210 protein-coding genes, 3 tRNA genes and 4 pseudogenes (2 of these 217 only partly in view) are annotated in these 228,520 nt (G+C 59.2%); 112 read left to right on the top strand and 105 right to left on the bottom strand.

Features of this window, described 5'->3' with window-relative positions; genetic code table 11:
* Positions 1-840: the 5' portion of an N-6 DNA methylase gene (locus ACLI1T_RS03585; RefSeq protein WP_411703041.1), read on the bottom strand. It extends 1,095 nt beyond the left edge of the window; only the first 840 of its 1,935 coding nucleotides appear in the window; the start codon lies at positions 838-840; its stop codon lies off the left edge, out of view.
* 112 nt (positions 841-952) lie between these two features.
* Here ACLI1T_RS03585 and ACLI1T_RS03590 point away from each other — a divergent pair, with 112 nt between their 5' ends.
* The 4 genes from ACLI1T_RS03590 (at position 953) to ACLI1T_RS03605 (ending at position 3,649) form a co-directional block, all read left to right on the top strand.
* Complete coding sequence (locus ACLI1T_RS03590) at positions 953-1,474, top strand: hypothetical protein (protein WP_284609599.1); 522 nt, start codon at positions 953-955, stop codon at positions 1,472-1,474.
* 381 nt (positions 1,475-1,855) lie between these two features.
* The gene (locus ACLI1T_RS03595; RefSeq protein WP_284609598.1) at positions 1,856-2,089 is read left to right on the top strand and encodes a hypothetical protein; all 234 of its coding nucleotides are present in this window, start codon (positions 1,856-1,858) and stop codon (positions 2,087-2,089) included.
* Between the two features lie 201 nt (positions 2,090-2,290).
* Positions 2,291-2,737 carry a DUF2871 domain-containing protein gene (locus tag ACLI1T_RS03600; protein ID WP_411703042.1) on the top strand — a complete coding sequence of 149 codons (447 nt, stop codon included), beginning with the start codon at positions 2,291-2,293 and terminating at the stop codon, positions 2,735-2,737.
* Between the two features lie 552 nt (positions 2,738-3,289).
* Positions 3,290-3,649 carry a hypothetical protein gene (locus ACLI1T_RS03605; protein WP_411703043.1) on the top strand — a complete coding sequence of 120 codons (360 nt, stop codon included), beginning with the start codon at positions 3,290-3,292 and terminating at the stop codon, positions 3,647-3,649.
* A 144-nt stretch (positions 3,650-3,793) separates the two neighbouring features.
* Here the strand turns inward: ACLI1T_RS03605 and ACLI1T_RS03610 are convergent, their stop codons facing one another.
* From ACLI1T_RS03610 to ACLI1T_RS03635, 6 genes and pseudogenes are all read right to left on the bottom strand, one after another.
* Complete coding sequence (locus tag ACLI1T_RS03610) at positions 3,794-5,566, bottom strand: ABC transporter ATP-binding protein (RefSeq protein ID WP_411703044.1); 1,773 nt, start codon at positions 5,564-5,566, stop codon at positions 3,794-3,796.
* Positions 5,559-7,307 (bottom strand): ABC transporter ATP-binding protein, encoded by a 1,749-nt coding sequence (locus ACLI1T_RS03615; protein ID WP_411703045.1) that lies wholly within the window; start codon positions 7,305-7,307, stop codon positions 5,559-5,561. The genes ACLI1T_RS03610 and ACLI1T_RS03615 overlap by 8 nt, the downstream gene beginning before the upstream one ends.
* A 7-nt stretch (positions 7,308-7,314) precedes the next feature.
* Complete coding sequence (locus ACLI1T_RS03620; protein WP_411703046.1) at positions 7,315-8,784, bottom strand: ABC transporter ATP-binding protein; 1,470 nt, start codon at positions 8,782-8,784, stop codon at positions 7,315-7,317.
* A complete protein-coding gene (locus tag ACLI1T_RS03625) occupies positions 8,781-9,506 on the bottom strand; it encodes an energy-coupling factor transporter transmembrane component T family protein (protein ID WP_411703047.1) in 726 nt (241 codons plus the stop codon). The genes ACLI1T_RS03620 and ACLI1T_RS03625 overlap by 4 nt, the downstream gene beginning before the upstream one ends.
* Entirely contained in the window at positions 9,503-10,138 is a 636-nt protein-coding gene (locus tag ACLI1T_RS03630) for an MptD family putative ECF transporter S component (RefSeq protein WP_411703048.1), read from the bottom strand. Before ACLI1T_RS03630 ends, ACLI1T_RS03625 begins: the two co-directional genes overlap by 4 nt.
* Before the next feature lie 236 nt (positions 10,139-10,374).
* Positions 10,375-11,594, bottom strand: a pseudogene (locus tag ACLI1T_RS03635) (IS3 family transposase).
* 392 nt (positions 11,595-11,986) lie between these two features.
* Between ACLI1T_RS03635 and ACLI1T_RS03640 the strand changes: the two are divergent.
* Positions 11,987-12,220: an MFS transporter gene (locus ACLI1T_RS03640; RefSeq protein ID WP_349862956.1), complete on the top strand. Its 234-nt coding sequence runs from the start codon at positions 11,987-11,989 to the stop codon at positions 12,218-12,220.
* Positions 12,221-12,336: 116 nt separating this feature from the next.
* A complete protein-coding gene (locus ACLI1T_RS03645; RefSeq protein ID WP_411703049.1) occupies positions 12,337-13,224 on the top strand; it encodes an MFS transporter in 888 nt (295 codons plus the stop codon).
* A gap of 11 nt (positions 13,225-13,235) precedes the next feature.
* Here ACLI1T_RS03645 and ACLI1T_RS03650 read toward each other — a convergent pair whose 3' ends face one another.
* The 8 genes from ACLI1T_RS03650 to ACLI1T_RS03685 all read right to left on the bottom strand — a co-directional run bounded on the left by ACLI1T_RS03650 (position 13,236) and on the right by ACLI1T_RS03685 (position 18,053).
* Positions 13,236-13,565: a malonyl-CoA-ACP transacylase gene (locus tag ACLI1T_RS03650; RefSeq protein ID WP_411703050.1), complete on the bottom strand. Its 330-nt coding sequence runs from the start codon at positions 13,563-13,565 to the stop codon at positions 13,236-13,238.
* Positions 13,566-13,752: 187 nt separating this feature from the next.
* Positions 13,753-14,541 carry a hypothetical protein gene (locus tag ACLI1T_RS03655; RefSeq protein WP_411703051.1) on the bottom strand — a complete coding sequence of 263 codons (789 nt, stop codon included), beginning with the start codon at positions 14,539-14,541 and terminating at the stop codon, positions 13,753-13,755.
* The gene (locus ACLI1T_RS03660) at positions 14,538-15,314 is read right to left on the bottom strand and encodes a hypothetical protein (protein WP_411703052.1); all 777 of its coding nucleotides are present in this window, start codon (positions 15,312-15,314) and stop codon (positions 14,538-14,540) included. Before ACLI1T_RS03660 ends, ACLI1T_RS03655 begins: the two co-directional genes overlap by 4 nt.
* A gap of 155 nt (positions 15,315-15,469) precedes the next feature.
* A tRNA-Arg gene (locus tag ACLI1T_RS03665) sits at positions 15,470-15,542 on the bottom strand.
* Positions 15,543-15,675: 133 nt separating this feature from the next.
* On the bottom strand, positions 15,676-15,957 hold the full coding sequence (locus tag ACLI1T_RS03670) for a mycoredoxin (protein WP_411703053.1): 282 nt from the start codon (positions 15,955-15,957) through the stop codon (positions 15,676-15,678).
* Positions 15,957-16,487 carry a dihydrofolate reductase gene (locus tag ACLI1T_RS03675; RefSeq protein WP_023017603.1) on the bottom strand — a complete coding sequence of 177 codons (531 nt, stop codon included), beginning with the start codon at positions 16,485-16,487 and terminating at the stop codon, positions 15,957-15,959. The genes ACLI1T_RS03670 and ACLI1T_RS03675 overlap by 1 nt, the downstream gene beginning before the upstream one ends.
* Complete coding sequence (locus tag ACLI1T_RS03680) at positions 16,487-17,293, bottom strand: thymidylate synthase (RefSeq protein WP_411703283.1); 807 nt, start codon at positions 17,291-17,293, stop codon at positions 16,487-16,489. Before ACLI1T_RS03680 ends, ACLI1T_RS03675 begins: the two co-directional genes overlap by 1 nt.
* 1 nt (position 17,294) lies before the next feature.
* Complete coding sequence (locus tag ACLI1T_RS03685; RefSeq protein ID WP_284771819.1) at positions 17,295-18,053, bottom strand: 3'(2'),5'-bisphosphate nucleotidase CysQ; 759 nt, start codon at positions 18,051-18,053, stop codon at positions 17,295-17,297.
* Positions 18,054-18,088: 35 nt separating this feature from the next.
* On the opposite strand from ACLI1T_RS03685, the gene ACLI1T_RS03690 reads away from it, so the two are divergent.
* The 3 genes from ACLI1T_RS03690 to ACLI1T_RS03700 all read left to right on the top strand — a co-directional run bounded on the left by ACLI1T_RS03690 (position 18,089) and on the right by ACLI1T_RS03700 (position 24,306).
* Positions 18,089-22,969, top strand: a complete 4,881-nt coding sequence (locus ACLI1T_RS03690) for an ATP-dependent helicase (protein WP_411703054.1) — start codon at positions 18,089-18,091, stop codon at positions 22,967-22,969.
* Positions 22,970-23,038: 69 nt separating this feature from the next.
* The gene (locus tag ACLI1T_RS03695; protein ID WP_411703055.1) at positions 23,039-23,845 is read left to right on the top strand and encodes a DNA-formamidopyrimidine glycosylase family protein; all 807 of its coding nucleotides are present in this window, start codon (positions 23,039-23,041) and stop codon (positions 23,843-23,845) included.
* 35 nt (positions 23,846-23,880) lie between these two features.
* A complete protein-coding gene (locus tag ACLI1T_RS03700; RefSeq protein WP_411703056.1) occupies positions 23,881-24,306 on the top strand; it encodes a YccF domain-containing protein in 426 nt (141 codons plus the stop codon).
* Between the two features lie 543 nt (positions 24,307-24,849).
* Here the strand turns inward: ACLI1T_RS03700 and ACLI1T_RS03705 are convergent.
* From ACLI1T_RS03705 to ACLI1T_RS03720, 4 genes are all read right to left on the bottom strand, one after another.
* Positions 24,850-25,782, bottom strand: a complete 933-nt coding sequence (locus ACLI1T_RS03705; RefSeq protein WP_411703057.1) for a hypothetical protein — start codon at positions 25,780-25,782, stop codon at positions 24,850-24,852.
* Positions 25,783-26,199: 417 nt separating this feature from the next.
* Positions 26,200-27,837 (bottom strand): glucose-6-phosphate isomerase, encoded by a 1,638-nt coding sequence (pgi, locus tag ACLI1T_RS03710; protein WP_411703058.1) that lies wholly within the window; start codon positions 27,835-27,837, stop codon positions 26,200-26,202.
* A gap of 97 nt (positions 27,838-27,934) precedes the next feature.
* Entirely contained in the window at positions 27,935-29,281 is a 1,347-nt protein-coding gene (locus ACLI1T_RS03715) for a Na+/H+ antiporter family protein (RefSeq protein ID WP_411703059.1), read from the bottom strand.
* Between the two features lie 65 nt (positions 29,282-29,346).
* The gene (locus ACLI1T_RS03720) at positions 29,347-29,670 is read right to left on the bottom strand and encodes a chorismate mutase (protein ID WP_005279891.1); all 324 of its coding nucleotides are present in this window, start codon (positions 29,668-29,670) and stop codon (positions 29,347-29,349) included.
* A gap of 97 nt (positions 29,671-29,767) precedes the next feature.
* On the opposite strand from ACLI1T_RS03720, the gene pcrA reads away from it, so the two are divergent.
* The gene (gene pcrA, locus ACLI1T_RS03725; RefSeq protein ID WP_411703060.1) at positions 29,768-32,311 is read left to right on the top strand and encodes a DNA helicase PcrA; all 2,544 of its coding nucleotides are present in this window, start codon (positions 29,768-29,770) and stop codon (positions 32,309-32,311) included.
* On the opposite strand, the gene ACLI1T_RS03730 is transcribed toward pcrA, so the two are convergent.
* The 3 genes from ACLI1T_RS03730 to ACLI1T_RS03740 form a co-directional block, all read right to left on the bottom strand.
* Positions 32,308-33,066: a M23 family metallopeptidase gene (locus tag ACLI1T_RS03730; protein WP_411703061.1), complete on the bottom strand. Its 759-nt coding sequence runs from the start codon at positions 33,064-33,066 to the stop codon at positions 32,308-32,310. The genes pcrA and ACLI1T_RS03730 overlap by 4 nt on opposite strands.
* 423 nt (positions 33,067-33,489) lie before the next feature.
* The gene (locus tag ACLI1T_RS03735) at positions 33,490-35,130 is read right to left on the bottom strand and encodes a histidine-type phosphatase (RefSeq protein WP_411703062.1); all 1,641 of its coding nucleotides are present in this window, start codon (positions 35,128-35,130) and stop codon (positions 33,490-33,492) included.
* A 248-nt stretch (positions 35,131-35,378) separates the two neighbouring features.
* Positions 35,379-36,134, bottom strand: a complete 756-nt coding sequence (locus ACLI1T_RS03740) for a M23 family metallopeptidase (RefSeq protein ID WP_023025928.1) — start codon at positions 36,132-36,134, stop codon at positions 35,379-35,381.
* A gap of 517 nt (positions 36,135-36,651) precedes the next feature.
* Between ACLI1T_RS03740 and ACLI1T_RS03745 the strand changes: the two genes are divergently transcribed.
* Genes ACLI1T_RS03745 through ACLI1T_RS03765 form a run of 5 tightly spaced genes read left to right on the top strand, consistent with a single transcriptional unit; the run spans position 36,652 to position 42,247 of the window.
* Entirely contained in the window at positions 36,652-38,382 is a 1,731-nt protein-coding gene (locus tag ACLI1T_RS03745; protein WP_198010495.1) for a DUF6350 family protein, read from the top strand.
* 22 nt (positions 38,383-38,404) lie between these two features.
* Positions 38,405-39,013, top strand: a complete 609-nt coding sequence (purN, locus tag ACLI1T_RS03750) for a phosphoribosylglycinamide formyltransferase (RefSeq protein WP_411703284.1) — start codon at positions 38,405-38,407, stop codon at positions 39,011-39,013.
* Positions 39,014-39,040: 27 nt separating this feature from the next.
* Positions 39,041-40,573, top strand: a complete 1,533-nt coding sequence (gene purH, locus ACLI1T_RS03755) for a bifunctional phosphoribosylaminoimidazolecarboxamide formyltransferase/IMP cyclohydrolase (RefSeq protein WP_411703063.1) — start codon at positions 39,041-39,043, stop codon at positions 40,571-40,573.
* Positions 40,574-40,604: 31 nt separating this feature from the next.
* Entirely contained in the window at positions 40,605-41,597 is a 993-nt protein-coding gene (locus tag ACLI1T_RS03760) for a hypothetical protein (protein ID WP_411703064.1), read from the top strand.
* Between the two features lie 32 nt (positions 41,598-41,629).
* Positions 41,630-42,247 carry a hypothetical protein gene (locus ACLI1T_RS03765; RefSeq protein ID WP_411703065.1) on the top strand — a complete coding sequence of 206 codons (618 nt, stop codon included), beginning with the start codon at positions 41,630-41,632 and terminating at the stop codon, positions 42,245-42,247.
* 37 nt (positions 42,248-42,284) lie between these two features.
* Here the strand turns inward: ACLI1T_RS03765 and ACLI1T_RS03770 are convergent, their stop codons facing one another.
* The 6 genes from ACLI1T_RS03770 to rpmB form a co-directional block, all read right to left on the bottom strand.
* Complete coding sequence (locus ACLI1T_RS03770) at positions 42,285-43,004, bottom strand: TetR/AcrR family transcriptional regulator (RefSeq protein ID WP_023025941.1); 720 nt, start codon at positions 43,002-43,004, stop codon at positions 42,285-42,287.
* Positions 43,005-43,115: 111 nt separating this feature from the next.
* Positions 43,116-43,898: a putative nucleotidyltransferase substrate binding domain-containing protein gene (locus ACLI1T_RS03775; RefSeq protein WP_023025943.1), complete on the bottom strand. Its 783-nt coding sequence runs from the start codon at positions 43,896-43,898 to the stop codon at positions 43,116-43,118.
* 323 nt (positions 43,899-44,221) lie between these two features.
* Entirely contained in the window at positions 44,222-44,476 is a 255-nt protein-coding gene (gene rpsR, locus ACLI1T_RS03780; RefSeq protein ID WP_023025961.1) for a 30S ribosomal protein S18, read from the bottom strand.
* A 15-nt stretch (positions 44,477-44,491) separates the two neighbouring features.
* Positions 44,492-44,797, bottom strand: coding sequence for a 30S ribosomal protein S14 (gene rpsN, locus ACLI1T_RS03785; protein WP_005279906.1), 306 nt, complete (start codon positions 44,795-44,797; stop codon positions 44,492-44,494).
* Between the two features lie 3 nt (positions 44,798-44,800).
* Positions 44,801-44,965, bottom strand: coding sequence for a 50S ribosomal protein L33 (gene rpmG, locus ACLI1T_RS03790; RefSeq protein WP_023025964.1), 165 nt, complete (start codon positions 44,963-44,965; stop codon positions 44,801-44,803).
* Positions 44,966-44,967: 2 nt separating this feature from the next.
* A complete protein-coding gene (rpmB, locus tag ACLI1T_RS03795) occupies positions 44,968-45,204 on the bottom strand; it encodes a 50S ribosomal protein L28 (protein ID WP_005279911.1) in 237 nt (78 codons plus the stop codon).
* 517 nt (positions 45,205-45,721) lie between these two features.
* Here rpmB and ACLI1T_RS03800 point away from each other — a divergent pair.
* From ACLI1T_RS03800 to ACLI1T_RS03820, 5 genes are all read left to right on the top strand, one after another.
* On the top strand, positions 45,722-45,991 hold the full coding sequence (locus ACLI1T_RS03800; RefSeq protein WP_005279912.1) for a type B 50S ribosomal protein L31: 270 nt from the start codon (positions 45,722-45,724) through the stop codon (positions 45,989-45,991).
* A 15-nt stretch (positions 45,992-46,006) separates the two neighbouring features.
* Positions 46,007-46,180: a 50S ribosomal protein L32 gene (gene rpmF, locus ACLI1T_RS03805; RefSeq protein ID WP_411703066.1), complete on the top strand. Its 174-nt coding sequence runs from the start codon at positions 46,007-46,009 to the stop codon at positions 46,178-46,180.
* Positions 46,181-46,643: 463 nt separating this feature from the next.
* Positions 46,644-48,125 (top strand): S1C family serine protease, encoded by a 1,482-nt coding sequence (locus ACLI1T_RS03810; protein WP_349862987.1) that lies wholly within the window; start codon positions 46,644-46,646, stop codon positions 48,123-48,125.
* 61 nt (positions 48,126-48,186) lie between these two features.
* A complete protein-coding gene (locus ACLI1T_RS03815; RefSeq protein WP_023025969.1) occupies positions 48,187-48,795 on the top strand; it encodes a molybdenum cofactor biosynthesis protein B in 609 nt (202 codons plus the stop codon).
* Between the two features lie 28 nt (positions 48,796-48,823).
* Complete coding sequence (locus ACLI1T_RS03820; protein WP_349862989.1) at positions 48,824-49,054, top strand: hypothetical protein; 231 nt, start codon at positions 48,824-48,826, stop codon at positions 49,052-49,054.
* A 112-nt stretch (positions 49,055-49,166) separates the two neighbouring features.
* Here the strand turns inward: ACLI1T_RS03820 and mscL are convergent, their stop codons facing one another.
* The gene (gene mscL, locus ACLI1T_RS03825) at positions 49,167-49,664 is read right to left on the bottom strand and encodes a large-conductance mechanosensitive channel protein MscL (protein WP_023025973.1); all 498 of its coding nucleotides are present in this window, start codon (positions 49,662-49,664) and stop codon (positions 49,167-49,169) included.
* Positions 49,665-49,907: 243 nt separating this feature from the next.
* Here mscL and dcuC point away from each other — a divergent pair, with 243 nt between their 5' ends.
* On the top strand, positions 49,908-51,275 hold the full coding sequence (gene dcuC / locus ACLI1T_RS03830; protein ID WP_349862991.1) for a C4-dicarboxylate transporter DcuC: 1,368 nt from the start codon (positions 49,908-49,910) through the stop codon (positions 51,273-51,275).
* A 48-nt stretch (positions 51,276-51,323) separates the two neighbouring features.
* Positions 51,324-52,655, top strand: coding sequence for a lyase family protein (locus tag ACLI1T_RS03835; protein WP_411703067.1), 1,332 nt, complete (start codon positions 51,324-51,326; stop codon positions 52,653-52,655).
* Positions 52,656-52,708: 53 nt separating this feature from the next.
* On the opposite strand, the gene ACLI1T_RS03840 is transcribed toward ACLI1T_RS03835, so the two are convergent.
* Together ACLI1T_RS03840 and ACLI1T_RS03845 are read right to left on the bottom strand one after the other, a co-directional pair.
* Positions 52,709-53,434, bottom strand: coding sequence for an SAF domain-containing protein (locus ACLI1T_RS03840; RefSeq protein WP_349862995.1), 726 nt, complete (start codon positions 53,432-53,434; stop codon positions 52,709-52,711).
* 41 nt (positions 53,435-53,475) lie between these two features.
* Entirely contained in the window at positions 53,476-54,057 is a 582-nt protein-coding gene (locus ACLI1T_RS03845) for a 5-formyltetrahydrofolate cyclo-ligase (protein ID WP_411703068.1), read from the bottom strand.
* Positions 54,058-54,125: 68 nt separating this feature from the next.
* Between ACLI1T_RS03845 and ACLI1T_RS03850 the strand changes: the two genes are divergently transcribed.
* The 4 genes from ACLI1T_RS03850 to glpR all read left to right on the top strand — a co-directional run bounded on the left by ACLI1T_RS03850 (position 54,126) and on the right by glpR (position 58,784).
* On the top strand, positions 54,126-55,052 hold the full coding sequence (locus tag ACLI1T_RS03850) for a UTP--glucose-1-phosphate uridylyltransferase (RefSeq protein WP_411703069.1): 927 nt from the start codon (positions 54,126-54,128) through the stop codon (positions 55,050-55,052).
* Positions 55,053-55,127: 75 nt separating this feature from the next.
* Positions 55,128-56,462 carry a gephyrin-like molybdotransferase Glp gene (gene glp / locus ACLI1T_RS03855; protein WP_023025986.1) on the top strand — a complete coding sequence of 445 codons (1,335 nt, stop codon included), beginning with the start codon at positions 55,128-55,130 and terminating at the stop codon, positions 56,460-56,462.
* Positions 56,462-57,172: a GNAT family N-acetyltransferase gene (locus tag ACLI1T_RS03860; RefSeq protein ID WP_411703070.1), complete on the top strand. Its 711-nt coding sequence runs from the start codon at positions 56,462-56,464 to the stop codon at positions 57,170-57,172. Before glp ends, ACLI1T_RS03860 begins: the two co-directional genes overlap by 1 nt.
* 145 nt (positions 57,173-57,317) lie before the next feature.
* Positions 57,318-58,784: a gephyrin-like molybdotransferase receptor GlpR gene (gene glpR, locus ACLI1T_RS03865; RefSeq protein WP_349867798.1), complete on the top strand. Its 1,467-nt coding sequence runs from the start codon at positions 57,318-57,320 to the stop codon at positions 58,782-58,784.
* Here the strand turns inward: glpR and ACLI1T_RS03870 are convergent, their stop codons facing one another.
* Positions 58,785-59,444 carry a DNA-3-methyladenine glycosylase I gene (locus ACLI1T_RS03870; protein ID WP_349852424.1) on the bottom strand — a complete coding sequence of 220 codons (660 nt, stop codon included), beginning with the start codon at positions 59,442-59,444 and terminating at the stop codon, positions 58,785-58,787.
* Between the two features lie 172 nt (positions 59,445-59,616).
* Here ACLI1T_RS03870 and ACLI1T_RS03875 point away from each other — a divergent pair, with 172 nt between their 5' ends.
* On the top strand, positions 59,617-60,030 hold the full coding sequence (locus ACLI1T_RS03875; RefSeq protein ID WP_005279936.1) for a DoxX family protein: 414 nt from the start codon (positions 59,617-59,619) through the stop codon (positions 60,028-60,030).
* Positions 60,017-60,718 carry a zf-HC2 domain-containing protein gene (locus ACLI1T_RS03880; protein WP_023025996.1) on the top strand — a complete coding sequence of 234 codons (702 nt, stop codon included), beginning with the start codon at positions 60,017-60,019 and terminating at the stop codon, positions 60,716-60,718. Before ACLI1T_RS03875 ends, ACLI1T_RS03880 begins: the two co-directional genes overlap by 14 nt.
* Positions 60,719-60,738: 20 nt before the next feature.
* On the opposite strand, the gene ACLI1T_RS03885 is transcribed toward ACLI1T_RS03880, so the two are convergent.
* The gene (locus ACLI1T_RS03885; RefSeq protein WP_411703071.1) at positions 60,739-62,364 is read right to left on the bottom strand and encodes a dolichyl-phosphate-mannose--protein mannosyltransferase; all 1,626 of its coding nucleotides are present in this window, start codon (positions 62,362-62,364) and stop codon (positions 60,739-60,741) included.
* 24 nt (positions 62,365-62,388) lie between these two features.
* Between ACLI1T_RS03885 and rsmI the strand changes: the two genes are divergently transcribed.
* The 3 genes from rsmI to metG all read left to right on the top strand — a co-directional run bounded on the left by rsmI (position 62,389) and on the right by metG (position 67,343).
* Positions 62,389-63,237: a 16S rRNA (cytidine(1402)-2'-O)-methyltransferase gene (gene rsmI, locus ACLI1T_RS03890; RefSeq protein ID WP_411703072.1), complete on the top strand. Its 849-nt coding sequence runs from the start codon at positions 62,389-62,391 to the stop codon at positions 63,235-63,237.
* Positions 63,238-63,519: 282 nt separating this feature from the next.
* Positions 63,520-65,376, top strand: coding sequence for a BCCT family transporter (locus ACLI1T_RS03895; protein ID WP_411703073.1), 1,857 nt, complete (start codon positions 63,520-63,522; stop codon positions 65,374-65,376).
* A 134-nt stretch (positions 65,377-65,510) separates the two neighbouring features.
* Entirely contained in the window at positions 65,511-67,343 is a 1,833-nt protein-coding gene (metG, locus tag ACLI1T_RS03900) for a methionine--tRNA ligase (protein WP_284902126.1), read from the top strand.
* A gap of 94 nt (positions 67,344-67,437) precedes the next feature.
* Here the strand turns inward: metG and ACLI1T_RS03905 are convergent, their stop codons facing one another.
* Complete coding sequence (locus tag ACLI1T_RS03905; RefSeq protein ID WP_023026007.1) at positions 67,438-67,938, bottom strand: GNAT family N-acetyltransferase; 501 nt, start codon at positions 67,936-67,938, stop codon at positions 67,438-67,440.
* Between the two features lie 10 nt (positions 67,939-67,948).
* Positions 67,949-68,443 (bottom strand): N-acetyltransferase family protein, encoded by a 495-nt coding sequence (locus ACLI1T_RS03910; protein WP_411703074.1) that lies wholly within the window; start codon positions 68,441-68,443, stop codon positions 67,949-67,951.
* Between the two features lie 25 nt (positions 68,444-68,468).
* On the opposite strand from ACLI1T_RS03910, the gene ACLI1T_RS03915 reads away from it, so the two are divergent.
* From ACLI1T_RS03915 to ACLI1T_RS03930, 4 genes are all read left to right on the top strand, one after another.
* Positions 68,469-69,308, top strand: a complete 840-nt coding sequence (locus ACLI1T_RS03915) for a TatD family hydrolase (protein ID WP_411703075.1) — start codon at positions 68,469-68,471, stop codon at positions 69,306-69,308.
* 269 nt (positions 69,309-69,577) lie between these two features.
* A complete protein-coding gene (locus ACLI1T_RS03920; RefSeq protein ID WP_411703076.1) occupies positions 69,578-70,753 on the top strand; it encodes a transglycosylase family protein in 1,176 nt (391 codons plus the stop codon).
* Positions 70,754-70,854: 101 nt separating this feature from the next.
* Positions 70,855-71,718: a 16S rRNA (adenine(1518)-N(6)/adenine(1519)-N(6))-dimethyltransferase RsmA gene (gene rsmA, locus ACLI1T_RS03925; protein WP_411703077.1), complete on the top strand. Its 864-nt coding sequence runs from the start codon at positions 70,855-70,857 to the stop codon at positions 71,716-71,718.
* Positions 71,715-72,695 (top strand): 4-(cytidine 5'-diphospho)-2-C-methyl-D-erythritol kinase, encoded by a 981-nt coding sequence (locus tag ACLI1T_RS03930; protein ID WP_411703078.1) that lies wholly within the window; start codon positions 71,715-71,717, stop codon positions 72,693-72,695. Before rsmA ends, ACLI1T_RS03930 begins: the two co-directional genes overlap by 4 nt.
* 59 nt (positions 72,696-72,754) lie before the next feature.
* Here ACLI1T_RS03930 and ACLI1T_RS03935 read toward each other — a convergent pair whose 3' ends face one another.
* Positions 72,755-74,080 carry a hypothetical protein gene (locus ACLI1T_RS03935; protein WP_411703079.1) on the bottom strand — a complete coding sequence of 442 codons (1,326 nt, stop codon included), beginning with the start codon at positions 74,078-74,080 and terminating at the stop codon, positions 72,755-72,757.
* Positions 74,081-74,171: 91 nt separating this feature from the next.
* Between ACLI1T_RS03935 and ACLI1T_RS03940 the strand changes: the two genes are divergently transcribed.
* The 4 genes from ACLI1T_RS03940 to ACLI1T_RS03955 all read left to right on the top strand — a co-directional run bounded on the left by ACLI1T_RS03940 (position 74,172) and on the right by ACLI1T_RS03955 (position 78,821).
* On the top strand, positions 74,172-75,980 hold the full coding sequence (locus tag ACLI1T_RS03940; RefSeq protein WP_411703080.1) for an ABC-F family ATP-binding cassette domain-containing protein: 1,809 nt from the start codon (positions 74,172-74,174) through the stop codon (positions 75,978-75,980).
* Entirely contained in the window at positions 75,947-77,680 is a 1,734-nt protein-coding gene (locus ACLI1T_RS03945) for an alpha/beta hydrolase (protein ID WP_349887221.1), read from the top strand. The genes ACLI1T_RS03940 and ACLI1T_RS03945 overlap by 34 nt, the downstream gene beginning before the upstream one ends.
* Positions 77,681-77,818: 138 nt before the next feature.
* Positions 77,819-78,397, top strand: a complete 579-nt coding sequence (locus tag ACLI1T_RS03950; RefSeq protein WP_411703081.1) for a hypothetical protein — start codon at positions 77,819-77,821, stop codon at positions 78,395-78,397.
* A 100-nt stretch (positions 78,398-78,497) separates the two neighbouring features.
* A complete protein-coding gene (locus ACLI1T_RS03955; protein WP_005279956.1) occupies positions 78,498-78,821 on the top strand; it encodes a putative quinol monooxygenase in 324 nt (107 codons plus the stop codon).
* A 226-nt stretch (positions 78,822-79,047) separates the two neighbouring features.
* Here ACLI1T_RS03955 and ACLI1T_RS03960 read toward each other — a convergent pair whose 3' ends face one another.
* Both ACLI1T_RS03960 and ACLI1T_RS03965 read right to left on the bottom strand, forming a co-directional pair.
* Positions 79,048-82,101 (bottom strand): acyltransferase family protein, encoded by a 3,054-nt coding sequence (locus ACLI1T_RS03960; protein ID WP_411703082.1) that lies wholly within the window; start codon positions 82,099-82,101, stop codon positions 79,048-79,050.
* A 138-nt stretch (positions 82,102-82,239) separates the two neighbouring features.
* The gene (locus ACLI1T_RS03965; RefSeq protein WP_349852458.1) at positions 82,240-83,037 is read right to left on the bottom strand and encodes an HAD family hydrolase; all 798 of its coding nucleotides are present in this window, start codon (positions 83,035-83,037) and stop codon (positions 82,240-82,242) included.
* 68 nt (positions 83,038-83,105) lie between these two features.
* Between ACLI1T_RS03965 and ACLI1T_RS03970 the strand changes: the two genes are divergently transcribed.
* On the top strand, positions 83,106-84,140 hold the full coding sequence (locus ACLI1T_RS03970; RefSeq protein ID WP_411703083.1) for a 3-hydroxyisobutyryl-CoA hydrolase: 1,035 nt from the start codon (positions 83,106-83,108) through the stop codon (positions 84,138-84,140).
* On the opposite strand, the gene ACLI1T_RS03975 is transcribed toward ACLI1T_RS03970, so the two are convergent.
* The 3 genes and pseudogenes from ACLI1T_RS03975 to ACLI1T_RS03985 form a co-directional block, all read right to left on the bottom strand.
* Complete coding sequence (locus ACLI1T_RS03975; protein WP_411703084.1) at positions 84,130-85,311, bottom strand: DUF6882 domain-containing protein; 1,182 nt, start codon at positions 85,309-85,311, stop codon at positions 84,130-84,132. The genes ACLI1T_RS03970 and ACLI1T_RS03975 overlap by 11 nt on opposite strands.
* A gap of 25 nt (positions 85,312-85,336) precedes the next feature.
* Positions 85,337-85,936 carry a TetR/AcrR family transcriptional regulator gene (locus tag ACLI1T_RS03980; protein WP_411703085.1) on the bottom strand — a complete coding sequence of 200 codons (600 nt, stop codon included), beginning with the start codon at positions 85,934-85,936 and terminating at the stop codon, positions 85,337-85,339.
* Positions 85,929-88,308 (bottom strand): annotated as a pseudogene (locus ACLI1T_RS03985) (MMPL family transporter). Before ACLI1T_RS03985 ends, ACLI1T_RS03980 begins: the two are co-directional and overlap by 8 nt.
* A 184-nt stretch (positions 88,309-88,492) precedes the next feature.
* Between ACLI1T_RS03985 and ACLI1T_RS03990 the strand changes: the two are divergent.
* Complete coding sequence (locus ACLI1T_RS03990; protein WP_349863033.1) at positions 88,493-89,146, top strand: hypothetical protein; 654 nt, start codon at positions 88,493-88,495, stop codon at positions 89,144-89,146.
* Positions 89,147-89,153: 7 nt separating this feature from the next.
* Here the strand turns inward: ACLI1T_RS03990 and ACLI1T_RS03995 are convergent, their stop codons facing one another.
* Both ACLI1T_RS03995 and ACLI1T_RS04000 read right to left on the bottom strand, forming a co-directional pair.
* A complete protein-coding gene (locus ACLI1T_RS03995; RefSeq protein WP_349863034.1) occupies positions 89,154-89,693 on the bottom strand; it encodes a gamma carbonic anhydrase family protein in 540 nt (179 codons plus the stop codon).
* Positions 89,693-90,097 (bottom strand): hypothetical protein, encoded by a 405-nt coding sequence (locus ACLI1T_RS04000; RefSeq protein WP_023026048.1) that lies wholly within the window; start codon positions 90,095-90,097, stop codon positions 89,693-89,695. Before ACLI1T_RS04000 ends, ACLI1T_RS03995 begins: the two co-directional genes overlap by 1 nt.
* 75 nt (positions 90,098-90,172) lie before the next feature.
* Between ACLI1T_RS04000 and ACLI1T_RS04005 the strand changes: the two genes are divergently transcribed.
* Together ACLI1T_RS04005 and ACLI1T_RS04010 are read left to right on the top strand one after the other, a co-directional pair.
* Positions 90,173-91,042: a patatin family protein gene (locus tag ACLI1T_RS04005; protein WP_349887211.1), complete on the top strand. Its 870-nt coding sequence runs from the start codon at positions 90,173-90,175 to the stop codon at positions 91,040-91,042.
* Between the two features lie 153 nt (positions 91,043-91,195).
* Positions 91,196-92,758, top strand: coding sequence for a TrkA C-terminal domain-containing protein (locus ACLI1T_RS04010; protein ID WP_411703086.1), 1,563 nt, complete (start codon positions 91,196-91,198; stop codon positions 92,756-92,758).
* 15 nt (positions 92,759-92,773) lie between these two features.
* Here the strand turns inward: ACLI1T_RS04010 and ACLI1T_RS04015 are convergent, their stop codons facing one another.
* Positions 92,774-94,408 (bottom strand): peptide chain release factor 3, encoded by a 1,635-nt coding sequence (locus ACLI1T_RS04015; protein WP_005279971.1) that lies wholly within the window; start codon positions 94,406-94,408, stop codon positions 92,774-92,776.
* Positions 94,409-94,432: 24 nt separating this feature from the next.
* Positions 94,433-95,269, bottom strand: a complete 837-nt coding sequence (locus tag ACLI1T_RS04020; RefSeq protein ID WP_005282036.1) for an SDR family NAD(P)-dependent oxidoreductase — start codon at positions 95,267-95,269, stop codon at positions 94,433-94,435.
* Between the two features lie 117 nt (positions 95,270-95,386).
* Between ACLI1T_RS04020 and ACLI1T_RS04025 the strand changes: the two genes are divergently transcribed.
* Positions 95,387-96,739 (top strand): TrkH family potassium uptake protein, encoded by a 1,353-nt coding sequence (locus tag ACLI1T_RS04025; protein ID WP_411703087.1) that lies wholly within the window; start codon positions 95,387-95,389, stop codon positions 96,737-96,739.
* Positions 96,732-97,424, top strand: coding sequence for a potassium channel family protein (locus tag ACLI1T_RS04030; RefSeq protein ID WP_005279976.1), 693 nt, complete (start codon positions 96,732-96,734; stop codon positions 97,422-97,424). Before ACLI1T_RS04025 ends, ACLI1T_RS04030 begins: the two co-directional genes overlap by 8 nt.
* On the opposite strand, the gene pth (ACLI1T_RS04035) is transcribed toward ACLI1T_RS04030, so the two are convergent.
* Entirely contained in the window at positions 97,421-98,068 is a 648-nt protein-coding gene (pth, locus tag ACLI1T_RS04035) for an aminoacyl-tRNA hydrolase (RefSeq protein WP_284636125.1), read from the bottom strand. The genes ACLI1T_RS04030 and pth (ACLI1T_RS04035) overlap by 4 nt on opposite strands.
* Positions 98,069-98,103: 35 nt before the next feature.
* On the opposite strand from pth (ACLI1T_RS04035), the gene ACLI1T_RS04040 reads away from it, so the two are divergent.
* Together ACLI1T_RS04040 and ACLI1T_RS04045 are read left to right on the top strand one after the other, a co-directional pair.
* Positions 98,104-99,099, top strand: a complete 996-nt coding sequence (locus ACLI1T_RS04040) for a nitronate monooxygenase (protein ID WP_411703088.1) — start codon at positions 98,104-98,106, stop codon at positions 99,097-99,099.
* 63 nt (positions 99,100-99,162) lie between these two features.
* Entirely contained in the window at positions 99,163-100,617 is a 1,455-nt protein-coding gene (locus tag ACLI1T_RS04045; protein ID WP_005279979.1) for a glyceraldehyde-3-phosphate dehydrogenase, read from the top strand.
* Positions 100,618-100,663: 46 nt separating this feature from the next.
* On the opposite strand, the gene ACLI1T_RS04050 is transcribed toward ACLI1T_RS04045, so the two are convergent.
* From ACLI1T_RS04050 to pth (ACLI1T_RS04080), 7 genes are all read right to left on the bottom strand, one after another.
* Positions 100,664-102,160 carry a hypothetical protein gene (locus ACLI1T_RS04050; protein WP_411703089.1) on the bottom strand — a complete coding sequence of 499 codons (1,497 nt, stop codon included), beginning with the start codon at positions 102,158-102,160 and terminating at the stop codon, positions 100,664-100,666.
* The gene (locus ACLI1T_RS04055; RefSeq protein ID WP_411703090.1) at positions 102,153-102,866 is read right to left on the bottom strand and encodes an ATP-binding cassette domain-containing protein; all 714 of its coding nucleotides are present in this window, start codon (positions 102,864-102,866) and stop codon (positions 102,153-102,155) included. Before ACLI1T_RS04055 ends, ACLI1T_RS04050 begins: the two co-directional genes overlap by 8 nt.
* Positions 102,867-102,951: 85 nt before the next feature.
* Positions 102,952-103,611, bottom strand: coding sequence for a response regulator (locus tag ACLI1T_RS04060; RefSeq protein ID WP_411703091.1), 660 nt, complete (start codon positions 103,609-103,611; stop codon positions 102,952-102,954).
* Positions 103,604-104,782 carry a sensor histidine kinase gene (locus tag ACLI1T_RS04065; RefSeq protein ID WP_411703092.1) on the bottom strand — a complete coding sequence of 393 codons (1,179 nt, stop codon included), beginning with the start codon at positions 104,780-104,782 and terminating at the stop codon, positions 103,604-103,606. The genes ACLI1T_RS04060 and ACLI1T_RS04065 overlap by 8 nt, the downstream gene beginning before the upstream one ends.
* Positions 104,783-104,812: 30 nt before the next feature.
* Positions 104,813-105,688, bottom strand: a complete 876-nt coding sequence (ppk2, locus tag ACLI1T_RS04070) for a polyphosphate kinase 2 (RefSeq protein ID WP_411703093.1) — start codon at positions 105,686-105,688, stop codon at positions 104,813-104,815.
* A 100-nt stretch (positions 105,689-105,788) separates the two neighbouring features.
* Entirely contained in the window at positions 105,789-106,628 is an 840-nt protein-coding gene (locus ACLI1T_RS04075) for a fumarylacetoacetate hydrolase family protein (RefSeq protein ID WP_411703094.1), read from the bottom strand.
* 5 nt (positions 106,629-106,633) lie between these two features.
* Positions 106,634-107,167 (bottom strand): aminoacyl-tRNA hydrolase, encoded by a 534-nt coding sequence (gene pth, locus ACLI1T_RS04080; protein ID WP_349864348.1) that lies wholly within the window; start codon positions 107,165-107,167, stop codon positions 106,634-106,636.
* Between the two features lie 154 nt (positions 107,168-107,321).
* On the opposite strand from pth (ACLI1T_RS04080), the gene ACLI1T_RS04085 reads away from it, so the two are divergent.
* On the top strand, positions 107,322-107,477 hold the full coding sequence (locus tag ACLI1T_RS04085) for an RNA helicase (protein ID WP_349864350.1): 156 nt from the start codon (positions 107,322-107,324) through the stop codon (positions 107,475-107,477).
* Between the two features lie 61 nt (positions 107,478-107,538).
* Here ACLI1T_RS04085 and ACLI1T_RS04090 read toward each other — a convergent pair whose 3' ends face one another.
* The 4 genes from ACLI1T_RS04090 to ACLI1T_RS04105 form a co-directional block, all read right to left on the bottom strand.
* The gene (locus ACLI1T_RS04090) at positions 107,539-108,204 is read right to left on the bottom strand and encodes a 50S ribosomal protein L25/general stress protein Ctc (RefSeq protein ID WP_411703095.1); all 666 of its coding nucleotides are present in this window, start codon (positions 108,202-108,204) and stop codon (positions 107,539-107,541) included.
* Positions 108,205-108,665: 461 nt separating this feature from the next.
* Positions 108,666-109,640, bottom strand: a complete 975-nt coding sequence (locus ACLI1T_RS04095) for a ribose-phosphate diphosphokinase (RefSeq protein WP_284771310.1) — start codon at positions 109,638-109,640, stop codon at positions 108,666-108,668.
* A gap of 16 nt (positions 109,641-109,656) precedes the next feature.
* Positions 109,657-111,102, bottom strand: a complete 1,446-nt coding sequence (gene glmU, locus ACLI1T_RS04100) for a bifunctional UDP-N-acetylglucosamine diphosphorylase/glucosamine-1-phosphate N-acetyltransferase GlmU (protein ID WP_411703096.1) — start codon at positions 111,100-111,102, stop codon at positions 109,657-109,659.
* Positions 111,103-111,171: 69 nt separating this feature from the next.
* Positions 111,172-112,368: an MFS transporter gene (locus tag ACLI1T_RS04105; RefSeq protein WP_349852501.1), complete on the bottom strand. Its 1,197-nt coding sequence runs from the start codon at positions 112,366-112,368 to the stop codon at positions 111,172-111,174.
* Between the two features lie 137 nt (positions 112,369-112,505).
* Here ACLI1T_RS04105 and ACLI1T_RS04110 point away from each other — a divergent pair, with 137 nt between their 5' ends.
* Complete coding sequence (locus ACLI1T_RS04110) at positions 112,506-113,222, top strand: trimeric intracellular cation channel family protein (RefSeq protein ID WP_023026098.1); 717 nt, start codon at positions 112,506-112,508, stop codon at positions 113,220-113,222.
* Positions 113,223-113,260: 38 nt separating this feature from the next.
* Here ACLI1T_RS04110 and ACLI1T_RS04115 read toward each other — a convergent pair whose 3' ends face one another.
* The 3 genes from ACLI1T_RS04115 to ACLI1T_RS04125 all read right to left on the bottom strand — a co-directional run bounded on the left by ACLI1T_RS04115 (position 113,261) and on the right by ACLI1T_RS04125 (position 114,686).
* The gene (locus ACLI1T_RS04115; protein WP_023026100.1) at positions 113,261-113,410 is read right to left on the bottom strand and encodes a hypothetical protein; all 150 of its coding nucleotides are present in this window, start codon (positions 113,408-113,410) and stop codon (positions 113,261-113,263) included.
* Between the two features lie 119 nt (positions 113,411-113,529).
* Entirely contained in the window at positions 113,530-114,156 is a 627-nt protein-coding gene (locus ACLI1T_RS04120) for an Ltp family lipoprotein (protein ID WP_023026102.1), read from the bottom strand.
* A gap of 89 nt (positions 114,157-114,245) precedes the next feature.
* A complete protein-coding gene (locus ACLI1T_RS04125) occupies positions 114,246-114,686 on the bottom strand; it encodes a hypothetical protein (RefSeq protein ID WP_411703097.1) in 441 nt (146 codons plus the stop codon).
* A 261-nt stretch (positions 114,687-114,947) separates the two neighbouring features.
* Here ACLI1T_RS04125 and ACLI1T_RS04130 point away from each other — a divergent pair, with 261 nt between their 5' ends.
* The 3 genes from ACLI1T_RS04130 to ACLI1T_RS04140 all read left to right on the top strand — a co-directional run bounded on the left by ACLI1T_RS04130 (position 114,948) and on the right by ACLI1T_RS04140 (position 118,057).
* The gene (locus ACLI1T_RS04130; RefSeq protein ID WP_349852508.1) at positions 114,948-115,856 is read left to right on the top strand and encodes an NAD(P)/FAD-dependent oxidoreductase; all 909 of its coding nucleotides are present in this window, start codon (positions 114,948-114,950) and stop codon (positions 115,854-115,856) included.
* 185 nt (positions 115,857-116,041) lie between these two features.
* Positions 116,042-117,007, top strand: coding sequence for a DUF4300 family protein (locus ACLI1T_RS04135; RefSeq protein WP_232208523.1), 966 nt, complete (start codon positions 116,042-116,044; stop codon positions 117,005-117,007).
* A gap of 585 nt (positions 117,008-117,592) precedes the next feature.
* The gene (locus ACLI1T_RS04140; RefSeq protein WP_349852510.1) at positions 117,593-118,057 is read left to right on the top strand and encodes a hypothetical protein; all 465 of its coding nucleotides are present in this window, start codon (positions 117,593-117,595) and stop codon (positions 118,055-118,057) included.
* 250 nt (positions 118,058-118,307) lie between these two features.
* Here ACLI1T_RS04140 and ACLI1T_RS04145 read toward each other — a convergent pair whose 3' ends face one another.
* On the bottom strand, positions 118,308-118,733 hold the full coding sequence (locus tag ACLI1T_RS04145; RefSeq protein ID WP_411703098.1) for a hypothetical protein: 426 nt from the start codon (positions 118,731-118,733) through the stop codon (positions 118,308-118,310).
* A 606-nt stretch (positions 118,734-119,339) separates the two neighbouring features.
* Here ACLI1T_RS04145 and ACLI1T_RS04150 point away from each other — a divergent pair.
* Positions 119,340-119,957, top strand: coding sequence for a TetR/AcrR family transcriptional regulator (locus tag ACLI1T_RS04150; protein ID WP_349852515.1), 618 nt, complete (start codon positions 119,340-119,342; stop codon positions 119,955-119,957).
* A complete protein-coding gene (gene mfd / locus ACLI1T_RS04155) occupies positions 119,958-123,599 on the top strand; it encodes a transcription-repair coupling factor (RefSeq protein WP_411703099.1) in 3,642 nt (1,213 codons plus the stop codon).
* 26 nt (positions 123,600-123,625) lie between these two features.
* Here the strand turns inward: mfd and nadC are convergent, their stop codons facing one another.
* The 3 genes from nadC to ACLI1T_RS04170 all read right to left on the bottom strand — a co-directional run bounded on the left by nadC (position 123,626) and on the right by ACLI1T_RS04170 (position 127,189).
* Positions 123,626-124,561, bottom strand: coding sequence for a carboxylating nicotinate-nucleotide diphosphorylase (gene nadC, locus ACLI1T_RS04160; protein WP_411703100.1), 936 nt, complete (start codon positions 124,559-124,561; stop codon positions 123,626-123,628).
* Positions 124,562-125,584, bottom strand: a complete 1,023-nt coding sequence (gene nadA, locus ACLI1T_RS04165) for a quinolinate synthase NadA (protein ID WP_411703101.1) — start codon at positions 125,582-125,584, stop codon at positions 124,562-124,564.
* Between the two features lie 129 nt (positions 125,585-125,713).
* Positions 125,714-127,189, bottom strand: coding sequence for an amino acid permease (locus tag ACLI1T_RS04170; protein WP_349852521.1), 1,476 nt, complete (start codon positions 127,187-127,189; stop codon positions 125,714-125,716).
* A gap of 69 nt (positions 127,190-127,258) precedes the next feature.
* Between ACLI1T_RS04170 and ACLI1T_RS04175 the strand changes: the two genes are divergently transcribed.
* The 10 genes from ACLI1T_RS04175 to ACLI1T_RS04220 all read left to right on the top strand — a co-directional run bounded on the left by ACLI1T_RS04175 (position 127,259) and on the right by ACLI1T_RS04220 (position 136,810).
* The gene (locus tag ACLI1T_RS04175; RefSeq protein ID WP_349852523.1) at positions 127,259-127,849 is read left to right on the top strand and encodes a MazG nucleotide pyrophosphohydrolase domain-containing protein; all 591 of its coding nucleotides are present in this window, start codon (positions 127,259-127,261) and stop codon (positions 127,847-127,849) included.
* A 90-nt stretch (positions 127,850-127,939) separates the two neighbouring features.
* The gene (locus tag ACLI1T_RS04180; protein ID WP_239270115.1) at positions 127,940-128,701 is read left to right on the top strand and encodes a lytic transglycosylase domain-containing protein; all 762 of its coding nucleotides are present in this window, start codon (positions 127,940-127,942) and stop codon (positions 128,699-128,701) included.
* Positions 128,702-128,793: 92 nt separating this feature from the next.
* Entirely contained in the window at positions 128,794-130,071 is a 1,278-nt protein-coding gene (gene eno, locus ACLI1T_RS04185) for a phosphopyruvate hydratase (protein WP_023026132.1), read from the top strand.
* 178 nt (positions 130,072-130,249) lie between these two features.
* Complete coding sequence (locus ACLI1T_RS04190) at positions 130,250-130,810, top strand: septum formation initiator family protein (RefSeq protein WP_411703102.1); 561 nt, start codon at positions 130,250-130,252, stop codon at positions 130,808-130,810.
* Positions 130,811-130,818: 8 nt separating this feature from the next.
* The gene (locus ACLI1T_RS04195) at positions 130,819-131,367 is read left to right on the top strand and encodes a DUF501 domain-containing protein (RefSeq protein WP_411703103.1); all 549 of its coding nucleotides are present in this window, start codon (positions 130,819-130,821) and stop codon (positions 131,365-131,367) included.
* Between the two features lie 9 nt (positions 131,368-131,376).
* Positions 131,377-132,342: a Ppx/GppA phosphatase family protein gene (locus tag ACLI1T_RS04200; protein WP_023026138.1), complete on the top strand. Its 966-nt coding sequence runs from the start codon at positions 131,377-131,379 to the stop codon at positions 132,340-132,342.
* 41 nt (positions 132,343-132,383) lie between these two features.
* Positions 132,384-132,457 (top strand) — tRNA-Leu (locus ACLI1T_RS04205).
* A gap of 621 nt (positions 132,458-133,078) precedes the next feature.
* Positions 133,079-133,846 (top strand): Bax inhibitor-1/YccA family membrane protein, encoded by a 768-nt coding sequence (locus tag ACLI1T_RS04210; RefSeq protein ID WP_349862582.1) that lies wholly within the window; start codon positions 133,079-133,081, stop codon positions 133,844-133,846.
* A gap of 538 nt (positions 133,847-134,384) precedes the next feature.
* Positions 134,385-134,930, top strand: a complete 546-nt coding sequence (locus ACLI1T_RS04215) for a DUF3558 family protein (protein WP_411703104.1) — start codon at positions 134,385-134,387, stop codon at positions 134,928-134,930.
* A 308-nt stretch (positions 134,931-135,238) separates the two neighbouring features.
* Entirely contained in the window at positions 135,239-136,810 is a 1,572-nt protein-coding gene (locus ACLI1T_RS04220) for a hypothetical protein (protein ID WP_411703105.1), read from the top strand.
* A gap of 59 nt (positions 136,811-136,869) precedes the next feature.
* Here the strand turns inward: ACLI1T_RS04220 and ACLI1T_RS04225 are convergent, their stop codons facing one another.
* From ACLI1T_RS04225 to ACLI1T_RS04235, 3 genes are all read right to left on the bottom strand, one after another.
* A complete protein-coding gene (locus tag ACLI1T_RS04225) occupies positions 136,870-137,142 on the bottom strand; it encodes a thiamine biosynthesis protein X (RefSeq protein WP_349862588.1) in 273 nt (90 codons plus the stop codon).
* 56 nt (positions 137,143-137,198) lie between these two features.
* Positions 137,199-137,720: a transcription elongation factor GreA gene (gene greA / locus ACLI1T_RS04230; RefSeq protein WP_284769952.1), complete on the bottom strand. Its 522-nt coding sequence runs from the start codon at positions 137,718-137,720 to the stop codon at positions 137,199-137,201.
* A 120-nt stretch (positions 137,721-137,840) separates the two neighbouring features.
* Complete coding sequence (locus ACLI1T_RS04235) at positions 137,841-138,311, bottom strand: DUF4307 domain-containing protein (protein WP_411703106.1); 471 nt, start codon at positions 138,309-138,311, stop codon at positions 137,841-137,843.
* A 92-nt stretch (positions 138,312-138,403) separates the two neighbouring features.
* Here ACLI1T_RS04235 and mca point away from each other — a divergent pair, with 92 nt between their 5' ends.
* From mca to ACLI1T_RS04250, 3 genes are read left to right on the top strand one after another with little or no spacing between them, the layout of a single operon-like run.
* Positions 138,404-139,294 carry a mycothiol conjugate amidase Mca gene (gene mca / locus ACLI1T_RS04240; RefSeq protein WP_349852536.1) on the top strand — a complete coding sequence of 297 codons (891 nt, stop codon included), beginning with the start codon at positions 138,404-138,406 and terminating at the stop codon, positions 139,292-139,294.
* 3 nt (positions 139,295-139,297) lie between these two features.
* The gene (locus tag ACLI1T_RS04245) at positions 139,298-139,609 is read left to right on the top strand and encodes a hypothetical protein (RefSeq protein ID WP_349852538.1); all 312 of its coding nucleotides are present in this window, start codon (positions 139,298-139,300) and stop codon (positions 139,607-139,609) included.
* A gap of 18 nt (positions 139,610-139,627) precedes the next feature.
* Positions 139,628-140,398 carry an isoprenyl transferase gene (locus ACLI1T_RS04250; RefSeq protein ID WP_349852540.1) on the top strand — a complete coding sequence of 257 codons (771 nt, stop codon included), beginning with the start codon at positions 139,628-139,630 and terminating at the stop codon, positions 140,396-140,398.
* Between the two features lie 3 nt (positions 140,399-140,401).
* Here ACLI1T_RS04250 and coaA read toward each other — a convergent pair whose 3' ends face one another.
* Positions 140,402-141,328 (bottom strand): type I pantothenate kinase, encoded by a 927-nt coding sequence (coaA, locus tag ACLI1T_RS04255; RefSeq protein WP_411703107.1) that lies wholly within the window; start codon positions 141,326-141,328, stop codon positions 140,402-140,404.
* A 119-nt stretch (positions 141,329-141,447) separates the two neighbouring features.
* Between coaA and glyA the strand changes: the two genes are divergently transcribed.
* A complete protein-coding gene (glyA, locus tag ACLI1T_RS04260; protein WP_411703108.1) occupies positions 141,448-142,731 on the top strand; it encodes a serine hydroxymethyltransferase in 1,284 nt (427 codons plus the stop codon).
* Here glyA and ACLI1T_RS04265 read toward each other — a convergent pair.
* A complete protein-coding gene (locus ACLI1T_RS04265) occupies positions 142,728-143,078 on the bottom strand; it encodes a DUF5997 family protein (protein ID WP_411703285.1) in 351 nt (116 codons plus the stop codon). The two genes, glyA and ACLI1T_RS04265, sit on opposite strands and share 4 nt — an antisense overlap.
* A gap of 77 nt (positions 143,079-143,155) precedes the next feature.
* On the opposite strand from ACLI1T_RS04265, the gene ACLI1T_RS04270 reads away from it, so the two are divergent.
* The 4 genes from ACLI1T_RS04270 to ACLI1T_RS04285 all read left to right on the top strand — a co-directional run bounded on the left by ACLI1T_RS04270 (position 143,156) and on the right by ACLI1T_RS04285 (position 146,835).
* Positions 143,156-143,830 (top strand): LysR family transcriptional regulator substrate-binding protein, encoded by a 675-nt coding sequence (locus ACLI1T_RS04270; protein ID WP_411703109.1) that lies wholly within the window; start codon positions 143,156-143,158, stop codon positions 143,828-143,830.
* Between the two features lie 156 nt (positions 143,831-143,986).
* On the top strand, positions 143,987-144,577 hold the full coding sequence (locus ACLI1T_RS04275; protein ID WP_349862593.1) for an LGFP repeat-containing protein: 591 nt from the start codon (positions 143,987-143,989) through the stop codon (positions 144,575-144,577).
* Between the two features lie 234 nt (positions 144,578-144,811).
* Positions 144,812-146,176 carry a PhoH family protein gene (locus ACLI1T_RS04280; RefSeq protein ID WP_023026171.1) on the top strand — a complete coding sequence of 455 codons (1,365 nt, stop codon included), beginning with the start codon at positions 144,812-144,814 and terminating at the stop codon, positions 146,174-146,176.
* Positions 146,177-146,256: 80 nt separating this feature from the next.
* Positions 146,257-146,835: a GNAT family N-acetyltransferase gene (locus ACLI1T_RS04285; RefSeq protein ID WP_284851583.1), complete on the top strand. Its 579-nt coding sequence runs from the start codon at positions 146,257-146,259 to the stop codon at positions 146,833-146,835.
* Positions 146,836-146,963: 128 nt separating this feature from the next.
* On the opposite strand, the gene ACLI1T_RS04290 is transcribed toward ACLI1T_RS04285, so the two are convergent.
* From ACLI1T_RS04290 to glpX, 5 genes are all read right to left on the bottom strand, one after another.
* A complete protein-coding gene (locus tag ACLI1T_RS04290) occupies positions 146,964-147,257 on the bottom strand; it encodes a DUF2316 family protein (protein WP_411703110.1) in 294 nt (97 codons plus the stop codon).
* On the bottom strand, positions 147,257-148,825 hold the full coding sequence (locus tag ACLI1T_RS04295) for an MDR family MFS transporter (protein WP_023026178.1): 1,569 nt from the start codon (positions 148,823-148,825) through the stop codon (positions 147,257-147,259). The genes ACLI1T_RS04290 and ACLI1T_RS04295 overlap by 1 nt, the downstream gene beginning before the upstream one ends.
* Positions 148,819-149,442: a TetR/AcrR family transcriptional regulator gene (locus tag ACLI1T_RS04300; protein ID WP_023026180.1), complete on the bottom strand. Its 624-nt coding sequence runs from the start codon at positions 149,440-149,442 to the stop codon at positions 148,819-148,821. Before ACLI1T_RS04300 ends, ACLI1T_RS04295 begins: the two co-directional genes overlap by 7 nt.
* Positions 149,443-149,671: 229 nt before the next feature.
* Positions 149,672-151,072 (bottom strand): class II fumarate hydratase, encoded by a 1,401-nt coding sequence (locus ACLI1T_RS04305; protein ID WP_411703111.1) that lies wholly within the window; start codon positions 151,070-151,072, stop codon positions 149,672-149,674.
* A 108-nt stretch (positions 151,073-151,180) separates the two neighbouring features.
* Positions 151,181-152,194 carry a class II fructose-bisphosphatase gene (gene glpX / locus ACLI1T_RS04310; protein WP_411703112.1) on the bottom strand — a complete coding sequence of 338 codons (1,014 nt, stop codon included), beginning with the start codon at positions 152,192-152,194 and terminating at the stop codon, positions 151,181-151,183.
* Between the two features lie 217 nt (positions 152,195-152,411).
* On the opposite strand from glpX, the gene ACLI1T_RS04315 reads away from it, so the two are divergent.
* Complete coding sequence (locus ACLI1T_RS04315; protein ID WP_411703113.1) at positions 152,412-152,981, top strand: DUF4245 domain-containing protein; 570 nt, start codon at positions 152,412-152,414, stop codon at positions 152,979-152,981.
* Here the strand turns inward: ACLI1T_RS04315 and ACLI1T_RS04320 are convergent.
* From ACLI1T_RS04320 to xseA, 3 genes are read right to left on the bottom strand one after another with little or no spacing between them, the layout of a single operon-like run.
* Positions 152,965-153,345, bottom strand: a complete 381-nt coding sequence (locus ACLI1T_RS04320; RefSeq protein ID WP_239267944.1) for a hypothetical protein — start codon at positions 153,343-153,345, stop codon at positions 152,965-152,967. The two genes, ACLI1T_RS04315 and ACLI1T_RS04320, sit on opposite strands and share 17 nt — an antisense overlap.
* Positions 153,345-153,623 carry an exodeoxyribonuclease VII small subunit gene (locus ACLI1T_RS04325; protein WP_023026190.1) on the bottom strand — a complete coding sequence of 93 codons (279 nt, stop codon included), beginning with the start codon at positions 153,621-153,623 and terminating at the stop codon, positions 153,345-153,347. The genes ACLI1T_RS04320 and ACLI1T_RS04325 overlap by 1 nt, the downstream gene beginning before the upstream one ends.
* Positions 153,624-153,647: 24 nt before the next feature.
* Positions 153,648-154,889, bottom strand: a complete 1,242-nt coding sequence (gene xseA, locus ACLI1T_RS04330) for an exodeoxyribonuclease VII large subunit (protein WP_411703115.1) — start codon at positions 154,887-154,889, stop codon at positions 153,648-153,650.
* Between the two features lie 153 nt (positions 154,890-155,042).
* On the opposite strand from xseA, the gene ACLI1T_RS04335 reads away from it, so the two are divergent.
* Positions 155,043-155,993 carry a 4-hydroxy-3-methylbut-2-enyl diphosphate reductase gene (locus ACLI1T_RS04335; protein WP_411703116.1) on the top strand — a complete coding sequence of 317 codons (951 nt, stop codon included), beginning with the start codon at positions 155,043-155,045 and terminating at the stop codon, positions 155,991-155,993.
* Between the two features lie 77 nt (positions 155,994-156,070).
* Here the strand turns inward: ACLI1T_RS04335 and ACLI1T_RS04340 are convergent, their stop codons facing one another.
* The 3 genes from ACLI1T_RS04340 to ACLI1T_RS04350 all read right to left on the bottom strand — a co-directional run bounded on the left by ACLI1T_RS04340 (position 156,071) and on the right by ACLI1T_RS04350 (position 159,540).
* Positions 156,071-156,880, bottom strand: a complete 810-nt coding sequence (locus ACLI1T_RS04340; protein ID WP_411703117.1) for a DUF6542 domain-containing protein — start codon at positions 156,878-156,880, stop codon at positions 156,071-156,073.
* Positions 156,881-156,945: 65 nt separating this feature from the next.
* Positions 156,946-158,016: a DNA recombination protein RmuC gene (locus ACLI1T_RS04345; RefSeq protein WP_411703118.1), complete on the bottom strand. Its 1,071-nt coding sequence runs from the start codon at positions 158,014-158,016 to the stop codon at positions 156,946-156,948.
* A gap of 36 nt (positions 158,017-158,052) precedes the next feature.
* Positions 158,053-159,540, bottom strand: coding sequence for an AI-2E family transporter (locus ACLI1T_RS04350; protein WP_411703119.1), 1,488 nt, complete (start codon positions 159,538-159,540; stop codon positions 158,053-158,055).
* 29 nt (positions 159,541-159,569) lie between these two features.
* On the opposite strand from ACLI1T_RS04350, the gene ychF reads away from it, so the two are divergent.
* The 3 genes from ychF (at position 159,570) to ACLI1T_RS04365 (ending at position 162,511) form a co-directional block, all read left to right on the top strand.
* Positions 159,570-160,655 (top strand): redox-regulated ATPase YchF, encoded by a 1,086-nt coding sequence (ychF, locus tag ACLI1T_RS04355; RefSeq protein ID WP_349852568.1) that lies wholly within the window; start codon positions 159,570-159,572, stop codon positions 160,653-160,655.
* Between the two features lie 98 nt (positions 160,656-160,753).
* A complete protein-coding gene (locus tag ACLI1T_RS04360; protein ID WP_411703120.1) occupies positions 160,754-161,287 on the top strand; it encodes a type 1 glutamine amidotransferase domain-containing protein in 534 nt (177 codons plus the stop codon).
* A gap of 351 nt (positions 161,288-161,638) precedes the next feature.
* Positions 161,639-162,511, top strand: coding sequence for a cation diffusion facilitator family transporter (locus ACLI1T_RS04365; protein ID WP_411703286.1), 873 nt, complete (start codon positions 161,639-161,641; stop codon positions 162,509-162,511).
* Between the two features lie 45 nt (positions 162,512-162,556).
* Here ACLI1T_RS04365 and ACLI1T_RS04370 read toward each other — a convergent pair whose 3' ends face one another.
* Positions 162,557-163,918 (bottom strand): dicarboxylate/amino acid:cation symporter, encoded by a 1,362-nt coding sequence (locus ACLI1T_RS04370; RefSeq protein ID WP_411703121.1) that lies wholly within the window; start codon positions 163,916-163,918, stop codon positions 162,557-162,559.
* A gap of 505 nt (positions 163,919-164,423) precedes the next feature.
* Here ACLI1T_RS04370 and pcp point away from each other — a divergent pair.
* The 4 genes and pseudogenes from pcp to nrfD all read left to right on the top strand — a co-directional run bounded on the left by pcp (position 164,424) and on the right by nrfD (position 170,497).
* A complete protein-coding gene (gene pcp, locus ACLI1T_RS04375) occupies positions 164,424-165,023 on the top strand; it encodes a pyroglutamyl-peptidase I (RefSeq protein WP_411703122.1) in 600 nt (199 codons plus the stop codon).
* Positions 165,024-165,071: 48 nt separating this feature from the next.
* Positions 165,072-168,347 carry a formate dehydrogenase-N subunit alpha gene (gene fdnG, locus ACLI1T_RS04380; protein ID WP_411703123.1) on the top strand — a complete coding sequence of 1,092 codons (3,276 nt, stop codon included), beginning with the start codon at positions 165,072-165,074 and terminating at the stop codon, positions 168,345-168,347.
* A pseudogene (locus ACLI1T_RS04385) lies at positions 168,348-169,386 on the top strand (4Fe-4S dicluster domain-containing protein).
* Positions 169,383-170,497: pseudogene (gene nrfD / locus ACLI1T_RS04390) on the top strand (NrfD/PsrC family molybdoenzyme membrane anchor subunit). The pseudogenes ACLI1T_RS04385 and nrfD overlap by 4 nt, the downstream one beginning before the upstream one ends.
* 16 nt (positions 170,498-170,513) lie before the next feature.
* On the opposite strand, the gene ACLI1T_RS04395 reads toward nrfD, so the two are convergent.
* Complete coding sequence (locus ACLI1T_RS04395) at positions 170,514-171,095, bottom strand: hypothetical protein (protein ID WP_411703124.1); 582 nt, start codon at positions 171,093-171,095, stop codon at positions 170,514-170,516.
* Between the two features lies 1 nt (position 171,096).
* Positions 171,097-172,086: a selenide, water dikinase SelD gene (gene selD / locus ACLI1T_RS04400; protein ID WP_411703125.1), complete on the bottom strand. Its 990-nt coding sequence runs from the start codon at positions 172,084-172,086 to the stop codon at positions 171,097-171,099.
* Positions 172,087-172,162: 76 nt separating this feature from the next.
* On the opposite strand from selD, the gene ACLI1T_RS04405 reads away from it, so the two are divergent.
* From ACLI1T_RS04405 to selB, 3 genes are all read left to right on the top strand, one after another.
* Positions 172,163-172,257, top strand: a tRNA-Sec gene (locus ACLI1T_RS04405).
* 23 nt (positions 172,258-172,280) lie between these two features.
* The gene (gene selA, locus ACLI1T_RS04410) at positions 172,281-173,609 is read left to right on the top strand and encodes an L-seryl-tRNA(Sec) selenium transferase (RefSeq protein WP_411703126.1); all 1,329 of its coding nucleotides are present in this window, start codon (positions 172,281-172,283) and stop codon (positions 173,607-173,609) included.
* Complete coding sequence (gene selB, locus ACLI1T_RS04415) at positions 173,610-175,394, top strand: selenocysteine-specific translation elongation factor (RefSeq protein ID WP_411703127.1); 1,785 nt, start codon at positions 173,610-173,612, stop codon at positions 175,392-175,394. It begins immediately after the preceding gene.
* Positions 175,395-175,408: 14 nt separating this feature from the next.
* On the opposite strand, the gene ACLI1T_RS04420 is transcribed toward selB, so the two are convergent.
* Positions 175,409-176,533 (bottom strand): hypothetical protein, encoded by a 1,125-nt coding sequence (locus ACLI1T_RS04420; protein WP_411703128.1) that lies wholly within the window; start codon positions 176,531-176,533, stop codon positions 175,409-175,411.
* Positions 176,534-176,818: 285 nt separating this feature from the next.
* Between ACLI1T_RS04420 and ACLI1T_RS04425 the strand changes: the two genes are divergently transcribed.
* Both ACLI1T_RS04425 and zupT read left to right on the top strand, forming a co-directional pair.
* Positions 176,819-178,702, top strand: coding sequence for a BCCT family transporter (locus tag ACLI1T_RS04425; protein ID WP_411703287.1), 1,884 nt, complete (start codon positions 176,819-176,821; stop codon positions 178,700-178,702).
* Positions 178,703-178,737: 35 nt separating this feature from the next.
* Complete coding sequence (zupT, locus tag ACLI1T_RS04430) at positions 178,738-179,535, top strand: zinc transporter ZupT (protein ID WP_411703129.1); 798 nt, start codon at positions 178,738-178,740, stop codon at positions 179,533-179,535.
* Position 179,536: 1 nt separating this feature from the next.
* On the opposite strand, the gene ACLI1T_RS04435 is transcribed toward zupT, so the two are convergent.
* The 3 genes from ACLI1T_RS04435 to ACLI1T_RS04445 are packed head-to-tail and all read right to left on the bottom strand — an operon-like array spanning position 179,537 to position 181,746.
* The gene (locus tag ACLI1T_RS04435; RefSeq protein ID WP_411703130.1) at positions 179,537-180,478 is read right to left on the bottom strand and encodes a DUF808 domain-containing protein; all 942 of its coding nucleotides are present in this window, start codon (positions 180,476-180,478) and stop codon (positions 179,537-179,539) included.
* A gap of 3 nt (positions 180,479-180,481) precedes the next feature.
* The gene (locus ACLI1T_RS04440) at positions 180,482-181,018 is read right to left on the bottom strand and encodes a DUF402 domain-containing protein (protein WP_411703131.1); all 537 of its coding nucleotides are present in this window, start codon (positions 181,016-181,018) and stop codon (positions 180,482-180,484) included.
* Positions 181,018-181,746 carry a hypothetical protein gene (locus ACLI1T_RS04445; protein WP_411703132.1) on the bottom strand — a complete coding sequence of 243 codons (729 nt, stop codon included), beginning with the start codon at positions 181,744-181,746 and terminating at the stop codon, positions 181,018-181,020. Before ACLI1T_RS04445 ends, ACLI1T_RS04440 begins: the two co-directional genes overlap by 1 nt.
* 269 nt (positions 181,747-182,015) lie before the next feature.
* Between ACLI1T_RS04445 and typA the strand changes: the two genes are divergently transcribed.
* Positions 182,016-183,926 (top strand): translational GTPase TypA, encoded by a 1,911-nt coding sequence (typA, locus tag ACLI1T_RS04450; RefSeq protein ID WP_284769917.1) that lies wholly within the window; start codon positions 182,016-182,018, stop codon positions 183,924-183,926.
* Positions 183,927-183,937: 11 nt separating this feature from the next.
* Here the strand turns inward: typA and ACLI1T_RS04455 are convergent, their stop codons facing one another.
* Positions 183,938-184,594, bottom strand: a complete 657-nt coding sequence (locus tag ACLI1T_RS04455) for a GPP34 family phosphoprotein (protein WP_411703133.1) — start codon at positions 184,592-184,594, stop codon at positions 183,938-183,940.
* 89 nt (positions 184,595-184,683) lie between these two features.
* On the opposite strand from ACLI1T_RS04455, the gene ACLI1T_RS04460 reads away from it, so the two are divergent.
* From ACLI1T_RS04460 to ACLI1T_RS04490, 7 genes are read left to right on the top strand one after another with little or no spacing between them, the layout of a single operon-like run.
* Complete coding sequence (locus tag ACLI1T_RS04460) at positions 184,684-186,303, top strand: ABC transporter family substrate-binding protein (RefSeq protein WP_411703134.1); 1,620 nt, start codon at positions 184,684-184,686, stop codon at positions 186,301-186,303.
* Positions 186,293-187,162, top strand: coding sequence for a PIG-L family deacetylase (locus ACLI1T_RS04465; RefSeq protein WP_411703135.1), 870 nt, complete (start codon positions 186,293-186,295; stop codon positions 187,160-187,162). The genes ACLI1T_RS04460 and ACLI1T_RS04465 overlap by 11 nt, the downstream gene beginning before the upstream one ends.
* Positions 187,162-187,539 (top strand): hypothetical protein, encoded by a 378-nt coding sequence (locus tag ACLI1T_RS04470; RefSeq protein ID WP_023026247.1) that lies wholly within the window; start codon positions 187,162-187,164, stop codon positions 187,537-187,539. The genes ACLI1T_RS04465 and ACLI1T_RS04470 overlap by 1 nt, the downstream gene beginning before the upstream one ends.
* 54 nt (positions 187,540-187,593) lie before the next feature.
* A complete protein-coding gene (gene fdxA, locus ACLI1T_RS04475) occupies positions 187,594-187,917 on the top strand; it encodes a ferredoxin (RefSeq protein WP_023017724.1) in 324 nt (107 codons plus the stop codon).
* Positions 187,918-187,920: 3 nt separating this feature from the next.
* The gene (dapC, locus tag ACLI1T_RS04480) at positions 187,921-189,009 is read left to right on the top strand and encodes a succinyldiaminopimelate transaminase (protein ID WP_411703136.1); all 1,089 of its coding nucleotides are present in this window, start codon (positions 187,921-187,923) and stop codon (positions 189,007-189,009) included.
* A gap of 52 nt (positions 189,010-189,061) precedes the next feature.
* Positions 189,062-189,850: a pseudouridine synthase gene (locus ACLI1T_RS04485; protein ID WP_411703288.1), complete on the top strand. Its 789-nt coding sequence runs from the start codon at positions 189,062-189,064 to the stop codon at positions 189,848-189,850.
* A 29-nt stretch (positions 189,851-189,879) separates the two neighbouring features.
* Positions 189,880-190,440 carry a GtrA family protein gene (locus ACLI1T_RS04490; protein WP_284831538.1) on the top strand — a complete coding sequence of 187 codons (561 nt, stop codon included), beginning with the start codon at positions 189,880-189,882 and terminating at the stop codon, positions 190,438-190,440.
* Positions 190,441-190,735: 295 nt separating this feature from the next.
* On the opposite strand, the gene ACLI1T_RS04495 is transcribed toward ACLI1T_RS04490, so the two are convergent.
* From ACLI1T_RS04495 to ACLI1T_RS04520, 6 genes are all read right to left on the bottom strand, one after another.
* Positions 190,736-191,215 (bottom strand): transcriptional regulator, encoded by a 480-nt coding sequence (locus ACLI1T_RS04495; protein WP_411703137.1) that lies wholly within the window; start codon positions 191,213-191,215, stop codon positions 190,736-190,738.
* On the bottom strand, positions 191,208-191,417 hold the full coding sequence (locus tag ACLI1T_RS04500; RefSeq protein WP_411703138.1) for a helix-turn-helix transcriptional regulator: 210 nt from the start codon (positions 191,415-191,417) through the stop codon (positions 191,208-191,210). Before ACLI1T_RS04500 ends, ACLI1T_RS04495 begins: the two co-directional genes overlap by 8 nt.
* A gap of 65 nt (positions 191,418-191,482) precedes the next feature.
* Positions 191,483-192,328 carry a DUF559 domain-containing protein gene (locus ACLI1T_RS04505; RefSeq protein WP_411703139.1) on the bottom strand — a complete coding sequence of 282 codons (846 nt, stop codon included), beginning with the start codon at positions 192,326-192,328 and terminating at the stop codon, positions 191,483-191,485.
* Positions 192,329-192,721: 393 nt separating this feature from the next.
* On the bottom strand, positions 192,722-194,053 hold the full coding sequence (locus ACLI1T_RS04510; protein WP_411703289.1) for an amino acid permease: 1,332 nt from the start codon (positions 194,051-194,053) through the stop codon (positions 192,722-192,724).
* Between the two features lie 99 nt (positions 194,054-194,152).
* Positions 194,153-195,124: a 2,3,4,5-tetrahydropyridine-2,6-dicarboxylate N-succinyltransferase gene (dapD, locus tag ACLI1T_RS04515; protein WP_411703140.1), complete on the bottom strand. Its 972-nt coding sequence runs from the start codon at positions 195,122-195,124 to the stop codon at positions 194,153-194,155.
* Positions 195,125-195,141: 17 nt separating this feature from the next.
* Positions 195,142-196,500 carry an amino acid permease gene (locus tag ACLI1T_RS04520; RefSeq protein WP_411703141.1) on the bottom strand — a complete coding sequence of 453 codons (1,359 nt, stop codon included), beginning with the start codon at positions 196,498-196,500 and terminating at the stop codon, positions 195,142-195,144.
* A gap of 88 nt (positions 196,501-196,588) precedes the next feature.
* On the opposite strand from ACLI1T_RS04520, the gene dapE reads away from it, so the two are divergent.
* Genes dapE through ACLI1T_RS04555 form a run of 7 tightly spaced genes read left to right on the top strand, consistent with a single transcriptional unit; the run spans position 196,589 to position 201,354 of the window.
* Positions 196,589-197,677: a succinyl-diaminopimelate desuccinylase gene (gene dapE / locus ACLI1T_RS04525; protein ID WP_411703142.1), complete on the top strand. Its 1,089-nt coding sequence runs from the start codon at positions 196,589-196,591 to the stop codon at positions 197,675-197,677.
* A gap of 2 nt (positions 197,678-197,679) precedes the next feature.
* Positions 197,680-198,444 (top strand): TIGR00730 family Rossman fold protein, encoded by a 765-nt coding sequence (locus ACLI1T_RS04530; protein WP_411703143.1) that lies wholly within the window; start codon positions 197,680-197,682, stop codon positions 198,442-198,444.
* A 14-nt stretch (positions 198,445-198,458) separates the two neighbouring features.
* Positions 198,459-199,271, top strand: a complete 813-nt coding sequence (folP, locus tag ACLI1T_RS04535) for a dihydropteroate synthase (RefSeq protein WP_411703290.1) — start codon at positions 198,459-198,461, stop codon at positions 199,269-199,271.
* Complete coding sequence (locus ACLI1T_RS04540) at positions 199,268-199,990, top strand: glucosyl-3-phosphoglycerate synthase (RefSeq protein ID WP_023026275.1); 723 nt, start codon at positions 199,268-199,270, stop codon at positions 199,988-199,990. Before folP ends, ACLI1T_RS04540 begins: the two co-directional genes overlap by 4 nt.
* A gap of 3 nt (positions 199,991-199,993) precedes the next feature.
* Entirely contained in the window at positions 199,994-200,299 is a 306-nt protein-coding gene (locus tag ACLI1T_RS04545) for a DivIVA domain-containing protein (protein WP_411703144.1), read from the top strand.
* A gap of 11 nt (positions 200,300-200,310) precedes the next feature.
* Positions 200,311-200,478: a DUF3117 domain-containing protein gene (locus ACLI1T_RS04550; RefSeq protein WP_005280113.1), complete on the top strand. Its 168-nt coding sequence runs from the start codon at positions 200,311-200,313 to the stop codon at positions 200,476-200,478.
* Positions 200,479-200,487: 9 nt separating this feature from the next.
* Positions 200,488-201,354 (top strand): methyltransferase domain-containing protein, encoded by an 867-nt coding sequence (locus ACLI1T_RS04555; RefSeq protein WP_411703145.1) that lies wholly within the window; start codon positions 200,488-200,490, stop codon positions 201,352-201,354.
* A gap of 298 nt (positions 201,355-201,652) precedes the next feature.
* On the opposite strand, the gene ACLI1T_RS04560 is transcribed toward ACLI1T_RS04555, so the two are convergent.
* Together ACLI1T_RS04560 and ACLI1T_RS04565 are read right to left on the bottom strand one after the other, a co-directional pair.
* Positions 201,653-203,095: a GH32 C-terminal domain-containing protein gene (locus ACLI1T_RS04560; RefSeq protein WP_411703146.1), complete on the bottom strand. Its 1,443-nt coding sequence runs from the start codon at positions 203,093-203,095 to the stop codon at positions 201,653-201,655.
* 210 nt (positions 203,096-203,305) lie between these two features.
* Positions 203,306-203,953 (bottom strand): O-methyltransferase, encoded by a 648-nt coding sequence (locus ACLI1T_RS04565; RefSeq protein ID WP_023026283.1) that lies wholly within the window; start codon positions 203,951-203,953, stop codon positions 203,306-203,308.
* Positions 203,954-204,104: 151 nt separating this feature from the next.
* Between ACLI1T_RS04565 and sigE the strand changes: the two genes are divergently transcribed.
* From sigE to ACLI1T_RS04580, 3 genes are all read left to right on the top strand, one after another.
* On the top strand, positions 204,105-204,734 hold the full coding sequence (sigE, locus tag ACLI1T_RS04570) for an RNA polymerase sigma factor SigE (RefSeq protein WP_034659280.1): 630 nt from the start codon (positions 204,105-204,107) through the stop codon (positions 204,732-204,734).
* 66 nt (positions 204,735-204,800) lie between these two features.
* Positions 204,801-205,277 (top strand): anti-sigma factor family protein, encoded by a 477-nt coding sequence (locus tag ACLI1T_RS04575; RefSeq protein WP_411703147.1) that lies wholly within the window; start codon positions 204,801-204,803, stop codon positions 205,275-205,277.
* 21 nt (positions 205,278-205,298) lie between these two features.
* Positions 205,299-205,820, top strand: coding sequence for a twin-arginine translocase TatA/TatE family subunit (locus ACLI1T_RS04580; protein ID WP_411703148.1), 522 nt, complete (start codon positions 205,299-205,301; stop codon positions 205,818-205,820).
* Between the two features lie 12 nt (positions 205,821-205,832).
* Here the strand turns inward: ACLI1T_RS04580 and ACLI1T_RS04585 are convergent, their stop codons facing one another.
* Complete coding sequence (locus tag ACLI1T_RS04585; RefSeq protein ID WP_411703149.1) at positions 205,833-206,963, bottom strand: Mrp/NBP35 family ATP-binding protein; 1,131 nt, start codon at positions 206,961-206,963, stop codon at positions 205,833-205,835.
* Positions 206,964-207,086: 123 nt separating this feature from the next.
* On the opposite strand from ACLI1T_RS04585, the gene ACLI1T_RS04590 reads away from it, so the two are divergent.
* The gene (locus ACLI1T_RS04590; RefSeq protein ID WP_411703150.1) at positions 207,087-207,833 is read left to right on the top strand and encodes a hypothetical protein; all 747 of its coding nucleotides are present in this window, start codon (positions 207,087-207,089) and stop codon (positions 207,831-207,833) included.
* Positions 207,834-208,239: 406 nt separating this feature from the next.
* On the opposite strand, the gene ACLI1T_RS04595 is transcribed toward ACLI1T_RS04590, so the two are convergent.
* Positions 208,240-211,995, bottom strand: a complete 3,756-nt coding sequence (locus ACLI1T_RS04595; protein ID WP_411703151.1) for a multifunctional oxoglutarate decarboxylase/oxoglutarate dehydrogenase thiamine pyrophosphate-binding subunit/dihydrolipoyllysine-residue succinyltransferase subunit — start codon at positions 211,993-211,995, stop codon at positions 208,240-208,242.
* Between the two features lie 163 nt (positions 211,996-212,158).
* Positions 212,159-212,896, bottom strand: a complete 738-nt coding sequence (locus ACLI1T_RS04600; RefSeq protein ID WP_411703152.1) for a hypothetical protein — start codon at positions 212,894-212,896, stop codon at positions 212,159-212,161.
* 146 nt (positions 212,897-213,042) lie between these two features.
* Here ACLI1T_RS04600 and ACLI1T_RS04605 point away from each other — a divergent pair, with 146 nt between their 5' ends.
* Both ACLI1T_RS04605 and ACLI1T_RS04610 read left to right on the top strand, forming a co-directional pair.
* Positions 213,043-214,746, top strand: a complete 1,704-nt coding sequence (locus ACLI1T_RS04605; protein ID WP_411703154.1) for a carboxylesterase/lipase family protein — start codon at positions 213,043-213,045, stop codon at positions 214,744-214,746.
* An 82-nt stretch (positions 214,747-214,828) separates the two neighbouring features.
* Entirely contained in the window at positions 214,829-215,686 is an 858-nt protein-coding gene (locus ACLI1T_RS04610; protein WP_411703155.1) for a DNA primase, read from the top strand.
* Between the two features lie 3 nt (positions 215,687-215,689).
* Here ACLI1T_RS04610 and ACLI1T_RS04615 read toward each other — a convergent pair whose 3' ends face one another.
* On the bottom strand, positions 215,690-216,202 hold the full coding sequence (locus tag ACLI1T_RS04615; protein WP_411703156.1) for a hypothetical protein: 513 nt from the start codon (positions 216,200-216,202) through the stop codon (positions 215,690-215,692).
* A gap of 112 nt (positions 216,203-216,314) precedes the next feature.
* Between ACLI1T_RS04615 and ACLI1T_RS04620 the strand changes: the two genes are divergently transcribed.
* Complete coding sequence (locus tag ACLI1T_RS04620) at positions 216,315-217,553, top strand: MFS transporter (protein ID WP_411703157.1); 1,239 nt, start codon at positions 216,315-216,317, stop codon at positions 217,551-217,553.
* 70 nt (positions 217,554-217,623) lie between these two features.
* Here the strand turns inward: ACLI1T_RS04620 and ACLI1T_RS04625 are convergent, their stop codons facing one another.
* From ACLI1T_RS04625 to ACLI1T_RS04635, 3 genes are all read right to left on the bottom strand, one after another.
* Positions 217,624-218,916: an Nramp family divalent metal transporter gene (locus ACLI1T_RS04625; protein ID WP_411703158.1), complete on the bottom strand. Its 1,293-nt coding sequence runs from the start codon at positions 218,914-218,916 to the stop codon at positions 217,624-217,626.
* A 93-nt stretch (positions 218,917-219,009) separates the two neighbouring features.
* A complete protein-coding gene (locus ACLI1T_RS04630) occupies positions 219,010-222,132 on the bottom strand; it encodes a DUF3427 domain-containing protein (protein WP_411703159.1) in 3,123 nt (1,040 codons plus the stop codon).
* A gap of 12 nt (positions 222,133-222,144) precedes the next feature.
* A complete protein-coding gene (locus ACLI1T_RS04635; RefSeq protein WP_023026301.1) occupies positions 222,145-222,531 on the bottom strand; it encodes a (deoxy)nucleoside triphosphate pyrophosphohydrolase in 387 nt (128 codons plus the stop codon).
* A gap of 127 nt (positions 222,532-222,658) precedes the next feature.
* Here ACLI1T_RS04635 and ACLI1T_RS04640 point away from each other — a divergent pair, with 127 nt between their 5' ends.
* Entirely contained in the window at positions 222,659-224,005 is a 1,347-nt protein-coding gene (locus ACLI1T_RS04640) for a YjiH family protein (RefSeq protein WP_411703160.1), read from the top strand.
* A gap of 6 nt (positions 224,006-224,011) precedes the next feature.
* Here ACLI1T_RS04640 and hutG read toward each other — a convergent pair whose 3' ends face one another.
* The gene (gene hutG, locus ACLI1T_RS04645) at positions 224,012-224,947 is read right to left on the bottom strand and encodes a formimidoylglutamase (RefSeq protein ID WP_411703161.1); all 936 of its coding nucleotides are present in this window, start codon (positions 224,945-224,947) and stop codon (positions 224,012-224,014) included.
* 62 nt (positions 224,948-225,009) lie between these two features.
* Here hutG and ACLI1T_RS04650 point away from each other — a divergent pair, with 62 nt between their 5' ends.
* The 3 genes from ACLI1T_RS04650 (at position 225,010) to ACLI1T_RS04660 (ending at position 228,045) form a co-directional block, all read left to right on the top strand.
* Complete coding sequence (locus tag ACLI1T_RS04650) at positions 225,010-225,753, top strand: IclR family transcriptional regulator (RefSeq protein WP_411703162.1); 744 nt, start codon at positions 225,010-225,012, stop codon at positions 225,751-225,753.
* 74 nt (positions 225,754-225,827) lie between these two features.
* Positions 225,828-227,381 carry a histidine ammonia-lyase gene (hutH, locus tag ACLI1T_RS04655; protein ID WP_411703163.1) on the top strand — a complete coding sequence of 518 codons (1,554 nt, stop codon included), beginning with the start codon at positions 225,828-225,830 and terminating at the stop codon, positions 227,379-227,381.
* Between the two features lies 1 nt (position 227,382).
* On the top strand, positions 227,383-228,045 hold the full coding sequence (locus tag ACLI1T_RS04660; RefSeq protein WP_349836680.1) for a flavin reductase family protein: 663 nt from the start codon (positions 227,383-227,385) through the stop codon (positions 228,043-228,045).
* Here the strand turns inward: ACLI1T_RS04660 and ACLI1T_RS04665 are convergent.
* Positions 228,028-228,520: the 3' portion of an SGNH/GDSL hydrolase family protein gene (locus tag ACLI1T_RS04665; protein WP_411703164.1), read on the bottom strand. The gene runs 314 nt beyond the window's last position; only the last 493 of its 807 coding nucleotides appear in the window; its start codon lies off the right edge, out of view — the gene reads right to left on this strand; the stop codon is at positions 228,028-228,030. The genes ACLI1T_RS04660 and ACLI1T_RS04665 overlap by 18 nt on opposite strands.

Here is a 228,520-nt window from a genome sequence, read left to right on the forward strand (position 1 = left end):
GCCCTCATATAGGTCCGTCAGCAGAGTGTCACCGTGGCGAATCGCGTCTGGCTCACCGCCTTGAATAAGGAGGTCAGCTTTGCCAATGGCGTAGCCGGTGGGCATGAGTTCTTGGCCGGCGAGGTTAACTTCAATGTCGGGATTAAGTTCTTTTAATGCGCGTGCTGCAACCAACAGCATTCCGCCCGTACCAGCGGTGGGATCGTAAACGGTACGTGAAGCGCCAGAGGAGGTAAGCCCAGTGTCATCGGAAGCGAACAGAATGTCCACCATGAGACGGATCGCGTCGCGCGGGGTATAGAATGCACCTGCAGCTTTGCCTTTGGTATTGAATGCGCGGTACATGACGTTCTCGAAAAGGTCACCCATCTGTGCATCGGGAAGAGCTTCGAGAGACATGTCAATAGTGGAGAAGTGCTTGACCACTGGCCACAAACGGCCTGCTTGGTCGAGTGTTCGCATTTTGACTGAAAAGTCGAACGCATCCCAGATGTCCCGGACAGATTGTGAGAATGCGCCCACATAGTCCATCAATGAGTCGTAGACGTGGTCATCAGTTTCAGCGATGCGAGTGAGGTCCAGCCGCGAAGAGTTATAGAAAGAAAGCCCAAACTGGGACTGCACTTCCCAGTCCATATAGGCCTCGCTGACCCCGTCTGCGTGCAACGAGCTGACCAGCTCAAGCACCTGGTCCTTGGTCGGCGCCAAAATGCATTCGAGGCGACGGAGAACTGTTAGCGGCAGGATGTAGTCGCCGTAATCTTCGGGTTCCACGATGGACCGAAGGTACTTATCAGCGGTATTCCAGACAACAGACTGGTTGAGGTTAGCGGTGCTCAATCTGGGAGGTCTTTCTAGCAAAGCGTGGGGCAGTACCTTTGTAACCTTAGTGCTCTGGGGTAGAGAAGTGGTGGAAGCTAGGCCACAGAATACAGTGGGACGAAAGGAGGTAATGCGGCCAGCAACGAACGCGCCTGAGCTCAGGCTATTATTAGCTGTATATACTTACGGGATGTTTCTAAATTTTCTTTCGAACGTGGTAACAGGCATATTTTCCGGAATAGTTGTTGCAGTTGCGCTTTGGTTCTTTAGTTCTTTGCGGAAGCCGACTCTAGAGCTCTTTTATGTCGGCCCACAGCGCGCCGTAATCAGAAATAATCGATTCCGTGCCGTGCTACTAGCAGGAGCCTGGGAAATTGGAAATGGAGAGGTTTTCTTCCGCCCCGATGGTTTTAGAGGTGGAAATGGAAGTTTTTATATACCGCGGTATGGGGAAATAATCGTAGGAACGTCTTACTTTGCTCCAGGGCAAACTGCGGACGCCGCGTATAAGCATGTTAAGAATACGCGGAAAGTAAGTAAGCAGATATCTCTAGAAGAAGAAAATAAGGTCGACGTTTCGCAAGTAGTAGTTTCCCCAGAACAATTTCCGAAGTGGAAACTTATTACGTTAAGTTTTAAATCAGGAATTTGATGGCGAGTCTCTAGCACGTAAGGCTTCTTTTGATTAGCAGCACGGCAATCAAATTAGAATGCTAGTGGGCTCGTTATTCAAGGAGATAAACTTAATGCCTTGGGTAAAGCGAATGGCGAACTTTGTGAGAGGAGACGCCAGCTCCTTAGCTTGAGCCTGCACATGCATTTTGACTGGCAGCGGAGGTAGCCTGAGAACCATGAGAAGCTTGTGGAATCATTTCCGGCCATTTTGCGTGTCAGCCTTGATAGCCATCGTGCTCGGGGTTCTGTTTAATGACTATCACCGGACACTTGCTTTAGTGGTCACAATTTTGCTCATAGGTGTCGTTTTATCGCTGGCGGATTATGCTTCCGAACGGCGTCGAAAGAATGAGGATAAGTGATGAATCGGAAATTGCAGTTGTCGTTGGCTACCGGATTTCTCGGTGTGGTTTTGGTCATCGCGGCGCCTATTTTAATTAGCGCCGGAATTGATGCTGCCGATGCTGGGCAGCAATCAGGTAATGCTGTTGTTCCATTGCTTTCAGCGACTATCGGAACCGTGCTAGTGATCCTCGCGCTGGCCCGTTCCGGTCCTGTATTTGAAAAGAAAAATGTAAAAGCCGAGCGCTAGAAGTGCTAGTTTTCTGGGGCACACTCCTTGCGGGAATGAAGAGGACACGAGGGAAACAAGCCTCCAATCAACCTACTGGTTGATTGAAGTTTCAACCGCCTCTGCGATTCAAAGCCGGACAAGTCGGGGCAAGATATGTATTTAGAGAACTTGATCCCCTCGGCTATCCAGTCACAGCGATGACTGGGAAGGAGTAATGATATGAAGGCTTTGTACAGGGCAGCGATTTTCTACCTCGTCTTGGGCTTGGTCGCCGGCTTGTTTTATCGGGAGTTTACGAAGCTACAAGATTTCCCGGAAGGCGAATATACGCAGCTAAGCGTGGCTCACACCCACTTGCTGGCGCTAGGCTTCATGCTATTCCTTATCTTCTTGGCGTTGGAAAAGGTCTTTGCACTGTCGCGGCACCACCAGCTGTTCAACTCGTTCTTCTGGCTCTACAACGTAGGCGTGGTGCTCACCGTCGGCATGCAAATTTCACACGGCATATTGACGGTGCTGGGCGAGGAATCCAATGAGATGATTTCCGGCATCGCTGGTTTGGGCCACATCTTCATCACGGTGGGGCTGACGGTCTTCCTCGTGAATTTGGGCCGGGCGATCAAGGAACCAGATGAGGGCACCACCAAAGCTTCGGTGAACGCCTAACTATGAGCGAGCACAACGCTCAAGAACGCTCAAGAAAACGTCACGGCGCCTACTCGCCGCGATTGGATAAGCCTGCCGGTTCTTTCCATCGGGTTGGGCATCATTGTTCTAGATGGCACTATCGTCGGCGTGGCATTGCCTCGATTATCACTGACCTGCAGCTTAACTTGACGCAGGCGCAGTGGGTCAATAGCCTCTATGCGGTGCTATTAGCTGCGCTGCTGCTATCAACGGGCAAGATTGCTGATACCTGGGTGCCTTCCTCACCGGCCTGACAATATTTGTGGCAGGCAGCGTATTGGCGGGATTTTCTACCTCCGCCGCCACTTCGATCTCCGCGCGCGCAGTACAGGCTATCGGCGCCGTGTTCATCATTGCCGTCCACGCTTTCCACGGTTAATGCCGTATTCCGCGGCAAGTACCGCGCCGCAGCCTTTGGCGTGTAGGGCGCGGTGATTTCCAGCGCGGTAGCGGTCGGACCGCTTGCCGGTGGTGCGCTGACGGAATGGGTGTCCTGGTATTCGCGATTATTGAGGGCCCCGACCTAGGCTGGTGGGAATCCCAATCCTCATTCAGCATCTTCAGCTGAACGTGGTCAGAAAACGCGCCCATCTCACCGGTGCCGGTGACGCTCGCGATTTCGGCCGTGGGCTTCGCGCTGTCAGCCATGGCAATCGGTGCATTCTCTCCGGTGCGGCAGCCCGTCACGTTGCGGCGCGTTTCGGGGCACCTGGCACCGTGCTCATCGGGCTCGGCTTGGAAGTCGTCGGTGTTCTTGTCCTCGTCCTGCTTATGAGGCCGGATACGAATGGTTGGATCATCGCCGCACCGCTGCCCCTGTACGGCTTTGGCCTGGGGCTCGCCTCCGCAACGCAGAGCACCGTGCGCTTGGGACAGTGGTGCAGGCCTTAAGCGAGGGCATGCCAACGCCGCGCAATGGTCGCTCGTCGCCGATACCGCGTTCCTCGCTCTGGGCTTTGTTGGTGCACTTAGGGTGCGCCGTGCTGCGGGGGAGAAGGGTGCCCTCCGCAAACAATGTCGATCTCGGTGCCCGCGTTAATCGCGTCCCGAACTGATTTTCCACCCGCGTGCTGCTTTGCGTTGCTGCCAGAAGTGACGGTAGATACCGGGGACATCGGAAAGCTCAGAATGCGTGCCCAGCTGGCTGACGTGCCCGTGTTCATCCAAGACTACGATTTGATCAGCAGATTTGATTGTATCCAGCTTATGGGCGATGACGATGAAAGTAGACTTCTCCCGTAGCTCGTCCATTGCGGCAAGGATATTTGCCTCATTTTCTGCATCGAGCGCGGAAGTTGCTTCATCAAAGAGGACAATCGGCGCTTGTTTGAGCAGCGCACGAGCTACAGATACTCGCTGGCGTTCACCACCGGAGAGAAGCCGCCCGCCTTCACCAACAGGAGTATGCCACCCTAGGCGGTTGGCAATAGAAGTCACGCCTGAAAGATTAGCTGCGCGGAAGACTTCCTCATCGGAGGCGTCGGGACGACCAACGCGGATATTAGCGATTAACGAGTCGTCGAAGAGGTAGACGTCCTGAAAGACCATGGACAGTCTGGACATTAACTGTTCGGTTCCAAGCTCGCGGATATCTACGCCGTCAACCATCACCGCCCCGGAATCTACATCCCAAAATCGCGAAATAAGGCGCGCAATTGTGGTCTTTCCGGAGCCAGAAGGACCGACAATGGCGGTAACGGTGCCCGGTTGGGCGTGGAAGGCGACATTGACCAATACCGGCTTATCTCCGTACCCAAACGTGACATTGCGCAGCTCAACACTGCCCGAACCGTCTCCTGTACGCGGAGTAGTGGGTTCTGGCAGGGAAGGGGCATCGGTGATGAGCTCGGTTTCTGCGAGCGCGATACGGCCTGCGTCTAAACCGACGAAACAAGAGCCCAGCTGCTCAAGCGTGCGGGTAAACCTCAAGCTGATTCCGATGATCGCAATTGTTTCTAGTGGCGATAGGGCGCCTTCAACGGCAAGATTCGCGGAGACCATAATGAGAGCCACGATGAAGATCTGCACTACTATGCCGTTGAGTAGCAAAGCTAATGTGGATACCCATAGCTCGCGTATCCGTGCTTTATGATCGATTTCTAATGCTTGCTCAAGTGGCGCAAACCCTTGTGATTTTCCCGCCGCGCGCAAGGCCGGCTGGCGGTTAGCAAATTCTACGATGCGCTGGGAGAGCTCTTTACTCGGCCTGAGTGCGCGGTTCGATGCTTTCTCACGAATCCATGCAGCCAACTGCATCACCACGAGCGCCAATGGTGCGATGATTAGAAAGACCAATCCCAACCGCGGATTCCAGAAACACGCTCCAACCAACAGGGTCATAAGTGCTGCACCATCGCGGTACACCATGCCTTGAGTATGTGCAAGAGTCTCGGCCGCCACCATAAAACGATCTGAGACGAGACGAGATAGCCCGCCGGTATTAGCCGGTATGAACCAGCCGAGCGGTAGCGTTGCCAATTTATCGCCCACAGTCGTGTGCGCGGTTCGGATGAAATCCAAGGCCGTGTGGTAAGAGGCCATGGTTGCGAAAAATCGTAGCGCAAAAGCTACGAGCGCAATTGCCAAAAGCGTCCACATCCATGGTGCGATCGTCGTATCCCCATCGAGTGCCTTTGTAAGTGGCACGAGCGTGAGAACGGCGAGGCCGTCAAGCACGCCAACGATAAGCGATAGAGAAGCATGCCTTTTATTGAGCTTATGACCTACAGGACTTTGCAGCTTTTTGACACTGCGAGTAAGTAACGGATCACGAAGCCGCGAACTAGCAGGCGTGGTGGCATTAGACATGAGAATTATCCTTCACAGGCTTGAGGCGGATTATTTGGTCTGTGCCTTGGATTGACTCCGGTTTGTGGGCTATGACCAAGACGGTCTTGTCTCTTACGAGTGTGGCCAGAGCCGCTTGAATTTCTGCTTCACAGTCAGGATCAGTTGCCGCAGTAGCTTCATCCAGGATCAATATTGGGGCATTGGTAATAATTGCCCGGGCAATAGAAATGCGTTGCTGTTGTCCACCGGATAAAGAGATGTTCTCACCAACAACGGTGTCGAGCCCAGCTGGTAAAGCGCGAATATCAGCAGCTATGTGCGCGGCCTCTGCTGCTTGCCAGATCTCTTCATCGCGAGCTTCTGGGCGTGCAAGGCGAATGTTTTCCCGAATACTCATGCGCAGTAAGTGAGGATCTTGTAAGACGAAAGCCACAGTGCGGTACAAACTGTCGAAAGTGAGATCACGGATATCCACGTTGTTGATAGTGATTGTGCCCGAATCTGGATCCTGGAAACGCGCCAGCATCGTTGCTGCTGTGGATTTGCCAGACCCGGAGGGGCCAATCAATGCCGTGACAGTGCCTGCGTTTAATTGCGCAGAAAAGTCTTGGAGGACTGGTGTGTCTGGGGCGTAGCTAAAGCTGACCTTGTGGAATTCCACCTCCATGTCTTGACTACTGGCATCGAGGCTCTTTGAGCCTTCATTCACGTGGGAAATTGTCATGACTTCATCGAGGCGCAACGCCGCATTGCCAGCGAGCTGGTAAGACCACATCATGCGGCCGACGGTTTGAATCGTGCCTGGGATCACCAGTGCAATCAACGTTGTGGCGATGACTTCAGCAACCGTGACATAGTCCCCGGCTATTAGCAGGGAACCGACTCCTACATTGATAAGGATGAGCACGGGAACCGCCACCACGGATTCTGAAATTGCGCTAACGCGAAGAAGCGGACGTACCCACTCGTAATAGAATTCCGCGAATTTTTGGGCAGCTTCGCGGTACCGCGCGTGAGCTTTACCAACGGTGCCAAAAGCCTTGACGACGGAAATACCTTCGGAGAACTCCACCGCAGTCGCGGAGACCTCACCCAGGTAATTATCCATTTCCGCAGTTTTTGTGCCCATATCTTTCATTGAATACGCTTGGATTGCTAGGAAAATGGGCACAGTGGCAATAGAAAGTAGACCAAGGCGCCAATCCAAGATAAAGGCATAAATCAGAAGCGCAAGGGGTGTAAAGATCGCGGCGACCTGCTCTACAGGAGCGTGGGCTGTCAGGGTGTGCAGAGTTAGCGTATCGTCCTCGACGGCTTTGCGGACTTTGCCGGAATTAGTTTGGCTAAACCACGAGAGTGGTGCTTTCGCAATAGCGGTAATAATTCGGTGCCGGTTAATCCCCACCAGCTTTGCATCAGCGAAGTGGGTGATCGTAAGGGCAAGGAAATAGAAGAATAGCTGGCCCAAAAATGCTGCAAGGAGCCATTTCACAATGGACGCGACGTCATCAGTATTTCCGTTGATTAGAGCATTTCCCAGTGCCACCAAAGCGACGTAGGGTGCTACGGCGAGTACCGAGGATATAAGCGCGAGAAACTGTGCGAAGTAGATGGTTGTTTGCACTGGGGCCAGTAGCTTTTTTAGAGCGACCTGGCCGGCTTTTTGTTTTGCGCGAGCCTCTTCTTCCGGTGACGCACCGTGTGATTCTGGTGGGTGGGTTCCGCTTGGTTCTGTGGAACTTTGTTTTACCTCAGGCATTTCTTTCTCAATTCTTGTTGATGTCAGTCATATCGATGATTCTGGTGACTGATTCTTGGATGAATTCGTGGTCATGGGTGATGACGATGACCATTGCTCCGCTTGCTGCAAGAGATCGAAGCAGCGCAGAGATGGATTGCAGTTGGCGCCAGCCCACTCCAGAGGTAGGTTCATCGAAGATGTAGACCTCTGCTTGCTCGGCTTGGGCTGAAGCTATGGCTAAGCGTTGCCGTTGCCCACCGGACAGAGACTGCGGATGCCGTTGGGCCATCTCTTCCAGATCGAGGCGATGGAGAATCTCGTTGACATCGATGTGGTCCCGCTTCTTCTTTGCCAGTCCGAGCGTGACCTCTTCTTCGGTGGTGGCAGCGAATAGCTGGCGGCCAACATCCTGCATCACCATGTACGCGCTGCGCCTCCGAGCTGCTGCTCCTACTCGTTTGCTGTTCAAACGGAGGCTACCGCCGCGTTTGGGAGAGGCAAGACCACAAATGATTCTGGCGAGGGTGGTTTTGCCAACCCCGTTGGGCCCGATTAAGGCGGTGACTTCGCCGCTGGGGAAAAATGCGTGGTCAATGTTTAGTACCTTATGCGTGCCATAAGAAAAACGGATATTGTTTAACTCGAGTCCGCTCCGCTGGGGATCGGCGTCTTCGGGCGTGGGTGGTACCTGCGCGCTCGCGGTCAGGGGAACGTGGTGTAAGCTGCGTAGCCCCAATTGTTTGCGTTCGGGTTCGTCTAAGGCATAAAACTCCTGAGCGTAGAAACTCCGCGTTATTTTTCCCTGAGTCAAGTAAATAACTTGGTCAGCGATATCTTTTAAGAAAAAGAGGCGGTGATCAGCGATAATGATCGTTGTGCCTAATTCCTTCAAGCGGTGTAGCACGCGTGCAAGAATATCGATGCTTTCCATGGAGAGATTGGACGTGGGTTCATCGAGAAGCACGAGACTGCCTGGGGACACAAGCGCGCATGCGCATGCCACGGTTTGTAACTGTCCACCGGATAATTCTTTGAATCGCCGGCCCCGAAGATCGTTAATGCCTAGTAGCTCGACCGCTGATTGAATCCTAGATTCAATTTCTGCGGGATCCATACCAAGGTTTTCTAGCCCGAAGGCTAATTCTGCATTGACGCTTTCAGTGAAAAACTGCGTCCGTGGATTCTGGAAAACTGAGGCGCTGAACTCGATGGCGCGGGAGAGCGGTTCCTGCGCAGGGTTAAAAGCCTGGTCATCCTTTGTAATAGTGATGGTGCCTAGTAGCTCTCCTGGATTGAAATGGGGGATGAGTCCGTTGATCAACTTGAGCACCGTGGACTTTCCCGATCCGGAATCACCGGTAATCAGTAGGCACTGTCCTGGCGAGACAGAAAAAGACACATCAGATACACCTTGAATGCCTGGCCGAGAGCCCAATGGATATGTAAAAGAAACGTTATGGGCGTTTACACTGGTTGCGATACTGCGTTCGTTCATAAGCGGACCTCCGTAGGAAGCCAGACAGAGGCAACAACGAGGCCCAACCCAGCTATTGCAGTTGCATCGACAAACTTGAAGGAAAGATCGGCGGTGGTGGTTGGGCGTGTGGGTCCTCCCAATCCGCGGACAAGAGCAGAGGCAGCGAGCTCATCACCAGCGCGGACGACGGCGCCTAACAAGGGGATGATCAGCATCGCGGACGATTGTGTGGGCCGTGTGAACCAGCTTTTCGCTCCAGGCTGGAGACCCCGAAGGACCATGGCATCGCGGATGGCTTTGGCTTCTGCCACGATGATCGGCAAAACGCGCAGGAATACCGCCGGTGGAATGGTGGCCCAGCCTGGTAAACGCAGGTCCCGCAGTGCTGAGGTCAATGCGGATGGTGTGAGAGTGAGCAAGCCGAATGCGCCGATGGACATGCTGATGACGAAACGGCTTAGCCACGAAAAAATTGCCGCCGAAAAAGCGAAAAATGTGGAGCCAGGAAGCTGTAAAAGGCCCCAATACCCTAGATAGGATAATGCAAAAGCGCACAGGCAAATAAGACCATAGTGTGGCTTTACTGTAGCTAGTGCGATGGAGCTGAAGGCGATAGAAATCAGCAGTGTCGGTAGGTGGCCGTGGCTGAGAGCTACCGCATTGATTACTAGAACAGAAAGCAGCACGGTCCGTGGATCGATCGAAGCTCGACGAAGCACGCCCTGTTTTTGCAGGCTCACAGGAGACCAGCGCTTTCAAAGTGTTTGCGGCTGACCCGAACACCGACCTTTCCTCCGATAAAGCCAACGATGAGCGCACAAATGGCCAGTACTCCAATGGTCCAAGGTTGGAAGATATCCGACATAGCATCGGCGTATTCTTGGCCCATTTGGTCTGCGATATCGACGTAGTATGAGTCCGTATCCAGAATTAGCGGGATAAAAGGCAAAGAAACCCAGGCACAGAAGACGCCATAGGCAATAGGGAAGGACTTGGCAATCCCGAGGTGGCTTTTTGTGATAATCAAATCCGCGATAAACCCAAGAATTATGCTTCCCAGCAGGGTCCAGAAGTAGTGTCCGGTGAGCATGAATGCTAGTCCGTTAATACCACCGACGAGGGTGAAAGCACCCATTTTGGGCGTGCGGGCGGCATAAAGCGCTAACACGATTCCATTTGCGATTGCCGCGATGAACCATCCAATAAACATGAATTGTGGTCCCGCGAATCCGACCATCCCGGTTACAAAGGTGATTACAAAGTAAAGTGCAGCAAAGATGCCAGCGTTGATGAGATCTCTGGTGTTTAAACGTGCCGTCGACCCACTGGATGAGCTTGTATTCCGTGCGGGCGTAGAGGAGTGTTGGGTCATAGTAAACCTCGATTCAAGAACAGTAGGAAAAGTAAGGCTTACCTAAAACGTATAATACTTTTTAAAAGGTATTTCTAGGTTGATCTCAAGATTCACCCTTAATGGGGGCGAATGCAGATAAGCGGTTCTTTTATGGATCATAAAATAACTACTTATCGATATGAGGAAACTAAAGTGTACCGCCTCTGCATGGGGTTGCCCGCAAATCGTGGACACGTAGTCAAGCTACCTAGTGGTTAGGCAGCTATTTCTTCTTCGTTTCTGGTTTGGGTGGTGTGGTTTTCGAAATCGACGGGGCTGACCATCCCGAGGGCGGAGTGCCGGCGTCGACGGTTGTAGACCACTTCAATCCAGTAAGCCACAGCCTGACGCGCAGTATCGCGGGTTGGCCAGCGCTTCCGGTCGTAGAACTTAAGTTTTAAGCGTCGACCAGAACGACTCGGCCATCGCATTATCGAAGCACACTCCGGTACGCCCCACAGACTGAGCAACGCCCAGGTTACGGCACACCTCCCAGAGCTTCTCACTGGGGAATTGTGTTCCCCGGTCGGCGTGAAACACCAGCCCGTCAGGAACGTCACCGCGCAGTGCATGTGCCATCCGAAGTGCTCGTTCGACCAGGTATGTATCTTGCACGCTATCCATAGCCCAGCCCAGTACCCTGCGGGAATGGCCATCGCGGACCGCACATAAGTACAACCAGCCCTCGCCGGTGCGCAGGTAGGTAATGTCCGACATCCATACCCGGTTGAGTTCGCCGGTATCAAACATGCGCTTTACCAGGTCAGGAAGAGCAGATTTACGTTTAGATTGAATCGTTGTTACCGGCACAAAAGCACGCGGTGACATCCCTTCAATGCCTATCAGACGCATCCGCTTAGCCACAGTCTTACGATTTACACTGATCTGGTAGCGCTCACCTAGCTCTGCGGTAATCCGCGAGGCACCATAGACCTCGTCGGAGCCTTTCCAGATCTGATGAATCTTACGATCAACATCATCGTAAAATACTGCACGATTATCTTTACCGGATAAGCGTTGCTGCTGCATACGAGCCCATGTGTAGTATCCAAACCGAGATACCTTCAACAAACGTGCCATGCGCTTGATACTGAAATGCGCCTTGCACTGGCTGCATTAATTCGAACTTTTCTTCTCGCGTTGCCTTAAAGCGAAGAAGGCTGTCGCTTTTGACAAAAACTCGTTATCCATCTTGGCTTCTGCCAATTCACGACGCAGACGAGCATTCTCAGCACGAAGATCCGCCTCGCTTAACCCATCAGAGGATCCTTAGGCGTTGACGCTCATTTTTTACCCACCGACCTAAAAGGCCTGGTGCGACGCCAATCTCCTTAGCCACATGAGCAATCGGGCATTCTGACTCGATTACTAGGTTTGCGGCTTCACGCCGGTACTCCGTCGTGTACTTCTTGCGCTGTTGACTCACAATGAACATCCTCTCTTACGGACACAAAATCCGCACTAATTGGGTGTCCACTAAACGAGGGTAACCTCAGAATGAATTGGTGTTGCAAATGTTTGGTCCAAAAGCGATCTTGTCGCGCCTTGCCTTCAGTGCATTTCTGCAGGACAAGATGTTACCCAAGCCTGCCGACTTTCGTCTAGACTAAAATTAAAATTTATTGCAGATCAGCTTCCTTCTAATGTATAGACGGGGCCTAACCCCCGACGTGTCCACTTTCCGAGGGTCAGGCCCCTCAACCTGACGCAGGCGCAGTGGGGCAACAGCCTCTATGCGGTTTTGTTGGCGGCGCTGCTGCTGTCGACGGGCAAGATTGTTGATACCTAGGTCTGCAAGCGCGCCTTCCTGCGGTCCTAACAATATTTGTGGGCGGCAGTGTATTGGCGGGATTTTCTACCTCCACCGCCACTCTGATCTCCGCGCGCGCCGTGCGGGCAATCGGTGCTGCGTTCATCATGCCATCGACGCTTTCCGCGGTTAATGCCGTATTCCGTGGAAAGTATCGTGCAGCAGCGTTTGGCGTGTGGGGTGCGGTGATTTCGGGTGCGGCAGCGGTCGGGCCGCTTGCCGGTGGTGCGCTGACGGAGTGGGTGTCCTAGTCTTCGCGATTATCGAGGGCCCGCCCTAAGCTGGTGGGAGCCCCAAATCCTCATTCAGTTTCTTTGGCTGGACGTGGTCAGAAAATGCGGCTATTTCACCGGTGCCGGTGGAGCTCGTGATTTCGGCCGTGGGCTTTGCGCTGTTTATTCGGTGGGAAAAGCACCGCGAGCGGGGTCACCGCTCGGCGCTGTTGGATCTTGAATTCTTTTCTTATTCCACGTTCTCGTGGGGAAATATCACTGCTGGTGCGGTAGCTATCGGTGAGTTCGCTATCATTTTTGTGCTCCCGCTGTATTTGATTAATGCGTTGGATCTCAGCACGATGTCGGCAGGCCTGGTGCTGGCCGCCATGGCAATCGGTGCATTCTTCTCCGGTGCGGCAGCCCGCCACGTCGCGGCGCGTTTCGGGGCGCCTGGCACCGTGCTTATCGGGCTCGGCTTGGAAGTCGTCGGTGTTCTTATACTCGTCCTGCTTATGGGTCCGAATACGAATGGGTGGATCATCGCCGCGCCGTTGACCTTGTATGGCTTGGGTCTTGGACTCGCCTCCGCGCAGCTGACCGGTACGGTGCTGCGAGATATTCCCGTCGATGACTCCGGACAAGCCTCCGCAACGCAGAGCACCGTGCGCCAGATTGGTTCCTCGCTGGGTACAGCGGTGTCTGGTTCGGTCTTGTCGGCTGCTCTAGCTCTTACGTTGCCGAAGGCGCTTGACGATGCCGCAATCACCGGACCCAGCGCCGACAGCATTGCCGAAGCAACCCGTCAATCCGCAGGCTCGAGCATCGCGCAGCTGCGTGAACAGGGTGGTAACGGTCCATTCGGTGAGCCGACTGGGGCAGTGGTGCAGGCCTTAAGCGAAGGCATGACCGACGCCGCGCAGTGGTCGCTCGTTGCCGCTACCGCATTCCTTGCGCTGGGCTTTATCGGTGCACTTCGGGTGCGCAGTGCTGCAGCACAGAACGGCAACGAAACAGAGGATAAAGCCCCTGCTAGGCAGTAGAGGCAGACGGTTTAGAGAACTGCAGTGACTTCATAACCCTTCTCGGTGAGCAACTTGGACACGGCTTCAAATGTCGCCCTATCGCTTTCCGGGTTGTAGGTTTCGGGGTCCAAAGCAATATGCGCAAATTCTCCGTCGTAGCGCACAGTAATGAATTCGTAGCCGGCTTGGTCTTGGGCATCATCGATAAGCGCCTGCACGTCAGAAGTATCGCTATCAGGAGTAGCCGTGGCCGCGTGTTCTTGGTGCTGGGCTGCGGGGGACGCTTCTGCGGTTGGAGTGCTGGGGCCGGTTAAACCAGTGCTTGCAGCCAATAGCCCAGCAAGAATAGTGGTAATCATCTGAATACCTTTCTGTACGGCGGATGGTGTGAGTGAGCGTGGTGTAAAACACTCGCTCACCTGCAAAATTAACGGTGATAACTTTAGCTTAATTTTGGATCAGCTCAAAAATATGCCGACGAGGGGTCGTTTGTTTTCCAGGCTCCTTGACATGGCAGCCTCGATTGAGCATGGCTCCAAAAAGTCGTCATTTCTCATTTTTAGGACCCTGAGCCGAGCTTTTCGTTGAAATTATCCCAGTTGGTGCATGCACCTGAGGAGGCCCGTGCGTATACAGAGCTAGTTGATAGGTTTCGTTAGGTCGCAACGGTTCATCGGAGAAATCCCCGGAAATGACCATCGAAAATAGGTCTCCGCCAACGTTTTTGGCTAGCTTTTTGAATTTGTGTTTATTCGTCAGGTGCGCAACCGCGATTGCTGATCCTTGCGCATGGATGCCAGCGATTGACACAAATGTTTGCCGGGAACCTGGACGCCGTGGAGCGCGTGCTACATAAGCCGTGTCGCTTTCCGCTTCACCGCGGTCAAGCAGGGACTGGAACTCTTGGGAGCCTTGCCTTTCGCTGATCTTCCAATGTCCTTCGCTTTCGTGAAAGCGAAGGGAAGGATCGTGGTCCATTGCTTTCGCGACTAAGGAAGAATTTTTGGGTCCGCAGATAACGACCAATCCTTCGGTGGACAGATCGATGGAACCGTCTGGATTGACGTAGTCGAATGTCACATCAATTTTTGCCGCTTTTAAAAACTCGGCTAGAAGGGAAGCGGCTACAAAATCGGGCTCTGCAATTACTCTCCGCTTTTCCAAAAGCCTCATGGGAATGACGATCGTGATATTAGAGCCGCCGAAGAACTTCTGCACCCTTTTGCGAGAACTAAAACGCGTTAGCCACTGATAACCTGCGGTAGCAATTGAGGAAAGCGCAATAAGGTGGGATAACCAAGTTAGAGCAACGTTAGCTGTCGCGAATCCAATCATTTCACTCGGTCATACGTGGTCGGAAGATTTACTGTGATAACGGTAGCATCATCAATCTTCCCAGATTGTGGGAGTAACGCATCAGTCATTTCCGCAAGCTTATGTGGGAGTCCCTCAGCTCTGCGGACCTGTGAAAAAAGTACGGATGGTGTAGCGAGCCCTACAAACCCGTCGGTTCCAAGAACCACTGGGTACCGGGCACCCTCGATTCGTCCCTGGAGAGCGTGACATGCCGCATTTGGTTCCGTTTCGGCTACCCAGAACCCTCCTGTGGTGTTGCGCAGCTTAGATTCGGCTTCAACAAGAGCGAGATGAGCCTTATCAATATCGCTCTGGGCAGCGCCTGCTTTTAAAAGCTCGCGGTATCGTTGCCGTTCCACAACGGCGCATTCTTGTAGGCGTGTGTCTTGGAACAATTTGATGTCCGAATCAGCATTCATAAAAACGATTCCAGCATCGCCAAGGACTAGATAATCGAAGTTATCTTCATTGAATCGGCATAGCGCCACGGTTGCACTTGCACGAACATTTTCAGTTTGTGCTGTCGCGGAGATGGATGCTGCGAGGATGGTAGCTAAAGAAGCATGAGGATTGTTAGCGGCACAATTTTTGAGTTGGGTATTGAGAGCATTGACAAAGCTAACGACCTCGCCAGAGGTGGTTTTGGGATTCGATGCTCCATCGATGACCCATACTAAATTTTTGAAGCTGCCCCACGAATCTTCGTTTGTTGCATGGCTATTTCCTTTTTGGGAATGCGCGGTGATTTCCACACTGGGAAAGCATGTACTCATAGGGGCATTTCTCCAAAATTGGGACCACGCGTTGAAGCAATTTGTCTACCCTGGCGGGGTGCAGACCGGCCTGACACCATGGCTTAAAGAGTCGATACCAATAGTGCTGGCTACCTTAAAAGCAGATCGCTTCGTGCCCCAGAGAAGATTCGAACTTCCGACACCGGCTTTAGGAGAGCCGTGCTCTATCCCCTGAGCTACTGGGGCGGGGATGTTGCTCATGCAACTCGGATCATCATAGCAGTGGGGCGCGAGTGCGCCCCAAAAGGCTGCGTGCGCGGCTGATTGTATGGGGTGGGTGGATGAGCCCGAGCCGGACAGGCAGCCTTCGCTATGAGGTTTAGGCGCCTGCCAGCTCTTCCTGCTTGTTGCGCACGGAGGATGCGGACGGGTTGGTTTCGTGGGTGCCGTCGGAATACAAGACGGTGGGGATGATGCGGTTGCCGTCGTTGACGGACTTGATCCACTCGTTGATGTCATCGGCGTTATCGCCTTCTACGTCCACGAGCTCGTATGGGGTTTCGGTGCGGTCCAAGTTCTTGATGAGCTTGGCGCAAAATGGGCACCAGTCGGCGTAGAAGATGGTGACATCGGCGTTGGTTTCGGGTGCTTGTACAGTCATTATGCTGCGTCCTTTCTATCGTAAGTTAAAAAGCGGTATTTCATGGGGAGCTCGCTGGCCGGCTGCTCGGGAAGTTCTAAATGCCCTTTGTCAGAGGTAAGCCAGTCCGTGCTGTAGGCCAAGCCGAACGTATCGGGGATATCCGGGGCAAAGACGGCATCCTCGCCATAAATATCGCCGATGTTTACGCCCATGAGAGTGACCTCGATGCGGTCCACCTGGTCCAAGGCGGCGGTGTAGATTTGGCCGCCGCCGATAACCCAGGCATCGGCAAGCGCGGGCATCGTTCTGCCCACCGTAGCACCGGTTGACCACGTGCCGGGTGCGCGCGAGGAGAGCACGTAATTCTCCCGGCCGGGCAGGGGGCGGAACTTGGGGTTGAGGGATTCCCAAGTCTTGCGGCCCATGATGACCGGCGCGCCCATGGTGACGTCCTTGAAGTGCTTGAGATCCTCCGGCACGTGCCAGGGCATCTGCGCGCCATCGCCGATGATGCCGTCTAGGGACTGCGCCCAAATCGCGCCGAGCATTAGACCGACACCTGTCCCTTGATGGTCGGGTGCGGGTCGTAGCCCTGCACCTCAAAATCGGCGAAGTCATAGGAGAAGAGGTCCTTCGCCTTGTTGAGTTTAAGCTGCGGGTACTCGCGCGGCTCGCGGGACAGCTGCTGCTGTACCTGCTCTACGTGGTTGTTGTAGATGTGGCAATCGCCGCCGGTCCAGATGAGATCGCCCACCTTGAGGCCGGCCTGCTGGGCAAACATGTGGGTCAGCGCAGCATAGGAGGCGATATTGAAGGGCACGCCCAGGAACATATCTGCTGAGCGCTGGTATACCTGCAGCGACAGCGTGTCATTGGCCACATAGAGCTGGAAGAGCAGGTGGCAGGGCATAAGCGCCATCTGGTCGAGCTCCGATACATTCCACGCGGAGACCAGGTTGCGGCGCGAGTCCGGGTTATTCTTCAAAGTGTCGAGTGCCTGCTGGATTTGGTCGATGTGGCTGCCATCCGGGGTGGGCCAGGAGCGCCACTGCACGCCGTAGACCGGGCCCAAATCGCCATTCTCATCGGCCCACTCGTTCCAAATGCGAACGTTATTATCCTGCAGGAATTTCACATTGGAATCGCCGCGCAGGAACCACAGCAGCTCGCCGATGATCCCGCGAAAGTAGACCTTCTTCGTGGTCAGCAGAGGGAAGGATTCCGCCAGGTTATAGCGCAGCTGTGCGCCGAAAATGGAGCGCGTGCCGGTGCCGGTGCGATCGCCTTTGGCCGTGCCTTCTTCGAGGACGCGGCGGAGGAGATCCTCATAAGGAGTCTCAATCATAGGCACCAGTTTAGAAGCCGCCATTCTCCTCGGCAAAGGCCGCTGCGTGCTCTAGAATCTCGTCTTTGAGCTCGGGGCGGCAGATGAGCAGATCGGGGATGAAGGTGTCCTCGTTATTGAAGGTAATGGGGCTGCCATCGAGGCGGGAGCAGTGCAGGCCGGCTGCCATGGCAACGCCGACCGGGGCGGCCTGGTCCCATTCGTATTGGCCGCCGGCGTGAATATAACCGTCATAATCACCAAGCAACACGTGCATGGCCTTAGCACCGGCAGAGCCTATGCCCTCGGTCTCGTAGCCCATCTTGTCTGCGATATAGCCGGCCACCTTGGGCGGGCGATTGCGGGAGATGACGAATTTCTTGGACAGAGGGCCGTCGACGGCGCGCACATCGGAAGACTTGAAGGTCACGCCGTAGTCCGGCAAGCCCACCGCGGCGTGGACTGGGGTGCCGTCCTCAATGAGCGCGATGTGTACCGCCCAGTCCTGGCGGCCGGTGGCAAATTCCTTGGTGCCGTCAAGCGGGTCCACGATCCAAACGCGCTTCTTTTTTAGCCGGGCAAGATCATCGGAGGCTTCCTCAGAGAGCACGCCATCGCCGGGCCGGTGCTGTTCTAATACGCGGGCGATCCATTCTTGGGCGGCGTCATCGCCGGCATCGCCAAGCGAAAGGCCCCGCAGCAGGCCACCATTGCGCACGCCCTTTAAAATCTCGCCGCAGCCTTGGGCGAGCGAATTGGTCAGGCGGGAATCAGAAATCTCGACGGTCATGGTGCCCACATTACAACGGGGACTAGAGTGTGGTCATGCCAGAAAACATCCTCGAGCGCTTTCGCCCCCAAGTGGCGCAGTGGTTCCAGGACGTTTTTGCCGCTCCCACCGCGGTACAAGCCCAAGCCTGGGACAAGATTTCCCGCGGGGATCACGCACTGATGGTTGCTCCCACGGGTTCTGGTAAGACACTCGCGGCGTTTTTGTGGGCGCTGAATAACCTGGTGGAGCGCGAAGGACAACTGGTCCTGCCGGTAGGAAACGCCGCAGGCTCCGCCACCGGCGTGCGGGTGCTGTATGTCTCGCCGCTGAAAGCGCTGGGCGTGGATGTGGAAAATAACCTGCGGGCGCCGCTGACCGGCATTGCGCGCACCGCGGAAAAGCTGGGGCTGGAGGCACCGAATATTTCCGTGGGCGTGCGTTCGGGCGATACGCCCTCGGCAGAGCGCTCCCGGCAGGTGCGCAAGCCGCCGGATATCCTCATTACCACCCCGGAATCGGCATATTTGATGCTGACCTCAAAGGCGGCGGGGATTTTGAAAACCGTCGATACCGTCATCATCGATGAAATCCACGCGCTGGCCGGCACCAAGCGCGGCGCGCACCTCGCCCTGACGCTGGAGCGCCTGCAAGAAATTGCGGGGGATTTTCAACGCATTGGGCTTTCTGCCACGGTGCGCCCGCTTTCGGCCGTCTCGGATTTCTTGGGCGGCAACCGCCCGGTGGAAATCGTGGCGCCGGAAGCGCACAAGAAGTGGGACTTGGATGTGCGCGTGCCGGTCGAGGATATGTCGGATCTTCCCACGCCGGAGGCGGGCTCGACCATTGGGGAGCTCACCGTCGATGATGCGATTGGCATTACCGGCGGGCCGGAAGGCAGCGGCGACGGCGGGGAAGAAGACACCGCGCTGCCCACCGCGAATTCCATCTGGCCGTTTATTACCCAAGACCTCTACGCGGATATCATGGCGCATCGCTCCACGCTGGTCTTTGTGAACTCGCGGCGCAGCGCTGAGCGCCTGACCAGCCGGCTTAACGAGCTTTACGCGCAGGAATATGACCCGGATTCGCTTTCCCCCGAGACCCGGCGCGATCCCGCCCAGTTGATGGCGCACTCGCATGTGGCGGGCAAGGCGCCGGCGGTGATCGCGCGGGCGCACCACGGTTCGGTGTCCAAGGACGAGCGCGCCATGACGGAAACGATGTTGAAGGAAGGCACGCTGAAAGCCGTGGTGGCCACGAGCTCGCTGGAGCTGGGCATCGACATGGGCGCGGTGGATTTGGTGGTGCAGGTGGAATCGCCGCCCTCAGTGGCCTCGGGCCTGCAGCGCGTGGGCCGCGCCGGGCACCATGTGGGCGCGGTATCGCACGGCGCGTTTTATCCCAAGCACCGCGCGGACCTGGTGCAATCCACGCTAACGGTTGCGCGCATGCGCGGCGGGATGATCGAGAAGATGCATACCCCGCGCAACCCGCTGGACGTGCTCGCACAGCAGACCGTGGCGGCGGTGGCCGCAGCGGGCGAGGAGGGCTTAAGCGCGGATGACTGGTATGACATCGTCAAGCGCAGCCATCCTTACCGCGAACTGGCCCGCGAGGTCTATGATTCCGTGATCGATCTGGTCAGCGGCGTGTACCCATCCACGGATTTTGCGTTGCTAAAACCCCGCGTGGTTTATGACCGCGTATCCGGTGTGATGACCCCTCGGCCGGGGGCGCAGCGCGTGGCCGTGACCAGTGGTGGCACCATCCCGGATAGGGGAATGTTTGGCGTCTTCCTCTATAGCGGTGGGGAATCCGGGAAGGCCCCGCGCCGGGTGGGCGAGCTCGATGAGGAGATGGTTTATGAATCCCGCGTGGGCGATGTCTTCACCCTGGGCGCGACCAGCTGGCGCATCGAGGAGATCACTCGCGATCAAGTTCTGGTCACGCCCGCGCCGGGGTATACGGGCCGGCTGCCGTTTTGGAATGGCGATGGCGCCGGGCGCCCCTATGAGCTGGGCCAGGCCTTGGGCGAGTACCGCCGCGAGGTAAATACGGACCCGAGCATTATCGCGGATGCCGATGAGAATGCTCGCACAAATATCCTGAACTACCTGCGCGAACAGCAGGAGGCCACCGGCATCATTCCGGATGAAAAGACGCTCGTGCTCGAGCGCTTCAAGGATGAGCTGGGGGACTGGCGCGTGGTGTTGCACACCCCCTTTGGCCGGCCGGTAAACTCCGCCTGGGCCCTGGCGGTGGGCGCGCGGGTGGGGGAGCGCACCGGCATGGACCCGCAGGCGGTGGCCGGCGATGATGGCATCGTGCTGCGCCTGCCCGAGGGCGAGGCCGATCCCGATGGCACGATTTTTGCCTTCGACGCCGACGATATTGCCGATGTCGTGGCCGAGCAGGTGGGTAATTCCGCCCTTTTTGCCTCCCGCTTCCGCGAGTGCGCGGCCCGCGCGCTACTTTTACCCCGGCGCAATCCCGGTAAGCGCGCCCCGCTGTGGCAGCAGCGCCAGCGCGCCGAGCAGCTTTTGGACGTCGCCCGCAAGTACCCGTCCTTTCCCATCATTTTGGAAACGGTGCGCGAGTGCGTGCAGGACGTCTACGATGTTCCGGCGCTGCAGGAGGTCATGCGCGATCTGGGGCACCGCCGCGTGCGCATCGCGGAGGTCACCACGGATCAGCCTTCGCCCTTTGCCTCGTCGCTGCTCTTTAATTACACCGGTGCTTTCATGTACGAGGGCGATTCCCCGCTGGCGGAAAAGCGGGCGGCGGCCCTCGCCCTTGACCCGGCGCTTTTGGCCAAGCTGCTCGGCACGGTGGAGCTGCGCGAGCTCTTGGATCCCGCGATCATCGATGAGATCCATACCCAGCTGCAGCGCACCGCACCCTCGCGCCGGGCGCGCACCACCGAGGAAGTCGCGGATCTCCTCCGCGTGCTTGGCCCCATCCCGCTCGAGGAGCTGGGTGAGCACACGGACGTTCCCTTAGCCGCCCTGGATAACCTGGGCTCGCGGATTATGCGGGTGCGCATCGGCGGGCGCGAGCACCTTGCCCAGTCCCAGGATGCGGCGCTGCTTCGCGATGCCCTCGGCGTCCCCATTCCTCCCGGCATCCCCGCCCAGGTCGCCACGCTTGCCGATGCCCTCCCACAGCTCATCAGCCGCTGGGCGCGCACCCGCGGCCCGTTCGTGCTCGCGGACTTAACAGCTGCCTTCGGCATTTCCGTCTCCGCTGCACACACCACCCTGGCTGGCCTGGATTCGATCGTGGAGGGCCACTACCGGCAGGGAATAGAGAACCAGGAGTACTGCGCCGCCGAGGTATTAAAGACCATTCGCTCGCGCTCGCTTGCGGCTGCGCGCGCGGATACCGAGCCGGTCTCCGGCGCCACCTTCGCCCGCTTCCTTCCGGAATGGCACGGCATCGCGCCCGCCGGGAAGCGGCCGGCACTCCGCGGTGCCGATGGCGTATTTTCCGCTATCGAGCAGCTCGCCGGGGTGCGCCTGCCGGCTTCTGCCTGGGAATCCATCATTTTGCCCGCCCGCGTGGGGGATTATTCGCCCCGCATGCTAGATGAGCTAACCGCCAATGGCGAGGTGATGATCGTCGGCGCCGGAAAGGCCGGGGCAGCCGACCCGTGGGTGATGCTGCTGCCTACCGATTACGCCGCCCAGCTCGCCCCCGAAACCGATCCGGAGGGCGTAAGCATGCTGCAGCGCGCCATTTTAGGCGTGCTCGAGCGCGGCGGCGGCTTCCTCTTTTCCGATATCGCCGCCGAGGTCCCCGGTACCGCCGAGGAGACTCGTGAGGCCCTCTGGGGCCTGGTGGAAATGGGCCTGGCCAGCCCGGATTCCTTCGCGCCCATCCGCACGCGCTTATCGTCAGGCGGGCGAGGGGCCTCCCGTGCCGGCCGCGGCTCTACCGCCCACCGCTCCAAGCGGCGCCCCACGCGCTCGCGGCTGCGCATGGGACGCACCTCGTTCGCCCAGACCCAAAACGCCAACGGAAGCGCTGGCCAGACCCCACCCGATATGCTCGGCCGCTGGTCGCTGGCGGTGCCCGCAGCCCAAGATGCCACCTCGCGGTCCGTGGCGCACGGCGAGGCCTGGCTGGATCGCTACGGCGTGGTCACCCGCGGCTCCGTGGTGGCAGAAGACGTCCTCGGCGGCTTCGCGCTGGCCTATAAGGTCCTGTCCGGCTTCGAGGAATCCGGCAAGGCCATGCGCGGCTATGTCATCGAGGACCTCGGCGCCGCGCAATTTTCCACCCCGGCCATCATCGATCGCCTCCGCGGCCTAGCGGATTCCCCCGATGTCACCGGCTGGCCGTCCGGCACCACCGATCCAGAGACCTTCGTGCTCGCCGCCGTGGATCCCGCCAACCCCTACGGCGCGGCGCTGCCTTGGCCGCAGCGCGACGAAGCCGATGGCAAAGCTACCGGTGGCCCCGCCCGCTCCGCCGGGGCACTGGTCGTGCTGTGCGATGGCCTCCCCATAGCCCACCTCACCCGCGGCGGCAAGACCTTGACCACGTTTATCGATGCGTTGCCCGATGGAATCGAGACCACCGACGTCTACGCCCGCCTCCTATCCGCGCTCACAGAACTCATCGCCGCCGGGCACATGTCGCCGCTGGTGATTGAAAAGTGCAATGGCAACCCCATCCACCACACCCCGGCCGCTAGCATCCTGCGCTCGCTGGGGGCCGGAATCACGCCGAAGGGCGTGCGCATTGCCAGGCGGGCCGCGCCGCCGCGGGTCCCGCGTCACGGGGCGCGGGACGGCTCACCGGAGGGCCCACGCGATGGCCTGCGCGGCGGCAGGCGCGCGTCCGAGGCCATCGAGGAGCTCAGCTTCGACGATCCACCTCCGTCACCTCGCAACTCCGGTGGCTTCCGCCCGCGCGGCGGGTACCGCCGCTAGCGCTACTTGCCTGCAGGTGTATTTTGGTGGAGCCACAGAGTTTGAGGCCCACGGAAGGAGGCCAGTCCCATGCCCGAGGGGGATTCAGTCCTGCAGCTTTCGCGCCGCCTGCAGTTTATGACTGGGCGCGAGGTCACCGGCTGTTCCGTCCGCGTGCCGCAGCACGCCACCGTAAACCTCACCGGCACCATCTGCGAGCGCGTGTGGCCCTATGGCAAGCACCTCTTCATGCAATTCGACCAGACCATCGTGCATACCCACCTAAAGATGGAGGGCACCTGGGCCATCCACTACGCCGGCGACCGCTGGCGCAAGCCCGGCCATAGCGCGCGCATCGTGCTGCAACTGGCTCATTCCCCGCGCGATATTGAACTCGTAGGCCACTGGTTGGGCTTTGTCGATATCTTCGACGCGGATCAATACTTTAGCCGCATCGCGCACCTTGGCCCGGATATCTTGGACCCCGACTGGGACCGCGAGGAGGCGGTGCGCCGTCTGCGCGCGCGACCCGAGCGCAGCATCGGCACGGCGTTATTGGACCAGAAGGTCGTAGCAGGCATTGGTAATGAATACCGCGCCGAAATCTGCTTCCTCGCCGGCGTTCACCCGGCCACCCCGGTGGCAGAAGTGGATGTGGAACAGGTATTGGACATCGGCAAGCGCATCATGTGGGCCAACCGGAACTCGCCCATCCGCGTGACGACCGGCGTGCGCCGGGCCGGGGAGACCACCTATGTCTTTGGGCGCAACCGCAAGCGCTGCCGGCGCTGTGGCACCATCATCCAGAAGGATTCCTTGGGCGGCGTTGACCGCGGTGGAGACGAGGGCGAATTAGAGCGCATCATCTGGTTCTGCCCGCACTGCCAGCCGCTCTAAGGTTTCTTTACGCTTTTCGCGCTAAGCTGGCGGGCATGCGATCACTACTAAATCTTGTATTCAATATCATCTGGCTACTCTCCGGCGGCATCGTTCTTGCGCTGGGCTACTTCCTCTTCGGCATCATCGCCTGCATCTTCATCGTGACGATTCCTGCGGGCGTTGCCTCGTTCCGCATGGGCCAGTTCGCCCTGTGGCCGTTCGGTCGCTCCGTGGTTGAACCACGCAAGGGTACCGGCGGAATGTCTGCCATCTCCAATGTCATCTGGTTCGTCATCGCTGGCCTGTGGCTGTCCATTGGCCACGTCGTTACCGCCGTTATCCAGGCGATTACCATCATCGGTATCCCCGTTGCCTGGGCCAACCTCAAGATGATTCCAGTGACCTGCTTCCCGTTCGGCCGCAAGGTCGTCAGCTCGAAGAGCATCCCGGCCGGTTGGCAGCCCATGGTGAAGCTGTAAATTCACCTAGCCTGAAAGCGCCTAGCCCGAAGCGATTTCTCGTTTCGCGGCTGGGCGCTTTAGTGATCTGTGGCGCTTAGGCACGAAAATGTCCCCAACAACCGCGTTTACCAGAACCTGGATTGTAGGTACGATCTGAATCGAGGAAGCACTGGCGCTCAGACAGTGCCACCTATTCTGAACGAATAAGTACGCAAGAACGCATTGCGAAAGCCCTGGGCAGAGCCCGCAATGCCTTTGCTGGCACTTCCCAGTACCAGCCGGTGTTCATTTGCCAGCGGAGGCGCATCACCTGCTCCTTCAGCTCTCTTAGCACCGCCGGGAGCATCGACATCTTTAGGTCGATGTCGTTTCCACTTCTTCTTACGCTCGAAGTGCTCCCAGAACTCGCGCTCGCCTCCCCAGATCCGTTATTGCGATCGATCGCCCGACTTTGTTCGAAACGCGTGGGCATGAGGGCCGCTTAGGAAGCACCGCCTGGAAGCCCCTCGAACACCACGAAAGGTTCACGCTACTATTTCCTGGCCGATGCTCTCTTCGGCCTCATTCCTGCGGATCAAGCTTTTCCACGACCTTCCAGAATAGGCTCGGATCCTTGGCCCCCTGACTACCCGCAGTACTATCCCACCTACAAACGTTGCCGGGCGTAAAGGCTGGAGACTGTTTGTTAGATGCAATGATCAACCGCTCACCGTGTTCGAACAACTTAGGAGTGAGACTTCTCCATGCGGTGACCGACCTCGTCAAGAAAATGCTAGCACCACCGGCGAGCGCCTGTTCAAGAAGGTACGCTGTGTACTCTTGGCTAGGCAGGTTTGAATTTTCGATCTTTCCGGTATCCGCCTTGTCGGAATGGTAGGGAAAATATTCAAGCACAGCAAACTTTTTTCTTAGAATTCCGTAGGCACGGTCAAGACTCGAAGGAAAATTCTCACCTTCGGCAGCCAGAACAACTTTATGAAAGTTCTCGATCGAGGGATCTTTGAGTTTTCTCAGCTCGCTTCGAGCCTGCTGAGAGGACAGCGCAAGTAGCAGGAGCTGAAAGCGGGAACGCCGCGCAAATCGGTACTCCCATCCAGATTTCGTTTCGATTTCGGCACCGAAGTACCAAGTGTGAGGCGCACTATAGAGTTCTTTGCCACTCTCACCGAGATTCGGAGTGGGTTCAGCCCAATACATTTCCCTTCTCTCGCCGGAAAGATTGGCGAGAATATCTTCGTGCTTTGGTTTGAAAGCCCTGTAGTCGCTAGAGATTTCCTTTTCATAATCGTCCGAAAGTGCGCCGCCAGGATTCAGCTGCAGCGCTACAAAAGAGGCGGTGGCAGGATCCCCAATGAATGGCTCAGGTAGAACTTTTAGCTGAAGCTTCCTCTTATCGTCTGTAATTTCATCAAACGAACCAAGGCACCCCTTATCACAATCCGCCACGTACTCGCCATCACCGTTGATAGCTAGATCTTTCCACGAGTTTCTCATGAGCCCATGCTAGCATTGCCGCGCCCCAGAGGCTCGGGAGATTAACCGTGGAAGCGCCACCCTCCACTGCGACGCACCTCCACAAGCTGGAAGAAATTACCGATCTCGGCGTCGCCGCTAGGGCGACGAAGCGGTAGGCCCTTGAAGAAGGCCCCTTCCGCTCCACCACTTCGAAGTGGCGTACCGAGTTAGCCGAGAAGACCTCGACGCCTACCCTACTGCTACCCGCCGCCGCTCCACAGCTTCATCAAAGTGGTCGTAAATGCGACACGCCGCCTTGTTGAAGAGCCGCGCGTGCAATTCGTTTTGATGCTGGCCGGTGCGGATTGTCTGAATTTGAGGGCAGATTTTTCAAGAACGCGGTTGTTGTGGACACTTTTACGTGCCTTGGGCGCATGACCCGGTCGCGGGCCGAAACTAACGGTTGGCGCGGTACCAGCCGATGAGCTTATCGGTGGACTGGTCGCCGGAATCTACCTCTTGGCTGCCGGAGACGGCAGGGGCCAAGTCATTGGCCTGCTGCTTGCCCAGCTCCACGCCCCATTGGTCGAAGGAGTTGATATCCCAGATGATGCCCTGGGTAAAGACGATGTGCTCGTAGAGCGCGATGAGCGCGCCCAGGGTGGAGGGGGTAAGCTCCTCGGCCATAATCGTGGTGGTGGGGCGGTTGCCCGGCATCACCTTGTGCGGAAAGAGGTCTTTGTCAACGCCCTCAGCGGCGATTTCTTCTGCGGTCTTGCCGAAGGCTAGCACCTTGGTTTGCGCGAAGAAATTGCCCATGAGCAGGTCATGCATCGAGCCGGTGCCGTCCGCGGTGGGGAAGTCCTCCTTGGGACGGGCAAAGCCGATGAAGTCCGCCGGGATGAGGCGGGTGCCCTGGTGTATGAGCTGGTAGAAGGCGTGCTGGCCGTTGGTACCCGGCTCGCCCCAGTAGATCTCGCCGGTATTTCCAGTGGTGACCGCGGTGCCATCGCGGCGCACGGACTTGCCGTTAGATTCCATGGTCAGCTGTTGCAGGTAGGCCGGGAAGCGGCCGAGGTCCTGCGAGTAGGGCAGGACAGCGTGGGTTTGGGCGCCAAAGAAATTGGTGTACCAGATGCCCAGCAGGCCCATGAGTACGGGCACATTGCGCTCTAGCGGGGTGGTGCGGAAGTGCTCATCCATGGCGTGGAAGCCTTCCAACAAGCGCATGAAGTCCATCGGGCCAATGGTGCACATCAGGGACAGGCCAATGGCGGAATCGAGGGAGTATCGCCCGCCCACCCAATTCCAGAACGGGAACATATTGTCCGTGTCGATGCCGAATTTCTCCACCTGCTCCGCATTGGTGGATACGGCCACGAAGTGCTTGGCGACTGCGGATTCATCGCCACCGAATTGATCGATGAGCCAGCGGCGGGCCGCGTGCGCATTGGTCAGGGTTTCCTGCGTAGTAAAGGACTTGGAGGAAACGATAAAGAGGGTGGAGCCGGCATCGAGTCCGTCCAAGGTAGCGGCCATATCGGAAGGATCCACGTTGGAGACGAACTCCGCGGAAATGCCGGCCACCTCATAGGAGCGCAGGGCCTGTGCGGCCATGGCCGGGCCGAGATCGGACCCGCCGATGCCGATATTGACCACCTTTTTGATGGTGTGGCCGGTATGCCCCAACCAAGATCCGGAGCGCAGGGCGGTGGCGAAATCGCGCATGCGTCCCAAGACCTCGTGGACATCGGCGGCGACATCTTGGCCATCGACGTGCAAGTCATCTTCTACCGGCAACCGCAGGGCGGTGTGCAGCACGGCGCGATCTTCGGTGTTGTTGAGATGCTCGCCTGCAAACATGGCATCGCGGCGGCCTTCCACATCGGCGGCGCGGGCTACCTCGACCAGGTGCTGGAGGACGTCTTCATCGATGAGGTTTTTGGATAAATCCACGTGCAGGCCGGCGGCATCAAAGGTGTAGTTCTCGGCGCGGTTTGCGTCAGTGGCGAAGAGCTCGCGCAGGCGCATGTCCTGCTTTTCTTCATAAACCTTGACCAGGTCTTTCCACTGGGACGATGCGGTGATATCCATGGCAATTGGCCTTTCTGGCGACGAGCGCATTGGCAATGTGTACCCCTCCCACCGTAGTCGAGAATGAGTGCCAACGGCACCGCGAAGAGTGTGGTATTTAAAGGATGAGGGCGCCTATCCAGCCGGCGATAAGTAGTGGAATATTGAAGTGGATAAAGGTGGGGATGACGGAGTCACGGATGTGATCGTGTTGGCCATCGGCGCCGAGGCCGGCGGTGGGGCCGAGGGTGGAATCGGAGGCGGGGGAGCCGGCATCGCCAAGCGCGCCTGCCGTACCAATGAGCGCTACCGTGGCTGCAGGGCTAAAGCCGAGCGAGGCGCACAGGGGAACGTAGATAACGGAGATGATGGGCAGGGTGGAAAAGGACGAGCCGATGCCCATGGTGACCACCAGGCCGACTAAGAGCATGGCGCCTGCGGAGAGGAACTTATGGGTACCAAAGAGGTTGGCGGTGGCATCGACAAGCGGGCCGACTTCCTCCGTCGCCGTCATGACGGAGGCAAAGCCCTGCGCGGTGATCATGATAAAGCCGATAAGAGCCATCATTTTCATGCCGTTGGTAAATACGTCATCGGCGTGCTTCCAATCCACCGCGCCGGAAATGAGCAAGATGCCCAGGCCGGTCAAAGCACCGACGAGCAGGCCATCGGATTCGAAATCGAGCGCCTGCATGATGATTTGCACGGCGAAGGTGGCAATAATCGCCAGGATGGAGACCCAGATTTTATACCGCGAGGGCGTTTCCTGGTGCTCTTCGGCGGCAATGGGACGATCCTCGTACTCGCGCGGTGCGCGGTAACTGATAAAGATGGCGATGAGTAGGCCGGCGAGCATGCCCAGGGCGGGGATGGCCATGACCTGCATAATATTGATATTGGAGGTATCCAGGCCGGCCTCTTCGATATTAAAGAGCAAAATATCGTTCAAATAAATGGATCCGAAGCCCACCGGAATGAACATGTAGGTGGTGATAAGGCCGAAGGTCAGGCACGTGGTGATAAGGCGTCGATCCAGCTTGAGCTTATTCATCACCGCCAATAGCGGCGGGACGAGTAGCGGGATGAAGGCGATGTGGACGGGGATGAGGTTCTGGCTCATCACGGCCATGGCGATAAGGCCAATAACGAGCATCCACTTGGTGGTGGCCGCGGCCTTGGGATCTAATTCGCCGGTGCCGCCGAGCTTGGCGATGAGAAAGTTAGCCAGGATCTGCGGCAGCCCGGCGGAGGCAACACCCATCGCAAAGGCGCCCAAGAGGGCATAGCTCAGGGCAATCTTGGCGCCGCCACCGAGCCCGTCCTGGAAGGCGAGCATGGTGGCATCGAGGCCCATGCCGGATAGCAGGCCGCCGACGATTGCGCCGATGAAAAGCGCCACCACTACGTGCACGCGCAGGAGGGCGAGCGCGAGCATGACGATGACGGCGATGAGTACTGCGTTCATGCCCCGAAAGCGTACTGCATAGTATGGGTGAGCTCGTAATTAATCCGAGGGGTTGAGTGGTGGGTTTAGCCTAGGCGTCCGCGGCCCATGCGCAGCAAAGCAGAGGCGATGGTGGGGCCTTCCTCGCCAAGCTCCGCGCGAAACTCATTGAGGATGGCGATCTCGCGGGTGTGTACCAAGCGCGTGCCTCCGGAGCTCATGCGGGTGCGGCCCACCGCGCGGGAGACCTCGGTGCGGCGCTTGACCGCATCCAAGATGATCTGGTCAAGGCGGTTGATTTCCTCGCGATACTGCTGGATTTCCGCATCAGATAGGGGATCATCCGTGCCGGTGGGCGTGCGGATATCCAAGCCATTGTCAACGATGGATTCATTATCTTCAGCGGTCATGGTCCCTTATTGTGCCACTTGGTCAGGTATTTAGAAAGCGCAGTGTATGCCGCAAATACCGGCCATGTCCGGTGGGACTAGTAGGTTGGTAGGCATTATGACGAATAACTCTCCATTTAGCCCTTCTTCCACCCCGCGCGAACCCGCATCCGGCACTACCTCCCGCGGCGGCTTTGCCCCTAGCCAGCCCGAACAGCAGAACCCTTTTGGTAGCACGCCCAGGCCCGCGGAGTCCGATCCTTTAACCCAAGGTTTGAACCCGCAGCAATTAGAGGCGGTCACCCATACCGACAGGCCCCTGCTTATCGTCGCCGGTGCGGGTTCCGGTAAGACGGCGGTGCTTACCCGCCGCATCGCGTACCTCATGCGTCACCGCGGGGTTAACCCGTGGGAAATCCTCGCCATTACCTTTACCAATAAGGCCGCCGCAGAGATGAAAGAACGCGTGGGCTCTTTGGTAGGACCGGTGGCTGAGCGCATGTGGGTATCTACCTTCCACTCCATCTGCGTGCGTATTTTGCGCCAGAACGCGCAGCTCGTACCGGGGCTTAATACCAACTTCACCATTTATGATGGCGATGATGCCCGCCGGCTTCTATCCATGATTGCCAAGGACATGCAGCTGGATTTGAAGAAGTACACCCCGCGAGTGCTGGCGAACCAAATCTCCAACCAAAAGAACGAGCTCGTGGGCCCGGATGAAGCGGCCGAAAAAGCGCAGCAGACCAAGAATCCGTTTGAGACAACCGTGGCGGATGTCTACGCCGAGTACCAGCGCCGCCTGCGGGCAGCCAATGCGGTGGACTTCGACGATCTCATCGGGGAAGTAGTACGCATTTTCACCGAGCACCGCCAGGTGGTGGAGTTTTACCGCCGCCGGTTTAAGCACGTGCTAATTGATGAGTACCAGGACACCAACCACGCCCAATATGCGCTGGTAGCAGCGTTGGTGGGCAAGGGTGAGCTGGGCCCCGATGCCCCAGAGCTGTGCGTGGTGGGTGATTCCGATCAGTCCATTTATGCCTTCCGTGGCGCCACCATCCGCAATATCGAGGAATTCGAGCGCGATTACCCGCAAGCACACACCATCTTATTGGAGCAGAACTATCGCTCCACGCAGACCATTTTGAACGCGGCCAATGCCGTGATTGCGAAAAATGAGAACCGTCGGGAGAAAAACCTGTGGACCGCGCATGGCGATGGCGAATCCATCGTGGGGTATGTGGCGGATAATGAGCACGATGAAGCCCGCTTTATCGCCGCGGAGATTGATGCGCTGGCGGATAAGGGCCATAGTTACTCCGATATCGCCGTGATGTACCGGACGAATAATGCCTCCCGCGCGCTGGAGGATATCTTCATTCGATCCGGCATCCCCTATAAGGTCGTTGGCGGAACCCGCTTTTATGAGCGCCGCGAAATCCGCGATATGGTGGCCTACCTGCGCATTATGGATAACCCGGACGATACGGTGAGCCTGCGCCGCATCATCAACGTTCCCAAGCGCGCCATCGGCGATAAGGCCCAGGGCCAGATTGCCCTGCACGCGGAGAACCAGGGGATAAGCTTTGGCAAGGCGCTTGCCGATGTCCCCCGGGGCGTCGTCCCCGGTCTTGGCACCCGCGCTGTCAATGCCGTTACCAAGTTCAACGACATGATGGATGGCATCCGCGCACAAATCCCAGGCATGCGCGATGAGGTGACCGGCCAGCCCGATTTGGGCGAATTGCTCACCGCCATCCTGGATGCCACCGGTTACAAGGCGGAGTTAGAAAACTCCAACGATCCGCAGGACGGTGCGCGCCTCGATAACCTCAATGAGTTGGTCTCTGTGGCCCGCGAATTTACCTCGGAGGCCGCCAACCAGATGGCCGCCGCTGGTGCGGATGCCGTCGATCCCAATGAGCTTTTAGAAGAAGGCGAAGCCGCGCCGGGCTCGTTGCAAGCCTTTTTGGAGAAGGTCTCCCTAGTCGCGGATGCGGATCAGATTCCGGATTCTGAGACCGGGGTAGTAACCATGATGACCCTGCATACGGCGAAGGGCTTGGAGTTTCCCGTCGTCTTTGTCGCCGGTTGGGAGGACGGCCAATTCCCGCACATGCGCTCGCTGGGTAACCCGAAGGAATTGAGCGAAGAGCGCCGCCTGGCGTATGTGGGTATCACTCGCGCCCGCGAAAAGTTGTACCTCACGCGCGCCATCTTGCGCTCTGCGTGGGGCAGTCCGGTAACCAATCCCGCCAGTCGCTTCCTCGCCGAGATCCCAGAGGATCTCATCGACTGGCGGCGAGAGGATTCCGATAGTGACCTCACCGGTTCCTGGGGAGCCGATGACTATCAGTATGGCCGGAGCTATCGCCGCGGTTCTAGCGGCGGCTATTCCGGTGGTGGGGGTGCTGGGTTTGGCCAGCGCGCTACGTCTTCCCCTTCGCAACGCACTCGCCAGCCTGCAGCTAATTCCATGCCGAAGAATAAGAACCTCAACCTCGCGGTAGGAGACCGTGTCAACCACGCGAAGTACGGGCTTGGAACCGTGATTGAAACGGCCGGTTCCGGTGCCCGCGCCACGGTGACCGTGGACTTTGGTTCCTCCGGCAAGGTGCGGCTCATGCTCATCGGCGGTGTGCCGATGGAAAAGCTCTAGACCGAAATCCCGCGTTCGTCGAACCAGCCCACTGGGTCAACGGCTGCGCCGCCGCCTGGGTGAATTTCGAAGTGCAGGTGCGGGCCGGTGGAGTGGCCCTCACTGCCGATATCCGCAATGTGGTCGCCGGCCGAAACGTGGTCGCCCGCGTTGACGCGCAGCGAGTTGGCGGGCATGTGGCCGTAGACAGAGATGCTGCCATCGACGTGCTGGATGCGAATCCAGTTGCCAAAGCCTTGTGCCGGGCCGGAGTTAATGACTGTGCCGTCCATGACGGAGTGGATCGGTGTGCCGACTGGGTTAGCTACGTCGATGCCGTTGTGCATCGCGCCCCAGCGCATGCCGAAGCCTGAAGTCAACGTGCCGGAGGTGGGGAAGACCACCGTATTACCAGATGCGTCCTTGCCACGCTCAGGGGTGAGGCCGGAGCGGTCTCCCTCGGGAGCGAAGGCCTCTCCAAGGCCAGGAACGGAGGAAGGGTCTAAGACGATGTTGACCCCGCCGGAGTCATTCTGGCTAAGTTTCGGGGTGGCATCGCCGTTGAGCACACCAACGGCGGTATTTGCGAGGCCGACGGCGGCGTCGATAACGCCCGCGTTGTCGACGTTGGTGGCTTGGGGCTCAGAGGAGCCATTGGAAACGTCCACGCTGGCCACTGGATCAGCAGCAAAAGCGGAGGTGCCGGTAGCAAAAACGGTGCCAAGCGTGATGATGCTTAGCGCTACATTCCTGCGTGCACGGTTCATGCGCTTCATAAGTTTTAGTCCTTTTCATGGCTGTGCATGGTCTCGAGGCGTGCAAACCTTAAAGGTTTGGCGTCTTTCAACTGCCCCCTGCGACACGCCGGGGAATGGAAATACCCCATTTGGCGTTCGCTTGTGGCAACGAGTTAAAAGTTAGCCTGCCCATGGGTGCCGCGCAATCTGGAAAAATGCTGGTAGAAACCACGATCATTCGAAAAGTTTCGAACATGCCAGCTTGTTGCGCGTGTTACGAAAGTGGCTAAAGTTGCAGGTTTGAAGTACTGGTTTAAGCTCTGGGGGTAGCTATCGGGGGGGTAGGGTGGTTTGAGCGCTGGGGAAGGACCGTAAAAAGCCGTCTACCTGCGACAAGGCCCTGTACTGGACTCGGCTGAAAGCGTCTTGTGGCCCCGTCGGGCGGGGCCATCCCTAAGGGCGCTAGAAAGGGAGCTGACTGCTAAATTTCTGCAGTTGCTGTTGAATTTGTGGGCCGAAAGCGTTGACCGCACCGATTCCTATACCGATGGCCAGTGCGCCCGCAAGGGCACCGATGATCCCCCAGAACTGCGGCTTGGAAGAGAGGGAATCAGCAACCGGTGGCTGGTGATCTGTCGCGTCTTCAGCGTCTATGAGGTGGGCTTGAGAGTGATCTGAGGTGGAGCCTAAGGGCAAGCAATCTGCCAGCTCTTCGATAGTATAAAAAGTTGAGTCGGCGGTAATGGGCTCACAGCCATCGTGGAATGGGATTTCCTTTTCGTTGTAGAGCATCCGCACGAGGGTCTCTCCGCGATCATTTTGGAATGCATCCCATTGAATATTCGCTCCCATCGGCGAGACGGCATCACCGCGCCAAGCGGAGTTATCCCAGCTGTATAAATCATCTTCTGGGACACCCTGCTCGGAACCGGGCAGCTTCAGTAACGCGGCAAGCGGCATGATTGTCTCAGCGTGGCCGAAGCGATAATTGGCGGCTACCTCGCCGCCAGCAGCGCGGTCCTCAACGTTTCTAATCATCTCTTCGAGCAGTGGTTCATAGTTGTCGTAGGCAACTGTCTGGCCCTGGATAGCTGGGCCTTTCTCGTAGAAGTCTTCTACGTCAAGCAGGTACGCGAAGGTCGGTCCGTTAGTATCGTCCATGTACTCATCAAAGATCCACCCCTCCGCCGGGGCCTTTTCCTCGTGCTCCAAAGCTGGAGCGATGATGTATAGGTTGTAAAACTGCAAGGCCGCATCGACGATGCCTTCAACGGATTTATCGTCCTTTTCTCGGGCGGAAAAGTGAATGGAACCATCTGCTAAAGCATTGATAAATTCCGGCGCAAAAATCTTAGCCAGTAAGCTGCGTGCAGCCTGTTGTGACTCTGGCTTGGCGTAGGCCTGTTGTACCTTTTCCTGTAAAACCTGAGAGTCCTTCCACTCCGTATGGCGCTGATAGGATGCAGCGTTTTTATCCTTGTGTGCGTACATCAGGTCAGGGCGTGCGGCGATGTTGACGTGGCCGTCTGTCATTTCATCATCCAAGTGCTCAGCCAGTGCGGGAGACTGTTCCAGTAGACCTTCCCCGAAGTTCCACCCAGAGTCATTGGCGCGGTCCTCTCCTGAGGAAGTAAAGCTCACCTTGAGGTCTTCGGCAGCAATCGATTCCAGTAGCTCCGCATTGCGCTGTGCATTGCGCTTGCCGATGCCCCCGAGCTCTTCTCGTCCCACTTCCGTCAGGTTTCCATAACCGGCTTCTTGGCCAGGGCCACCGGATAGCTCTTGGTTTACCGTTATCATGGCCTCCACTTGCGGGATGAGCTTTGTGCCGAGCTCGGTGAGCTGACCGCGTTGTTGGGCATACTCCAGCATCTGCTGTGCGAGGTCGTCGTATTTAAAGCTTGATAGCCCGCGGGATCCGTGGCGATCTACCGTTGAGGTGTAAATCTGGTGAAACCCACTGGGGGCTTCGGCGTAGCTTGATCCCTGTGGCTGGTAATGCTGCTTGGTGGAGTAGTAGGTGGTGCCTTCGGAAGCCAGAGCTGGTGTGGGCGCGAGGGCACAGCTAAGGGCAGTGATGAGGGAGAGAGTGCGTGTCCGCATATGAGTATTCCTTGTGGAGGGCTGGATAAAAAGACAGCTGACAGCTTAAGGGCCGCATCTTGCAAACACATGGCATGTAGGTAAATTGCGGGAATACTTTTCGGCCCTAGGCGGTGTGTACGACGCGTTGGCGAACGGGGATTGATTTTTGCGGTTGCGAGCGAGCGGAGGTGGAAGGGTGCCGCTAGGTATAGCAAAAGCGCCGCAGGGGATATCTGCGGCGCTTTAACAAGAAGGAAAGAAGGCTCTTAGAGCTGGATGCCTCGCTCGGCCAGCCATGCCTGTGGGTCAACGGCGTCACCGGAGTTCGGGTGAACCTCGAAGTGGAGGTGGGAACCGGTGGAGAAGCCCATGGAACCCATGCCAGCGATCTTCTGGCCTGCGTGCACGTGTTCGCCCACGGCAACGTCGAGGGTCTGCATGTGGCCGTATACGGTCATGGTGCCGTCATCGTGGAGGATGCGGATCCACTGGCCGTAGCCGGAGGCTGGGCCGGAATCGATAACGGTGCCGTCCATGATGGAAAGGATGGGGGTTCCGATGGCGTTGGCGATGTCAACGCCGGAGTGGAACGAACCCCAGCGCGGGCCGAAGCCAGAGGTGAAGGCGCCTTCAGCGGGGCGGGCAATGGAAGGGGCGCGAGCTGCAAGGTCCTCGGCGGCGCGGTCAGCGGAAGCCTGGATGGACTTGCTCAGCTGGTCAACCAGGTTGGTGACCGGCTTTGCCTCAGCCACGTTGAGGATCTGCGGCGCAGCATCGGAGGAACCGGCTGGGGCGTCATTAACCTCGGAAGTATCAGCGGCAAGCTTGTAGTCGACAGACTGCGTCGTGGTGGTGGTAGATGCAGTGTTGTCGGACTCAACGTTTGCGGCAGCTGCGCCGCCTACGCCGGCGGTGGACACGGCACCGGCTGCAACGGTCATGACAGCGATACGACCCTTTGTGGTCTGCGAGGTGACAATCTTGCGATGGCGGCCGGCGCCACGCTGAACTTTGCTTCGCATTAAATCTTCTTTCGTGTCTTTCACAATCTTCAAAAAGAGCGTTACATCGTCTCTGGGTTAGTTACGAGATTGTGACCTTCTTGTTACCAACGAGATGTAACAGTAGCGTCTCAAAAAGATAACAGCAAGCCAAAAGTGAATATTTTCTCGCGCTGGTCTGGAATAAGCCTACATGCAGGCAACTTCTGGAGAATTTTACGCATAGTGCGATATAAATCTCTTAAAACCAAGCCCCCGTGGTAGCCCCGAAGCTGTAACAGTGCGCCTTCGGAGCCGGTTGCGGAGGCGCCGTGGCGTGAAATTACTGTGGCCAGTGGGGGATAAGGGGGAAAACTTCATTCCTTATATATATGTCTACAGTAGTTACTGAAGAACTCCACGGTGATTTTGGAAGTGCCTCGTCGCGCCACCCCGCTACCGCGCGCAAAAGGTGGCAAAGTGGACGCCGATGAACAAAAACACCAGCCCCCAATCTCGGTCAACGCCCCGCCCGCGTAGCCAGGCGCGGGGCCGGACAGTGCAGACAGAGCGCGCCCCTCGTGCGCCCCACGCCACAGCGACGCAAAAGCCGCACAATTCCGCAGAACGCGTCGCGCGCAAAGCTGGGTCGAAGGCGAAGGCCCGTCGCACTCCGGCCCCGCTGACGAAAGCGGGGCGCATCCGCCAATTATTCATGTCGGCGGCTCTGCCGAATATTATTGTTGTCCTTATTATTGTGGCGCTCGCTTTTGGCGCGCTCTTGCTCTTTGGATCGCCCCTCGCATGGTTGCCCACCATCGTGGCGGAAGCGTGGATGGTCTTTAACCTCGCGCCGGTATCGGCGGCCGGGGTGGACCTGTCGTTCTTGCCTGCCTTGCCCGCCCTCATCCTCGCCACGGTGGTGGCGGTGCGCGTGCGCGCCGCGGTAAAACACAAAGTCAGCGTGAAGGACCTAGCCATACTCGTCGCCTGCGTGGTTGGCGTCCCCGTGGTGTTGACCTGCATTGCCTGGGTGATGCTGTGGGATGCCGGCAAGGTCTTTGACGTTTCCCCGCCCAACCTTGCTGCCGCGCTGGCCCGGGTTATCGTGGTGCACTTGACCGCGATGGCAGCGGGCATGGGTACCCGCTTGTGGCGCGCCTTGGCTAAGCGCTATGGCGCCCCGCCGCTGCTTGTCGATGCCGCCCTTATTGCCCTGCGCTACCTCGCCTACCTCGCCATTGGCGCGGCAGTAGTCTTCGTGCTGGTCTTCATCGTCAACTTCTCGCGCCAAGGGGAGATGATGGATGAGTACCCTTCCATATCCGGGCTGGGAATTTTCACCCTCATCTTGTTGAGTCTGCTGTATATTCCTAATGCCATCGTCAGCACCGGAGCAGTGCTGGTGGGGTCGGAGTTTTCGGCAGGAGAAGCGCAGGTAAGCCTTTTTAGCACCCACCTTGTTCCGCTGCCGCCGCTGCCGATTACCGGTGGCATTCCGGCCTCCTCGCCGGGGTGGGCGGTTGTGTTCATGGTGGTTCCCCTCATCGCGGCGACGCTGTCCTTGTATAAGAAGCGCCCATCCTTCCAGAAGGTGCTTGCAGCTACGGTGGCTACCGCGGTCATCATGTTCTTCGCGTGCTACCTGGTCAGCGGCACGCTGGGCTATTACGGCCACACCGGCCCGCACCTGTGGACCGCTGCCGGCCTTGCCGCGCTGTGGTTCGCCGTCGTCGGTTTGGCCGTCGCGGCAGCCTTTGCGTTCATGACTTGGCGGGACGCTCGTGCAGCCGAGGCGGAGGCTACCGAAGAGGATTCAGACGGTACCGAAGAGTCGGCAGAAGATTCGGCTGCAGAGGACACCGCTGACGCAGAGAGGTCTGATGTGGACACGGACGATGCAGAAAATGCTGAAGCCGACGATGCTGATGCCGAATCTGGGGAAAGCGAATCCGACGAGGATGAATCGGAGTCGAGTGACGGCGATGCCGCTGAGTCCGCTGCGGAAGAAACAGAGGATGCAGCCGACGACGATGACGCTGCCGCAGAATCCAAGGGCAGCGCAGACAGCACCGACGAGGTCATCGAAGGGGAGGTCGTTGAAGACAGCGACGACGACGATGACGCGGAAAGTACCGCGGGCGATGGTGGGGAAGAAGGGGCATCGGAAAGCAGCGAGCGCGAAGCGGCTGAAGACCCCGAGATCCTGGAAGGCGAGCTCGTGGAAGAGGACGCAGATGAGGGCAACCCTGACGCGGCAGATTCTACTGAAAGCGGTAGGAGGGACTAGGCTATAGCGCGTGACTTCACCGATGCCACCACGCGCTACTGCTGCCACTGATCGCCTACGAGTTGTCGTGCTTGTCTCTGGGACGGGCTCGCTTTTGCAAGCCATCTTGGATGCCCAAGATGGGCGCTACCGTGTGGTGAAAGTGGTGGCGGATAAGCCGTGTCGAGGTATTGACCGCGCCCGAGAACGCGATATCGATACCGAGATCGTGGAAATGGGCGCGGACCGTGCCGAATGGAATACATGTCTGGCTGATGCAGTAGCTGCTGCGCAGCCAGACATTGTTGTTTCTGCAGGCTTTATGAAGATTTTGGGGGAGGGCTTCCTCCGCCGCTTCGAAGGTCGCACCATCAATACCCACCCGGCGTTATTGCCCGCGTTTAAGGGCGCGCACGGGGTGCGCGATGCGTTGGAATACGGCGTGAAGGTCACAGGCTCTACTGTCCATTTCGTGGACGCGGGAGTGGATACCGGCTCCATCATTGCGCAGCGGCCGGTGGCCGTTCGAGCAGACGATGATGAAAGTAGTCTTCACGAACGCATTAAAAAGGTAGAGCGCGAACTCATCGTCGATGTGCTGCGCGCGGCGCAGTCCCGCGGCGAGGAACTTTTTATTCAACTCGCAGACTAAGACTTTTCGAAAGGCTTAATCCTCCTCATGAGCGAAGACCGCAAGCAGGTAAAGCGCGCACTCATTAGCGTGTACGACAAGACGGGGCTGGAGGATCTGGCCCGCGCACTTGATAAGGCAGGCGTAGAGATCGTCTCTACCGGTTCCACCGCCAAGAAGATTGCAGACCTGGGAATCGAGGTCACCCCGGTAGAAAAGCTCACCGGCTTCCCCGAGTGCCTGGAAGGTCGCGTCAAGACGCTCCACCCGCGCGTGCATGCCGGGATCTTGGCAGATACCCGCAAGGAAGACCACTTGGCGCAGCTCAATGATCTTGAGGTAGAGCCCTTCCAGCTCGTCGTGGTCAACCTGTACCCCTTCCAGGAAACCGTAGCCTCCGGCGCGGACTTCGATGGATGCGTGGAGCAGATCGACATCGGTGGGCCTTCCATGGTGCGCGCGGCGGCCAAGAATCACCCGTCCGTTGCCGTGGTCGTGGATCCGGCGCGCTATGGCGAGGTAACCCAGGCCGTTGAAGAGGGTGGATTTAGCCTTGACCAGCGCCGAGGGCTTGCCCGCGATGCCTTCCTCCACACCGCTAACTACGATGCGGCGGTTTCCGCATGGTTCGTTGACCAGCTCAGCGAAGGCGAGGAGACCACCTCGCTGCGCTACGGCGAGAACTCCCACCAGGCCGCCACCGTGACCCGGATTGGCACCAAGGGTCTGGCTAACGCCAAGCAGCTCAACGGCAAGGAAATGAGCTACAATAACTACCAGGACGCCGATGCTGCGTGGCGCGCGGCCTGGGACCACGAGCGGCCCTGCGTCGCGATCATCAAGCACACCAACCCGTGCGGCATTGCCGTATCGGACGAGTCCATCGCTGCAGCCCACCGCGCGGCGCATGCCTGCGACCCAATGTCCGCATTCGGCGGCGTCATCGCCGTCAACCGCGAGGTCAGCGTAGAGATGGCCGAGCAGGTCAAGGGCATTTTCACCGAGGTCATCGTCGCACCCGCCTATGAGGATAAGGCGCTGGAAATCCTGCAGAGCAAGAAGAACCTGCGCGTGCTTTTGGCCGAGCCAGAGGAACAGGGCGAGGAGCGCAAGTACATCTCCGGCGGCGTGCTGCGCCAAGAACCGGATACCTACCAGGCCGAGGGCGATAAGCCCGAAAATTGGACCCTGGCAGCGGGCGAGGCCTTGAGTGACGAGGATTTGGCCCAGCTCGAATTCGCCTGGCGCACGGTGCGCGCGGTCAAGTCCAATGCGATTTTGCTGGCTAAGGACAATGCGACCGTGGGCGTGGGCATGGGCCAGGTCAACCGCGTGGATTCCGCCAAGCTTGCGGTCGAGCGCGCCAATACGCTTGCCGATGCCACCAACCGCACCCAAGGCTCCTTCGCCGCCTCCGATGCCTTCTTCCCCTTCGCCGATGGCTTGCAGGTGCTTCTCGATGCCGGCGTCAAAGCCGTTGTCCAGCCCGGCGGCTCCATCCGCGATGAAGAAGTTATCGAGGCAGCTAAGGCCGCTGGTGTTACGATGTATCTCACTGGAACGCGCCACTTCGCTCACTAGCGATAGCGCCCGAGACCTAAGGAGCCTGGCCATGTTCGCACCAACCCACACCGCACCGAGGCGTACTACACCGAGACGCATGGCGCTCGGCGGCCTAATGATCGCCGGGGCGCTGTGTCTTAGCGCGTGCGGGCAGGGCGAGCAGGAGCCGGAATCAGAGCCGGGCATCGCCAAGCAGGCGACGTCGCGCTCTACGGAGAGCGCGGCGGATAGGGCGGCGGATAGGGCGGATAGCCCTCGCGATGCCGCAGCGCAGGATGAGGCTGCGCCGGCTGATGCCCAATCCGATGCCGCGAAAGCTGCCGAAGATGGTGGGCCGGCTGTGGCTGGTGACCTGCAGCGCGAGCTCGACCGCATTGCCGCCAACTACGGGAATGTAGGCATCGCGGTATCGGATGGAACCACTACCGTTGCCGCCGGGCGCACCGCGCCCGAAACCGCCTGGTCCACCTCCAAGGTGCCGGTGCTCATCGCGGCCCATCGCGCAGGGCTCATCGGCCCCGACGTGGTGACATCTGCGATTACCTATTCCAATAATGAAGCGGCGCAATCTGCCTGGGACGCCCTTGGCGGCGGAGCGCAAGCCGCCCAGGCCGCGCAACAAGTGCTTGCCGAGGCCGGCGATACCACCACCCAGGTACAAAGCCAGGTCACCCGCCCGGAATTTAGCGCCTTCGGGCAAACGCAGTGGAGCGTGGGCGACCAAGCCGCATTCATGGCGAAGCTGCGCTGCGTCAACGGTGCGGAGCCCATCCTCAGCGCGATGTCTACGCCCGACCCCGCCCAAAGCTATGGCCTACGCAATCTAGAGGGTGCTGCCCTTAAAGGTGGCTGGGGCCCAGATACCGCCGGCGGCTATGATGTGCGGCAGATGGGTCTTGCCACCATCGGCGGCCGCGAGGTTGCGGTAGCACTCATCGCCTCGGCCCCCGATGGTCAATACGCCTCCGCCCAACCAATACTTTCGGGCATGGCGGTCGATCTTTCCAAGGCCGACGTTGCTTGGCCGACCCCAGCTTGTTAGCCCTCACCCCGGCTTGTGAGAAAGGACTTATCATGCCGCACTTTAATCTAACTTCAGGTTTGCGTTGGGGACTGCGCCTCGGCGCGGTAGCGACTGCGGGCATCGTTTTAAGCGCCTGCAGCAATGGAACGGATGGGGAGCAGCCCGAATTTTCTGGTGACAGCGGCATGACCACCGTAGAGGGCACGACGGATACCTCCGCAGAAGAAACCTCGACGACCGAGTCCCCGGAAACCGAGGAGAAAGAACCACCCGTGGTGACGGTGACCGAAACCGAAAAGGAACAGGCACAGGCACAGCCACCGAAAAACAATAATGGCGGCGGAGGTGACCTCATCGATGGCCTGGGTGAGTACGGCTGGACCGATATTAATACCTACGCCAATTGCCACCGTTTTGAGCGCGTCGTCTTCGCAGGCAAAGGTCCAGACGGCAGAGCGATTGTCTGCGAAAACACGGGAGGAACGCTGACCTACCGGTCGACCATCTTCGGCGGCGAGTTTACCGGGCCAATCATTGGCCAAGATAGTGGCAACTACTACGTGGATGCCACGCCCTCGACCATTGTCGTAACCCCCAGCGGGATTAGCGTGCGCGAAGGCGGCGGACTGGCCGCCACCGCGGACTTTACTCAATCCTGGCAACGTTAACCACTGGTAAGTGGTTAACGACGACGCAAGGAAGAGGTTAACGGGACTTTTTCTTCTTTCGATCAGCAGCGGCCGCCGCAGCCGCAGAAATCGAGTCATTGCGGTTCTTCAGTAGCTCAAGCGTCATGGCTTCGGCGTCCTCGGGGACTGTGGCGCCGAGGACGGCAAGGGCGGCATCGGCAAGCATGGCGGCAGTCTCCGGAACCGACTGGGCCGCGGCATAGGGAGGCGTGCCATCATTGGGGCGCATCTCGATGACAGACAGCGCGACGTGGAAGGGCAATTCGATGCGCGGATCCGCATCGCCCACAATCGCGGCGGCGGTGGTACGGAAGTGGTTCTCCAGCCGCTCGCGGGAGCTGTGATACTCCGAGAATTCAGGCGAATTGGCCACCGGCAGTTGGTACAACCGGCCGACGTTCCAACCGCTGGTGAGCAAAAGGCGCGATTCCGCAGCGACCAGCGACCACAGGCGCTGCTCGGGTTCGGCATCGGAATCTACCAGCTCATCGGCAAGCTCCAGCGAGGGCTCGATGGTGGAATTAAGCAGTGCGAGGAAAATCTCCGTCTTGGAGGGAAAATGGTAATACAGCGATGCCTGCCGGATGCCCACCGCGTCCGCGATTTGGTGGGTCGACGTCGTGGCAAAGCCCTGGGTGGTAAATAACTCTGAGGAGGCGTCCAGAATTTCTTCCCGGGCGCTATTGCCTCTGCGGCGGGGGCTATGTTTACGCGGCCTACCGACGTTTCCTGACATGCGGCGGACGCCTCCTTTCTCTCAGCAGAAAATGCTTTTACTCAACAACTCTACAGCCCCGCAGCCAGACGGCGCGGAGCGCATGCATGGCCACAGCATTTTGTGGCGATTTTAATGTGCGCCATCCGCGGCGCGTTGGGAGATGGATTCGAAGGTCGCAGACACCATGCGGCAAGCTGTGCCATAGGCCGTGCGCTCCAGCGGCGGGAGATCCTGCAGCGTGGATTCGCGGCCGTGCACATTGTCGAACCAGCGTCGCATTTCTACCGAATACCCTGTGCGCCACGCAAGATCCAAGGTCTCTGCGTCCTCCGCTGTGAGCATTCCGCGTTCTTGACCAATGGCGAGGCGATCGACCGTAGGTCGTGGCCCCGGTGCCGCCCACCGCGCAATGGCGGCGATGGGGGATAACAGCATGGATTTAATATCCACGGCCGCGCTGCGATCGGGCAAACCGCCAACGCGCTGGAGCAATGGCGGACGCTGGGCCAACGCCTCCTCCAACAACGCCTGCTCGCCGCCGTGGCCTAAAGGCAGGCCAGCATCGACGCGCGCTGCCATGGAATCGGCTGCTTGGTGCACCTCTAGGCCAACATCGCGAAAAACAGACTCCAAGTCGCTGTCTTCTCCCATCCACTCGATGGGCATGCTGGGCAGCTGATCCCCGCGCGCCGCCGCGCCGGTTAACCGGACATCCGCGTCCACGCCTGGGGCGCGCACGATGTCTGTCAGTAGCCGCGAAAACCAGGAGGCTAATTCAATCTCATCATCCTGGTGCGCTACCGCATTGCGCAAGACATCTTGTGCCTCCGCCAACAAGCCGCGAGCGGTTGCCCGGGATTGGCAATGGGGAGCAAGCTCCGAAAGATCGAGAAGGGATTGGTGCAGGGCCATACAGTCACTGCCTTTCACTCATTACAAAGCGGTGCGCTTCTAAAAGTTGTGCGGCGCAGGATTGCTATAAATGTAACACTTATGTGAAAGCGCAGTAGCGCTTGGGGGAGTGTGCAGCGGGTTCGTCGCGTCCGTGGCAGTGGGCGTTCGTGGACGAGTTTTGCGGCTGGTGTTGCCGCGGCGTGTGGCGTTTGCGGCGTAGCGAGACCCTAAAACGACTTTCGCCGCCTCACCTCGAAAGGCGGGGCGGCGAAAGTTTATGGTTCTTTTACCGTGTCACACTTGCCAGCGGCAAAAGTGCGCTGTTGATACCCAGCTACTGTTTAGCGGGTGGTGAACGGCAGGAGAGCCATTTCGCGTGCGTTCTTGACTGCGGTAGCAACCTGACGCTGCTGCTGCGGGTTCAAGCCGGTGACGCGACGGGAACGGATCTTGTGGCGATCCGAGATGAATAGACGCAGAGTCTTGGTGTCCTTGTAGTCCACCTTCTCAATGCCCTCAGCCTTCAAAGGGTTCTTCTTCGGGCGACGGCTCTGCTCCATACGGAACTTCTTTTGGTTATTGCGCTTATTAGCCATTGTGCAATTACCCCTTTACCAGCTGGACTTGCGAACGCCCGGCAGCTCACCACGGTGAGCCATGCCGCGCATACGGACACGGGACAGGCCGAACTTGCGGAGGTAACCGCGTGGGCGGCCATCGGCTGCGTCGCGGTTACGAACGCGGGCTGGGGAAGCGTCACGAGGCTGGCGGTTCAGTTCGAATTGAGCCTCCAAACGCTCCTCATCCGGGGTGTTCGGGTTCTTGATGATCTTCTTGAGCTCAGCGCGACGCTCCGCGTAGCGGGCGACGATTTCCTTGCGCTGCTCGTTCTTAGCGATCTTGGACTTCTTAGCCATGAATTATCGCTCCTCGCGGAATTCGACGTGCTTGCGGGCGATCGGATCGAACTTCTTCAGGGAGATGCGATCCGGGTTATTGCGCTTGTTCTTACGGGTCACGTAGGTGTAACCGGTGCCCGCAGTGGACTTCAGCTTGATGATTGGGCGAATATCGTTACGTGCCATACTTAAATCTTCTCCCCACGTGCGCGGATCTTGGCAACAACGGACTCGATGCCGTCGCGGTCAATGATCTTCATACCCTTGGTGGAAACATTCAGAGTAATGGTACGGCCCTCAGAGGGCAGGTAGTAGCGACGACGCTGCACGTTGGGGTTCCAACGGCGCGAAGTGCGGCGGTGCGAGTGCGAGACCTGCTTGCCGAATTCCGGCTTGCGGCCCGTTACCTGGCAAATAGCCGACATGGGTCTTCTTTCTCCTAGCCGCCCACATCGTGGCTATAAACGACTACGTGCCGACTGCCGTGTGAGGGTGGCAGTGCTCAAAAAGTGAGGTGTGAGCAGGTGCGGCATCGTCGTCAAAAACCAGTAGACGGGGCGTAATACGTATATTTTGACAACAGCAAGAGCAAATCTTACAGCCTTACTCGCGATATACCTAATCGCTACCGCAATCGCCCCGTACTTAATGTTGTTCGCGTTGTGTTGGAGATCGAGCAACTGTAACCAAGGCATTGGGGGAGGTTCGAGGCCTTACTATAACGAATGAGGCGCATATGCGCGCCTGTGGCGACTGTGGTTGCCGCAGGTGAGCAATTTCGTATATATGGCCGTGGAATGTAGGATAATTCAGGTTATCGGTCGGCGCGCATTGTGGCGCCGGGCGAGCTGTAACTGTACATCCCAACTCGGGCACGATCCGTACCGGCATAGCAGCCCAGTGTGCGGAACCGACCCGTAGTCCAACCCTGAGGGAATATATATGAAGAAAGACATCCACCCGGATTACCACCCAGTGGTCTTCCGCGATGCTGGTACCGGTCACTCCTTTTTGACCAAGTCCACCGCTACCTCTTCTCGCACCGTTGAGTGGGAAGACGGCAACGAGTACCCGCTCATCGTCGTTGACGTTACTGCTGAGTCCCACCCGTTCTGGACTGGTGCACAGCGCGTTATGGATACCGCTGGCCGTGTCGAGCGCTTCAACCAGCGCTTCGGTGCCATGGCTCGCCGCAAGAAGAAGAACGCGTAAGGAGAAGAAAAGAAAATGGCAACTCCTAAGTTTAAGAAGTCCCGTGCGAACACCCACGCACGTCGTTCCCAGTGGAAGGCTGACAACGTCGCCCTCCAGGAAGTCACCATCGACGGTCAGAACGTGCGCATCCCGCGCCGTCTGGTCAAGGCCGCTAAGCTCGGCCTGGTTGACGTAGAGCAGTTCTAAGCCTGCATTCAATCCCACCCCCTCCTGGTTGCTTTTAGTGACTGCGAGGGGGTTGCGATGTTTTAGGCTCCTAGGTGGGGTATTAAAAAGCGCCTTTCGGCCAGGGTGGCGCTAGGCCGTGGGGGAGGACTTGAGCCGTGACAGTGCTGTCTACTCCTTGGGCCTTAAAGACTTAGCGAAATCCACTTCAAATTAAAGCAAGGCTAGCCATAAAGTAAATATAAAAGTGCGCTAATCTGATGGTGGATCAGTCTTATTCCTCTGTGATTGTGTTCACGGCGGCTCGGGCACCAGAATGAAAAATGCTTAGTGGGGCGATGGTGGAGGCGTGTGCGAGCATGAAGGAGGCGACGGGTGCGGCGAGTTTAACCAGCTTATTGCCTACAGTAACTTCACAGGAACTTCTAGTACGTTGGCAGAGTAGTTTAAGTTGTGACTAAGCGAAGCGAGGCATAGTGTTCCTATGAACATGAGGAATGATGACAACCGCGGCAATAATGGCCAGTCGCACGGTGTCCCGCAGGAACCCTACGATACGAACAATGGGCAAACGCCGTATAGCCAGCCGCGCGGTGGGCAGCAGGATTCTGGATCCGCTTATTCCAATGGAACCTATTCCCAGGGCTGGAACCAGCCGCGCATCAACGAGCAGGAGGCACGAGCTTCCGCACACGGGCAGCACACCCCGCCCAGCAATCGCCTTTTTGGTGGCGCTCAGCAGAGTGGTACCCGCGGGCAGGATGAAACATCTAGCTTCGCTAGCCAGTACAGCGAGTACTCCCAGCAGGGGCCTGCAAATAACCAACCCGGTCAGCCGCCTGTGCCTGGGGTAACGCCGTTGCCGCCGCAGCCAAAGGAGAAAAAGAAGATCGGGCTTGGCGTGGCGACGGCAATCGCTGCCGTAGCGGCAATCGCAGCAGGCTCCATTACCGGTGTGGTCGTGGGCAAGAACCAATCCAGCAGCGGCACGTCCGTGGTTAACGAGGCTCTTCATAGTCAACCGGCCGCCAATAGCATGGGTAAGGAGCCAGAGGAAGGTTCGGTGGAAGCGGTTTCCGCCAAGGTTTTGCCGGCCGTGGTATCCATTCAGACCGCCACTCGGACCTCGGCTGCCGAAGGTTCTGGCTCGATCATTTCTCCCGATGGTTACGTGTTAACCAACCACCACGTCATCGCCGGTGCGGAACAGGGCGGCATCATGCAGGTGACCTTGAACGATGGCAGCAAGCACGAAGCTGATCTCGTGGCTTCCGATGCCAATACGGATGTCGCCGTCATCAAAATCAAGGACGTGCAAGACCTACCGCACTTGCAATTCGGTAACTCGGATGCGGTAGCGGTCGGCCAAGAGGTAGTCGCCGTCGGTTCGCCGCTCGGCCTCAATGCCACGGTGACTTCTGGCATCGTATCCGCAAAGAACCGTCCGGTGCGTGCGTCCCAGGAGGGTGGCGAGTCTTCGCTTATCGATGCCATCCAGACTGACGCCGCCGTTAACCCCGGCAATTCCGGCGGCCCCTTGGTGGATATGGACGGCAATATCGTCGGTATGAATTCGATGATTGCCTCGTTGTCTGATAAAGCCACGGGCGAGGGCGGATCTATCGGCCTTGGATTTGCCATCCCTTCCAACTTTGCCAAGCGCATGGCGGATGAGCTCATCAATAAAGGCCAGGTAACTCACCCCACCTTGGGGGTTAAGGTCTTGGCGCGCGATGACGGTAATGGCGCGCGCATTGCCGAGGTCGAGCCGGGCAGCCCAGCGGAACAAGCAGGATTGAAGCAGGGCGATATCGTCACCCGCGTCAATGACCGGCTGATTGAAAACGCCGATGCGCTTATCGCGGCCGCTCGTTCCCAGGACTTCGGTGCGACCGTCACCTTGGAAGTATCCGATGGAAATTCGGATGATACTCGTCAGGTAGAGGTAACCCTGACGGGCGAGTAGATTAAAAGCCAGCCCGCGCCGTGTCCGCATTGCGCCCCCGACGTTTCTTTGAAGGAGAAAAATGGCAGACTCTCAGCAAGACTTGACCGATTCGACCAGGTTGGAGGATTCGGCTTCCACAGACGCTTTGCGGGATGTGGCGGAGCCGGATGATGCTTACCTCTTGGCCAGTGAGAAGGAGGACCGAGTGGCGGCGCCGCGCCGCGCGCTCGTTGTGATCGTCACGGATCACCCCGGCGAAAATTCAGATAGCACCTCCAAACTGGTTACTGAACTTTTAGCAGAGGCGGATTTCCGCATCGATGGTTCGGTGGTCGTGCGCTCGAAGAAATCCAAGATCCGGCAGGCTATTGAAACCGGCGTCGTCGGCGGTGTGGATCTCGTGCTCACCGTCGGCGGCACTGGCGTGGGCCCGCGTGATAAGACCCCGGAAGCTACCACTGGGGTCATCGATAAGATGGTGCCGGGCGTGGCCCAGGCATTGCGCTCTTCTGGTCAGGCCTGCGGCGCGGTCGATGCGTGTGCATCCCGCGGTATTTCGGGCGTTTCTGGTTCCACCGTCGTGGTCAACCTCGCACCGTCGCGCGCTGCCGTGCGCGATGGAATGGCTACATTGACCCCGCTGGTCCACCACCTCGTGGATCAATTGCAAGAATCCAGCGTGCAATAGCGCCAAGGAAAGGGGTGGAGATACTGCCATGACCTCTCAACCACGCCGCCAGCGCAGGCGCGTATTCAGGCAATCAGATGCGTCGGAATATGACCGCAGCGCGGACCGCCCAGTAGAGCAGGAATTAGCTAGTGGAGAAGGTGCCGATGCACAGCGCATCGTCACTCTCGATGATGCCGCGGCGGAAGGCGACGGTGCTCAAGCAGCCGAGCGCGGCGAAGAGTTTTACCGCGAGAACCAGCCGCCGCACCACGGCTAATAGTCTGCGCATCCTTGTCCCGAGCCAGGAAATGCTGAAACAGTCATAACAAAAGCCCGTGGCCTCCTTCATTGCGAAGGTGGACACGGGCTTAACTGCTTCTTAGCAAGGATTAGTCGTCGTGGCGGCTGTGCTTGCCCTCAGAAGTTGTGGAGTTATCGGTGTCCTCGGCTGCAGTGGCATCCCCAAGTGCCTTATCTGCGGCGGTGACAGCCTCAGCGTTCTGGGCCTGCAGAAGATCGCGGATTTCTGCCAAGAGTTCTTCCGAGGTCGGTGCCGGCGCCTCTGGGTCCACACCCTGGCGGCGCTTAGCGGCTTCAGTGAGCTTGTTCAGCGGCATCACAATGAGGAAGTACACCACTGCGGCGATGATCAGGAAGTTAATCGCGGCGGTAATGACGGCGCCAAAGTCTACGAGGGTGGACTTATTATCGGTGATTTGGAAGCCTAAACCATCGACCTCGGCGGAGCCGAGGGAGTTAATGATCGGCTGAATGATGGAATCCGTCACGGAAGTGACGATTGCCGTGAACGCGGAACCGATGATGACTGCGGTGGCAAGCTCAACCACGTTGCCGCGCATAATGAAGTCTTTAAAGCCCTTAAGCATGGGAGAAGACGAACCTTTCTGGGGGTAGATAAGGATGGGCGTGAACCATGAGCAAGCAGGGAGTTTAGTTCAAGCTAAAAGTATTCACAACTTGGAGGGATGGAGGCTGCAATATTGTTGCTTAGTTAACTAATGCACACCGGTTGCGGTATAGGTATTTGGTGTTAGTGTGAAAGCGGAATATAAAAAATATTGTTTGTCAAAATAACAGTATTCTAATGCGTGGGCAGAAGGGATCCCAGCATGAATATCGCACTTGCTCTATTTGCCTTGGCAGTCACCATTGGTGCAGGCTACCTCCTTGTTAAAGGTCATAAGCCGGTCATCATTTTATTGCTTGCCGGGTTTATTCTCATTGCAGTTTCTACCGCGGCCAAAGCTGGCTACGGAGTTTTAGATGAGGAAGACTCCACCGGATCTCGGTGGCTAGACATCATTGGCATATTCGAACAAGTTGCTGGTAGCCAATTAACAGGCGTCGGCCTAATCATTATGGCGGCCGGCGGCTTTTCGGCATATATGAACAAGATCGGCGCTTCACAGGCACTGGTCGAGGTGCTTGCCGCCCCAATCGCAAAGTTCAAACACCCCTACATCACGCTAATCCTCACGTATTTCCTCGGCGTGGTGCTTTTTATGTTTATCCCCAGCGCTGCTGGGCTCGCTATTTTGCTTCTAGTGCTATTGCTTCCAGTGCTGAAGGCGGTAGGGGTAAGCCCCGCAGCAGCAGGCGCGGTCATCGTGTCAGCCTCTGCATTGCCTATGGGGCCGGCATCGGGAACCTCGGTGCTGTCGGCGCGAACCATTGATTTATCCCCAGTCGTCTACTTTGTTCAGTACCAGCTGATCGTGGCCATTCCTACTGCTATTGCAATTGCTATCACTCACTATTTCGTGCAGCAGCATTACGATAAGCGGGATTTGGAAGACTACAAGGAAACCGACACCATGGGCGATGGTTCTGGCGAAGCAGGCCCGAAGTGGTATGGCTTATTTCTCGCACTGCCCATTATCTTGTTGATAATCTTCAGTCCCTTGGTCAATGACAGCATCGAGCTGAGCACAGTGGGAGCATTCGTAATTGTCTGGCTATTGGCCATGCTGTGCGAAATCATCCGCCATCGTTCTTTTGCTACCGCAACTGAACAAGCCACATCCTTTTTTACGGGTATGGGAAAGATGTTTGGTGGCATCGTCGCATTGATTATCGCAGCGCAAATCTTCGCCACCGGGTTGACGGCTACGGGCGCCATTTCCATGCTCATCGATGGAGGCCAGCAACTCGGTGCCGGCGCTATCGTCATCACCCTCATGTTCACCTTGATCGTGGGCCTAGTGACGTTCCTGACCGGTTCCGGTGTCGGCGCATTTTCTTCCTTTGCCAGCCTGGTGCCTGATGTCAGCCGTGGGCTCGGTGCTTCGGCAGCGGCAGTGATTACCCCAATGGAATTTGCCAGTGGTTTATTCCGCGCGGTTTCTCCGGTCTCCGGGGTAATCATTTCCGTCGCCGGTGGCGTAGGGATTTCTACCACCGAGCTTATTCGCCGCACCCTCCTTCCAATGGGGGTTGGCTTTGTCGTGATGATCGTATCCAGCCTGATCTTGCTCTAAGCACGTTCTGGGGTCACAACCTACATCTGAAAAAGTAAGGAATTTATCATGGGAATCGGCGCACTGAACTCGTCTTTTCAGAAGAAAGGCTATGTCACAGCGGACATGGAAGCCCACTGGGAAGAAGCACAACTTATCCGGAAGATTTTCGCTGTTGAAGCGGCAATGGCGCGGACGCAGGGACACATGGGAATCATCCCGCAGGAGGCTGCCGAGGCGATCTCAGATAATGCAGTCGCCAGTGATGAGCTGATTGAAAAAGCCCAAAGCGGCGGGGTTGGCAATCCTTCGGTCGCTGTCCTAGATGCGCTGCGGGAGGCGGTTCCGGAAGACCAACGCGGTTGGGTCCATTTCGGGGCGACGACTCAAGATATTTTGGATACCGCGCGGGCCCTGCAGATCAAGGCAGCGACTGACCTAATACTGGAACGCCTGAACGCTGTGATTGCAGCTACCGCCAAACTTGCTCACGAGCATGCCACGACGTTAATGGTTGCGCGCACCAATGGGCAGTATGCATTGCCGACGACACTGGGTACGCGCTTCGCGCGGTGGAATGCGGAACTGCGCCGGAGCAGGGAACGCTTGGAAGCGATGCGCGAGCGCACGGAACAGATTCAATTTACCGGTGCTGTAGGCACGCTGGCGTCCTTTGGAGAACAAGGCCCTGAGTTAAGTCGGCGCCTTGCCAAAGAATTGGAACTGGTTTATCAACCGGTTTCTTGGCATGCGAGCTCGGATACAATGACAGAGCTTGTGACGACCGTGGCTACCTTGGGGCAAAGTCTGGCCAAGATTGCAGAGGATCTCTTCGCTATGCAGCAATCCGATTTGGTCGAGGCCCGCGAGGAGATGGATGCACATACTTCCGGTTCGTCCACCATGCCGCAAAAACTTAATCCCTTTGCCACAATGAAAATTTCCGTGGGAGCCAGCATGGCTTGTGGCATGGCGGCAAACATGCTCACGCAAGCGCCGGCCACCTTTGAACGCGACCACCGCCAATCCGAGATCCACCGCAACCTGATTCCACAAATCTTTGTTGCCGTCGATGGAGCGCTGGAAAAGTTGGGCCAGCTCTTTCCTCGCTTGCGTTTTGATGCACAAGCATTAGAAGACAATGTAAAAAGCGCGGGTGTCTCATTGATGACTGAAGGGATCATGATGGAGTTGGCTCCGCATATTGGTCATAGTGCCGCACACGACGCTCTTCAGGAATTCGCCCGAGAAAATAGAGAGAACGGTACCAGCCTGGAAGAGTTTTGCGCGGCCCACTCTAAGCTTGCAGGTGTTTCGGAAAAGCTGGACTTTGATGCCTTGACAAACCCAGCCAATTACATCGGCCAAGCTGTTGAAATCGCGAAATCGGCGAAGAAATAGATCAGGAATAAGTACTGCAAAGACCACCACTACGCAAAAGGTTCAGGCTGTCTTTAAGTAGCAGCATCTGCGTCATCGACGGCTTGGGGCTGGGCGCGATCGCCCACGATGACCACGGTCAGCGGTTGGTTTAAAGAGGCCGCGGCCACGTCATTGGCATGCTCATTAGGAAGTGCGAGCAAGACGGTGGCAGAAGAAACTTCGCCCTCCGCGGTGGTGGTGGAGACCACCCGGGCGCCGGAGGCGATGACGCGGGCGGTCGCGGGCTGGGAATCGGTGGCATTGCTTGCCGTGACGATGTCGACGGTATCGCCGTGCTGTAGGTGGGGAATGATGTCTGGATCGGCAAGTTTTACAGGGATCATGCGGCCAGAGCTGCCTCCCGCAGAATCCTCCGATCCCGAGTTCGCGACGAGGCTAGACACCAACTCTTGGCCTAGGAGCCGCTTGCTGGTGACTACCTCACCCTTGCCCGCGGCGGCGGTGATGATGCGGCCGGCGAGGTCGGAGGGGGCATCGGCAAGCGCGCTGCTAGGTATGGAAGAAGAAGGCAGGCGCTCGAGGGAAACATCGGAGGCGGAAAGCTCCGCGCCGGCGGGCAGATCGTGGCTAAAGACCAGCACCTGCGGCAGTTCCTTCGCCCTGGAAATCGCGGAAACCAGCGCGGCAACGAGCAGGACCAGCGCGATGACGCGGCGCACGAGCACGCCGCGGCGGTGGCCAGGGGTGCGAAGAGTGCGAAAGAATTGAGAGATTCGCGGTGACGGAGAATGAGCCATGCACAATTAGACTGCGCTACCGCCTGCGTGGTTCCCCGCGTTTAGGAAGAAAAGCGGTGGATTCCTGCGGCGGTGGCCACGGCCTCGACGCGGCGATCGCGGGCTGTAGCCGGGATAGAGTCAAGAAACTCGGTAGGGTAGACCATGGCGAGTACCGCGGGGTGGTTGCGCGGCACCAAGGAAAGCGCGCGGTCGTAGTAGCCGCCGCCCTTGCCCAGGCGGTTTCCGGCCGCATCGATGGCCATGGCGGGGGCCAAAATCAGATCGCAACCGCACAGCACTCGGCTATCAAAACGCGGACCAGCCGGCTCGGAAATGCCCAACTGACCAGGCTGCATGCTGTGCGGGCCCTTGTAATCTGCCCAGTTCAAAACGCCATTGCCGCAGGTGATGGGCAATAATACGCGGTCGACGCGGCGGGAAAGCCACGGGATGAAATCCGCCCCGCCTGGCTCTGCGCCCAGCGGCCAATAGGCAGCGACGCTCGATACGCCGGAAAGCTCGGGCTCTAACTGCTCGCGCAGGGCAGTGGTCCATTCCGCGCGCTCATCGGCGGTGAGGCTGCGGCGCTTGCGAAGCAGGCGGGTGCGCAGTTGCTCTTTGATATCGCTGGAAGAAGGCATAAATAAATAATAGCGTCCGTGGCGTAGCGCTACACAGGAAAATCGTGCGCCGTTGTACCCTAAGATCCATGGCTAATGAACGCGAAGATTCCGCCTCCGGAATCACCACGGTTGTAGTTCCAGCGGCTGGCATGGGCACCCGCTTTCTGCCCGCCACGAAAACCGTCCCCAAAGAATTGCTGCCCGTTGTGGATACTCCCGGCATTGAATTGATTGCTGAGGAAGCAGCTTCAGTGGGCGCGCGCCGGCTTGCGGTCATTACCGCACCCGAAAAGCAAGAAGTAATGCGCCATTTTGCGGAATTTCCGGATCTGGTAGAAACCTTAGATTCCCGCGGCAAGGATGAGCAGGTGGCCAAGGTCAACCGCGCTCACCAGCTCATTGAGCCCATCGCGGTAGAGCAAGAAAAGCCCTTGGGCTTGGGCCATGCCGTGGGGCTGGCGGAAGAAGTCTTGGCGGATGACGAGGACTCTTTTGCCGTTATGCTGCCGGATGACATCGTATTGCCGGCCACCGTTATGGCGGATATGGCGCGCGTTCGTGCTGATCTTGGCGGCAGCGTGCTGTGCGCGTTTGCGGTGCCGCAGGAGCAGACGTTTAATTACGGCGTTTTTGATGTAGAAGATACTGACGCGCCGGGCGTGAAAAAGGTCGTTGGCATGGTGGAAAAGCCGGACCCAGAGGACGCACCGTCTAACTTGGTTGCTACCGGGCGCTATCTTTTGGACCGCAAGATCTTTGATGCGCTGCGCCGGATCGAACCGGGCAAGGGTAGTGAATTGCAGCTGACCGATGCCATCGAGCTGCTCATTGAAGAAGGCGAGCCCGTTCACGTGGTGGTCCACGAGGGTAAACGCCACGATTTGGGCAACCCCGGCGGCTATATCCCGGCCAACGTGGACTTTGGCCTGCGCGATGAAAAATACGGCCCAGCGCTGTATAAAGCTATTAAACAAATCATGTCCGATTTCGAGGCGGAACAAGGCCTTAACTAATTACCTTGCACCGCGCGCAGGTGCGTTGAGGGCAGCAAGGTAAAAGGGCAATAAGAAAGGGCGGGCAGAGACCGTATGCGTTCAGTTGATGACCAGTTGGCGCTGGTTACTGATGCGGCGACGACCCCGGAGCCGGTGCGGATGAGCATTTCTAATGCACTGGGGTTAATGTGCGCCGAGCAGGTGCAGGCCAATCAGCCTTTACCGGGCTTTCCCCAGGCGGCCATCGATGGGTATGCGGTTCGCGCCGTTGATATCGGTGGCGAGCGCGGGTTGAAGGTTCGGCGCCCGAAGAATCAGGACCAAGAAGGCAGCGAGGGTGAGGATGCCCCCGAGCAGGCCGATGACGCCGCCGCGCAGCCCGCCCCACCAGAGGTTGAGCGTTCCTTGCCCGTGGTGGGCGAGGTGCCGGCCGGCTCGAAGCAGCCGTTGCGTTTGCAGCCCAAGCAAGCCGTGCGGGTCTATACGGGCGCGCCCTTGCCCACGCTTGCCGATGCCGTCCTACCCCTCGAGTGGACCGACCGCGGCCGCAAGCGCATCACGGCGCACAGGACGGTGCGCTCGGGCGACTTCGTCCGCCGCGTGGGCGATGATATCCAGCCCGGCGATGTCGCTGTGTCCTCCGGCACCGTCCTTGGCCCAGCGCAGATTGGCTTATTGGCCGCGGTGGGCCGCTCCAAAGTGCTGGTCTATCCGCGCCCGCGCGTGACCATCGTGTCCTTTGGCCGCGAGCTCGTCGATGTGGACAAGGAACCGGGCCTGGGCCAAGTCTTTGACGTGAACTCCTACTCCTTGGCCGCCGCCGCAAAAGAAGCGGGGGCGGACGTGGTCCGCGTGGGCATTGCCGAAGGCGAACCCCGCCGCATCCGGGAAGTGCTAGAAACCCACATCACGCGCAGCGAGGCGCTCGTCATCACCGGTGCCGTTGGTGGTGCCGGTGCCGAACAGATCCGGGAGATCCTGGCAGAAATCGGCGATATCGATACTTCCCGCGTGGCCATGCACCCAGGATCCGTGCAAGGCTTTGGGCTGGTAGGAGATGAGCGCATCCCTACGTTCCTCCTTCCCTCGAACCCGGTATCGTCGCTGGTTATTTTCGAAATATACATTCGCCCCTTGATTCGCCTGGCCCTGGGCAAGCGCAATGCCCACCGCCGGGTGGTCCGGGCCCGCGCACTGAACCACATTGATTCCCGCCCTGGGCGCCGTGGTTTCATCCGCGCCCGCTTGATGCGCGATGCCGAAACCGCCGATTACCTGGTCGAGGGCCTTGGCGGAGCGACCGGCGCGCCGGCCCACCTTCTGGCAGGACTCTCTGAGGCCAATGCAATGATTCGAGTGCCAGAGGAAGTCACCGAGATCCGCCCGGGTGACGTTGTTGACGTCTTATTCCTCACCCAGCGCAGCTAATGCTTGACCCTTTCGGTACCGCCGCGGCGAAGCTGCGCCATCCAGTTACCGGGCCCACTGATGATCTGCACCCCGGTTGGCCGGAGGCGACGCCGACGGTGCAGCTTCCTTCCTCAGGGGCACTGCCGTCTGGCGGCCGGTTGCGGCTGCGACCATTGCTGCGCTCGGATGGCCCCGAGTGGCGGCGCCAGCGCATTGAGGACGAACCATTGCTCCGGCCGGTGGAACCGACCCAAGCGACCACCTGGGCAGAAGCGCACAGCTCGCAGGCCTGGTGGAATTACCTCATTTTTCTGCGCAACTCCGCGCGCGATGCGCAGGTGATCCCCCTGGCCATTGAGCTCGAGGGAAAGTTCGCCGGCCAGGTAACACTCGGCAATATCCAGCACGGCAGCATCCAGGACTGTTGGATTGGCTATTGGGTTTATTCCGCCGTGCAGGGCGCGGGCGTTGCCACCGCGGCCACGGCCTTGGGCGTGGACCATGCCTTTGGGCGGGTAGGCCTGCACCGAGTGACCGCAACCTACTTGGAACAAAACCCCGCCTCCGGGCGCGTGCTGGAGGCCAACGGTTTTCGCTCCGAGGGATTTTTGCGCCGCAACCTGCATATCGATGGCGCCTGGCGGGATCACCATTTCGTGGCCTTAGTCAAGGAAGATTTTGCATCCACAGCGGTTGAGCGGCTGCGCCAAGCTGGGCGTTTGGTGTGAAAAGCATCCTTAATTCCGGGGAATGCTTTCTCAGTTTTCACATAAGTAACAACATTGTAATTTACGGCTTCTGTGGCCCCTAAAGTGCGGTTTTAGCGATTACAGTGGAGTAATCATATGCACCCCAAGGGAAGGTCCTTAAGTCGTGTCCACAGCTGTGCCAGTTATTGCAATCATCGTGGTGTGGCTCTTCGTGCTCGCGCCGTGGCTATTGGGCAGGAGCAATCGCCCGATGAGCCATACCGGAGAGGCCTTTGAGGATACCCGCGTGCTCTTTTCCGGCGATTCCGGCAATGTCGCCGGCCGCCGCCGCCCGCGCCTGCGCGCCGATGATATCCACCGCAGTGCGTCGGATGAGGATCAAGACTACGAGGTCGTATCCGCTTCCACGGAGGACTCGGACCGCGAGGCAGACGTCGATGACGTGCTGATCGAGGAAGAAGTAGAGGACCGCGCTTCCCGCGCACAGTCGCGGACCATCGCCGGTGCTGCCCGCCGCGCCCGGGCGCAACCCTTCGGCGTTGGTGGCCGCGCATTCCGCTCCGCCGCCGATGAGAACGAAGCGGACGCGCGCAATGGGCACGCCACCCCAACTGAGGAGACGGCAGAGACCATCGAGGGTGAAGTCATTGAGGAATCCGCGGTTCCAGCCGCTGCCGCTGATACCACCGATGCGACCAATGCCACCACTCCCGCCGATAGCGCGCGTACGTCTAGGGACTCCGACGATGCAGATGTGAACACGGACGATGTCGATGATGTCTTGCTCGATGATGACGAGCGCGCCGGCGAGGAAGCAGGCGGTGCAAAGCGCAAGGGCCGCCGCGGCGATGTGGTTGCCAATTCCACCGAGTCCTTCACCGCGCCGGTGGCAGCGGACATTGCAGAAGACGCGTATGACTATGACGAGACCTATACCTCCCCGGTTGACCTGATGTATCCGGGCGCGGTGGACCCCGCCCCAGTCATTGATGCAGAACAACCGGACTCCGCAGAAACCGACTCCGCAGAGTCTGAATCCGAAGGCGCAGCAGAGGAATCGGCGGAAGCAGATGAGTACAGTGCCCAGGGTGCTGAGGACGCGGCGTTGAATACGGACCTTTCCGAGGACGAGGTGGCATTTGCTCAGCGGCGCCTTGGCCGCGGTGGTTGGGACCCAGTAGCGGAAAAGGAGAAGTCCGCTACCCGCTACCAGCGCCGCCAGCGCACGCTCATCGGCCTAGCCATCGCAGTGGTCCTCACCGTGGCCCTGGGCATTGTGGCCGGTGGATGGACTTGGTGGCTGGCAGGCATCGTCGGCATCCTGACTGGGACCTACCTGGTGGCGCTGCGCGCGCAAGTCCGGCAAGAACAAGCACTTTTGCGCCGCCGGGTAAAGCACCTGCGCCGGGCGCGGTTGGGCGTTCACAATACCGATGATGAGGCATTGAAGATCCCCCGCAACCTGCGCCGCCCGGGTGCGGTCGTCGTCGAAATCGATGATGAAAGCCCCGACTTTGAGCACCTTCCCTTAAGCTACAGCGATGATGAAGATGGCGACTTTGATGGCCCGCACGCCGGGCCCAGTGGGGTAGGGCGCCGCGATGACCTAGCCGCTCGCCGCGCAGGTTAATTAGCCGGCTGCGCCCTCGCTTCCGTGGAGCTTTTCGGTTTCCTCCGGCCATACACCGGAGGTAGCCCGGCGGTGGGAGCCCAAGAGATGGGTATCGACCATCCCTATTGCCTCCATGAGCGCAAAGCAGGTCACCGGCCCCACGAACTTAAAACCGGCCTTTTTCAATTCCCGCGACATGGCCTGCGATTCTGGGCTCTTGTTCGGAATATCCTCCATGACCTCGGGGTAGATATTTTCTGTGGGCTGAAAGCTCCAAATGAAATCCGCTAAGCCACCCTCTTCGCGCAGTTTAATGGTGGCCTTCGCATTATTAATGGTGGCGCGGATCTTGGTTTCGTTGCGGATAATGGTGGCATCGGCAAGCAAGTGCTCCACCTCGGCCTCGCCGAATTCCGCGACCTTTTCCGGATCGAAGTGGCAAAAGGCCTTGCGGAAGGCGGGGCGCTTTTTTAATACCACGGCCCAAGACAGCCCAGACTGGAAGGACTCCAGGCTCAGGCGCTCAAATAGGCCGGCCTCGTCCCTAATGGGAAGGCCCCATTCGGTGTCGTAATAATCCGTCAATAGCGACGACGTCACGGCCCACGGCGTGCGGGCTACTCCGTGCTCGTCATAGGCCAGCGGGGTGCGTTCTTCGGTGGTGGTGTCAGTGTCCATGGATGGTTCTCCTATTGGTGTGTTGTGCCTATTTTCCTTGTCTTTCTCCATTGAAGCAGCGATTGCGGGTGGGATGCAGTGTGTACCTCGCCAGATGGTGAAATTGCGAGCTCAGGGCGTGGGGCGGCGGTGTCTTCGCGTTGGGGTGGGCATTCGATGTAGTCTATTGACCATGAATAGACCTGCCGTTCGTGATGCCGCGTTGCTGCTTTTTCGGTTGGTCCTCGGGCTCATCTTTATTGCGCACGGCGTGGACAAGATGTTCATGGACGGAATGGATGAGACGGTTGGGCAGTTTTCTGCCCTCGGCATCCCGCAGCCACAGATAGCCGGTTATGCCGCCGCAATCGGGGAGATGGTGGGTGGCGCCTTCCTCGTCATTGGTTTGTTAACCACCTTTGCCGCTGCGGCGCTGGCCGTGGACATGGTGGGCGCGCTGTACTTCGTGCACTGGGGAAATGGCCTCTTTGCCGGCGACGGTGGCATCGAGTACCCCTTGGTGCTGTGCATGTCCCTCATAATGATCGTTATTTTTGGTTCTGGCCGGGCGAGCTTGGATAGGGCGTTAAGCAATGTTGACGCATAGCCAAGTGCAAGCGGCGATTTCCGCCCAGCTGGATGGCGAAGAAGCGGAGCTTTCCGCAGACGTCATCGACGCCCACCTAGAACACTGCGCGGAGTGCCGAGCGTTTCGCGATAAGGCAGCGGCGCTATCGCGTTCCTTAAGTTTCGTGGAACCGGCGGATTCCGGCATGTCGCCGCCGACGGATCTTTCTGAGGTGATCCTCGCCGGGGTAGAACCGGAGTGGAAGCGGGCATCGAGCGCCAGGCAGGCCAACCTCACGGTGGCACGCAGTGCCTTGGTAGTCATGGGACTCGTTTTTGCGGTGTGGGCCATCGTACAAGTGGTGCGCGCTTCCGGCCTCGTGCCGCTGGGCACAGAGGGTTCGGTGCTGGATCCTTCGGCCGATCCAGACCGCGCCAACCTGCTGATGGAAGGCGCGGCCGTGCGCTTTGGCATGGCGTGTGGCCTGCTGTGGAGCGCCTGGCGCCCAGCCTCTGTGACCGGGCTTTTCCCGGTATCCGCCACGATGTTTGCATTTCTTTTTGGCTTTGGCGTGCGCGATATTGCGCTCGGCACCGTCACCATGGAACAGGTCTATTTGCTCATCGCTACCGCGCTGTCGACCATTAGTCTGGCCTGGGCGTGGGCTGCCGAGAAGGGCTACCTGGTGCGCGCGTGGTGGAAATCCCTAAACGCGCAGCCGCACTAAGGCGAACGAGGTTCTGCGAGCTATTTCCAGCTGGGCAACCACATCATGGATTGGTACCACGATTCCGGGATGATGAAGCCGTACAAGATGGGCGCGAAGTAGAAGAACATCGCGACCACCAGCGCGAGGTAGCAGGCGGCGGCAAATGTTCCCCGCCGCATCGGCCCGCCAGCGATGCGCGTTATCCACTGCCACTTGATGGGCTTACCGCGTCCGACCATTTGGCCTAGCGTGAGGGCGAGAAGCACGATGACAAACGGGATAAACGCGGTGGCATAAAAGAAGTACATCTGCCGGTCAAAGGCCGCCAGCCATGGCAGGAATCCGGCCGCGAAGCCCACGAGGGGAATGAGGAAGGCGCGGTTGCGGCGGATGATAAGGGACCACAGCCCCCAAAGCACTGCGGGGACCACCAGCCACCAGATCGCCGGGGTGCCAAAGAGGTAGAGCATCTTGCGGCATTCGCCACCGCCGCTGCATTCCAGATCCGTGCTGGAGTAGTACAAAATGGGCCGGGCCCCGGCCAGCCATGCCCACGGCTTGGAATCCCACGGGTGGTGGTGGCCACCGGAAGAGGTCAAGCTGGCGTGAAAATCTAATACGGATAAGTGGTAATAAAACCAGCCGGCCACGGATTCTGGTAAGTGCATGAGCCAGGAGTCTTCCCCGATGGTCCCATCCACTTTGGCGTGCCGGTAGACCGCGGTTTCTGAGGCGAACCACGCCCGCCAGCTCCACACATAAATCATTACTGGCACGGCCACCAGGGAGGCCAGTGCCGCGGGCGTATCGCGAATGAGCGTGCCCACGATGTAGCGGCGGATTCCGTACTTGCGGCGCAATGCGAGGTCACTAAAGACGCAGAGCAGGCCGAAGAACATGATGTAGTACAGCCCAGACCACTTCACGGCGAGCGACAGTCCTAAGAAGACGCCGGCGGTAAAGCGCCACCACCGGAAGCCAAAACGCGGCCCGAAGGGGGAGGTGCCCATCCCGTCGCTCAGCAGGGCGTTGTGCAGACGCTCGCGCATTTGTTGATGATCGCGGGCCAGTGCCCAGGCTGCGGCGACGATGAAAAAGACCTGGAAGATATCCAGCATGCCAAACTTCGCGGAGACCAAGAGGACGCCATCGCAGACGGCCAAAATGCCGGCAAAGGTGGCCACCTGCCAGGAAAAGGACAGCCGGCGGGCCAGAGCCATGGTCATCAGGACGGTGGCGACGCCGAAGAGGGCCGTCATCAAGCGCCAGCCCAGCGGGGTATAACCAAAGACCCATTCTGAAATGGCAATGATCTGTTTGCCCAGCGGCGGGTGAACCACGAGCCCAAAGCCTGGGTTGGTCTCGATGCCGCCGATGAATAAGTTATCCCAGCTTTTGACCATGTCCCAGGCCTGGGGGACATAGTGCTTTTCATCGAAGACGGGCGTGCCTTGGGATACCGGCGCGGTAAGCCCCACAAACCGGGTAATCAGCGCGAGAACGGCGATGATGCCGGTGCTAATCCAATCGGCCTTGCCCCACGTATAGGTACGCGGTGCCGGCGGGATCACGCGGTTATGCGGGGTGCGCGGTGAGCTAGCGGGGGCAGCGGTAGCAATAGTCACGAAGAAGAGTTTAGGCCACGAGCCTTCGCGCGGGCGCATAGGAGAATGTGGAATGCTAGAGGCATGTCAGCTTTAGGTCTGGAACCACTTCCGCGCGGCGTTATCCTCGCCGCCACGCCCTTGGGGAATGTCGGTGATGCCTCTGCGCGCCTGATGCAGGCATTGGCGCATGCGGATGTCATCGCCGCCGAAGATACCCGCCGCGTGCGCAACCTGGCGCAGGCCCTGGGCATCGAAATTTCCGGCTCTGTGGTGTCCAACTTCGACCACAATGAGCAGGCGCGTGCGCAGCAGCTTATCGATGCCGCCCAGCACGGCACCGTCCTCGTGGTCACCGATGCCGGCATGCCAATCATCTCCGATCCCGGTCTGTCACTGGTGGCCGCGGCCGCCGAGCGCGATATCCCCGTGACGTGTTTTCCGGGTCCTTCGGCGGTGCCCACGGCGCTTGCCTTGTCTGGCTTGGGCGTGGGCCACTTCCTCTTCGATGCATTCCCGCCGCGCAAGCCCGGCCCGCGAAAGGCGTGGCTGGAATCGCTGCGCAATGAAAAGCGCGCCATCGTATTTTTTGAATCTCCCCACCGCATCGCCGATACGCTTGCCGATGCCGCCCAGGTCCTCGGCGCCGATCGCCCCGCCGCGGTATGCCGCGAGCTGACCAAGACGTACGAGGAGGTGCGCCGCGGTTGCCTAGCAGAGCTGGCCGAATGGGCAAGCGAGGGCGTGAAGGGCGAAATTACCGTGGTCATCGAAGGCGGAACCGCCGCTGCTGTGACCGCCGCAGACTTGGTCCCGCAAGCCTTGGAGCTTGCCGAGGCCGGCATGCGCTTGAAAGACGCCTGCAAGCAGGCTGCCAAGGGGACTGGGGTGTCCAATCGGGAGCTTTATGATGCCGCGTTGGATGCCCGCTGAGCGCCCGCTATTTGAGCTCTTGTTGAGCCGTCCGCAGGTTATTTCTATGCGCTGTATAAACGGTCACAATTGGCCGTGCTAGAAGGAGGTTTCACGCTTCTATATATGTTATCAAATCGTTATCTTGCTCGGGCGTGTGGCGCTTAAAGGCCATCTACGTGGGGATATGCGGCTTATAAGTGTGCAGGAAGCATTAAGGAAATGCTCAAAAATGTGCATAAGCTGGGGTTTTGTTAACAAAAAGGTTTGAAAAATTGGGGGCGTAACACCACTGTAGAGAGCATGACTAATACTGAAAATAACGGCACTGGCGTGCCCGAAGAAGGGAAGGGGCCCGGCGAAGCGCCTGCTGGGACCACTTCTACTGCTTCGAGCGATCAGCCGATTGAGGATTATCAAACGGTAGAAGAGGCGCTGGACGAACAGACGGCGACGAGCCAGATCCAGGACATGATCAACTCTGAGGGGTTCCACCCCGAAGAGTATGACGACCCAGAAATCGAAGTTGCTGCGGACCGCGATAATATCCCGATTGACTGGACCATCATGGGTATTGCGGGTGTTCTCGTTGCCGCCATCGTTATCTGGGGCCTTGCCGCCCCGGATAACTTCGCGGACTTTTCTTCCGCGGCACTGACGTGGGTCGTCGATAAGTTCGGTTGGGCTTACGTGCTCTTTGGCACCGTCTTCGTGGCCTTCGTCATCTTTATCGCTTCCTCTAAGTTTGGCTCCATCAAGTTGGGCCACATTAACGAGGAACCGGAGTTTTCCACGCCTTCGTGGATCGCCATGATGTTCGCTGCGGGTATGGGCATTGGCCTCATGTTCTACGGTGCTTCCGAGCCGCTGGCGAACTACCGCGACGGTACGCCCGGCCAAGGAACGGAAAACGTGGGCTCGTCCATGGCCTACGCCATGTTCCACTGGACGCTGCACCCCTGGGCTGTTTACGCCATTGTTGGTTTGGCCATCGCGTACTCGACCTACCGCATCGGCCGCAAGCAGCTGCTAAGCCAGACCTTCGTGCCACTCATCGGTGAGCGCCGCGCCAACGGCGGATTGGGCAAGTTCATTGACATCCTGTCCATCTTCGCCACCGTCTTCGGTACCGCTTGCTCCCTGGGTCTGGGCGCGCTGCAGATTCAGGCAGGCCTGGAAGCTTCCGGCATCATCGATAACCCAACCCAGTCCGTGGTTATCGGCATTGTCTTGGTCTTGACCCTGGCCTTCTTGCTGTCCGCACTTTCCGGTGTGGGCAAGGGTATTCAGTACGTGTCCAACGCCAACATGGTCTTGGCTGCGGTGCTGGCCATCTTCGTGTTCATCTTGGGCCCAACCGTGACCATCCTGAACCAGATTCCGGGTTCCATTGGTAACTACTTCAACTACTTCACCGAGATGATCGGCCGTACCGCAGAGTCCGAGAACGGCACCGCCGGTGAGTGGCTGTCTGGCTACACCATCTTCTACTGGGCATGGTGGGTCTCCTGGTCCCCATTCGTGGGTATGTTCTTGGCGCGCATTTCCCGTGGCCGTTCCGTCCGCGAGTTCTGCTTGGGCGTCCTGCTCATCCCAGCCGGCGTTTCTACCCTGTGGTTCGCTATCTTCGGCGGCACCGCAATCCACATGGAGCAAAACGGCGAATCCATTACCGGCGAATCTGCCGAGGTAGAGCTGTTTAACCTCCTGCACAACCTGCCCGGTGGCTTCATTGCCGGCGTCGTCGCAGTCATCTTGCTGTCCACCTTCTTCATTACCTCAGCAGACTCCGCCTCCACCGTGATGGGTTCGATGACCCAGAATGGTGCCGCAACCGCGAAGCCGTGGCTATCTGCCCTGTGGGGTGCTCTGACCGCAGCCGTTGGTTTGACCCTGCTCTTGGTTAATGAGGATGCACTGTCCAACCTGCAGAACGTCACCATTGTGGCGGCGCTGCCGTTCTTGTTCATTGTCATTGGCTTGATGTTCGCCATCTACAAGGACTTGAGCCAGGACATCATTTACCTTGAGTACCGCGAGGCGCAACAGTTCCAGCGCAAGATGGCCCGCGAGCGCCGTTTGCACCGCGACTACCAGCGCACGCAGGAGCTCAAGAAGCGCCGCAACGAGCGTTTGAAGAACCCGATGAAGCGCAAGTAGATAAAGTATCTACCGCCTTCGGTAGCAGCGCCCGCCGCTTTCCCAGAGATGGGAAGGAGGCGGGCGCTTTTCGGTGGTTGGGGTAATGTGCCCTCAACGTGTGTTCGTGCAGGTGCTTCGATAAACTGGACTCCATGACTGAGTCTTTAGTAGTAAATGTTGCCTGGCCATATGCCAATGGCCCGCGCCACATCGGTCACGTGGCTGGCTTTGGCGTTCCCTCTGACGTATTCGCCCGCTTCCAGCGAATGCGCGGCCGCAACGTACTCATGGTCTCCGGTACGGACGAGCACGGCACCCCGTTGCTGGTCCAAGCCGATAAGGAGGGCGTATCCGTCCGCGAACTCGCAGACCGCTATAACCGCCAGATCGTCAACGATCTGGCCAACCTCGGCCTGTCCTATGACCTTTTTACCCGCACTACCACCCGCAACCACTATTCGGTGGTGCAGGAGCTGTTCAAGGGTCTCAATGAGAACGGCTACATGCTAAAAGAGACCACAAAGGGGGCAATCTCTCCGTCCACCGGCCGCACGCTGCCGGACCGCTATATCGAAGGCACGTGCCCCATTTGTGGTGCCGATGGCGCCCGCGGTGACCAGTGCGATAACTGCGGCAACCAGCTGGACCCGGTAGACCTGATTGACCCAGTGTCCAAGATCAACGGCGAAACGCCGCAGTTCGTGGAGACCGAGCACTTTTTGCTGGATCTGCCGTCCCTAAAGGACGAGCTGCAAAAGTGGCTTTCCACCCGCGAGGATTGGCGCCCGAACGTGCTAAAGTTCTCCCTCAACCTGCTGGAGGACATGCGCCCGCGCACCATGACCCGCGATATTGACTGGGGCATTCCCATTCCGGTGGAAGGCTGGCAGGACAATAACGCGAAGAAACTATACGTGTGGTTCGACGCCGTCGTGGGCTACCTGTCCGCCTCCATCGAGTGGGCGCACCGCACCGGCCAGCCGGAGGCGTGGAAGGAATTCTGGCAGGACCCAGAAACCCGTCATTACTACTTCCAGGGCAAGGACAATATCACCTTCCACTCGCAGATCTGGCCGGCGGAATTGCTGGGCTATGCGGGCAAAGGCTCGAAGGGCGGCGAGCTGCACCAGTACGGCGAGCTGGACCTGCCCACGGAAATCGTCTCCTCGGAATACTTGACGATGTCCGGCTCCAAGTTCTCCTCCTCCAAGGGCGTGGTGATCTACGTTAAAGACTTCCTGGCGGAGTTTGGCCCGGATCCGCTGCGCTACTTCATCGCCGTGGCTGGTCCCGAAAACAACGACGCGGACTTTACATGGGATGAATTCGTGCGCCGCGTCAATAATGAGTTGGCCAATGGCTGGGGCAACCTGGTCAACCGCACCGTGTCCATGGCGCACAAGAACTTTGGAGAGGTTCCGGTCCCGGCGGCCCTAGAGGAGCGCGACGAGGCCATTTTGCAGCTGGCGGAGGAGACCTTTACCACCGCCGGTAACCTGCTGGAGCAATCCAAGTTTAAGCAGGCCATCGTCTCCATCATGCACGTGGTGGGCGAGGCGAATGCGTATATCGCCTCCCAGGAGCCGTGGAAGTTGGCCAAGGATGAAACCCAGCGCGAACGCCTGGCCACCGTTTTGTGGACCGCTCTGCAGGTCGTGTCTGACTGCAACGTCATGCTCACCCCGTTCCTGCCGTTTACCGCGCAGAAGGTGCACGAGACCTTGGGCCGCACCGGCGAATGGGCCGCGCAGCCTGAGGTGCGCGAGGTCAAGGACGATATCCCGGTTGAGCTCGTGGGCGCGGGGCTTCCCCCAGAAAACCACGAATATCCTGTCATTATGGGTGACTACACCCAGCAGCAGGCCAAGTGGGAGCGCATCCAGGTGGCACCAGGTACTACCTTGGCAAAACCGAAGCCGCTGATTTCCAAGCTGGATCCAGAGCTCGGCGAAACCGGCCCGGAATGGGCGCCGGTGATGAACTAGCGCGGTAACGTCCCGCTAGATACACACAGCGCGGTGGCCAGTCCCAATGAAAAGGGAAGGCCACCGCGCTTTTGCTATGCCTTAAAGGTTCTGCCTAGTGCTGGAAATCGCGCTGCAGGTGAACCAGGCCTAGGCGCACGCCGTCCTTGGTGTGGATATTGGGCATGCGGCCAGTTTCTGTGAACCCAAATTTCTTGTGCAGCGCAATGGAACCGGCATTGGTATCCACGATGTAGGTAATCATGGTTTCGATATAGGGATCGTCGGCGGCAATGTCCATGAGGGCATCGAGAAGCTCAGAGCCTACGCCCTTGCCCTGGGCGACGGGGGAGATGTATACGGAATCTTCGACGGTGCCGTAATAGATGGCGGGCGTGACGAATTGAAAGTAGGCGGCCCAGCCGATGATTTCATCATCGTCTACGGCAACGAGCACGGGCGAGCCCGCCTTGGACATGTCCTTCAGCCAATCTTCGCGGTCAGAGACCTCTTCTTGCCAGGTAATGAGGTTATTCGCCGGTTTAGCGGCGGAGGCAGCATTGTAGATGGCGGAAATGGAGGGGGCATCGGCAAGCTCGGCGGGGCGAATATGCATCAAAAGTCCTTTACACCAGAAGTTCTAAGTGGGTGAGGCTAAGCCAGTGATCGAATTTGTAGGTTACCTCTTTGAGAGTTCCCACGTTTTCAAACCCGAACTTTTCATGCAACTTTAATGATGCCGTATTAGTAGACACGATCAAGGCGAGCAGCGAATGCACCTTGTCATCCGCCCGGGCGCGGTCTACCAGCTCGCGCATAAGGGCGGTGCCCACGCCTTGGCCCTGGGCATTGGGGGAAAGGTAAATCGTGGTTTCATAGCAGCCCTGCCAGATGCAGGGATCGCGGTAGGGGTGATAGAGCGCCCAGCCCAAGTATTCGCCCTCGTCGGTTTCGGCAACGAGGAAGGGACAGTCCAGTTCCTGGATGTGGCGCAGGTGTTCTTCGCGTTCAGCCACGGTGACTGGGGTGGAATCAAAGATGACATCGGTGTGCTCGATGGCCCAGTTGAGGGTATCGGTTATGGCGGGGACATCGCTCAGGTCCGCTGGTCTGATCAACATAGCTGCCAATATTACAATTGCGGGTATGTCTAAAAAGAAGCCACGTCCTACTCCCATTCCGGCCCCAGGGCTCAGCGGGCTCAGTGATGCGCATACCCACCTTTTCTCGCATAAAGATACCGATGCGGTGCTGGTCAATCGCGCCCGCGCAGCCGGGGTATCCCGCCTGGTAACGGTAGGCGATGACCGCCGCGAATCCGAAGCGGCTCTTGCCACCGCGCGCGCATTTCCCAATGTCTACGCCGCCTGCGCCATCCACCCGGTGCGGGCGAATGAGCTAGACGCGCCCACCAAAGCCGCGTTGGAGGAGATGGTGGCGGATCCGCGGTGCGTGGCGGTGGGAGAGACCGGCATGGACGCCTATTGGGTCCACCACGAACCGGAGACCACCGCGAGCTTGGTCCAGCAGGAAGAATCCCTACGCTGGCATATCGATCTGGCGGTGCGCACCGGCAAGACGCTCATGATCCATAACCGCGAGGCGGATCAAGACTTGCTGCGCATTCTTGCCGATGCCCCCACGCCTGAGACCGTCATGCTCCACTGCTTCTCTTCGCCGCTGCGGGTGGCAGAAGAAGCATTAGAGCGCGGCTACGTTTTGTCCTTTGCTGGCAATGTCACCTTCAAGCGGAATGCGGAACTGCGCCAGGCAGCCGCGCTGGCCCCGGCCGGGCAGTTGCTTGTAGAAACCGATGCGCCGTTTATGACTCCAGAGCCGTTCCGCGGGCAGCGCAATGAGCCGTCCCTCATCGGGCACACCTATGACTGCATTGCACGGGCCCGCCACCAAACCACTCAGGCATTGGCGGCGGAGGTCAATGAGACTTTTGACCGTGTGTATGGAATTAGCATGACAGGAAAGTGAGGATTGTCATAAAATTAAATCCGCTGGTCGCTGGTGGTATGGGTGCTGGATGTGACAACTGTTTTCGCCCGTTATAACTGTGGCGCACCGCTTCTCGACTTTCCCTACTCGTTATCGTATTGTTATTGATTGTTCGTTGAGGCTTTACGCCTCTACCTTCCCGCCGCGCCGGTTCACAGTGGAGCAGCGCGGCATCGCCGCTGGTTTTCCCTAGCCAGCGGCAACAATTGTGATACTGGATAGACAGCACTACCGGAGATTAACTACACATGGCACCTCACCACATTAAGCGCATTAATAATTCACGTTCCCTGCCGCTGCGCCTGGCAACGGGTGGCGTATTGAGCACCCTCGCTGTAGGCGGTGTCGTGGCGATTGCTGCGCAGAAAGACCTGGTCGTAGACGTCAACGGCGACAAGGTAGAGCTGGCCACCTTTGCCAAAGACGTGGACGGCGCCCTCCAGGCGGCCGGCGTCCAGGTGGGCGAAGAGGACATCGTCTCGCCCGCACCATCTGAGTCCGTGGCCGATGGCGATGAGATCTCCGTGCGCACCGCCAAGCCGGTCGCCGTATCCATCGATGGTGAACAGCAGCAGCTTTCTACTACCGATCTCACCGTGTCTGATCTGCTCAATAACCTGCAGGGCGTAAACCCGGGAGCTGCCGTGAAGTCTGGCGAGGATGACGTGGATAAAGATACCCAGCTGAAAGATGGCATGGATCTAGAGGTCGTTTCCCCCAAAATCATCAAGATCAACGATGGGGGCAAGAACACCTACACCAAGATTGCCGCCAAGACCGTGGGCGATGTGCTCAAGGAGCGCGGTATCAAGCTCGATGAGGATGACCGCGTCTTCCCAGCCAAGGAAGAAAAGGTCACCGAGGGCATGTCTATCAAGGTTGAGCGGATAGACATTCAGACCGAGGATGTCACCGAGGAATTCGACGCCGAGCCGCATTTCGTGGATGACCCTGAGCTGGAAGCTGGCGCCGAAGAGGTGCGCGAGCAGGGTGAAAAGGGCAAGCGCGAGATCACCCGCAAGGTAACCCTGAAGAATGGCAAGAAGGAATCCGAAGAGGTCATCAAGGACGAGGTCGTTGTAGGGCCAAAGCCTGCGACCATCGCCCGCGGCACCAAGCAGGCGGAGCCGGAGCCGCAAGGCGGTAACTCGGGTGCGTCAGCCCCCGCCGTGGCCGATGGCTCCGTATGGGATTCCATCGCGCAGTGCGAGTCCACCGGTAACTGGTCCATCAATACCGGAAATGGTTTCTCCGGCGGCCTGCAATTCACGCCTTCCACGTGGGCTGGCTTTGGGGGCACCGAATACGCGCCCGAGGCATGGCAGGCCACCCGCGAGCAGCAGATCGCCGTGGCACAGAAGGTACAGGCTTCCCAGGGCTGGGGCGCATGGCCTGCATGTACCTCTAAGTTGGGCCTGCGCTAAAAACATAAAAAGCACCCGCAGCACCGCGCATTTTGCACCGCACCCCGCGTCACCACGGCGCGGGGTGCGACTTTCTGCATTCTTCAACTAGGTTAGAGAGCATGACTGATTCCCCGGGCGCCGCGCTTTTAGGCCCAGTAGAAATCCGAGCTTTAGCAGAGAAACTGGATATCACGCCCACCAAGAAATTGGGGCAGAATTTCCTCCACGATCCCAATACCATTCGCCGCATCATCGCGGCCTCGGACCTGGATCCCGCAGACCGCGTCGTGGAGATCGGCCCCGGGTTGGGGTCGCTGACCTTAGGGCTGGTGGAATCCGTTGAGGATCTCACCGCGGTGGAAATCGATCCGCGCCTGGCGGCGCAGCTGCCGGCAACGGTGAGTGAGCGCGCGGCGGACTACGCTAAGCGCCTGCGCGTGGTGGAAAAGGACGCGCTGCGCGTGACCAGCGAAGATGTCGCGGCACCTACGGCGCTGGTGGCCAACCTGCCCTATAACGTGGCAGTGCCGGTGCTCTTGCACTTTTTGGAGACCTTTCCCTCCATCCGCCGCGTGCTCGTCATGGTGCAGCTGGAGGTGGCGCAGCGCCTCGCTGCGGAGCCCGGCAGTAAAATTTACGGCGTGCCTTCCGTGAAGGCCGGATTTTATGGCACGGTGAGCCAGGCTGGGACCATAGGCAAGAATGTCTTTTGGCCCGCGCCCAATATCGCCTCCGGTTTGGTGCGCCTCGATGTCTTCGATACCCCGCCTTGGCCGGTTGACGATGCCGCGCGCGCTGCGGTCTGGCCGCTTGTCGATGCCGCCTTTGCCCAACGCCGCAAAACCCTCCGCGCCGCGCTATCGGGCCACTACGGCTCCGGCGCGGCCGCCGAAGAGGCACTGCGCGAGGCCGGAATCGACCCGAAGCAGCGCGGGGAGAAGCTCGCTGTTGCAGACTTTGTACGATTGGCAGGACTACAGTGAGCGCACCACACGGAAGCGAGCCGATAACCTATACCGCGCATGCGCACGCCAAGGTCAACCTGCACCTTGGCGTGGCGGAGCCGCGGGAGGATGGCTTTCACGAGCTGGTCACGGTCTTTCAGTCCCTGAGCCTGCACGATACGGTAACGCTGACTGACTTAGGCAACGCCGAAGTGGATAAGCCCCGCGTGCAGTACCTCAAGGTATCCGGTCCGCACGCGGCGAGCGTGCCCGAGGATGACACGAACCTGGCTTGGACCGCGGTGGACCGCATCATGCAGCATCTGTATGTCACCCGCGGTGGCATCAAGATTCCGGAGGTGGGCCTTGAGATTAACAAGGCAATTCCCACCGCCGGCGGCATGGCGGGCGGCTCTGCGGATGCCGCGGCGGCGCTGCGGCTTGCCGAGCGCTGCTACGGCCGTTATTACGGGATTGATTCGGTAGGAGATCACATTCTGGATGCCTTGGGCGCCGCCCTTGGCTCCGACGTACCGTTTACCCTGCTGGGCGGCACGGCGCTTGGTACCGGGCGCGGGGAGCAGCTGACCTCCATGATGACCAGGGGCACCTATCACTGGGCGCTGATCGCTTCTGACCGTGGGCTGTCGACGCCAAGCGTGTTCCGCAAGCTCGATGAATTGCGCGATGCGGGGCGGGTCACCGCGCCAGCGCTTGATACGACGGAGATTTCCCAAGCGCTAATTTCCGGCGATGCCCAGCGCGTGGCGGCGCACCTGCACAATGATCTGCAACCCGCCGCGCTATCCCTGCGCCCAGATCTCCGTAAGACCTTGGAGGCGGGCATGGACGCGGGCGCGCTCAACGGCATCGTCTCCGGCAGCGGTCCCACCTGCGCGTTCTTATGCGCTACCCGCAAAGACGCGGAGGAAGTTGCAGCACAGGTAAGCATAGAAATACCGGGCACCAAGGGCGTTGTTGCCCAGGGCCCGGCTGCGGGTGCAGAAGTGCTCTAGCTTGGGGCGATGGGGAGGGGGGGGGCATCGCCAAGCACGAGCACTAGAGCGCTGGAGACTTAGAGCACGGCCATTTCGGTGGGCTCGAAGTCCAGCTCGTAGCGGTCGGTTTCCTTACCGCGCAGGAGGTCGATGACGACGAGTTCCTTCTTCTGCACATCCGTGATGTAGGCATAGCCATTCGCGGCCTTCAGGATTGGGCCAGGCTGCTGCCATTCCTCGTTTTCCTTCCACTTGGAAATCGCGTCGATCTTCTTGGTGATTTCCCCGGAGTCTGGGTCGATGACATTGAGCTTGCCGTCGGTGGTCAGCACCAGAGCCTCGCCCATAGGTCCGCGCGCCAGGGAGCGGAACCAGTAGGAACCGTCCAAGTCCACCTCCTTGGCGGAGTAGTCCTCGGTATTGATCAGGGACACCGAGGTGGGGCGCTCAAAATCTGCGTCCTTTTCAGTCTTATTATCGGCCAAGATGACATTGGATTCCTCGGATCCCGCGGAGTTTCCGGAGCGCTGGTAGCCATCGGCACCGGCATAGTCGGAAACGTCCACCTTGTGGAACTTGGAGCCGTCAAAGACTACGGGGCCGTCTTCACAACCGAAGAAGAGCTTGCCATTTCCAGCGGCGGCTTCGCCGTGGACGCCGGGGCACTCGGTGGTCTCATCCAAGACCTTGCCGTCCTTATCCAAGTGCTGGATGGTGTGGCGCTCGTCCTCGGTGCCCTTGGTGATGACCACGGAGCCATCCTCCAGCGGGACGGCCACGCCGTGGTGCCCCTCGCCCGTCTTGACGGTGTTAACGGGCTTGGCATCCTTGGATCCGATGTCCTCGGTCTTATAAATCTTGGCTACGCCATCCCCATCAGAAAATAGGGCGGTAAAACCATCGTGGTGGACCACGTGGCCAGCGTGGGGCGCCTTAATCTTGTCATCGCCTAGCTCTGGATCTGCGGTGTAGTAGTGATTGTGGTCGCCGTGAGCCTTGGTGATGCGGCCGGTGTCGTAGGTGAGGAAGTTATCGCCCTTGGTCACCATGACGTGGCGGTCATCGCCGGCGTCATTGAGGCGGAGGAAGGCATTCATCTTCTCTTTATCGAGGACGTCTCCGGATTTGGCATCGTAGGTGGTCAGGCCATCGGCGTGGGAGAAGACGATGCGCGTGGGAAGCTGGGCTACCTCGGTCTGTCCTTCTTCGGCTTCCATGCCGTCGTGGGAGTGGCCCTCGTGATCATGATCGTGGTCATGTTCGTGTTCGTGTTCGTGGCTTTCCGCGGTGGTGGCTTCGTTGGTGTTTTGGGCGTCGCTGTCTTCTTCCGGCGCCGAGCAGGAAGCGATGGTGAGCGCTGAGGCAGAGAGGATAGTGCAGAGGGTAAGTGTGTGCTTCTTCATACACACGCAGAGTATTGCAAGTGAAATTCGGTAGCAACATGTTTGGGAATGCGGGGGTGGAGGTAGGGAGGTATTAAGATGAGTCCCTGTTATGGCAAACCTGATTAACCTCGAGCAAGTCACCAAGTCCTATGGCTTAAAAACTCTCCTTGATGGGGTATCCCTCGGCGTACAAACCGGGGACCGCATCGGCATCGTGGGCGTCAACGGCGGCGGCAAGACCACCCTGCTGGAGGTGCTCACCGGCATCGAGCCGCCAGATTCCGGCCGCGTTTCCCACACCTCGGATCTGCGCATGGCCGTGGTGACGCAGCGCTTTGATCTGCCCGAAGAGCTCACCATCGCTCAGGCGATCATTGAACCCCTCGAGCTCGAGACCTACGAATGGGCCTCCAATGCCAAGGTGCGCGATGTGCTCGGTGGACTCGGCATCGTGGACCTAGGGCTGGATACTCCCGTGAGCTCCCTGTCCGGTGGCGAGCGCCGCCGCGTGAACCTCGCGGCCGCGTTGGTGCAGGATTTAGACCTGGTGGTGCTCGATGAGCCCACGAACCACCTTGACGTGGAAGGTGTGCAGTGGCTGGCGGATCACCTGCTCAAGCGCAACCTTGCCGTCATCGTGGTCACCCACGATCGCTGGTTCCTCGATACCATTGCCACGTGGACGTGGGAGGTCCACGACGGCACGGTCGATGCATATGAGGGCGGATACAACGACTGGACGTTCGCCCGCGCCGAGCGCGCCCGCCAGGCCGATGCGATGGAGCAACGCCGCAAAAACTTAGCCCGCAAGGAATTGGCGTGGTTGCGCCGCGGGGCACCGGCGCGTACCTCGAAACCGCGCTACCGGATTGAGGCTGCGGAAGCGCTGATTTCTGATGTCCCCGAGCCGCGCAACAAGGTCGAGCTCATGTCCTTTTCCAAGCAGCGTCAGGGCCGCGTGGTCATCGAGCTAGAAGATGCCACCGTGAAGTCCCCGGATGGCCGCACCTTGGTCGATCACCTCACTTGGCGCCTGGCCCCAGGCGAGCGCATCGGCCTCGTGGGTGTTAATGGCTCCGGAAAGACCACGCTGCTGCGCACACTGGCTGGCGGATACGAGCTCGCAGCCGGAAAGCGCATCGAGGGCCAAACCGTGCGCTTAGGTTGGCTGCGCCAGGAACTCGATGACTTGGATCCGCAGCGGCGGCTTCTCGATGCCGTCGAGGATGTTGCCACCTACGTGCAGCTAGGCAAAAAGGAGCTCAGCGCCTCTCAGCTGGCCGAGCGCCTCGGCTTTTCCGCCAAGCGCCAGCGCACCCCGGTCGGGGATCTTTCCGGTGGCGAGCGCCGCCGCCTCCAGCTCACCCGCGTGCTCATGGCAGAACCCAATGTTTTACTCCTCGATGAGCCCACCAACGACCTGGATATCGATACGCTCCAGGAACTGGAATCCCTACTCGATTCGTGGCCGGGTACCCTGGTGGTCATTTCGCACGATCGCTACCTGATCGAGCGCATTGCGGATAATACGTATGCGCTCTTTGGGGATGGCAACCTGACGAACCTTCCCGGTGGCATCGACGAGTACCTGCGCAAGCGCGAAGAAATCGAGGCCGGCAAGAACACAGGGGTTATAAACCTGGGAGAAAAGAAGACGGGCGCGCCGGCGCCGAAGCCGGAAAAGAAGCTTTCTTCCCAGCAAGAGCGCGAAATCACCAAGAAGATGAACGCGCTTGAGCGGAAGATGCAGAAGCTGGAAAAATCCGCCGCGCAGATCAATGAGAAATTGGCCGCGGCGGCAGAAAAAGTCGATACCGAAGCGATGACTCGCCTCGATACGGAATTAAAGGACAATCGCAGCGCCTATGAGGATTTGGAGATGGAATGGCTGGAGTTAGGGGAGAAGCTCGAGCAGTAGAAGCTCGCATCGCCGATATTGTCCGCCACCTCGATCCGTGGGGCATTATCGGCGCCGCCATTTTGTCTACGCTGGGCCTTACTCCGTCCATTTTGCCCCGCGATTGGCCCTATCAAGGCCTGATTTCGGGCCTTGCCGCCGGGTTCGGCTATGTGGTGGGCATCGGCGTGAAGCTGGTGTGGTACCGCTTCGTCGTGAGCAAATGGGCGGATAAGTATCCCTGGCTTGCCGCCTCCGCATGGGAGCCAAAACACTACCGGCTGCTCGCGCGCATCGCCACAGGTGCGTTCATAGCTTGGCTGGTCGGTTTCGTCATTATCGCCGTGCGCTGGCAGCACGAGCTCGCGAGCGTATATTCCGTGCCCGCGCCGTCTATGTCCAGCTACCTGCTGGTAGTGCCCCTGGCGCTGGCGGTATTTACCGTCTTCCTGCTCATCCTGCGCTCCATTATCTTTCTGGTGCGCTGGTTAGCGCGGCGCTTCCCGCAGCGGTTCCGCTCCACATACCGCCGCCTCGGGGCAGTACTCATCGTTGCGGTCATCGCTATCTACACCGTTGAAAACATCATTCCCGGTGCCATCGTGGGCTTGGGCGATAGGGTATTTACCGCCCAGAACGCCGACCCCGATCCGGACACTCAGCGCCCCACCCTGAGTGAGCGCTCCGGATCGCCTACTTCCGATGTCGATTGGCACGGCGTCGGCCTGCAAGGCTCCCGGTTCCTAAGCTCCGGCGCGCATAAGGCCGAGCTAGAACAGGTGACCGGGAAACCCGCCAAGGAACCCATCCGCGCCTACGCCGGCCTGGGTAACCGCGACTCCAATGAGGGGCGGGCGCAGCTGCTTATCGATGAACTCGAGCGCACCCACGCCCAAGACCGCAAGGCCCTCCTGTTGACCATGACTACCGGCACCGGCTGGGTATCGTCCTATTCCGCGCAAGCCTTCGAACTACTCTATGGTGGGGATACCGCCATTGCCGCGGCGCAGTATTCCGCCATGCCGTCTGTATTCCACTTCCTTGGCGGCGGCGGCCAAGTAGAGCGCGCCGGGGAAGAGTTCATCAACCCCATCGTGGACTGGTGGAATTCACTGCCAGAAGATGACCGGCCCAAGCTCTACCTCTACGGCGAGTCCTTAGGCACAACCGGCATCGAGGCCGCCTTTTCCGGGGTGCGCGATATTGCCAATTCCGTCGATGGCATCTTATTGACTGGCCCGCCGCACTTTAACCAGTTGCGCTCGCAGTTTGTGGAGCGCCGTGATCCCGGGTCCACAGAAATCTCGCCGGTCTACGCCGGCGGCCTCGTGGTTCGCTTTGCCAACGACGTGGACCAGGTTCGCCGCTGGGGACGCGTTCCGGAAGAGGAGTGGGGCAGGACCCGCATGCTGTATATTCAGCATCCTTCCGATCCGGTGAGCTGGTGGTCGCCCGAATTGGCCTTCAAAGAGCCGGATTGGATGAAAGAAGATACCCCCTATTCCCGTGAACGCGTGATGCAGTGGATGCCTATTATTACCTACCTGCAAGTTGCCGCGGATCTACCCGGAGCCAAGGATGTTCCCGATGGTGTGGGCCATAATTACGGGAACTCTGTCCTCGATGGCTTTGCGGCCATCGCCGGGCCCGATGTTGCCCGCTCCATTGATTCGGAGGAGCTGCAGCGGCAATTCGATGAACTCGATGTAGGTATTTATTAGGCCTCCTGGAGGCTTCTTCACTACCGCGAGGTAGCCGAGAACTCACAGAGCGCCGTTTCTATAACAAAGCCATATCGAAGTGCGGTGGAACCGGCGATATGCTTTCGCCCTCTGAAAAGTTATGACAGGCTGAAAATTATGAAGCCGATTCGAAGCGCCACCGCAGCAGTCCTGACCACCGTACTCGCCCTGTCCGGCACCACGGCAGTGGCTTCTGCGGAGCTTAACGCGGTCCCGCAGGTTCAGCAGGTGTCTACCTTTGCTGAAAAATACAACGTTACTTTGCCGAGCGTTCTAAAGGCCGCACCCGAAGCTGAACCAGAAGTAGCAGTGGAAGAAGCGCCTACGGCTGAAGCCGCACCGGAGCCTGAGGCCTTCGAAGCCCCGCAGGTTGCCGCTGACTTGCAGGTAGCCACCGCTGATCACCTAGCCCAGGCTGGCCACCACCCGGATGAGACCGCAAGCGCTATCGCGCAGGAATGGGCAAACCAGGGTGCAAACGGTGAGCTAAAGTACTACGGCGATGTGGCAAGCGGCGTGACCCACACTGAAGAAGGGCAGGGCAATGTTTACCGTCTGTCCGAAGAGCAAGCCCAGGAGCGCCTCAACTGGTTTAACCGGGGCCTCGAGGTAACCCCCGGACCTGAGTACGGTTATGGCGTCGCCACCGCCTTTGACGGCGAGTTCATCTACATCGCGGAGTACTTCCTCAACTAGTTCTTAGCTTCCGCGGAACCTGCCCCCGATTCTTCCGAGGTCCGCGTGCATGGCAGAGCAGCCATGACGTAGTGGACACATCATTGGTAGAATCGGGGGCATGATTTTGATTAACGTACAGTTCCACGTAAAGCCTGAATACGCCGATACCTTCCTTGATGAGATCAACTGGTACACCGAGGCTTGCAACGCCGAGCCTGGATGCATCGACTTCAAGTGGTACCGCGATCCGGAAGACTCTCAGCGCTTCCTGCTGCTCGAGTCCTACGCAGATGGCAAGGACGTAGAGCACGTTCAGGGCGAGCACTTCAAGCGCGCCTGCGACGAATTTCCTAAGTACCTCGTAGAGACCCCAGACATCATCAACGTCCACATCGATGGACGCACCGGGTGGGACAAGATGGGCGAGTTCGCCGTCGATTAATTACGCTGCCTTATACTAAAGACCGCACTCATGTGAACCATGGGTGCGGTCTTCATTTATGCGTTCACCTACGAGTCGGAGCTTATAACCCCGCCCTTCGCGGTCACGGGCGGGGAACCCGCCCGGTGAGATCGAACCACCCCGCGAGCGCGAAGGGGCGGGCGAGGGTGGGGCCAAGGTAGGAAGCCGGCGCACATGCGCTAACTGCCTACCGCCGCGCTCTCCGTTAAGCCTGGCATTGTGAGGACACGCTCTTGTCGTATTTGGAATATTGCTTCAGAGCGTCGTAGAAGGCGTCGGAATAGCCGGTGGCGCCTTCGGGAAGCGGGTGGACGCCATCGGAGTAGAGCATGTCCGGATTATTTTCGGCGTAGCCACACCAGTCAGCGATATAGGCATTGTCGTATTCCTTGGCGGCGTCGATGACGTCCTGCTGGGACTGCGCCATCCACTCGCGGTCACCGTAGGGAACCACCATTACCACGGTATGGTCTTTGCCGATGATGTCCATGGCCTGGCTGATTTGATTTGGCTGGGCGGCGCCGTTGGTACCGAATCCCAAGAATACGGTATCGCGCAACGTACCGGCATCCTTCATTTGCTGAAGGATTTGGATACCCACCGTGTAGTGGCGGGATTCCTGGGCGTCGATATAAATGCCAGGGAACCGTTGGCTGAGGGCATCACTAGCCGCCAGCATCACCGAATCACCGATCGCGGTAATGTCCGTTCCCTTCGGGATGGGGCGGGTCTTGGCGTCGTCCTTTTCCTTCGCCCCGTCTTTATCGTCTTCAGTCGATGCTGTCGATGGCGCGGATGCCTCCGGTGGAGGTGGGTTATTGCTTTCGTTTTGCTGCTGGAGCTGGTCGAGCTGCTGCTCCAACTCGGTCTTGTCGCTGGAATTGACCACGCCGTAGACAACACCAACCAGAGAGGCGACAACCAAGAATGGAACCACTGGCCACATGGCCTTGCCAAAACCATCCTTGAGTTCGCTGAAGCTTGGGCGCGAGGCCCAGTAGTTCTTCCACGTCTTCTTGTACCCGCCGCGGCGGAAAGGGTTCTCGATGAATTGATAAGAGATCTCTGAGAGGATCAGGGAGATGGGGATGGCGATCAAGCCTAGAATCCAGGAGTCCTCAGAGTTCTGATTGCCGTGGAATAGCGCCTGCAAAATCATGATGACCGGCCAGTGCCAGAGGTACAGCGAGAAGGAACGCTGACCGAACCATCGCATGACTTTGGTTCTAAATAGCGGCGTCATCGGGCCGTACTCGTGAATGACACCCCACACCATGAGGGCACCAAGGATGCTGGTGAGGAAGAGTCCGCCGCGGTAGGTAAATTCGGCATCGTCAGGCATGAGGAATAGTTGCGCAACGTAGCCGATAAGTGCCAAGAAGCCAATGATGCCGGCGGCGCGGGTTTCTACCTTGCCGGTGGTGGCCCAGGAATCCGCGTTGGGATCGGACTTCGTAGAAGTCATTAACAAGGAGAGGACTGCACCGGTCAACAAGCCGAATGCGTGGGTATCCGTGCCGTAGTAGACGCGGGTGGGATCTTCGCCTGGGGTGAAGATAAACCACATGGCCGCGAAGGAGGCAAGCCCCAGCACGCTGGCGACCACGACTGGAAGGCGGCGCGGCTGGCGCGATGAGATGCGGAAAATACCCAGCATGAGCAGCGGCCAAATGAGGTAGAACTGCTCTTCTACGGCGAGTGACCAGTAGTGGGCGAATACCTGGATCTCGTTATCAGCAAAATAGGATTGCGAGGTGGCAATCTGTGTCCAGTTATTGACAAAGAACAGAGTGCCGAAGAATTGCTGACGCAGGCCGACGGCCAAATCTCCGCCAATCCACGCAACGATTGCCGTACAGAAAACGAGCACGGCGACGGCGGCCGGCAGGATGCGCCTAAAGCGTCGGACCCAAAAGTCCTTCAGGCTAATCGTCCCGGATGTGCGGTATTCGCGCACGAGGAGCGATGTAATAAGGAAGCCGGAGAGGACGAAGAACATGTCCACGCCCAAGTAGCCGCCGGGTAGGGCGTCACCGAAAAAGTGGTATAAGACCACAGCGACAACGGCTAGGCCGCGCAGGCCATCAAGGCCCTTGACTTGGCGTAGCCGCGCGTGCCGCTTCTTGCGCACGTTTTTATCCTCTGGCGGTATTGCTAGTACTTCAGAGTCGTTTTGTTGATTCTGCAAGGCATATTTCGATTTATTGGCGCCCTGCTTGCCCTGCGAAGATGACTTCTCTGCAGAGTGATCGGTTGCAGGCTGTTGTTCTCGCGCGTTCTCTTCGGCAGGAATGCGCTGAGGCTGAGCGGCCCTCGTGGGTGCGGTCTTTTCTCCACCCGGGTTCCTAGTCTTTTGTTCTTGCGCAGAGGCAGGCTCCTGGACAGAGGCGGGCCCTTGGGCAGCGGCAGATTCTTGTGCGGTTTGGCGCTGCTCTGGTCGCTGCCGACTAGATGCGCGCTGTTCAGGCTTGTGCTGTTTGGGCTTAGCTTGCTCAGGCGTGTGTTGCTTGGGCTTTTGGGCGGGCCAAGACTGCTGGGTGGGAAATTCAGGGGTTCCCTGTGCGGCGTTCGCCGAATCATCGGCAGGCTTTGCAGGGCCAGAAGGCTTAGCCGTACCCGAAGGCCGAGCGGCGTCGGAAGACCGAGTAGCACCGGAAGACTGGGATGCGCTAGCGGAGTTTTTAGGGCGGGAAGTACTAGGACTGCTGGACGTACCGGCGGGGCTCGCTGGGAAGTCCTTCGTCTCGGCCGCGGGTTGCTGCGGTTTCTTAGATCCTTTGGCCGTGGCTGGCTTTATCGGTTGGCGCTTTTTCGCTTCGGCTTTTTTCTGCGCGGAACCGTTCTGTTTGTTTTGGGTAGTGCCCTTAGTCGGAGCGGATTTGGCAGCCTTCGCATTTTGAGCGCGGGTAGCCTGCTTTTGTTGCGGCGTGGGCGTACCTATCTGGCGCGACTGGCGCGCGAGACCACGGTCGATGTCCGTAGGCTTTGTTTGTGCAGCTTTCTTACTGTCCTGTTTGCCTTTGGACTGTGGTGTTGACTTGCTGTTTTGCCCACTCGAGCGGGGAGCCTGTTGTTGCTTCCGCGCGCCATTATCAGTGTGGCTTTCCGCATTCGGTTCGGCCGGTGCGCTGGAATTAGGTGTGGAAGCCTCAGTGGAGGAATCACCTGTAGGCCCATCTTTTTGCCGCGTCGGCGGCGGCGTGGCCTCATTACGCTCGGAATCTTTCTTCCCCAGCAGCGAGCGCAGAAAACGATTCACATGAACTCCCATTGCACTACGAAAATGTACTAATCGGCCAATTTTAGACCGCGAGCAGTGCCATTACTCAAAGTAGAGAGCACGGCGTGGCGCGGGAAATTGGCAAAATTTAACGGATAGATGGTGAAAGAAAAGAGTCTAATCCTGTTCGCTGGCAAAAAGCTGATTAAGCACTGTCAGCACCCCATACTCGGTATTGGGCGGCGCGATGGTATCTGCGATGGCCTTGAGTTTAGGGTGCGCATTGTCCATCGCAATGGCGGTTCCAGCGGCCTGGAGTAGTTCGAAATCGTTGAGGAAGTCTCCAAACGCCGCGGTGCGGGATTGGGGGATACCTAGCAGCGACGCCATGGTTTCTAGCGCCACGCCCTTATTGACCCCGGCCGCCATCACATCGAGCCACACCGCCCCAGATACCGCAATATTATGTTCGGGTACAGCCTCGCGCAGCGGATCGTGGAGGTGTTTCTCGCTACCATCGGCGCAGAAGGCCGCGATTTTGATAATTTCTTCATCGAGCGGATCGTGCAGGTCATCCACCCAGGTGATGGATTTATAGTATTTAGAGATCTCGGCGGAGGCTTGCTTGTCGATGCCCCTTTCCACAAACGCCGTAGCCGGCGTGCACAGCACCACGGTGTGGGGTTGGGCTACCGCGTCGAGCGCGGTTACCGCAGCGTGGACGGCCGATGACGGCAGGGGCGTGGTGCTCAGTAGCTCGTTATTGTGCACAACCACGGAGCCATTTTCTGCAATAAAGGTCTCTTCATGGGGAAACATCTCTTGCAGGGTGGCGAGCTGGCGCCCCGATGCCGGAACGAGGGTGACGTCAAGCTCGGTTGCACGCTCGCTGGTCGCCGCGAATCCTGGCGGCAAGTCGCCGTTTCCATCGAGTAGGGTGCCGTCCATGTCTAGGGCGATAAGCTGTGGAAGCAAGATTAAGACCTATCTGTGAAGTCGCAAACGGTAGCTAGGTACATGAGTTGTGTGTCACAATAGAGGATATGACTAATGATGCACCTATCGTGTCCTCAATCCGCAACCATACCGGAGTCATTGAGCTCAACCGCCCAAAGGCTCTCAACTCCCTGAGCCCAGAAATGATCGATCTCATCGCCGCTGCCTTGGATAAGTGGCGGGGTGATGACGAGGTAGAGCAGGTCCTTTTGACCTCTACCAACCCCAAGGCCTATTGCGCGGGCGGCGATGTCCGCCTGGCCCGCGATGGCATCGTCGACGGCAACTACGACGAGGTGGATGACTTCTTTGCCTCGGAATACACCCTCAACGGGGATATTGCGGAATACCCCAAGCCGGTCATCGCGCTGGTCGATGGCATCGCTATGGGCGGCGGGCTGGGTGTGTCCGCGCACGGCTCGCACTGCGTGGTCACGGATAAGACCTTCGCCTCCATGCCGGAGATGAATATCGGCTACGTCACGGATGTGGGCATGGCCTATGCCTCCCAAAATGCCGTGGGCACGCGCGGCAAGGCTTCGCCAGAGCTCGCGAAGTTCTGGGGCATTACCGGCTACCGCATGTACGCCGCAGACCTCGTATGGAGCGGGCTGGCCACGGACTACGTCAAAGACGGCGATGCCTTTGCCAACGACGTCATTGACAAAGGCATTGATGCCGCGCTGGAACAGCACTCCGTGCAGCCGGAAGACGAGGCCCCGCTTGCGGAGCTCATCGGGGGAATCGAGGCTAGCTTCCGCCACGATTCCTGGCAGGACATCACCGCGGCCGCAGAGGAATACCCGGAACTAAAGGAGCTGGTAGAAAAGCTCACCGTGCAGGCCTGCCCAACCTCCATCGTGGCCGCGCTGGAGCTCTACCGGGCAGAGGCGCAGTGCTCGAGCATTCGCGATGCCCTCGAGCTGGAAAAGAAACTCGGCGCTTATATGTATCGCCGCGATGACTTTTCCGATGGCGTGCGCGCGGTATTGGTGGATAAATCCAATGACGCGGCATTTAACCCCGCAAGCGTCGCGGAGGTGGATGTAGACGCTATCCGTGACGTATTAGTTAAAGGCTAATCCCGCGGAAAGAGGCGTAGGCCGATCGGGCCTGCGCCTCATTGATCTCTCGGGGTGGGGTAGCCGCCAGCGTGGCCTCCGTGGCCGCGGAGGTAGGTTGCGGTAAATGCAGGGCTTCGGAATCGAGGAGGACGAGGCCGACGCGGCCATCGGCAAGCGTGGTGCCCACCAGCGTCCACATGCCCAGGATGGGCAGGGCTAGCTGCGGTACCTGCCGGGCGCGCGCGTAGTCCAAGGGCAGCGCGGGCCTGATCAAGGCTGGGACTTGGTGATCGATGCCGAAGCGGTACAGGTTCGCGGCGGCCTGCGCGGCCGCGGTGTCCTTGACCGCGGGATCGGCCCACGCCCACAGGAATTGTTCCTCCGAAATGGTGGCGATGAGTACCGCCATGGCCTCGGATTTCCCGCCGGAATAGCGGATTTCCGCCGTAGCCTCGTCCGCATTGAGGTGCACCGTGGACTCGGGGAAATTGCCCTGGAAGTACATCTGGTGCTCCATACCGTAATAAAAGGCATCCTCGATGATGCGGGTATCCTTCATGCCCGGCTCGATGGCCGTGATTTGGGGAGCGCCCAACGCGCTAGAAAAATGCAGCGTCGTTCCTTCGGAGAAATGCTCGGCGGTCTCCGTAGCAGCATCCGCGGCAGATTCCGCGACCGTAATGCCCAAGTGGTGGGCGAGTTCGTGCACCGCGCGCCGTTCATCAGTATCTGGCGAGCTGCGGCGAAGCCCCGCGGCAATGCTGGTGGGAAAGTCAAGCCGCGGATGGAAATCCACGGCGATGATCGCCTCGTGATCGCCTTGCCGCGCCCGCAGCACCGGGGCATTGCCGGCCAAGAGGCGGGCGAGGGGGATAAACTTCGCCGGGTCATCCCCGCCCTGTGGCAGATCGGTTTCCGCCTGCATTGCCCACCGCCAGGTGGGCGAATCGGCGCGATCGATGACGGCGATGCGCGTGCCCCGGAAGTCTTTGACGCTGGAGGACGAGCTGCAGCGGATTTCTACGGGCTGATTGCGGGTGAGACGGCCCTCGGCATCCGTCGAGGGGGTGAGGAAATTAAATTCCACGTCGGTGGTATCGCCCAGGCGGGCCCGGAAGGCGGCATCAAGGCCCGCCTGAATAAAGCAGGCATCGCGGGTGGCCTGGGCAAGCGAATTCGAAGTATCCATAATTGCTTACGAGGATACTGAAACCTCAGGCAAGGCCGCGCAGGGTGGCAAAGGCGTGGTGCACCAACTCGTCGCGTTCCTGCTTGCTAGGGGGATTGCCGCCTTCGCAGCGCCTTTTCAGCTCTTGCTGGCAGGCATTGCCGGTGCTGCCGCACGCGTTCAAGATGACGGTGAGCTCAAAGGCCGAATATTCGGGGTAGCGATCTTGAAAGGCAACGATGACACGGTGTGTCACGCGATCGAATTTCTTCTTTTCCTCGGCGGTGTGGCTGAGGTTTTCCATCGCCTCACCAATTTTGAACAGGCTGTGCAGCGAGCGCAGCTCCATGTATTCGTTGTCGAGGGCATCAATGAGCGTTAATTCCAAGACCGAAGAGATGGACTCGCCGGGAAATGCGGTGGGGATATCCTCAGCGAATGCCTCGAGGACATCCGCGGTGTAGTGCAAGAGGGAATCCGCCACGGATGAAAAATAATTGTGGAATGTGCGCGGGGAGACCCCGACGGCGCTGGTAATACCCGAGACCGTGACCGCCTCAGCGCCGCCGTCCAAGGCGAGGCGGGCCGCGGCATCAGACATGGCCTGGCGCGTTGCTCGCTTCTTGGATTCGCGCAAACTAGTCACGATGAACCTTTCCTACCTTGTCGTGCTGAAAGCGCATGAGTGTCTCGCGCTCCTTGTGCAGGGCTTCGCCCTCGATATCCATATTAGGCACGATCTTATTCAACCACTTGGGGGAACCACCACGCTTTGTCTCCTAAGAGGAACATGGTGGCGGGGATGACCATCATGCGGATAATAAAGGCATCGATAAGCACGCCCATAGCCAGGGCAAAGCCCATGGTCTTAATAAATGGCTCGTCCATCAAGATGAAGGCTGCGAAGACCGAAATCATGATGAGTGCTGCTGCCGTGACCACGCGCGCGCCGTGCTTAAAGCCATTCGAGGTCGCGTTGGCGGCGGTCTTACCGCTGACGTAGCCCTCGCGCATGCGGGTGACCAGGAAGACCTGGTAGTCCATGGCCAGGCCAAAGGTCAGGCCGATGAGCATGATGGGCAGGAAGGATAGCAGCGGCTGCGGGTCGTTGACGAGGCCGAACATGCCCTCTTGCCAGATGCCAACGGTGATGCCGAAGGTGGCGGCTACGGAAAGCCCGTAGCCCGCGGCCGCAATGAGTGGAACCCAAATGGAGCGGAATACCAGCATCAAGACAATGAAGGCAAGGCCCAAGACGATGGCAACATACGGCACGAGCACGCTACTCAGGCGCTCAGAAATATCGTCAAAGATCGGGGTGATGCCGGTAATGCCGTAGGAGCCGCCGTCCTTAGAAAACTCGCCCTGGTACTCGCGCAGGCGCTCCAAGGTTTCGGTGGTTTTCTCATCGGTTGCGCCGGTGGTCGGCGTGATCATGATCTGGGCGGCATCGCCATTGTCCGTGGTCTGGATGATTTGGGCGTTTTCTACACCCTCGGTGTCGTTGAACTTGTGGAGGAGATCCTGGAAGGCCGGCATGCGGTCTTGTTCGGAGACGTCTTCCACATTGACAAAGGCGATCATCGGGGCATTGCGGCCTGGGCCAAAGGCCTCCTCGGACATCTCGTAGGCCTCGCGCTGTGGGGTGCCGGGTTTAGCGGAGCCATCGGTAGGCATGGCCAGGCGCATATTCGCAAACGGGATGGCCAGGATGGCAAGCACGATGACGCCTACGCCGAGGTGCAGCCACGGGTGGGCGCGCACGCGGCGGACCCAACGCAGGCCCATGGTTGGCTTCTCGTCCTCGGGGTCCGGAACCTTGGGGCCGGGCACGCGACCGGCGAAGATCTTGGTGCCCAGCAGGCCCAGCACGGCGGGGATAAAGGTATTGGCCACTAGCACGGCGATTACCACGGTGCCCGCGGCGGCGATAGCCATGGTGGACAGGAATGGGATGCCGATAATGGTCAGGGCTGCTAGGGCGATGACCACCGTGGTACCGGCGAAGACGACGGAGCCGCCGGCGGTGCCCAGCGCCATGCCCATGGCGTGAGCGCGGGTGCCTTTATCCATCTTCTTCAGCTCCTTGGCCAGTTCCTTTGGCGTCAGGTTATTCAGGCCCGAGGAAGTGATGAGCTCATTGCGGAAGCGGTTGACAATGAACAGGGCGTAGTCGATGCCCACGGCGAGGCCGATCATGGAGGCCAGCGTCGGGGTCATATCGGAGACGGTATCGGTAAAAATGGTGGCCAGCTGCACGCCGAGAATGCCGATGCCCACGCCGATGACGGCGGAAATCAGCGGCATGCCGGCAGCTACGAAGGAACCGAAGGTCACCAGCAACACGATGGCGGCAACCACCATGCCGATAAGTTCGGCGCTGCCATTCATGCCGGCCTCGGCCATCGCAAAGGCATTGCCCTGGTACTTAACGGAGAGGCCTTCGCCGTCATGCTCGTGCAGGACATCCGTTACCGCAGTCATATCGTCATCGTTGATGTCCATGACATCAGCGGCATCGAAGGCGATGGTGACGGTGCCGGTGGTCTTATCCTCGCTCAGCGGAGAAAGCTGCTGCAGGTTCTTCGCAACCTGCTCTTCGGGCATGCCTTGGGCCCGCATCTGCTCGCCCATTTGCTTTTCCATGCCAGCGGCGGCGAGGACCGGGCTGACCAACTCATCCTCGTTCTTCAGCGCACCGGTGTCCTTGAGATCTTGGAGCAGCTTGTCGATGTCCCCGGCAACGACATCATCGCTTAGCTCCTTGCCCGCAGGGGCCTGGATGACCACGGTGCCCTCTGGGGCGCTCATGGCATCGGTATCTTGATCGAAGTGCTCCATCATCTCTTCTTGAGTGGTGGTGGAGTCCATCTCCGGCATGGCGAAGTTGGGGTTCGGGGTTTTGGCAAAGCCGGCGGTGAGGCCGACCATCGCCACCAAGACGATGAGCCAGAAAGCGAGGAAGGGCCATACCGTGCGGTATGACCAGCTTCCCAGCCGGTAGAGGAATCTGGACATGGGGTGAGCTCCTTAATGAGTGAGAGAGTGGGCGCTGCTTCTAAATTCGTGCATAGTCTATGCAATCTTGCGGAAATGGTGCAAAGTAAGGTGCAGGTGGGCATAGTGTCGTAATAATGTGACCTATAACCCAGGCCTGCCCAGAGTGCACAGGGTGGCGCGAAGGATAGGTAGACTATCGCGCATGATTCACGCGGTAAGTTTCGCCCTCTTGGATTCGGTCAATGCTTTGCTCATTGGCATCCTTGTAGCCATCGGCATCATGCTCCCGCGCGGGAAGTACCGCTGGATTGCCGGCCTAGTCATCCTGGGAGATTGGTTGGGAGTTCTTACCGCCGCGGCCGTGGTCATGTTCGTGCTTTTGGGCGTGCGCGAACAGATAGCGGCCATCTTGGAGTCACCAATTGCCGGCGGCATCCTCATCATCGTCGGTATCGCCCTGGCCTTCGCCGCCTGGCATTCCCAAGGAAAACCCAATGCCTTGATCGGGCGCATGCTGCAACCACTGCGCAGGCCTTCCATCACCACCGTGCTTATCGGGTTTGTGATGGGCGTAGTGCAATCGCTGACCTCCGTGCCGTTTTATTTCGGCCTCATGTTCTTGGCCACCGAGGATTTGTCGCTCGCCGGCCAATACGGCGGCCTCTTGTGGTACGCCACCCTGGCGCTTTCCCTGCCGGTGGTGTGCGGCCTCTTCATCGCCGTGGTGCGCGCCCACCCAGACTCAGCTGCTGGTCGTGTCTTTGCAGCGGCGCGCGAAAACAGCACGCGGGTTGCGCTCATCAGCGGCTATGTCGTTGCCGCCTTCCTCATCATTATGGGCGTCGTGAACCTATAGGGATGCGCTAGTCAAAGTAGACATCATCAAGCGCGAGCTCAGAGCCAGACTGCTGCTGTGCAAGTTCCACGTAGCGCGCGGCGTGCGGGATAAACGCCGCGGACTGCTCGGCGGAAAGCTCGCGGCGCACGGTGGCCGGGACGCCGGCGGCCAAGGAACGCGCCGGGATATCCGCACCCTCGCGCACCAGTGCGCCGGCTGCGATGAGCGAACCGGGCCCGATGGTGGAGCGAGATAGCAGGGTAGCGGACATGCCCACCAGGCTGCCAGCGCCCACATGGGTGCCGTGGAGCATGGCCATGTGGCCTACCGTGACATCGTCTTCAAGGATGCACGGCGCCTCCCGCTCCACGTGGATAACGCTATTGTCCTGAACATTGCACCGGCTGCCAATGCGGATTGGGCCGACATCCCCGCGCAGCACGCAGCCATAAAAGACGGAAGAATCCGAGCCGATTTCCACATCACCAATGATGGTGGCATTCGGTGCGATCCAAGCGCTGCGGTGGATGCGCGGTCGCTTGCCCTGGAAAGGATAAATAGGCATTATTCCACCACCACCGCGAGGCTGGGGGAAAGCTCGTACTCGCCGGAGATGGGGGCATCGGCAAGCGGAGCACCTGCAATCTCTGCCTGAGAAAGCGCGCTCGCCAGCGACGGCGTGATGGGGATGATCCAGCCGTGTTTGGGGTCTTTGACCGGCAGCGCATCCTTCGTTAAGGCGGGAAAATGCGCCGTGGTGGTGGGGGAGATAAGGGTTGCGGACTCGCGCGAGCCGGCGAGTTCGGCAAGGGCCCGCGCGCCCTGCTGACCGGTGATAATGATGATCAGCTGGTCGGCGGTCCTAATATCCAACCGGTCCACCTGCATGGTCGTCGCCGCGGAATCGGGCCGCGCCAAGTGCGGCGCCCCATTCCCGGTGAGCTTGGCAAGAGCGTCCAATAGTCCCATAACCCTTTAGTTTAGCCGCGTAGCTAGGAAGCGGGGTTGACCGCAGTAACATCGCCGCGCGTATTATGGGAGACCATGATTGATGCCAGCAATACCGCCCTTGTTATCGAAGGCGGCGGAATGCGCAATTCCTATACCGCCGCCTGCATAGTCAAACTCATCCAAGAAAACGTCACCTTTGGATGGGTAGGCGGGGTATCTGCCGGCGCCTCCCACACAGTCAATTACCTCTCGCACGATGCCAAGCGCGCGGAGGAATCCTTCACGGATTTTGTCAATAACCCCAGCTTCGGTGGCGTGGGCTCGCTGGTGCGCGGCAATGGCTATTTCAATGCGGAATATATTTATGAGCGTTCCGCGGATAAGGATATGCCTTTTGACTGGGAAGCGTACCGCAAGCATCCAGCGGATATGGTACTCGCCGCCGCCCGGGCCGATACCGGCGAATCCGTGTTTTGGACCCGCGATGAAGTGAAAGAACCGGAAGACTTGTATGTGCGGGTGCGCGCCTCCTCTACGCTGCCGCTGCTTATGCCCATCCGCATCATCGATGGCTCGCCCTATGTGGACGGCGCCTTGGGCTCGTCCGGTGGCATTACCATCGAGCAGGCGGAAGAGGCTGGCTACGAAAAATTCCTTTTCATCGGCTCCAAGCCGCGCGGGTATGTCCGCCCTGAGGTAGCGCGCCCGGCGATTACCCGCCGCATCTTCCGCAAGTACCCCGCTATTGCCGATGCCCTCATTGGCCGCCCACCCATTTATAACGCGGCCAAGGACCGGCTCCTCGAGCTAGAGCGACAGGGCAAGGCGCAGCTGTTTTTCCCAGAAGACATGCAGGTGACCTCCACCGAGCGCAACGTGGATAAGCTGCGCGCGAATTACCAAGCCGGCAAGGCGCAAACCCATGCCGAGTGGCCAAAGTGGAAGGAATTCCTGCTGGATTAGCTCACCTCTGGGCCGTGGTGTGAGATCGCCCTCCTGATTCTTGGCGGTGACAGAAGGAATAATAGCGTGCGCTGCACTAATGGCGGTATTCGGTGCAAGGTGCCAAGCCTTCTCAGCTAGCTAAATCGCGTTTAGCTCCTAAGATTGCACAGAGTGTTAGCTATTTTTGATGGCCATATTTGGCTGAGCATTTTCTTCATGATCGTGCTCGGCACGCTATTTGGCATGATTCCCTTTGGTCCGCTGCGCTTCGGCGCGGCGGGTACCCTTTTTGTTGGCTTAGCCTTCGGCTCCTTTATTGATCTGGATGACAATATCCTCAGTTCCTTGCAGGAGCTGGGCTTGGGCCTCTTTATCTATATGCAGGGGCTTTCTGCCGGCGAGGCCTTCTTCAAGGGCTTTTCCACCCAGTTAAAGCACATGCTGCTCGCCACGGTGGCGGTAATAGCCGCAGCGGCCGCGGCGCTGGGCATAGGCAGCCTCATGGGGCTATCGCCGCTGGCGGTGACCGGCGTATTCTCCGGCGCGACGACGTCGACGGCATCGCTGGCCGTGGCCCAGCAGCAATCCGGCGAGGAGCTGCCCGCCGTGGGTTATTCATTGGCCTATCCGGTCGGCGTGGCCGTGGCCATCCTCCTCGTGGCATTCATCCTGCGGCATAGCTGGCCAGCGCAGAAGGACCAAGACCACTCGGCGGAAAAGATTTTCCGCTCGCGAACGATTAAGGTCACCCGCGATATTTCCTATGCCGAGCTGCGCGAGAAATTCGCGGATCATTTCGTCATCGCCACCATCCGCCGCGGCCGCGATATCGACGTGCCGGGCGATAACCCGGAATTGCACCGCGGCGATGTCCTGCGTGTGCTGGTGACCAAGGCAAAAGCTAAGGAGCTCACCGATGCCCTGGGAAAGCGCCAGCCCCAAACCCCGTTTGTGGATAAGCGCCTGGTCAATGAGACCGTGGCCATTTCCAATGAGGATATTGAGGGCCGCAAGGTTAAGGAGCTAAACCTCTTTTCGCGCTACGGCGCGCGGATTGTGCGGGTGCGCCGCGGCGATGAGGAATTCCTTGCCACCAATGAAACCCACCTGGAATCCGGCGATGACCTAGAAATCGTGGTCAAGCATGACCGCCTGGGCGATGTCCGCGATTACTTTGGCGATTCCGTGACGGCATACTCGCAGCTTAACTGGGTGGCACTCGGCGGTGGGCTGACCATTGGCTACCTGATTTCCCTCATCGTCGTTCCGCTGCCGGGTGGTGCGTCCTTCGAGCTCGGGTTCGCGCTGGGCCCACTGATCACTGGCCTGGTCTTGGGTGCCCTGCACCGTACCAGCCGCATTCCGTGGCAGATTCCGTCCCCGATTAATACTGCATTTCAGCAGTGGGGCCTTGCCATCTTCTTGGCCTCGGTGGGCCTGTCCTCCGGCGAGGCCTTTGTGTCCACCGCTTTCTCTTGGATGGGGCTGAAATCCATGGTGCTGGCCGCGATCATCGCCGTAATCATCATCGGGATTTTCGCGGTGGCCAGCCGCTTTATGGGGCAATCCGAAACCCGCACCTCCGGCGGAATTTCCGGCCTCTTTGGCCAGCCCGCGGTGGTCAATTACGCCACGGGCGCCAGCTCGGATTCGCGAATACTTACCGGCTATACCTCTACCATCGTGGTGGCGCAGTTCATGAAGATCGTGGTCATCCCCGTCATGCTGCTCTGACGGGCGGCCGCGGTATTAATCCGCGACCAAGGTCTCCATGGTGAGCTCGGGGTGTTCCTTTTCAATGAAGGCGAGCTTCCACTTATCGCCAAATAGGGCGATGAGCTCGCCGTCCTGGCGGGTGAAGATCTCCACGCCGCGCTGGCGGCCGAGTTCCGGTGCGGATTCGGCATCGGTGCGCCGCGCCACGGAGTAGGGGATGGGCTCGGTGACGGTTTCGACGTTGTACTCGAATTCCATGCGGGCTTGCATGACCTCGAACTGCATGGGGCCGACCGCAGCCATGACCGGGGAGGCATCGCCGCGCGCATCGTTGCGCAGGATCTGCACCACGCCCTCGGCCGAGAGCTGTTCCAAGCCCTTGCGGAAGGCCTTGTACTTGCCCAGCGACTTCGCCCGCAGGATGCGGAAGGCCTCCGGGGCGAATTGGGGCATGGGCTTGAACTGGACCTTTTTGCCGGAGTAGATGGTGTCGCCCGGTGCCAGCGCGCCCGCGTTGACGAGGCCCACGATATCGCCAGGGTAAGCGGTATCCACGGTATCGCGGGTGCGGCCAAAGACCGTCAGCGCATACTTGGTGGAAAAGCTGCGGCCGGATTGGGCGTGGTTGACCTGCATGCCGCGCTCGAATTCGCCGGAAACCACGCGCATAAACGCCAGGTTATCGCGGTGCTTTTGGTCCATGCCCGCCTGCACCTTGAAAACGACGCCGGAAAAGTCATCGGCTACCTCGCGCACCTCATCGATGGCGCTGGTGGCCGCCTCCACGGCCTTGGGATCGGATTCGCGGGAGTGCGGGGCTGGGGCGATGGCGCACAAGGTATCCAGGATCTGGTGGACGCCGAAGTTCAGCATGGCCGAGGCGAAGATGAGCGGGGAGGTCACGCACTGCTCAAAGAGCTCTTGATCGTGCAGGGCGCCATCGGCGGCAAGGAGCTCGGCTTCTTCCACCGCGGTCTCCCACACATCCTCTTCCTTTTCTTCTGCGGCCGCCGGATCGTAGTGCTCCTCCGGTGCGATGGTGGAACCACCGGCGGTGCGGATGAAGTGGATGTAATTATCGGCCTCGCCGTCATCATTGATGTGAGCTAGGCCGCGGAAATCGCCCGCGATGCCCACCGGCCAGTAGAGAGGGGTGGGCTGCAGCTGGATTTCGTTCACGATCTCATCGACGAGCTCGAGTGGCTCGCGGCCCACGCGGTCCCACTTGTTGATCACCGTGACGATGGGCAGGCCGCGTGCCTTACAGACGCGGAAGAGCTTGAGGGTCTGCGGCTCGAGGCCCTTGGCGGCATCGATAAGCATCACTGCGGCATCTACCGCGGTGAGCACGCGGTAGGTATCCTCCGAAAAGTCCGCGTGACCTGGGGTATCGACCAGGTTGATCATATAAGGCTCGCCCTCGTGTCCCTCCGGGGCGTATTCAAACTGCAGCGCAGACGAAGCCACGGAGATACCGCGGTTTTTCTCCATATCCATCCAGTCAGACACGGTGGACTTGCGGTTGCCCTTGCCGTGGACCGCGCCGGCCTCATTAATCACGTGCGCATGCAGCGCCAGCGCCTCCGTCAGCGTGGACTTACCGGCATCCGGGTGGGCGATAACGGCGAACGTGCGGCGGCGCGAGGCCTCAAAAGCGACAGAACTCATGCGCCATAGTCTAATGCTTGAGCGCTACCACTCCACATTGAGGCGGCGGCCCAGATCCTCAAAGACGCGGTGGGCCACGGAGGTATTCTTCGCAATCGGGCGCTGCACGCCCAGCGTGCGCCTATTATTGTAATACTCCCCGGACTGGAAATGGATGCCCTCGGTGCCGGTAAGGAAGTAGGCCAAGTTCTCGCCGCCGGCCTCTGCGGTGCCAAAGGCCTTGCCGATGACCCCGGAGTACAACTTGCCCGTAAGCCCCGTGGAGGACTTGCCAAACTCGGTAGCTAAAACGCCCGGGTGAAAGGACACCGCGTTGATGCCGTGGGCATCGATAAAGCGGGCGAGCAAGATATCCGCCAGCTTGGCATTGCCGTAGGCGCGCTCTGGGCTGAAATGCTCCAGCGTATTGGGATCTGCCGGATCGAAATTCGACATCACCATATTGGCCAACGACGCCGTGTTGACCACGGTGGCGTTACTCTCGCGCAGCTTGTCTTGTAGCAGGGACGTCAACAGGAACGGCGCGACCACGTTGACCTGCCACGTGCGCTCGAATCCATCGGCGGTCATGGTGGGTCCATCGAAAATACCGCCGGCATTATTGCCCAAGGCATCGATGCGCTCTAGCTGCTGCAGGTCATCGGCCAGCTGGCGGACCTGAGCCAGTGACTCGAAATCGGCGAGGAAATACTGCCCGCCTACCTCTTGAGCAACGGCCTTAGTCTTGTCCGGATTGCGGCCAATGATGACGAGGTTATCCTGCGGGCGGGTGCGGTGAATCTGCCGGGCGGCCGCGGCACCAATGCCTGACGAAGCCCCGGTAATCACGATTGTCCTAGCTGCTGAGTACGGCGAAGTCATGGGCCTGATTCTAGCCGCGGCCGTGACATCCGTCCGCGATATCCTTCCGTGATATTTATCCGCGGCATCCCGCCGTGCAGTTCCGCTTGGGTCTGGACAGGTCTATACTTCCGGCTTGTGAAGCGCCTGCTTTTTCTGCGGCAGTGGGGACCAGCGCGGCTAACCGCCACCGGGTTTCTACTGCTCATCCTGATAGGAACGGTATTGTTATTGCTGCCGTTCGCCGAGGCCGGAGATTCCCGCGCCTCGTTTTTATCCGCCCTTTTCACCGCGACCTCCGCGGTCTCATTGACCGGGCTGGTCGTGGTCGATACCGGCAGTTTCTGGAGCCCAGCCGGGCAAGTGGTCATCTTGGCCCTTATCCAACTGGGCGGTTTGGGCATTATGTCGCTGGCCTCGCTATCCGGCCTGCTTTTAACCGGCCGGATTAGCTTTAAGGCGCGCAAGACCGGCGCCTATGAAAGCCGGCCTATCCTCGCCGGTGGCATTCGCCGCACCCTGATTTTCACCTTCGCCTTTACCGCGGTGGTAGAAAGCATTATCGCCACGGCGGTCACCGCGCGGCTTATGGTGGGCTACGGGCATTCCTTCCCGCGGGCGCTATGGGAGGGCATCTTCCACGCCATTTCGGCCTTTAATAACGCTGGGTTTAGCACCAATAGCGATAACCTCGTGCCCTTTGTGGGCGATGCCTGGATCCTCTTGCCGCTGGCCGGGGCGGTCATCGGTGGTGGGCTGGGTTTTCCGGTCTGGGCGGAATTGGTACGCCACGTGCGGCGCGGTTCGGAGGCGACGCGTCGCATCTCAATTACCGCGCGGATGACGCTGGCGGCCACCGGCGTGCTCATTGCGGCAGGCACGATATTTTTTGCCTTGACGGAGTGGAATGGCGTGCTGGCGCCGATGTCGTGGGGCGAGAAAATTCTCAACGCGTTCTTTGCCAGCGTCTCCCCGCGCACGGCCGGATTTAATACCTTCGACTACGGTGAGGTTCACCCGGTAACGCTCATGGGCACCGATACCTTGATGTTCATCGGCGGCGGCTCGGCCGGTACTGCTGGCGGCATCAAGGTCACCACCGCGTGCGTGCTATTGGCCGCCATGGCGGCGGAGTTTTTGGGCAAGGAAAAGACCTCCATCTACCACCGCAGCCTTCCCCACAGTGTTACCCGGCAGGCGCTAGCATTGAGCTTTGCCGGCGTGCTGGTGGTGACCCTCGGCGTGGCGGCGCTGCGCTTTTTCGACCCGCAATTTAGCGGCGATCAGGTTTCCTTCGAGGTCATGTCCGCCTTTGCCACCGTGGGCCTATCCACCGGGATTACCGCCAGTTTGTCCGCGCCCTCACAAATCGTGCTGTGCTTCATCATGTACCTGGGCCGCGTTGGCCCAACCACCCTGGTAGCAGCGTTGGCAGCAAAGAATTTAAGCCGCCGCTACAGCTACCCCGAAGAAAGGCCCTTCATTGGCTAGCATTTTTAAGGCGTTGGGCCACTCCCGCGCCACCCTCGACATCGCCCCGGTCGTCGTCATTGGCTTGGGGCGGTTTGGTTGCTCCCTGGCAAGCGAACTAATGGGCCATGGGGTAGAGGTCCTTGGAATCGATTCCGATGAAAAGATCGTGCGCGAACGAGCACCGCACTTAACCGAGGCCATTTCCGCGGATACCACCGATCCGGCGGCGCTCCGCCAACTAGGCATCGACGAGGTGGAGCGGGTCATCGTGGGCATCGGCTCGCACCTGGAGGCGTCCATCCTCACCGTCTCCAACCTGGTGGAGCTGGGCGTCAAGGATATTTGGGCTAAGGCCAATTCGGAGGCCCACGAGCGCATCCTGCGCCAGATTGGCGCCCACCACGTCATCCGCCCGGAGCGCGATACCGGCCGCCGCGTGGCCTACCTCTTGGGCGGGCGCTTCCGCGACTTTGCTGAGATCGCCCCGTATTACGGAGTGACGCAGATGGCCGCGCCCTCTTCGGTTACAGGGCGTCCGCTCGATCTGGGCGAGGTTTGGCGCACCCACCACGTGCAATTGGTCTCGGTCTGCCAGGCGGAGGGTGCTTGGGCCCCGCTTGCCGATGCCACCCAGCTCGCCCCCACCGACTTCATCGTCGCCGCCGGCAGCCCGCAGGCGCTGGAGAAATTTTCCCAGTCCTAGCGCGAGTGAATGCGGTTTTGGGCTTGTACGAGCCCTTGCGTTGCGATGAGTTGGGCGGCTTCGGCGGCGGTGGCGATGGCGGTATCGAAGCCGGGGCCGGCATCGACAGGCGCTAAGACATAATTCGGAATCGACGAGCCCTTGGGCGGGCGCGCAATGCCAATGCGTACGCGCAGGTAGTCCCGCGTGCCCAGGTTGTGCGTGAGCGATTTCAGCCCGTTGTGCCCATTTTCATTGCCACCTTGCTTTAGCCGAATCTTATTGGCAGGCAGGTCTAGCTCATCGTGAATGACGATGATGTGGTCTGCCGCAACACCCAAAGCCCGCGCCAGCGGGGCAATCGGATCGCCAGAGAGATTCATAAACGTTATCGTGCGCACCGCCAGTACGCGGGTATCGCCCCAGTTAAGTGGGGCTACCTCGAGATCCATCCCGCGCACCGGTTCGAGCACGTCACCGTCTTGGGCTAGCACATCGTCGATGGCCATATAGCCCACGTTATGGCGCGTGGCGGCGTACTTCGCGCCGGGATTGCCGAGGCCCACGATGAGCCAGTCTGCTTTTAGCTCGGCCGGGTCCAGGCCCTGCTGGGCTTGCGGGGGCCCGCCGAAAATCCGGGCGAGAAGATCTGTCAAAGCTGCCACGAATGCGCCTTTCTAGCTCGGTACAATAGATGCCTATGAGCCAGGTTATTAAATCTTTGCGCCGAACCGTAATGCCCGCGCCCATGGCGGGCGGGCCCACCACCGTGGAACTTGTCCGCGCAGCGCATGCGGCTGGCTCCTTTGGCACCTTAGGGCTCGGTTCCGCCAGCGTGGATTCTGCCCGCAGCCAGATCGCCGACTGCGCAGGCATTGACTTCGGGGTAAACCTGTTTTGCCCGCAGGATCCGTTAACACCCGAGCAGTTGGCCGCCGCCGCGGAATTGGCTGCGGCCGAAGGTGCCACGCTGCCGGATCCCGATTATTCCTTCGGCTTCCATGACAAGCTCGAGCTGGCGCTCCAGGGCGGCGCCTGCGTGGTGTGGTCTATGTTCGGCGCCTTTGACTCTGAGCAGCTTGCCCGCATCCACGCCGCTGGTGCCGAAGCTTGGACCACCGTCACCACGCCCGACGAGGCCCGCGCCGCCGCCACGCTGGGAGTGGACGCGCTGTGCGTACAAGGGCCCGCTGCCGGTGGGCACCGCGGCACGTGGGACCGCACCGCGCTTCCCGATGATCGACCCCTGGCAGAGCTCATTGCCGCCGTCCACGAAGCCGTCCACGCGGTCGCACCAAACATCCCGCTGATTGCCGCAGGTGGGCTGCGCACGGCAAGCGACGTAACCCAGGTTTTAAGCCTGCCCAGCGTGGCCGCCGCATCGTGCGGCTCTGCCTTTTTGCTGAGTAAAGAAGCCGGAACCAGTGACTACAACCGCAAGCTTCTCCGGCGCGGCGGGGCCACCGTCTCCACCCGCGCCTTTTCCGGGCGGCATGCGCGCGGCTTGGAGACCGACTACACCCGCGCCCACCCGGATTTACCCCCGATATATCCCATGCTTAATTCCGTGCTCAAGGAACGCCGAGCGCAGCACGATGACGCCGTAGCCTACTGCCTCGTAGGTGAGCCGGCCGCCAAAATCCGCGGGGGTAGTGTCGCAGACATTCTGGACTCCCTATGCCAAAACAAACACTGATACACGCTAAAATTTGGGGCGAAGATTTCTAGCCACCCCCGAAATAGAAATGGATGGAGCCTCGTGACTGCGAACGCACATATTGGACATGATGACTGGAACGAGCGCCTCGAATTGGCGCAACAGATGATTCCCCTCATCCACCAACTGCACCGCAATAACAACGTCGTCGCCACCATCTTCGGCCGCCCGCTGGTGGGGCAGACCGATATCGACATCATCAAGTCCCACCGCTACGGACGCCGCATTGCCCAGCGCCAGCTCTCCACGGCAGAAACCCTGCCCATCTTGTCCGAGTTAGCGGATATGAACCTAAGCTCCGCGTCCATCGACGTTGGACGCCTCCTTTTGGGCTTTGAAGAGTCGGGCGAAGATGACCTGCGCCGCTACCTCGAAGATGAACTCACGGAAATCGTCGGTGCCGGCGAGGACATCGACCCAACCGATGTCGTGCTCTACGGTTTTGGCCGCATCGGCCGCCTCCTTGCCCGCATCCTCGTCGCTCGCGAAGCCGCTTACGGCGGCGTGCGCCTGCGCGCGATTGTGGTGCGCAATAAGGGCGAAGGGGACATCATCAAGCGCGCCAGCCTCCTGCGCCGCGATTCCGTCCACGGCGCCTTCAACGGCACCATCAGCGTGGACGAGGAAGAGCAGGTTATCTGGGCCAATGGCACGAAGATCCAGATGATCTACGCCAACGACCCGGCCACGATCGATTACACCGAGTACGGCATCAACAACGCCGTGCTGGTGGATAACACCGGTGTCTGGCGCGATAAGGAAGGCCTGTCCCAGCACCTGGAGGCCAAGGGCGTGGCCCGCGTGCTGCTGACCGCGCCGGGCAAGGGCGATATTAAAAACATCGTCTTTGGCATCAACGATTCCGCCATTACCGATGACGATAAGATCCTCTCCGCCGCATCGTGCACCACCAACGGCATCACCCCGGTGCTCAAGGTCATCAATGACCGCTACGGCGTGGCCCACGGCCACGTGGAAACCGCACACTCGTTTACCAATGACCAAAACCTCATTGATAACTACCACAAGGGCGAGCGCCGCGGCCGCGCCGCCGGCTTGAACATGGTGCTTGCTGCCACCGGTGCCGCTAAGGCCGTGGCCAAGGCCCTGCCGGAGTTCGAAGGCAAGCTGACCGGCAACGCCATCCGCGTTCCTACCCCGGATGTGTCCATGGCGGTGCTTAACTTGGAGCTGGAGCAAGAAGTCGATCGCGATGAGGTCAATGACTTCCTGCGCAACGTCTCCCTGCACTCGGATCTGCGCCAGCAGATTTCCTACATCGCCTCCCCAGAGGTCGTCTCTAGCGACTTCGTGGGCAATACCAATGCCGGCATCGTCGATGGCATCGCCACCATCGCTTCCGGCAAGCACCTGGTGCTCTATGTCTGGTACGACAACGAGTTTGGCTACTCCAACCAGGTCATCCGCGTGGTGGAAGGGCTTTCTAATGCCCGCCCGGTGGTCCTGCCCAAGCGCGTATCTCCCTCTGAGCTTTAAGCTCGCATAGTTTAAGGCCCGCGGAGTCCCCGCGGGCCTTAGTTATTTAATCGGTAGGGCGAAGTGCCCGTGTGCGCAGCAACCGCCTGGCGGCCCACGAAGTAATGGCGGCGAAAAGCAGGGTCATTATCGCAGCACAGGCGTAGCGGCCAGGAGAATCCGCATTCATCGGCCAGGCGGGGAAAGCAACGAGCCAGAGGACGGTCTTTGCAAGGACATCGCCGCCTACCGTCACGGAGACAATGGTGCCGACGATTGTCAGTGCAAGTGAGCTCCAGATACCAAAGCGGATGACGACGATGAGCGAGACCACCGCGAGCACGTACCCGACGCCGATGGCTAGCGGCAGTTGGGCGAGCACAGCTAGGGTGGCTTCACCCGCGAAGATAACTGCGACCGAAGCACACGTGCACACCGCTGCGATGATGCCCAGTAACCACAGGAGAAGGGCAGTAGAGCAGTGGCGAGATTCTGTATAAACAATCGGCCACGCACCTGAGAACCCCGGCCAGACCAGTACAGGAAGTACACCGGCACCCACGGGGAGAAGCAGAAATACGAAGAATCCCTGTACATAGCGTGGTGGGTAGTAAAGGGCAATAAAGATCAGCGCTAAGGCGCTTAATACCAAGCACGTAATGACCGCTGGCGTCATTATGGCCCGGTGAAAGCCCCGGAGCGCATCGGAAAGGCGGGAGCAGGCAGCGGTACGAGAGGCACTCGCAGGCTGCCACCCTTGAGCTGGCGTGGCGGCGGTACTGGTCGTGGGTATCGCTACGCGCCGGCGTCGGGAAAGCGGACGTACTCGCCGAGGCGTCATGGTCGCGGTCAAAGAGCCTGCTACAGCGAGGATGAGGCATAACGCCAGTGCAGGAAGAGGGCTTTCCTGCAGGAGTGGATCGCCAGGCTCGAGCGGAACCGAATTTTGGTGGATACGCAGCGCAGGTAACAGTAACCGCAGCGGCCAGGCGGGTGGGAAGGCCCACCATAGCTGCCCCTCGACAACGCGAGGAAGCACGCTAATGACCTGCCAGATAACCGCGAGGATAAGTGTGACGGCAAGGCCCAGCCTGCGGGCGCATGCGGTCGCAAGCCCCGCGATGCCGATGGCTCCGAGGAAAGAATAAACCCCAGCGATGAGAAGCAGCTGGTGGTCTGCACGCCCTTGCGCTGCAACCGCCGCCCAGGACAGACCGAAATTAAGAAGGTGAAAAACTGCGAGGCTTACCACGACGAAGAGGAACCGGGACGCGTGCTCGTAGCGAGGATGAAGCCGGCGCCATAGGGTGCCGCCGCCGCGGCTGAGCACCTCGCGGCGCTCTGGAACGCCAGCAAAAAGCGCTATGAGTGGAGCGTACATGCCGGTGATAAACATGGACTGCCAGCCAAGAACCCCGGTAGCGTCCTCGGCGGAGGAGGCGAAGGCTGAAAAGAATACCGTCATTACCACCAGAGGCAGGGCGAGCAAGGGTAACCACTGCAGGGCGCTGCCGCGGCTGCGCAGTAGTTCCGCTGAGAGATACCGTCGATACTGGTTACTCATCGGTCTCACCATCTGCAGAAGTCAGGCGGAAGAATTCGGCTTCCAATTCACCGCTGGGGGCCAGTTCTTGTAGGGAGCCGGAGTACCGGATAGTGCCTTGGGACAAAATAGTGATGTCGTGGGCTAGGTGAAGGACCTCACCGAGTTGATGGGAGCTGACCACGACTGTGTGCCCAGCGGCGGCGAGCTGCTGGAGGAGTTTGCGGAGCTCCGCGATGCCCTGTGGATCGAGTCCATTTTGCGGTTCATCGAGCAATAAGATTTCTGGATCACCGAGTAGGGCTTGGGCTAAGGCCAAGCGGGCTTTCATTCCGGTGGAAAAAGACTTTGCCTTCTTAGAACCAGCCCCGGCTAGACCAGCAATGTGCAAGACACGGTCGATTTCAGTATCGGGCAACCCGAGCAGGCGGGTATGCACGCGGAGGTTATCCGTAGCAGAAAGGTGGCCATAGAAAGCCGGCCCGTTAACCGAGGCGCCGACATGGTCGAGAACCTCGCGCGACCATGGTTTTCCAGCCACGCGCACCGTTCCCGAATCGGCGGGTAGCAAACCGAGGAAAATGGAAAACAAGGTGGACTTGCCGGCGCCATTTCTCCCGAGCACAGCGTGTACGCGGCCAGGCGAAATATGAAAACTTATATCCCGCAGCACTGCCTGGGAGCCGAAAGACTTTGTGATGTGTTCGAAGGAAACCTCATAGCTCATACGAAAAGTATGAGCCGCGCTACTGCCTTAATCTTCAGCCCTCGAGACGGTCTTCGCGCCGGGGTAGTCCTACCACAGTAGGAGACTAGGCAATGCCAGCTTTGTGCGCCAGCAGCACCAAAGCCACGCGGTCGCGTGCAGCTAGCTTGGACATCAGCGCGGAGACATGCGTTTTTACCGTGGTATCTGCGATAGACATGTGGCCGGCAATCTCGCTATTTGTAGCACCGCGCGCGATGAGCGTGAGCACCTCCATCTCGCGCCGAGTAACTAGGCTCAGTCCTTGGCGCTCGTGCGGACTGAGCTGGCTGTGCGTTAGCACCTTGCGGTAGCCCTCTAAAACAGGGCCCGTTACCTGGGCGGCGAGGACAGACTCGCCCCTGGCAACGTCGCGTACGGCTTCTACCAGAACCTCTGGGTCGGCGTCTTTTAGCAAGAATCCATGCGCACCGGCGGCAATAGATTGCGATACCAGATCCTCTTCATTGAACGTGGTGAGCATGATAATCCGGCAGTTAGGGGTGCGGGAAAGAATGGCTTGGGCCGCGGCGATTCCATCCATGCCAGGCATTCGTATATCCAAAATGGCCACATCAATGCGGTGGCGAAGTGCCAAGGAAACGGCGTCGCCTCCGGAGGTTGCGGTAGCCACCACCTCAATATCTTCCTGCGCGTTCAAGATGGTCGATAAGGCAGCGACGAGCATTGCTTGATCGTCTGCAAGCATGACGCGAATCTTAGGCATGGTTGTCCTTGTGTAGTGGTAGTTCCGCAGTCAGTGTAAATTTCTGGGCATCACCATTGCTGGTTAAGTGTCCGCCTAACGCTTGGGCGCGTTCCTTAACTCCCACCAAACCCACGCCGCTGCCGGATACCTCACTGGGCGTAGGCGACGTAGCGGTGGAGGTGAGGGTGACTCGTGCGGCATCGGAAAGCGTAAGTTTTAGCTGCACATGCGTGCCGGGGCCTTGATGGCGCAAGGCATTGGTCAGCCCTTCAGAAATGATGCGCACCAGGGCTAGCTGAGTCAGCGCGGAAACCTCGAAGGAGGAAGGCAATTCCGCGTCAATCTCCAGACCAGCGGTGCGAAAGCCATCGATGATGCCCTGTACATGCTCGAGCTGCTGCGCGGGTTCCAAAGCCGTCGGCCCCGTACTGCGTAGTGCCGTGACGATGCCGCGCACTTCCTCCAGCGCGGAATTCGCACCATCGCGAATACTCTTCAAGGTGTCCTCTGCGGCGGTCGAATCCGTTCGCGCGGCGATAATCCCGGCATTTGCCTGAACCTTGATCAAGGTGAGGGAATGGGCCAAGACATCGTGCAATTCCCGGGCGACGAGTAAGCGCTCTTCCTCCTGCGCTTGGTGGAATCGTTCTTGGGCTAAGCGCTCGCGTTGCCTATCCAGGTCAAAATAGCGTGCGGCGATGAAATAGGCGCTGCCGAGCACTGCCCAATGCACCACCAGCAAGGTGATGTAGCGGCGATCGAGCTGGAAAGATAATAAAAAGGACTCGGGGTCAATGCGCCACATAGCAGGCGATACAAAGGAACCCAAGAGCGCGGCGATAAGCACCGCGCGGGGAATTGAGCGGCGTTCCACGTAGCGGGAAGTGGCGTAGACGGCCATCGGCGCGGTCAATGCCCATGGGGTAACCCCGAGGTTGGCTGGTAGCTGGCTTATCCACGCCGCGGACCACGCACCAAGGAGGACGATAAAGCCAGCTGCACTGAGTACCGGTTTGGTACGCCAGACCCAGATGAAGGGCAAAAATAAAAGCGAAAGCGCTGCTTGGATGAGCTCGATCGCTCCTGGAGCCGCCCAAGCCCCGATGAGATAAAACAGCGCAATGAGCGCTGCCACCGCGGTGAGGATTTTATCCCCTAAGCGTGCTTTGGCGACGGTGTCAGTGCTCATAGTCGGACATAGTAGTACGGCTTCGGGGGACTACTTCTTTTTGTCCTTCTTCTTACCTTTCTTCTTATCTTTCTTTGTGGGTGAGGCCTCCAGCTTGGCAGCTACATCCGGCACATAACGGAACTCTTCGCGGTCTGGGCGCTTGTAGGTCTTGCCATCGGAATCGGGACGGTGCGGGATCTCCGGCAACTCGCGCTCGATCTTCTCGTAGGGGATGGTATTGAGCAAGTGCGAAATGACATTGATGCGCGAGCGCTTTTTATCCTCGGACTCCACGGTGTACCACGGTGCGGTCGGGGTATCGGTGTGGATGAACATGGCGTCTTTGGCGCGGGAATAGTCCTCCCAGCGAGTAATGGATTGGAGATCCATGGGGGAGAGCTTCCAGCGGCGCAGCGGATCATTGCGGCGGGATTCAAAGCGCTTAATCTGCTCTTCATCAGAGACAGAGAACCAGTATTTGCGCAGGATAATGCCGTCTTCCACAAGCATCTGCTCAAAGGTGGGAGCCTGGTGCAAGAAGCGGACGTATTCTTGGTCGGTGCAAAAGCCCATGACGCGCTCAACGCCAGCGCGGTTGTACCAGGAGCGGTCAAAGATGACGATTTCGCCCTTGGTGGGCAGCTTTTCCACGTAGCGCTGGAAATACCACTGGCCCTGTTCGCGCGAGTTTGGGGCCGGAAGGGCCTCGATGCGGCAGGTGCGGGGGTTGAGGTACTGCGTGATGCGCTTAATCGCAGAACCCTTGCCGGCGGCGTCGCGGCCTTCCATGATGATGACCACGCGGGCGCCGGTTTCAACAACCCACTGCTGCATATCGACGAGCTCTGCTTGCAACCTCTCGAGCTCTTTTTCGTAGGCCTTCTTATTCAGCTTCTTAGGGGATTTGCTGCTTTTGGTGCTCATTCCTCCAGCTTAACGGCTTGGTGGCCCTATCTAGAAAACTGGTGTGCCCTCGTTGGAGTGAGAACCCAGCCACAGCTTGTGTGGGGTATGTGCAGCCGGCTTAGAGGCCGGGCTCGCCGTAGCGGGTGGTATTAGAAATATGGCCGAGCCCTTCGACGTTGATGGCGACCGTATCGCCGTCTTGGAGGAATTGCTGCGGGTCGCGGGCAAACCCAACGCCTTTGGGCGTACCGGTGACGATGACATCACCGGGGTTGAGGGGATAGAGCTGCGAGCAAAATTCGATGAGCTCAGCGATGGAAAAGATGAGGTCATCGGTATTGTCCTGCTGGCGCACCTCGCCATTAACCGTGGTGGTCAGCCGCGCGCTACTGCCCGGCGCCCATTCATCAGGGGTAGTGAGCCAAGGCCCAAAGCCTGCGGTGCGATAAAAAGACTTGCCTGCGTGGAATTGGCTGGTCTGGCGCTGAAAATCGCGCAGGGTGTAGTCGTTCATGATGGCATACCCCGCCACGTAATCCAGTGCATCCGCGCGGGTTACGCGGTGCGCGCGCTCGCCGATGACCACCGCAAGCTCACCCTCATAGTCCAGCTTCTGGGTAGCGTATTCGGGGATATAGACGTCATCGAAGGGGCCGGTAAGCGCATCGGCGAACTTGATAAACAGCGTGGGGTGCTCGGGAAATTCACGGCCCATTTCCCGGATATGCTTGGCGTAATTAAGGCCTACGCAGATGATCTTCCCCGGCGTTGGGACGATTGCTTCTAAATCATGCTGGTCATAGACTATTGGCTCGCCGGATAGCTGTGCGGCCTTGCGCCAATCTTCGCTGCGCAGCAGCGCGCCTACGTCTTCGTAGTCCAGCTCCACTCCCACATTATCGCCTTCAATGCGGATTGCGGAGTTGCCGAACGCGGTGCGAAGAGTAGCCAGTTTCATGCCAGCTAGTCTAGCGCACTCCTTATTTCTGCTAGCGCGTCAGCGCAGAGGATGGGGATTTCTACCTTTTCTTGTTTGGACCACGGCTTGAGCACAAACGATGCCGGATCCATCCGGCCTGGCGGCCTTCCGATGCCGATGGAAAGGCGCTGATAGTCCTTAGTACCGAGCGACTTTGTGGTAGAGCGCAGACCATTATGCCCGTGATCGCCACCGCCTTGGCGTAATTTCACGGTCCCAAAGTCGAGCTCTAATTCATCGTGCACCACCACAATATCCGTGGGTGTTAGATGGAAGTACTGGGCGAGTGCCTTGATCGGGCCGCCAGACAGGTTCATAAAAGATCGCGGTTTAGCGCAGATGACCTTGCGGCCGGATAGCATTCCTTCCGCGACCTCGGTATTCGTCTTCTTATGCACCGAAAAGCTGCTCATTAATTCACCGGCGAGTTCATCGGCAACATCGAAGCCGATATTGTGCCGCGTGCCGGAATACTTCGGGCCAGGATTGCCAAGGCCTACTACGAGTAGTGGAGTCACTGCATTATTGTCGCATAGATTGAAATTCTATTGGAAATACAATTCCATGCTCCATAGAATATGCCGCCGTGTATCACTGCGGCTCGGGTGCTAAAAATACCTCTTACAGCAGTGGACTTGGGGAAGTATCGTAGTGATTAAGGAGGTGCGCCCCATGCCCGAAAAACTACCTGAAGTTGATCGCGAAACCAAGAATGTTCCTAGTAGCAAAGTTGCTGCTGCGCGGCTCATTATCAAGCGCGCTAAGGAAGGCAAGGGCAAGATCGAAATCACGCCTACAATTCGTGAACTTGCCGGACAAGATTTATAAAACCACGATATCGCCGTGAGCATTGCTGCTCACGGCGATATGCGTTTGGGGGAGTGGGAAATTACTCCTCGGAGTCGTCAGACTCGGAGGACCCGCCTTCGCCCTCTTCGTCGACGGAGTCGGCACCAGCGTCGGCGCCGCCTTCCTCAGCAGCCTCAGCGGCCTCTTCGAGCTCCTCGTCAACCTCAGGCAAGGAGATGGAGAGGATAACGGTCTCTGGGTCTGCTACCAGGGTGGTGCCTTCCGGCATAGTGACGTCGGCAGCGGTGATGACCTCGCCGTCCTCGAGGTCCTCGATGGACAGCTCGATCTCTTCCGGAATGCTCAGTACGTCAGCCTCAACCATGAGGACGTCTGCATCCTGGATGTGCATGGTGCCCGGTGCGGACTCGCCGGTTAGGGTAATCGGAACCTCAACCTCGACCTTCTCACCGCGCTTAATCAGCAGCAGGTCAACGTGGTCGATGTCCATGGTGAGCACGTTCTGGTCAACGTTTTTGACCATGGTCAGGTACTGCTCGCCCTCGATCTCGAGCTCCAGAACGGCGTTGACACCGTTGTTCCGAACGAGGGACTGGATGTCCAGCAGCGGCACTGCGAAGTGTACGGGCTCCTGGTCGCTACCGTAGATTACGCCGGGAACCTTCCAGTCGCGGCGCAGGCGGCGGGCGTAGCCCTTACCAAAGACGGTACGTGGTTCTGCTTTAATGATTGGGCGCTCTGCCATGATGCAATCTCCTTTGTCGGTGTAGTGCGGCGAGGCTATCGAAGTTATAAAAACGACGAAAGCCTGCCGATGAACGTCTTGGACGAGTCATCGCAGGCGTCAATAAAAGCAACATGCTCTAACTTCAATCGCGTCGATAACGGCTTCCCAATTTTTGAGTCGCCCTCGCCGAGACTGGGTTAGATTAGCATCTCTCAGCCGACGAAACCAAAACCCACCCCGTTAATCTTTCTTCGCCACCTTCCTTCTCGTTGCACCCTTCGCGCTCACCGGCAGCGCTAATGTCTGTAGCTCAGGCTACGCGGTGAGCGCGAAAGGAGGGCGGGAGAACGGCAGGCGGTAGTGCTTGCGGTGTACCTGCGACGCCCTTGGCGCTCACGGGGATGGAAAACACCGGCACCCCGCCGTTCACGGTGAGCGCGAAGGGCGGGGTGTGAGGCGTAGTGCGACCGGCGAAACGCTTAGGCCCGATCGAAAAGGGTAGTCACGGAACCGTTTTCGAAGATCTCGTGGATGGTCCGAGCCAGCAGTGGGGCGATGGACAGGACCTTGAGGTTGGACCAGCCTTCGGTGGACTGCGGCAGGGTATCGGTGGTGATGACTTCCTCGGCACCGCACTCGGACAGGCGCTCGCGGGCGGGGTCGGAGAATACGCCGTGGGTGCACGCGATGATGACCTTCTTTGCGCCCGCTTCCTTGAGCACGCGCACGGCGCCGGCGATGGTGCCGCCGGTGTCAATCATGTCATCGAGAAGCACGCAGTCCTTGCCCTCAACTTCACCCACCACGCGGTTGGAGACCGTCTTATTGGCCTCGGTATTAGAGCGGGTCTTGTGCACGAAGGCCAGCGGGGCATCGCCCAGGTCGTGGGCCCACTTTTCGGCGACCTTCACGCGGCCGGCATCGGGGGAGACGACGGCGATGTTATCGGTGGCGTACTTGGACTTGATGTAGTCCGTCAAGATGGGCTGGGCGTGCATGTGGTCCACCGGACCGTCGAAGAAACCCTGAATCTGGTCCGTGTGCAGGTCCACCGAGACGATGCGGTCCGCGCCGGCTGCCTGCAGGAGATCTGCGACCAGGCGGGCGGAGATGGGCTCGCGGCCCAAGTGTTTTTTATCCTGACGCGCGTATGGGTAGAACGGCAAAATCGCGGTGATGCGCTTGGCGGAACCACGCTTCAGTGCATCGATCATGATGAGCTGTTCCATCAACCACTTATTGAGCGGCTGGGAGTGCGATTGCATGACGAAGCAGTCAGCGCCGCGCACGGACTCTTCGAAGCGGATAAAAATCTCGCCATTGGCGAAGTCCCGGGCGGTGGTAGGAACCAGATCGGTCTTGAGTTCCTTTGCCACTGCCTCAGCCAATTCTGGGTGTGCGCGCCCAGAAAAGAGCTTCATGTTCTTGCTACTACCAGTTACCTTGCCAGTCATAGGAGAATATGCCCCTTTACTTCTCGTTGTCCTGTGCACGGGCTGCGGCTTCTGCCGCTGGGGTGCCCGGACGCTTCTTTTCAACCCAGCCTTCGATATTGCGCTGTTTGCCACCGGAGACTACGAGTGCTCCCGCGGGAACATCGTCTTTAATTACTGTACCCGCACCGGAGTACGCGCCATCACCGACATTGACCGGAGCGATAAACATCGTATCCGAACCGGTGCGCACGTGGCTGCCAATGGTGGTGTGGTGCTTGTCCACACCGTCGTAATTGACGAAGACCGAGGACGCACCGATATTGGATTCCTCGCCCACGGTGGCATCACCAATATAGGTAAGGTGCGGCACCTTGGTACCGCGGCCGAGCTCGGCATTTTTCGCTTCCACGAAGCCGCCGAGCTTGCCATCTTCGCCCACGATGGTATTCGGGCGAATAAAGGTAAACGGCCCGATCTTGGCGTTGACGCCGATGACGGAATCGCTACCGTGCGTGCGGACTACGGACGCGCCGGTACCGATCTGCATATTCGTCAACGTGGAATCCGGGCCGACCTCGGCATTATCGGCAATGCTCGTCGCCCCCCACAGCTGGGTGCCGGGGTGGATGGTGACATCGGTGCCGATGGTGACATTGACACCAATCCAAGTGGTTTCCGGATCGATGATGGTGGCGCCGCCGCGCATGGCCTTTTCCACCATGCGGCGGTTGAGCTCGCGGCCGGCGGCAGCTAGCTGCACCCGGTCATTGACGCCGGCGAGTTCCTGTGGATCTGCGGCGACGTGCGCACCCACGCCATGGCCGGCGGTGCGGGCGATTTCGAGGACATCGGTAATGTAGAGCTCGCCCTGCGCATTATTGGTATCAAGCTTGGTCAGGGCATCCCGCAATGCTGCCGCATCGAAAGCGAAAACGCCGGAGTTGACCTCACTAACCAGGCGCTGTTCTTCGGTGGCATCCTTGTGCTCCACGATGGCGGACACAGACCCGTCCGTGTCGCGAATGATGCGGCCATAACCGGTGGGATCTGCAAGGCGCATGGATAATACCGTGACCGCATTGCCTTGAGCGGTGTGGGTATCGCGCAACCCCTCGATGGTTTCTGGGGTCAAAAGCGGCACGTCACCGTTGGTGACAATGATGGTGCCTTCGAAATCAGAAATCGGAGAAATCCCGCAGGACACGGCATGGCCGGTACCGCGCTGGTCTTCCTGCACGGCCTGCACGACCTCGCGGTCCAGCTCATTTGAAATCTTTTCTACGACGGGCGAGACCTGCTCGCGCTGGTGGCCCACGACGGTAACGAGGTGATCCGGGTTAATACCCGCCGCGGCGTGCAGAGCATGTCCAAGCAGCGTGCGACCGCCGATTTCGTGCAAAGTCTTTTGCTTTGTGGATTTCATGCGCGTGCCGGCGCCCGCAGCGAGGACGACGACGGCACTTGGGGTAGTTGCTTCCACGGTCAACAAAACTCCTGGGGGTTGAGTTTGATTAGTTCTTCGGGCTTTATTTTATAGTCCATATTTAAACTATGTGCGAGAAACCTCCTTAAGGCTGCCCGCGCGCCACACTCCAACAAAGCCGACGAGCGCCAAGAAAATCAACGCTGCCTCTGGCCCCGCGAGAGCGATGACGGAAGAAATGCCACCCATGATGAGCAAAATAATGCCCATCATGGTGTTAGCCGCACCCACGTATTGCGTCCTTTTATCCCCACCGGCCATATCCACCACGTAGGTCTTTCGCGCCACGCGAACTGCCGTATGCGCGAGATTGACGGCAAAGAAGCCGAGCGGCATGACCCAAGCATTCACAGCGTCTGAGGCCCAGTGGGAACTAGCCACGATGAGCAGGATGATAACGGAGGAGGCGGCAGCACCAGCCGCCATGGTGTTCTTGGAAGACTTATCCGAAAATACGCCAGAAACTCGCCCACCGATAAGCGAGGCCAAACCAGAGGCAATCACGAAGCCGAAGACACCAGAAAGGTCATCGTGCAGCAGCACGATAAATGCGGTAGAAAGCGCCGAGACCAGCAGCAGAGCGCGAACGATGACGAAGTTGCGGAATTGGGCATCGTCAGTGAAAAGCTTCCACGTATCTGACCACCAGCTCTTATCGATGCCCTCTTGCTTACCCTCCGGCACCGGCTCTTCCACGTGCGAAAATACCCACGTGGCAATGGCCCAGGTAGAAGCGCCGACCAATAAAACGATGCCCATAGTAGAGATCGTGAGATCTCCTAAGAGGAATAAGATGACACCGACTAGCAGGGTGGCGCCGCCGCCCAAGGCCGTTGCGGATCCAGTCACCCGGCCGCGCTGTCCCTTGGAAATCGTGCGCGCCTGCACGTCCTTGCCGGCGATGGAACACAACGCGCGGAACAGGGAAAGCGCAGCCAAGGCGAGAAGCACGACCACACCCAACCATGCGCCGCGTATAAAGAATGCTGCAAGGGCAATCACGGCGGCGGAGATGGCTTGGCCGGTCGAGCCGATCATCCACAAGCGCTTGCGGGCGCGGTGCGTGGTCACCCAAGGGGTAAGAGCGGCCTGCGGCAGCATGGAGCCAGATTCCCGGATAGGGGTAAGCAGACCGGTGAAGAAGGCAGGGACGCCTGCCGCATTAAAGAGCGCCGGCAGCACCGTTTTGGACGCAACGATCTGGTCGCCTAAATTTTGTAGGCCATTGGACCAGATGAAGTACCTGGCATTTGAGTTAGACATGAAAGAACTTTCGAGATAACCGAGACAAAGCGGGATAACACTGTAATCCGGTCAGAAGAGACCGTCTATCAACTTTACTCGCTTCCTACCCCTGGAAAGGGCGAAACCGCTGCGATCGGCTATGTTCAGTAGTTGTTATGCACGACGTGGATCCCCTCATCAATACGATGTACCAGGCCTTCGATCTGATCGGAGTGGCCTTGAACGGCATCATCGGCGGCACGATCGCCCGCCGCCGCGAATTCGACATCGTGGGTTTTATTTTCCTCGCCTTATTTTCCGGCCTGGCTGGCGGCATGATCCGCGACATGCTTATCGATGACGGCCCCGCAGCCGCCATCTCAGATCCCTGGTACTTGGGCCTTGCCTGCGCCGGGGCGCTGACGGCCTTCCTTATGGAACTGAAGGGAAAGGCGTGGGAGATTTTCCGCGAGCACGGCGATGCCATCATTTTGGGTATGTGGTCTACCACCGGTTGCGTGAAGGCACTGGCTGCAGGCATGCCCATGATCCCGTGCGTGTTTTTAGGTGTCTTAACCGCCGTCGGCGGGGGAATGGTCCGTGATGTCGCCTCTGGACAAATCCCGTCCATTTTCGGCGGCAGCCCCCTCTACGCAGTGCCGTCTATCGTCACAGGCATTGTCATGGTGACCTTTGCATCCTATGACCAATTTGCCATGGGCATGGTGGTTTCCCCGATCGTCGGCAGTGGCATGGCCATCATTTCCTACTGGCGGGGCTGGGTCCTGCCCCGCGCTGGGGTCGCGCCAGTGAACTACACCGCGGCACAGGTGGCCGCGATTGCCAAGAAGGCGGAGATAAAAGGCTTCCGCCGCGGCCGGCGCAAGCGCTAGCGGCTTAAACGGCGCATAGGGCCGTACCGCAGCCAGCTTTAAGGCAGGTTGGTGACGATGGCGATGATAGTAAGGATAATCAGGACAAGAACGCTCCACCTGAGGAAAGGATCCTTGGTCAGGGGCAATGGCTCCCGGGAGTCGTCATCATCAGGTTCCGGGGAAGACGTGGAGTGTGGAGCGGTCATGGCAGGAATCCTTTCGAGTGCAACGCTGCTGCAATGCTAGTGAGGGCGACTATAAGCATCGCCCTCGAGCAAGAGCAAGGCACCTCGACGGCACTGCGTGAGTGCCTTGTGGAGGACGACTACAGATTATCCACTGCGTACTGTGCTTCTTCTGCGGTGAACTTTTCACCGTATTCGCTAACGAGCTGGTCATAGATAGCATTGGGCGACATGCTCATCATTTCTTCGTAATCGCGGGCCGTTTGAAGCGCATTATCGTGGTAGTCCGCTTCCAAATTATCAATTGCGTACTGGGCGGCTTCCGGGCTGAATTGTTCACCGTACTCGCTGCTGAGCTGGTCGTACAATCCCTGCTTGGACATGTGCATGGTATCTGAGTACACCTTGGCACTCTTCAAAGCATTCTTGAATTCGCGCGGAACATCCTGGTCTTCGCTTCGTTCTTCTGGTTGATCGTCTTGCTCATCGCGAGCATCGTCGTCTGGGTTTATTTCCTGGGCATCTTCCGCCGGGGTGGCCTCTACAGTGCCTTGCTGGGTGGTCTGGTCTGTGGAGCTTTCGCTGGTTTCATCATCGCTGCCGCCCAAATTGGCAATGATGCCGATAACGATGAGGACACCGATGATGATTGCGCCCCACTTAAGGCAGCCGCCCTTTTTCTTTTGGGGCTGCTCAGGAGCCGGCTGTCCAGCTGCTGGTTGACCAGCCGGTTGGGAATTATCGGAATAGGGGGATGGAGAGGTCATGGTGTGGATACCTTTCAAGGTGAGTGAGAGAGGAAAAGGGGAAAGTTTTCCGACATTGGCTGCAAGTTCGCAGCAGTGGTCGAGAACGATTAGCGCAGCGGATCTTTGGCAACGTGGACGGTACTGTCTTGAATATCGCCCAAATCAACGACAATGTTGCAGGAATAGAATTCTCGGACTGGAGTGCCAAATCCATTGGGGAAATCAACGTGGCCAAAGGCGTAGTACCTACGCGGCGAATCAGTGATTGAATCTGACGACTGAATGTCAATGTCTTCTGGAAAACTGACTCCACCGGGACACTTGGCACGGCTGGTTACCTGCTCACGGCATGCATCCAAAGCAGCTTTTGTATCTTCGGTTTCGCTTATTTTCAAAATGGCAAGATCAAAGAATATTAATGCTACGAGGGCGGATCCAACGAGCAATAGCCAGAACCACCACCGCTTTACAAGCGGCTTTTCCACATGTGCTGAAGGAAGTGGCGTCGCATTTTCAAGGGAGGGAGACGGGTGAGGAGAGGTGTCCAACGCATTGGTCTTTCGGAAGAGAGAAAATGAGTGATTATTGCCGGTGCACACCCCGGCATCGAGCTGTGGTGTGAAGTAGCAATGGTTTAACTAAATCAACCGGTCTGGACATAAGCATGCGGGCAAGGAAGGAAAATCGCCTATGTGTACGAAAGTTGTAGATTGCCTCGACTTTCCTTGGCTTAAAGTGGAGTAAGAAGTAGATTAAGGTATTTGCGATTATTGATGGCTCAGTAGTGGGGTAGAGAAAGGCTTATTTCTATGAAGGCGGACGTAGTAATCGTTGGCGGTGGATTTGCGGGCACTTCTGCAGCTATTACCTTGGCCCGCGCGAATCGGACTGTCGCATTAGTGGACTCAAATCAGCCACGAAATAGGTTTAGCGAGCATTCCCACGGAGTTTTAGGATTTGATTCAGCTTCGCCTATTCAAATGCTTGAAAGCGGACGCCGTGAATTTCAGTCGTTCGGCGGAGAGGTTATTTCTCAAATGGCGAAGTCGCTTGCTCTTGCTGATGGCGACACTCGTGGGTGGAAAACCGAATTGGAAAGCGGCGACGCCGTTTACTCGCGCCATGTAATCGTAGCTACAGGTATCACTGACAAATTGCCAGACATCCCCGGAGTAGCGCAGCTGTGGGGCAACCGGGTCTTTCACTGCCCTTATTGCCATGGTTATGAGGTAAAAAATAAAAACCTGGTCGTTATTGGTGGGAAGAACCCTCCATTTACTTTCCGTATAACGAAGTTGCTCACTAAATGGACGGATCGAGTGACTTTCTATCCAAATGGCTTGGATCTTTCCCAGGAAGAAAAACGCCTTATGGAATCGCTAGGAATCACAATTGAACCTAATTTGGTGCAAGGGGTTAGAGAATCTGAACGCTTTGATGGCGGCGTAGTACTTGACGTTGGGCAGGAAAAGAAAGAATACGAAGCTTGTTTTACCGGTCCGGAATTTGTTCCCAATGACTCAATACTTAAACAAGCCGGATGCGCTGTAGAACACGGTTGGGTTAAAGCGGACTCTGGGATGACGTCGCTGGAGGGCATTTGGGCTGCAGGAAATGTCATAAGCTCCCCAGACCAAATGCCGCAAGCCATGGGTGCTGGAGCCGCCGTTGCCATTAAGGTGGATCAGAAGATGTTTGACGAGGATATCTCCTACTAAAGGATTTACACTTTCATTGCTCATACCGGAGATTGGATAGTGGTGGCTTCCCCACAATGAGCTAATAAAGTCGTACCGAGACGCATTGGGAGTTCTTGCTACCCGATTTTTCGAGGGGCTATCTTGTGTGGGCCATTTTTCGCTAGCATGTGATGATGCGCTTTTCCTACCTGACTGTCCCTACTGTGACAGCGTGTTTATTGTTGGCGGCCTGCTCGAACCCAGATAGTGGTGACACGAATCAGGCTGCGAATGATTCCGAATCTGCGTCGGCCTCCAGTGCTGCCGCGCAGTCAAAGGCGGCGAGCGAACAGCACACGGAGATTCCGACCGCAGATAGCGATGCGTCGCAGCTTTTGGCGGGGATGACGATGAGCAATCTCGTCGATAAGCAATCGCAAGAGGTGGCCCGCACCGCGCTTGCCGATGCCGGAATGCCACAAGAAAGTATCGACGGCTTTTTTGAATTGGTAGACGAATACAACACTGCTGTACCGACGGACAGCATGGTGGCCGAAGGCTTCGCGGATTACGGGACGCAGGATCCGGACTACGATGTGGAGGCCATTTCAAAGGCGTGGAATGACCACCATGCGGACTATGTGGGTACCAATTGCCGCATTAATACCTTTACCCTGGCGGATTCGCTCTTTTCCGTTGATGACCAGGACAATCCCAATGATTCCTTGTTATTCCTAGATCAACAGTCCCTAGATAATGCGCCGGAGCAAATCTTTGATGAAGCCGAGCGCGCCAAGTTCGAGGCCTTCTATGGGAATGTGGAAACCACCATGGAGCAAGATCCAGGGCAGCACATCGCCGATATCAAGGCTTATTTTAAAGACCGCGGAATCGAGTTCGCGGATACGGATGCTCGGGTGGTGTCGGTATTCTCGCACGATACCTTGACGGAACCGGCCACGCTTTTTATCGGACATACCGGCGTTGCCGTGCCGTATGAGGATGGCTATCTATTCTTGGAGAAGCTTGCCTTCGATATGCCTTATCAGGCGGTGACGGTGAAGGATATGCAGCAGCTCAATGATTACTTGATGCATAAATACGATGACGGCCCCGATTTGGAATATGGCCAACCCGTCATCTTTGACAATGATGACGTGATAGAAGGCATGCGCTACGCCAAGAAGTAAAAGGGCAGTTTAACCCTGTGTGACAATAATGAACTGCTTCCTGCCAGGAGGCGCGTGGCCTTTAATAGCCAAACCACGGCGGAATAGTTTGAACATTCGCGACGGGGAGTAATTTCCCGCCAATCCTAACATTTGCTGAATGTTCAGGGGCCAGTGGGTGATAGAAGAACCCTGGCAACTCGATTCCTCTTTGTAAGCGATGCGCGGTCTAAACGGAGCGTGTCGTTGCGGCTGCATCGTTACGGGAAACAAGCCATCAACCAAATGGCCGTGGCTTACCCTGTTAGCTCTGACTGATACCTGTAATCCCGATTTCCCGAATAAACCACGTGACTCGCTCTTAGCGCATTCGGCAGGGACACCCGGTTTCGAAGGGTTGCCTAATTCCTTTAAGGCAAGCATAACCATCGTAACACCGTATGCTACTGTGATATATACCTCACATTTTAGGGCTAGGATAGGTAATCTATATGTCGCTATAGGTATACTCACTAACCGTGTCGAGCTGGAGTTCTCAGAGGCTGGACACCGCCTCCCCAGCAAACGTTGGGAAAACTCACAAGACTCATAAGAAGGGTTGAAGACATGAAATCGAATAATTTCCGCCGCGTTTCCATCGCAGCTGCGACTGCCGCTCTGGGCCTGACCCTGGCAGCCTGCAGCGATGATGGCAGCTCCGCCCCGGTGACCGTCACTGAGACCGCTACACCAGCGGAACAGAGCAACCAGAATAACCAGGATGATGGCAAGGAAACCGTCACCGTCACCTCTGGTGCAGACGCTAACGCGAATGGTGGCAATGCCGGTCAGGGCGGTGGCAACGCTGCCACCAACGACCTGCCCACCGAAATTACCGGTTACTCCGGTGAAGCAGAGCGTGACCTGAACGAAGAGGGTCTGACTAAGGATGAAGTGACTCAGGTTTTGCAGCGTGCCCACAACGGCGAAGGCAAGGTCAAGTGGGACAATGATGGCTACTGGGAAGTCGAAGTTGGTGGCGTTGACGTCGATATCGACAGGAACGGCCTAGTCCTTGACGTCGACCGCTAAATAGGTCACCCCGCTTCTGTATTGGCTTTATGACTATACAGAGCACTCAATAATTGGTTCTTTTGGGAACCCAGCGAGACCGTCCAATGCGCGCGTAGTGCACTGGACGGTTTTCTTATGGCCGGATTCCTTTAATCTCGGAGGTGTTTGCTCCAAAGAGGGGTTAGCTCGGTCAAATGGAGAAAAGAGAAATGCTCTGGGTGGTTGGAATACACCCAGAGCATTAGTGGAATTGTGGAGATCGTTGAAGTTAGGCGAGCTTAGCGGAGATCTCGATGATCTTTTCAACGACCTTCAGCGCGTCTTGAATTTTGCTGAAGTCAATGTTCTTGATGAACTTTTCGGCCTTTGCGTTGAAGTCATCAGTTTTGCTGGAGAGCTCGTCGAGCTTGGCGTGGAAGTTTTCCTTGTGCTCTTTGTGCTTGGCGTCGAGATCCTGCTTGTCGTCTTGGTGCTTGCTGGAAAGCTCGTCCAGCTTGTTGTGGATATCCTCCTTGTTGAGCTTGGAGGAACCGTTGTCGTCCTGCTCTGGGGTGGTCTCGGTGGTGGTTTCTACCGCTGCGGTGGTCTCGGCTGCAGTGGTTTCGGGAGTGGTTTCTTCGGCGAGTGCCGGTGCCACTGCGGTGGTGGTGGCGATGGCCAAGGTAGTAAGTCCGATGGATGCTTTGCGCAGCATGGTTCCTCCTTAGTGGAATTATGTTTTCAAAAGGTGGGTGTTTACACCGGAAACATACTAATGCTTATTCATAAAATATTCAGCTTTTGTGTCGGAACACACAGGAATACGTCAGGTGTGTATCAATTTTTGCTGGAGATTTGGGTGCACCCGCCTGCGTATCTTGGGGCGTACGGGGGTATACATGCGTAGAGGGATTGCATCGATGAGTCTTTGCGTTGCCCTATGCCGCCGGTAGCTCGAATGGTCCTAGGGAGAGGGAAGGGAAGCGCTAATTTGTCACCGTTGAACGTGATCGCTGAATACAGCGGGCCCCGAGGTTGGTAGATTTTCGCGGTCGGGCGATTCTCTTAGTGACTGCTTTCTGTGACCGCAGGAATGGGAAAACTAAACAATCCCTCTCGCCGGCGTTTATGCCTTTAGAGAGGGGGTATAAAAATGCTTCCCCACCAGGACTCGAACCTAGAATGGCGGTACCAAAAACCGCAGTGTTGCCGATTACACCATGGGGAACCACAGCGATTGCTGTAGCTATAGCGTACCTGACGCCCCCGGGTAAATAACAAATTACTAGGTAGGGGTGGGGCAAAGGATATGGTAGAAGGCATGGTTCGACAGAGAATGACCGGACGTGAGCGCCGCGAGCAATTGATTTCCATTGGGCGCGCCGCTTTTGCGGAATTGGGGTTTGAAGGCACCAGCGTCGAAGAGATTGCGTCCCGCGCCGGCGTATCGAAGCCGGTGGTCTACGAGCATTTTGGGGGCAAAGAAGGCCTGTATGCGGTGGTCGTAGATCGGGAGATGCTGGCGCTAGAAAGAGTCATCAGGGATTCTTTAGAAGAAGGCAGCTGGCGCGAGCGCATTGAGCAGGCCGTGATGGCGCTGCTGAATTACGTCGAGGAAGAAACCGATGGTTTCATCATTCTGGTACGCGATTCGAAGCCGGGCGAGGAGCGCAGTTTTTCTACGCTGCTCAATGCCGCGGTGGGGCAGGTGGCCTATATCTTGGGCGAAGCTTTTGAGCACCGCGGTATCAATCCGGAGTTAGCCAATATTTATGGGCAGGCCCTCGTTGGCATGGTCTCTACCACGGCGCAGTGGTGGTTGGATGAGCGCAGCCCGGATAAACCGGATAAGGAAGTCGTCGCTACGCATATAGTCAATCTATGCTGGAATGGTTTGTCCGGTATGGAAATTAAGCCCAAGCTAGGAGGCAGGAAGTAAATGGCGACGCCAATGCTGGCAGGTCTGCTTAAGGTCGCGGCCACGGACCCGAAGCTCAAGGGGCTTGTGGCCAATGTGGGCCAGGACCTGCACATTACGGGTATCGATCAGGCGCGCCCTTGGGCTCTTGGCACCCTGGCCCACCACGCGCCGGTGCTGGCGGTCATGGCCACCAGCCGCGAGGCTGAGGATCTCACCGCGGAGCTTACCGCCATGATGGGCGACAAGGTCGCAATGTTTCCTTCTTGGGAGACGCTGCCGCACGAGCGGCTGAGCCCGGGCGTGGATATCATCGGCAAGCGCGCGCAGGTGCTGCACAACATTGATGACCTGCGCATTATCGTTACGGCCGCGCGCGGGCTCTCCCAGCCCATCCTGCAAGAAATCGAGGGCCGCGCCCCGGTGCACCTGGAAGAAGAGCACGAGTACAACTTCGACGATGTGGTGCGCAGCCTGGAATTTAGGGCCTATAAGCACGTGGACATGGTGGCCAAGCGCGGTGAGTTTGCCACCCGCGGTGGCATTATCGATGTCTTTCCCACCACATTGGATTACCCGGTGCGCGTGGAATTTTGGGGCGATGAGGTCACCGATATTCGTCAGTTCTCTGTTGCTGACCAGCGCACCATCCCAGAAATCGAGGTCGGCCGCGTCGATATCTTCACCGCCCGCGAACTGCCGATTACGGATGCGGTAGCGCAGCGTGCGGCCACATTGGCGGCGACGCATACCGGAAACCCGGCGCTGGTGGAGCTTTTGACCAAGGTCAGCGAACACATTCCGGCTGAGGGCATGGAGGCGGTTTTGCCCGTGCTTTCCGATGCCCCACTGATCACCCTTTCCGAGTTTCTCCCTGCCGACACGCACGTGGTAATGGTGGCGCCGGAAAAGATCAGGCGTCGCGTGGAGGACCTAGAAAAGACCGACGCGGAATTCCTTGCCGCAGGCTGGGAGGCCGCCGCCATGGGTGCGGATGGCCCCTTGTCCACGGAAGGGCTTGATACCGAAGGATCGAGCTACCGCTCCTTTGAGTCTTTGGAGGTCTCCATTCGCGAGGCCGGCCAGCCGCTGTGGACATTTTCCCCACCGGGCATGTTGGCCGGACCAGAGGAGGAAACCCTGCCGCTCGAGTTTGAGCCTGGGCCCACCCCGCGCGGCGATATCAAGGAAATCGACGCCATGATGGCCCAGCTGCTGGCGCATACCAATGCTGGCGGGCGCGCGGCGTTTATCGCGCCTGCCCAAGGTGCCATCAAGCGCATGGTGGAGCGTTTTGCCGAGCAGGGCATTCGCACTAAGGTGGCCACCCCCGGCTGGGAACCCAGCGCGGGCGAGGTCACCTTGTATCAGGCACTCAGCCATGCGGGCTTGGTCTTTCCTAAGGTGCGCAAGCTCAAAGACGCCGAGGCGCTGCCGCTCGTCGTGGTCACGGAAACGGACCTGACTGGTAACCGCGTTGGCGATATTGCAGACGCCAAGCGGCGTCCGGCCAAGCGCCGCAACAAGGTGGACCCGCTGGCGCTCAAGCAGGGAGATTTTGTGGTGCATGAAACGCACGGCATCGGCAAGTTTTTAAAGATGGCCGAGCGCACCATCCAATCCGGCGATGAGACCAGCCGGCGCGAATACATCGTGCTGGAATATGCGCCCTCCAAACGCGGGCAGCCGGCGGACCAGCTGTGGGTGCCGATGGATTCGCTGGACCTGCTCAGCAAGTACACCGGCGGCGAATCGCCCCACCTATCCAAAATGGGCGGCTCGGACTGGAAGAACACTAAGAAAAAGGCGCGCGCCGCCGTGCGCGAGATCGCTGGCGAATTGGTGGATCTCTACGCCAAGCGCCAGGCCGCACCGGGCCACCAGTTCGCCCCCGATAACCCTTGGCAGGCGGAGATGGAGGATAATTTCCCCTTCGTCGAAACCGAGGACCAGATGCTGGCCATCGACGCGGTGAAAGAGGACATGGAATCCACGGTGCCGATGGACCGCGTGGTCGTCGGCGATGTGGGCTATGGCAAGACCGAGGTCGCCATTCGCGCCGCCTTCAAGGCGGTCCAAGATGGCACCCAGGTCGCCGTGCTGGTGCCGACCACGCTGCTGGCGCAGCAGCACTACGATACCTTTAGCGAGCGTATGGCCGGTTTCCCGGTCAAGATGGCGGTGCTATCGCGCTTTACCTCAAAGAAGGAAGCCACGGAGATCTTTAAGGGGCTTGCCGATGGCTCCATTGACATCGTTGTCGGCACGCACCGCCTGCTGCAAACCGGTGTGCACTGGAAGAATTTGGGCCTCATCGTGGTGGATGAGGAGCAGCGCTTCGGCGTGGAACACAAGGAACACATCAAGGCACTCAAAGCCAGTGTCGACGTGCTCACCATGTCCGCGACGCCGATTCCCCGCACGCTGGAGATGTCCATGGCTGGCATCCGCGAAATGTCGACCATCCTCACCCCGCCAGAAGATCGCCACCCGGTGTTGACCTATGTCGGTGCCTACGAGGACAAGCAGGTCGCAGCGGCCATTCGGCGCGAGCTTTTGCGCGATGGCCAGACCTTCTTTATCCACAATAAGGTTTCCGATATTGAAAAGAAGGCGCGCGAGCTGCGCGACTTGGTGCCAGAAGCACGCATCGTCGTTGCCCACGGCCAGATGAACGAGGACGTGCTGGAAAAGACCGTCCAGGGATTCTGGGACCGCGAGTATGACGTTCTGGTCTGTACCACGATCGTGGAAACCGGCCTGGATATCGCCAATGCCAATACGCTCATCGTGGAAAATGCCCACCACATGGGCTTGTCGCAGCTGCACCAGCTGCGCGGGCGCGTAGGCCGTTCCCGCGAGCGCGGCTACGCCTACTTCCTGTATCCCAAGGGCGCCACGCTGACCGAGACCTCCTATGACCGCCTAGCCACCATCGCCCAGAACAACGATCTGGGTGCAGGCATGGCCGTGGCCATGAAGGACCTGGAGATGCGCGGTGCCGGCAACGTGCTGGGCGCGCAGCAATCTGGCCACATCGCTGGCGTGGGTTTTGACCTCTACGTGCGCTTGGTGGGCGAGGCCGTCGAGGCCTTCAAGTCCCTGGCCCGCGGCGAGGCACCTGCGGTGACGGACGAGGGCCCGAAGGAAATCCGCATCGATCTCCCCGTGGATGCCCACATTCCAGAGTCCTATATCGATTCCGAGCGTCTGCGCCTAGAGGTCTACCGGAAGCTCGCGGCCTCGCAGGATAATAAGGATCTCGCGGCGGCGCGGGAAGAAATGGAAGACCGCTTCGGCCCCTTGCCCAAGGAAGTCGAGCGCTTGCTTGCTGTGGCGCGCCTGCGCCACCAAGCCCGGCGCGCCGGGGTGGCAGACATTACCGTGCAGGGCACCCGCGTGAAATTCCACCCGGTCGAGCTGCCGGATTCCAAGCAGGTGCGCTTGAAGCGCCTCTACCCGGGCTCAAGCTTCCGGGCCGCGGCGAAGGCCATCAACGTGCCTTTCCCCAAGGCTGGGCGCAATGTCACCTCGCCCAAGCTGCGCGATGAGGAGCTCATCCAGTGGGCGGCGGACTTCTTGAGCGCGCTTTTTGATGTGCAACCCATCAACGTGTCCGGCGAGGAAGCCGGCGCCGGATCGGTCATCAGCGTAGGCGAGTAGCCGGTTGGCCTATAGCCCCTCGGCGCTTAGGAGAAGTCCAAGCCGATATCCAGCACGCGCACCGAGTGGGTGAGGGCGCCGACGGCGATATAGTCCACGCCTGAGATGCCGTACTCGCCGGCGTTTTCAAGCTGCAACCCGCCGGAGGCTTCTAGCGCCGTGGTTGGGCTGAGCGCTTGGCGGCGGTGGACGGCGGTGTGGACATCGGCAAGCGCGAAGTTATCCAGCAGCACCATATCCGGGTGCAGCGGGAGGACCTCCTCGAGCTGGTCCAAGGTATCGACCTCGACCTCGCAGGGGATATCCGGGGCATGCTTGCGCACGCGGCGCAGGGCCGTGGACACGCTGCCGCCCACGGCGAGCACGTGATTGTCCTTAATCATGGCGGCATCGCCCAAGCCCATGCGGTGGTTTGCCCCGCCGCCGGCGCGCACGGCGTATTTCTGCAGCGCGCGCAGGCCAGGCAGGGTCTTGCGGGTATCGCGTACCTTTGCCTGCTTAATGCTATCCGGAGTCCCCGTTTCCTCCGCCGTTGCCGCGATGGCATCGACCCAACGCCGGGTCTGCGTCGCGATGGCGCTTGCGTGCGAGACCATATTGAGCATGGTGCGCTCAGCGGCGAGCACCAAGAGGGTAGGGGCCTGCACCGTGGCGATGACCTGGCCTGGGGCAACGCGGTCGCCGTCGGTGGAGCGGAGTGTGATGGTGGGGGTCGGGGCATCGGCAAGCGCGGCGCCTGTATCCACGCCCCACTGGCTTAAACGCTGGGCGGTCGCGTCAAAGACCTGCTCGATAAGGCCCAAGCCTGCGATGGTGCCGGCCTCGCGCGCGGTGAACTCCGCCGTGCAGCGGGCCTTACCCGGCACCGTGGCCAGGGAGGTGTAATCCGGCCCGTAAGCGAAATCCTCATCCAAGGCCGTGGCAATGAGCGCAGAGCAATCCGGCAGGCGCAGGTTGTCCATTTATTCGCCCCCGCCGGGGTTGCCAATGGAAATCATGGCCTCGAGGGACTTGCGCGCCGCGTTCGCGATGTCTTCTGGCACCGTAACCTCATCGGTCTCTTCTATCAGGCAGCGCTCCAGGGCCTCTGGGGTGATCATCTTCATGTACTTGCACTCGGCGTGGTCATTGACGGCCTGGAAATCGATGTCCGGCGCGGCCTGGCGTAGCTGGTGCAGCATGCCGGTCTCAGTAGCAACGAGCACCTTGTTCTGCGGCTGCTTCTGGGATTGGGTAATCATCTGTCCGGTAGAGAGCATGTGCACGCGCTCTTGCGGCACCAAGCCCTCGTTGGCTAGGTACAACGCGGAATTGGAGCAGCCGCACTCCGGGTGGATATACAGGTCCGCGTCCGGGTTATCTTGGGTTTGTTGGGTTAGCTGCTGGGCGCTAATGCCGGCGTGCACGTGGCACTCACCAGCCCAAATGCGGATATTTTCCCGGCCGGTCTCGCGCTTGACGTAGGCGCCCAAAAACTGGTCGGGGCAAAAGAGGATTTCTTTATCCGCCGGCAGCGAATTGACCACGTCGACGGCATTGGAGGACGTACAGCAGACATCGGTCAGCGCCTTGACCTCGGCGGTGGTGTTGACGTAGCTGACCACCAGGGCATCGGGGTGCTCGGCCTTCCACTGGCGCAGCTCATCTGCGGTGATGGAATCTGCCAGGGAACACCCAGCGCGCTCATCGGGGATGAGAACCTTCTTATTCGGCGACAGGATCTTGGCGGATTCCGCCATGAAGTGCACGCCGCAAAAGACGATGATATCTGCATCGGTTTCTGCCGCCTTGCGGGACAGCGCCAGGGAATCGCCGGTGTGGTGGGCAACGTCCTGGATCTCCGGGATCTGGTAATTATGCGCCAGGATCACCGCATTGCGCTGTTCCGCCAACTCTTTAATCCGCTCCGCCCAGGCCTTGTCTACCGCGGGGTCTGAACCAGCAGGAGTGGCAGAGGGCATAACGCTCGCATTGGTTTGAGTCACAAGTGCTCCAAAAGTGATATTCACAAGAATTAGTGGGGTGTAATTACCGTACTAAACTGTCTGTGTCCAAGACCACTTGCGATGGCGGGCGAGCGCGCCGATGTAGCCCTTTTTGGTGGGGCAGGGAGACTAGAGTTCCAGTGATCCTTGGGTGAGGCCGACCGCGGCGATGATAGCGGCAACCAGCACAACGATGACGATTGACCACTCAAATCCATTGAAAAGCTTCTCGCGGCGCGAGAGGCGGGTGAGCACATACGGGATAAGGCCCGGCACGACGGCGAGGGCGCCAAAGAGAATATAAACCGGGTCGGCGGCGTAAATCAGCCACAGAGAGTACACGAAGGCCACTAGCGCGATGCCAAAGTGGCGCCGGTTTTCGCGCCTGGGAATATCCGGCCCGGACAGATCGAATCGCGTTCCGGCGTGCGGGTGGGTAACCCCCTTGCCCCGCATCGCCAGCAGCAAAAGGTACAGCGAGGAAAAGATATAGGGCAGGAGGTACATGATGGTGGCCAGTTGCACCATTGCGGCATAGGACGCCTCGTTGACGTAGAAGACGACGATGAAGATCTGGATCGCGGAGGTGGAAATCAGCTGTGCTACCCACGGGGCGCCGGCCACATTGATGGTGCCGATGCGGCGGGGGATAAGGCCATCGATGGCCATCATGACGATGGGCTCAGCACACAGCATTTGCCAGGAAACGTAAGCGCCGAGGACCGAGAGGCACAGGCCGATGGAAATCAGCGCGCCGCCCCAGGGGCCGACGACCTCCGTAAGCACCGAAGCCATGGAGTTATCCGGCAGCGCGGCCAGCTCCTCTTTGCTCATCACACCAAAGCTCAAGGTGGATACGGAGACCAAGAGTGCCAGCACGGAGAAGAAGCCAATGACGGTGGCACGGCCGACATCGGTGCGCTTAGCGGCCTGCTTGGAATAGACGGAGGCACCCTCTACGCCGATAAAGACCCAGACAGTAAAGAGCATGATGCCTTGGACCTGCTCAAAGACGCTGGCATTGGAATTTCGCCCCCAGAAATCCAGGGTGAATTTATCCCAGCTAAAGCCGATGAACGCGACCAAGACGATGAAGGCCAGGATGGGCACGATCTTGGCAATCGTCGTCACCAGGTTCATGAATGCGGCCTGCTGCACCCCGCGGGCCAAAACGGCGAAGATTCCCCACGATAGAAGGGAGACGGCGATGGCGGACGCCCACTGGTGGTCGGCATCGAAAAGCGGCAGGTAATGCCCAATCGTATTGAAAAACAGCGTGGCATAACCCACCTGCGCCATCACCGAGCCCAGCCAGTAGCCCCAGCCTGAGGTAAAGCCGATGAAATCACCCAGGCCAGCGCGCACATAAGAATAGACGCCGGAATCAAGGTGGGGTTTTCGGTACGCCAAAATCTGGAAGACGAAGGCAACGGACAGCATGCCGATACCCGCCACCAACCAACCGATGAGCATGGCACCTGGGCCTGCCACGGAGGAAATATTTTGGGGTAGCGAAAATATGCCCGCGCCGACGGTGGATCCGATAATCAGCGCGACAAGCGTCCACAATGACACCGAGTGGGACTTATTTTGGCTGGAGGTCATTGGCCTAAAGTACCGCGCCTGCCCCGTTAAAGGGAACTTGAGAAAACACACGGGATAGACTTTGTAGCTATGACAGTCCTGTTGCTCGATGAACGCTGGCCCACCATGATCCCCATGCGCGCCTATGGCAGGTTATATGGACCCGTTCAGTTCACCGGGGAAGTACCGGTATCAGTGCGGTGGAACTTCTCGGATCTCTTAAGCGGCGATGATTTAACCGGCACCTTGGTCACCACCGATGAACACGATCCAGAAACCCAGGCGCGCATTGCCACCGGGGAACAGGTGATTAGGGCCGAGTCGCTTGACGATGCCGTGATGCAAGCGCGCAGCGCTATGGCAACGGCCCGCCGTATCGGCGAATGGGAGCGCGAGCAGACCCACGAATCGCTCCTGCCGTACCTAGAAGAGGAGGCGGGGGAATTTGCAGCGGCCGTGCGCCAGCACGCACCCGAGGAGGATTTGCTCAAAGAGCTTGGGGATGTTTTCCTGCAGGTGCTTTTTCACGCCGAGATTTCTACCTTCTCGCTTGACGATGTCGCCACAAGTTTCGTGCGCAAGATGCGCTCCCGCGCGCCGTATCTCTTTGATGGCACGGCGGAAATAGTGGGCGTAGAAGAACAAAACCGCCTCTGGGCGGAGGGGAAATCGCGGGAGTAAAAGTGGGGTGAAAGTCGCAGGGACTTTTACGCGCGGCGGGCGCGTGTAGTTATCCGGCGGGGTGAATTTCACTTAGTAGGATGGCTACTCATGAACAGGCTGCTGCGAACAATCGGGGGCTGCGGGCTAGCCGTAGTAATCATCATTGCGCTGGTAATGGGGCTAATTGTATCCAATTCCACCGATGATTCTTCGGTCCCGGATGCCACCCCGCCCGTAGGTGGAAAAGAGGTGGCCAATATCGATGTCAACGCGCCGGGCCGCACGGCCGATAAGCTCACCCACTGGGCATCGGATCTGGCAGAAGCTACCGATATCCCGCCGCAGGCGCTGCGCGCCTATGGCAACGCCGAACTTATCGCCCGGCAGCAGCACCCGGGCTGCAATTTGCGGTGGAATACCCTGGCAGGCTTGGGCTTTGTAGAGACTCGGCACGGTACCTATAACGGCAACTGGTTTAAGTCCTCCAAGCTGGATGACAACGGCTACCCGCAGCCGCCGATCGTCGGCATCACCCTGGATGGCTCGAATAACACCGCGCACACCCCGGATACCGATAACGGCGAAATCGACGGGGATACGGAATTTGACCGCGCGGTGGGTCCCTTGCAGTTCATCCCTACCTCGTGGGAGTCCGCCGGCGGCGACGCCAATGGCGATGGCAAGGCCGACCCGAACCAGATTGACGATGCCGCCCTGGGCGCGGCGAACCTCTTGTGCTTTGGTGATAGGGATCTCAATGACCCGGATCAGTGGGAAGAGGCCATCTTAAATTACAACCAGTCCAGGGAATATCTGGACAAGGTAGCCCATGCGGCCAATGCCTACTCGGTCCCGCAACCGGCTCGCTAGCCTCACGCGTGGCGGTTTTCTGGAACAATTGGGCATGTAACTGAACTAACTGGCTCAGCGACGAACATCATCTATAAGGAGTGAGTTACAGCATGGCTGGTATCATCCACGCATTTGGACGCGAAATATTGGATTCCCGCGGTAACCCGACCGTAGAGGCCGAGGTCTTCTTGGACGACGGCGCCCACGGCGTTGCCGGCGTTCCCTCCGGCGCATCTACCGGTGTGCACGAGGCACACGAGCTGCGCGACGGCGGCGACCGCTACCTAGGCAAGGGCGTGCAGAAGGCCGTAGAGAACATCAACGAGGAAATCGGCGATGAAATCGCTGGCCTCGAGGCTGATGACCAGCGCCTCATTGACCAGGCGCTCATCAAGCTGGACGGCACGGATAACAAGTCCCGCCTTGGCGCCAATGCCATTCTCGGTGTGTCCATCGCTACCGCTAAGGCTGCCGCCGAGTCCGCCGCGCTGCCGCTCTACCGCTACATTGGCGGCCCGAACGCTCACGTTCTTCCCGTTCCCATGATGAACATCCTGAACGGCGGTTCCCACGCTGACTCCGGCGTGGACGTGCAGGAATTCATGATTGCTCCCATCGGCGCAGAGACCTTCACCGAGGCCCTCAGCATCGGTGCTGGCGTGTACCACTCCCTGAAGGCCGTCCTGAAGGACAAGGGCCTGTCCACCGGCTTGGGCGATGAGGGCGGCTTTGCTCCTTCCGTCGATTCCACCCGCGCTGCGCTCGACGTCATCGTTGAGGCCATTAAGAAGGCCGGCTTCGAGCCGGGCAAGGACGTCGCCTTGGCCCTCGACGTCGCTTCCTCCGAGTTCTACGAGGACGGCAAGTACCACTTCGAAGGCGGCGAGCACACCGCCGAGGAGATGTCCAAGGTCTACGAGGAGCTCATCAACGAGTACCCCATCGTGTCCATCGAGGACCCACTGCAGGAAGACGACTGGGAAGGCTACACCACCCTGACCGCCGCTATTGGCGATAAGGTCCAGATCGTCGGCGATGACTTCTTCGTCACCAACCCGGCTCGCCTGCAGGAGGGCATCGATAAGAAGGCAGCCAACGCGCTGCTGGTAAAGGTCAACCAGATTGGTACCTTGACCGAGACCTTCGATGCCGTAGAGCTTGCACACCGCAATGGCTACCGCACCATGATGTCCCACCGCTCCGGCGAGACCGAGGACACCACCATTGCGGACTTGGCCGTCGCCCTCAACTGCGGCCAGATCAAGACCGGTGCCCCGGCCCGCTCCGAGCGCGTGGCTAAGTACAACCAGCTGCTGCGCATTGAGCAGGAGCTTGGCGATGCCGCTGTGTACGCCGGCCGCTCCGCCTTCCCGCGTTTCAACGCTTAAGGCCTAGCGGTCTAGTCTAGAAGCTAGACGCCGCTAGGAATATAGCCCCCGCTGTGCCCCGAAAAGGTGCGGCGGGGGCTTGCTCGTTCTGAGCATCTCGAGCGCCTGAGAAAGTTGGTAAATTTCCGCGCGTGCCACGCCTGTGTTACTGGTGTGGCGGCGCTAGGATAGTAACCCTATGGCACGTGAGAAGAAGACGGAGCGCCGCCGGAGCCGCACTAGGGTTCCGGTGGCCTCGCGTGCTGCGGATATCCGCAAATCCCAGCGGGCGCAGGAAAAGAAGAACCGCAAGCCCGATCGCATGAGCATCGTTGGCATGACCGTCATCGTTGTTTTTGTGTTGGTGGTGCTCGTCATCATCGCGGTGCCGCTGCGCAATTACTACCACGGCCGCTCCGAAATCGCTCGGCTGAATGAATCGATTGCGGCGAAGCAGGATGAAAAAGATGCTCTATTAGAAGAGATCGATAAATATAAATCAGAGGACTTTATCAAGCAGGAAGCCCGGCGGCGCTTCGGCGTGGTAGAGCAGGGTGAGACCGCGTACCGCATCCTCGATCCGAATATCCAGCCCGATAACCAGGTGACGACAAATAGCAAGGAGCAGGAAGATTCGCGCCCGTGGTTTGAGGTGCTGTGGGATTCGGTGGCGCAGCCGCCGGAAGAAGAGGCCCCAGCGGGCGAGTCGCAGCATCTGCCGATTGAGCCAGCGCCTGAGGAAAGCGGCGATGTGCGATAATTGTTCGCATGACCGTCACTGATGCAGATTTAGCCATCGTCTCCGAGCAATTGGGCCGTACCCCACGCGGCGTGCTGGAGGTATCTTACCGTACGCCGGACGGCCAACCGGCCGTGATCAAGACCTCTCCTAAGCTGCCGGATGGCACCCCGTTTCCCACGCTGTATTACCTCACCGATCCCCGATTGACCGCGGAGGCCTCCCGGTTGGAGGTCGCCCACGTAATGAAGTGGATGGAGTCCCGCCTAGCCGAGGACAAGGAGCTCGCCGCGGACTATCACCAGGCCCACGAGCATTTCTTGGCCAAGCGCAACGAGATTGAGGACTTGGGCACTGATTTCTCTGGTGGCGGCATGCCGGAGCGGGTGAAGTGCCTGCACGTGCTCATTGCCTATGCGCTTGCCGAAGGCCCCCAACACTTCCGCCTCGGCACCGAAGCGGTGGCCATGGCAGCCGACCACGGTAAGCTGCGCGGTACGGCGATTCCGCAGGATTGGCCCACGGTGGAAGAGCTGGGCATTGACTTGGCGGAGTTCGATTTTTCCAACGCTGAATAGGAGTACGACATGACTCGCGTGGCAGCCATTGACTGCGGTACCAATTCCATTCGCCTGTTAATTTCTGAGATCGATGAAGACGGCAAGGTGCGCGATATTACCCGCACCATGGAAATCATTCGCCTGGGCCAAGGCGTGGATGCAACGGGTGAAATCGCGCCCGATGCCTTAGAGCGCGCCCGCGTGGCCTTGGAGGGCTATGTGCGCCAGATGAAGTTCGAGAAGGTTACCCGCGTGCGCATGGTGGCAACCAGTGCCACCCGCGATGCGAAGAACCAGCAGGAGTTTTTCGATATGACTGCTGAGCTTCTGGGCCAGATCGAATCCGGCGCCAAGGCGGAGGTTATCTCCGGCGAAGAAGAAGCGCTTCTATCCTTTAACGGCGCGGTGGCCGATATGGAGCCGGATCGCGGCCCCTTCTGCGTCATTGACTTGGGCGGCGGTTCCACCGAATTCGTCGTGGGCACCGCCGATGAAGAGATTCTAGGTTCGCACTCTGCATACATGGGCTGTGTGCGTTTGACAGAACGCATCATGCGCACCGATCCGCCCACGGAATCAGAAATCGAGATCGCCTCCGAATACGTGGCAGAGCGTATGGGCGAGGTGGAAAAGATCGTCCCCATGTCCAAGGCGCGCACCATTGTGGGTTGTGCAGGCACATTTACCACGCTATCCGCCTTGGCCCAGGGGCTAGAGCGCTATGACCCCGATGCGATCCACGGCTCGGAGCTGCGTTTCGACGCCCTGCGGGTGCTGCTCAAGCAACTCGTCAGCATTCCTTCGGAGGAGCGCGCCCTCAATCCGGTCATTCACCCCGGCCGCGCCGATGTCATCGGCGGTGGGGCAGTGGCAGTTGAGGGAATCATGCAGCTCATCGAGCGCACCAGCGATGCACGTAGCTTCTTCATCAGCGAAAAAGACATCCTGGACGGCATCATTGCTGGTCTGGTTAGTGAATCGACCCCTCATTAACTCTTTTTAGGAATAGTGTCCTACACTATTCCTTGCGCCCCGCCCCCATAGCCCAATCGGCAGAGGCAGTCGACTTAAAATCGATTCAGTGTGGGTTCGAGTCCCACTGGGGGCACGCTGTGAAGTCTCGAGACATCGTTCCTATGGTGTCTCGAGATTTTTCGTATGGCTGAGCCTAGCGTTTTAACTGGCTGGGAGGGCCCGGCCTAGTCGCGTGCCATTCGCCCACCACATCCGCGAGCCAAAGACGCGTGCGGCCCAATCCTCGCCGGTTCACGGCCCTTTGCCTGTATCTACGTCAGTGATATTAGGCTGCACTGTTTTTCCGGTTGTTGCTGTCGATGGCAATTCCGACTGCAATGAATGCAGGGATGAAAAATGCGCTAGCTCCCGCCAGCGTCATGATGATTGCTGTGGCAGTGGAAATGAGTGTAAATCGCAAGATGTTCCTTAACTCTTGGCCGAATTATGACTGTCTAGGCACTTGAGGATCAGCTCATGAAGAAGGTACCTCTTCTAAGATTATATCGAAGCTACGGATAGCAAATCCTCGGCTCACCCGACAGGAGAGCAAGTTCCTAGCAGCATAGCTCGGGATACGTCAGCGGAGGCAACGGTCCAGTAATAAATTTCTTGGGATCTTGAGCAAATTATTCTAAATGAGGAACTTTATGGGGCGTGGTGACGTTGATCTACATGAGAAAGCTGATTTGTACATCACTGAGAAAGGACAACCGTGCGTTCAAGCAATCCGGTTATGACCTCGCTAACTGAAAGTAGCCAGCAGCAGAACCCCGGCTACGCGGGCGAAGCCCCTCGCCCTATGACCGTGGATGACGTCGTCACCAAGACGGGAATTACCCTCGGCATTATTATCGTGGTCGCTGCCATCAACTTCTACTTGGGCACCATGAACCCAGGCACAGCCATGATGCTTATGCTCGTCGGTGGCATTGGCGGATTCATCACCGTACTCGTGGCCTCCTTTGGCCGTAAGTGGGGCTCGCCGGCCGCGACCCTCACCTACGCAGTATTCGAGGGCCTTTTCGTTGGTGGCTTCTCCTTCGTATTCGCGAACAGTACCATCGGTGGTTCTAATGGCATGGCGCTGATTGGCCAGGCAATCGTCGGTACCATCGGCGTGTTCATCGGCATGCTTATTGTCTACAAGACCGGTGCAGTAAAGGTCACCCCAAAGTTCACCAAGATTTTGGTCGGCCTCATCGCAGGTGTTGCGGTCATGGCTCTCGCTAACTTCTTGGGTGCCATCTTCTTCGACTTCAACCCACTGCGGGATGGTGGCCCCCTCGCCATCATCTTCTCCTTGGTCTGCATTGTCTTGGCTGCTCTGTCCTTCCTGACTGACTTTGACCAAGCAGACCGCCTTATCCGCGCCGGTGCTCCTGCTAAGCAGGCATGGGGCGTAGCTCTCGGCTTGGCCGTAACCTTGGTCTGGCTCTACACCGAAATTCTTCGCCTGTTGAGCTACGTTCAGCGCAACTAAGCCTTTTCGCGCTTTCGGCCCGCACTACGGTGCGGGCCATTTTTGTGTCCGCGTTTGGATTACGGGCGTGTAATTATTGGGGTAATTGAGGGGGTATTAAGTCGTTCTTTAGCCTTTAAGCGGGTAGGAGAGCGCATTCAGGTTTAAGACAGCTAATGAGCAGCAAATTTCACCATGTGGAAAGTTATAAATGTGGCGTATGGGATAACTGAAATAGTTAAATAGTGACTAATTTGCGGGCTCGACAAGAAATTTTTGCACGATTCATGCATGCTATGTGGCGGGAACGGGAAACCGGAAGGTAGAGAGTTCTCTCCTCTATTTTCTTCTCGTTCCAGCTCGTCTAAAAGAGGTAACCGAAGGATTGTTGTGAAACGTCAGGCAACCGTAGCAGCGCTGGTAGTCAGTTCGGTCGCGCTGAGTGGCTGCGCTGCGGAAGTCGGCTCGAGGAGCGCATCAGAAGATGCCGCGATGTCGGCAGAAGCTGATGGCACTAGTTCGGCCGATGGCGCGGGTGAGGCCAACGGGAACCAGGGGGATGACGTGGAAGATAATCTGGGGGATTCGGGACACTCCGGAGACGAGAATTCGGGGGCTGGCGCCGGTCTTCGGGGGGGAGACCGGCGCCAAGGCAGATGGGGATTCCGGAGTACTACCGCCACCGGGAGAATTTGATCCTGCAGATCCAGATTTCGAGCTATTCGATCCATGTACGGAGATTCCGCCGGACAGTCTAAAAGCTGCCGGGATCGGGTCTCCTATTGGGAATACTCGGAGAATCTCCGGTTCCGTCATATGTACCTTTGAGTTTCAAGGTGGCCAAAAACGAGGAGGAGTGGTTGGATTATCTGGAATGATTAGTTCCACCCCGTTTGATGATTCAATGTATCGGGAAGAAAATTCAAAAGAAAACTCTTCACAGTTCGGGGGCGTTGAAGAAAATGAACTTTTTGGAGATATGTTTTGCACTGTAATCCAAGAAACCGTTCGAGGGGTTATACGAGTCAATTACTCAGGATTCAGTCCTGACGAAAGTTACGAAGAAAAGTGTTCAATTGCTAGCGGAGTACTAGCGAATCTTTAGGATAGAAAATCGGGGGAATGATGAAGATCAGTAGTGAAAGTCTACTAAACACAGCCATGGAAACAGAATTTCTAGGAACGGAACTTATGGGTGCGGTTGGGAACGCTCAGTCACCGTTGGATTCGGCGTTTTCACCTGTCAGTGGAATCGACCATGTAGGGGCGATCCATCAGCGAATCCTTGAAACAGATCCCGGTTCCGCAAGTAACTCTTTAAGAGCTTTCTCAGAGCAATTGAAATGGCTCTACGACAGTCTTGCTCGTGAAGCCCGAGGCTTTGAAGCCCAAGAAGCTGCAAATAGTAGGGCGATGGATATCGCGGACGCTGGCGGCGAGATTGGCGTTGAATCGATGCCGGTTATGGACCAGCCGGAGCCGGGGTATAGCCCGTTTATGTTTACGCCGCCTGTAGTTAACGTCGGCACATCGATTACCAAGCTGGCTACGGACTTGATGTCCACGCAGATTTGGAGCGTCTCCGAGGCCAATGCGCGGTGGAGCTCTTTAGGTTCCGAGGTTCGGGAGATCGTGAGTGGGCTTGAACAAGCCGCTGGCTCCTTGGAAAGTGAGAATGACAGCGAAACGACGTCGCGGGCGGCAACGAAGATCCGTGAGGTAGCGGCCTCGGGGAAGCACTTTGTGGCCAATGCTGAAGCAATGGGAGAAAAGCTCACTGGTTTCCACTCGCGGTTGATGATGATTCAGCCGTCGGCAATGGCAATGGCGATGGAGATTATGAAGATCCCTGACCCGACGGAGCGAAAAGCTGCAGAGACTGCGGCGTTGGCAAAGCTCCAGCCGGATCTTCAAAGGTTGGCCATTGACGCAATGCCAAATCAGCATGCGTTGATGGAACAGTCGCCGGCCTCCGGAGGAGGCGGCGTTGACGCCGGTTTGTCTGGTGTGAATGGCGATGGCCAGAAATACAATACCGACAATGTCGTGTGGCCGCGCGCGATCCAAGACGCTATTGCCCGCGGCGATGTAGGGCCGGGAAACTTCGACGTTGCAAATGGTACAGTCCACGATTTGGAATCCGTCGGAATGGCTCCAGAGGAGACCGCCGCATTCCAGGAGCAATTGCATGCAGACGGTAGAAAGGCTCTTTCCCAACTAGGGGTGGGCGATGGAATAGATATCAGCGGTCGCGATGTCGCAACCAGTGGAGCCTCACTCCCTGGGACGACGCCGCATAGTCAGTTAGGTTCTATGTCAATGTCTGGCGGTGGGCCCGGTGCTATGGGGATAGGCACTGGGTCTGGGTTAGGTACCGGAACTGGAATCGCAAACGCCGCGGGTGCTCCTAACTTAGGCGGGAGAGCCGGAAGCGGGAATCCTGGCGCTCTCCGCGGTGGCGGATTCAATCCACTGGCCGGGATCGGCAGCGGGGCCTTGGGTACGGGTGGAAGGCTTGGTTCTGGAATAGGCGGACATATGGGCGCAGTCGTAAATTCCGCTCCTGGATTGGGTGCTGGCGGAACCGGTGCGCGTGGCGCAGCAGCTCTGCGTGGTGGTTCCGGTGAGAGCGTCGGAGCTCGCGGCGTGGGAGGTGCGCTTCCTCGCGCGGCAGGTGAAGCTGCTGGCAATAGCAGCGGTGGTAACGGTAGCCGAGGACCCCTGGAAAGGGGCGCTGCACGTGAAGCCGTGGTGCGCGGGGGAGGCGCCACCACTGGCGCCGGTACCAAATCTGTTGCCGCGAGGCCGGCCGCAGGCATGCGAGCCTTTGCACCAATGATGGGAGCCCGGGGTCAGGGAAATGACAAGAATCGGGTGAAGGCGGTAACGACTCAAGTTGAGCGCGATCCGAATAAACGGGATCTGTTGGGCGAGCCACCGGCGGTCGTGCCTGGGGTCATCGGCAATTGGGCGCGAGAATCCTAGACAGTAAATTGGGGGGAAAGAAAAAGGGCTGAAGGAAATAATCCTTCAGCCCACTTCTTTTATTGCGGCAGTTGCGTCGCGGTGGCGTTTGGCTGCTGCTCAGGTTCCTCGACCCCGTTGTGCAGGCCCTCCGGATCCACTCCGGGTTCGGTAGTAGCAGCAGATGAAGACGTCTCGGCATTCTTCTGCGCCGGTGCCTCGCCGGTGAAGGTCGATGCGTTTTCGATCTTGCCGGATTCAGAATCCTGCTGGTTCGGCGGGTGGCATGCGGCCAAGGAAAGACCGGCGGTAAAAACTAATCCAGCGGTAGCGAAACGGGAGAATTTCTTCATGGGGATGTGCTCTTTCTCCAGAGTAGTGAAGGCGGTAGTGGGGCGGAAGGAGGAAATTAGGACTCGCGCGGGGTGGCGGCCTTGGCGGAATCGTATGGGGCAGCCGATTCGATGGTTACCGAAATGGTCTTACCATTTGGTGCGGAGTACTCGCGGGTTTCACCCTCCTGCGCACCGATGATGGCGGCGCCCAGCGGGGACTGCTCGGAGTAGGTCTCTAGGTCCTTGTTATCGGTCGCAGCGGCGCGGGTACCGATGAGGAAGGTTTCCTTATCGTTCTTGTCGCCGTTGTAGTACACGTGGACAACGCTGCCGGTGTAGGCAACGCCTTCCTGCATGGTGCCACGCTCGGTGGTGGAGTTAGCCAGCAGCTCAGAAATCTGCTTGATGCGGGCTTCTTCCTGGTCCTGCATCTCGCGGGCGGCGTCGTAGCCGGCGTTTTCTTTCAGGTCGCCCTCTTCGCGGCGTTCATTGATTTCCGCCGCAACCTCTGGGCGGTGATCGATGAGTTCCTGCAGCTCGGTCTCGAGCTTTGCCTTGGTTTCTGGGGTGATGTACTGCTTTTGCTGCTCAGCCATTCTAAAACCTTCCGTGCTGTGGAATAGTGGTCAAAGTCCTGCGATGATGGCGGGACCGAAGTTAAGTATGCAACCAGGCAATTGCCCAGTTCTAGGCTGTACAAATCCTAGCACATGGGGCTAGCGACTTTCCGCGTAGTCGGGATTGTCCATATCCAGGTAATCCGGGATATTGCCGGAGCAGCCGTAGGCGCCACCGGCGACGGCACGGGCATTGGTGGGGACATCGACGGCAATGCGATGCGTCTCATTTCCGCCAGCGGGAACGGCAAATTCGCGACGGCCTACCTCGGATTTGGAGTAATCGTAAGCCTGCACGATGCAGTAAGCATCCTCATCGGTGTGATTTCGGGTCACATCGACCCACACGCGGGTGGTGTCATCGCTCAGAACCTCTTGGGTGACCATCGAAATCTGCGCATTGACGGATTCTTTTTCCCGAAAATACTGGAAGCCGTAGTAGAGAAGGGTGACGAGCATGGCTGCAAAAATCAACACCAGCGCCTTATTGGTCCAGCTACCAGAGTTCTTTTTTGATTTATCGCGCGAGCCGTAGCGCGCGGCGGAGCGAGAATTTCCGGCGGAAGTCATAGCCCTACTTTAACCGAGGAGTACCATTTTCCCATTATCTACTAAGATAGTGATCTGTTCTAAAAGCTAGATTTAAAGGGGATGGATTTTCAGTGAGCGACTTTCGCCTCCTAGCAATCCACGCACACCCGGACGATGAATCCTCCAAGGGTGCCGCGACTACGGCCCGTTACGCTGCAGAAGGTGCGGATGTAATGGTGCTGACCTGCACCGGTGGTGAACGCGGTGACATTATTAACCCGGCCATGGACCGCCCTGGCGTTAAGGAAAACATGGCTGAGGTACGCCGCGAGGAAATGGCTAAGGCAGCCCGCGCGCTTGGGGTCCAACACCAGTGGTTAGGCCACGTTGATTCCGGCCTGCCAGATCCTGAGGAAGGCAAGAGCATGGAAGAGCTCTTGCCGGAAGGCTGCTTTGCCCTGATGGGCGATGATGCAGCGGCCCAGGAAATGGTGCGCGTTATCCGCTCATTCCGCCCGCAGGTCATCATTACCTATGACGAAAATGGCGGCTACCCGCACCCAGACCACCTCATGGTTCACCGAGCCTCCATGATCGCGTGGGAAAAGGCGGGTGACCCTTCCTACCACCCCGAATTGGGCGAGCCCTTCGAGCCGCTGAAGCTGTACTACTCGCATGGCTTTGTGTACCAGCGCATGAAGATGTTCCACGATCTTCTCCTTGAGGAAGGAAAGCCCAGCCCGTATGGTCCCATGCTGGCGCGTTGGGATACGGCGTTTGGCGATATCATGGCTCGCGTTACCACGCAGGTGGAGTGTGCCGATTACTTCCAAAATCGCGATGATGCGCTGCGGGCGCATGCGACGCAGATAGATCCGGCCGGGGCCTTCTTGGCCACCTCCGTGGAGGTCCAACAGCGGCTGTGGCCAACGGAGGAGTTTGAGTTAGCCAAGACTCGGGTATCGACCTCTCTGCCGGAAAATGATTTATTTGCGGGCATTGAAAAGAACGAGGAGACTTAAGATATGAGCGTCTATGACTCCCTTTTCCTGGCTGCGCACGATGTCACTTTCCTTGCGCAAGGCACAGAAGGTGCAGAAGGCGGACCGATGGGGCCAGAGTTTGGTAAGGCCTCGCCCATCGGGCTGCTTATCTTAGCCATTTTGGGTGTTGCCGTGCTGGTAGCGGGGTGGAATTTTCACCGTCGCTATTCGCGTTTCCGTCGGCGCACCATGTTCGCTGAAGACCACGGGATCGATCCATTCGACGAAGAGGCAGTGGATGCGGCGCTCAAGGAAGCTGGCCTATACGATAACCGCAAGAAGTCGATTTTCTAGCCGGCTGGAGTAATCAACGTGACATTCCTCAAGCGGCTGATGTACCCCTTATATGAAGCACGACTTGTGCGGCTTATCAAGGGCAGACCGCAGCCGAAGCACGTGGCGATCATGGCTGACGGCAACCGCCGCTGGGCGCGGGAAGCCGGGTTTACGGATATCAGCCACGGCCACCGCCAGGGGGCGAAGAAAATTGGAGAGATGATCGCGTGGTGCCGCGATACCGATATTGAGGTAGTCACCATCTACCTCTTATCCACGGAGAACTTGAAGCGCAGCCAGCAGGAAGTACAGCTGCTTTTTGACATCATCTCTGATGTGGTCACGCATTTGTCCCAGGGGGATCTGGATTGCCAGGTGCGCCTTGTGGGTAACTTAGATTTATTGCCCGCGTCGGTAACCCAGCGCATGGTTGACGCCGCTGAGGAAACCAAGGATAACCAAGGCGTCATCGTCAATGTGGCCGTGGGCTACGGTGGGCGCCAAGAAATCGTCGATGCCGTACAGAAGCTGGTGCGCAGCGAGGCCGAAAAGGGCACCAGCGCGGCCGAGATGGCGGACCGAGTCACCGCAGACTCAATCACGGAACACCTATATACCAAGGGCCTGCCGGACCCGGACTTGGTGATTCGCACCTCCGGCGAGCAGCGGCTTTCCGGATTCCTGCTGTGGCAAGCAGCCTATTCAGAAATCTGGTTCACCGATACCTATTGGCCGGCGTTCCGGAAGGTAGATTTCCTGCGCGCGCTGCGTGATTATTCGCAGCGTTCGCGCCGCTTTGGTAAGTAGCGGCTAGATTTTTCGCATGCGGACCTGTTCAACCAGGTGATGCGATCCCTTCTTCAATACCAGCGATGCACGAACGCGGGTGGGTAGGATATTTTCCACTAAGTTTGGCAGGTTAATGGATTGCCAAATCTCGCGGGCTTGGGCGCGCGCCTGCTCATCGTTCATATCGGCATAAGCAGCGAAGTGGGCATTGGGCCGGCGGAATTCGGTGTGGCGCAGCGTGAGGAAGCGGTCGATGTACCACTGTTCAATATCGTCCGTGCGGGCGTCGACGTAGACGGAGAAATCAAAAAGATCCGCAATGGTTAAGGTGGGGCTGGTCTGGAGGACGTTGAGGCCTTCCAGAATCAAGATATCCGGCTGGTTGACCTCTTGATAGCGATCTTTGACGATGTCATAGGTGATGTGCGAGTACAGCGGCGCTTTGACCACGGGCTTTCCAGATTTGACGTCGGTAACAAAGCGCATAAGTGCGCGGCGGTCGTAGGATTCGGGGAAACCCTTGCGCTTCATCAATCCACGTTCTTTAAGCGTTTGGGTGGGAAAGAGAAACCCGTCCGTGGTCACTAGGTCCACCTTCGGGTGAGAGTCCCATCGCTGTAGGAGCACTTGGAGGAGGCGGGCAGTGGTGGATTTACCCACGGCCACGGAACCGCCCACGCCGATGACGAAGGGCACGTGCGTGGGTGGGTTGCCCAAGAAGGCCTCGGTGGCGGCGGTGAGTTGTTGCCGGGCGGTGACCTGCATGTGGATAAGACGGGAGAGGGGGAGGTAGACATCTGCGACCTCGTCCAAATCAATGCGGTCGCCGATGCCCCGTAGTTCTTCTAGCTCGTTTTCTGTCAGCACCTGTGGCATGGATTTGCGGAGTTCACGCCAGGTTTCACGGTCAAAGTCGAGGTAGGGGCTTGAATCCAAGTTGCGCGCCATAGCCTAATTGTCGCACGCGGTGATAAGGGGATGAAAAATTTGCCCCCTGTAAGGTAGCCGAAAGGTTATGATATGTAATGGCTCATACTGCTTCCTACCGAGAAGAGGACTAGTCTTATATGGCTTCTTTTAATACTGACCTGCGCGATCTTGACCCGGATGTTTTCGGCGCTATCCAGGGAGAAATTTCCCGTCAGCGCGAAACGCTGGAAATGATTGCTTCTGAGAACTTCGTGCCGCGCGCCGTCCTGCAGGCACAGGGTTCTGTCTTGACCAATAAGTACGCCGAGGGCTACCCGGGGCGTCGTTACTACGGCGGCTGTGAGCACGTCGATGTTGTTGAGGATCTGGCCCGCGACCGTGCGAAGGCGCTCTTCAACGCGGAATTTGCTAACGTGCAGCCGCACTCTGGTGCGCAGGCCAATGCCGCAGTCCTGTCCAGCATCGCGGAGCCGGGCGATAAGATCCTCGGCCTGTCCTTGGCCCACGGTGGGCACTTGACCCACGGTATGAAGTTGAACTTCTCCGGTAAGCTTTACGATGTCGCAGCTTATGGCGTAGACCCAGAGACCATGCGCGTGGATATGGACAAGCTGCGTGAGCAGGCGCTGAAGGAGAAGCCAAAGGTCATCATCGGCGGTTGGTCCGCCTACCCGCGCACCCTGGATTTCGCGGCCTTCCGCGAGATCGCCGATGAGGTGGGCGCTTACCTGTGGGTAGATATGGCCCACTTCGCGGGTCTGGTTGCCGCAGGCCTGCACCCGAACCCAGTCGAGCACGCCGATATCGTCTCCACCACCGTGCACAAGACCTTGGGTGGTCCACGCTCTGGCATGATCTTGGCCAAGCAGGAGTACGCAAAGAAGCTGAACTCCAATGTCTTCCCCGGCCAGCAGGGCGGACCGCTGATGCACGCGGTAGCGGCAAAGGCCATTTCTATGAAGATTGCGGCCAGCGAGGAATTCAAGGAGCGTCAAGAGCGCACCCTCGAGGGCGCCCGCATTCTGGCAGATCGCCTCTTGGCGGAAGATACGCAGGCAGCTGGCGTGGACGTCGTCTCCGGCGGCACCGATGTCCACCTCGTCCTGGTTGATTTGCGCAATTCGCAGCTCGATGGTCAGCAGGCAGAAGACCTCCTGCACCAGGTAGGAATCACCGTCAACCGCAATGCGGTCCCGAACGATCCTCGTCCGCCGATGGTCACCTCGGGCCTGCGCATCGGCACCTCCGCCCTGGCCACCCGTGGCCTTGATGCGGAAGCCTTCACCGAGGTTGCCGATGTCATCGGTACCGCTTTGGCACAGGGTAATAACGCCGATGTCGAGGCCCTTCGCCGGCGCGTCGATAAGATTGCCGAGCACTACCCGCTGTATGAAGGCCTCGAGGACTGGAAGCTAGTTTAGTCCTTATCCTCTGCGGCGTCCTCGTGGACGTCGTGGCCGCGAGCCTGCGCCAGCGTGGCGCGGGCTTGCTGCAGCCACTCAGGCTGCTTTTCTAAAAGCTCGCTGATCTCCGCGGTGGTCAGCGGCTTATCCATATCATTTTTCTTTAATGCGGTGACAGAAATACCCAGCTTGTGGGCAACTTCCTGCCGGGGGTGGGGGCCTTCGCGGCGCAGCGTTTGCAGCCACTGCGGGGGATTGTGCTGCAATTCGCGCAGTTCTTCGTGGCTTACTGCGCTATTTTGAAATTCCTCGGGCGCGGCGGGCAGGTAGATATTCAGCTTCTTAGCGGCGGTCTGCGCGCGCATCGCGGTACCGGACGGTTGCTGTTGGTTATGTTGTTCACTCACGGTTTAACCGTAGCACTTTCAGTAGACTGTGCTCCATGCTGCGCTTAGCCTTTGTCACCGGTACACAACCTGGAAAATGGTTTCAGAGATTTCAGGACAATACCGCGCACGGCGGTTTATCTACCGTCGATGCGGATGACAGCATGGCGCAATTGCTCGCCGGCCACGCGGATCTGGCGCTGACCCGCCTGCCGGATGCGCGCGTGGATGACTCCTTCCACGTGGTCCGCCTTTATGAGGAGGCCCCCGGCATCGCGGTTCCAAAAGACTCCGTCTATGCGGAGGTGGGTGAGGAGCTGGCGCTTGCCGATGTCTCCGATGAACACCTCAACTACCGCCTCACCGATGCCGGTGAGGTCGATATCGCCGCCGTACGCGAAGCCCTGCAGGTGGTCGCAGCCAATGTGGGAATCGCTATTGCACCGCTGCCGCTGCTAAAAATCCTCAGCAAGAAACAGGTAGTCCCGCTCGCTCTGAAGGGCAGCGACGTGCCGATTACCGAAATCGCGTTGGTCTGGAGAAAGGCAGAGGATAGTGAGGACATTCAGGATTTTGTGGGCATCGCTAAGGGCCGCACTGCCCGTTCCTCTAGGCAGGAAAAGCCGAAACGAACGGCTCGCGAAAAGGCTAAAGCTAAACAGTCTCGGAAGATTGTTAACAATCCGTTACAGAAACAAAAGAAGCGCCCTAAGCAGCGCAAACGGCGGTGAACTGAAAGCTGATCTGCGCTATTCTCGGTGCACACAGTGGCACGATAGTGCAGTTCGCGTATACGGTTGGCTGCGCTCGCCACAATGGCGGCTGAAAACTACAGTGAACTAATTTTTCGGCTGAAAAATCGAAAGGTAGATCTAGAAATGCGCAAGATGACTCGTCGTATTGCAGGTGGCTTCGCGGCCGCAACCCTTTCCGTTGCACTCGTTGCATGCTCGGACGCAGAGGATGCCGCCGATGACGCCAAGGATACCGCTGGCTCTGTAGCCGCAGACGCCTCGGATTCTGCCGGCTCTGCCGCATCCGATGCCACCGACGCCGCAGGTTCCGCCGCTGCAGAGGCAACCGGCTCCAAGGACGAAAATGGAGAGGGCGGTACCCAGACCATCACCACCGCTGGCGGCGAGGAAGAAGTTCCCGCTGACCTTGCAACCGCCATCGAGGAAAAGCGGGCAGAGTGGGGCGACGTGCAGAACGTAGAGTCCTCCGATAAGGGCACCCTGGCTACCTTCGAGGGCGGCAAGTACTTGGCCTACTCTGAGGAGACTGGTGCACAGCCGGTCATCGGCAAGATTGCTGAAACCTGGGTAAACGAGGGCGGCCTCGACTCCTCCGTTGGCCTGCCTACCAACCCTGAGGCTGACGCAACCGACGCAAAAGGCTGGACCCAGGAGTTTAGCAACGGCAGCATCTCCTGGACGCAGGGTGAAGACGGCCAATTCAAGGCTGATGTCGAGGCCTAAAGGCTGAACTCGGCGCTTGCCCACGCGGTACGCCGATCACCTCTCATCACTTTCCCTGCGGGTTTTCCCGCAGGGATTTGTCGTTTTCTTAAAGTTCATCTTCCACCCATGTGATTTCAACCTTGGGAGTTTAGGTTGGGTGGCAGCCCCCAAGAGATCGCAGCATCAGCGGTCCGGGGGATAGACAAGGAAGAACAGCTTTCTACCGTTTCACAAAGGAAGATTCCTGCCACCATGACTCGCCCCTCTGTACTTTCTACTCCACTAGGCACCACCGATAATGACGTCGCCACCAAGACCTATGTTCTCGATACTTCGGTCTTATTATCTGACCCGTGGGCGTTGCGAAAATTCGCTGAACACGAGGTCGTCCTTCCCGTCGTGGTTATCTCTGAATTAGAAGGAAAACGTCATCATCCGGAGCTTGGCTGGTTCGCCCGCCAAGCTCTTCGCTTTTTGGAAGAGCTGCGCGCTACCTATGAGGCGCTCGACCAACCCGTTCCGGTCAACGTGGCTGGCGGTACCTTGCGGGTAGAACTCAACCACCAAGACCAGTCGCTCTTGCCGGCCGCATTCCGCGGGCCGGAAGGGGATCATCGCATCTTGGCCTGCGCCTTGAACCTGGCGCACGAAGGCAAGGACACGGTCCTAGTTACCAAGGATGTGCCGCTGCGCGTCAAGGCCGGCGCCGTGGGCGTGCAGGCCGATGAATATCACGCCCAGGACGTCATTTTGACCGGGTATTCCGGAATGGCTACCGCTTATACCACCGCAGATGTCATCGACGCGCTCTACAGCGATGGGGAAGTGCTGCTAGACGGGGCTGTGACGGACGATGACACCCCAGTGGAAGACTTGCCGGTGCACTGCGGCATCACCTTGGTTGCCGGCGCGCAATCTGCCCTGGGCCGCATTATGCCGGACGGGGCGGTGCGTTTGGTGCGCGGTGATCGCAATGCCTTTGGCGTGCAGGGGCGTTCGGCGGAACAGCGCATCGCCCTTGATCTCCTGTTGGACCCAGAGGTTGGCATCATGTCCATCGGCGGTAGGGCAGGCACCGGCAAATCCGCGCTGGCCTTATGCGCCGGCTTGGAGGCGGTCTTAGAGCGCGGTGAGCACCGCCGCATTGTGGTCTTCCGGCCCATGTATGCCGTCGGCGGTCAGTCGCTGGGGTACCTGCCGGGCTCTGAATCAGAGAAGATGAACCCATGGGCTCAAGCGGTCTATGACACCTTGGAAGGCCTAGTCTCTGACAACGTCCTAGAAGAGATTCACGAGCGTGGGCTCATCGAGGTCCTGCCACTGACCCATATCCGCGGCCGGTCCCTGCACGATGCCTTCGTCATCGTGGACGAGGCGCAGTCATTGGAGCGCAATGTTTTGCTCACCGTGCTCTCGCGCTTGGGGGAAGGCTCGCGAGTAGTGCTCACCCACGACGTTGCCCAGCGCGATAACCTGCGGGTGGGCCGCCACGATGGGGTACAGGCGGTCATCGAAAAGCTCAAGGGCCACGAGCTCTTCTCGCACATTACCCTTAAGCGTTCGGAGCGCTCCGCCATTGCGGAACTGGTAACCGATCTATTAGAAGGCAACGACTAAGTGAGGGCCGGATGAAAGCGATTTCGCAGACAGCGAATTTAATGAATTCTTTATAGAAAAATCACGCAAGACCAGTAATAATGGTGCTTATGAGCGAGAACGCCAAGAAGACGTCTGCGGACGATAAGAAAAAGGATTTCCGTATTCGGCCCTTCACTTCGGCCGATTACCCGCAGATGCGGGAAATCTACGAGCAGGGCCTGCAAACCGGCCATGCCACCTATGAAACCCGATCCTTGACCTACGAGGAGTTTACGAGCTCCAAGATCATGGCCTCGGTGCACGTAGCCGTTGAGGCGGACGATGATTCCAAGGTATTGGGGTGGGTATCGGCCGCCCCGATTTCCTCGCGCACCGTCTTCCACGGCGTCGTGGAGGATTCCATTTACTTGGGATCTGATGCCCAAGGCCGTGGCATTGCAGGGGCCTTGCTCGATTGCCTCATTGAAGTGTGCAAGGACCTGCACAAGTGGGCCATCCACTCTTGGATCTTCCCGGAAAATGAAGGTTCTGCGGGCCTTCACAAGTCCCGCGGTTTTGAAAAGGTCGGCACCTACTCACACATGGCCAAGATGACCTATGGTGAGTTGGCCGGTCAGTGGCGCGATACCGATGTCTACGAGCTCCTGCTTCCCAAGCCGGAGGAAAAGAACAGTTAAAGGGCACTCAGCCTTTTCGTCACGAAGGCCGTAGCGCTGCCGGGGGAATAAATCATCCTGGCGGCGCTACGGCCTTTATTTGTTGTCCCAAGCTAGGCGATCAACCAGTTGGGGAGAATAGAGCGCTCCTAGACTGCGGGTACCTCCCAGCGCCCAAACCACTTCTGTGCCTGTGGGCGCATGAAATCGCTCAGGCGGCTAAACGGCGGCACCTCGATGCCTTGGCGCTCTGCCAAGGCCACGAGGTAATCGCGGGTGCGCCATACCTCGATGGGGCTTGCCTCAATATCGAGCACCTCCGCGAGGCCGCCGGGTTGGTAGCCGAGGGCGGACTCGATGGGGGCATCGGCAAGCAGCAGGCTATCGCGCAATGCATGCAACTCCCTGCTGGTAGCGGCGGTTTCTGCGGGGTTGAGAGACATTAATCGATCGTCTCCTTAAGGCGGTCCTCGCGCAGGGGAAGCAGGACCAGGAGGGCGACGATGACGAGCGGCACCATCAGCGCGATAACCGGGGTCAGGCCGTCGTTATAGGAATTTAATACTGCCTGCTCGAGCGGCTCTGGTAGGGAAGACACCAAATCCGGCGTGAGGCTATTGGCATTGCCATCAGCGTTACTGAACTTTTCGGCATAGGCCGCGCCCTCAGGGCCGAGCTGCTGGATGGCCTGCGGCAGGCGGTTGGCCATCTCATCCTGCATGTTATTGATGAACATGGAACCGACCAGGGAAGCGCCCAGGGCAGAGCCGATCTGGCGGAAAAAGTTATTCGCCGCGGTAGCGGTGCCCACCTGGGAGAGCGGGAAGGAGTTCTGGACGATGAGGACCAGCACCTGCATGACCATGCCCAGGCCGATGCCGAAAGCGAGGAACTCGAATCCCAGTTGAGTGAGGGATGTGTCTACCGACAGGCGGGACATCCAGAAGAGTGCACCGGCGGTAATGGCGAGGCCGATGAGGGGGTAGATCTTGTAGCGGCCGGTGCGGGCGATGATGAAGCCGACACCGGTGGAGGTGCCGATAAGGCCAACCATCATCGGAATCATCATCAGGCCAGCTTTGGTGGGTGATAGGGTGTGGACCATTTGCAGGTAGGTGGGCATATAGCCCAGCACGCCGAACATGGCTAGGCCCAAAATGACGCCGGACAGGGTGGTCAGGGCCATGTTGCGGTTCTTGAAGAGGCGAACCGGGATAAGCGGTTCGGCAGCGCGCAATTCCACGATGGTGGTAATAATGGCGCCGACGAGGGTGATGGCGCCGAGGGTGAGGATCATGGAGGAATCCCAGTCGTACTCGGTGCCGCCCCAGGTGGTCATGAGGATAAGGGAAGCGGTGGTAATGGCGATGAAGGTGGCGCCAAGCCAGTCAAAGCGCTTCATATCGGCCTGGCCCACGCGCAGGTTGAGCACCAAGATGCAGACCACCATGGCCAGCAGGCCGAGTGGGATGTTCATCCACATGCCCCAACGCCAGCCGGGGCCATCAGTAAACCAGCCGCCCAAGACGGGCCCGAGGACAGAGGACAGGCCGAAGACGCCGCCCATGATGCCCATGAACTTGCCGCGCTCGCGCGAGGAGGTGACCTCGGCGATGATGGACTGTGAGGAAATCATCATGAACCCAGCGCCAAAGCCTTGCACGGCGCGGGCGACGATGAGGACCGTCATGGAATCGGCAAAACCACCGACGGCGGATCCGACGACGAAGACGGCGATGCCGCCAATGTAGAGCCACTTGCGGCCCAGCATGTCACCCAGCTTGCCGGAAATCGGCATGGCAATGGTCATGGTGACAAGGAATGCGGAGATGACCCAGCTCATGTGGTCAACGCCGCCAAGCTCACCAACAATCGTTGGCAAAGCGGAAGAGAAAATCATCTGGCCCAGCGAGCTCATCAACATGGTGAGCACGAGCGCAGAGAAAATGAGCCCCAGGTTATCCGCCCGCGACTGGCCCTGCGCAGGAGCCTTTTCGGCTGTATCTACCATCGGATTCCTTTCATAAAATCATTAATCAACATCAGTGAATCATTCAGACGCGACCTCAGGGCGTCGCTGCAATCGCTATCGGGGGCGGCAATGGAAAGCCAGAGGGCCTCGCGGACCACACCGGCGATGACCATGGCCTCCGTTGCCGTGGACTGGCCCTCGAGAATGCGCAGTTCCGGTTCCCGGTCAAGGCGCTCTTCGATGAGCCCAATAAGCTCGATGGATTTCGCCCGCTTGCGGCTAATGGAGGCGGCGGCCGCCTCTGGGTCATTAGCAATGCGCTTGCGTCGCTCCCGAATGGTGGGATTAACGTGATGGCCCTCCATATGCTGTTCCACCAGGTTAAGGACTAGTTCCATGATGTTGGTGGTGGGTTCGTGGAGGAAATACTCGCGCATTTCCTCGGTGAAGTCAGCACTTGGCGCCCCAAGCACGGCGGATTCCTTCGAATCGAAATAGTTAAAAAACGTGCGCCGAGAAATACCGGCTAGTTCGCAGATCTCTTCAATAGTGACCTCGCCAAAGGAATGCTTGTCCACCAATTCGGTGGCGGCATCCTCAATGCGTAGCCGCGTTTCTAGGCGTTTCTGCTCGCGTAGTGATAGTTCTTCTTGCACAGAATGCAACTTTACACTCGGTGCAAACTTGCACCAAGTGCAAAATGGGTGATTTTGTAGATGTATACGCCGAATTTATGTTGTAGTTCACAGCCTGCGCTTGCCGATGCCCCCTTCCTCCCCTTACTTACCTGCGCTTCCTGTGCTCGGGAAGCGCCTTCAGGCATGTGAAAACCCCCGCTCAGGAGTGATTTCCGAGCGGGGGTGTTAGCGCTAAAAGTGGCTTAGATTAGATATTGTCGCGCTCGCGGTTGGTCATGCTCAATACGTTCAAGCGCTTGTCCAGCTCTTCCTCGGTGAGGTTCTCGCCGTCAACAAAGCCTAGGTCAATGACGGCCTGGCGGACGGTGATCTTCTCATTGAGGGCGTGTTTTGCGGCCTTTGCGGCGTTCTCGTAGCCGATGGCGGAGTTCAGCGGGGTCACGATGGACGTGGAGGACTCCGCGAAGTGCTTCATGCGCTCCTCGTTGGCCTCGATGTGGTCGACGCACTTCTCAGCAAAGACGCGGGCGGAGTTGGCCAGCAGGCGAGCGGACTCGAGCACGTTGCGCGCCATCATCGGGATGAAGACGTTGAGCTCGAACTGGCCTTGCGCACCGCCAAAGGCAACGGCTGCGTCATTGCCCACAACCTGGCCGGCCACCATGGTGACCGCCTCAGGGATAACCGGGTTGACCTTGCCCGGCATGATGGAAGAACCAGGCTGCAGGTCCTTCAGGTGGATTTCTGCCAGGCCGGTCAGTGGGCCTGAGCCCAGCATGCGCAGGTCGTTGGCAATCTTGTTGAAGGATACGGCCACCGAGCGCATGGCGCCGGAGAACTCTACGAGGCCATCGCGGTTAGCCTGTGCCTCGAAGTGGTTTTCTGCTTCCTTGAGGTTCTCAACGCCGGTGAGCTTCTTGAGCTCCTCGGTCACCTTGCCGCCGAACTCGGCGGAGGTATTCAGACCGGTACCGGTGGCGGTACCGCCGATGGCGAGCTCTCCCAAGCGCGGGAGGGTAGCCTCGATGCGCTCGATGCCGAGCTCCACCTGGCGGGCGTAGCCGCTGAACTCCTGGCCCAGGGTGATGGGGGTGGCGTCCATGAGGTGGGTGCGGCCGGCCTTGACGACGTCCGCGAATTCCTTCGCCTTCTTGGTCAAGGACTCGTGCAGGACCTTCAGGCCCGGAATGAGGTCATTGACGGCAGCTTCCGTAGCCGCCACGTGGGTAGCGGTGGGGAAGGTGTCATTGGAGGACTGGCCCATGTTGACGTCATCGTTCGGGTGGACCTCGACGCCCTGCTTATGTGCCAAGGAAGCGATGACCTCGTTGGTGTTCATATTGGACGAGGTACCGGAGCCGGTCTGGAAGACGTCAATGGGGAAGGCATCGTTGTGCTTGCCTTCTGCGATTTCCTTCGCGGCGGCGATAATCGCATCAGCCTTTTCTGCATCCAGGCTGCCGGAATCCTTGTTGACCTGTGCGCATGCAGCCTTGAGCAGGCCGAGCGCGCGGATCTGCGCATCTTCCAAGCCGCGGCCGGAGATGGGGAAGTTGTCTACCGCGCGCTGGGTTTGTGCGCGCCACAGGGCATCGGCGGGAACTTTAACCTCGCCCATAGTGTCATGTTCGGTACGGTATTCGGTCATGAAAATCACCTCGGTTAATTGATTGTGTGCGTCTACCCCCAGTATGGCGAAAAGCTAAAAGTGAGAGGGCGAAAAGCCCGAGCCTGCCCCGCCATTTGGGGGTGAGGTTTAGTTCTTGGTGGGGTCCGAGTAGTCCACGACGGAGTATTCCTGCAGCTTAGCCAGCTTGTGGAAGGAATCGACGTAGCGAATGGTGCCGGACTTGGAACGCATGACCAGCGAACGGGTGGAGGCGCCATTATTGCGGTAGGAAACACCGCGCAGCATGTCACCGTTGGTCACGCCGGTGGCGGCGAAGTAGCAGTTCTTGGAGGAGACCAAGTCATTGGTGCCCAAGACCTTATCCAAGTCGTGGCCTGCGGCGCGGGCCTTTTCCGCTTCCTCTTCATCCTTTGGCCACAGCTTGCCCTGGATTTCGCCGCCCATACACCGCATGGCGCAGGCGGTGATGATGCCCTCAGGGGTACCGCCAATGCCCATCATCATGTCGATGGAGTTGGAATCCTGGCAGGTAGCGATGGCACCTGCCACATCGCCATCCATAATGAGGCGTACCTTGGCTCCTGCCTCGCGGATCTCCTGGATGAGCTTTTCGTGGCGCGGGCGGTCCAATACCACCACGGTGATATCGGCGGTGCGCAGGCCCTTTGCCTTGGCCACGGACTCGATATTCCATTGCACGGACTGGTTGATATCGATGGATCCGACGGCTTCTGGGCCCACGGCGATCTTTTCCATGTAGAAAACCGCAGATGGGTCATACATGGTGCCGCGCTCTGCGGCGGCGATCACCGAAATGGCATTGGGGCGGCCTTCAGCCATCAATCGCGTGCCATCTACCGGGTCCACGGCAATGTCCATCGCCGCACCTTCGCCCGTGCCGACCTCTTCACCGTTGAAGAGCATCGGGGCCTCATCCTTTTCGCCCTCACCAATGACGACAACGCCCTTCATCGCCACGGAGTTAATCAGTTTGCGCATGGCATCGACTGCCGCGCCATCGCCCTCATTCTTCATGCCACGACCAACCCAGCGGCCAGAGGCCAAGGCGGCGGCTTCGGTCACGCGCACCAGCTCCATGGCCAAGTTACGGTCGGGCAAATAAGAAGTATTTTCGGACATGTGTAGTGGTTGCCTTCCATGTTTTCTCACCGTGGGGGTAATTCCCACGCGATTAGTGTTCTACTTGTCCTATTCTGGCACTTTTTGGCGTCAATAGGTCCGATTTGGGGCCCCTTTTGCGGGGTTTTTCCTTTCTCTAGGCAGCATTATCGGCGCGAATGTGCGCACGCGGGAGGCATGTGGCACTTTCACGGTGGCTCATGCGATACTAAGGCGCGTGGCTGCAGAACAAAGACCGAAGATTTTCGAAGGCGCTCGCGACATCATTTTGTCCCTTTCCGTAGTGGTGGTCATGATGTTGCTCGTGGTGGGCGCGACGGGGCTTTGCTCGGTGAATCCGGAAACAGAGCAAGGCCCAGTTCAAGAGGTAGACGAGGAGACCTTCCTAGATACGCAGGCTCGCGCCGGTATTGGTGCTATCCGAGATCCCCAGATGCCCGAAGGCTGGCAGGCCAATGCGGCCCGCCGTTCGCAGCTAGGCGGCGACACAGTCACCGTCGTCAGCTGGCTTACCGCGGATGGAAACTACGTGGAATCCACCCAAACCCAGGTTTCTGCAGAAGAGGCGGGCGAAAAATACGACGCTAACTATCGCGGGCTGAACTCAATGCGCGAGGTAGCCGGCCATCAGGTGCGCGTGCTGGCAAGTGACGACGATTCTGTGCGCCGCTTGTGGATCGCCGACTTGGGCGATGCCCGCCTCATCATCTCCGGTGCAGCCCCCGATGAAGAATTCGCTGCAGCCACCGAGGCCTTCATCAAGGCCGAACCTATAAGCGGAAAGTAACCTCGCTGAGCCCCTCGGCGTCCGCTTCCACTGTGATTCCCTCAGTGTCACCGGTGGCTTCGTCCAAGGCAGCGGCATCCAGCCCGCTCAAACGCGTCTTTTCTAGGTAGACGTCCACGCGCTCGCGCTGGGAACGGCGCGGGTAGATGGAGACTTGGACCACTTTGGCATCGGCAAGCAGCAGCACGATGGACCGGGAAAAGTAACTCAATTCCTCTTCTGTGGCCGAAACCTGGGTGCTGGTATGCGCCGGCCCGAAAAATTCCTCTACCAGCGCGCGGGAATCGCCGCCCATGATGGAGCCTGCCGATGCCGATTTGGAGACGAAATCAATCCGCCTTCCCGGGTAACCATAAATCTGCATTACTCTTCACCCTCCTCAGCCTGCTGCTCGCTGTGTTCCGCCTTTTCAAGGGCATCCTCCACCCGCTTGGAGGCGCCATCCAAGTGGGACTCGCACGTGCGAGCAAGCGCCTCGCCGCGCTCCCAGTATTTCAGGGACTCGTCCAAGCCCATCTGGCCGAGCTCTAAAATCTTAACGGTTTCAATGAGCTCATCGCGCGCCTGTTCGTAGCTCAATTCCTCTACGGGAGTAAAGGCATCCTGGCCCGGCTGGCCGGAACCAATAGTTTCATCTGACATCAGCAATTCTCCTACTATTTCTGGCTAATCGGCGGCCTTGGAGGCCATGGACACGGCAGTGATGGAACCATCGCCCACGCGAATGCGCAATTGCGCGCCGGGCGGTGATTGTTCATAAGAGCTAACTACCTCCGGATCGCTGCCGTCTTTGGGCAATACCTGGACAATAGAATACCCACGGGCGAGCGTGGCTGAGGGCCCCAAAGCAGAAACCCGTGCGCGCAGGGACTCCACGTGCCGAGTCTCGCGGTCCAAGAGCACCCGCAGCTCGCGGCGCATACTCGTGCGCATGCGCTCGACCTCTTCGCGCCGGGCGCGGATCGGTGTCATCGGATCGGCCAATACCGGCCGGGAGCGGATATTATCCAGTCCACGGCGCTCGCGTTCGACCCAGCCGCGCAACGCCGCCGCCATGCGGGAACGCGCCTCTGCAATAATCGCTCGTTCTTCTGCCACGGAAGGCACCACGCGCTTGGCGGCATCCGTGGGCGTGGCCGCGCGCAAATCTGCGACATTATCCAGCACCGGGCTGTCTGGCTCGTGGCCAATCGCGGAGACCACCGGGGTGCTGGCAGCCACGACGGCGCGTTGCAGGGCTTCTTCAGAAAAGGGCAATAGATCTTCCACGGAACCGCCGCCGCGGGCGATGATGATGACATCAATCTCCGCATCGGCGTCCAGCTCCTGCAGGGCCGAAATCACCTCGGGGACGGTATTGGCCCCCTGAACCGGAGTATTAATGACCCGGAATTGCACGGCCGGCCACCGGTCGCGGGCGACTGCCATGACATCGCGCTCGGCGGCAGAACCGCGGCCGGTAATTAGGCCAATCTTCTGCGGGAGGTAGGGAAGCGGGCGCTTGCGCGCGGGATCAAAGAGGCCCTCTGCGGCGAGCTGCGCGCGCAGTTTTTCGATGCGCGCCAATAGATCGCCGATGCCCACGTGCCGGATCTCCGTGGTCCACAAGGAAAAGGACCCGCGGCCGGCATAAAAGGCGGGCTTGCCGTGCACGATGACGCGATCGCCATCCTTCAGCGGCGTGGGCAGGTTGTGCAGCATTGAGGAAGAGCAGGTCAATTGCACCGACTTTTCCTGCTGCACATCGCGCAGGGTGAGATAAGACAGCTTCCAGGTGGGCTTGTAATTGATCTGCGTTAATTGGCCTTCCACCCACAGATATCCAAGGCGCTCGATCCACCCCTTCACCTGGTCATTGACCTGGCCCACAGGCCAGGGGGTCTCTGGAGTATTTGCCGGTTGGTTCACGCAGCCACCCTTTCCTTCTACAGCGCCCTACGGTGCCCTTTAGTCTAGGTGCTCCAGACAAGTACCGCCCCGCTTGGGTGGCCTAGATCGGCGCTTTTGCTGCTGGATAGGCCTTACTATTGTTTTGCTTTACCTTTCGATACTCTGGGAGGCATGACTGATGGTAAAAATGTTCTCCTCGCGGCACCGCGCGGTTACTGCGCTGGAGTGGACCGCGCCGTCGAGACCGTAGAAAAGGCGCTAGAAAAATACGGCGCACCCATTTATGTACGCAAGCAAATCGTCCACAACCGTTATGTCGTTGAATCTTTGGCCAAGCGCGGCGTCATCTTCGTTGAAGAGGCAGCCGAGGCCCCGGAGGGTGCTCACCTCGTCTTCTCCGCTCATGGCATCTCCCCGGCGGTGCGCAATCAGGCGCAAGAGCGCAAGCAATTGACCCTGGATGCCACGTGCCCCTTGGTTACCAAGGTGCACAAGGAAGCCCAGCGCTTCGAGCGCGATGGTTACCACATCCTCCTCGTGGGCCACGAAGGCCACGAAGAAGTAGAAGGCACCGCGGGTGAGGCTCCCGATGTCACGCACCTGGTCGATGGCGTTGACGGCGTGGACAAGCTGCCGGACTACCTCCAGGATGAAAAGCTCATCTGGCTCTCACAGACCACGCTTTCGGTGGATGAGACCGTCGTCATCGTCAATAAGCTGCGCGAGCGTTTCCCGCACCTGGAAAACCCGCCGTCAGATGATATTTGCTACGCCACCCAAAACCGGCAAGAGTCCGTCAAGGCCATCGCGCCGAAGTGCGATCTGATGATCGTGGTCGGGTCAAAGAACTCGTCCAACTCGGTGCGCCTCGTAGAGGTCGCGCTCGAAGCAGGCGCGCGCGACTCCCACTTGGTGGACTTCGCCGCAGAAATCGATGAATCGTGGTTAGACGGCGTAGAGACCGTTGGCGTGACCTGTGGCGCCTCCGTGCCGGAACTCTTGGTGCGCGAGGTGCTCGAGTACTTGGATGATCGCGGCTTTAATGACGTGGAGCAAGTAACCACCTCTACGGAATCCATTACCTTCGCGCTTCCGCGCGATCTACGCCCCGCCCGTACCTAGCGCTGCAGCACTTAGAAGCAAAGAAAAACCGTGAGCCTGGCGGCCTCTTAAAGAGTGCCGACGGCTCACGGTTTAGTTTATTCATAGAGGTTGTCGTCCCAACGCTGCTTGTTGGCAGTGTCTTTTGTTGAAGAAGAGGGACCTGGTTCGGGGGCCGGTGGTATCACGTCCCCCGCGCGCCGGTTCGGATCCGGCTGCAGGCGATTTTCGCGTTCTGCCTGTTGCTCGCGGCGGCGCTCTTCCCGGTCGCGGCCGCGGATGCGGTCTTGCGGTTTCTGCGGCGGCCGCGCTTGTGCATGCGATCTACGGCGGGAGGAGCGTAGGGATGAGGCCTGCGGGTTTTCGGATCTATCGCGGGCCATAAGCTCCGCCACGGAAAGCCGTTCAGTGCGGTTCTGACGGTCTCGCTTCATGTCCGCGCGCCGCGAGGCCTTTTGTTGATTCACGGCACGCTGGGCGGCCTTGCGGAAGCGCATCCAGCGCAGAATGCCGATTGCGGTCGCGCCGAGAACCGCGATAAGCAACCACAGGAAGTTCTGGACCAACGGATACACGGAGGTCAGCAGCGACGTTTTAGAAAAACTGCTACCTTCTGGAGCATTGGACTTGGTGATGAAGACTCCTGCCGTCACCACGGTTACCGCGTACAAAATGGGGATGGACGCGATGGACAGGAATAATCCCCGCTCCTCAACGATGAGCGCTATGAGCAGCGAGCTGATGATGAGAAAGGCAAAGTACATCCAGCCTATGGAGCCAGCCAGAATGGAAATCAATGCGCCGGTGAGCAAAAGTGCTGCCAGTAGCCCAAGGCCCTTCAGCAGCGAGATGCTCGGCATGCTCAGGCTTTGCGCGGCGGTAGGCTTTCGTTGTTTGGCTAGTGACACGTCGCAAAATCCTACCGTCTGGCGCGGGCCAATGGCTATATCCACGCAGTAAAACTGCCTAGATTTTAGGAAGAATTTGTCCCGCGCGGCCACGTATCAATGGGGGAAGGCTCCCGCGGTGCCCTGTTCGTGTGGCCGGGAATCTCCATTTCGTGCAGTTTGCGGGCGGTCACGCCCACGCGTGAATCCAGCGAGGAGAGCGTGGAATTATAGGCTTCTACTGCCTTTTCGAGGTTCTGGCCCACCTTGCCGTAGTGCTCCGAGAGGGTATTGAGCCGCGAATAGAGCTCGCGTCCCAAGCGTTTGACTTCCTTTGCCTTGGCGGAAATATCTTCCTGGTGCCACCCCATAGCCACCGTGCGCAAGAGCGCGAAGAGTGAGCTCGGGGTGGCGATGACGACGTTGCGCTCAAACCCGAACTCGATGAGCTCAGGATCGACCGATAGAGCCGCATCGAGGAAGGGATCCGCGGGCACGAAGAGCACCACGAATTCCGGGGTCGGTTGGAAGGCCTCAATATAGTCTTTGTGGGACAACGCCTGGATGTGGCTGCGCAGCTGATGCGCGTGGCGGCGCAGGTAGCCTGCGTGTTCTTCTGGATCCTCGGTCTCCAGCGCATCGAGGTAAGAAGAAAACGGGACCTTGGCATCGACGATGATATGCCTGCCACCGGCCAAGTTGATGAGCATATCTGGGCGCACGATGCGGCCGTTTAAGGGGGCAGAGACTTGGGAATCGAAGTCCACGTGCCGTTTCATGCCGCCGAGTTCGACGACTCGCTCTAGCTGAATCTCGCCCCACCGCCCGCGCACGTTGGGCGAGCGGAGGGCCGTAACGAGCTGATCTGTGCGCTCTGTTAGCCGGGACGAGGTGCGGGTCACCGCCTGCACTTGGCTGGAGAGGGAGGCCAAGTGGGCGGTGCGATCTTCTTCCAATTCTTGGAGCTGGAATCCGAGCCTATCCATGGCCTTTTCCAGCGGTTGCAGCTCGGCCTGGCGGCGCTGGAATTCTTGCAGGGCCCGGTGCTCCTCACTCGGCGCGGAGCGGGAAGCGGAATGAGAGTGGGCCAGCCATCCCAGAACGGCACCCAATAGGAGACCGATAAACAGCAGCAGCACGGGCAAAGTGGATGTCATGGAATCCACTATGACACGTGCTGCCGACACGGCACACTATTTATTCGAATCTCCGTTCAAAAGATTTTCAAAGGCATCCCGCGCCCGGCGCAGGTTGGAGCGCATGCTCGGCTGGTCATAGTCCTCCGGGGTGGAATCGACATCGACGGAGTCATCGAGTGTGGTGGAGTCGCCCTCGGAAGCCGCATCGGCGCTGGCGATATCGGGGGAGGCGTGTTCTGGAACCTTGCGCCACTGCTCGCGCTTGTATTGCGCCTGCTCTTCGGTATAGCGGCCGATGAGATAGCCCGCGACGGTGGAGTAGTTGAGCTCGGAGGAGTGCTTTTCTCCGGACTGTAGCTTCATCATGTCCTGCACGTAACGATAGGCAACCGCGATCATCGCAGCGGTCGGTACGGCCAGGAATCCACCGATGAGTCCAAAGAGTGCGGAGCCGACGATGACGGAGACCAAAACAATAACTGGGTGCAGGTTCATGGCCTTTGCCTGCAGCCACGGCGAAAGGACATTGCCTTCAAGCTGCTGGACCAAAATAACGAGGCCCAAGACCAACAGTGCTTGGGTAAAGCCCAAAGACACCAAGGCGATAACCACTGCGAGCGCGCCGGAGACGATGGCGCCGACGAACGGGATGAAGCCGGCGATGAAGGTGATGATCGCCAGGGCCATCGCCAAGGGCACGCCGATAAGCACGAGGCCGAGGCCGATAAAGATGGCATCGATAAGCGAGACAACCGCCTGTGCCCGAATGAACCCGCCCAGGGTATTCCAGGCGCGCGTGAGCAATTCCGTGAGATGCCAGCCGGCGCGCCGGCCGGTGGCATCGCGCAGCCACGGCAGGAATTTGGTGCCGTCTTTCAGGAAGAAGAAGGTGAGCACCAAGACGATGAACACCGTGACGAAAAATGAGGTGGCATTGCCGATGCCCGTAAATACAGACCCGGCGATAACGCCCGCACGTTCCTGCAACCAGCCTGCGGCCTCGTCGATATAGGTGCTCATATCGTCGCTATCGAGGTTCAGGGGTGGGCCCTGGGCCCAAACTTGGAGCTGCTGGATGCCGGAGACCGTTTGCAGGTAGAGCGACTGGGATTGCCGCATGAAGTCCGGCGCCACCGAGGCGATAAGCCCACCGACGGCGGCCGAGGAGAGCAGGATCGTCACAATCGCCGCCAGGCCTGCGGGCAGTCCTTTTGTTCGCATCCAACGCGCCATGGGGTGAAGCACGGTACAGATAATAAGAGCCAAGAGCACCGGCAGGATGCCCTGCCAGAAGCTACCCAAGACGTGATAGATCGCAAAAAGGAAAACGCCAATTATCAGCAGGCGCACGGCCCACAGGGAGGTCGATTTCACCATTTCGCCCGCAATGACGGAGCGATCGACCTGATTGCCCGGGGGGTGTGGCGATACGTCGTCCAATTGGCTGGTGTCGAAGTCACCGTCCATTTTATCGCCCGGGCTCGCCTGCGGCTTTTCGGGTGTTGGTTGCTTATCAGAACTCACCCCACCATCTTGCCTCATAACGCGGTAGGTGCGTTAGGATTAGCCCCGTGAGTCTTACACTAGGAATCGTCGGCTTGCCCAATGTGGGCAAGTCCACTTTGTTTAATGCCCTGACCCGTTCCGAAATCTTGGCGGCTAATTACCCTTTCGCCACCATCGAGCCCAACGTCGGCTTGGTGGAGCTGCCGGATCCCCGTTTGGACACCCTCGCTAAGATGTTCAACTCCGAGCGCATCTTGCCAGCGACCGTGTCCTTTGTGGATATTGCCGGCATCGTCGCAGGTGCCTCGCAGGGCGAGGGTATGGGTAACGCCTTCCTAGCCAATATCCGCGAGGCCGACGCTATCTGCCAGGTGGTCCGCGCCTTTTCTGATGACAACGTCATCCACGTTGATGGCCAGGTAGATCCCGGCAATGACATTTCCGTTATTAATACAGAGCTGATTCTGGCGGATCTGCAGACCATCGAGAAGGCCCTGCCGCGCCTAGAAAAAGATGCCCGGAAGAATAAGGACTTGGCCCCGGTGGTGGAGGCCACCAAGAAGGCGCAGGAAATCCTGGAGGATGACCGCACCCTCTTCGCCGCCGCCAAGTCCGGCGAGATTGATCTTTCCCTCGTGCGCGAGCTGCACCTGATGACGGCTAAGCCTTTCCTCTATGTCTTTAACTCGGACGAGGCTGTGCTTACCGATGTCGCCAAGAAGGACGAACTGCGCCAGCTCGTCGCCCCAGCAGATTGCGTCTTCCTCGATGCACAAACCGAGTCCGAGCTCTTGGAGCTGGATGAGGACGAGGCAAGCGAGCTGCTCGAGGCAGTAGGCCAAGAAGAGCCCGGCTTGGCTACCTTGGCCAAGGCCGGTTTCTCCACCTTGGGACTGCAGACCTACCTCACCGCTGGTGAAAAGGAAGCCCGCGCGTGGACCATTAAGCAAGGCGCTGCTGCGCCCCAGGCTGCCGGCGTTATTCACACCGACTTTGAAAAGAAGTTCATCAAGGCCGAAATCGTCTCCTTCGATGATCTTGTTGCCGCCGGCTCCATGGCCGAGGCGCGCGCCAACGGCAAGGTCCGCCAAGAAGGCAAGGACTACATCATGCACGATGGCGACGTGTGTGACTTTAAGATCGGCGGCTAAATCCTAGCCTGTTGCAGGTCGCGGTAGGGAACGTGGCGAGCGCGCGAATTTAGAGTTACCCTATCTGCGTACCCAACAACAATAAGGAGGTCATAATAATGGCTGAGCTAGATAACAAGACGATCGCAATCATTGCTACGAATGACTTTGAAGACTCTGAGCTGACCTCTCCGCTAGAGGCCGTGCAAAAGGCAGGCGCTACCGTAAAGGTTTTGGCGCCTAAGGCCGGCACCATTACGGGCAAGAACGGTACCGAGATCAACGTTGATGCTACGACCAAGGACTCCGAGGGTGAGACCTTCGACGGCATCATCCTGCCTGGCGGCACCAATAACGCCGACCTCATCCGCCTAGACGAGGCAGCCGTTAGCATCGTGCGCAAGCACATGGGCGAGGACCGCCCCATAGGCGCTATCTGCCACGGCGGCTGGATTCTAGCCGATGCAGAGGCACTCAAGGGCCGTACCTTGACGTCCTTCCCGTCCTTGCAGACCGATCTCCGCAATGCAGGTGCTACCTGGGTTGACGAAGAAGTCCACTGCGACCAGGGCTTGGTCTCCTCCCGTACCCCGGATGACCTGCCTGCATTCAACGCTAAGTTGGTCGAAGAGTTCGCAGAGGGTCAGCACTAAATTAGGCTAAAGCCTTAATTACTCCCTACGAGCCAGAGCGCGAGAAACCCTCTGGCTCGTAGGGAGATTTTTCGTCTATATGGGCTCCTTGCGTTCCCTAGGGCGGATCATGGATTTGGTTGAATGTTTAAGGATTCTCGCCGTCTGCTAACCTATGAACCCAGAAGGGGAGTAGTTCCTACGGCGCCCGTGTGCGCCGCGATGACTGGTCGACACACTGGCTTAAAAGCCCGGCCACTCAGCATCGAGGCATCGATGCGAACGAGACCTTCGGACTGATTCTGGTTGCCGAAGGGAGAGTAGTAGACCTTGTCTTCTTTAAGTACTGAGCAGCGTATTTTAGAGCGCTTTATGATGTTGTCCATCGCCGCGGCGGTGGCGACAATTGTCCTGAAATCTCTGGCAGCATGGCTGACGGGCTCGGTTGGTTTCTTCTCTGATGCCCTCGAATCCCTCGTGAACCTCGTGGCAGCCATTGCGGGTTATTGTGCCTTGCGCATTGCCGCCAAGCCTGCCGATGATAATCACCACTTTGGCCACGGCAAGGCGGAGTATATTTCCGCGTTGGTAGAAGGGGCAATGATTTTCCTCGCAGCAGGGGCCATCATCTACACCGCAGTCCAACGCCTCTTTACTCCCCAGCCCGTTGAGGAAGGCGGTTGGGGCTTAGCGCTGTCGCTATTGTCCTCGATACTTAATCTGGGCGTCGGTTTGGCCCTGATTAAGGCGGGCAAGCGCTACCGGTCTGCGACGCTAAATGCGGATGGGCACCATCTGATTACGGATGTGTGGACCTCCGCCGGCGTTCTCGTCGGCATGGCTGCGGTGTATCTCACCGGCTGGCTGTGGCTCGATGCGCTAGTGGCCTTGGCCGTTGGCATTAATATTTTGTGGACCGGATTTAAGATTCTGCGCGATTCCGTCAGCAGCCTGCTTTCTGAGGCCCTTCCGCAAGAGGAGCAAGATCAAATTTGGGATCTTTTAGCTGAACTGGAAAATGAAAAGTCCGTGACCTTCACGGATCGGCGCACGGTAGCCTCCGGCAGGCAAAGAATGGTCTACCTGACCATGGAGGTGCCGGCGGACTGGAGCGTGCTTTACTCGCACGAGATTGCCGATGACGTTGAAGTCGCCCTCGACGAGCTCTTCCCCGGATGCAGCGTATTTATCCACGTGGAGCCGGCCGGAGTTGCACATCGCCGCCCACTTCCATTCCGGCAATAAATAAAGGCCCAAGGCGTTGTGCCCTGGGCCTTTATTTTCGTTTTATTAAGCCTTGACGCTTACTTCCTCGTCGGAGTCTTCCTCCATGATGTGCTTGACGCCATTCTCGGCTTCATCCCAGACCTCTTGGTTCTGGATGCCCGCGCGCTTGGCGACGACCGTCGCGCACAATGCCTGACCCGTGACGTTGAGCGCCGTGCGGCCCATATCAATGATGGGCTCAATGGCCAGCAGCAAACCGACGCCGGCCAATGGCAGGCCCAACGTGGAAAGGGTCAGCGTGAGCATAACCGTTGCGCCAGTGGTACCGGCGGTAGCCGCAGAACCAATAACGGAGACGAAGATGATGAGTAGGTACTGCGTGAAGTCTAGGTCCACGCCATAGAATTGCGCGACGAAAATCGCAGCAACAGCAGGGTAGACGGAGGCGCAGCCATCCATCTTCGTAGTAGCACCGAGTGGCACTGCGAAGGACGCGTACTCGGTGGGAACGCCCAGGGCACGTTCGCTGAAGCGTTGCGTCGCGGGCATAACACCCATAGAGGAGCGGGTGACAAAGCCCAAGGACGTTACCGGCCAAATGCGCTTGTAGAAACCCGTGACCGGAATATTGTTGAACTTCAGTACTGCTGGGTAAACCACGGCGAAGACGATTGCCAGGCCCACATACATTGCCAAGACGAATTTGCCCAGAGAGCCAAGTGCGTCCCAGCCGTAGGTAGCAACGGCCTTACCAATAAGCGCTGCGGTACCAATCGGCGCCAGGCGGATAATCCACCACAGGACCTTCTGGATGACCTTGAGGAAGGACTCCGTAAAGTGCAGGAACGGATCGGCTGCCTTACCGGTCTGTACGGCGGCAATACCAATGGCCAAGGAAATAACTAGCAGCTGAAGCGCACCGAAGTTCAGCGATATTTCGCCATCGCTGGCAGAGGCCGTAAGACCGATGAAGTTTTGTGGCAGGAGCTGCTCAAAGAAGGCAGTCCACGAACCAACGCTTGACGGATCCTCTGCAGCGGATGCATCGACGCTCGTGCCAGCACCGGGCTTCATGACTAATGCCACGACGATGCCCACGATGACGGAGAAGAACGCCGTAATGGCGAACCACACCAACGTAGAAATGGCCAAGGATGCGGCATTGGCAACCTTGCGCAGGTTAGCCACAGAGGTGACCACCGCGGCGAAGATAAGCGGCGGAACCATGACCTTCAATAGCTGGACATAGGCACCACCGACACCGCTGAGCAGGTTGGTCAACCACCCTGGGTTGTCAGGATCGGTATTCATCCCAGATGCGATCAGTCCCAGGATGAGGCCGATAATAAGGCCCGCAATGACTTGCGCGCCAAACCCCGTTGCCCAGCTAGGAAGTTTGGAGCGAGAGGAAACTTTTTGTGTCATAGAACGTCCTTTAGAAATAAAATGAACAGGTCTGACTATTTGTTGAGTACGGTGCTGTTCAACTTTGACCAGTCTTACTTTATTCCACGCGTCAAACCATGAAGAAAAAGGGACCCGTTTGCAGCAGGAGATTTGTTATGACCGCTTTGTAGACAAAGCAGTTCAGTATCTACTCATGCTTTCGCTCACACCGCGCTCTATAACCCGCGCGCTTCAATCCTCATCCTGCAACCCCGCCCTTCGCGCTCACCGCGAGAATCATCTCGGTTGGCTCGCCTATCTCCCGTGAGCGCGAAGGGGAAGGGTATGGGGAAATGCATCTTAACTTTCGATTTAGTGTGCTGCTCGTCCGCTCGAATTCGTCCTCTTTACCTTCGCGCTCACCGCGAGCCCAGGGCCCTGGTAAAAAGCCGCCTCCGGTGAGCGGCAAGGGCGGGTACTATGCGCAAACTAAAAGGACAGCTCTGAATCGAAGCAGCGGAGCACCGTCATCTGCCATACTGAAATGATGAAGATTCTGGTAACTGCATTTGATGCCTTTGGTGGCGAAGAAATTAACCCTACGGAACGCGCGCTCGATAAGCTGCCGGATGAAATCGGCGGCGCGCAGATTATCAAGCACCCTGTGCCCACGGTGTTCGGTGAAGCACTGAAGCAGGCAATTGCTGTGGCCGAGAAAGAAGGGGTAGACGCGGTGGTCTGCCTGGGGCAAGCCGCCGGGCGCAGCCATATCACTCCGGAGCGAGTAGGCATCAACTTAGCGGATGCTTCCATACCGGATAATGCGGGCAACCAGCCAATCGATGAACCAGTGGTTGAAGGCGGCCCGGCCGCATACTTTTCCACCCTGCCGGTTAAGGCAATGGTCGCAGCGATTCAGGAGGCTGAGATTCCGGCACGGGTCTCGACCACCGCGGGAACGTTTGTGTGCAACCACCTGCTCTATGGCCTGTTGCACCATTTCAAAGATACGCAGGTAAAAGCAGGCTTTATCCACGTACCGTTTATTAAGGAGCAGAATAAAGAAAACAGCCCGATACTGGAGCTTACGGACGTCGTACAGGGTGTGGAATGCGCGATCAGCGCAGTTGCGAAAAACGCTTAGGGTCACCTTGCTAGAGAATTTTTTCCGCCCAAATATAGATTTAAAGTCATGTCTCGCTTAAGTCCTCTCAACTGGCCGGTGGTGCGCCAGCTGCGTAGCGGCGATCCCTTTGGCAGGGATATCAATACGCAATCAACCAAGAGCAAGGAAAAGCACGGGCGCACGGTCGAAGCTGACCGCGTGGTGCAATCCGTGTGCCCATATTGCGCGGTTGGTTGCGCCCAGCGCGTGTACGTCAAAGATGACCGGGTCATCCAGATTGAGGGCGATCCGGATTCACCGATTTCGCGCGGGCGTTTGTGCCCGAAGGGCTCAGCGTCGGAGCAGTTGGTCAACTCCGCAACGCGATTGACCAAGATTAAGTACCGCGCACCGCACTCCACCGAGTGGCAGGAGCTGGATGAAGACACCGCGATGGACATGATCGCGGATCGTTTCTTGGAAGCGCGCCGGAATGGCTGGCAAGACAGCGATGATGCTGGGCGGACGCTCAACCGCACGATGGGTGTCGCTGGCCTTGGTGGCGCGACCTTGGATAATGAGGAAAACTACCTCATCAAGAAGCTTTTTACCGCTGCCGGTGCGGTGCAGCTCGAAAACCAGGCGCGCATATGACACTCCGCCACAGTTCCTAGTTTAGGAACTTCGTTTGGCCGCGGCGGCGCAACCCAACCGCTGCAGGATATGGCGAATGCTGATTGCATCGTCATCGAGGGTTCGAATATGGCCGAGTGTCACCCGGTGGGATTCCAGTGGGTCGTAGAAGCCAAAAAGCGTGGCGCCCGGATTATTCACGTGGATCCGCGGTATACGCGTACCTCTGCGTTCTCCAATCGCCACATTGGCATTCGCGGCGGTACCGACGTGGTGCTGCTGGGCGCGGTCATTAACTACATGCTCCAGAATGAGCTGTACTTCCGCGATTATGTCGTCGCATATACCAATGCGCCGATGATCATCTCGGAGGATTACCAGGACACCGAGGAACTGGACGGACTGTTTTCTGGCTATGACCCAGAAACCGGCACGTACGTGACCGATTCGTGGCAGTACGTGCAAAAGCCGGAAGGTTCTTCCTGGAATGTGGAGCGCGATGACACTCTGGAGCACCCGAATTCGGTCTTCCAGATTCTCAAGCGCCACTATGCGCGCTATACCCCTGAGCTGGTAGAAGAAACCTGCGGCATCGCGCAGGAAGACTTCTACTACCTGGCGGATTCCATTGCGCAGAATTCCGATCCGGAACACACCACGTGTTTCGCTTATGCCTTGGGCTTTACCCAGCACACCTTGGGCGCTCAGTTCATCCGTACCGCTGCCATTTTGCAGCTCTTGATGGGCAATGTGGGCCGCCCAGGCTCGGGAATCATGGCCTTGCGCGGGCACGCCTCCATTCAGGGATCCACGGATATTCCGACGCTCTTCCACTCCCTGCCCGGCTACCTGCCCATGCCGAGCGTGGAAAAGCAGACGTGGCCGGAATTTGTGGATGAGATCCGGGATGAGTCCCAAAAGGGCTTCTGGCAGATCGGCGAAAATTACGCCGTGTCCTTGATGAAGTCTTATTGGGGAGACGCGGCGACCAAGGAAAATAACTGGGGCTATGACCTCATGCCGCGCATTTCCGGCGCGCATTCTACTTACGAAACCCTGCAGGCCATGCTTAATGGTCAGGTGGAAGGCTATTTCGTCTTTGGTCAGAACCCGGCGGTGGCGCAGTCCAATGGTGGCATGCAGCGCCGCGGTCTGGCATCGCTGAAGTGGCTAGTGGTGCGCGATTTCCAAGAAATCGAAACCGCATCGTTTTGGAAGGATGCGCCGGAGATTAAAAACGGCGAGCTGAAGACCGAAGACATCGAAACCGAGGTCTTCCTAATGCCCGCGGCCACCCACGTGGAAAAGGCCGGCACCTTTACTCAGACCCAGCGCATGCTGCAGTGGCGTTTCCAGGCGGCACCGCCGCCAGGCGATGCCAAGAGCGAGCTGTGGTTCTTCTACCAGCTGGGCAAGAAGCTCAAGGAACGCCTGCGCGATTCCACTGATCCGCGCGATCTCCCGCTCCAGAATGTGACGTGGGATTACGCGGAAAATGAGGAAGGCGAGCCGAACTCGGAGGACGTCCTCAAAGAGATCAACGGCTACTACCTGGATGGGCCCAAGAAGGGTGAGCTCTTGCCCACCTTCGTGGAGATGAAAAATGACGGCACGACCTCTGGCGGCTGCTGGATCTATACCGGCGTGTACAAGGACGGCGTTAACCAGTCCGCGCGCAAGGTCCCGGGTTCGGAGCAGAATGAGGTCGCGCCCGAGTGGGGTTGGGTCTGGCCTGCTAACCGCCGCGTTTTGTACAACCGCGCTTCGGCTAAGCCGGATGGCACCCCATGGTCCGAGCGCAAGAAGTATGTGTGGTGGGACGAGGCCCAGGGCAAGTGGGTAGGCGATGACGTCCCTGACTTCCCGGTAACGAAGTCGCCGGAGTACAAGGCTCCTGCCGATGCCGTCGGCCCGGACGCCCTCGATGGCACGGACGCCTTCATCATGCAGGCGGACGGTCGCGGTTGGCTCTTTGCGCCTTCTGGGCTTTCCGATGGCCCCTTGCCCACCCACTATGAGCCGCAGGAGTCTCCGGTGACCAACGTGCTGTATAAGCAGCAGCAATCGCCGACGCGCTTGACCATCAAGCGCCCGGATAACCTGCAGCGTCCAGAACCGGGCATGCCCGGCGCAGAGGTTTTCCCGTTCGTATTTTCTACCTACCGCTTAACGGAGATGTACACCTCGGGTGCGATGTCGCGCCGCCTGCCTTATCTGGCGGAGTTGCAGCCGGGCCTATTCTGCGAGGTGGATAAGGACTTGGCTGCAAAGCGTGGCTTGGAAAATGGCGAGTGGGCGACGATTATCTCGCCGCGCGGTGTGATTGAGGCGCAGGTCTTGGTCACCGATCGCATGCAGATGCTGAAGATCAATGGGGAAGAATTCCACCAGATTGGCCTGCCCTTCCACTACGGCGAGTCCGAGACCACCGCTGTGGCCGGTGACGGTGCTAACGATCTCTTGGGTCTTACGCTCGAGCCGAATGTGTTCATTCAGAACTCAAAGATCGGCGCCTGCGATATCCAGCCGGGCCGCCGTCCGAGGGGAGAAGGCCGCTTGAAGCTGCTCAAGCAGTATCAGGAGCGGGCGCAGTTGAGCGTGGATTCCGGCAATGATTTGTTGTCGGTTCCTGACTCGTTTACCTATAACCCGGAGCCCGAAAAGCACAGTCAATCTGGCGCGGATAGTAGTGATGATGAGACGGCAAGCGATGGCGAAGAAGGTAAGTAAATGACTAATCTACTGACCGAGGACGCGGGCAGGCACGGCTATGATTCCTACCGCCGCATGGCCTTTTTCACCGATACCTCCGTGTGCATCGGCTGCAAGGCCTGCGAGGTGGCGTGCAAGGAATGGAACCGCAACCCGGTAGAGGGATATGACGTTACCGGTAATTCCTATGACAACACCGGCGCTTTGGGTGCAAATACGTGGCGGCACGTGGCCTTTGTGGAACAAAACAATGACCGCATCGAAAAGGCTCGTGAAGAGGGAAAACAGCTTATTTCCCTTGGCATGCCCACCATCGGTGGAAAGCCGGACGAAGTCGATACCACTCCGCCGGATACGGATACGTTTCGGTGGCTGATGTCCTCGGACGTCTGCAAGCACTGCACCCATGCAGGGTGTTTGGACGTCTGCCCAACCGGTGCGCTTTTCCGCACCGAGTTTGGCACCGTGGTGGTCCAAGATGATGTGTGCAATGGCTGCGGAACCTGCGTGGCGGGTTGCCCTTTCGGCGTCATCGAACGCCGCGATGATGGCGGGGTGTCGTTGAAATACGATAAGACCGCGACTGTGGATTATCAGGATAATTCGCACGCCGGCATCAACGTGCTCAAAAAGCTCAAGCAGCGCAAGCCCCAAGGCACTGACCATACGCCGGGCGAGGCGATGCCGATTAAGAATGTGGGCGTCGCCCAGAAGTGCACCATGTGCTATGACCGCCTGAAACAGGGCGAGCAGCCGGCGTGTTCCAAGACGTGTCCTACCGATTCCATCCAGTTCGGTACCTATGAGGACATGCTGTCCGCGGCGAAGGATCGCGTGCGCGTCCTGCACGAACAGGGCATAACGGAGGCGCGGCTCTATGGCGCCAATGACAACGATGGCGTGGGCGGAACCGGCTCTATCTTTTTGTTGCTGGATTCGCCAGAGGTTTATGGCCTGCCGCCGGACCCGCGCGTGCCCACCGCGGATCTGCCGAGCATGTATAAAACCGCAGCCAAGGCCATCGGCGGGATGGTTTTTGATTGGAGGGCGCAAATGAGCGGTTTTGATGAGTACCGGCCACCGCAGCCGGAGCGGCCGAATCGCTACCGCAATTTCGATGGGCCGAAGCGCAAGAAGAAGCGCAAGCGCCCGGGCGCGGGTGCGCAGGATGGCTCCAAAGAGGAGCGGATGGCAGAAGACTTTGAGTTTTCTTCCTACTACGGCAGGCCCGTGGTTAAGGCCCCGCCGTGGGAGTGGCCCATCGGTGGGTATTTCTTCTTGGGCGGTATAGCCGGCGGATCGGGCCTTTTGGCTACCGGTGCACAGGCCGCAGGCAACGCGCCTTTGCGCCGGACCACGCGGGTAGCGGCCTTTGGCGCGGCGGCCGCAGGATCGGTCTTTTTGATTTTGGACCTAGGCCGGCCGGAGCGCGCGTTGAATATGTTCCGCGTCTTCAAGGTGACCTCGCCGATGTCTCTCGGATCGTGGCTGCTTGCGGGCTTTTCCACCGCGGCGGCCATTCCAGCCGCGGTAGAGGTGGATAATGCGACCAAGCGAAAGCTGCCGCTGCCGAAGTGGCTGCGCGCGGGCCTTGGCAAGGCCGCGACTCCGGCCGGGGTGATAACCGGCGTGCTCGGTGGCCCACTGGCCGGATATACGGCGGTATTGCTGTCTAATACGTCCAACCCGGTGTGGAATGACATGAAGCGGCACCTGCCCTATGTCTTCGTATCCTCTGCCTCGGCAGCGGCCTCCGGCCTGGCCATGGTCACCACCCCGGTGAAATACGCCGGGCCTGCCCGGGCCTTGGGCATGGCGGCTGCGGCCAGCGATATCGCGGCGACGAAGGTGCTTGAAAGCAATATGGAGCCGGAGCCGCGCGAGGAATTGCATCACGGAACGCCGGGAAAGCTCATGCGCGCCTCGGAATACCTGATTGCTGCCGGCGGGGTGGGCAGTGCGGTGGCTGCGGCAACGAAGTCCCGCGCCGTGTCTGTGGCCGCGGGCCTATCATTGCTTGCCGGTTCTGCGTGCACGCGCTTTGGCGTTCTCAACGCGGGCTTGGAGGCGGTCAAGAACCCGGCCACCACGATGGGGCCGCAAAACGCCGCGCGGAGCGGCGCCGGCGCGAGCAGGGGCTTGCCACCGACGTGCTCAGCGCAGGTTAGTGCTGGGCAGCCAGGTTTAGTCGAGGTTGGCGAAGGAATCGGCGAGCTCTTCGCCGATCTCCTGCATGCGCGATTGCTCCGCCTCTAAGGACTCGGAATCGCGGTGGAGGTAATAATTCACCGCCGCGTCATGCACCGTGGTCACGCAGGTGGTCGAAATGGCATCCTCGACTTCCCAGGCGGAGCAATAAAAATGCTGGTCCGCCGCGGTGAAATCGAACGGCTGATATTCATTTCCCGCGCGGCCTTGGGCGGCATTTTGCTTGTCGATGTCCTCATTCACCAGCTCCAAGTAGCGCTCTGCCGCCGCATCTGGGTCATCGGGGCACACGGCCTCATTATCGGACTCGTATTTCGTGCCCAGCACGCTAACCTTCTCCGGTGAATTGCCGCCATAGAGCACGGAAAAGGAGTCATCCTCATCGCTGGTGGAATCGGGATCCTGGTTAGCGCCGATGAGAGTGTCTGGCAGGGATGTGCGCAGCTCCGATAATTCGATGGGCGAGCAGCCGCGGTTGGTGCTTCCGTCGGCGCAGGCGACAAGGCCCGCGCCGAGGGCGAGGGTGGCAAGGGGTAGGCTAAAAATGCGGTGGTTCATCTTAGGAAATGGTGATGTAGGAATCGTTAGAAAGCGGTGTCGTGCGACCAATAACGGGGTAGCCCGGGGCCTCGCCGATGATGAGGAGGCCGCCGGAGGTTTGGGCATCGGCAAGCAGCACTAGCTCTTCCTCCGTAAGGGAGGAGGGCTGCAGGTGTGGGCGCACCCAATCCAGGTTGCGGCGCGATCCGCCCGGGATAAAGCCCTCCGCGAGGGCGTCGGTGGCACCGTCCACGGTGGGGATCGCAGAAAAGTCCAGCTCAGCCGATACGCCAGAAGCGCGGCACATCTTGTACAGGTGTCCCAGCAGCCCGAACCCAGTGACATCGGTGGCCGCTCGCGCACCGGTGGCAACGGCGTCCTGGGCGGCCTGGCGGTTGAGCGCGGTCATGGAATCGATGGCGGCCTGGGATACCTCGCCGGTGGCCTTGTGCTTATTATTCAAAATGCCCACGCCGATGGGCTTGGTCAGCGTAATGGGCAGGCCGGCCTCGGCGGCATCGTTGCGCATGAGCTTATCGGGATCGCCGATGCCCGTCGCCGCCATGCCGTACAACGGTTCTGGGGCGGTGATGGAGTGGCCGCCGGTAATGGAAATGCCCGCCTCGGTGGCTTTATCCATGCCGCCGCGCAGCACCTCGCGCAGGACGTCCAAGCCAAGCTTTTCATTGGGCCAGCCCACGAGGTTGATGGCGGTAATGGGGGTGCCACCCATAGCGTAGACATCAGAAAGCGCATTGGCTGCGGCAATCTGGCCCCAGGTATAGGGGTCATTGACCATGGGGGTGAAAAAGTCCGCGGTAGAAATCACGGCGACGCCGTTGTCGATCTTGACCGCTGCGGCATCATCGCCATCGTCGAGGCCGACCAAGACATTAGGATCGGCCTTGCCGATGAGCCCTTCTACCGCCGATTCCAATTCCCCGGCGGGAATCTTGCAGGCGCAGCCGCCACCGGCGGCGAAAGAGGTTAGATTAATCTGCTCCGTCATGGTGGTCATTTTACCCGCCGGAAAGTGGTGGGGCGGCGGCGGTGGGCCGCGCGCGGGATCTGTAAAGTAGCCAGGCGGAGGCGTACGTGTCCTGGTGGGCGCCCCGGTCTTCAAAACCGGTGAGGCCGAGCATCTCGGTCTGGCAGGTTCGATTCCTGTCCGTCTCCGCCAAAAGCGTGCAAGGAGGAAAACGAGTGCCGAGCCATAACGCTGGTCGCCCCGCGAATAATGCCCGTGATCCCCGCCGGAATTTACCCCGCATGGATGAGCTCTTGCGGCTCCCCGTGGTAGAAAGCGCGCGGCAGACACTCGCCGAACACGCCATCCGCGCCACGATTCAAGGCGTGCTCTCCGCCGCCCGCCGCGGGGAGGTGCCCGTTGCCGGCGTGGAGGAAGAAATAGTGCAAAGGCTGGCAGACCACAGCACCCATTCCTTGCAGCCGGTCATCAACGCCACCGGCGTGATTATCCATACGAACTTGGGCCGCGCCCCGCTGCCCGCAGCCGCGATCGACGCGTTGCAGGACGCGGCCGGATATACCGACGTGGAAATGGACCTAGACACCGGGCGGCGCTCGTCCCGGCGCGGTGCCGGTGCCACCCAGGCGCTTTTGGCGGCCTGCCCCGGCGCGGAGGACGCGCTGGTGGTCAATAACGGTGCGGCGGCCTTATTGCTGGCCACGGCCGCGCTGGCCCCGGACAAAGAGGTCATCATCTCGCGTGGCGAGCTGATAGAAATCGGCGCGGGGTTCCGCCTGCCGGAGCTTATTGAATCCACCGCGACGCGCCTGCGCGAGGTGGGTGCGACCAACCGGACGCACCTGCACGATTATGAAGGCGCGCTGGGGGAGGAGACCGGCGCGATATTGAAGGTGCACCCGTCCAATTTTCGGATAGAGGGGTTTAGCTCGTCGGTGGGCGTGGGCGAGCTGGCGCAGCTGGCGAAGAAGCAGGGTACACACCTCATCGTGGATCTCGGCTCGGGCTTGCTCACCCACGATCCGGTGCTGCCAGACGAGCCCGATATTCACGCGCAGCTGAAGGCCGGGGCGGATATCGTCATCGCTTCTGGCGATAAGCTTTTGGGCGGGCCGCAGGCCGGCATCTTATTGGGCACTAAGGACGCGATTGCGGCGGTAAAAAAGCACCCGTTGGCGCGGGCGGTGCGCATTGATAAGCTGCGGCTTAATGCCCTGGAGGCGGCTATCACGACGCCCGCCAATGCGGTGCAGCAGGCCCTCCACCTTGACCCGGCGCGCCACCGCGCGCGCACCGAGGCCATCGCCGCGGCGGTGGGTGGCGAGGTTGTTGACCACGCTGGCCGCGTGGGCGGGGGAGGAGCCCCCGAGTACCCGTTGCCCGGCGTCGCGGTATCCCTGCCGGAGGAACTTGCGCCAAAGCTGCGACGGCACACCCCGCCGGTGGTGGCGCGCCAGCACCAAGGCCGCTGCCTCATTGACGTGCGCTGCGTGCCTGAAGCTCAGGACGAGGTGCTCATCGCGGCTATCCGGGCGGTGATGTAGGTGTACGTCATCGCGACCGCCGGCCACGTCGACCACGGCAAATCCAGCCTGGTGCGCGCCTTAACGGACATGGATCCGGATAGGTGGGCCGAGGAAAAGCGCCGCGGGCTGACCATTGACTTAGGCTTTGTGTGGACGTCGCTGCCTTCCGGTGCGGACGTGGCCTTTGTCGATGTCCCCGGCCACGAAAAGTTCTTTGGCAATATGCTCGCCGGGGTGGGGCCTGCCTCCGTGGTGCTCTTCGTGGTTGCCGCGGACGAGGGCTGGCAGGCCCAATCCACCGACCACCGCGACGCGCTGCACGCGCTGGGCATCGAGCACGGCAGTATCGCCCTGACCCGCAGCGACCGCGCCGATGAAAAGCGCCGCGCGGAGGTCACCGCCCAGGTGCGCACGCAGTTTTCTGCCACGCCGCTTGCCGATGCCCCCATTATCCCCGTCTCCTCCCACACCGGCGAGGGCCTAGCGGAACTGGGTGGGGCGCTCGATGACTTGGTGGCCCGCGTGCCCGCACCCGACACAGACGCCCCGGTGCGCCTGTGGATCGACCGCGCCTTTAGCGTCAAGGGCGCGGGAACCGTGGTGACCGGGACGCTGAGTGCTGGCACGCTGCGCACCGGCGATGCCCTGGTGCTCTCCACCGCGGCAGGGGACAAGCGCGTGGAGATCCGCGGCCTGCATAGCGAAAATACCGAGCAGGAATCCTTGGGCCCCGTAACACGTGCCGCGGTCAACCTGCGCGGGGTCGATGCCGCCGATATCCACCGCGGTGACCTGCTGCTTAGCCCCGATGCATGGCGCGGCGTCGATACCGTCGACGTCCACCGCACCTTTGGCGCCGCACTTGATGAGCTGCCCGATAACCTCGTGGTCCACTGCGGTACCGCCGGGGTAGAAGCGCACCTGCGGCCGCTGTCAGCGGATTTTGCCCGCCTGCGCCTATCGCGCGCTCTGCCGCTTGTCATCTTGGATCGCCTAGTTGTCCGCAGCCCCGGTGGCCGACATGTCAGCGCCGGCGTGGAGGTCATCGACGTGCGCCCGCCGGAGCTAGACCGCCGCGGTGCCGCCCGCAAGCGTGCCGTGGCATTGGCGGAGCACACCTCCTTCCGCAATCCTTCTTCCTACTTACAGCGCGTGGGTTATGCCCGGCGCGCGGACCTTGCGCTCGATGGTTATGACACCGATGCCACGCCGTCGGGTATCATTAACTTTCAACAGTGGTGGATTGCCGCCAGCCAGGTAACGCGCTGGAAGGAAGCGCTGACTACCGCACTGCAGGAGCACGCCGCGGCAAATCCGCTCGCACCGGGCATGCCGCGCAAGGCGGCACTCGATGCCTTGGGACTTAAGGAAGAGAGGCTGCTGCGCCTAGCGGTGGCCGCTGCCCACGCGGAAGAATCCGAAGGCCTTATCCGCCTGCCTGGCCACACCGTGGATCTTGGCGCCGCCGAGCCTGGCGTGGCTAAATTGGAGCGCAGGTTAGAAACTGAACCCTTTGCCGCACCGGAGGCATACGATCTTAAAGAGCTGGGACTGAGCGAGAAAGAACTGGCCGCCGCCGAGCGGGCCGGGCGCCTATTACGCCTGAAAGACGGGATCATCCTCTTACCGGTCGCGCCGGGCAAGGCGCGGGAGCGCCTCTCACAACTCGAGCAGCCCTTCACCCTGTCCGCCGCCCGCCAAGCGCTAGGGACCACCCGCCGGGTGGCCATCCCGCTGCTGGAATACCTCGATGCCCACAGCATCACCCGCCGGGGCGAGGGCGGTAAGCGCACGCTGCGCTAAGCACATGCGGCCTACTATTTGCGGTGATTTCCGCCGCGTGGGCGGGACTGCTCGCGCGCCACGCGCCGGGCACGCACGCGGGCGGATTCGGAAGAAAAGCGGCCCGGTTCCTCAGACACGGGAAGAGCGCGCCAGCTTAAATTCTGCGAACCAGGCATGGACGAGACCAGGTCGGCCAAGCCGCTGCTAGCAGGTGGTGCCGCAGCCTCGTCTTCTTTGCGTTCCTTGGTGTTTTCCTCCGGGGCAGCGCTGGGTGTTACGGGTGAGGTTGTGGCAGGGGCTGGCTCCTGGGTGGTGCTCGGGCTGACCGGGCGACGCGAGCCGGTAGGGAGATCGCCGATAATGTCGCTTGACTCCAGCGCGAACTCCCATTCCTCGGGTGGGGCTGGGGTGGTTGGGCGTGATGTGGAGCCACCGGGAAGCGCGGTGCGGCCAGATGGCACGCGCAAAGGCGGTACGGCCGCGGCGAATAATTCGGTATCTGTGGCATCCACTGCAGGGACATCGACCGCGATCATCCCACCGCCGCTATACGCACGGGCGGCCAATGCTGTACCGGACTCTTGCGCCGCCGCATACGCGGTGCGCAGGCCCGGCAACTGGCTCAATGCCCCGCATGGGCCCAACACAGTATCGCCACACGAGGCCACGACCGCATCATCGATGACCTTGAGCGTGACAAAAAACTGCTGGGTATCAAGGTGAGATAGCTGCGAATCCGTCAGGTCTCCCGCCGCAGGATCAACGACCGCGCCGTGGCCGCCGTTAAGAAGCGCCGATTCGGGCGGCTGGTCATTGACCGGTAGCAGCCAAGGCCACAGCCCGAGGGAGAGAGCAACCTCGAGTTCGCCATCAACAATGCCGACCGTGGCCACCGTCTGCGGGGTCGCCTGTGAGGGCTTCAACCGGTGCAGATCCGGGTATTCGGCTGCTTCTACCGCATCGAGAAAACCGATAAAACCAAAGTCCGAACGCACCCGCCAGCCATTGGAATAGGTATCGGGCTCTAAAGAGACATCGATAAGAGCAGGCTTATTACCCACGCCAGGAATGCTCAGCACCGTGCCGGAGATGACATGTTCCAAAATGGCGACGTGTTCGACGCCGAAGTAACTGGTAGCAAGCGGGTAGGGCACCATAGGCAGACAGTAACTCCAAAGCTTTAAAGCGGGCGTAACGTACGGAGTTCATTTTACGCATGTGGGGGGTAAAACATCGCTTAGTCGGTGGTTTGAGGCAATGTTCGTTAACGTATTAATGATTCCCACAAGTTGAATAGCGAATAATAAAATAGGAGTAGGGCTTTGTCATCAAATTCATCGCGCCGGCCCGATAGCGCAACCACCAGTGGGCTGGAAAACGTTAATAATACGGAAGAAAGCCAAAAGCGCGTGCGCGGAGCCAAGCGCATCCTGCACGACATCATGTATCCGCACAATATTCACCCCGCCCTGGTCCCAGGCGTGTCCATTGAAGACCAGAAGGTTAAATACAGTGTGGATAAGACCATCTTGGGCGTCGTCGGCGGCCTCGTCATCGCCTTCGTGGTCTGGGGCGTGCTCGCCCCCGAACAGGTTTTTAATACCTCTTCCACGGTCCTTGACTGGGTCATGCGGAACCTAGGCTGGATCTTTACGGCACTGGCCACCTTCCTGATGTTTCTGCTGCTGATTCTAGCTTTTTCCAAGTACGGGAAAATCCCACTCGGCGTGGATGGTGAAAAGCCGGAGTTTTCCACGATTAGTTGGGCCGCCATGCTCTTTGGCGCGGGCATCGGCATCGGGCTTATCTTCTTCGGACCCTACGAACCGCTTACCCATTATCTCTCGCCGCGCCCTGGTGCCTATGAGGCCGCCACCGATGAAGCGGTGCTAGGCGCGCTGGCCCAATCGGCCATGCACTGGGGCCTTAATGCGTGGGCCATCTACGCCATCGTTGGGCTGTGCGTGGCCTATGTATCCTTCCGTCGTGGCCGCGTGCCCCTGATGAGCTCTATCTTGATGCCGCTTTTTGGCAACCGTTCCACCGATTCCACACCGGCGCGCACTATCGATGGCCTGGCTATCATCGCCACCCTCTTTGGTACCGCGGCTACTTTGGGCATTGGCGCGCTGCAGATCGGCCGCGGCGTGGAAATCGTCAGCGGCTGGTCCACCGCCGGCAATACCGCGGCGTTGGTCATCATCGTCGTGCTGTCCATCGGCACCATCTTTTCCGCCGTATCCGGCGTGGCCAAGGGTGTGCGATGGCTATCCAATATCAACCTGGCATTGGCACTGGGGCTGGCCATTTTCTTCTTCGTGATTGGACCCACCGCGTTGATTGCCAACATGCTGCCTGCGGTAGTCATCGAGTACCTTGATAAAACCCCCGAAATGCTTTCCGCCAACATGGGAGAAAGCGAGGACATGGTGTCCTTCCTTTCCTCATGGACTACGTTCTACTGGGCCTGGTGGGTATCGTGGTCGCCGTTTGTGGGCGTGTTTGTGGCCAAGATTTCGCGCGGGCGCACCATCCGCCAGTTCGTCCTTGGCGTGCTGCTCATTCCTTCTGCCATTGTCATTGCGGCGTTTACTATCTTGGGCGGCACGACCATTTGGCTACAGCGCCGCGACGGCGATATCGCCCCCGATGGCACCATCGACTCCATGCCGGCCGCCGAGGATATTTTCTTCAACGTGCTAGACCATTTCCCAGGCGCTGACTGGATGGCTCCGCTCATCATCCTCATGCTGGTCGTATTTTTCATCACCACCGCGGACTCAGCCTCGCTGGTTAATTCCCAGCTCACCCAGCGCGGTAACCCGCAGCCGAAGCCCATGGTCACCGTCTTTTGGGTGATCTGCATGGCGGGCATCGCGGTGGTCATCCTCATGTCCGGTGGTGAAAACGCGCTGCGAGGCCTGCAAAACCTGATCACCATTACGGCGCTTCCCTTTGCCGTCATCATCGTGTTGATGTGCATTGCCCTCATTAGGGAATTGCGCCACGATCCGGCCTCCATCCGCCACTATTACGAGCACCAGGCCGTCTCCAACGCGGTCATCCACGGCGTGCGCGATTATGGCGATAACTTTGCTCTGTCGGTCGAGCCCACCGAGGGAGACTCTGATTACGCCACCGGTGGCGAATTTGATTCCACCGCCGCCGAGGTCACCGAGTGGTACGCCCGCACCGATGAGGAAGGCCACGCCGTGGGTTACGACTACTCGGCCGGCCGCTACGTGGACGATGATCCTTCGGTGGCTGATGGTGAGTTCGTATCCGGCTCCGCCGAAGACGATTCACAGACCCCGCCCGCTCATTAAGAGATCGAAATTTAAGTCAGGTACAGTCACAGACCATGACCTTGTCCACGTTCGCCTTTGCCTTTGGATTGGTCCTGCTGTCGGGTCTGTCCACCTCCATAGGCGGGGCGCTGGCGGTGGGAAAGCGCCAGCCAGGGCCCGCCTTTATGGCCGGCGCCTTGGGACTTTCGGCGGGTGTGATGCTCTATGTTTCCTTCATGGAAATCCTGCCGGAGGGCATAGATCAGCTTGGCGATGCCCTCGGAGGCGAAAAAGCCGGCACTTGGGCCGCGGTAGGGGCCTTCTTCGCCGGCATTGCGGTTATCGCGATCATTGACCGGATAGTGCCAGAAGAGATCAACCCGCATGAACCGGGCACAACGGAAGAAGACGCCCGCCGCGGCAGGCTAATGAAGACGGGCGTATTTACCGCAGTCGCGCTGGGCCTACACAATTTCCCGGAGGGCTTTGCCACCTTTTTATCGGGGCTCGAGTCCAAGGAGATTGCGGTGCCGGTGGCCGTGGCGATTGCCATTCACAATATCCCGGAAGGCATCGCCGTCGCGGTGCCACTGCGGGAGGCGACGGGCTCGCGCAAGAAGGCCTTTTGGTGGGCCACGCTTTCTGGCCTGGCAGAACCAGTCGGTGCGCTCATCGGCTTTGGCCTGCTCCTACCGGTATTGGGGTCGGCCACGATGGGCATTAGCTTTGCCGCCGTAGCCGGCATTATGGTGTTTATTTCCCTCGATGAGCTGCTTCCCACCGCGGAAGAAACCGGCGAGCACCACTACGCCATTTACGGCCTTATCGCCGGCATGGCCATTATGGCGGTTTCGCTCATGTTGTTTATGTAAGTTAGCTCTGCGCCGTTGAGGTGGCAGAAGGCGAGCCCACAGAGGCCTTGACGGCCATGACGATGCTGGCGATGACAAGGCCGAGGATGAGTCCGCACACCATGGACAGGCCGGTTTCAGCCAGCCAGCTCAGCGCGCCATTGTGGATGTGTTCAGTAGCGGCCTCAATAAGCCCGTGCGGCTGGTCCACCCCGAATTCGTGCAGACCGGTGGTGACGATATGCCCGCCTACCCACAACATGGCGGCGGTACCGATGATGCCGATGATATCGAGCACGATGGGCATGCCCTTGACCAAAGCATTGCCTAGCGGGGAGTTGCCCGCGCGGCGCTGGGTGAGGGCCAGGCCGATGTCATCCATTTTGACCAGCAATCCCACGGCACCGTAGACACCGAGGGTCAAGATGATGCCGACGGCGATGAGCGCGCCGAGGCGCAGCCAGAAGGGTTGGTCGATGACCTCATTTAAAGAGATGACCATGATCTCGGCAGACAGGATGAGGTCGGTCGTGATGGCGGATTTCACCAATGAGTCTTCGGCTTCGGGGCCCTGGTTTTGTACGGTCTCGGATTTCTCCTCGTGGCTGGGCAGCAGGTGGGAGAGTATCTTTTCTGCGCCTTCGAAGCACAGGTAGGTTCCACCGCACATCAAGATGGGCGTAAGAGCCCACGGCGCGATCCAGGACAGGATCATCGCGATGGGCAAGATGATGACGAGCTTGTTGATGAGCGAGCCCTTGGTGATGCGCCAGATCATCGGCAGCTCGCGCTGGGGCTTGATGCCCTCGACATATTGCGGGGTCACCGCGGCATCATCGACGACGACGCCGATAGCCTTCATGGATGTCTTGCCGCCTAAGGCGGCCACATCGTCGACGCTGGAGGCGGCGGCGCGGGCTATCACGGAGACATCGTCAAGCAGAGCAAAAAGGCCACCGGCCATGGCTTATCCTTCGGGGCTCAGGGTTATATCATCAGACCAAGACAAGTCTATGCCGTGGTGGGCAAGCCAGGCCATAGCATCGTCGCCGTGGCGGGTAATGCCTTCGACCGCGTTCAGGGTGGTGTCGATGGCGAGCTCGGCGTCCTCGGCGGAAATGAGGCCCGCGGAGGTGGCTGCAGAAAGCTCGTCGATATCGAGCACAGTGACGGGGTCGCCGGTAGTGGTCACCAGGTCGACGTAGAGATCGCGGGTGATCCACTCGGTGCCCTGGCGCTGGATCTCGGCGACGTCGATATAAAAGTCCTGCTCCACCTCGATGCCGGGGCGGAAGTGGAAGATATTCGCGCGCAGGTTCAGGCTGGGCAGCAGCCAGGATTCGAGGTACCCAAAGCGCGGGTGATCGGCGCCGCGTGCCATATACAGGCCAAACTCGGTTTCGGTATAGGTATCGACTTGGCGCAGGTAGCCCTTGGGATCGGTATTGGTGAAGGCCGCAGTATTAAAGGTCTCCTGTTTGACTGGGTGGAGATCAACGGCCATTACTTCACCTCTAGGAAGGCGGCGGTGGGGACGAAATCGCAGCGTGCCTCGGTGGTATTAACGGAACCGGAAAGCAGGGCAACGACCAGGCCCTTGCCTGTGTGGGCCGTGCCAGAAAGCGTTGTGGGCCCATCCTGGTTGATGCCGTTATTGTGCAGCGGGGTAATGCCGCTTTGCAGGGTATTGATATTAAACCACTGCACATTCATGCCTCCTTGGTCCGGTGCTGCCGGTGGGGTGCCCAAGGCGGTAAAGAGGAATACGGTTTCGCCCTCGCCGGCGCCGGGGGCAGGAATTTCCGTAGGGCCAGGTACCGCGATGGCAGAGCCTGTGGCGGCGTTGGTGCCACCGATGCAGTGCGCCGAGACGGTAGGCCAATAAAACTGCCGGAAGTGTGGATTATCGCCCTGCGGCATAGCGACACCGCCACTACCGTCGCCGTTGCCGGCAAAGAAGTCCAAGGCAGACAAGATAGCATTGCGGGCCTCTTCGGGGATCCACGGCTGCGCGGCAAAGGCGCGCACGCGGTCTTGGGCCTCCTGAGTGGGGCGGCCGAGCTCATCCAACGGGCTGGCAGGCATGTGCTGTTGTGCCAGGGAGGAGAGATCCGGGGCGAAGGCCTGCGCGGGCGCTACCAGGGGAGAAGCGAGGCCAATAAGTGCGGCGGTGGCAGCGGCGATGTAACCGGTGCGCCCGCTTAGGCGCCAAGAAGTTTGGGCGTGGCTCACGGTATCAGGTCCTTATTGTCTCGCGGGGAAAGTAGTATAGCCCCATTGGTCACAGCAGTAACAGTAATAACTCTAGTAACGATAGTGATCCGCTGGGAAGTGTCAAGTAGTAGGTCGTTTCAGGCGCGCGTGACGTTACGGGGTTGCCTGGGTCGCGTCTTGGCTCCCCAATGCTGCACTATGCCCTGTTAGGGGGTATCGTAGGACGTCGTTCAAGAACATTTCTCGCGCACCAGCGCTTGTAGATCCTCCGAAGGAGAACCCAACTAGTGAGTAATACCGAGTTCCGTAATGTTGCCATTGTCGCGCACGTTGACCATGGCAAGACCACGTTGGTCAACGGCATGCTGGAGCAGTCCGGCGCCTTTGGCGAACACGGTGAGCACACGGACCGCGTCATGGACTCCAACGATCAGGAGCGCGAGCGCGGCATTACCATTTTGGCCAAGAACACGGCCATCCGCCGCCAGGGTCTGGGCAAAGACGGCGCAGACCTCATCATTAACGTCATCGACACCCCGGGCCACGCCGACTTCGGCGGCGAGGTCGAGCGCGGCATTTCCATGGTGGACGGCGTCGTGCTGCTTGTCGATGCCTCTGAGGGCCCCCTCCCACAGACCCGTTTCGTCCTGACCAAGGCGCTAGAGGCCAAACTGCCGGTCATCGTCTGCGTGAACAAGACCGACCGCCCCGATGCCCGCATCGACGAGGTTGTCACCGAGTCCCAGGACCTGCTGCTGGAAATCGCAGCTGGCCTCGAGGACGAGGAAGCCGCAGCCGCCGCTGAAGAGCTGCTCGATCTCCCGGTTCTGTACGCCTCCGGCCGCGCCGGCGTTGCCTCCACCGAGAACCCGGGCGATGGCAACGTCCCCGATAGCGAGGACTTGCAGGCGCTTTTCGATGTCATCTACAACGTCCTGCCCGAGCCTTCCGCTACCGTCGATGCCCCGCTGCAGGCGCACGTCACCAACCTTGACGCCTCCGACTTCCTCGGCCGTATCGCGCTGCTGCGCATCTACGCCGGCCGCATCAAGAAGGGCCAGCAGGTGGCCTGGATCCACTACGATGATGAGGGCAACCAGCACACCAAGACCGTCAAGGTTGCCGAACTACTGCGCACCGTCGGCTTCGAGCGCCAGCCGGCCGAAGAGGCCATCGCCGGCGATATCGTCGCCATCTCTGGTATTTCCGATGTCATGATTGGTGACACCATCGCAGATCCGGAAAACCCAGAGGCTCTGCCGCGCATCACCGTTGACGAGCCGGCCATCTCCATGACCATCGGTGTGAACACCTCGCCGATGGCAGGCCGCGGGGGCGGCACCAAGTTGACCGCCCGCATGGTCAAGGCCCGCTTGGAGCAGGAGCTTATCGGTAACGTCTCCCTGCGCGTGCTGCCCACAGAGCGCCCAGATACCTGGGAGGTTCAGGGTCGCGGCGAGATGGCTCTGTCCGTGCTCATCGAGTCCATGCGCCGCGAGGGCTTCGAGCTGACCATCGGTAAGCCGCAGGTTGTTACCCAGCAGATCGATGGCAAGACCTACGAGCCTTACGAGATCCTCACCATCGACTCCCCGTCGGAGCACCAAGGCGCCATCACCCAGCTGCTGGCTTCCCGCAAGGGCCAGATGCAGTCCATGGACGTGCGCGAGGGCGACTGGGTGCGCATGATCTTCCGCGTTCCCGCCCGTGGCCTCATCGGCTTCCGTACCCAGTTCATGACCGAAACCCGTGGCGCCGGCATCGCCAACTCCATCTCCGATGGCATCGATGTCTGGGCCGGCGAAATCAAGTCCCGCGCAACCGGCTCCTTGGTGGCTGACCGCACCGGCCAGATCACCCAGTACGCACTGATGCAGCTGGCTGACCGCGGCAACTTCTTCGTCGAGCCAGGTGCTGAGGCCTACGAAGGCATGGTGGTGGGTGCCAATAACCGCGATGAGGATATTGACATCAACATCACCAAGGAAAAGAAGCTGACCAATATGCGCTCTGCCACCGCAGACGCCACGGTCACCCTGGCTAAGGCCCACACGCTCTCGCTGGAAGAAGCGCTGGAATTCTGTGGTAACGACGAGTGCGTCGAGGTTGCTCCAGACGTGCTGCGCGTGCGCAAGCTCGAGCTTTCCGCCACCGACCGCAAGCGCGCCGCTTCCCGCGCTAAGCAGATGAAGAAGTAATCTGCCTCGGTCTAAGTGGTGGCTGCGGTTGATGCCGCAGCCGCCGCGATAATCGCCGTCGTCTCCTGCAGTATGGTTTTTACCGCAGAGGCGGCGGCATCGTCGTAATCCACCTGTTGTTTTAATTCTTTGATGCGGTTGCGCATCTCTCGGCGTTTCATTTCGGGCGCGTCCTCCTTGAGCAGGGGATAGGCCCCTTTAACCTCGCGGAGAATATCCAAGATAATCATGTCTTTGACGCTTGGGTTTTGGGTGCCATCAAGCACCGCGGCGAGCCTCTCGCGCACCTCATCTTCTAGCGCCGTGTCCGTCATGATGTAGCGGTCGCCACCCAGCTGCCACCACGCGGCATCCTCAATCTCCAATTGGCCGTGGTCCCTAAAATCCTGGGCAATCTTCTCGCGCGGGGAGAACCACCTCGCCTGCAGTAGCGTCTTGACCGAGCTGGTCCGGCGCTCGTGCAGGCCATCCCACGCCCAAGCAAGCACTGGGTGCTCTGGCTTTTTATCCGTGGCGTGCACCTTATTCTTTGCACTTATGCCAACCGCGTCATGCATGAGTAAATCGCTAAAAAGGCCGGCGCTCAAGGCGGTCTCGTTATTGGTCACTGCCTCCTTTTTACCGTTGTCCTTGGTCAGCAGGAGGAACATTTCTTGGCAGATAAGCATGGTGGGGTAATCCCTTCAACAGTGATTTTGTCCGAGTTTAGCGCGCAGAATCTTCGTGTGGCGGGAAGAAGGTACTAAAGTAGTCCGCGATGAAAAATAGTCTCAAGGCTCGTGCACTTGCTGCCACTGCCGCCATCGGCCTCGCGTTTGTCAGCGGGTGTTCGGCCAATCCTGGCCCACCGCCGGTGGTAGAAGATTCGGACGACCAGGAATCTACCGTCCAAGAAACGGAATCAACCACGGCCGCGACGGACGATGGTCCGCCGCGCGCGGAGGAAGACGAGTCGCGGCCCACCATTTCCATCGGCGTCGATCCCCTGCGTGCTGGGCTCAACCCACACCTGGTGGCCAATAATTCCGAGCTCGTGGATCAGATCGCCGAGCTGGTCTTGCCCTCGACGTTCCACTGGGGCCGCATGGATACGGACGTTTTGGAATCTGCCACGGAGGTCACCGCGCCGGAGGGCGTAGCCCAGCGGGTGCGCTACGTCATCGCCACTCCCGCGCAGTGGTCCGATGGCACCCCGATTTCCGGGGCGGATTTCAACTACCTGTGGAAGAAGATGACCACCACCGCAGGCGTCAAGGACCCGGCCGGCTACCGCGCCATTTCCGCGGTGACCACCTCCGATGGCGGGCGCGTGGTCACGGTGGATTTTGCAGAGCGGGTTAAAGATTGGAAGCAGCTATTCAACCAGCTCCTGCCCTCGCATCTGTTGCAAAATTCCGATTTTGACTCGGCGCTGGCCAATGACATCCCCGCCTCCGCCGGCCGTTTCTCGGTCGATAGCGTGGACCGCAGCCGCGGGGTTATCACCCTCAACCGCAATGACCGCTTCTGGGGCGCCGACCCCGCCCACATCGACGTCGTCCAGCTGCGCGAGGTGCGCGATAGCACCCAGGCGCTGAATATGCTGCGCTCTGGTCAGATTGGGTTCGCGGACTTTACCCCGGATCAAACCTCACAGGAAGCGCTCGGCCTGCTGGGGCACGTGAGCGATAAGACGGTTACCCGCCCGCGCCAGCTGCGCTTGCACATGTCCACCGAGCAGGGTGCGTTAGAGGATGCGGCTGCGCGGCGCGGTCTGGCCTCGCTTATCGATACCGGGCAGGTTGCCCGGCTCGCCACCGGCCGCGCCTCTAACCTGAAGGCCGGGCATAATCCGGTCTCCGGGGAGGCAAACCTGACGGCGCTGCGCGAGCGCGCCAGTAAGAAGCCCATCCGCTTTGCCGTCGATCCGACCAGCCCCACGGCCTTGGCTGCGGCAAATACGCTTTATGATGTCCTCGAGGCCCACGGCATCCCCGCCGAGGTCACCACCGATAGACTTACCACCATTACCTCTAAGCTGCTTCCTGAAGGCAAGGTGGATGCGGTGGTGACCTGGGAGGATACCACCTTAACCTCGCTCTCTGCGGCGAGTATCTTCAATTGCGCCGAAGACCAGCCGCTCGCCGGGGACCTCTCCGGATTCTGCCCCGACAACGCCGCCGAGACGCGCATGGACATTCTCTCCGGAAAAATCAGCCCCTCAACCGCGCTGGGCCGAATCCGCGAGATCAATGCCCAGGACGTGTTGTACGTCCCGCTCTTAGATGAAACGCGTGTGCACGCGCTAGGGGAGGGTATTGTAGGCCCCGGCCAAAGTATTGATGATTGGGATAAAGGGCTGGTCACAGCGCCGGTTTGGAGGAAAGATGAGGACTAAGGACTTGGCGGGCTACCGCGTTGTTGCAGTGCACGCGCACCCTGATGATGAGACGCTTTTTACCGGCGGCACCCTTGCCACCCTGGCCGCGCGAGGTGCGCAGGTCACGGTCATCACCCTTACCCTTGGCGAGGACGGCGAGGTCATCGGAGCGCCTTATCAAGGCCTGGCCGAGCACCACCAGCTCGGTGGCTTCCGTGCCCGCGAATTGGCCTGTGCCCTCTCCGCCCTAGGAGTAGAAGGCATACAGCTGGGCGGATTCGGCCACTTCCACGATTCCGGCATGGTGGGTTCTCCTTCTCATGACAACCCCCGCGCGCTGGTCAATCGCCTGGATGAGGCCGTAGACCTGCTCCGCGCGGAATTAGATGTACTCAAGCCGCACGCCATATTGACCTATGGGCCAGACGGCGGCTATAACCACCCAGACCACGTTGCGGTGCATAGGGTGGTGGAAAAGGCGGCATCGGCAAGCACGCGCATCTGGTGGGCCATTTTTGACCGCGCCGCTAATTACGCTGGCCTAGAGACCCTCGACGCGCCCGCGGGCTGGCGCAAACCTGATGCCGCGTACCTAGATAATTTCACCACCGCCGGCGCGGATCTGACCTTCGCGCTTGACGATGCCGCCCTCCACGCCAAACGCGCCGCCATGCGCGCCCACGCCACGCAAATCTGGCTGGCCGATGGCAGCACCACCGCCACCAACCCCGAGGCCGCCGTGGCCGCCGTCCACGACCCAGCAGCGGTGCCCGGGGCCTACTGCCTGTCCAATAGATTGCTCATGCCCTTGCTGCGTGCCGAATACTTCCAACTCGGCAGGGGCGAGCCCGCAACCGACCTCCTAGGGGATCTGTAATGCGCACTGATTTTAGCCGCGGCGAGCAGGTCACAGGCCTTATCTGGCTTTCCCTCGGCGCCCTGCTATCGCTGTTTTTAGAGGTCATTTACCTCACCGCACGGATCCCGCTGGCTGATGGTGCGAGCATAGCGTTTCCCATCACCATCCTCATCGCCGCCGCATTCAATGTGGTGCTAACCCGCACCGCGCGGCTGTGGAGTGATCGTACTTACATCGCGGCCATCCCCACCATCGTCTGGGGCCTGGGATTTTTCGCGCTTATGCTGCTGGTTCCAATTACCGGTGATGTCATCGTGGGCAATAATATTCTCAGCTTGCTCCTGCTTTTGGCCGGAATCGGCGGCGGCGTTTGGCCTTTCCTAAAGCAGAAGTGACATACTATATTTCATCCCCAAACCCATGAAATCAGGAAGATTCAAGGATTCTCCATGACTTATACAATCGCTCAACCTTGCGTTGATGTAATGGACCGCGGCTGTGTTGAGGAATGCCCCGTCGATTGCATTTACGAAGGCAAGCGCATGCTCTACATCCACCCAGATGAGTGCGTGGACTGTGGCGCGTGCGAGCCCGCATGCCCGGTAGAAGCCATCTTCTACGAGGATGACGTTCCCGATGAGTGGATCGATTACAACGATGCCAACGCAGCATTCTTCGATGACTTGGGCTCTCCCGGTGGAGCGGCAGCCCTCGGCCCGCAAGATTTCGACGCGTCAATGGTAGCCGCGCTGCCCCCACAGAATCAGGAGTAAATCATGGCCCGCACACCGCTAGGACAATCGCTTCCGGATTTTCCCTGGAACTCGCTGGCTGGCGCCAAAAAGAAGGCCCAGGCGCATCCAGATGGAATCGTTGACCTTTCGGTGGGCAACCCCGTAGATCCGGTCGCCCCCGGCGTGCAGCTGGCGCTGTCCTCTGCCGCCGAGGCCCCCGGCTACCCGCAAACGCAGGGCACGCCCGAGCTGCGCGAAGCCATCGCCTCCGCCCTCCGGCGCCGCTACCATATGGACGTGGATCGCGTCCTGCCCGTAGTGGGCACGAAGGAGGCCATCGCGTGGCTGCCCACCCTGTTGGGCATGCGCGGCGAGACCGTCGCCTTTCCCTCGGTGGCCTATCCCACCTACGAGGTCGGCGCCCTCCTCGCTGGGGCTACGCCACTGCGCGCCGACGACGACTTTCAGGACGCCTCCCTGGTATTCATCAACTCCCCGTCCAATCCCACTGGCCGCGTTGCCGGGGTAGAGGAGCTGCGCCGCATCGTGGCTTGGGCCCGCTCGACGGGCGCCATCATCGCCTCCGATGAGTGCTACATGGGCTTGGGCTGGAACGATGACAACCCGCCGGTATCCATCCTGGATCCGCGCGTGACCGACGGCGATAATACCGGCCTCATTGCCATGCATTCGCTGTCCAAGTCCGCGAATATGGCCTCCTACCGCGCCGGATTCTTCGCCGGCGATAACGACCTCATTGCGGAGCTCTTGGAGTTGCGCAAGCACGCCGGGCTCATCGTGCCCGGTCCGATTCAGGCGGCGATGGTTGCCGCGCTTGACGATGACCCCACCGAAGCCCTCCAGTGCCAGCGCTACGCCGCGCGCCGCGCCGAATTAATGCAGGCGCTTATCAAGGCTGGCTTTACCATCGACCACTCCGATGCCGGCCTGTACCTCTGGGCCACCCGCGGTGAAGACTGCCGCGAGACCATCGACTGGTTGGCTTCCTTGGGCATCCTCGCCGCACCTGGCGATTTTTATGGCCCCTCGGGTGCACAACACGTGCGCATTGGCTTAAACGGCACCGACGAGCGGGTGCGCGCCGCCGTCGATCGCCTCGCTAGTGCCTAACTCGCCTCGCGCGTTTCGCCCGCCTGCGCGGGAGGGGATTTCTCCCCGCAAGGTGGTCCTGCGCGAACGCGTTCCGCTAGAAGGCGAATACTGGGCCGCCCGCGCGGGCGATTCGCCCTTTCCGGAGGGAACGCTCCTTCCCGCGGGTGCGGCTCTTCCCCGGCCGGTTCCCGCGTGGTATCACCTCTCCGTTCCGCCGGAGGAGCCGATTCCCTTTGACTACTGCGTAGTCCACGCGGATGAAGACATCATCGTTGCCGATAAACCGCACTTTCTTCCCACCACCACGAATGGCCGCTTGCAGCGCGAGACTCTGCAAACCCGCCTGCGCGTGGACTTCGGCGAAGACGATATCGTGCCGCTCCACCGCCTCGATCGCCTCACCGCCGGCCTCGTCATCTGCTCGCGCAATCCCGCCACCCGGGCCGCCTACCAGCGCATTTTCCTGGAGGGGAGCGCGGTGAAGAGGTATAGGGGCATCGTCAAGCAGCCGCTTTTCCTTGATGAGGAAATCCAGCTGCCCATGTACAAGCCGCGGGGCGGCAGGCAGGTGCGCGTGGCTGATGATGGCACGCCTACCTCGACGTATGTTCGCGCTGCCGGGCGAGAGGTGACCATGTGGCCGCGGGCTGGGCATACGCACCAGCTGCGGGTGCTGCTGAATCATCTTGGGCATCCGCTTATTGGTGATAACACCTATCCCAAGCCGCGCCCGCTCGACCTCTACGACTTTTCCCGCCCGCTTTACTTGCTGCATGAAACTATATCTTTTATAGATCCTTCATCACATTCGGAGCGTCAGTTTTTCAGTTCGCGGGGCTTAGGAACTACAATCAGGTAATTACTAATCTCCGGCAAGAAAGGCGGCCCATGGCAGACCTCAGCGTTGCGCGCTTTGCGTCCAGTTTTGGGCAATTCCTCAAGTTCGGTCTTGTCGGCGGCTCTGGCACCGCGGTCAACCTTTTCGTGTATTTTCTTGCGCAGAAGCTTTTTGGTGCGGCGGATATCTTTGCCGAGGATCCCTTCATGAACCTCTTTGGTTCTGCATTCCACATCCGCTGGTACCACGTCTTTGCCACCATTTCTTTCCTCGTAGCCAATACCTGGAACTACCAGCTCAACCGCATGTGGACCTTCCGTACCGTATCCAAGGTTTCCTGGATTCGCGGTTTCTTCCCGTTCCTTTTGGCGGGAATCGGGGCGTTTATCGTCAGCCAGGTCATCCTGACGCTGCTCATGAACCCCAATTCGCCCGTGGGCCTGCCAACCGATGTCTTCGATAACTCCACCGGATTGCGCACCAAGTCCTATTGGGCGCAGGCCATTTCCATCGTTGTCGCCATGCCCATCAACTTCATCATCAACAAGCTCTGGACGTTCCGCTCCAAGCCGAATAAACCAGTCGTCGTTGACGAGGTCGCGCCGGTCTAACGGCCCCCGGCCGCGCCTCACCCCCGCCACGCCTCACCGCCCCCGTGCCTCCGCCGCCCTTCGCGCTCACCAGCGCCGGCCGCGGGGCTCTTTTCTGTCTGCCGGTGAGTGCGAGGGAGGGGCATCGGCAAGCGCGGCACCCTTCGCGCTCACGGTGAGTACTGTCCGAGGCATTTGTAGGCTTCCCGTGAGCGCTAGGGGAGGCTCGACCCCTCGCGCTCACCAGGAGTAGAAAACGCGTGGCACCCACCGTCCGCGGTGAGCGCGAAGGGTGGGTGTGGCAAGTGGGGAGGCGCTAGTCCTCGAGCTCGGCGTCGAGGCGGGACTGATCGCGGCGATGCTGTGTACGGCGGAGGACGGGGGCGAGAAGGATGGCGGTGATCGCCCCGATAATGCTCCCGATGAGGTAGGGCGTAGGGTTGCTGCCCTCAGGTGAGTAGGCGTGATAAGAAATGCCGGCGAAGGCGATGAACATGGGGATGAGATAGAGAACTGTCGCAGCCCAGTTGGAGCGGATATTTGGGGTCGCGATGTGCTTGCGCATCCACGCCGAGCCAAGGGATGTGCCGACGATGGAGGGGACGATGGCGAGGAGGGCGAGGAGGCTGAGCCGGCCGGGGAGCGACCATGCGAGGATAGCGGCGACGATTAATTCGAGGAAGGCGATAGGGCTGAGCGCGATGGCCGAGGACTTGGTGATGATATCGCGCTCGAACTCGTCGCTGGAGGCGCGCTCGATTTGTTGAAGGGAAAAGTTGGCGATGGCGTTAATCATGTTGTTCAGCTCCAAAGATTTCTTCGACGGTTTTATCTAATTCATGGCAGATGTCCAGTGCGAGGTGCACGGACGGGGAGTAGTTGCCGCGTTCGATATTTGCGATGGTTTGTCGGGAGACGCCGACGCGTTGAGCCAGTTCGCCTTGTGACCATTCGCGCCAGCGCCGCCATTTGCGGACCATATTGGGATGTTCTGCCACTTAATCACCTCCATTGCCGTGTTTACATGACTAAATGTAAAGGAAAGTTGACACAATGGCAAGGGTTATATACATAAATGCCACTCCCAGTACGGCTGCGTTGCCGAATAAGGCAGCTGTGGTTTGCGGTTTTTCAGCAGCTCAAGGGTGGCTTTGATAAGGAGAATGACTTGATCGAAGTGATGTGTGACGTCATCGGCAGTAAAACGCAAAACCGTGTACCCGTGGGCGGTCGCGGCGTTTTGCTTGGTGCGGTCAGCCTGAAATGCCTGGCTGTGGCTGTGATAAGTCCAGCCGTCAATCTCCACGATGAGCTTGCCAATCAATAGATCAAACCGGTACCCACACACGCGAGCGTTGTGGACGGGGAAAATGCCTTCGGCGCGCAGGGCGCGGCTGACCTTTCGCTCCGGAGGGCTATCCGCACCGATGGGAGAGTTGCGAATCGCTTCCTTCAGCTGCCGCGGCACTCGCCCCATCCGCTTACGGTCTCTTTCCAACCGGCCGCGGCCTTTATCGCCGCTATACACGTTCTCCAACAGCGGTCTGCACGCCTGTGCGCTTCTCCGTGCCGCCCATAACGCTTGCACCACTGGAAGCCCTTCAACGAAGCAGGTTGCCCGCAGCCGGGAGTGTGACACGCGAAAATTCTTGCCTCGCAGCGTGCGCGGTCCTTCCGCCTCCAGCGGAAAGGTCAGCGGCCGACCAAGATGAATCTCCTGCGCAGTCTTGCCCGTGAAATAAATGCGGCTAAGCCCGTGCGCGAGCGCCTTGGCCACGGCCAGCGGCGTCCACTCATCGGTATAAATCCCCCGATGCACGCGGTACAGTTTACCCGCGCGTATCCGCCTTCGAATCGCGTCCTTGCCCAGCCCCTGTTTGCGCAATTGCGCGGTAGTCCATGCCCCCATAGCTTCAACCTAAAGAGCCGGGTACACCCCGTCCAGACGATCATGGCCGGCCTGTGGATAACTGGGCTTTGGGGCGGGACTACGGCGGTCTCATTCCGTGGCCCTGTGGATAAACTCTTCCGAGCCTCCCTTCGCGCTCACCGTTGGCTATGAAATTGCGCCTTAATGGCCGCTGGTGAGCGCGAGGGGAGGGTGCCGACAACCAACGCGTCCTTGGCGCTCACCGTGCGCGCTATCCGATGCCCGATCCACCTCACCGTGACCGCGAAGAGCGGCCCACACCCCGCCGCGCTCACGGGGAGGCGAAAACATAGCCCCTGCCCAGCGCTGGTGAGCGCGAAGGGTGGGGGTGGCGGCACGTGGCGTGCTCAGGAGGGAGGCTAAGACGGGAGGCTAGGTCACGGGCAGGGTAGAGGTTGGGTCGATGCCGCGAGCCTTGGAATTGAGCACGCCCGCGATGGCGAGTACCGCGAACATGGCGGCGGCGGAGAGGAGTTGGGTGCGGGCGGTGGCATCGGTAAGCATGAGCACGGCGATGGCCGCGAAGAGGGCAAGCGCGAACCAGGTCAGGTAAGGAAAAGCCCACATGCGGATGGGTAGGGGGTGCAAGGCCTCGAGCTGGCGGCGCAGGCGTAATTGGCTCACGGCAATAAAGACCCACACGATGAGGAGGGAAGCACCGGCGGCATTGAGCATGAAGCTAAGCAACCAGCCGGTATCGGCATAGTTCAAGACCACCATAAGCGCGGATAGGGCCACGGAAAGGGCGATGGCGGTGGTGGGCACACCGTCGTTGTTGGTAGCGGTGAATATGCGTGGCGCCTCGCCGCGGGAAGCCAGCGAGTGCATCATGCGCGAGGAAGCGAAGATTTGCGCGTTGAAGGCAGAAAGCAACGCGAGGACGATGACGACCTCCATAATGCCGGCCGCACCTGGGATACCGGCGCGGTCGAGGACCATGGTAAACGGTGATTCCGCGGCGGTGGAGGCGGCGTCCAAGCTGGAATAGGGCAGGAGGAAGGTGATGACGAGAACGGAGCCCAGGTAGAACACGGAAATGCGCAAGATGGTGGAGCGCACGGCGTTGACCAAGGACTTCTCGGGATCTTCGGATTCGGCGGAAGCGATGGCGACGACCTCAATGCCGCCGAAGGCAAAGGCTACGGCCAGCAGGCCAGCTGCTACACCGCCCCAGCCATTGGGCATGAAACCGTCTGCCAGAAAAATGGAGGTGCCTATATAACTATGGCCAGGAAGCAGCCCAAAGATGAGGAGGACGCCGATAATGAGGAAGGCGACGATGACGACGACCTTGATGAGTGCGAACCAGTACTCGAACTCGCCGAAGTTGCGCACGCGCAATAAATTAATGAGGCCGAAGATGGCCACGCAGATGGCGGCGGGAATCCACGGCGCAACGTTAAACCACGAGCCGATAAAACCTGCGGCACCGGTGATTTCGGCGCCCAAGACTGCGACGGTGGCGCACCAATAAATCCACCCCTGGGTAAAGCCCGCCCAGCGGCCGATGCCGTGCTCGGCGTATTCGGAAAAAGAGCCGGAGGCGGGGATGACCGTTCCCATCTCTCCGAGCATTTGCATCACGAGGATGGCGAGGAAGCCGGCGATCGCGTAGGCGATAAGGACCGCTGGGCCGGCGGCGGAGATGCCGACACCTGTGCCGAGGAAGAGCCCCGCGCCGATGGTGGAGCCAAGCCCCATCATGGTCAGGTGGCGGACCTTCAGGCCAGAACCGAGGGGAGAAGAATTATTAGACACCTCTCCATGGTATTTCTCGGTTCTGGGGCGCCGAGATTAGGGGTGCTAATTCTTATGCAGGTCCTCATTGAGGGCGACGGCCTCGGAATTCCACTCCACGGCTTCGACGGCACCGGAGACGGAATTGCGGCGCAGCAGCAGGCCAGAGGCGCCAGAAAGCTGGGAGCCCTTGACGGCCTCGCCATCGTTGACACCCAGCGCCTCGGCCACCTTGCCGAATACGGCGACCTTGGTGCCGGCGGTGACGTAGAGGCCGGCTTCGACGACGGCGTCATCGCCAAGCGAAATGCCGATGCCGGAGTTGGCGCCGAGTAGGCAGCGCTCGCCGATGGAAATAACTTCCTTGCCGCCGCCGGACAGGGTACCCATGATGGAGGCACCGCCGCCGATATCGGAGCCATCGCCCACGACGACGCCCGCGGAAATGCGGCCCTCGACCATGGATGCGCCCAAGGTGCCGGCGTTGAAGTTTACAAAACCTTCGTGCATGACCGTGGTGCCCTCGGCCAAGTGGGCGCCCAAGCGCACGCGGTCTGCGTCGCCGATGCGCACGCCGGAGGGTACGACGTAGTCCACCATGCGGGGGAACTTATCCACGGAGTACACCACAACGGGGCCGCGGGAGGCGAGGCGGCCGCGCACCATCTGGAAATCAGAGACGGCGCAGGGGCCGTAGTTGGTCCAGACCACGTTGTTGAGGTGGCGGAAGATACCGTCCATGTTGAGCCCGTGGGGCTTGACCTCACGGTGGGACAGCAGGTGGAGGCGCAGGTAGGCGTCGTAGGTATCGGCGGGAGCCTCGTCGAGGTCCGCGATGGTGGTTTCTACCGCCACGCGGGCCACGCCGCGTTCCTCGTCGGGGCCGACGAGCGCGGAGAACTGCTGCGGCGTTTCCTCCAGACGCGTCGTGCCGGTGGTGTCTACTGGCTTATCGGTATGAACTGCTGGGAACCAAACGTCCAAGACGGTGCCGTCGTGGGTAATGGTTGCCAGGCCACGTGCGGATGCAGAAGTCATGGTGGCTAGCTTAGCAATTACTGCCGGACTTGTTGGCGCTTGCCCGCGGGTACCACGAAAGACAAGGCGACGAGGGCGGCGAAGAGAATAATAACGGCGATCACTTGGTTGCGGGCAGAGGGATCAAAGAGCATAAATATCGTTAGCCCGGCTAGTGCGGCGGCGGTGATCCACGGCAGCCACGGGTAGGCGGGGACGCGGATCTCGGTAAGCTCGCCATTCGCCTTGAGCTGCGGGTGCAGCTTGATGTAGGAGGCCACGATGAAGGCCCAGACCACCAAGAGGCAGCCGCCGACGGCATTAAAGAGGAAGGCAATCAGTCCCGGCGGGTTCCAAAACTGCAGGCCCACCGAGGCGAAGGCGAAGATCATGGACAAAATAACGGCATTGATGGGGGAGCCGGAGTTATTGGTCTTGAGGAAGAACTTTGGCGCGCAGTGGTCCTTGGCCATATCAAAGACTAGGCGAGAGGTGGCGTAGATCTGCGCGTTGAAGGCGGACAGGAGGGCCAGCGCGATGATGGCCTCCATGAAGCCGGCGGCGAAAGGAATCTTGGCGGCCTCGAGTACCAAGGTGAACGGTGAATTGGCGGCGGCGTCGGCATCTTGGATCTGGCTAAACGGCAGGGCCATGGTGATAACCACGATGGAGCCGATGTAGAAGATCATGATGCGCACGATGATGGCGCGCACCGCAGTCGCCACGTTGCGGGCTGGGTCTTCGGACTCGGCGGCGGCGATGGTCACCAGCTCGATTCCACCGAAGGCGAAGGCCACGGCCAGCAGGCCGGCGGCGAAGCCCGGCATGCCATTGGGCAGGAAGTTCTCGGTGAAGTTGGTTCCGGCCCGGGAGAGATCCATGCCAGGCAGGATACCCAGTGCCATGAGGATGCCTATGGCGAGGAAGGCGATGATGACGGCGACCTTGATGATGGCAAACCAGAACTCGAATTCACCAAAACCGCGCACGGCGGCGAAATTCACTATGGCGAAGAAGGCCACCGCGATAAGCGCGGGAATCCACGGTGCAATATCGAACCAATTGCCGATGATTGCTGCGGCACCGGTGATTTCCGCGCCCATGACCATGATGAGCATGAACCAGTAGATCCAGCCCATCGTAAAGCGCGCCCAGTGGCCGAAGGCCTGGCCGGCGTAGGTGGAAAAGGAACCCAGCGAGGGACGTGCCGCGGCTATTTCCCCGAGCATCCACATGATGAGCGCGATGAGGATGCCGGCGACGGCATAAGAGATGAGCACCGAGGTGCCGGAGATTTGGATTCCCAATCCGACGCCCAAGAAGAGACCGGCACCCACCGCGGAGCCAAGGCCCATCATGGTGAGGTGTCGCGATTTCAATTGTGTGGCTTCGGCCATAATTACCACCTTGTGAGAGGTTATTTTTTGCAGTGAAGTGAACATTACACAATGCAACGGATCCAGTGGGGCGCTACCATGGCGGCTTGTGACTTTAGATCTATATGCCGACCCCATTGAAGTGACCAAGGCGCTCGTCGATATCCCAAGCCCCTCCCACCACGAGGAGGCCATCGCGGATGCGGTGGAAGAAGCCTTGCGTGGTCTAGACGTGGAGGTTGCCCGCTTTGGCAATACCGTGTGCGCGCGCACGAACCGCGGGATGGATTCCCGCGTGGTTCTTGCAGGCCACATCGATACCGTTCCATTGGCAGATAACGTACCGCATCACATGGACACCGCCGAAGATGGTGCCGAGATCATGTTCGGCTGCGGCACCGTGGACATGAAATCCGGCATGGCCGTATACCTCAACGCGTTTGCTCACCTGCATGAATCGGAAGAGCTCCAGCATGACCTGACCGTCATCGCCTATGAGGGCGAAGAGGTATCCACTGAATTTAATGGGCTGGGCCACTTGCAAAAGGATCATCCCGAGTGGTTGCAGGGCGATTTTGCGCTCCTCGGCGAGCCCTCCGGCGCTATGGTCGAGGCCGGCTGCCAGGGTACGATTCGCCTGCGCGTGACGGCGCATGGCACCCGCGCGCACTCGGCCCGCGCCTGGCTGGGCTCCAACGCCGCGCACAAGCTCGCCCCCGTCATGACGCGCATTGCGGACTACGAGCCGCGCGAGGTCACCATCGATGGCTGCACTTACCGCGAGGGCCTGAACATCGTTCACCTGGAGGCTGGCGTGGCCACCAATACCTTGCCGGACGAGGCCTGGATGTTCGTCAACTTCCGCTTCGCCCCAGACCGCAGCACGGAGGAGGCGTTGGAGTACATGAAGGGGGTCATCGGCAAGCATGAGGATGTCACCATAGAGATCGACGACACCGCTGGTGCCGCCCTGCCTGGCTTGGGGCAGCCTGCGGCACGTGCGCTTGTCGATGCCGTCGGTGGCAACGTCCGCGCCAAGTTCGGCTGGACCGATGTCTCGCGCTTTGCTGAGATGGGCATTCCTGCCGTGAATTTCGGTGCCGGTGACCCGGGCTTTGCGCATAAGAAGGACGAGCAGGTGCCCACGGCGCAGATCACTGAAGTTTCCACCGCACTGCTTAATTACTTGAAGGGATAAAAATGACCCCTGACCAAATGCGTACCCTGCGCGGCCCGCTCTTGCTGCGCAGCGAAGGAGAACAAGGCTCCACCTTTGACCAGCGCCTGCTGGAATCCGGCGCGGACCACGAATGGCAACACGCCGACCCGTGGCGCGTGCTGCGCATCCAAGGAGAATTCGTGGCCGGCTTCGATGCGCTGGCCAAACTGCCTAAAGCCGTAACGGTCTTTGGTTCCGCGCGCACCAAGCCTGAGGATGCGAGCTATCAGATGGCCGAAGAACTCGGCCGCAAGCTTGCCGAATGCGCCTACGCCGTCATTACCGGCGGCGGCCCCGGCATCATGGAGGCGGCAAATAAGGGCGCGCACGAGGGCGATGGCCTCTCGGTGGGACTCGGCATCGAATTGCCGCACGAGCAGGGCCTCAACGAGTACGTGGACTTGGGCCTGAACTTCCGCTACTTCTTTGCCCGCAAGACCATGTTCTTGAAGTACTCCCAGGCCTTCGTCTGCCTGCCCGGCGGCATGGGCACCATGGATGAGTTCTTCGAGGTCCTTTGCATGGTCCAAACCGGTAAGGTCACCAACTATCCCATCGTGCTCATGGGTACCGAGTACTGGTCTGGCCTGCTGGAGTGGATAAAAAATACCCTCGCCGCCGGCGGGTATATCAACGAAGACGACCAAGAGCTTTTCCTGCTTACCGATGACCCCGATGAGGCCGTCGCCCACATCATCGACCGCCACAAGGTCATGAGCGATAAGCGCATTAGGGAGCCGCGTTGAGCCTCGCGCGCGTGATGGCGATAGTCAATCGCACCCCAGATTCCTTTTATGACAAGGGGGCCACCTTTGACATGGACCCCGCCCTCAAGCGCTGTGATGAAGCCATTGCGGCGGGGGCCTCCATCATCGATATCGGCGGGGTCAAGGCCGGGCCGGGCGAAGAGGTCGATAGCGCGGAAGAAATTGATCGCGTCGTGCCCACCATCGCCCGCGTGCACGAGCGCCACCCGGAGGTACTTATTTCCGTAGACACCTGGCGCAGTGAGGTCGCCGAGGCAGCGATCGCTGCCGGGGCAGGGCTGGTCAATGACACCTGGGCCGGCTGGGATCCGCAGCTTATCGAGGTCGCCGGCCACCACCGCGTGGGTTACGTGTGCTCGCATACCGGCGGGATTACCCCGCGCACACGCCCGCACCGCGTGCACTTTGATGATGTCGTCGCTGACGTCATTGCTGAGACTACTGCCCTGGCGGAAAAGGCCGCAGGGCTCGGCTGCCCGGAAGAGCTCACCTTCATCGATCCCACGCACGACTTTGGCAAAAACACCTATCACGGCCTAGAACTCCTGCGGCGCATCGACGAGATCGTCGATACCGGCTGGCCCGTACTCATGGCGCTATCCAATAAGGACTTCGTGGGCGAGACCCTCGCGCGCGGGGTGGGAGACCGCGTCGCCGGAACGCTCGCTGCCACCGCCTGGGCCGCAGCCCACGGGGTGGCCGCCTTCCGCGTCCACGAGGTCGCCGAGACCGTCGACGTCATCCGTATGATCGCCGCCATCCAGGGCACGGCCGCGCCCCTTGATACCACGCGCGGGCTCGCATGAGCGTTTCTGTCATCATCCCGGCGCTCAACGAGGCTTCCACCGTGGCCGGCGTTATCCGCGCCTGCCTTGCCGATGACCCCCTCGAAGTGCTCGTCATCGATGCCGACTCCACCGACGAGACTGCCGCAGTCGCGCGCGCCGCTGGCGCCGATGTGCGCAACTGGCGCGATATCCTGCCCGAGCCACCGCGCCCCGGCAAGGGCGAGTCTCTGTGGCGCGGGGTCGCCGCCGCGCGCGGTGACGTCGTCGTCTTCATCGACGCCGACCTAGAATCCGCCGCGCCCGGCATGGTCACAGCACTCGCGGCGCCCTTTGAGGATCCCGGCGTGAATATGGTCAAGGCCCGCTATCGGCGCAGCCTCAACGGCCAACCCACCGGCGGCGGGCGCGTGACCGAATTGACCGCAAAGCCACTCATCCGGCAGTTCTTCCCAGAGCTAGCCCACATTGACCAGCCCCTAGGCGGCGAATACGCTCTTCGCCGCTCGGCCGCGCTAGAGGTGCCCTTCGTGGAAGGCTATGGGGTGGAAGCGGGGCTGCTGGTGGACATCGGCAAGCGCGGCGGGCTGACAGAAGTCGACCTAGGCACCCGAGTCCACCGCAACCGGCCGCTTCATGAGCTGGCGCCAATGGCGGATATCGTGGCGCGTACGCTGCTCTCGCGCGCCGGGGTGAGTGCGCCGATTGCTCAGCGCCCGCCACTGCTAGGTAGGATTTAAGCCATGCTGTCCTGGATTGTGCTCATCGTGGTGCTCATTGCGTTCATTGTGATCGGAACGTGGGTGTGGGGTTCGATTTTTGGGCCCGGGACCGTGATGGACCCACCCGATGAGCCGCAGAAGGTGCTGGAAAATAACCGCGCCGCCGCAGCTCAGGGCCGTTTTGATGACGTGCAATTCGAGGTCGTCCCGCGCGGATACCGCCAGGATCAGGTCGATGATCTGCTCGCGCAGCTGGAGCAGGAATTGGAGGCAGCGCGGAAAAGCGGGCAAAAAGAGACTAGGCTGGAAAGAAACGAAGATAGTTAAGGAGCCCTACTATGGCAGCAATGAAGCCACGTACCACTGGCGGAGAAATGGAAGCGGTGGTGGAATCCCGCAAGATCGTTATGCGCATCCCATCCGACGGCGGCGGGCGCATCGTTATCGAGCTGAACAAAGAAGAGGCCGCGGAGCTCGGTTCTTTGTTGACCGAGGTTTCTAGCTAGTCTGGATACATGCTTTCTCATATCGTCGATATTCTGGCCGATCCCAACGACGGCACGGCGCTTTCCGGCGCCGATGATTTTTCCCGCCTCGTTTCGGAGTCCGGCCATTCCTTTGATGTGGCCAAGCAAGGGTATGTGACCTTAGCGGCCGGTGCCGGCCTCAAGCACAAGGGTGATGACATGGACATGGTCAACGCCCGCGAGGCGTACCTAGCCACCGGCCATTTCGCGCCCTTCGTCGAGTCTGTGACCGGCGCTGTGCAAGACGCGCTGGATGCTAGCTCGTTGTCTGCATCTACGCCCGCCTCGCTCCTCGAGGTCGGTGCCGGAACCGGCTACTATCTGGCCCATACGCTTGACTCCATCGACGGCGCGCGCGGCGTCGGCCTCGATATTTCTCCGCACGCGGCCAAGCACCTGGCCAAGTGCCACCCGCGCGTGGGCGCCGTGGTTGCCGATGTCTGGCAGCAACTTCCCATCCGCGATGAATCCATCGATGCCATTTCCGTGGTCTTCGCCCCGCGCAACCCATCCGAATTCCAGCGCGTCCTCGCCCCCGGCGGCCAGGTCATCGTCCTGACCCCGGGCGCCGGGCACCTCGATGAGCTGCGCGAACCCCTCGGCATCCTTGGCGTGGAAGAGGGCAAGGTCGAGCGCATGTATGAGCAGGCGGAGGGCAACCTCGAGCAAGCGGCCGATCCGGTCGATATTTCCTTCCCCATCCACCTGGATAAAGCGGCCATCGCCGCACAGGTAGGAATGAGCCCGTCCGCCCGGCACATCAGCGCCGACGAGCTCGCCGAGCGCATGGCCGCCCTTCCACCCACGCTGACGGTCACCGCCCGCGCCCGTCTGGACCGCCTCCGCGCGGTCTAATAACCGCAGGTTCGCCTCGCGGTACCCCGCCTCCGGCGTACATACCGCCCTTCGCGCTCACCAGCAGCGCGTGGGGCGGTTCTTTTTCGCTTCCGGTGAGCGCGAAGGGCGGGTTGGTGCTCAGCCGGAAACCGTACCTTCCCTTGGCGCTCACAGGGAGCTGCTTGCCGATGCCTCGCAGCCTCGCCGGTGAGCGCGAAGGGCGGGTGAGCGGTTGGCCGGAAGGCGAGAGGAGCAAAGGCGAGTGCTCGAAGGGTGGTTCCCGAAGGGCGGGCGGCCGGGAAGGAGGGTAGCAGTATTAGAGCTTGGAGCCGGAGCGCTGCCAGTCCTGTTCGATGACTGCTTCACCGGTGGTCTCGACGTCCATGCCGGAGCAGCCTCCGTCGAAATAAACGCGGGAGGCCATGGCGATGAGGCCGCCGTCGACGAATACCTCTACCGTGGAGCCGTCTTGGATGATGGTGAGGGTGTCGGAGTCGCCATCGGCAAGCGTGGCTGTGGCGGGAGCGGAATCGGAGAAGAAGTGGTCGAAGGCCTTGTTCATGGAACGATCGAGGCTGATTTCCTCGCCGGAGTGACAGATGGCGGCGGCGGGGTCGCCGTTGCCATCGCGAAGGGTGATGGTGACGCTGGAGCCGGTGGGAACCTCCATGACGCCGGTCCAGGAGCGCGCGTAATCCGAAAGCTTGACCGCCTCGGGCAGGCCGGTGGCCGGTGCTTGGTACAAGACGCCGCCCTCGAGCGTGACCTGGCGCGGCAGGGAGAGGGCATTCGACCAGCCTTCGGCATCCCAAGAGGCGTGTTGGGTGGCGTCGTCGCCGCGGCCATTGCCGTTGAGAAGGCCGAGGATGACGGCGCGCTCGTAGCGCCTTTCTTCAGGGATCGTGCCTGCGGTGGCATTCGTATTGCGCGGGCGGGAGAAATCGTGGCCGAAGTCCACGCGGCGGAAACCGGAGACCACCGTGAAGGTGGTGTCTTCCAGCTGGCCCACGAGGTAGCCGGAGACATCGCGGCCGTCGCGCTCGAGGGTGACAAAGAGGACGTCGTAGATTTCTTCGTCGATTTCATCGCGCAGGCGCACGATGCGCGGGGAAACCACCGGAGGAATGGGGGAGTCGGCGGGCACTTCGCCGTCGAGGAAGCCGGGGTCACCTTCGAAGGTAAGGCCGCCGCGCAGGGACCATGAGATGCCATCGTGGCTTTCTAGGAGAACCGGCTGCGGGGTTTCGGTACGGCCGGATAGCGCCAGCATGAGCCAGCCCTTGTGGCCGTCTTCGCGGTCATCGGTGGCCCAATCGGGCACGACGGAAGGTGAGCGGAACCGGGTGTGGTCGGTGGTATTGCCGGCCACCTCGCCGAAGCGGACGACGTTGGGGTCGAGAGCCGAGGAATCATCGGACACCTCGCAGACGTCGTCGATGCCGGAAAAGCGCGCGAGGCGAATGGAGGTGCCGGTCGCGGTCACGGAGGTGAAATACAGGTTGGTAGCGTCCTCACCTTGGGCCACGGACCCCGCGCGAAGAGCGAGCTCGCCGCCGACGGGGGCAAGGACGTCATCGCAGTCCAGCCAGTTAAACGGCGCTTCCTCCGAGTACGTGTGTCCCCAGCGGGCGGGGGCATCGGGAGTGGGGCGATATTGGTAGAACATGTGCCACGTATCGCCATCGCGAAGGACGCCGGCGGGCGCGTCTAGGATGCCGGCATCGGGGATGAAGTGGAGTTCGGGGCGGTGAGTCGTCACGGCATTCCTCTCTTAAATCAGGTGCGGGTTACAAGCTTGGGTTGGGGTGGCAGCCACGCCGGGGAGGAAACTCGTTGACCTGCCACGCGGTAGTTTCGCCGCCGTGCGCGGGCGGGGACTTTATGGGGCAGTGTCCGGCTGTCATGTACACCCAGAGTACGGATATCTTTTAGCGCGTGCAGGGCCCTCGCTTGCCGATGCCCCCCCTTTTTAAAGCTTTGTTACCAATGTCAGCCCCGAACCCAGTGGGAGCCGGGTTACGGTGGCGCCTTCGAGTTCGCGGAGGTATTCATCGGCCTCGCGGGCGGCGGCGGTATCGCGGTCGGTGCGGGAGGTGTCGGCGACGGTGCCATCGAGAAGCGCATTGGCAAGCACGAGCGTGCCGTGCTGGTGCAGCAGGGGCCAGGCTGCCTTGATGAGGGCGGGGAGGTCGAGGGCGGCGACGTCCGCGTAAATGACCTGGTAGGCCTCGGTGGCCAAGCGCCCGAGTACGTCGAGGGGGCGCGAGGGGAGGAAGCGGCCGCGGGTGGAAGCGTAGCCGGCCTCGCGGAAGGCGGCCTTGGCGCTGCGCTGGTGCTCGGCCTCAGGGTCGATGCAGGTGAGGATGCCGTTATCTGGCATGCCCGCGAACAGGTAGAGACCGACGACGGAGGCGGCGGGGGTAATCGCCACGGCCTGGGGACGGTCTACCACACCGGAGGAAGTTGCCGTCAGCGTGGTGAGAAGCTGGCCGGTGGATTCATCCGGGACGGGCAGGCCGTATTCCTCGGCGTGGTCGCGGGCGCCGCGGAGAGCCGCCGAAGGCTCACTGGTGGAATCGATATAGGAGCGCAGTGCGTCATATGCGGTAGTAGTCACGATTAAGACAATAGGTAAAGTTGCGCGAAAGGGTGGCAAAAACGCGCGCAGCCAGCGAAATTGTGATCTGTGGGAAGTATGTGACGGACTCACAGGATATTATCAGCGCAGTGGCTGGAGTTTCCGCGCTGAGTGTAGAAAAATGACACCCATGACAGAAACGAAGCGCGATGCCGAGTCCGTTGCCTCCACCGATGCGAACGTGGAGTTGACCGGTACCGCGGCGTTCGATGCTGGGGAAGCCACGATGCCTTCGTGGGCCGAATTGGTGGCAGAGCACGCCGATGGCGTGTACCGCCTAGCCTACCGCTTGTCCGGTGACCAGCAGGATGCCGAGGATCTCACCCAAGAGACCTTCATGCGTGTCTTCCGCTCCTTGGATAAATACCAACCGGGTACCTTTGGCGGCTGGCTGCACCGCATCACCACGAACCTCTTTTTGGATATGGTGCGCCACCGCTCCAAGATACGCATGGAGTCCCTGCCTGAGGATTATGAGCGTGTTCCGGGTACGGACATGACCCCGGAGCAGGCCTATACCGTGGCCAACCTGGACCCCGTGTTGCAGTCCGCGCTGGATAGTCTGGCGCCGGATTTTCGCGTCGCCGTGGTTCTGTGTGATGTCGAAGGCATGAGCTATGACGAAATTGCCGAAACCCTCGGCGTGAAGATGGGTACGGTGCGCTCGCGCATCCACCGCGGCCGCTCCCAACTGCGCGCGGCGCTAGAAAAAGAGGCACAGACCAATGCGGAAGCGCGCATCTTGTTGCGCACGCGCTAGAATCGAATCGTTAGCTCCCCTGCCGCGCGGCAGGGGAGGATTAAGTGTGATTAATCCGGCTGTGGCATGAACGTGAGGAGGGCGTCGATGGACTCACTGCGCGGACGCCGCACCCTCTCCAGGCTCAGCGTGCGGGGCGACTTTACCCCCGCGCAGGCAAAGGCTCGGGATAAGGCAAAGGCGCGGGCGCGGCGCAGCGATTCCATCGGCCACCTCGGCCCAGAGGCCGTCGTCGCCTTCGTAGATGGGGAGATGGAGCCCAAAGCCATGCACCGCGTGCGCATCCATCTAGTCCACTGCGTGGAGTGCCGCGCCGACGTGCACCACCAACGCCATGCCTCCGAGTGGGTGCGTCACTGCAGCGATGATTCCGCGGTGAAGGCCCCACAGTCCTTATTAGCCAAGCTGGCGGGAATGGCTACGGAAGGCGTGGCCCCGGGGCCCGATGCGTCAACCCCGGCGCACCGGCCGGAGCAGGATTTCCTGGATAAAGTCGAGACGGTGGTACGCGCGATTAAACACAATCAGCGCGGACAGAACTAAACGGAGGGCGAGGATTTAACCGTGTTTTCTTCGATTGGCTGGCCCGAGATTATTGTCATTGTCCTCCTCGGCATCGTCATCATCGGCCCAGAGCGCATGCCCGAGGTCATTAAGGACGTGCGCGCGGCCATCTATGCCGCCCGCAAGGCCATCAATAATGCGAAGGCCGAGCTCAACGGCGAGATGGGGTCCATCTCTGCGGAATTCGATGATATTCGCGGCCCGCTCAATCAGGCGGCGCAGTGGACGCGGCTGGGCCCAAAGGGCGCTATTACCAAGGCGCTTTTCGATGGCGATGATTCCGCCTGGGACGACTTCAATCCCAAGAAGATGGCGGAAGACATTAAAACCGGAACCGCGCCGAAAGAACCCGAGCAGCGCGCGCAGGACAACAATGGCCCCGCCCGGCCTAGCTTTAACTATGCCGAGGTATATGGCGATACCACCGAGACCACCCAGCAGCCACCACAGCAACAACAAAAGCCGCAGCGCGGTGGGGAAGATTCCACCGGCAGCGGCTCTGAGTGGAGCGACGTTACTTAATACGACGCGCTTTTAGTTCACGCCCAAGTTGAGGCTCTTGCCCACGAGGGAATCGGAGCGAATGGCGAGCTTATCAGCAACCGCCCTGATTTCCTTCGCGGCAGGGGAGTCGGGAGCCTCGAGTACGATGGGCGTGCCGGCATCGCTATTCGAGCGCAGGGACGGATCCAGCGGCACGGAGGCCAGCAGCGGCACCTCGTGGCCAAGAATGACGCCGAGGCGGTCTGCGACGATCTGGCCGCCGCCTTCACCGAAGACGTCCATGGTGGAGCCATCCGGCATGACCATGGCGCTCATGTTCTCAATCACGCCGGCCACGCGCTGGCGCGTTTGCTGGGAGATGGAACCGGCGCGCTCGGCCACCTCGGCCGCAGCGGCCTGCGGCGTGGTGACGATGAGCAGCTCCGCATTCGGGATGAGCTGCGCAACGGACAGCGCTACATCGCCGGTGCCCGGTGGCAGGTCCAGGAGGAGAACATCGAGATCGCCCCAGAATACGTCTGCCAAGAACTGCTGCAGCGCGCGGTGGAGCATGGGCCCGCGCCAGACGACGGGCGCGTTACCCTCCACAAACTGCCCAATCGAGATGTGCTTAATGCCGTGGGAGATGGGCGGCAGCAGCATTTCATCATCAAGCACGGTGGGGCCGTCGGTCGAGCCGAGCAGGTTGGGTACGGAGTGGCCATAGATATCGGCATCGACAATGCCTACCTTCAGGCCCTTATCCACAAGCGCTGCGGCAAGGTTGACGGTCATCGAGGACTTGCCGACGCCACCCTTACCCGACGCCACCGCAAATACGCGGGTCGTCGAATCGGGCTTCGCAAAGGGAATCTCGGGCTCGGCCTGGCCGCCGCGCAGCTTCTGCTTCAGCTCGCGGCGTTGTTCATCGCTCATCGCGTCCATGGTCACGGTAACCTTGCCAACGCCGTCGATGTCCTCGACCGCGGCGCGGGTATTGGTCTCGATGGTGGACTTCATGGGGCAGCCCGCGATGGTCAGATAAACGCCAACGGTGACGTCGTTTCCTTCGATATCGACCGATTTCACCATATTGAGTTCGGTGATGGGGCGGCCGATTTCTGGATCCTGTACGTGGGAAAGAGCCTCGCGTACGGCTGATTCGGTAATAGAGCTAGACATAACTCTTGCCATCTTAGTCACGGCGCTACCTCAGGTAAACACGCCTGCACGGTAGACTCTGTGGGACACTTAAATCCATCCGTTTGTATCGGTGACCTAGCAGAATCAGAAGGAGCACACTCAGTGAAGCGCAGCCCCGCACGTCGATATGCCCGCGCTACTGTCGCCGCGGTGGTAGGCGCTGCGCTGCTTGCTGGGTGTTCAGACAAGGTCGATACTAGCCCCGCTGCGGCACAATCCGCACCGGAACGGGTGCAGATCGTCGTTGACCCTGCAGAAACAGATCAGCTCATCTTGGGCGAGGTATTCCGGCAGTCGCTCTTAGAAGAAGGACGCACCGCCGAGTTGAAGGAAGAAGAAACCTTCAAAACGTATGGTGGCAAGGGCAGTTCCCTGAACCCGGAAGGCAACTTTTACGTCGGCTGCACCGGCAGCTTTTTAAGCCACTTTAATCCCGGTGAGGCGCGCGATATCTCGGCGGAATATAAAAAGGCAGAAGAAGACAGTGAGCCGGGCGGGGAAGACTTCCTAGCCCGCACCCATATTGCACTCATGTCCACCTTGCCCACCCAACTTGCCACCGTCGAGCCCTCCGGTGCTCACGGTTGTGAGGATGCGCAACCAGAGTTGCCAGAAAACTTCGTAGTCATCTATAACGACAGCCTCTTTGACCGCGAAGAAGAAAAATCCGTCGCCGCGGTCACCAAATTCATCACGCAAAAAGACATCTCTGACATGGTAGAGGCGTTAGAGGATGGCGAAGAACTGAAGAAGGTCGTCCACGAATGGATGGAAGCCTCCGGACTGGACATTGTCAATGAAGAAAGCGATTCAGGCTCCTCCGGCGGCTCCGATCTGAGTAGTTCTTAAGTAATCTCTGCGCTCCGTGCTACCTACCTCCCGCCCTTTGCGCTCACCGGCAGGCGCGCATTAGCGTGCGTTGGTCCTCTTCGTGATCGCGAAGGGTGGGGTGGGCGAACTGGCGAATCCGCTCGTCGAACTATTACTGCGATACCTGCACCGCACCCTTGGCGCTCACTGGCAGTGCTTGCCGATGCCTTAACCGCCTCGCCGGTGAGCGCGAAGGGCGGGTAGGCGGCTTGCGGGAAGTGAAGCTCGGGAGGCGAAGGCAGCGAGGCGAGGGAAGAAACGCGAGGCGAAGGCAACAGCGCCCATGCAATAGCAGTAAGCATGAAAATGCCCCAGTGAGGAAATAACCTCACTGGGGCATTCAGCGCTGTAGCGCGCTAGGTGCTGCTTCGGCGATTAAAAGCGATTACACGTCGAAGGCCTCTTCAAGCAGGTTCTTCTGCTCAATCTGGTGCACCTTGGCGTTACCCGTAGCCGTAGAGGACTGGGCGCGGCGGGAGACGCGAACCATTTCCGGCATATCCGGAATGAGCTCGCGCAGGTGCTCGTTGTAGAACGGCCATGGGCCCTGGTTGGCGGGCTCGTCCTGCACGAACCGGACCTGGGTGGCATTCGGGTACATCTTGAATGCCTCGCTCAGGCGGTTGAACGGAATCGGGTGGAGCATTTCCACGCGGACGATGGCGATGTCATCGCGGCCGTCGGCCTCGCGCTTCTTTTCCAAGTCCCAGTAGAGCTTGCCGGAGACCAGCATGATGGTCTTGACCTTGTCCGTGTCGCCGACCTTCTTGTTATTGACGTCCACGTAGTGGGGGTCATTGATAACGGAGCGGAACTTCTTGACCTCGGTGAACTCCTCAACGGAGGAGGTGGCGGCCTTGTTGCGCAGCATGGACTTCGGGGTGAAGACGACCAGCGGGCGCTTCATCTCGCCCAAAGCCTGGCGGCGCAGCAAGTGGAAGTGGTTAGCCGGGGTGGACGGCTGGGCCACGGTCATGGAACCTTCCGCGCACAGCTGCAGGTAGCGCTCGATACGGGCGGAGGAGTGGTCCGGGCCCTGGCCCTCGTAGCCGTGCGGCAGGAGGAGAACCAGGCTGGACAGCTGGCCCCACTTGGCCTCACCGGAAGACAGGTACTCATCGATGATGGTCTGGGCGCCGTTTGCGAAGTCACCGAACTGAGCCTCCCATGCCACGAGGGCGTCGGGGTTACCCACGGTGTAGCCGTATTCGAAGCCCATGCCGGCGAACTCGGTCAGCGCGGAGTTGTAGACCATGAACTTGCCGCCGTTGTCCTTGGACACTGCCAGGGAGTTGAGCGGGTTGTACTCGTTGCTATTGCGGGGGTCGAAGGTCACGGCGTGGCGCTGGGTGAAGGTACCGCGGCGGGAATCCTCACCGGCCAGGCGCACGACCTTGCCCTGGTTAGCCAGGGAACCGAAAGCGAGTAGCTCGCCCCAGCCCCAGTCGATGCCGCCTTCGCGGACAGACTTCGCACGGTCCTTGGCCACCTTGGCCACGCGCTTGTGGTACTCGAAGTCCTCGGGTGGGTTGCCGTAGGCATCGCCAAGCTCGACCATCTCTTCAGCGGTGATGGAGGTATCCAGACCGTGGGTGAGCTCCTGCGAGGAGGTAATACCGGTCTGTTCCTTCGGGCCGGCCTTTTCGGCTTCCTTGTGCTCGGTGAACACGGACTCCATCTGATCGTGGAAGTCGCGTGCGGCTGCCTCGGCGTCCTCGGCAGACAGGTCGCCACGGCCAATGAGCTCGTTGGTGTAGTGCTCGCGCACCGGCTCGTGGTTCTCAATGACCGAGTACAGCTGCGGCTGGGTCATGGATGGGTCATCGGCCTCGTTGTGGCCGCGCAGGCGGTAGACCACGAGGTCAATGAAGACGTCCTTGCCAAACTGGCGGCGGTATTCTGCGGCCATCTGGCCAACCCAGACAACGGCCTCTGGGTCATCACCATTGACGTGGAAGACCGGGCAGTCAAAGCCCTTGGCCAAGTCGGTGACGTAGTGGGTGGAACGGCCGGAATCCGGGGTGGTGGTAAAACCGACCTGGTTGTTGACCACGATGTGGATGGTGCCGCCGTTGGTAAAGCCACGCAGCTGGGAGAGGTTGATGGTCTCCTGCACGACGCCGAGGCCGGTGAAGGATGCATCGCCGTGGAGCATGACGGGAACGACGGAGTAGCCGTCCTTGCCCTTGTCCAAGATGTCTTGCTTGGCGCGGGCGATGCCCTCCATGACTGGGTCCACAGCCTCAAGGTGGGACGGGTTGGCGGCAAGGGTGACCTTGATTTCGCCATCGCCGAACATCTGCAGGTGCTCGCCCTCGGAGCCCAAGTGGTACTTCACGTCGCCAGAGCCGCCGAGCTGGCCGCCCTTGTAGTTGCCGTCGAACTCGCCGAAGATATCTGCCAGCGGCTTGCCAACGATGTTGAACAGCACGTTCAAGCGGCCGCGGTGCGGCATGCCCATGACGACCTCGTCGAGGCCCTGGCCCGCAGCCGTATCGATGATGGAATCCAGCAGCGGGATAAGGGTCTCGGCGCCCTCAAGGGAGAAGCGCTTCTGGCCCACGTACTTGGTCTGCAGGAAGTTCTCGAATGCCTCGGCGGCGTTGACCTTCTGCAGGATGTACTTCTGCTCGGCATTGGTCGGCTTAGGCATGCCGGCCTCGAGGCGGTCCTGCATCCAGCTGCGCTCGTCGCGGTCCAGGATGTGGGTGTATTCGGAGCCGACCTTCAGGGTATAGGCGGCGCGCAGGCGGGAAAGTACCTCGCGCAAGGTCATCTGTTCCTTGCCGCCAAAGCCACCGACGTTGAAGACGCGGTCCAGATCCCAGATGGTCAGGCCGTGCGTAGCGATGTCGAGGTCGCGGTGATCCGGGCTAGGCAGGCCGGGCTGGGACCAGCCGAGCGGGTTGACATCGGCAAGCAAGTGCCCGCGGGAGCGGTAGGACTCGATGAGCTGCATGACGCGGGTGTTCTTGTCCACGCCGGAGTTGGGGATGTCCTGTGCCCAGCGGAAGGGCTCATAAGGAACGCCCATGGACTCGAAGAGCTCGTCCCAGAAGGCGTCATCAACAATGAGCTGGCCGATGGTGCGCAGGAACTCGCCGGACTCTGCACCCTGGATGACGCGGTGGTCATAGGTGGAGGTCAGCGTGACCAAGCGGCCGACGCCCAGGTCAGCCAGGCGGTCAGCAGAGGCGCCGGCGAATTCTGCCGGGTAGTCCATGGAACCAACGCCGATAATGGAGCCTGCGCCCTTGGTCAGGCGGGCAATGGAGTGGCGGGTGCCGATGCCGCCCGGGTTGGTCAGGTTAATGTTGACCCCGGAGAAGTCATCCATGGTGAGCTTATTCTTACGGGAACGGGTAACGATGTCCTCGTAAGCCTCAATGAACTCGGCGAAGGACTTGGTCTCGCACTCCTTGATGGCGGCGACCACGAGGGCGCGGGAGCCATCCTTCTGCGGGAGGTCAATGGCAAGGCCCAAGTTGATGTGCTCAGGCTGGACGACGAAGGGCTTGCCGTCCTTTTCCTCGTAGCGCACGTTCATGCCAGGGTGCAGCTGCACGGCCTTGACCATGGCGTAGCCAATAATGTGGGTAAAGGAGATCTTGCCACCGCGGGTGCGCTTCAGGTGGTCATTGATCATGGAGCGGTTTTCCCACATGAGCTTGACCGGCATGTCGCGCACGGTGGTAGCGGTAGGAATCTCGAGGGATTCTTCCATGTTCTTAGCAATCGCCTTGAACATGCCCTTGAGCTGACGCTCGTCGCCGCCCTTATAATCTTCCAGGTTATCCAGCGGAGACTGCGCATTCTTGCCTGCAGAATGCTTAGCCTTCGCGGACTTTTCCTTGGCCTTAGATACAGACTCTTTCACGTTGGTATCGCGGGCCTCTTGCTTGCGGGCGGTGGTAGTGCCTTCGGTCTTCTTAGCCGAAGACGTGGACTCTGCCTTTGCCTTCTTTGGTTGTGGCTTAGATGCTTTAGAAGGAGATTCAGCTTCTGGCTGCGCCTTGGGCGCGCCGTTTGCTTCGAAATAGTCGCGCCACTCCTTGTCTACGGAGCTAGGATCCTTGGAGTACTGCTGGAACTGCTCGTCTATCAGCCACGCATTCGGGCCGAAGATGCTCGATGTGCTCACGGCAGGTTTTCGCCTCATTTCTCTGCTTTAAAATGGTCGTTTATTCGACTTTAGTCCGGACTTTGTACGAGCGCATTTCTCACCCGCCAAAGTGTCTGCCTATATGATACGGGCCAATCCCTCACCTTCACTATGTCAGGGGTACTGAATTCGCTCTAAACGATCATTGGGTCCCCGGCTCAGTGTGGGAAAGAGGGGAGAGCTGCTGGCGGGCGTGTTCGATGACCTGATTGGCCAGTTTGCGATTGGCCTTCGTGCCAATGACCGCGCCGATGCCCATGGGCATGAGTTTGCCCACCCAGGCCCACTTCATGCGCTTGGTGATCTGCTTGGTAAATACCTTGGTCAACCGGCCATTGATGCCAGATAGCGTGGGCCCGGAAAAGCGGGAGAGGGAGGCCACGGAACGCGCCCCCGTGACCGTGCCGAGGTCACCGACAAAGGTATCGACCACCGCAGAGCCCTTCGAGCCCGTCAATACCACCAGCACTAGGGCGCGGCGGCGCTCGGGCGAGGAGATGTCATCGCCGCGCAAGTACGCTGACGCCAGGATGTACCACGCGGCGGCTTCAAGAAAGACCACGGATTCCGCACCGATGGTGGCCGCACCCGTAAAGAGCCCGATGCCGGGCACGGATGCGGAGGCACCGGCGGCCGCGCCCGTGCCGGTAGTGATGTTGATGAAATGCTTGTTAATAAAGCCCTGTAGCTCTTGGTAAGTGGCATCTGGGTGGTGCTTCTTTAGGTCCTTGACGTATTTGGAAATAACACCAGATTGCACGGATACCGCGCGGTCCAGGGAGCTCAGCAGCGCCCTAGTAAACCGCCCGCTGTGCTCCGGATCGATGTCATACGTGTCGCTAGCTGCTTTATCCGGGGTGGACTTTTTAAATATGGACATGCCTTTTCCCACACCAATCCTTAAGTTCGTTGGGGCAGTGGTATTAATTGAATTTTTACCTAGCATAGCCCTGACCTTGAAATAAGGTGGGCGCGCATGTGCGATTCGGATCGCCACCGGCGTGCAACCTACCTAAGGTAGGGAGTATGCCTTACCCGCAGGAAAATCAACGTGACACTGGGGACTTTTATTCCGAAGAGTCCACCGCTGCCGCGCGCTTGCGGGCCATGCGCGCACACGAGCGCGCCCGTAAGGCCCACGAACAGGCACAGAACGCCTACGCGGATGAACTGACCGTGCGCACGACCTCCGGCTGGGTGCGCGGGGTCATCGAAGAAGACCTGCGAGTAGATCGCCCCATCAGCGCCGGGCCGGTGCGGACGTGGCGCGGCATCCCCTTCGGTGCCTCTACAGCCGGCGACAACCGCTTCCGCGCCCCACGCCCGACACCGCGTTGGGAGGGCGTGCGCGATTGCAGCCAATTCGGGCCAATCGCCCCACAGCCCACGTACTCCTGGACCGACCGCATCGTCGGCTCCGAGGATTGCCTGTACCTCGACATCGTGCGCCCCCGCACGGAGGAAAAGCTGCCCGTCGTGGTGTACTTGCACGGCGGCAGCTTCATCATGGGTTCGTCCCACATGCTCATGCTGCGCGGGTTTGAGCTCGCCACCCGCATGAACGTGGTCTACGTATCCATCAACTTCCGCCTCAACGCCCTGGGATACCTCGATCTGCGCAGCCTCGGCGGCGAGTGCAGCGCCAACCCCGCCGTGGCGGATCAGATTCTGGCCTTGAAATGGGTTCGCGACAATATCGCTGCCTTTGGCGGTGACCCAGACTCGGTCACTCTCATGGGCGAATCCGCGGGTGGTGCCGCGGTGCTGGCGCTGATGACCAGCCCGCCGGCCGAGGGGCTCTTCCACCGTGCCATTGCCCAGTCCCCACCTATTGCGCTGGTGCATTCCCGTGCCCAATCCACCTTGTGGGCCCGCGAACTTGCGCGCCGGGTGGGCCTGCCGCGCCGGGTGAGCGTGGATGACCTGCGCCAGGAGGACTGCGCGGATGTGGTGCGCTCCGGCCAATCCATGATGTGGCGCGCCGGCGAGCTACTGCACTTAAACTCCTGCTACGCGCCCACGGTGGACGGCGAGCTTCTGCCCGAGCACCCCATCACCGCCTTTGAGCAGGGCCACCAGCACAAAATCCCGCTGCTGATAGGCACGAATTCGGACGAAGCCAGCTTTGGCAAGTTCCTCTTTCAACGCCAAAGCGCCCGAGAACGCGCCGCCCTGCGGCTCTTGGCATCCTACGATCCCCACCACGCCCCTGAGGTCGTCGCCGCCTATCGCGGTGCGGTCCGCCGGGAAGATTTTGCGCACTTGCTTGCCGATGCCCTCTTCTGGGCACCTTCCACCCGCATCGCCAGCGCCCACTCTGAAGTGGCCGATACGTGGATGTACCGCTTCGACTTCGCCTCTGCCGTCTTGAAGTGGCTGGGCTTAGGCGCCATGCACTCGATGGAATTGGGCAATGTCTTTGGCGATCCCCAATCCTCGCGCGCCTCCCTGTTAACCGGCTGGGGCTCGCGCGCTGAGATGGAGGAATTGACCTCCACCATGCAAGATCACTGGGCCGCGTTCATTCACGGCGGCAGCCCCAAGGAGCAGTGGCCGCGCTATGACGGCGGGGAGCGGGCGACCATGATCTTTGATGAACAGGCCTATATCGTGCACGCCCCTAATGATGGACGCCGCCAGGCGTGGGAGGATTACCACATGGCGGAGTGGGGAAGTGGGCGCCCAGAGCTGGTGCGCTCCCTTGGTTTTCAACCACACCGGCGGGATTAGCGGTAGACTCCACAGTGACCGCGGGCGGCGTCTTGCCCACCGCGGGGACCTCTGCTTCCGAAGGATGGATTTTTAAACCACCATGAGCTTTTTCGAAGATATCGCTTCCGCATTGGACGCCGAGGGCATCGAGTCCCGCGTCAACGAAGACGTCATGTTCGTTCCAATCACCTCTGATTTGGAAATCCAGTTTGTTGAAATCGATCCTCTCTTGCCTGCTGCCAACGTGTACATCGCTGCGGCGGATGTAGATGAAGACGATGAAGAATTCGAGGCCGTCTTAGTCTCCGTTGCCTTTTCCGTCGAAGACGCCGTAGAAGCCGTCTCCCGCCACATCGCCACCGACCAGGTTGTTACCGTCCTCCGGGATCTCCTGGAAGGCACCGATGAGCGCATCGCGGAGTTGGAGTTTGACCAAGACGAGCTCAACCCGCACCTGGTGGTTGCGGAAGTAGGCAACGATTCAGAGCTGCGCGTATTAGTAGAAACCATCGACGGCGTGCCCTCTGCCATCGTGCGCTTCCTGGCCTTCGACTTCGATGAAGAAGACATGGAAGAGCTCGAAGATGAGGCCGTCACGGAGCTATGGCAGGTGGATGAGGAAGGCGAAGACCTCGATGAAAACGAGCGCCTTGCCCTCTTTGACAACACCGATTCTGATGACATTCCCATCGTAGAAGTCCCCGCTGAGGCCCTAGAACTTGGTACCTACACCGATTTCGACCGCCTCTTTGACGTGCTCGGCTTGGTCTCGGAACAAGCCCTTGATTGGGAGGCCCAGCTCGTCAACTTTGATGAGGATGACTTCGAGGAACCAGACGTCTACGACATTTTCTGCGAAGATGCCGATGATGACGATGACGAGGACCTTGAGTTCTTCGACACCTTCACCGAAGACGACGACGCTGACGCTGACGACGAAGAAGGCAACAATAACTAAGCCCTAGGCCGCTTGTTGGAATCCCGCGAACAGGGATTCCGGCGAACGGACGGGCTTAAAGGCGCTATCCACCAGCCACACGTAGGTGGCATTCGGCCCGCGAGAGATCTCGTGGACGGCGCCAGCTAATTCTGCGGGGACAAGCGTGCGCACCCATCCTTCCGCCGTGGCGGGATCGACGACCTGCCCAAAGTTGTCGGTGATGCGAATCGTAATGAGATAGGCGGGGATGCGGCTTTCGCCGAACCCGCGGATCCGCGCCTTTACTCGTGCTCCCACGCGGTGGCGGGTAATGCTCATGCTGTAGTCCGCGCCGCCTGGTGTGGGTGGCAGTTGCTTTATGGGCGGGCGCCACGTCGGGGTGGGGCGAGCCAAGGACCGTGGGTGGTGCATGATGGCAGAAATAGAGCTGACGGTCTCATAGTGGTGGTAGGCCAAGTCAGCGGCGATTTCCGTAGCCGTGGCATTGGGTTGACTGGGGACTGTGTGCGAATAGTTCTTATCTACGTTGTGCATGGCACTCACTCTAAGCCGCAGGGCTGACACGAGTTCGAATAATTCAAACATGTGTGCGAACAAGTGGGCTAAATAGCTTTCAGACCTTCAAAGGCATAAGGTTGCACGTGCTATGAAGAGTGCTAATGCCGAACCGGCGCCCTACGAAAAGCCCAAGGTGCCGCGGGAAATCTGGGTAATGGTAACGGCGGCGTTTATTATCGCCTTAGGTTATGGCCTGATCGCCCCGCTTTTGCCGCAGTTCGTGGTCAGCTTCGATGTATCGATGGCCGCCGCTGGCCTGGTGGTATCCATCTTCGCTGCCTCCCGGCTGATCTTTGCACCGGTGTCTGGTTCGTTGGTGGATCGCGTCGGCTCGCGCCGCGTCTATCTGGCGGGACTGATGACCGTTGCCGTGACCACCGGCTTAGTCGCCATTGCCCAAGAGTATTGGCACATCGTGGTGCTGCGTGCTTTGGCGGGCCTTGGTTCGACCATGTTTACCGTGTCCGCGATGGGCCTTATCGTGCGCCTTTCCCCGCCGGCAATTCGTGGTAAGTGTTCCGCTACCTATGCCACAGCATTCCTGCTAGGCAATGTCGCCGGGCCTGTCCTTGGCGCCAGTTTGTCCTTCCTGGGCTTTCGCTGGCCCTTTTTTATCTACGGCATCGGCGTGATGCTTGCTGCTTTCGTTGTCTGGTGGCAGATGCCGCAGATCAACCATTCCCAAACCTCTAGCTCGGAACTTCCGCCCATGCGCCTGCAGGAGGCGTGGGGCGATACTGCCTTCCGTGCGGTGCTGACCTCGAACTTCGCCCATGGTTGGATCAATATGGGCGTGCGTGTTTCTGTCCTGCCACTTTTCGCCGCCGCCATTTTCCATAATGGCGCCGCAGCCTCGGGTCTCGCGCTCGCGGCCTTCGCCGCAGGCAATGCGATCATCCTCCAATTCTCCGGCCGGTGGTCCGATCTCCACGGCCGCAAGCCGCTTATCCTGATTGGCTTGGTGGGCTCCGCAATCTTCATGGTGCTCATGGGCCTGGCCACCAGCGTGTGGTTCCTCTTGCTCGTATCCGCGCTTGCGGGCGCAGCGTCTGGCCTTATCAATCCTTCCCAGACCGCCGCGGTGGCAGACATCGTGGGTAACGAGCGCTCTGGCGGCAAGGTATTGTCCGCCTTCCAGATGGCAGGAGACTTCGGCCAAATCGTGGGTCCCATGCTCATCGGGCTGCTTGCCGATGTCTATGGCTTCCCCACAGCCTTCACCGTCTGCGGTGCCATAGCCATTTTCGGCATCATCGCCTGGCTCTTCGGCCGCGAGCCGCGCGAAGAGGCCAAGGTGGAAGTAGAGCGCATGCCGAAAAATAGTTGACGGAAACCGCTTTGTGCCGGTGAATCCTGCCCCAAGCGGTGCAGAGCTTTGAGGACTACGAGTTACAGGGCTAGAAGAGCCCCGCGACCTGGGACACGCACAGGTAGACAAAGGCCGCGGAAATAATGCCCATCAAGGTGTTGATGAACCAACCATTGCGCCATTCCTTCGGGGTGTGCTTGGTATTAAGCAGTACCAAGAGCGTAAGTCCCAGGAAGGGCATGAAGAATGCGCCCAGAACGCCGTAGCCAATGATCAATCCGGTGGGCTTGCCCAGCAGTAGGAGAAGCATTGGTGGGAAGGTCAACCAGATGAGGTAAGCACGGTAGTACTTACCGCCCGTGCTGGTGCTGGGGTGGCCCTGTGGGAGGTTCTTCAGGTGGCCGACATAGTCAGCGAACATGAGGGATACACCGTTCCACACGCCCAGGCAGGAAGAGAATGCCGCAGAGAAGAATCCAACGATGAACCATTTAGAAATAAAGGCTCCGTAGCGGGCCTCCAGCACGTCCGCCATGTCCACCAGGCCCTGGTCATTATCGGAGACCGCGACATTAGCGCTGTACAAGAGCTCGGCACCAAGGACAAGTGTAGCCAGCACGAAGATACCGGTGACGGCATAGGCCACCGAGTTATCCATGCGCATGACCTTCATCCATTTGGGCGTGAACCACTTCTTTTCGCGCAGCCAGTAGCCGTAGGCGGCAAGGGTAATGGTGCCGCCGACACCGCCGGCGATGGAGAGCACGTAAACGAATGACCCATCCGGGATGGTGGGGACAAGGCCGCGCAGAATCTCAGGCAAATTAGGCGCGGTAATTGCGGCGATGCCCACCACAGTGACGAACATGATGCCAACCAAGATGGCGGCCAGTTTTTCAAAGAGTTGGTATTGCCCCAGCCACGTAAGGACAAAGCACAACACACCGGTCAGGATGGCCCACATGGTCAAGCTAGTACCGGGGAAGAGTGCGCTTAACGCCAAGCCGGTGCCGGACATGGCCGCGGCGCCATAGACCAATCCCCAGATGACAATGTAAGGCGCGAAGTACCACGAGGTCCAGCGTCCTAGCTCCCGCCAGCCGTGGAACATGGTGTTTCCAGTAGCCAAGCTGTAGCGGCCGACGCCTTCTACCAGCACGATTTTCATAATCGTACCGACGATGACGGCCCACAACAGTGCATAGCCGTAGCGTTGGCCGGCAATCATGGTTGCCACCAAGTCGGCGGCACCGACGCCGGTGGCTGCGGCAACCAAACCCGGACCAACGAGGGTCCATTTCACCTTTGCTTGTGGCTCAGAGCTGTGTGTCTGTTGGCCTTCGGCGGATGTAGCGCCAGTGTGGTTATCTGATTGGCTCATGACACTTCCTTAAGTGGCTGTGGTGCGAATCACTTAAAGGAAATGTATCACTATTGATCGGTAGAGTGCAGCAGAATTATTCAATCACGCGTGCTAAGCGACGGTCCGACCGGCAGCGTACAGCGCCTTTGGCATGGTTCTTCGCAGCTTCCATTGGAACCGAATAGGCTTCTCGCCGTGGTGGGAAACATAATCCACAGCGCCTAAAAATGTATAAGCGCTCGCAGTTCCCACCGAGTTCTTCTTAGTGAAGCGAGAGGCGATAAGAATCTTCCCGCCGAGCTCATCATGCTGAATATATCGGCGCGCAGCTTGCGATTTTAAGGATGTAGTAGATTGCGATTCCCAGTGGAGAAGATCCGGTGAAATCGGGTAATCACGGTAATTCGTAGTGGCGCTAACTTGATCGTCCTTTTGGAAGGTCACCAGGAACAAATCCATGTTCGTATCGGGGAAGTATTTCACTCCCTCGCGCGGAAGGCTTACGAGTTTTTCTAGTTCGCCTGTTTGCAAGGCACCGACTAACTCTGCCAGTGAGTAATCGGCGTGGGTTTCTAGAACAGAGTCCTCGCTTGGCTGCGGGATAATGCGCGAAGCATCGTTTTGTAGCCGCATAACCTGTTCGAGTTCCCAAATAACTCGTGGGTGCTTTCTCAATATCGCCAGTGCCTCGTCAAAAGATGACGGGCTGGGTGCATTGGAATTAGCCCAAAAGCCCAAGACCAGCATCCGTGCGAAGGCTTGATCGGTGAGCGTCATATCCTCGAATTGCGAGGTAGAGGATTTTAGGATTCGAAGATAGGCCTCAATGCGCGTCGCATCATTGACATGGAGGAAAACTTTAATCCGATTGAGCAAGAAGCTTTCCATCTCATCGTCACGTGGCTCGAGGAGGTTTTCCTCCCGCAGAAGACGGGTCCACGAGTACTTATTCGGCCGGTAAATATCCTCCAATTCGAGGTTTGCCTCGTCAAGAAACTTTTTGAGATCGGTAGTTCGTATTTCCGCTACCAGCGCACGCACTTTCCGCAAATTGCTCCGTGCCGTCTTCTTAACGTTGCTCAGGACCTGTTCCGTCGTCGACTCATCGAATTGGATGTGCGTTCCCGGTGGTGTGGTGGGAAAGCCCTGCTCTATTTCGGTGAGTAATCGTTTACCACGTTTTCTTGTTAGGGCGTTGAATTTACGCTCAAAATCGTATTCAACATGTTGTTGGCCAATGAAATCGAATACGGTACAAGAATCTTTGCCGGGAGCAAGGCGAAGACCGCGGCCAAGTTGTTGCAGGAAGATAACCGGGCTTTGGGTCGGCCGGAGTAGGAGCAGCGTATTAACCGCAGGAATGTCGACGCCCTCATTGAAAATATCAACGGAGAAGAGAGCCTTAATGGCGCCGGTTTCTAATTGTTTAATGGCTTCCGCGCGTTCAGAGGAAGTTAGTTTACTGGTCACCGCTTGGGCTGGAATGCCAAAATGCTGAAATTGCTGCGCCATATACTCTGCGTGGGCGATGGAAACACAAAAGCCGATCGCCTTCATCTCAGAGAGATCGAAAATCCGTTTGTCCAGTTCATTCAGAATAAATCGCGTCCGCTTTTCACCAGACTTGATATAGAACTCTGATAGCTCGGTGGTGTTGTAATCCTTCTTTCCTCTGTTCCACGTGAGCGAGGAAAGATCCGTGCCGTCTGCGATTCCGTAATAGTGCATGGGGACCAACAGCTGCAGGCGCAAGGCATCCCAGAGGCGTAGTTCATGGGCAATGCGGTAGTCGAAATATTGCTGCACATTTTTGCCATCACCGCGCTCTGGTGTTGCGGTCAGTCCAAGTAATTCGTCTGGTTCAAAATGACTTAGAAGTGCGTTATAAGTTGGTGCTTCGGCATGGTGAAATTCATCGATTACTACGACATCGAATTGATCGGGCGCGAGCTTTTCCATTCGGGTGGAATTAAGCGACTGGACGCTCGCAAATACGAAGTCCCAGTGCCGTGGCTCGACGCCATCGACAAGCAACTCGCCAAAGTCGGCATCCTTAAGCACCTCGCGGTACGTACGCCGCGCTTGGTGGAGAATTTCCTTGCGGTGTGCGACGAAGAGTAAGCGGGGCCGGCGCTTCCACTGTCGGCAAAGATTAAGGTAATCCAGGGCGGCGACCACGGTCTTGCCAGTGCCTGTGGCTGCAACGAGTAGGTTTTTGTGGCGATCCTTTACCTCACGTTCGGACCGCAGTGCCTCGAGCATTTCTTCTTGATAAGGATAGGGAGTAACTTCCAGGCCAGAAAGCTCTAATTGACGCAACGCTTGTGGGGACTCCGTGCCTTTGGCGATGTGCAGGGATTCCTGCAGGCGATCCATGTCACGCGCCGGATCAAAAGTTTTGAAGTGGCTATCGTGCCAGTAGCTGTCGAAGGTCTTAATAAACTTTTCAATGACCTCAGGTGTCGCCGTAGCAGAGCCGCGTACGTTCCACTCCCAGCCATCGATAAGAGCAGACCGCGAAAGGTTCGAGCTTCCAATAAAAGCAGTGTCGAAGCCAGAATTCCGGCGGAAGAGCCACGCTTTGGCGTGGAGGCGTGTGGATTTATGCTCATAACAAATCTTCACATCGGCGCGATATTTTTCTACCAGGCGTTTAAGCGCCGCCGCATCGGAAGCACCACAGTAAGTGGAGGTCAATAGGCGGAACGGAATCTGGTTGTCGCGCAGGTACTGTAGGTGCTGGTCAAGAACACTGATTCCGGAGCTTTTGATGAAGGCACACAGCAAGTCGACAGAATCAGCCGTCTTTATTTCCCGCTCAATCTCACTGGTCAAGCTGGCCTCGCCCTGGGCATTAGTAAAAAGCGCGCTCTTAGTCAGCGATACATCCGGTAGCAGCGGAGGTTCGGCTAAAGAAGTGTTGTAGACGGCGTAGAGGAGTTGCTCGGTATCAATATCTTCGTCCTCGCCAAGTAACCCAGCGATTGTATTGATAAGGGCTACTCGGTCTGCTGAGGATTTAAGCCCCATGAGGCGTTGCTCTAGTAAATCGCCAATGTGTTGAGACATGGCCGAGGTATAGCGCCCGCGAGCGCTATCATCTGTGCCGTTTCCTACCCCGAATCCCGCCGATGGGTGTCGACTTTGCGTTTCCTCCATTCGCTCACGGATGCGTGAGGTCACCGGGGTTTCGTAAACGCCGAAGGGGAGCGAGGAATCCAAGGAATGGCTCATAGCTACAAGATTCTAAGGGCAAAGTTTTTCGACGGCTGGAATATCCGCTGGCGCCCAGGTCAGTTCCATAGCTTCTGCGGGGGTAACCCACCTGGTTGCGTCATGATCGCTGAGGCGAAGTTCGCCGCTGATAAGCGTGCAATAAAAGGTGGTTAGTTCGATGGTGGCAAAGTCATATTCGTAGGTGGTCGTCGTGAGTTTGCTGCCTACGTGCGCGATGAGGTTGAGTTCCTCACGAATTTCGCGGGCTAAAGCCTGTTCGGGTGATTCTCCTGGTTCGATTTTTCCGCCTGGAAATTCCCAATGTCCTTCTAGGGGTTTTCCGGGCTTCTTGCGGCAGGCGAGGAATCGGTTGCCATCGTGAAAGACGGCACCGACGACGCGGATGGGGTTAGACATGGTTCCATTGTGCCTTGAGCCAGAAAACACTAGACAACAAGATGTAATTTAGCTAACATACTCGCAATGTTCGCGTCAGGCTGTCGCGCGGGCTTGATCATCATGCAAGCTTGAGGAGCGGTCTATCGTGACTTCTACTGATTCAGTTAATTCCTCCATCCAGAGCCATGACGGGGAAGTCCTGCGGCCTGGGGGACGGTGGAAACTCTTTGTTTATAGCGCCATTGGCGCGTTCGTGTTCTTCTTTCCTGTGACGTATAAGGAAAAGAACTCCATTCCTTTGGACCACATGGTTACCATCGTGCGCGATAGCATTCCGGCGGTGGTGCCGTGGCTAATTTTTGCGCTCGCAGTGTATGGAACGGTGCGTAGATTTAGTACTGGGGCGTATAAGGAAAGCGCGCTGCAGGCGGTCTTTGCGGTTCTCAATATCGCCGGTGCGGTCATATCCTTTCTCATGGTCATTGACGCGCTGCCGTGGGTTTTAGGCGATGAGGATTTGGTTCCCTTCTTGTGGAACTCCATTGCCACTCCGGTGGGTCTTATCGTGCCCATCGGCGGTACCTTCCTGGCATTTCTTATTGGCTTTGGGCTCCTGGAATTTGTTGGGGTGCTGATGCAGCCCATCATGCGCCCGCTGTGGAAGACGCCAGGGCGCTCCGCCATCGATGCGGTGGCATCCTTTGTCGGATCGTATTCGCTGGGTATTTTGGTCACGGACCGCGTCTATCAAAAGGGCGGTTATACCGGCAGGGAAGCTGCCGTTATTGCTACGGGGTTCTCCACGGTATCGGCAGCGTTTATGGTCATCGTGGCCAAGCAACTGGATTTGATGAATATCTGGGGGACGTACTTCGTCGTCACGCTGGTGGTGACGTTTTTGGTTACGGCCATTACCGTGCGCATCCCGCCGCTGCGGACGATTCCGGATGAATACTGTGAGGGTGCAGAGCCAGACCCGGAGAAGCCGGTGGAAGGATCGCGCTTTAAGAATGCGTGGCGCGAGGCGATGCTGGCTTTGCAGCGCGCGCCGTCGCTGCCACAAGCTATTTGGGATAATCTGCGCGATGGCGTGCGCATGGCCGCGGCCATCGTGCCATCCATTATGTCGGTGGGCCTCATCGGCCTATTGCTCGCGCGCTTTACCCCGATCTTCGAATGGATTGGGTACCTGTTTTATCCCTTTGCCTGGATAGTGCGGCTGCCGGAGCCAGCACTTGGCGGCAAGGCTGCGGCCATGGGCATTGCGGAGATGTTCCTGCCCGCTACCGCTGTGGCAGGCAGCGACAGCATGGTGCTGAAATTCGTCATCGGGGTCGTGGCAGTCTCTGCCATCATCTTCTTCTCCGCCTTGGTGCCGTGCATTTTGGCCACCAAGATTCCGGTGAAGCTATCTCACCTGGTCATTATTTGGTTTGAGCGCGTCGCGCTGACCATCGTGATTGCGACCCCGATCGCGCACCTGCTGTTCTGAGTCTGACTATCCGCTTACCGCTGTGAGATGAGTGGTGACGATGTCATCGATAAGCCGCGCCGCCGCCTTGGCGGTGCGGTTGTCTATGTCGAAGGTGGGGTTGAGCTCGACGACATCGACAAGCGCGAGCTTGCCCGTCGCCGCGATGGCGACCGCCAGGGCACGGATGCGCTCGTAGGCAACGCCGAGGCTGGCCGGGGCGGATACGCCCGGCGCGGTGGGGGCGGGAAGCACATCCAAGTCGATGGAAAGGTGCACCTTGTCCGCGGCGGCGGTGGCCTGGGCGGCGAGCGCGCCGCATTCGGCCGGGGTGAGGTTCACCAGCTTCTCATCCAGGGTGTAGTTGACGCCGAGCTTATCAGCATCGTTGAAGAGCACCGCGGTGTTATTGGGGCGGGAGATGCCGAAGACGGTGTAATCAAAGTCATCGGTGAGCTGGGAAATCTGGGTAAAGGGCGTGCCCGAGGTGGCGTGGTCCGCGTGGCGGAGATCGAAGTGGGCGTCCAGGTTGATGATGGGGGTGGCACCGCGCGCGCGGAAGAGGCCGCGGTGGGAGCCGAAGGCGGTTTCGTGCCCGCCGCCCAAGATGATGGGCAGGGTATCGCTGCTAACGAGTTCTTCGACCTTGTCAGATAGCGCGTCGTGGGCGCCGTCGAGATCATCGGCTTGGGTGGTAATGGTTCCGGCATCGGCAAGCGCATGGCCGTGGTGGACCGCCAGGGAGCCAAGGGCTGTGCGCAGGGCGGCGGGGCCGGCGGCGGCACCCTGGCGGCCGCCATTGCGCAGCACGCCTTCATCAGAGGCAAAACCCAGCAGGGTCACGGGCGCGGATTCGGCCTGGTTGATAACGCTATGCCAGCGCGCGTGCTCGGCGCCGGGGCCATCGGAGCGGCCGGACCATTCGGGGGCGGGAGTAAAAAGCGGGGCTGATTCGGTATTCATAGTGCCGATACTAGAAGCGTGCGATGAATTTGTCTGGCAGTAGCGGAATATAATTGGCCGTTGTGAGTGCTAACCGAGTCCCCGCCGCGCGCCATGCCCTAGACATCCTCAAGCTGCTATCTACTATCGATGTCCCGATTTCCGCCGCCCGAATCCAAGGCGAGCTCGGCCTGCCGCGCTCGACCACGTACCACCTGCTCGCGGAGATGGTCGATGCCGGGTTCGTCGCCCACCTGCCCGAGCACAAGACCTACGGCCTGGGGCTGGCCGCGTACTCGATGGCCTCTGCTTATGTAACCCAGCAACCGTTGGTACGCATGGCCACGCGCGGCCTGGAGGAATGCGCACGGCTGGTGGGCGGATCCGGGCACCTTTCGCGCATGGCGGGATCGGAGATTTTATACCTGCAGGAAGTCCGCGCGCCGGGTGCGACCTCCTTGGTCACGGAGGTGGGGGTGCGCCTGCAGGCGCATAAGACTGCCTCGGGCAGGGTGATGCTGGCGCACCTGCCGGAATGGGAGGTCAAGGCCGCCTTCGATACTGCGGGCGGGGAAAATTTTGGTTTCCTTAAAAAGCAGCTGGACCGGGCCCTTGCGCGCGGATGGGACCAAGAGGTGGAAGAAATCTCGCGGGGGCAGGCCTCGGTGGCGGTGCCCATCCTGGACCACCTGGAGCGGCCCGCGGCGGCCATTGCGGTGACCTATCCCGTGTCCACGCCGGGCGATAGGGTGGAGGCGCTCATCGCGGCGCTGGGCCAGGCCGCGGAGAAAGTTGCGGGGAAAATGTATCGCCAGCGCGAAAAGTGAGGTACCATGCGGGCTAGCGCGTTAGGCTGTGACGTGAGCTATATTTTGCTGCCCTAAAGACACTAGGAGTCATCATGCCTAATGCATACCCATCCACCGTTACCGTCGGCGTCGGAGCGCTGACCATTGAGGAAGTCGTGGCCGTTGCCCGTTACGGCGCCACGGTAGAAATCTCCGCCGAGGCCCTGGACGAGGTCGCCTCCACGCGCGACCGAGTCGAAGAACTGGCCCAGGACCCCACGCCGGTCTACGGCATCTCCACCGGTTTCGGCGCGCTTGCCCGCCGCCACATCCCAGAAGAGATGCGCGCGCAACTGCAGCTATCCCTGGTGCGCTCCCACGCGGCCGGCACCGGTCCTGAGGTGGAAGAAGAAGTCATCCGCGCGCTCATGCTGCTGCGCCTATCCACCTTGTGCACCGGCCGTACTGGCGTGCGCCCCGTGGTGGTAGAAACCTACGCCAAGGCCCTTAACGCCGGCATCGTGCCGGTGGTGCGCGAATACGGTTCGTTGGGCTGCTCCGGCGACTTGGCCCCGCTGGCCCACTGCGCCCTAGCGCTCCTGGGCGAGGGCGAGGTGCGCGTGGGCGGCGAGCTCAAGGACGCCGGCGAGGCCCTTGCTGCCGCCGGCATCGAGCCGCTGGAGCTGCGCGAGAAGGAGGGCCTTGCCCTTATCAACGGCACCGATGGCATGCTGGGCCAGCTCTGCCTGGCCATCACTGACCTGCGCGCGGCCGCCAAGACCGCCGATATCGCCACCGCCATGACGGTAGAAGGCCTGCTTGGCACCCTCGTGGTCTTTGCCGATGACCTGCAGCAGCTGCGCCCGCACCCAGGCCAGGCCGATTCTGCCGCCAATATCCGCCAGGTGGCAGACGGCTCCGAAATCCTCGCCGCAGCTCTGGAGGAGTTCAAGAAGAACCAGGTCCAGGATGCGTACTCCGTGCGTTGCGCGCCGCAGGTGGCCGGCGGTTTCCGCGATACCTTGGCACACACCGCGCAGGTAGCAGAGCGCGAGCTCGCCGCCGCCGTTGATAATCCGGTGGTGGCCAAGGACGGCCGCGTGGTCTCCAACGGCAATTTCCACGGCGCGCCGGTGGCCTATGCGCTCGATTTCCTCTCCATCGTCACCGCGGATCTGGCGTCCATCTCTGAGCGCCGCACCGACCGCTTCCTGGATCCGGCCCGCAACCGCGGTTTGAATGCCTTTCTTGCCGATGACCCCGGTGTCGACTCCGGCCACATGATCGCCCAATACGCCCAAGCGGGCATCGTCAGCGAATTAAAGCGCCTGGCCACACCGGCCTCGGCCGATTCCATTCCTTCTTCTGCCATGCAGGAAGACCACGTGTCCATGGGCTGGTCCGCCGCCCGCAAGCTGCGCAAGGCCGTCGATGGCCTGCAGCGCGTGCTCGCCGTGGAGATCCTCACCGCGGCGCGCGCCATCGACATGCGCGAGGGCACGCCCGCTGGCGGCACCGGCGCGGTCATCTCCGCCCTGCGCGAGACCATTCCTGGTCCCGGCACCGACCGCTACCTCTCGCCAGAAATCGAGGAGACCGTGCGCCTAGTCAAGTCTGGCGCGCTGATCGATGCCGTCGAGGCCGCTACTGGAAAGCTGCGTGGTTAATATGTCTTCCTTAAAGTGGAACCCGCAGTCCGAGCCGAACCCGTTGCCGTATTCGCCGTTTAAGTCCAGCACGGTGCCGCGCCCCATTGGGTGGTTGTCCAGTGTTGATAGCGAGGGCCGAGAAAATATCGCCCCGTATAGCCAGTGGCAAAACCTCACTTTTGACCCACCCATGGTGATGTTTTCTGCCAACCAATACCCGGATGGTCGGCGAAAGGACACTGTGCTCAATGCGGAGGAAACCGGCTGGTTTGTGTGGAATATGGCAACCTATGACCTGCGTGAAGAGGTTAATAAGTCCGCGCAGGTGCTCGAGCACGGCGATAGCGAATGGGAGCGCTTGAATGTCACCAAGGAATACGCGGAGAACTACCGCATACCCATGGTGAAAGAATCCCCAGTGAAGTTTGAGTGCGAATATAAGACCACGCTGCGCCTGCCGGGAAATTCCAAGGTCGGCACAATAGACCTCGTGGTTGCAGATGTTAAGACCATCCACATCGATGAATCCGTTGTTGATGAGGATGGCAAGCTCGATATCGTCCGGATTAAACCCATTGCACGCATGGGCTATTTCGACTACACGGTGGTTACCGAAAAGTTTGAGATGCGCGTTCCCGGATCGGACGACGCCGCCCGCGCCGGGCTAGAGGGCTCTGCCTAACGCCTCGGCCATCGCCGCCTGGCCCGCGTGGGTGGGGTGCATGGGGAAGGAATCGGTATCCTGCCCCGTAAAGTCCACCCACGGCTCATCCGAGCAGGCGGAGTGCTGCGGGGCATCGTCAGGCAGCACGTAGGTGGCGCCATTGCGTTCGGCGGCTTCGCGCACCGCTTTGTTGATGCGCTGGATGGTATCTGCCAACCACTCCCGGTCTGTGGCCGGGATTTTTTCTATGAAGGGGCAACTCTCGCCTGGATTGATGAGGGGTATATAGCCGGTGGCAATGACCTTCGCCTCAGGTGAGCGGTGGGCGATTTCCCCGTAGACCTTGTCTAGGCGTTGGGGCAGATCGTGCAGCTCCAGTTCTATCTGCGGGCCGGATTCGTCCTGGCATATATCGTCCGTTGCGCATTGGGTCAGACGCACAAAGCTGGCATCGTTGCCGCCGATGCTCAAGGAGACAAGGGACGTATCCGCG

The organism is Corynebacterium tuingiense (assembly GCF_046718165.1).
GTDB lineage: Bacteria > Actinomycetota > Actinomycetes > Mycobacteriales > Mycobacteriaceae > Corynebacterium.

Bases quoted from the DNA above. Each gene is read 5' to 3' on its own strand.
- ACLI1T_RS03590 (WP_284609599.1), top strand. From the start codon at position 953: ATGCGGCCAGCAACGAACGCGCCTGAGCTCAGGCTATTATTAGCTGTA.
- ACLI1T_RS03600 (WP_411703042.1), top strand. From the start codon at position 2,291: ATGAAGGCTTTGTACAGGGCAGCGATTTTCTACCTCGTCTTGGGCTTG.
- ACLI1T_RS03610 (WP_411703044.1), bottom strand. From the start codon at position 5,566: ATGTCTAATGCCACCACGCCTGCTAGTTCGCGGCTTCGTGATCCGTTA.
- ACLI1T_RS03615 (WP_411703045.1), bottom strand. From the start codon at position 7,307: ATGCCTGAGGTAAAACAAAGTTCCACAGAACCAAGCGGAACCCACCCA.
- ACLI1T_RS03620 (WP_411703046.1), bottom strand. From the start codon at position 8,784: ATGAACGAACGCAGTATCGCAACCAGTGTAAACGCCCATAACGTTTCT.
- ACLI1T_RS03630 (WP_411703048.1), bottom strand. From the start codon at position 10,138: ATGACCCAACACTCCTCTACGCCCGCACGGAATACAAGCTCATCCAGT.
- ACLI1T_RS03650 (WP_411703050.1), bottom strand. From the start codon at position 13,565: ATGATTACCACTATTCTTGCTGGGCTATTGGCTGCAAGCACTGGTTTA.
- ACLI1T_RS03655 (WP_411703051.1), bottom strand. From the start codon at position 14,541: ATGATTGGATTCGCGACAGCTAACGTTGCTCTAACTTGGTTATCCCAC.
- ACLI1T_RS03670 (WP_411703053.1), bottom strand. From the start codon at position 15,957: ATGACTGTACAAGCACCCGAAACCAACGCCGATGTCACCATCTTCTAC.
- ACLI1T_RS03675 (WP_023017603.1), bottom strand. From the start codon at position 16,487: ATGCTCGGCGCGATTTGGGCGCAGTCCCTAGACGGCATCATCGGCGAT.
- ACLI1T_RS03685 (WP_284771819.1), bottom strand. From the start codon at position 18,053: ATGACCGTCGAGATTTCTGATTCCCGCCTGACCAATTCGCTCGCCCAA.
- ACLI1T_RS03690 (WP_411703054.1), top strand. From the start codon at position 18,089: ATGCCAGAAAACATCCTCGAGCGCTTTCGCCCCCAAGTGGCGCAGTGG.
- ACLI1T_RS03695 (WP_411703055.1), top strand. From the start codon at position 23,039: ATGCCCGAGGGGGATTCAGTCCTGCAGCTTTCGCGCCGCCTGCAGTTT.
- ACLI1T_RS03700 (WP_411703056.1), top strand. From the start codon at position 23,881: ATGCGATCACTACTAAATCTTGTATTCAATATCATCTGGCTACTCTCC.
- ACLI1T_RS03705 (WP_411703057.1), bottom strand. From the start codon at position 25,782: ATGAGAAACTCGTGGAAAGATCTAGCTATCAACGGTGATGGCGAGTAC.
- pgi (WP_411703058.1), bottom strand. From the start codon at position 27,837: ATGGATATCACCGCATCGTCCCAGTGGAAAGACCTGGTCAAGGTTTAT.
- ACLI1T_RS03715 (WP_411703059.1), bottom strand. From the start codon at position 29,281: ATGAACGCAGTACTCATCGCCGTCATCGTCATGCTCGCGCTCGCCCTC.
- ACLI1T_RS03720 (WP_005279891.1), bottom strand. From the start codon at position 29,670: ATGACCGCTGAAGATAATGAATCCATCGTTGACAATGGCTTGGATATC.
- pcrA (WP_411703060.1), top strand. From the start codon at position 29,768: ATGACGAATAACTCTCCATTTAGCCCTTCTTCCACCCCGCGCGAACCC.
- ACLI1T_RS03730 (WP_411703061.1), bottom strand. From the start codon at position 33,066: ATGAAGCGCATGAACCGTGCACGCAGGAATGTAGCGCTAAGCATCATC.
- ACLI1T_RS03735 (WP_411703062.1), bottom strand. From the start codon at position 35,130: ATGCGGACACGCACTCTCTCCCTCATCACTGCCCTTAGCTGTGCCCTC.
- ACLI1T_RS03740 (WP_023025928.1), bottom strand. From the start codon at position 36,134: ATGCGAAGCAAAGTTCAGCGTGGCGCCGGCCGCCATCGCAAGATTGTC.
- purN (WP_411703284.1), top strand. From the start codon at position 38,405: ATGCCACCACGCGCTACTGCTGCCACTGATCGCCTACGAGTTGTCGTG.
- purH (WP_411703063.1), top strand. From the start codon at position 39,041: ATGAGCGAAGACCGCAAGCAGGTAAAGCGCGCACTCATTAGCGTGTAC.
- ACLI1T_RS03760 (WP_411703064.1), top strand. From the start codon at position 40,605: ATGTTCGCACCAACCCACACCGCACCGAGGCGTACTACACCGAGACGC.
- ACLI1T_RS03765 (WP_411703065.1), top strand. From the start codon at position 41,630: ATGCCGCACTTTAATCTAACTTCAGGTTTGCGTTGGGGACTGCGCCTC.
- ACLI1T_RS03770 (WP_023025941.1), bottom strand. From the start codon at position 43,004: ATGTCAGGAAACGTCGGTAGGCCGCGTAAACATAGCCCCCGCCGCAGA.
- ACLI1T_RS03775 (WP_023025943.1), bottom strand. From the start codon at position 43,898: ATGGCCCTGCACCAATCCCTTCTCGATCTTTCGGAGCTTGCTCCCCAT.
- rpsR (WP_023025961.1), bottom strand. From the start codon at position 44,476: ATGGCTAATAAGCGCAATAACCAAAAGAAGTTCCGTATGGAGCAGAGC.
- rpsN (WP_005279906.1), bottom strand. From the start codon at position 44,797: ATGGCTAAGAAGTCCAAGATCGCTAAGAACGAGCAGCGCAAGGAAATC.
- rpmG (WP_023025964.1), bottom strand. From the start codon at position 44,965: ATGGCACGTAACGATATTCGCCCAATCATCAAGCTGAAGTCCACTGCG.
- rpmB (WP_005279911.1), bottom strand. From the start codon at position 45,204: ATGTCGGCTATTTGCCAGGTAACGGGCCGCAAGCCGGAATTCGGCAAG.
- ACLI1T_RS03800 (WP_005279912.1), top strand. From the start codon at position 45,722: ATGAAGAAAGACATCCACCCGGATTACCACCCAGTGGTCTTCCGCGAT.
- rpmF (WP_411703066.1), top strand. From the start codon at position 46,007: ATGGCAACTCCTAAGTTTAAGAAGTCCCGTGCGAACACCCACGCACGT.
- ACLI1T_RS03810 (WP_349862987.1), top strand. From the start codon at position 46,644: ATGAACATGAGGAATGATGACAACCGCGGCAATAATGGCCAGTCGCAC.
- ACLI1T_RS03815 (WP_023025969.1), top strand. From the start codon at position 48,187: ATGGCAGACTCTCAGCAAGACTTGACCGATTCGACCAGGTTGGAGGAT.
- ACLI1T_RS03820 (WP_349862989.1), top strand. From the start codon at position 48,824: ATGACCTCTCAACCACGCCGCCAGCGCAGGCGCGTATTCAGGCAATCA.
- mscL (WP_023025973.1), bottom strand. From the start codon at position 49,664: ATGCTTAAGGGCTTTAAAGACTTCATTATGCGCGGCAACGTGGTTGAG.
- dcuC (WP_349862991.1), top strand. From the start codon at position 49,908: ATGAATATCGCACTTGCTCTATTTGCCTTGGCAGTCACCATTGGTGCA.
- ACLI1T_RS03835 (WP_411703067.1), top strand. From the start codon at position 51,324: ATGGGAATCGGCGCACTGAACTCGTCTTTTCAGAAGAAAGGCTATGTC.
- ACLI1T_RS03840 (WP_349862995.1), bottom strand. From the start codon at position 53,434: ATGGCTCATTCTCCGTCACCGCGAATCTCTCAATTCTTTCGCACTCTT.
- ACLI1T_RS03845 (WP_411703068.1), bottom strand. From the start codon at position 54,057: ATGCCTTCTTCCAGCGATATCAAAGAGCAACTGCGCACCCGCCTGCTT.
- ACLI1T_RS03850 (WP_411703069.1), top strand. From the start codon at position 54,126: ATGGCTAATGAACGCGAAGATTCCGCCTCCGGAATCACCACGGTTGTA.
- glp (WP_023025986.1), top strand. From the start codon at position 55,128: ATGCGTTCAGTTGATGACCAGTTGGCGCTGGTTACTGATGCGGCGACG.
- ACLI1T_RS03860 (WP_411703070.1), top strand. From the start codon at position 56,462: ATGCTTGACCCTTTCGGTACCGCCGCGGCGAAGCTGCGCCATCCAGTT.
- ACLI1T_RS03870 (WP_349852424.1), bottom strand. From the start codon at position 59,444: ATGGACACTGACACCACCACCGAAGAACGCACCCCGCTGGCCTATGAC.
- ACLI1T_RS03875 (WP_005279936.1), top strand. From the start codon at position 59,617: ATGAATAGACCTGCCGTTCGTGATGCCGCGTTGCTGCTTTTTCGGTTG.
- ACLI1T_RS03880 (WP_023025996.1), top strand. From the start codon at position 60,017: ATGTTGACGCATAGCCAAGTGCAAGCGGCGATTTCCGCCCAGCTGGAT.
- ACLI1T_RS03885 (WP_411703071.1), bottom strand. From the start codon at position 62,364: ATGCGCCCGCGCGAAGGCTCGTGGCCTAAACTCTTCTTCGTGACTATT.
- rsmI (WP_411703072.1), top strand. From the start codon at position 62,389: ATGTCAGCTTTAGGTCTGGAACCACTTCCGCGCGGCGTTATCCTCGCC.
- ACLI1T_RS03895 (WP_411703073.1), top strand. From the start codon at position 63,520: ATGACTAATACTGAAAATAACGGCACTGGCGTGCCCGAAGAAGGGAAG.
- metG (WP_284902126.1), top strand. From the start codon at position 65,511: ATGACTGAGTCTTTAGTAGTAAATGTTGCCTGGCCATATGCCAATGGC.
- ACLI1T_RS03905 (WP_023026007.1), bottom strand. From the start codon at position 67,938: ATGCATATTCGCCCCGCCGAGCTTGCCGATGCCCCCTCCATTTCCGCC.
- ACLI1T_RS03910 (WP_411703074.1), bottom strand. From the start codon at position 68,443: ATGTTGATCAGACCAGCGGACCTGAGCGATGTCCCCGCCATAACCGAT.
- ACLI1T_RS03915 (WP_411703075.1), top strand. From the start codon at position 68,469: ATGTCTAAAAAGAAGCCACGTCCTACTCCCATTCCGGCCCCAGGGCTC.
- ACLI1T_RS03920 (WP_411703076.1), top strand. From the start codon at position 69,578: ATGGCACCTCACCACATTAAGCGCATTAATAATTCACGTTCCCTGCCG.
- rsmA (WP_411703077.1), top strand. From the start codon at position 70,855: ATGACTGATTCCCCGGGCGCCGCGCTTTTAGGCCCAGTAGAAATCCGA.
- ACLI1T_RS03935 (WP_411703079.1), bottom strand. From the start codon at position 74,080: ATGAAGAAGCACACACTTACCCTCTGCACTATCCTCTCTGCCTCAGCG.
- ACLI1T_RS03940 (WP_411703080.1), top strand. From the start codon at position 74,172: ATGGCAAACCTGATTAACCTCGAGCAAGTCACCAAGTCCTATGGCTTA.
- ACLI1T_RS03945 (WP_349887221.1), top strand. From the start codon at position 75,947: ATGGCTGGAGTTAGGGGAGAAGCTCGAGCAGTAGAAGCTCGCATCGCC.
- ACLI1T_RS03950 (WP_411703081.1), top strand. From the start codon at position 77,819: ATGAAGCCGATTCGAAGCGCCACCGCAGCAGTCCTGACCACCGTACTC.
- ACLI1T_RS03955 (WP_005279956.1), top strand. From the start codon at position 78,498: ATGATTTTGATTAACGTACAGTTCCACGTAAAGCCTGAATACGCCGAT.
- ACLI1T_RS03970 (WP_411703083.1), top strand. From the start codon at position 83,106: ATGACTAATGATGCACCTATCGTGTCCTCAATCCGCAACCATACCGGA.
- ACLI1T_RS03975 (WP_411703084.1), bottom strand. From the start codon at position 85,311: ATGGATACTTCGAATTCGCTTGCCCAGGCCACCCGCGATGCCTGCTTT.
- ACLI1T_RS03990 (WP_349863033.1), top strand. From the start codon at position 88,493: ATGATTCACGCGGTAAGTTTCGCCCTCTTGGATTCGGTCAATGCTTTG.
- ACLI1T_RS03995 (WP_349863034.1), bottom strand. From the start codon at position 89,693: ATGCCTATTTATCCTTTCCAGGGCAAGCGACCGCGCATCCACCGCAGC.
- ACLI1T_RS04000 (WP_023026048.1), bottom strand. From the start codon at position 90,097: ATGGGACTATTGGACGCTCTTGCCAAGCTCACCGGGAATGGGGCGCCG.
- ACLI1T_RS04005 (WP_349887211.1), top strand. From the start codon at position 90,173: ATGATTGATGCCAGCAATACCGCCCTTGTTATCGAAGGCGGCGGAATG.
- ACLI1T_RS04015 (WP_005279971.1), bottom strand. From the start codon at position 94,408: ATGAGTTCTGTCGCTTTTGAGGCCTCGCGCCGCCGCACGTTCGCCGTT.
- ACLI1T_RS04020 (WP_005282036.1), bottom strand. From the start codon at position 95,269: ATGACTTCGCCGTACTCAGCAGCTAGGACAATCGTGATTACCGGGGCT.
- ACLI1T_RS04040 (WP_411703088.1), top strand. From the start codon at position 98,104: ATGAGCCAGGTTATTAAATCTTTGCGCCGAACCGTAATGCCCGCGCCC.
- ACLI1T_RS04050 (WP_411703089.1), bottom strand. From the start codon at position 102,160: ATGAGTAACCAGTATCGACGGTATCTCTCAGCGGAACTACTGCGCAGC.
- ACLI1T_RS04055 (WP_411703090.1), bottom strand. From the start codon at position 102,866: ATGAGCTATGAGGTTTCCTTCGAACACATCACAAAGTCTTTCGGCTCC.
- ACLI1T_RS04060 (WP_411703091.1), bottom strand. From the start codon at position 103,611: ATGCCTAAGATTCGCGTCATGCTTGCAGACGATCAAGCAATGCTCGTC.
- ACLI1T_RS04065 (WP_411703092.1), bottom strand. From the start codon at position 104,782: ATGAGCACTGACACCGTCGCCAAAGCACGCTTAGGGGATAAAATCCTC.
- ppk2 (WP_411703093.1), bottom strand. From the start codon at position 105,688: ATGAGCACCAAAAGCAGCAAATCCCCTAAGAAGCTGAATAAGAAGGCC.
- ACLI1T_RS04075 (WP_411703094.1), bottom strand. From the start codon at position 106,628: ATGAAACTGGCTACTCTTCGCACCGCGTTCGGCAACTCCGCAATCCGC.
- ACLI1T_RS04085 (WP_349864350.1), top strand. From the start codon at position 107,322: ATGCCCGAAAAACTACCTGAAGTTGATCGCGAAACCAAGAATGTTCCT.
- ACLI1T_RS04090 (WP_411703095.1), bottom strand. From the start codon at position 108,204: ATGGCAGAGCGCCCAATCATTAAAGCAGAACCACGTACCGTCTTTGGT.
- ACLI1T_RS04095 (WP_284771310.1), bottom strand. From the start codon at position 109,640: ATGACTGGCAAGGTAACTGGTAGTAGCAAGAACATGAAGCTCTTTTCT.
- ACLI1T_RS04105 (WP_349852501.1), bottom strand. From the start codon at position 112,368: ATGTCTAACTCAAATGCCAGGTACTTCATCTGGTCCAATGGCCTACAA.
- ACLI1T_RS04110 (WP_023026098.1), top strand. From the start codon at position 112,506: ATGCACGACGTGGATCCCCTCATCAATACGATGTACCAGGCCTTCGAT.
- ACLI1T_RS04115 (WP_023026100.1), bottom strand. From the start codon at position 113,410: ATGACCGCTCCACACTCCACGTCTTCCCCGGAACCTGATGATGACGAC.
- ACLI1T_RS04120 (WP_023026102.1), bottom strand. From the start codon at position 114,156: ATGACCTCTCCATCCCCCTATTCCGATAATTCCCAACCGGCTGGTCAA.
- ACLI1T_RS04130 (WP_349852508.1), top strand. From the start codon at position 114,948: ATGAAGGCGGACGTAGTAATCGTTGGCGGTGGATTTGCGGGCACTTCT.
- ACLI1T_RS04140 (WP_349852510.1), top strand. From the start codon at position 117,593: ATGAAATCGAATAATTTCCGCCGCGTTTCCATCGCAGCTGCGACTGCC.
- ACLI1T_RS04145 (WP_411703098.1), bottom strand. From the start codon at position 118,733: ATGCTGCGCAAAGCATCCATCGGACTTACTACCTTGGCCATCGCCACC.
- ACLI1T_RS04150 (WP_349852515.1), top strand. From the start codon at position 119,340: ATGGTTCGACAGAGAATGACCGGACGTGAGCGCCGCGAGCAATTGATT.
- mfd (WP_411703099.1), top strand. From the start codon at position 119,958: ATGGCGACGCCAATGCTGGCAGGTCTGCTTAAGGTCGCGGCCACGGAC.
- nadC (WP_411703100.1), bottom strand. From the start codon at position 124,561: ATGGACAACCTGCGCCTGCCGGATTGCTCTGCGCTCATTGCCACGGCC.
- ACLI1T_RS04170 (WP_349852521.1), bottom strand. From the start codon at position 127,189: ATGACCTCCAGCCAAAATAAGTCCCACTCGGTGTCATTGTGGACGCTT.
- ACLI1T_RS04175 (WP_349852523.1), top strand. From the start codon at position 127,259: ATGACAGTCCTGTTGCTCGATGAACGCTGGCCCACCATGATCCCCATG.
- ACLI1T_RS04180 (WP_239270115.1), top strand. From the start codon at position 127,940: ATGAACAGGCTGCTGCGAACAATCGGGGGCTGCGGGCTAGCCGTAGTA.
- eno (WP_023026132.1), top strand. From the start codon at position 128,794: ATGGCTGGTATCATCCACGCATTTGGACGCGAAATATTGGATTCCCGC.
- ACLI1T_RS04190 (WP_411703102.1), top strand. From the start codon at position 130,250: ATGGCACGTGAGAAGAAGACGGAGCGCCGCCGGAGCCGCACTAGGGTT.
- ACLI1T_RS04195 (WP_411703103.1), top strand. From the start codon at position 130,819: ATGACCGTCACTGATGCAGATTTAGCCATCGTCTCCGAGCAATTGGGC.
- ACLI1T_RS04200 (WP_023026138.1), top strand. From the start codon at position 131,377: ATGACTCGCGTGGCAGCCATTGACTGCGGTACCAATTCCATTCGCCTG.
- ACLI1T_RS04215 (WP_411703104.1), top strand. From the start codon at position 134,385: ATGACGTGGAAGATAATCTGGGGGATTCGGGACACTCCGGAGACGAGA.
- ACLI1T_RS04220 (WP_411703105.1), top strand. From the start codon at position 135,239: ATGGATATCGCGGACGCTGGCGGCGAGATTGGCGTTGAATCGATGCCG.
- ACLI1T_RS04225 (WP_349862588.1), bottom strand. From the start codon at position 137,142: ATGAAGAAATTCTCCCGTTTCGCTACCGCTGGATTAGTTTTTACCGCC.
- greA (WP_284769952.1), bottom strand. From the start codon at position 137,720: ATGGCTGAGCAGCAAAAGCAGTACATCACCCCAGAAACCAAGGCAAAG.
- ACLI1T_RS04235 (WP_411703106.1), bottom strand. From the start codon at position 138,311: ATGACTTCCGCCGGAAATTCTCGCTCCGCCGCGCGCTACGGCTCGCGC.
- ACLI1T_RS04245 (WP_349852538.1), top strand. From the start codon at position 139,298: ATGAGCGTCTATGACTCCCTTTTCCTGGCTGCGCACGATGTCACTTTC.
- coaA (WP_411703107.1), bottom strand. From the start codon at position 141,328: ATGGCGCGCAACTTGGATTCAAGCCCCTACCTCGACTTTGACCGTGAA.
- glyA (WP_411703108.1), top strand. From the start codon at position 141,448: ATGGCTTCTTTTAATACTGACCTGCGCGATCTTGACCCGGATGTTTTC.
- ACLI1T_RS04265 (WP_411703285.1), bottom strand. From the start codon at position 143,078: ATGCGCGCGCAGACCGCCGCTAAGAAGCTGAATATCTACCTGCCCGCC.
- ACLI1T_RS04270 (WP_411703109.1), top strand. From the start codon at position 143,156: ATGCTGCGCTTAGCCTTTGTCACCGGTACACAACCTGGAAAATGGTTT.
- ACLI1T_RS04275 (WP_349862593.1), top strand. From the start codon at position 143,987: ATGACTCGTCGTATTGCAGGTGGCTTCGCGGCCGCAACCCTTTCCGTT.
- ACLI1T_RS04280 (WP_023026171.1), top strand. From the start codon at position 144,812: ATGACTCGCCCCTCTGTACTTTCTACTCCACTAGGCACCACCGATAAT.
- ACLI1T_RS04285 (WP_284851583.1), top strand. From the start codon at position 146,257: ATGGTGCTTATGAGCGAGAACGCCAAGAAGACGTCTGCGGACGATAAG.
- ACLI1T_RS04290 (WP_411703110.1), bottom strand. From the start codon at position 147,257: ATGTCTCTCAACCCCGCAGAAACCGCCGCTACCAGCAGGGAGTTGCAT.
- ACLI1T_RS04295 (WP_023026178.1), bottom strand. From the start codon at position 148,825: ATGGTAGATACAGCCGAAAAGGCTCCTGCGCAGGGCCAGTCGCGGGCG.
- ACLI1T_RS04305 (WP_411703111.1), bottom strand. From the start codon at position 151,072: ATGACCGAATACCGTACCGAACATGACACTATGGGCGAGGTTAAAGTT.
- glpX (WP_411703112.1), bottom strand. From the start codon at position 152,194: ATGTCCGAAAATACTTCTTATTTGCCCGACCGTAACTTGGCCATGGAG.
- ACLI1T_RS04320 (WP_239267944.1), bottom strand. From the start codon at position 153,345: ATGCAGATTTATGGTTACCCGGGAAGGCGGATTGATTTCGTCTCCAAA.
- ACLI1T_RS04325 (WP_023026190.1), bottom strand. From the start codon at position 153,623: ATGTCAGATGAAACTATTGGTTCCGGCCAGCCGGGCCAGGATGCCTTT.
- ACLI1T_RS04335 (WP_411703116.1), top strand. From the start codon at position 155,043: ATGACTGATGGTAAAAATGTTCTCCTCGCGGCACCGCGCGGTTACTGC.
- ACLI1T_RS04345 (WP_411703118.1), bottom strand. From the start codon at position 158,016: ATGACATCCACTTTGCCCGTGCTGCTGCTGTTTATCGGTCTCCTATTG.
- ACLI1T_RS04350 (WP_411703119.1), bottom strand. From the start codon at position 159,540: ATGAGGCAAGATGGTGGGGTGAGTTCTGATAAGCAACCAACACCCGAA.
- ACLI1T_RS04360 (WP_411703120.1), top strand. From the start codon at position 160,754: ATGGCTGAGCTAGATAACAAGACGATCGCAATCATTGCTACGAATGAC.
- ACLI1T_RS04365 (WP_411703286.1), top strand. From the start codon at position 161,639: ATGATGTTGTCCATCGCCGCGGCGGTGGCGACAATTGTCCTGAAATCT.
- ACLI1T_RS04370 (WP_411703121.1), bottom strand. From the start codon at position 163,918: ATGACACAAAAAGTTTCCTCTCGCTCCAAACTTCCTAGCTGGGCAACG.
- pcp (WP_411703122.1), top strand. From the start codon at position 164,424: ATGATGAAGATTCTGGTAACTGCATTTGATGCCTTTGGTGGCGAAGAA.
- ACLI1T_RS04395 (WP_411703124.1), bottom strand. From the start codon at position 171,095: ATGAACCACCGCATTTTTAGCCTACCCCTTGCCACCCTCGCCCTCGGC.
- selD (WP_411703125.1), bottom strand. From the start codon at position 172,086: ATGACGGAGCAGATTAATCTAACCTCTTTCGCCGCCGGTGGCGGCTGC.
- ACLI1T_RS04420 (WP_411703128.1), bottom strand. From the start codon at position 176,533: ATGGTGCCCTACCCGCTTGCTACCAGTTACTTCGGCGTCGAACACGTC.
- ACLI1T_RS04425 (WP_411703287.1), top strand. From the start codon at position 176,819: ATGTATCCGCACAATATTCACCCCGCCCTGGTCCCAGGCGTGTCCATT.
- zupT (WP_411703129.1), top strand. From the start codon at position 178,738: ATGACCTTGTCCACGTTCGCCTTTGCCTTTGGATTGGTCCTGCTGTCG.
- ACLI1T_RS04435 (WP_411703130.1), bottom strand. From the start codon at position 180,478: ATGGCCGGTGGCCTTTTTGCTCTGCTTGACGATGTCTCCGTGATAGCC.
- ACLI1T_RS04440 (WP_411703131.1), bottom strand. From the start codon at position 181,018: ATGGCCGTTGATCTCCACCCAGTCAAACAGGAGACCTTTAATACTGCG.
- ACLI1T_RS04455 (WP_411703133.1), bottom strand. From the start codon at position 184,594: ATGCTTATCTGCCAAGAAATGTTCCTCCTGCTGACCAAGGACAACGGT.
- ACLI1T_RS04460 (WP_411703134.1), top strand. From the start codon at position 184,684: ATGAAAAATAGTCTCAAGGCTCGTGCACTTGCTGCCACTGCCGCCATC.
- ACLI1T_RS04465 (WP_411703135.1), top strand. From the start codon at position 186,293: ATGAGGACTAAGGACTTGGCGGGCTACCGCGTTGTTGCAGTGCACGCG.
- ACLI1T_RS04470 (WP_023026247.1), top strand. From the start codon at position 187,162: ATGCGCACTGATTTTAGCCGCGGCGAGCAGGTCACAGGCCTTATCTGG.
- fdxA (WP_023017724.1), top strand. From the start codon at position 187,594: ATGACTTATACAATCGCTCAACCTTGCGTTGATGTAATGGACCGCGGC.
- dapC (WP_411703136.1), top strand. From the start codon at position 187,921: ATGGCCCGCACACCGCTAGGACAATCGCTTCCGGATTTTCCCTGGAAC.
- ACLI1T_RS04490 (WP_284831538.1), top strand. From the start codon at position 189,880: ATGGCAGACCTCAGCGTTGCGCGCTTTGCGTCCAGTTTTGGGCAATTC.
- ACLI1T_RS04495 (WP_411703137.1), bottom strand. From the start codon at position 191,215: ATGATTAACGCCATCGCCAACTTTTCCCTTCAACAAATCGAGCGCGCC.
- ACLI1T_RS04505 (WP_411703139.1), bottom strand. From the start codon at position 192,328: ATGGGGGCATGGACTACCGCGCAATTGCGCAAACAGGGGCTGGGCAAG.
- ACLI1T_RS04510 (WP_411703289.1), bottom strand. From the start codon at position 194,053: ATGATGGGGCTTGGCTCCACCATCGGCGCGGGGCTCTTCCTCGGCACA.
- dapD (WP_411703140.1), bottom strand. From the start codon at position 195,124: ATGACTTCTGCATCCGCACGTGGCCTGGCAACCATTACCCACGACGGC.
- ACLI1T_RS04520 (WP_411703141.1), bottom strand. From the start codon at position 196,500: ATGGCCGAAGCCACACAATTGAAATCGCGACACCTCACCATGATGGGC.
- ACLI1T_RS04530 (WP_411703143.1), top strand. From the start codon at position 197,680: ATGACCCCTGACCAAATGCGTACCCTGCGCGGCCCGCTCTTGCTGCGC.
- folP (WP_411703290.1), top strand. From the start codon at position 198,459: ATGGCGATAGTCAATCGCACCCCAGATTCCTTTTATGACAAGGGGGCC.
- ACLI1T_RS04540 (WP_023026275.1), top strand. From the start codon at position 199,268: ATGAGCGTTTCTGTCATCATCCCGGCGCTCAACGAGGCTTCCACCGTG.
- ACLI1T_RS04545 (WP_411703144.1), top strand. From the start codon at position 199,994: ATGCTGTCCTGGATTGTGCTCATCGTGGTGCTCATTGCGTTCATTGTG.
- ACLI1T_RS04550 (WP_005280113.1), top strand. From the start codon at position 200,311: ATGGCAGCAATGAAGCCACGTACCACTGGCGGAGAAATGGAAGCGGTG.
- ACLI1T_RS04555 (WP_411703145.1), top strand. From the start codon at position 200,488: ATGCTTTCTCATATCGTCGATATTCTGGCCGATCCCAACGACGGCACG.
- sigE (WP_034659280.1), top strand. From the start codon at position 204,105: ATGACAGAAACGAAGCGCGATGCCGAGTCCGTTGCCTCCACCGATGCG.
- ACLI1T_RS04575 (WP_411703147.1), top strand. From the start codon at position 204,801: ATGAACGTGAGGAGGGCGTCGATGGACTCACTGCGCGGACGCCGCACC.
- ACLI1T_RS04585 (WP_411703149.1), bottom strand. From the start codon at position 206,963: ATGTCTAGCTCTATTACCGAATCAGCCGTACGCGAGGCTCTTTCCCAC.
- ACLI1T_RS04600 (WP_411703152.1), bottom strand. From the start codon at position 212,896: ATGTCCATATTTAAAAAGTCCACCCCGGATAAAGCAGCTAGCGACACG.
- ACLI1T_RS04605 (WP_411703154.1), top strand. From the start codon at position 213,043: ATGCCTTACCCGCAGGAAAATCAACGTGACACTGGGGACTTTTATTCC.
- ACLI1T_RS04610 (WP_411703155.1), top strand. From the start codon at position 214,829: ATGAGCTTTTTCGAAGATATCGCTTCCGCATTGGACGCCGAGGGCATC.
- ACLI1T_RS04615 (WP_411703156.1), bottom strand. From the start codon at position 216,202: ATGCACAACGTAGATAAGAACTATTCGCACACAGTCCCCAGTCAACCC.
- ACLI1T_RS04620 (WP_411703157.1), top strand. From the start codon at position 216,315: ATGAAGAGTGCTAATGCCGAACCGGCGCCCTACGAAAAGCCCAAGGTG.
- ACLI1T_RS04625 (WP_411703158.1), bottom strand. From the start codon at position 218,916: ATGAGCCAATCAGATAACCACACTGGCGCTACATCCGCCGAAGGCCAA.
- ACLI1T_RS04630 (WP_411703159.1), bottom strand. From the start codon at position 222,132: ATGAGCCATTCCTTGGATTCCTCGCTCCCCTTCGGCGTTTACGAAACC.
- ACLI1T_RS04635 (WP_023026301.1), bottom strand. From the start codon at position 222,531: ATGTCTAACCCCATCCGCGTCGTCGGTGCCGTCTTTCACGATGGCAAC.
- hutG (WP_411703161.1), bottom strand. From the start codon at position 224,947: ATGAATACCGAATCAGCCCCGCTTTTTACTCCCGCCCCCGAATGGTCC.
- hutH (WP_411703163.1), top strand. From the start codon at position 225,828: ATGCCTAATGCATACCCATCCACCGTTACCGTCGGCGTCGGAGCGCTG.
- ACLI1T_RS04660 (WP_349836680.1), top strand. From the start codon at position 227,383: ATGTCTTCCTTAAAGTGGAACCCGCAGTCCGAGCCGAACCCGTTGCCG.